At 65.2% G+C, this 227,028-nt stretch carries 221 protein-coding genes, 3 tRNA genes and 6 pseudogenes (2 of these 230 running past the window's edge); 127 read left to right on the top strand and 103 right to left on the bottom strand.

Translation table 11 applies throughout. The annotated features are described in order from the left end of the window. On the top strand, positions 1–380 hold the 3' portion of the coding sequence (locus H5V44_RS02310) for an NAD-binding protein (RefSeq protein ID WP_185191516.1). The gene continues 934 nt to the left of window position 1, outside the view; only the last 380 of its 1,314 coding nucleotides appear in the window; its start codon lies beyond the left edge, outside the window; the stop codon is at positions 378–380. A gap of 6 nt (positions 381–386) precedes the next feature. On the opposite strand, the pseudogene H5V44_RS02305 reads toward H5V44_RS02310, so the two are convergent. The 4 genes and pseudogenes from H5V44_RS02305 to H5V44_RS02290 all read right to left on the bottom strand — a co-directional run bounded on the left by H5V44_RS02305 (position 387) and on the right by H5V44_RS02290 (position 3,600). Then, a pseudogene (locus H5V44_RS02305) lies at positions 387–1,436 on the bottom strand (universal stress protein). 3 nt (positions 1,437–1,439) lie between these two features. Further along, positions 1,440–2,168, bottom strand: coding sequence for a nucleoside phosphorylase (locus tag H5V44_RS02300; protein ID WP_185191515.1), 729 nt, complete (start codon positions 2,166–2,168; stop codon positions 1,440–1,442). A gap of 46 nt (positions 2,169–2,214) precedes the next feature. Next, on the bottom strand, positions 2,215–2,775 hold the full coding sequence (locus H5V44_RS02295; protein WP_246403624.1) for a hypothetical protein: 561 nt from the start codon (positions 2,773–2,775) through the stop codon (positions 2,215–2,217). Between the two features lie 12 nt (positions 2,776–2,787). Further along, on the bottom strand, positions 2,788–3,600 hold the full coding sequence (locus H5V44_RS02290) for a DUF63 family protein (protein ID WP_185191514.1): 813 nt from the start codon (positions 3,598–3,600) through the stop codon (positions 2,788–2,790). A 131-nt stretch (positions 3,601–3,731) separates the two neighbouring features. Between H5V44_RS02290 and deoC the strand changes: the two genes are divergently transcribed. From deoC to H5V44_RS02270, 4 genes and pseudogenes are all read left to right on the top strand, one after another. After that, the gene (gene deoC / locus H5V44_RS02285; RefSeq protein WP_185191513.1) at positions 3,732–4,373 is read left to right on the top strand and encodes a deoxyribose-phosphate aldolase; all 642 of its coding nucleotides are present in this window, start codon (positions 3,732–3,734) and stop codon (positions 4,371–4,373) included. A 135-nt stretch (positions 4,374–4,508) separates the two neighbouring features. Beyond that, positions 4,509–4,790, top strand: coding sequence for a ribbon-helix-helix domain-containing protein (locus tag H5V44_RS02280; protein ID WP_185191512.1), 282 nt, complete (start codon positions 4,509–4,511; stop codon positions 4,788–4,790). After that, positions 4,783–5,068 (top strand): annotated as a pseudogene (locus H5V44_RS17360) (type II toxin-antitoxin system RelE family toxin). The gene H5V44_RS02280 and the pseudogene H5V44_RS17360 overlap by 8 nt, the downstream one beginning before the upstream one ends. Positions 5,069–5,112: 44 nt before the next feature. Next, entirely contained in the window at positions 5,113–5,334 is a 222-nt protein-coding gene (locus H5V44_RS02270; RefSeq protein WP_343067668.1) for a restriction endonuclease, read from the top strand. A gap of 120 nt (positions 5,335–5,454) precedes the next feature. On the opposite strand, the gene H5V44_RS02265 is transcribed toward H5V44_RS02270, so the two are convergent. The 7 genes from H5V44_RS02265 to H5V44_RS02235 all read right to left on the bottom strand — a co-directional run bounded on the left by H5V44_RS02265 (position 5,455) and on the right by H5V44_RS02235 (position 10,720). Further along, entirely contained in the window at positions 5,455–5,628 is a 174-nt protein-coding gene (locus H5V44_RS02265; protein WP_185191510.1) for a DUF5786 family protein, read from the bottom strand. A 98-nt stretch (positions 5,629–5,726) separates the two neighbouring features. Further along, a complete protein-coding gene (locus H5V44_RS02260; protein ID WP_185191509.1) occupies positions 5,727–6,335 on the bottom strand; it encodes a hypothetical protein in 609 nt (202 codons plus the stop codon). After that, positions 6,328–7,467, bottom strand: coding sequence for a DUF3179 domain-containing protein (locus H5V44_RS02255; protein WP_185191508.1), 1,140 nt, complete (start codon positions 7,465–7,467; stop codon positions 6,328–6,330). Before H5V44_RS02255 ends, H5V44_RS02260 begins: the two co-directional genes overlap by 8 nt. A gap of 99 nt (positions 7,468–7,566) precedes the next feature. Further along, positions 7,567–7,842, bottom strand: a complete 276-nt coding sequence (locus H5V44_RS02250) for a hypothetical protein (protein WP_185191507.1) — start codon at positions 7,840–7,842, stop codon at positions 7,567–7,569. Next, the gene (locus H5V44_RS02245; protein WP_185191506.1) at positions 7,839–8,222 is read right to left on the bottom strand and encodes a winged helix-turn-helix transcriptional regulator; all 384 of its coding nucleotides are present in this window, start codon (positions 8,220–8,222) and stop codon (positions 7,839–7,841) included. The genes H5V44_RS02250 and H5V44_RS02245 overlap by 4 nt, the downstream gene beginning before the upstream one ends. Before the next feature lie 91 nt (positions 8,223–8,313). Continuing rightward, the gene (gene idsA3 / locus H5V44_RS02240) at positions 8,314–9,360 is read right to left on the bottom strand and encodes a geranylfarnesyl diphosphate synthase (RefSeq protein WP_185191505.1); all 1,047 of its coding nucleotides are present in this window, start codon (positions 9,358–9,360) and stop codon (positions 8,314–8,316) included. A 1-nt stretch (position 9,361) separates the two neighbouring features. Further along, on the bottom strand, positions 9,362–10,720 hold the full coding sequence (locus tag H5V44_RS02235) for a ribonuclease J (protein ID WP_185191504.1): 1,359 nt from the start codon (positions 10,718–10,720) through the stop codon (positions 9,362–9,364). A gap of 398 nt (positions 10,721–11,118) precedes the next feature. Here H5V44_RS02235 and H5V44_RS02230 point away from each other — a divergent pair, with 398 nt between their 5' ends. The 5 genes from H5V44_RS02230 (at position 11,119) to H5V44_RS02210 (ending at position 15,126) form a co-directional block, all read left to right on the top strand. Further along, positions 11,119–11,352, top strand: a complete 234-nt coding sequence (locus tag H5V44_RS02230; protein ID WP_185191503.1) for an LSM domain-containing protein — start codon at positions 11,119–11,121, stop codon at positions 11,350–11,352. Continuing rightward, positions 11,349–11,525 (top strand): 50S ribosomal protein L37e, encoded by a 177-nt coding sequence (locus H5V44_RS02225; RefSeq protein ID WP_185191502.1) that lies wholly within the window; start codon positions 11,349–11,351, stop codon positions 11,523–11,525. Before H5V44_RS02230 ends, H5V44_RS02225 begins: the two co-directional genes overlap by 4 nt. An 89-nt stretch (positions 11,526–11,614) precedes the next feature. Continuing rightward, positions 11,615–12,205, top strand: coding sequence for a MogA/MoaB family molybdenum cofactor biosynthesis protein (locus H5V44_RS02220; RefSeq protein ID WP_185191501.1), 591 nt, complete (start codon positions 11,615–11,617; stop codon positions 12,203–12,205). Positions 12,206–12,287: 82 nt separating this feature from the next. Continuing rightward, positions 12,288–14,039, top strand: coding sequence for a dihydroxy-acid dehydratase (ilvD, locus tag H5V44_RS02215; protein ID WP_185191500.1), 1,752 nt, complete (start codon positions 12,288–12,290; stop codon positions 14,037–14,039). A 142-nt stretch (positions 14,040–14,181) separates the two neighbouring features. Further along, positions 14,182–15,126, top strand: coding sequence for a hypothetical protein (locus tag H5V44_RS02210; protein ID WP_246403622.1), 945 nt, complete (start codon positions 14,182–14,184; stop codon positions 15,124–15,126). 45 nt (positions 15,127–15,171) lie between these two features. Here the strand turns inward: H5V44_RS02210 and asd are convergent, their stop codons facing one another. Further along, entirely contained in the window at positions 15,172–16,206 is a 1,035-nt protein-coding gene (gene asd, locus H5V44_RS02205; protein WP_185191499.1) for an aspartate-semialdehyde dehydrogenase, read from the bottom strand. A gap of 203 nt (positions 16,207–16,409) precedes the next feature. Between asd and H5V44_RS02200 the strand changes: the two genes are divergently transcribed. Together H5V44_RS02200 and H5V44_RS02195 are read left to right on the top strand one after the other, a co-directional pair. Next, positions 16,410–18,245: an acetyl-CoA carboxylase biotin carboxylase subunit gene (locus H5V44_RS02200; RefSeq protein WP_185191498.1), complete on the top strand. Its 1,836-nt coding sequence runs from the start codon at positions 16,410–16,412 to the stop codon at positions 18,243–18,245. A 7-nt stretch (positions 18,246–18,252) separates the two neighbouring features. Next, complete coding sequence (locus tag H5V44_RS02195; RefSeq protein WP_185191497.1) at positions 18,253–19,200, top strand: biotin--[acetyl-CoA-carboxylase] ligase; 948 nt, start codon at positions 18,253–18,255, stop codon at positions 19,198–19,200. A 124-nt stretch (positions 19,201–19,324) separates the two neighbouring features. Here the strand turns inward: H5V44_RS02195 and H5V44_RS02190 are convergent, their stop codons facing one another. Beyond that, positions 19,325–19,606, bottom strand: a complete 282-nt coding sequence (locus H5V44_RS02190) for a hypothetical protein (RefSeq protein ID WP_185191496.1) — start codon at positions 19,604–19,606, stop codon at positions 19,325–19,327. Positions 19,607–19,740: 134 nt separating this feature from the next. On the opposite strand from H5V44_RS02190, the gene H5V44_RS02185 reads away from it, so the two are divergent. Beyond that, positions 19,741–20,538 carry an inositol monophosphatase family protein gene (locus H5V44_RS02185; RefSeq protein ID WP_185191495.1) on the top strand — a complete coding sequence of 266 codons (798 nt, stop codon included), beginning with the start codon at positions 19,741–19,743 and terminating at the stop codon, positions 20,536–20,538. A 70-nt stretch (positions 20,539–20,608) separates the two neighbouring features. After that, positions 20,609–21,748, top strand: a complete 1,140-nt coding sequence (locus H5V44_RS02180) for a DUF63 family protein (protein ID WP_185191494.1) — start codon at positions 20,609–20,611, stop codon at positions 21,746–21,748. A gap of 162 nt (positions 21,749–21,910) precedes the next feature. Here H5V44_RS02180 and H5V44_RS02175 read toward each other — a convergent pair whose 3' ends face one another. Then, positions 21,911–23,602, bottom strand: a complete 1,692-nt coding sequence (locus H5V44_RS02175) for a YcaO-like family protein (RefSeq protein ID WP_185191493.1) — start codon at positions 23,600–23,602, stop codon at positions 21,911–21,913. Between the two features lie 93 nt (positions 23,603–23,695). On the opposite strand from H5V44_RS02175, the gene tbsP reads away from it, so the two are divergent. From tbsP to H5V44_RS02155, 4 genes are all read left to right on the top strand, one after another. Then, positions 23,696–24,511 carry a transcriptional regulator TbsP gene (gene tbsP / locus H5V44_RS02170; protein WP_185191492.1) on the top strand — a complete coding sequence of 272 codons (816 nt, stop codon included), beginning with the start codon at positions 23,696–23,698 and terminating at the stop codon, positions 24,509–24,511. A 99-nt stretch (positions 24,512–24,610) separates the two neighbouring features. Beyond that, entirely contained in the window at positions 24,611–25,498 is an 888-nt protein-coding gene (locus H5V44_RS02165) for a bifunctional methylenetetrahydrofolate dehydrogenase/methenyltetrahydrofolate cyclohydrolase (protein ID WP_185191491.1), read from the top strand. A gap of 149 nt (positions 25,499–25,647) precedes the next feature. Beyond that, on the top strand, positions 25,648–26,667 hold the full coding sequence (locus H5V44_RS02160; protein WP_185191490.1) for a DHH family phosphoesterase: 1,020 nt from the start codon (positions 25,648–25,650) through the stop codon (positions 26,665–26,667). A 194-nt stretch (positions 26,668–26,861) separates the two neighbouring features. Continuing rightward, positions 26,862–27,902 (top strand): hypothetical protein, encoded by a 1,041-nt coding sequence (locus H5V44_RS02155; RefSeq protein WP_185191489.1) that lies wholly within the window; start codon positions 26,862–26,864, stop codon positions 27,900–27,902. Between the two features lies 1 nt (position 27,903). On the opposite strand, the gene H5V44_RS02150 is transcribed toward H5V44_RS02155, so the two are convergent. From H5V44_RS02150 to H5V44_RS02140, 3 genes are all read right to left on the bottom strand, one after another. Continuing rightward, positions 27,904–28,503 (bottom strand): LURP-one-related/scramblase family protein, encoded by a 600-nt coding sequence (locus tag H5V44_RS02150; protein WP_185191488.1) that lies wholly within the window; start codon positions 28,501–28,503, stop codon positions 27,904–27,906. Positions 28,504–28,925: 422 nt separating this feature from the next. Next, positions 28,926–29,768: a fumarylacetoacetate hydrolase family protein gene (locus H5V44_RS02145; protein ID WP_185191487.1), complete on the bottom strand. Its 843-nt coding sequence runs from the start codon at positions 29,766–29,768 to the stop codon at positions 28,926–28,928. Between the two features lie 79 nt (positions 29,769–29,847). Further along, positions 29,848–30,351 (bottom strand): VOC family protein, encoded by a 504-nt coding sequence (locus H5V44_RS02140; RefSeq protein ID WP_185191486.1) that lies wholly within the window; start codon positions 30,349–30,351, stop codon positions 29,848–29,850. Between the two features lie 92 nt (positions 30,352–30,443). On the opposite strand from H5V44_RS02140, the gene H5V44_RS02135 reads away from it, so the two are divergent. Genes H5V44_RS02135 through H5V44_RS02120 form a run of 4 tightly spaced genes read left to right on the top strand, consistent with a single transcriptional unit; the run spans position 30,444 to position 33,881 of the window. After that, complete coding sequence (locus H5V44_RS02135; protein ID WP_185191485.1) at positions 30,444–30,869, top strand: secondary thiamine-phosphate synthase enzyme YjbQ; 426 nt, start codon at positions 30,444–30,446, stop codon at positions 30,867–30,869. Between the two features lie 42 nt (positions 30,870–30,911). Beyond that, positions 30,912–31,691: a class I fructose-bisphosphate aldolase gene (locus H5V44_RS02130; protein WP_185191484.1), complete on the top strand. Its 780-nt coding sequence runs from the start codon at positions 30,912–30,914 to the stop codon at positions 31,689–31,691. After that, positions 31,688–32,383, top strand: a complete 696-nt coding sequence (locus H5V44_RS02125) for a triose-phosphate isomerase (RefSeq protein ID WP_185191483.1) — start codon at positions 31,688–31,690, stop codon at positions 32,381–32,383. The genes H5V44_RS02130 and H5V44_RS02125 overlap by 4 nt, the downstream gene beginning before the upstream one ends. Before the next feature lie 55 nt (positions 32,384–32,438). Then, complete coding sequence (locus tag H5V44_RS02120) at positions 32,439–33,881, top strand: rhamnulokinase (protein ID WP_185191482.1); 1,443 nt, start codon at positions 32,439–32,441, stop codon at positions 33,879–33,881. Here H5V44_RS02120 and H5V44_RS02115 read toward each other — a convergent pair. Then, a complete protein-coding gene (locus H5V44_RS02115) occupies positions 33,878–34,657 on the bottom strand; it encodes an SDR family NAD(P)-dependent oxidoreductase (RefSeq protein WP_185191481.1) in 780 nt (259 codons plus the stop codon). The genes H5V44_RS02120 and H5V44_RS02115 overlap by 4 nt on opposite strands. A gap of 114 nt (positions 34,658–34,771) precedes the next feature. Here H5V44_RS02115 and H5V44_RS02110 point away from each other — a divergent pair, with 114 nt between their 5' ends. Beyond that, the gene (locus tag H5V44_RS02110) at positions 34,772–35,554 is read left to right on the top strand and encodes an SDR family NAD(P)-dependent oxidoreductase (protein WP_185191480.1); all 783 of its coding nucleotides are present in this window, start codon (positions 34,772–34,774) and stop codon (positions 35,552–35,554) included. Between the two features lie 108 nt (positions 35,555–35,662). On the opposite strand, the gene H5V44_RS02105 is transcribed toward H5V44_RS02110, so the two are convergent. Next, positions 35,663–36,835, bottom strand: coding sequence for an enolase C-terminal domain-like protein (locus H5V44_RS02105; protein ID WP_185191479.1), 1,173 nt, complete (start codon positions 36,833–36,835; stop codon positions 35,663–35,665). Positions 36,836–37,089: 254 nt separating this feature from the next. On the opposite strand from H5V44_RS02105, the gene H5V44_RS02100 reads away from it, so the two are divergent. From H5V44_RS02100 to H5V44_RS02080, 5 genes are all read left to right on the top strand, one after another. Beyond that, positions 37,090–38,769 (top strand): ABC transporter substrate-binding protein, encoded by a 1,680-nt coding sequence (locus H5V44_RS02100; protein ID WP_185191478.1) that lies wholly within the window; start codon positions 37,090–37,092, stop codon positions 38,767–38,769. A gap of 64 nt (positions 38,770–38,833) precedes the next feature. After that, positions 38,834–39,769, top strand: a complete 936-nt coding sequence (locus H5V44_RS02095) for a carbohydrate ABC transporter permease (RefSeq protein ID WP_185191477.1) — start codon at positions 38,834–38,836, stop codon at positions 39,767–39,769. Beyond that, positions 39,766–40,602, top strand: a complete 837-nt coding sequence (locus H5V44_RS02090) for a carbohydrate ABC transporter permease (protein ID WP_185191476.1) — start codon at positions 39,766–39,768, stop codon at positions 40,600–40,602. The genes H5V44_RS02095 and H5V44_RS02090 overlap by 4 nt, the downstream gene beginning before the upstream one ends. Before the next feature lie 2 nt (positions 40,603–40,604). Next, the gene (locus H5V44_RS02085; protein WP_185191475.1) at positions 40,605–41,708 is read left to right on the top strand and encodes an ABC transporter ATP-binding protein; all 1,104 of its coding nucleotides are present in this window, start codon (positions 40,605–40,607) and stop codon (positions 41,706–41,708) included. 229 nt (positions 41,709–41,937) lie between these two features. After that, positions 41,938–42,699: an IclR family transcriptional regulator gene (locus tag H5V44_RS02080; protein WP_185191474.1), complete on the top strand. Its 762-nt coding sequence runs from the start codon at positions 41,938–41,940 to the stop codon at positions 42,697–42,699. A gap of 323 nt (positions 42,700–43,022) precedes the next feature. Here the strand turns inward: H5V44_RS02080 and pdxA are convergent, their stop codons facing one another. Then, the gene (gene pdxA, locus H5V44_RS02075) at positions 43,023–44,000 is read right to left on the bottom strand and encodes a 4-hydroxythreonine-4-phosphate dehydrogenase PdxA (protein WP_221625524.1); all 978 of its coding nucleotides are present in this window, start codon (positions 43,998–44,000) and stop codon (positions 43,023–43,025) included. Between the two features lie 25 nt (positions 44,001–44,025). Continuing rightward, positions 44,026–45,276: a four-carbon acid sugar kinase family protein gene (locus H5V44_RS02070; protein WP_185191472.1), complete on the bottom strand. Its 1,251-nt coding sequence runs from the start codon at positions 45,274–45,276 to the stop codon at positions 44,026–44,028. Positions 45,277–45,564: 288 nt separating this feature from the next. On the opposite strand from H5V44_RS02070, the gene H5V44_RS02065 reads away from it, so the two are divergent. Then, a complete protein-coding gene (locus tag H5V44_RS02065; RefSeq protein WP_185191471.1) occupies positions 45,565–46,428 on the top strand; it encodes a fumarylacetoacetate hydrolase family protein in 864 nt (287 codons plus the stop codon). A 122-nt stretch (positions 46,429–46,550) separates the two neighbouring features. On the opposite strand, the gene H5V44_RS02060 is transcribed toward H5V44_RS02065, so the two are convergent. After that, positions 46,551–47,306 carry a glutamine amidotransferase gene (locus H5V44_RS02060; RefSeq protein ID WP_185191470.1) on the bottom strand — a complete coding sequence of 252 codons (756 nt, stop codon included), beginning with the start codon at positions 47,304–47,306 and terminating at the stop codon, positions 46,551–46,553. Between the two features lie 135 nt (positions 47,307–47,441). On the opposite strand from H5V44_RS02060, the gene ilvC reads away from it, so the two are divergent. Then, positions 47,442–48,455 carry a ketol-acid reductoisomerase gene (gene ilvC / locus H5V44_RS02055; RefSeq protein ID WP_185191469.1) on the top strand — a complete coding sequence of 338 codons (1,014 nt, stop codon included), beginning with the start codon at positions 47,442–47,444 and terminating at the stop codon, positions 48,453–48,455. Between the two features lie 85 nt (positions 48,456–48,540). Next, positions 48,541–49,242 (top strand): cyclase family protein, encoded by a 702-nt coding sequence (locus H5V44_RS02050; RefSeq protein WP_185191468.1) that lies wholly within the window; start codon positions 48,541–48,543, stop codon positions 49,240–49,242. Positions 49,243–49,247: 5 nt separating this feature from the next. On the opposite strand, the gene xacF is transcribed toward H5V44_RS02050, so the two are convergent. The 4 genes and pseudogenes from xacF to H5V44_RS17225 all read right to left on the bottom strand — a co-directional run. Continuing rightward, positions 49,248–50,693 carry a 2,5-dioxovalerate dehydrogenase gene (xacF, locus tag H5V44_RS02045; protein ID WP_185191467.1) on the bottom strand — a complete coding sequence of 482 codons (1,446 nt, stop codon included), beginning with the start codon at positions 50,691–50,693 and terminating at the stop codon, positions 49,248–49,250. 94 nt (positions 50,694–50,787) lie between these two features. Then, complete coding sequence (locus H5V44_RS02040; protein ID WP_185191466.1) at positions 50,788–51,963, bottom strand: enolase C-terminal domain-like protein; 1,176 nt, start codon at positions 51,961–51,963, stop codon at positions 50,788–50,790. A 503-nt stretch (positions 51,964–52,466) separates the two neighbouring features. Continuing rightward, positions 52,467–53,720 (bottom strand): annotated as a pseudogene (locus tag H5V44_RS02035) (type B DNA-directed DNA polymerase); the annotation flags it as partial. A gap of 102 nt (positions 53,721–53,822) precedes the next feature. Next, a pseudogene (locus H5V44_RS17225) lies at positions 53,823–54,182 on the bottom strand (hypothetical protein); the annotation flags it as partial. On the opposite strand from H5V44_RS17225, the gene H5V44_RS17930 reads away from it, so the two are divergent. Continuing rightward, positions 54,070–54,420 carry a calcium-binding protein gene (locus tag H5V44_RS17930; protein ID WP_185191465.1) on the top strand — a complete coding sequence of 117 codons (351 nt, stop codon included), beginning with the start codon at positions 54,070–54,072 and terminating at the stop codon, positions 54,418–54,420. The pseudogene H5V44_RS17225 and the gene H5V44_RS17930 sit on opposite strands and share 113 nt — an antisense overlap. Before the next feature lie 203 nt (positions 54,421–54,623). Next, the gene (locus H5V44_RS02025; RefSeq protein ID WP_185191464.1) at positions 54,624–55,151 is read left to right on the top strand and encodes a hypothetical protein; all 528 of its coding nucleotides are present in this window, start codon (positions 54,624–54,626) and stop codon (positions 55,149–55,151) included. Between the two features lie 318 nt (positions 55,152–55,469). Here the strand turns inward: H5V44_RS02025 and H5V44_RS02020 are convergent. Further along, positions 55,470–55,544, bottom strand: a tRNA-Arg gene (locus H5V44_RS02020). Between the two features lie 131 nt (positions 55,545–55,675). Between H5V44_RS02020 and H5V44_RS02015 the strand changes: the two genes are divergently transcribed. After that, positions 55,676–56,923 carry a DUF7115 domain-containing protein gene (locus H5V44_RS02015; protein WP_185191463.1) on the top strand — a complete coding sequence of 416 codons (1,248 nt, stop codon included), beginning with the start codon at positions 55,676–55,678 and terminating at the stop codon, positions 56,921–56,923. 66 nt (positions 56,924–56,989) lie between these two features. Here the strand turns inward: H5V44_RS02015 and H5V44_RS02010 are convergent, their stop codons facing one another. After that, positions 56,990–57,397 carry a DUF5830 family protein gene (locus tag H5V44_RS02010; protein ID WP_185192003.1) on the bottom strand — a complete coding sequence of 136 codons (408 nt, stop codon included), beginning with the start codon at positions 57,395–57,397 and terminating at the stop codon, positions 56,990–56,992. Between the two features lie 256 nt (positions 57,398–57,653). Between H5V44_RS02010 and H5V44_RS02005 the strand changes: the two genes are divergently transcribed. The 3 genes from H5V44_RS02005 to H5V44_RS01995 all read left to right on the top strand — a co-directional run bounded on the left by H5V44_RS02005 (position 57,654) and on the right by H5V44_RS01995 (position 59,488). Continuing rightward, complete coding sequence (locus H5V44_RS02005; protein ID WP_185191462.1) at positions 57,654–58,316, top strand: VTT domain-containing protein; 663 nt, start codon at positions 57,654–57,656, stop codon at positions 58,314–58,316. Between the two features lie 84 nt (positions 58,317–58,400). Beyond that, positions 58,401–58,555, top strand: a tRNA-Met gene (locus tag H5V44_RS02000). A gap of 120 nt (positions 58,556–58,675) precedes the next feature. Continuing rightward, a complete protein-coding gene (locus H5V44_RS01995) occupies positions 58,676–59,488 on the top strand; it encodes a hypothetical protein (RefSeq protein WP_185191461.1) in 813 nt (270 codons plus the stop codon). Between the two features lie 315 nt (positions 59,489–59,803). Here H5V44_RS01995 and H5V44_RS01990 read toward each other — a convergent pair whose 3' ends face one another. Then, positions 59,804–61,093, bottom strand: coding sequence for a hypothetical protein (locus H5V44_RS01990; protein ID WP_185191460.1), 1,290 nt, complete (start codon positions 61,091–61,093; stop codon positions 59,804–59,806). 3,644 nt (positions 61,094–64,737) lie between these two features. Between H5V44_RS01990 and H5V44_RS01985 the strand changes: the two genes are divergently transcribed. From H5V44_RS01985 to H5V44_RS01920, 15 genes are all read left to right on the top strand, one after another. Beyond that, positions 64,738–64,890, top strand: a complete 153-nt coding sequence (locus tag H5V44_RS01985; protein ID WP_185191459.1) for a hypothetical protein — start codon at positions 64,738–64,740, stop codon at positions 64,888–64,890. Further along, entirely contained in the window at positions 64,883–65,575 is a 693-nt protein-coding gene (locus tag H5V44_RS01980; protein ID WP_185191458.1) for a recombinase family protein, read from the top strand. Before H5V44_RS01985 ends, H5V44_RS01980 begins: the two co-directional genes overlap by 8 nt. Positions 65,576–66,357: 782 nt before the next feature. Next, on the top strand, positions 66,358–66,483 hold the full coding sequence (locus H5V44_RS17740; protein WP_281381229.1) for a hypothetical protein: 126 nt from the start codon (positions 66,358–66,360) through the stop codon (positions 66,481–66,483). A 217-nt stretch (positions 66,484–66,700) separates the two neighbouring features. Then, a complete protein-coding gene (locus tag H5V44_RS01975; RefSeq protein ID WP_185191457.1) occupies positions 66,701–66,925 on the top strand; it encodes a hypothetical protein in 225 nt (74 codons plus the stop codon). A gap of 112 nt (positions 66,926–67,037) precedes the next feature. Next, on the top strand, positions 67,038–68,480 hold the full coding sequence (locus H5V44_RS01970) for a hypothetical protein (RefSeq protein ID WP_185191456.1): 1,443 nt from the start codon (positions 67,038–67,040) through the stop codon (positions 68,478–68,480). 4 nt (positions 68,481–68,484) lie between these two features. Next, positions 68,485–68,913: a hypothetical protein gene (locus H5V44_RS01965; protein ID WP_185191455.1), complete on the top strand. Its 429-nt coding sequence runs from the start codon at positions 68,485–68,487 to the stop codon at positions 68,911–68,913. 45 nt (positions 68,914–68,958) lie between these two features. After that, positions 68,959–69,300: a hypothetical protein gene (locus H5V44_RS01960; RefSeq protein ID WP_185191454.1), complete on the top strand. Its 342-nt coding sequence runs from the start codon at positions 68,959–68,961 to the stop codon at positions 69,298–69,300. After that, positions 69,293–69,781: a hypothetical protein gene (locus H5V44_RS01955; protein ID WP_185191453.1), complete on the top strand. Its 489-nt coding sequence runs from the start codon at positions 69,293–69,295 to the stop codon at positions 69,779–69,781. The genes H5V44_RS01960 and H5V44_RS01955 overlap by 8 nt, the downstream gene beginning before the upstream one ends. Continuing rightward, complete coding sequence (locus H5V44_RS01950) at positions 69,778–70,068, top strand: hypothetical protein (protein WP_185191452.1); 291 nt, start codon at positions 69,778–69,780, stop codon at positions 70,066–70,068. Before H5V44_RS01955 ends, H5V44_RS01950 begins: the two co-directional genes overlap by 4 nt. A 73-nt stretch (positions 70,069–70,141) precedes the next feature. After that, the gene (locus H5V44_RS01945; RefSeq protein ID WP_185191451.1) at positions 70,142–70,552 is read left to right on the top strand and encodes a hypothetical protein; all 411 of its coding nucleotides are present in this window, start codon (positions 70,142–70,144) and stop codon (positions 70,550–70,552) included. 120 nt (positions 70,553–70,672) lie between these two features. Beyond that, positions 70,673–73,477, top strand: coding sequence for an MFS transporter (locus H5V44_RS01940; protein WP_185191450.1), 2,805 nt, complete (start codon positions 70,673–70,675; stop codon positions 73,475–73,477). 2 nt (positions 73,478–73,479) lie between these two features. Beyond that, complete coding sequence (locus H5V44_RS01935) at positions 73,480–75,264, top strand: hypothetical protein (RefSeq protein ID WP_185191449.1); 1,785 nt, start codon at positions 73,480–73,482, stop codon at positions 75,262–75,264. After that, positions 75,251–76,084, top strand: a complete 834-nt coding sequence (locus H5V44_RS01930; protein WP_185191448.1) for a hypothetical protein — start codon at positions 75,251–75,253, stop codon at positions 76,082–76,084. The genes H5V44_RS01935 and H5V44_RS01930 overlap by 14 nt, the downstream gene beginning before the upstream one ends. Before the next feature lie 2 nt (positions 76,085–76,086). After that, the gene (locus H5V44_RS01925) at positions 76,087–77,454 is read left to right on the top strand and encodes a hypothetical protein (protein WP_185191447.1); all 1,368 of its coding nucleotides are present in this window, start codon (positions 76,087–76,089) and stop codon (positions 77,452–77,454) included. A 60-nt stretch (positions 77,455–77,514) separates the two neighbouring features. Beyond that, positions 77,515–77,934, top strand: a complete 420-nt coding sequence (locus H5V44_RS01920; RefSeq protein WP_185191446.1) for a hypothetical protein — start codon at positions 77,515–77,517, stop codon at positions 77,932–77,934. Positions 77,935–78,145: 211 nt separating this feature from the next. On the opposite strand, the gene H5V44_RS01915 is transcribed toward H5V44_RS01920, so the two are convergent. From H5V44_RS01915 to H5V44_RS01890, 6 genes are all read right to left on the bottom strand, one after another. After that, entirely contained in the window at positions 78,146–78,559 is a 414-nt protein-coding gene (locus H5V44_RS01915; RefSeq protein ID WP_185191445.1) for a nucleoside 2-deoxyribosyltransferase domain-containing protein, read from the bottom strand. A 41-nt stretch (positions 78,560–78,600) separates the two neighbouring features. After that, complete coding sequence (locus H5V44_RS01910) at positions 78,601–79,107, bottom strand: hypothetical protein (protein WP_185191444.1); 507 nt, start codon at positions 79,105–79,107, stop codon at positions 78,601–78,603. Positions 79,108–79,109: 2 nt separating this feature from the next. Further along, positions 79,110–81,092, bottom strand: coding sequence for an AAA family ATPase (locus tag H5V44_RS01905; RefSeq protein WP_185191443.1), 1,983 nt, complete (start codon positions 81,090–81,092; stop codon positions 79,110–79,112). After that, a complete protein-coding gene (locus H5V44_RS01900; protein WP_185191442.1) occupies positions 81,092–81,313 on the bottom strand; it encodes a DNA modification system-associated small protein in 222 nt (73 codons plus the stop codon). Before H5V44_RS01900 ends, H5V44_RS01905 begins: the two co-directional genes overlap by 1 nt. After that, the gene (locus H5V44_RS01895; protein ID WP_185191441.1) at positions 81,310–83,463 is read right to left on the bottom strand and encodes a DEAD/DEAH box helicase family protein; all 2,154 of its coding nucleotides are present in this window, start codon (positions 83,461–83,463) and stop codon (positions 81,310–81,312) included. Before H5V44_RS01895 ends, H5V44_RS01900 begins: the two co-directional genes overlap by 4 nt. 250 nt (positions 83,464–83,713) lie before the next feature. Further along, complete coding sequence (locus H5V44_RS01890; RefSeq protein WP_185191440.1) at positions 83,714–84,340, bottom strand: hypothetical protein; 627 nt, start codon at positions 84,338–84,340, stop codon at positions 83,714–83,716. A 236-nt stretch (positions 84,341–84,576) separates the two neighbouring features. On the opposite strand from H5V44_RS01890, the gene H5V44_RS01885 reads away from it, so the two are divergent. Next, positions 84,577–85,155: a hypothetical protein gene (locus H5V44_RS01885; protein ID WP_185191439.1), complete on the top strand. Its 579-nt coding sequence runs from the start codon at positions 84,577–84,579 to the stop codon at positions 85,153–85,155. Between the two features lie 397 nt (positions 85,156–85,552). On the opposite strand, the gene H5V44_RS01880 is transcribed toward H5V44_RS01885, so the two are convergent. From H5V44_RS01880 to H5V44_RS01830, 11 genes are all read right to left on the bottom strand, one after another. Beyond that, entirely contained in the window at positions 85,553–86,752 is a 1,200-nt protein-coding gene (locus H5V44_RS01880; RefSeq protein ID WP_185191438.1) for a cysteine desulfurase family protein, read from the bottom strand. Beyond that, positions 86,749–87,156 carry a DNA sulfur modification protein DndE gene (dndE, locus tag H5V44_RS01875; RefSeq protein ID WP_185191437.1) on the bottom strand — a complete coding sequence of 136 codons (408 nt, stop codon included), beginning with the start codon at positions 87,154–87,156 and terminating at the stop codon, positions 86,749–86,751. Before dndE ends, H5V44_RS01880 begins: the two co-directional genes overlap by 4 nt. Then, the gene (gene dndD, locus H5V44_RS01870; RefSeq protein ID WP_185191436.1) at positions 87,149–89,209 is read right to left on the bottom strand and encodes a DNA sulfur modification protein DndD; all 2,061 of its coding nucleotides are present in this window, start codon (positions 89,207–89,209) and stop codon (positions 87,149–87,151) included. The genes dndE and dndD overlap by 8 nt, the downstream gene beginning before the upstream one ends. Further along, positions 89,206–90,711 (bottom strand): DNA phosphorothioation system sulfurtransferase DndC, encoded by a 1,506-nt coding sequence (gene dndC, locus H5V44_RS01865; RefSeq protein WP_185191435.1) that lies wholly within the window; start codon positions 90,709–90,711, stop codon positions 89,206–89,208. Before dndC ends, dndD begins: the two co-directional genes overlap by 4 nt. Positions 90,712–91,058: 347 nt before the next feature. Further along, entirely contained in the window at positions 91,059–93,668 is a 2,610-nt protein-coding gene (locus H5V44_RS01860) for a DEAD/DEAH box helicase (protein WP_185191434.1), read from the bottom strand. A gap of 379 nt (positions 93,669–94,047) precedes the next feature. After that, positions 94,048–94,947, bottom strand: coding sequence for a hypothetical protein (locus tag H5V44_RS01855; protein ID WP_185191433.1), 900 nt, complete (start codon positions 94,945–94,947; stop codon positions 94,048–94,050). Next, entirely contained in the window at positions 94,944–95,819 is an 876-nt protein-coding gene (locus H5V44_RS01850) for a hypothetical protein (protein WP_185191432.1), read from the bottom strand. Before H5V44_RS01850 ends, H5V44_RS01855 begins: the two co-directional genes overlap by 4 nt. A gap of 139 nt (positions 95,820–95,958) precedes the next feature. Beyond that, entirely contained in the window at positions 95,959–96,606 is a 648-nt protein-coding gene (locus H5V44_RS01845) for a hypothetical protein (protein ID WP_185191431.1), read from the bottom strand. 132 nt (positions 96,607–96,738) lie between these two features. Further along, positions 96,739–96,999 (bottom strand): hypothetical protein, encoded by a 261-nt coding sequence (locus H5V44_RS01840; protein ID WP_185191430.1) that lies wholly within the window; start codon positions 96,997–96,999, stop codon positions 96,739–96,741. 25 nt (positions 97,000–97,024) lie between these two features. Beyond that, positions 97,025–97,828, bottom strand: coding sequence for a hypothetical protein (locus H5V44_RS01835; RefSeq protein WP_185191429.1), 804 nt, complete (start codon positions 97,826–97,828; stop codon positions 97,025–97,027). 32 nt (positions 97,829–97,860) lie between these two features. After that, positions 97,861–98,244, bottom strand: a complete 384-nt coding sequence (locus tag H5V44_RS01830; RefSeq protein ID WP_185191428.1) for a hypothetical protein — start codon at positions 98,242–98,244, stop codon at positions 97,861–97,863. Between the two features lie 525 nt (positions 98,245–98,769). On the opposite strand from H5V44_RS01830, the gene H5V44_RS01825 reads away from it, so the two are divergent. Beyond that, complete coding sequence (locus H5V44_RS01825) at positions 98,770–99,615, top strand: hypothetical protein (RefSeq protein WP_185191427.1); 846 nt, start codon at positions 98,770–98,772, stop codon at positions 99,613–99,615. A gap of 922 nt (positions 99,616–100,537) precedes the next feature. Here H5V44_RS01825 and H5V44_RS01820 read toward each other — a convergent pair. From H5V44_RS01820 to H5V44_RS01810, 3 genes are all read right to left on the bottom strand, one after another. Continuing rightward, a complete protein-coding gene (locus tag H5V44_RS01820) occupies positions 100,538–100,855 on the bottom strand; it encodes a hypothetical protein (protein ID WP_185191426.1) in 318 nt (105 codons plus the stop codon). 196 nt (positions 100,856–101,051) lie between these two features. Then, complete coding sequence (locus H5V44_RS01815; protein WP_185191425.1) at positions 101,052–101,735, bottom strand: hypothetical protein; 684 nt, start codon at positions 101,733–101,735, stop codon at positions 101,052–101,054. Between the two features lie 251 nt (positions 101,736–101,986). Then, a complete protein-coding gene (locus H5V44_RS01810) occupies positions 101,987–102,448 on the bottom strand; it encodes a hypothetical protein (RefSeq protein ID WP_185191424.1) in 462 nt (153 codons plus the stop codon). A gap of 211 nt (positions 102,449–102,659) precedes the next feature. Between H5V44_RS01810 and H5V44_RS01805 the strand changes: the two genes are divergently transcribed. The 5 genes from H5V44_RS01805 to H5V44_RS01785 are packed head-to-tail and all read left to right on the top strand — an operon-like array spanning position 102,660 to position 107,319. Further along, the gene (locus tag H5V44_RS01805) at positions 102,660–103,709 is read left to right on the top strand and encodes a Cdc6/Cdc18 family protein (protein WP_185191423.1); all 1,050 of its coding nucleotides are present in this window, start codon (positions 102,660–102,662) and stop codon (positions 103,707–103,709) included. 40 nt (positions 103,710–103,749) lie between these two features. Next, positions 103,750–103,995, top strand: coding sequence for a hypothetical protein (locus H5V44_RS01800; RefSeq protein ID WP_185191422.1), 246 nt, complete (start codon positions 103,750–103,752; stop codon positions 103,993–103,995). A gap of 17 nt (positions 103,996–104,012) precedes the next feature. Continuing rightward, on the top strand, positions 104,013–104,858 hold the full coding sequence (locus tag H5V44_RS01795) for a hypothetical protein (RefSeq protein ID WP_185191421.1): 846 nt from the start codon (positions 104,013–104,015) through the stop codon (positions 104,856–104,858). Further along, positions 104,858–105,169 carry a hypothetical protein gene (locus H5V44_RS01790; protein ID WP_185191420.1) on the top strand — a complete coding sequence of 104 codons (312 nt, stop codon included), beginning with the start codon at positions 104,858–104,860 and terminating at the stop codon, positions 105,167–105,169. Before H5V44_RS01795 ends, H5V44_RS01790 begins: the two co-directional genes overlap by 1 nt. Next, positions 105,166–107,319: a type B DNA-directed DNA polymerase gene (locus H5V44_RS01785; protein ID WP_185191419.1), complete on the top strand. Its 2,154-nt coding sequence runs from the start codon at positions 105,166–105,168 to the stop codon at positions 107,317–107,319. The genes H5V44_RS01790 and H5V44_RS01785 overlap by 4 nt, the downstream gene beginning before the upstream one ends. 238 nt (positions 107,320–107,557) lie before the next feature. On the opposite strand, the gene H5V44_RS01780 is transcribed toward H5V44_RS01785, so the two are convergent. Continuing rightward, positions 107,558–108,709 (bottom strand): restriction endonuclease, encoded by a 1,152-nt coding sequence (locus H5V44_RS01780; RefSeq protein WP_185191418.1) that lies wholly within the window; start codon positions 108,707–108,709, stop codon positions 107,558–107,560. Positions 108,710–109,007: 298 nt separating this feature from the next. Between H5V44_RS01780 and H5V44_RS01775 the strand changes: the two genes are divergently transcribed. Further along, positions 109,008–110,126, top strand: a complete 1,119-nt coding sequence (locus H5V44_RS01775; RefSeq protein ID WP_185191417.1) for a hypothetical protein — start codon at positions 109,008–109,010, stop codon at positions 110,124–110,126. 171 nt (positions 110,127–110,297) lie between these two features. Here H5V44_RS01775 and H5V44_RS01770 read toward each other — a convergent pair whose 3' ends face one another. The 4 genes from H5V44_RS01770 to H5V44_RS01760 form a co-directional block, all read right to left on the bottom strand. Next, positions 110,298–110,561 (bottom strand): hypothetical protein, encoded by a 264-nt coding sequence (locus H5V44_RS01770; protein WP_185191416.1) that lies wholly within the window; start codon positions 110,559–110,561, stop codon positions 110,298–110,300. Next, entirely contained in the window at positions 110,558–110,689 is a 132-nt protein-coding gene (locus H5V44_RS17735) for a hypothetical protein (protein WP_281381228.1), read from the bottom strand. The genes H5V44_RS01770 and H5V44_RS17735 overlap by 4 nt, the downstream gene beginning before the upstream one ends. Next, positions 110,689–111,036 carry a hypothetical protein gene (locus H5V44_RS01765; protein ID WP_185191415.1) on the bottom strand — a complete coding sequence of 116 codons (348 nt, stop codon included), beginning with the start codon at positions 111,034–111,036 and terminating at the stop codon, positions 110,689–110,691. The genes H5V44_RS17735 and H5V44_RS01765 overlap by 1 nt, the downstream gene beginning before the upstream one ends. A 350-nt stretch (positions 111,037–111,386) precedes the next feature. Further along, positions 111,387–111,620, bottom strand: a complete 234-nt coding sequence (locus H5V44_RS01760; RefSeq protein ID WP_185191414.1) for a MarR family transcriptional regulator — start codon at positions 111,618–111,620, stop codon at positions 111,387–111,389. A gap of 259 nt (positions 111,621–111,879) precedes the next feature. On the opposite strand from H5V44_RS01760, the gene H5V44_RS01755 reads away from it, so the two are divergent. From H5V44_RS01755 to H5V44_RS01745, 3 genes are read left to right on the top strand one after another with little or no spacing between them, the layout of a single operon-like run. Further along, positions 111,880–112,542 carry a hypothetical protein gene (locus H5V44_RS01755; RefSeq protein WP_185191413.1) on the top strand — a complete coding sequence of 221 codons (663 nt, stop codon included), beginning with the start codon at positions 111,880–111,882 and terminating at the stop codon, positions 112,540–112,542. Continuing rightward, positions 112,539–112,865: a hypothetical protein gene (locus H5V44_RS01750; RefSeq protein ID WP_185191412.1), complete on the top strand. Its 327-nt coding sequence runs from the start codon at positions 112,539–112,541 to the stop codon at positions 112,863–112,865. Before H5V44_RS01755 ends, H5V44_RS01750 begins: the two co-directional genes overlap by 4 nt. Beyond that, on the top strand, positions 112,862–113,041 hold the full coding sequence (locus H5V44_RS01745) for a hypothetical protein (RefSeq protein ID WP_185191411.1): 180 nt from the start codon (positions 112,862–112,864) through the stop codon (positions 113,039–113,041). The genes H5V44_RS01750 and H5V44_RS01745 overlap by 4 nt, the downstream gene beginning before the upstream one ends. On the opposite strand, the gene H5V44_RS01740 is transcribed toward H5V44_RS01745, so the two are convergent. The 4 genes from H5V44_RS01740 to H5V44_RS17925 all read right to left on the bottom strand — a co-directional run bounded on the left by H5V44_RS01740 (position 113,017) and on the right by H5V44_RS17925 (position 118,906). Then, positions 113,017–114,252: a site-specific integrase gene (locus H5V44_RS01740; protein WP_185191410.1), complete on the bottom strand. Its 1,236-nt coding sequence runs from the start codon at positions 114,250–114,252 to the stop codon at positions 113,017–113,019. The two genes, H5V44_RS01745 and H5V44_RS01740, sit on opposite strands and share 25 nt — an antisense overlap. Before the next feature lie 85 nt (positions 114,253–114,337). Then, on the bottom strand, positions 114,338–114,823 hold the full coding sequence (locus tag H5V44_RS01735; RefSeq protein ID WP_221625522.1) for an NUDIX domain-containing protein: 486 nt from the start codon (positions 114,821–114,823) through the stop codon (positions 114,338–114,340). A gap of 40 nt (positions 114,824–114,863) precedes the next feature. Then, positions 114,864–116,144 carry an MFS transporter gene (locus H5V44_RS01730; RefSeq protein WP_221625521.1) on the bottom strand — a complete coding sequence of 427 codons (1,281 nt, stop codon included), beginning with the start codon at positions 116,142–116,144 and terminating at the stop codon, positions 114,864–114,866. A 317-nt stretch (positions 116,145–116,461) separates the two neighbouring features. After that, positions 116,462–118,906, bottom strand: coding sequence for a DUF7827 domain-containing protein (locus tag H5V44_RS17925; RefSeq protein ID WP_185192040.1), 2,445 nt, complete (start codon positions 118,904–118,906; stop codon positions 116,462–116,464). Between the two features lie 762 nt (positions 118,907–119,668). On the opposite strand from H5V44_RS17925, the gene mch reads away from it, so the two are divergent. Together mch and H5V44_RS01710 are read left to right on the top strand one after the other, a co-directional pair. Continuing rightward, positions 119,669–120,610: a methenyltetrahydromethanopterin cyclohydrolase gene (mch, locus tag H5V44_RS01715; RefSeq protein ID WP_185191409.1), complete on the top strand. Its 942-nt coding sequence runs from the start codon at positions 119,669–119,671 to the stop codon at positions 120,608–120,610. After that, positions 120,607–121,095, top strand: a complete 489-nt coding sequence (locus tag H5V44_RS01710) for a hypothetical protein (protein WP_185191408.1) — start codon at positions 120,607–120,609, stop codon at positions 121,093–121,095. Before mch ends, H5V44_RS01710 begins: the two co-directional genes overlap by 4 nt. 18 nt (positions 121,096–121,113) lie before the next feature. Here the strand turns inward: H5V44_RS01710 and H5V44_RS01705 are convergent, their stop codons facing one another. Next, on the bottom strand, positions 121,114–122,430 hold the full coding sequence (locus tag H5V44_RS01705) for a M48 family metallopeptidase (protein ID WP_185191407.1): 1,317 nt from the start codon (positions 122,428–122,430) through the stop codon (positions 121,114–121,116). 85 nt (positions 122,431–122,515) lie between these two features. Here H5V44_RS01705 and H5V44_RS01700 point away from each other — a divergent pair, with 85 nt between their 5' ends. Then, positions 122,516–123,223, top strand: a complete 708-nt coding sequence (locus H5V44_RS01700) for an HAD family hydrolase (protein WP_185191406.1) — start codon at positions 122,516–122,518, stop codon at positions 123,221–123,223. A gap of 130 nt (positions 123,224–123,353) precedes the next feature. Here the strand turns inward: H5V44_RS01700 and H5V44_RS01695 are convergent, their stop codons facing one another. The 3 genes from H5V44_RS01695 to H5V44_RS01685 form a co-directional block, all read right to left on the bottom strand. After that, complete coding sequence (locus tag H5V44_RS01695) at positions 123,354–123,782, bottom strand: CBS domain-containing protein (protein WP_185191405.1); 429 nt, start codon at positions 123,780–123,782, stop codon at positions 123,354–123,356. 191 nt (positions 123,783–123,973) lie between these two features. Further along, positions 123,974–125,596, bottom strand: coding sequence for a GTPBP1 family GTP-binding protein (locus H5V44_RS01690; protein WP_185191404.1), 1,623 nt, complete (start codon positions 125,594–125,596; stop codon positions 123,974–123,976). Positions 125,597–125,718: 122 nt separating this feature from the next. Further along, complete coding sequence (locus H5V44_RS01685; protein WP_185191403.1) at positions 125,719–126,216, bottom strand: DnaJ domain-containing protein; 498 nt, start codon at positions 126,214–126,216, stop codon at positions 125,719–125,721. A gap of 123 nt (positions 126,217–126,339) precedes the next feature. On the opposite strand from H5V44_RS01685, the gene H5V44_RS01680 reads away from it, so the two are divergent. From H5V44_RS01680 to H5V44_RS01665, 4 genes are all read left to right on the top strand, one after another. Further along, positions 126,340–126,789 (top strand): acyl-CoA thioesterase, encoded by a 450-nt coding sequence (locus H5V44_RS01680; protein ID WP_185191402.1) that lies wholly within the window; start codon positions 126,340–126,342, stop codon positions 126,787–126,789. Positions 126,790–126,879: 90 nt separating this feature from the next. Beyond that, entirely contained in the window at positions 126,880–127,107 is a 228-nt protein-coding gene (locus tag H5V44_RS01675) for a hypothetical protein (RefSeq protein ID WP_185191401.1), read from the top strand. After that, positions 127,104–127,601: a HalOD1 output domain-containing protein gene (locus H5V44_RS17920; RefSeq protein WP_185191400.1), complete on the top strand. Its 498-nt coding sequence runs from the start codon at positions 127,104–127,106 to the stop codon at positions 127,599–127,601. The genes H5V44_RS01675 and H5V44_RS17920 overlap by 4 nt, the downstream gene beginning before the upstream one ends. Before the next feature lie 356 nt (positions 127,602–127,957). Then, positions 127,958–128,125, top strand: coding sequence for a DUF7838 family putative zinc beta-ribbon protein (locus tag H5V44_RS01665; protein ID WP_185191399.1), 168 nt, complete (start codon positions 127,958–127,960; stop codon positions 128,123–128,125). A gap of 7 nt (positions 128,126–128,132) precedes the next feature. Here H5V44_RS01665 and gcvPB read toward each other — a convergent pair whose 3' ends face one another. The 7 genes from gcvPB to H5V44_RS01630 form a co-directional block, all read right to left on the bottom strand. Then, complete coding sequence (gcvPB, locus tag H5V44_RS01660) at positions 128,133–129,557, bottom strand: aminomethyl-transferring glycine dehydrogenase subunit GcvPB (RefSeq protein WP_185191398.1); 1,425 nt, start codon at positions 129,555–129,557, stop codon at positions 128,133–128,135. After that, positions 129,558–130,904 (bottom strand): aminomethyl-transferring glycine dehydrogenase subunit GcvPA, encoded by a 1,347-nt coding sequence (gcvPA, locus tag H5V44_RS01655; RefSeq protein WP_185191397.1) that lies wholly within the window; start codon positions 130,902–130,904, stop codon positions 129,558–129,560. It lies immediately after the preceding gene. An 81-nt stretch (positions 130,905–130,985) separates the two neighbouring features. After that, the gene (gene gcvH, locus H5V44_RS01650; protein WP_185191396.1) at positions 130,986–131,366 is read right to left on the bottom strand and encodes a glycine cleavage system protein GcvH; all 381 of its coding nucleotides are present in this window, start codon (positions 131,364–131,366) and stop codon (positions 130,986–130,988) included. A 29-nt stretch (positions 131,367–131,395) separates the two neighbouring features. Next, positions 131,396–132,487 carry a glycine cleavage system aminomethyltransferase GcvT gene (gcvT, locus tag H5V44_RS01645; RefSeq protein ID WP_185191395.1) on the bottom strand — a complete coding sequence of 364 codons (1,092 nt, stop codon included), beginning with the start codon at positions 132,485–132,487 and terminating at the stop codon, positions 131,396–131,398. Positions 132,488–132,924: 437 nt separating this feature from the next. Beyond that, positions 132,925–133,677 carry a bacteriorhodopsin gene (locus tag H5V44_RS01640; protein WP_185191394.1) on the bottom strand — a complete coding sequence of 251 codons (753 nt, stop codon included), beginning with the start codon at positions 133,675–133,677 and terminating at the stop codon, positions 132,925–132,927. Then, complete coding sequence (locus H5V44_RS01635) at positions 133,674–135,212, bottom strand: methyl-accepting chemotaxis protein (RefSeq protein WP_185191393.1); 1,539 nt, start codon at positions 135,210–135,212, stop codon at positions 133,674–133,676. The genes H5V44_RS01640 and H5V44_RS01635 overlap by 4 nt, the downstream gene beginning before the upstream one ends. A gap of 116 nt (positions 135,213–135,328) precedes the next feature. Continuing rightward, entirely contained in the window at positions 135,329–135,610 is a 282-nt protein-coding gene (locus H5V44_RS01630) for a hypothetical protein (protein WP_185191392.1), read from the bottom strand. A 235-nt stretch (positions 135,611–135,845) separates the two neighbouring features. On the opposite strand from H5V44_RS01630, the gene H5V44_RS01625 reads away from it, so the two are divergent. The 6 genes from H5V44_RS01625 to hmgB all read left to right on the top strand — a co-directional run bounded on the left by H5V44_RS01625 (position 135,846) and on the right by hmgB (position 142,033). Next, on the top strand, positions 135,846–136,346 hold the full coding sequence (locus tag H5V44_RS01625) for an NYN domain-containing protein (protein ID WP_185191391.1): 501 nt from the start codon (positions 135,846–135,848) through the stop codon (positions 136,344–136,346). Between the two features lie 54 nt (positions 136,347–136,400). Beyond that, positions 136,401–137,249 (top strand): TatD family hydrolase, encoded by an 849-nt coding sequence (locus H5V44_RS01620; RefSeq protein ID WP_185191390.1) that lies wholly within the window; start codon positions 136,401–136,403, stop codon positions 137,247–137,249. 105 nt (positions 137,250–137,354) lie between these two features. Continuing rightward, positions 137,355–137,954, top strand: coding sequence for a DUF2150 family protein (locus H5V44_RS01615; protein WP_185191389.1), 600 nt, complete (start codon positions 137,355–137,357; stop codon positions 137,952–137,954). A 55-nt stretch (positions 137,955–138,009) separates the two neighbouring features. Then, positions 138,010–139,623 (top strand): hypothetical protein, encoded by a 1,614-nt coding sequence (locus H5V44_RS01610; protein ID WP_185191388.1) that lies wholly within the window; start codon positions 138,010–138,012, stop codon positions 139,621–139,623. Between the two features lie 81 nt (positions 139,624–139,704). Next, positions 139,705–140,544, top strand: a complete 840-nt coding sequence (locus tag H5V44_RS01605) for a type IV pilin (RefSeq protein WP_185191387.1) — start codon at positions 139,705–139,707, stop codon at positions 140,542–140,544. Between the two features lie 151 nt (positions 140,545–140,695). Beyond that, complete coding sequence (gene hmgB / locus H5V44_RS01600; RefSeq protein WP_185191386.1) at positions 140,696–142,033, top strand: hydroxymethylglutaryl-CoA synthase; 1,338 nt, start codon at positions 140,696–140,698, stop codon at positions 142,031–142,033. A 268-nt stretch (positions 142,034–142,301) separates the two neighbouring features. Here hmgB and H5V44_RS01595 read toward each other — a convergent pair whose 3' ends face one another. Beyond that, complete coding sequence (locus tag H5V44_RS01595) at positions 142,302–143,009, bottom strand: helix-turn-helix domain-containing protein (RefSeq protein ID WP_185192000.1); 708 nt, start codon at positions 143,007–143,009, stop codon at positions 142,302–142,304. Positions 143,010–143,140: 131 nt separating this feature from the next. On the opposite strand from H5V44_RS01595, the gene H5V44_RS01590 reads away from it, so the two are divergent. Further along, entirely contained in the window at positions 143,141–143,818 is a 678-nt protein-coding gene (locus H5V44_RS01590; RefSeq protein ID WP_185191385.1) for a metal-dependent hydrolase, read from the top strand. Positions 143,819–144,646: 828 nt separating this feature from the next. Next, positions 144,647–146,122: a replication factor C large subunit gene (locus tag H5V44_RS01585; RefSeq protein WP_185191384.1), complete on the top strand. Its 1,476-nt coding sequence runs from the start codon at positions 144,647–144,649 to the stop codon at positions 146,120–146,122. A gap of 83 nt (positions 146,123–146,205) precedes the next feature. Here the strand turns inward: H5V44_RS01585 and H5V44_RS01580 are convergent, their stop codons facing one another. Both H5V44_RS01580 and H5V44_RS01575 read right to left on the bottom strand, forming a co-directional pair. Continuing rightward, positions 146,206–146,742, bottom strand: coding sequence for a hypothetical protein (locus tag H5V44_RS01580; protein ID WP_185191383.1), 537 nt, complete (start codon positions 146,740–146,742; stop codon positions 146,206–146,208). A gap of 66 nt (positions 146,743–146,808) precedes the next feature. Beyond that, positions 146,809–147,642, bottom strand: a complete 834-nt coding sequence (locus H5V44_RS01575; RefSeq protein ID WP_185191382.1) for a COX15/CtaA family protein — start codon at positions 147,640–147,642, stop codon at positions 146,809–146,811. A gap of 110 nt (positions 147,643–147,752) precedes the next feature. On the opposite strand from H5V44_RS01575, the gene H5V44_RS01570 reads away from it, so the two are divergent. Both H5V44_RS01570 and H5V44_RS01565 read left to right on the top strand, forming a co-directional pair. Beyond that, complete coding sequence (locus tag H5V44_RS01570; RefSeq protein WP_185191381.1) at positions 147,753–148,916, top strand: M24 family metallopeptidase; 1,164 nt, start codon at positions 147,753–147,755, stop codon at positions 148,914–148,916. Between the two features lie 89 nt (positions 148,917–149,005). Next, entirely contained in the window at positions 149,006–151,249 is a 2,244-nt protein-coding gene (locus H5V44_RS01565) for an NADP-dependent malic enzyme (protein ID WP_185191380.1), read from the top strand. Positions 151,250–151,274: 25 nt separating this feature from the next. Here the strand turns inward: H5V44_RS01565 and H5V44_RS01560 are convergent, their stop codons facing one another. Next, entirely contained in the window at positions 151,275–151,925 is a 651-nt protein-coding gene (locus H5V44_RS01560) for a reverse transcriptase-like protein (RefSeq protein WP_185191379.1), read from the bottom strand. Between the two features lie 98 nt (positions 151,926–152,023). On the opposite strand from H5V44_RS01560, the gene H5V44_RS01555 reads away from it, so the two are divergent. Both H5V44_RS01555 and H5V44_RS01550 read left to right on the top strand, forming a co-directional pair. Further along, the gene (locus tag H5V44_RS01555) at positions 152,024–152,539 is read left to right on the top strand and encodes a CBS domain-containing protein (RefSeq protein ID WP_185191378.1); all 516 of its coding nucleotides are present in this window, start codon (positions 152,024–152,026) and stop codon (positions 152,537–152,539) included. A gap of 218 nt (positions 152,540–152,757) precedes the next feature. Further along, positions 152,758–153,687 carry an EamA family transporter gene (locus tag H5V44_RS01550; protein ID WP_185191377.1) on the top strand — a complete coding sequence of 310 codons (930 nt, stop codon included), beginning with the start codon at positions 152,758–152,760 and terminating at the stop codon, positions 153,685–153,687. Between the two features lie 40 nt (positions 153,688–153,727). Here H5V44_RS01550 and cmk read toward each other — a convergent pair whose 3' ends face one another. Continuing rightward, complete coding sequence (gene cmk, locus H5V44_RS01545; RefSeq protein ID WP_185191376.1) at positions 153,728–154,339, bottom strand: (d)CMP kinase; 612 nt, start codon at positions 154,337–154,339, stop codon at positions 153,728–153,730. 344 nt (positions 154,340–154,683) lie between these two features. On the opposite strand from cmk, the gene H5V44_RS01540 reads away from it, so the two are divergent. The 7 genes from H5V44_RS01540 to H5V44_RS01510 all read left to right on the top strand — a co-directional run bounded on the left by H5V44_RS01540 (position 154,684) and on the right by H5V44_RS01510 (position 160,861). Further along, entirely contained in the window at positions 154,684–154,962 is a 279-nt protein-coding gene (locus H5V44_RS01540; RefSeq protein ID WP_185191375.1) for a hypothetical protein, read from the top strand. Positions 154,963–155,059: 97 nt separating this feature from the next. Continuing rightward, positions 155,060–155,635, top strand: coding sequence for a DUF1684 domain-containing protein (locus H5V44_RS01535; protein WP_185191374.1), 576 nt, complete (start codon positions 155,060–155,062; stop codon positions 155,633–155,635). 150 nt (positions 155,636–155,785) lie between these two features. Next, complete coding sequence (locus H5V44_RS01530) at positions 155,786–158,305, top strand: histidine kinase N-terminal 7TM domain-containing protein (RefSeq protein ID WP_185191373.1); 2,520 nt, start codon at positions 155,786–155,788, stop codon at positions 158,303–158,305. Positions 158,306–158,322: 17 nt separating this feature from the next. Then, on the top strand, positions 158,323–158,745 hold the full coding sequence (locus tag H5V44_RS01525) for a CBS domain-containing protein (RefSeq protein WP_185191372.1): 423 nt from the start codon (positions 158,323–158,325) through the stop codon (positions 158,743–158,745). A gap of 6 nt (positions 158,746–158,751) precedes the next feature. Next, positions 158,752–159,357 carry a response regulator gene (locus H5V44_RS01520; RefSeq protein ID WP_185191371.1) on the top strand — a complete coding sequence of 202 codons (606 nt, stop codon included), beginning with the start codon at positions 158,752–158,754 and terminating at the stop codon, positions 159,355–159,357. Between the two features lie 166 nt (positions 159,358–159,523). Beyond that, positions 159,524–159,670 (top strand): hypothetical protein, encoded by a 147-nt coding sequence (locus H5V44_RS01515; protein ID WP_185191370.1) that lies wholly within the window; start codon positions 159,524–159,526, stop codon positions 159,668–159,670. A gap of 24 nt (positions 159,671–159,694) precedes the next feature. Then, entirely contained in the window at positions 159,695–160,861 is a 1,167-nt protein-coding gene (locus tag H5V44_RS01510; protein ID WP_185191369.1) for a M24 family metallopeptidase, read from the top strand. Between the two features lie 96 nt (positions 160,862–160,957). On the opposite strand, the gene H5V44_RS01505 is transcribed toward H5V44_RS01510, so the two are convergent. After that, entirely contained in the window at positions 160,958–164,380 is a 3,423-nt protein-coding gene (locus H5V44_RS01505; RefSeq protein WP_185191368.1) for a tetratricopeptide repeat protein, read from the bottom strand. Positions 164,381–165,112: 732 nt separating this feature from the next. Between H5V44_RS01505 and H5V44_RS01500 the strand changes: the two are divergent. Both H5V44_RS01500 and H5V44_RS01495 read left to right on the top strand, forming a co-directional pair. Further along, positions 165,113–165,523, top strand: a pseudogene (locus tag H5V44_RS01500) (DUF1684 domain-containing protein); the annotation flags it as partial. 145 nt (positions 165,524–165,668) lie between these two features. Further along, positions 165,669–166,760 carry an aminopeptidase gene (locus tag H5V44_RS01495; protein ID WP_185191367.1) on the top strand — a complete coding sequence of 364 codons (1,092 nt, stop codon included), beginning with the start codon at positions 165,669–165,671 and terminating at the stop codon, positions 166,758–166,760. Positions 166,761–166,967: 207 nt separating this feature from the next. Here H5V44_RS01495 and H5V44_RS01490 read toward each other — a convergent pair whose 3' ends face one another. The 5 genes from H5V44_RS01490 to H5V44_RS01470 all read right to left on the bottom strand — a co-directional run bounded on the left by H5V44_RS01490 (position 166,968) and on the right by H5V44_RS01470 (position 171,356). Then, positions 166,968–167,987, bottom strand: a complete 1,020-nt coding sequence (locus H5V44_RS01490; RefSeq protein ID WP_185191366.1) for a hypothetical protein — start codon at positions 167,985–167,987, stop codon at positions 166,968–166,970. A 353-nt stretch (positions 167,988–168,340) separates the two neighbouring features. Then, a complete protein-coding gene (locus H5V44_RS01485; protein WP_185191365.1) occupies positions 168,341–168,643 on the bottom strand; it encodes a DUF7521 family protein in 303 nt (100 codons plus the stop codon). Positions 168,644–168,645: 2 nt separating this feature from the next. After that, on the bottom strand, positions 168,646–169,071 hold the full coding sequence (locus H5V44_RS01480; RefSeq protein WP_185191364.1) for a helix-turn-helix domain-containing protein: 426 nt from the start codon (positions 169,069–169,071) through the stop codon (positions 168,646–168,648). Between the two features lie 436 nt (positions 169,072–169,507). Next, positions 169,508–170,557 (bottom strand): hypothetical protein, encoded by a 1,050-nt coding sequence (locus H5V44_RS01475; protein ID WP_185191363.1) that lies wholly within the window; start codon positions 170,555–170,557, stop codon positions 169,508–169,510. Between the two features lie 40 nt (positions 170,558–170,597). After that, entirely contained in the window at positions 170,598–171,356 is a 759-nt protein-coding gene (locus tag H5V44_RS01470; protein ID WP_185191362.1) for a DUF1405 domain-containing protein, read from the bottom strand. Between the two features lie 191 nt (positions 171,357–171,547). Here H5V44_RS01470 and pdxS point away from each other — a divergent pair, with 191 nt between their 5' ends. Beyond that, entirely contained in the window at positions 171,548–172,456 is a 909-nt protein-coding gene (gene pdxS, locus H5V44_RS01465; protein WP_185191361.1) for a pyridoxal 5'-phosphate synthase lyase subunit PdxS, read from the top strand. A 57-nt stretch (positions 172,457–172,513) separates the two neighbouring features. Here the strand turns inward: pdxS and H5V44_RS01460 are convergent, their stop codons facing one another. After that, complete coding sequence (locus H5V44_RS01460) at positions 172,514–173,392, bottom strand: homoserine kinase (protein ID WP_185191360.1); 879 nt, start codon at positions 173,390–173,392, stop codon at positions 172,514–172,516. A gap of 75 nt (positions 173,393–173,467) precedes the next feature. Between H5V44_RS01460 and H5V44_RS01455 the strand changes: the two genes are divergently transcribed. Then, positions 173,468–174,817: an NAD(P)/FAD-dependent oxidoreductase gene (locus H5V44_RS01455; protein ID WP_185191359.1), complete on the top strand. Its 1,350-nt coding sequence runs from the start codon at positions 173,468–173,470 to the stop codon at positions 174,815–174,817. 3 nt (positions 174,818–174,820) lie between these two features. Here the strand turns inward: H5V44_RS01455 and H5V44_RS01450 are convergent, their stop codons facing one another. The 6 genes from H5V44_RS01450 to H5V44_RS01425 form a co-directional block, all read right to left on the bottom strand. Further along, positions 174,821–175,432, bottom strand: coding sequence for a DUF6149 family protein (locus tag H5V44_RS01450; RefSeq protein ID WP_185191358.1), 612 nt, complete (start codon positions 175,430–175,432; stop codon positions 174,821–174,823). Positions 175,433–175,759: 327 nt separating this feature from the next. Continuing rightward, on the bottom strand, positions 175,760–178,996 hold the full coding sequence (carB, locus tag H5V44_RS01445; protein WP_185191357.1) for a carbamoyl-phosphate synthase large subunit: 3,237 nt from the start codon (positions 178,994–178,996) through the stop codon (positions 175,760–175,762). Between the two features lie 247 nt (positions 178,997–179,243). Continuing rightward, on the bottom strand, positions 179,244–179,468 hold the full coding sequence (locus H5V44_RS01440) for a hypothetical protein (protein WP_185191356.1): 225 nt from the start codon (positions 179,466–179,468) through the stop codon (positions 179,244–179,246). Between the two features lie 207 nt (positions 179,469–179,675). Continuing rightward, positions 179,676–180,209: a DUF5815 family protein gene (locus H5V44_RS01435; protein WP_185191355.1), complete on the bottom strand. Its 534-nt coding sequence runs from the start codon at positions 180,207–180,209 to the stop codon at positions 179,676–179,678. Positions 180,210–180,359: 150 nt separating this feature from the next. Beyond that, positions 180,360–180,611, bottom strand: coding sequence for a hypothetical protein (locus H5V44_RS01430; RefSeq protein ID WP_185191354.1), 252 nt, complete (start codon positions 180,609–180,611; stop codon positions 180,360–180,362). Between the two features lie 131 nt (positions 180,612–180,742). Then, positions 180,743–180,991 carry a hypothetical protein gene (locus tag H5V44_RS01425; protein ID WP_185191353.1) on the bottom strand — a complete coding sequence of 83 codons (249 nt, stop codon included), beginning with the start codon at positions 180,989–180,991 and terminating at the stop codon, positions 180,743–180,745. Between the two features lie 114 nt (positions 180,992–181,105). Between H5V44_RS01425 and H5V44_RS01420 the strand changes: the two genes are divergently transcribed. The 4 genes from H5V44_RS01420 to H5V44_RS01405 all read left to right on the top strand — a co-directional run bounded on the left by H5V44_RS01420 (position 181,106) and on the right by H5V44_RS01405 (position 184,655). Continuing rightward, on the top strand, positions 181,106–181,618 hold the full coding sequence (locus tag H5V44_RS01420; protein WP_185191999.1) for a CNNM domain-containing protein: 513 nt from the start codon (positions 181,106–181,108) through the stop codon (positions 181,616–181,618). 90 nt (positions 181,619–181,708) lie between these two features. Next, positions 181,709–183,790, top strand: coding sequence for a methionine--tRNA ligase (metG, locus tag H5V44_RS01415; RefSeq protein WP_185191352.1), 2,082 nt, complete (start codon positions 181,709–181,711; stop codon positions 183,788–183,790). A 52-nt stretch (positions 183,791–183,842) separates the two neighbouring features. Beyond that, positions 183,843–184,232, top strand: coding sequence for a RidA family protein (locus H5V44_RS01410; RefSeq protein WP_185191351.1), 390 nt, complete (start codon positions 183,843–183,845; stop codon positions 184,230–184,232). A 126-nt stretch (positions 184,233–184,358) separates the two neighbouring features. Further along, positions 184,359–184,655 (top strand): ArsR family transcriptional regulator, encoded by a 297-nt coding sequence (locus tag H5V44_RS01405; RefSeq protein ID WP_185191350.1) that lies wholly within the window; start codon positions 184,359–184,361, stop codon positions 184,653–184,655. Between the two features lie 130 nt (positions 184,656–184,785). On the opposite strand, the gene H5V44_RS01400 is transcribed toward H5V44_RS01405, so the two are convergent. After that, positions 184,786–184,859: transfer RNA gene (locus H5V44_RS01400), tRNA-Ile, on the bottom strand. Between the two features lie 73 nt (positions 184,860–184,932). After that, a complete protein-coding gene (locus H5V44_RS01395) occupies positions 184,933–185,424 on the bottom strand; it encodes an FxsA family protein (protein WP_185191349.1) in 492 nt (163 codons plus the stop codon). A 109-nt stretch (positions 185,425–185,533) separates the two neighbouring features. Between H5V44_RS01395 and H5V44_RS01390 the strand changes: the two genes are divergently transcribed. Together H5V44_RS01390 and H5V44_RS01385 are read left to right on the top strand one after the other, a co-directional pair. Beyond that, positions 185,534–187,207 (top strand): DUF255 domain-containing protein, encoded by a 1,674-nt coding sequence (locus H5V44_RS01390; RefSeq protein ID WP_185191348.1) that lies wholly within the window; start codon positions 185,534–185,536, stop codon positions 187,205–187,207. Between the two features lie 68 nt (positions 187,208–187,275). After that, complete coding sequence (locus H5V44_RS01385) at positions 187,276–188,109, top strand: TrmB family transcriptional regulator (protein ID WP_185191347.1); 834 nt, start codon at positions 187,276–187,278, stop codon at positions 188,107–188,109. 11 nt (positions 188,110–188,120) lie between these two features. Here the strand turns inward: H5V44_RS01385 and mptA are convergent, their stop codons facing one another. From mptA to H5V44_RS01365, 4 genes are all read right to left on the bottom strand, one after another. Beyond that, positions 188,121–189,053 (bottom strand): GTP cyclohydrolase MptA, encoded by a 933-nt coding sequence (gene mptA / locus H5V44_RS01380; protein WP_185191346.1) that lies wholly within the window; start codon positions 189,051–189,053, stop codon positions 188,121–188,123. A gap of 275 nt (positions 189,054–189,328) precedes the next feature. Continuing rightward, a complete protein-coding gene (locus H5V44_RS01375) occupies positions 189,329–189,772 on the bottom strand; it encodes a DUF7124 domain-containing protein (RefSeq protein ID WP_246403617.1) in 444 nt (147 codons plus the stop codon). 99 nt (positions 189,773–189,871) lie between these two features. Next, positions 189,872–191,116 carry an NAD(P)/FAD-dependent oxidoreductase gene (locus H5V44_RS01370; protein ID WP_185191345.1) on the bottom strand — a complete coding sequence of 415 codons (1,245 nt, stop codon included), beginning with the start codon at positions 191,114–191,116 and terminating at the stop codon, positions 189,872–189,874. A gap of 156 nt (positions 191,117–191,272) precedes the next feature. After that, positions 191,273–192,097 carry an NAD(+)/NADH kinase gene (locus tag H5V44_RS01365; RefSeq protein ID WP_185191344.1) on the bottom strand — a complete coding sequence of 275 codons (825 nt, stop codon included), beginning with the start codon at positions 192,095–192,097 and terminating at the stop codon, positions 191,273–191,275. Between the two features lie 192 nt (positions 192,098–192,289). Here H5V44_RS01365 and H5V44_RS01360 point away from each other — a divergent pair, with 192 nt between their 5' ends. Beyond that, positions 192,290–193,591, top strand: coding sequence for a KaiC domain-containing protein (locus tag H5V44_RS01360; protein WP_185191343.1), 1,302 nt, complete (start codon positions 192,290–192,292; stop codon positions 193,589–193,591). Between the two features lie 307 nt (positions 193,592–193,898). Continuing rightward, entirely contained in the window at positions 193,899–194,900 is a 1,002-nt protein-coding gene (locus tag H5V44_RS01355) for a phosphate signaling complex PhoU family protein (RefSeq protein WP_185191342.1), read from the top strand. 6 nt (positions 194,901–194,906) lie between these two features. Here the strand turns inward: H5V44_RS01355 and H5V44_RS01350 are convergent, their stop codons facing one another. After that, positions 194,907–195,284: a 30S ribosomal protein S8e gene (locus tag H5V44_RS01350; RefSeq protein ID WP_185191341.1), complete on the bottom strand. Its 378-nt coding sequence runs from the start codon at positions 195,282–195,284 to the stop codon at positions 194,907–194,909. Positions 195,285–195,617: 333 nt separating this feature from the next. On the opposite strand from H5V44_RS01350, the gene H5V44_RS01345 reads away from it, so the two are divergent. Continuing rightward, positions 195,618–196,127 carry a DUF5813 family protein gene (locus H5V44_RS01345; protein WP_185191340.1) on the top strand — a complete coding sequence of 170 codons (510 nt, stop codon included), beginning with the start codon at positions 195,618–195,620 and terminating at the stop codon, positions 196,125–196,127. An 8-nt stretch (positions 196,128–196,135) separates the two neighbouring features. On the opposite strand, the gene H5V44_RS01340 is transcribed toward H5V44_RS01345, so the two are convergent. Next, entirely contained in the window at positions 196,136–196,366 is a 231-nt protein-coding gene (locus H5V44_RS01340) for an Lrp/AsnC ligand binding domain-containing protein (protein ID WP_185191339.1), read from the bottom strand. Next, on the bottom strand, positions 196,366–197,049 hold the full coding sequence (locus tag H5V44_RS01335) for a potassium channel family protein (RefSeq protein ID WP_185191338.1): 684 nt from the start codon (positions 197,047–197,049) through the stop codon (positions 196,366–196,368). Before H5V44_RS01335 ends, H5V44_RS01340 begins: the two co-directional genes overlap by 1 nt. 133 nt (positions 197,050–197,182) lie before the next feature. Here H5V44_RS01335 and H5V44_RS01330 point away from each other — a divergent pair, with 133 nt between their 5' ends. The 3 genes from H5V44_RS01330 (at position 197,183) to H5V44_RS01320 (ending at position 198,372) form a co-directional block, all read left to right on the top strand. Beyond that, positions 197,183–197,416 carry an Lrp/AsnC ligand binding domain-containing protein gene (locus H5V44_RS01330; RefSeq protein WP_185191337.1) on the top strand — a complete coding sequence of 78 codons (234 nt, stop codon included), beginning with the start codon at positions 197,183–197,185 and terminating at the stop codon, positions 197,414–197,416. Positions 197,417–197,460: 44 nt separating this feature from the next. Next, positions 197,461–197,781, top strand: a complete 321-nt coding sequence (locus tag H5V44_RS01325) for a hypothetical protein (RefSeq protein ID WP_185191336.1) — start codon at positions 197,461–197,463, stop codon at positions 197,779–197,781. 75 nt (positions 197,782–197,856) lie between these two features. Further along, complete coding sequence (locus H5V44_RS01320; RefSeq protein WP_185191335.1) at positions 197,857–198,372, top strand: cytochrome b N-terminal domain-containing protein; 516 nt, start codon at positions 197,857–197,859, stop codon at positions 198,370–198,372. Positions 198,373–198,410: 38 nt separating this feature from the next. Here the strand turns inward: H5V44_RS01320 and tmk are convergent, their stop codons facing one another. Beyond that, positions 198,411–199,010: a dTMP kinase gene (gene tmk / locus H5V44_RS01315; protein WP_185191334.1), complete on the bottom strand. Its 600-nt coding sequence runs from the start codon at positions 199,008–199,010 to the stop codon at positions 198,411–198,413. Positions 199,011–199,105: 95 nt separating this feature from the next. Between tmk and H5V44_RS01310 the strand changes: the two genes are divergently transcribed. The 5 genes from H5V44_RS01310 to cofG all read left to right on the top strand — a co-directional run bounded on the left by H5V44_RS01310 (position 199,106) and on the right by cofG (position 204,212). Beyond that, positions 199,106–200,029 carry a complex I NDUFA9 subunit family protein gene (locus H5V44_RS01310; RefSeq protein ID WP_185191333.1) on the top strand — a complete coding sequence of 308 codons (924 nt, stop codon included), beginning with the start codon at positions 199,106–199,108 and terminating at the stop codon, positions 200,027–200,029. Between the two features lie 271 nt (positions 200,030–200,300). Then, a complete protein-coding gene (locus H5V44_RS01305) occupies positions 200,301–201,482 on the top strand; it encodes a tubulin/FtsZ family protein (RefSeq protein WP_185191332.1) in 1,182 nt (393 codons plus the stop codon). Continuing rightward, positions 201,451–202,242 carry a hypothetical protein gene (locus H5V44_RS01300; RefSeq protein WP_185191331.1) on the top strand — a complete coding sequence of 264 codons (792 nt, stop codon included), beginning with the start codon at positions 201,451–201,453 and terminating at the stop codon, positions 202,240–202,242. The genes H5V44_RS01305 and H5V44_RS01300 overlap by 32 nt, the downstream gene beginning before the upstream one ends. A 9-nt stretch (positions 202,243–202,251) precedes the next feature. Beyond that, positions 202,252–202,914, top strand: coding sequence for a 2-phospho-L-lactate guanylyltransferase (gene cofC / locus H5V44_RS01295; protein WP_185191330.1), 663 nt, complete (start codon positions 202,252–202,254; stop codon positions 202,912–202,914). Between the two features lie 131 nt (positions 202,915–203,045). Then, positions 203,046–204,212 (top strand): 7,8-didemethyl-8-hydroxy-5-deazariboflavin synthase subunit CofG, encoded by a 1,167-nt coding sequence (cofG, locus tag H5V44_RS01290; RefSeq protein ID WP_185191329.1) that lies wholly within the window; start codon positions 203,046–203,048, stop codon positions 204,210–204,212. A 121-nt stretch (positions 204,213–204,333) separates the two neighbouring features. On the opposite strand, the pseudogene H5V44_RS01285 reads toward cofG, so the two are convergent. Next, positions 204,334–204,854, bottom strand: a pseudogene (locus H5V44_RS01285) (cell division protein); the annotation flags it as partial. Positions 204,855–204,920: 66 nt separating this feature from the next. After that, the gene (cofH, locus tag H5V44_RS01280) at positions 204,921–206,312 is read right to left on the bottom strand and encodes a 7,8-didemethyl-8-hydroxy-5-deazariboflavin synthase subunit CofH (RefSeq protein ID WP_185191328.1); all 1,392 of its coding nucleotides are present in this window, start codon (positions 206,310–206,312) and stop codon (positions 204,921–204,923) included. Between the two features lie 119 nt (positions 206,313–206,431). Here cofH and H5V44_RS01275 point away from each other — a divergent pair, with 119 nt between their 5' ends. The 4 genes from H5V44_RS01275 (at position 206,432) to H5V44_RS01260 (ending at position 209,145) form a co-directional block, all read left to right on the top strand. Further along, positions 206,432–207,469, top strand: a complete 1,038-nt coding sequence (locus tag H5V44_RS01275) for a phosphoribosylaminoimidazolesuccinocarboxamide synthase (RefSeq protein WP_185191327.1) — start codon at positions 206,432–206,434, stop codon at positions 207,467–207,469. 76 nt (positions 207,470–207,545) lie between these two features. Next, positions 207,546–207,800: a phosphoribosylformylglycinamidine synthase subunit PurS gene (gene purS, locus H5V44_RS01270; RefSeq protein WP_185191326.1), complete on the top strand. Its 255-nt coding sequence runs from the start codon at positions 207,546–207,548 to the stop codon at positions 207,798–207,800. A 176-nt stretch (positions 207,801–207,976) separates the two neighbouring features. After that, positions 207,977–208,654, top strand: a complete 678-nt coding sequence (purQ, locus tag H5V44_RS01265) for a phosphoribosylformylglycinamidine synthase I (RefSeq protein ID WP_185191325.1) — start codon at positions 207,977–207,979, stop codon at positions 208,652–208,654. A gap of 83 nt (positions 208,655–208,737) precedes the next feature. Then, complete coding sequence (locus H5V44_RS01260) at positions 208,738–209,145, top strand: hypothetical protein (RefSeq protein ID WP_185191324.1); 408 nt, start codon at positions 208,738–208,740, stop codon at positions 209,143–209,145. A gap of 10 nt (positions 209,146–209,155) precedes the next feature. Here H5V44_RS01260 and H5V44_RS01255 read toward each other — a convergent pair whose 3' ends face one another. Further along, positions 209,156–210,298 carry an archaeosine biosynthesis radical SAM protein RaSEA gene (locus H5V44_RS01255; RefSeq protein ID WP_185191323.1) on the bottom strand — a complete coding sequence of 381 codons (1,143 nt, stop codon included), beginning with the start codon at positions 210,296–210,298 and terminating at the stop codon, positions 209,156–209,158. 178 nt (positions 210,299–210,476) lie between these two features. Here H5V44_RS01255 and H5V44_RS01250 point away from each other — a divergent pair, with 178 nt between their 5' ends. Next, the gene (locus tag H5V44_RS01250; RefSeq protein ID WP_185191322.1) at positions 210,477–212,462 is read left to right on the top strand and encodes an aldehyde ferredoxin oxidoreductase family protein; all 1,986 of its coding nucleotides are present in this window, start codon (positions 210,477–210,479) and stop codon (positions 212,460–212,462) included. A gap of 173 nt (positions 212,463–212,635) precedes the next feature. On the opposite strand, the gene H5V44_RS01245 is transcribed toward H5V44_RS01250, so the two are convergent. Continuing rightward, positions 212,636–213,541, bottom strand: a complete 906-nt coding sequence (locus H5V44_RS01245; RefSeq protein WP_185191321.1) for an MBL fold metallo-hydrolase — start codon at positions 213,539–213,541, stop codon at positions 212,636–212,638. A gap of 214 nt (positions 213,542–213,755) precedes the next feature. On the opposite strand from H5V44_RS01245, the gene H5V44_RS01240 reads away from it, so the two are divergent. The 7 genes from H5V44_RS01240 (at position 213,756) to H5V44_RS01210 (ending at position 219,949) form a co-directional block, all read left to right on the top strand. Then, positions 213,756–214,151, top strand: a complete 396-nt coding sequence (locus H5V44_RS01240) for a DUF5778 family protein (RefSeq protein ID WP_185191320.1) — start codon at positions 213,756–213,758, stop codon at positions 214,149–214,151. Between the two features lie 99 nt (positions 214,152–214,250). Then, on the top strand, positions 214,251–215,645 hold the full coding sequence (locus tag H5V44_RS01235; RefSeq protein ID WP_185191319.1) for an MEDS domain-containing protein: 1,395 nt from the start codon (positions 214,251–214,253) through the stop codon (positions 215,643–215,645). A 56-nt stretch (positions 215,646–215,701) separates the two neighbouring features. After that, positions 215,702–216,772 (top strand): siroheme decarboxylase subunit beta, encoded by a 1,071-nt coding sequence (gene ahbB / locus H5V44_RS01230; RefSeq protein ID WP_185191318.1) that lies wholly within the window; start codon positions 215,702–215,704, stop codon positions 216,770–216,772. A 7-nt stretch (positions 216,773–216,779) separates the two neighbouring features. Further along, positions 216,780–217,481, top strand: a complete 702-nt coding sequence (locus H5V44_RS01225; RefSeq protein ID WP_185191317.1) for a precorrin-2 dehydrogenase/sirohydrochlorin ferrochelatase family protein — start codon at positions 216,780–216,782, stop codon at positions 217,479–217,481. Further along, complete coding sequence (hemA, locus tag H5V44_RS01220) at positions 217,466–218,842, top strand: glutamyl-tRNA reductase (protein WP_185191316.1); 1,377 nt, start codon at positions 217,466–217,468, stop codon at positions 218,840–218,842. The genes H5V44_RS01225 and hemA overlap by 16 nt, the downstream gene beginning before the upstream one ends. Before the next feature lie 42 nt (positions 218,843–218,884). Beyond that, positions 218,885–219,160, top strand: coding sequence for a 4a-hydroxytetrahydrobiopterin dehydratase (locus H5V44_RS01215; protein ID WP_185191315.1), 276 nt, complete (start codon positions 218,885–218,887; stop codon positions 219,158–219,160). Between the two features lie 84 nt (positions 219,161–219,244). Next, positions 219,245–219,949, top strand: a complete 705-nt coding sequence (locus H5V44_RS01210; protein WP_185191314.1) for an HAD family hydrolase — start codon at positions 219,245–219,247, stop codon at positions 219,947–219,949. Here the strand turns inward: H5V44_RS01210 and H5V44_RS01205 are convergent. Continuing rightward, positions 219,934–221,835, bottom strand: coding sequence for a molybdopterin biosynthesis protein (locus tag H5V44_RS01205; protein ID WP_185191313.1), 1,902 nt, complete (start codon positions 221,833–221,835; stop codon positions 219,934–219,936). The two genes, H5V44_RS01210 and H5V44_RS01205, sit on opposite strands and share 16 nt — an antisense overlap. Beyond that, positions 221,832–223,106 carry a molybdopterin molybdotransferase MoeA gene (locus tag H5V44_RS01200; RefSeq protein WP_185191312.1) on the bottom strand — a complete coding sequence of 425 codons (1,275 nt, stop codon included), beginning with the start codon at positions 223,104–223,106 and terminating at the stop codon, positions 221,832–221,834. The genes H5V44_RS01205 and H5V44_RS01200 overlap by 4 nt, the downstream gene beginning before the upstream one ends. Positions 223,107–223,273: 167 nt before the next feature. Here H5V44_RS01200 and H5V44_RS01195 point away from each other — a divergent pair, with 167 nt between their 5' ends. From H5V44_RS01195 to H5V44_RS01175, 5 genes are all read left to right on the top strand, one after another. Continuing rightward, positions 223,274–223,642: an Hsp20/alpha crystallin family protein gene (locus H5V44_RS01195; protein WP_185191311.1), complete on the top strand. Its 369-nt coding sequence runs from the start codon at positions 223,274–223,276 to the stop codon at positions 223,640–223,642. A gap of 9 nt (positions 223,643–223,651) precedes the next feature. Continuing rightward, a complete protein-coding gene (locus H5V44_RS01190; RefSeq protein WP_185191310.1) occupies positions 223,652–225,319 on the top strand; it encodes an AarF/UbiB family protein in 1,668 nt (555 codons plus the stop codon). Between the two features lie 148 nt (positions 225,320–225,467). Continuing rightward, positions 225,468–225,893, top strand: coding sequence for a DUF5518 domain-containing protein (locus H5V44_RS01185; RefSeq protein WP_185191309.1), 426 nt, complete (start codon positions 225,468–225,470; stop codon positions 225,891–225,893). An 83-nt stretch (positions 225,894–225,976) separates the two neighbouring features. Next, on the top strand, positions 225,977–226,351 hold the full coding sequence (locus H5V44_RS01180; RefSeq protein WP_185191308.1) for a translation initiation factor IF-5A: 375 nt from the start codon (positions 225,977–225,979) through the stop codon (positions 226,349–226,351). A 6-nt stretch (positions 226,352–226,357) separates the two neighbouring features. Beyond that, positions 226,358–227,028, top strand: the 5' portion of a protein-coding gene (locus tag H5V44_RS01175; RefSeq protein WP_185191307.1) for an arginase family protein. Its footprint extends 238 nt past the window's final position; 671 of the gene's 909 nt are visible here — the first part of the coding sequence; its start codon is at positions 226,358–226,360; the stop codon falls past the right edge of the window.

Genomic DNA, 227,028 nt, shown 5'->3' with positions numbered 1-227,028 from the left:
ACGCGGAGGACGCACTCGCGATCCTGACCGCGCGCCAGCTCAACCCGGAGCTCACCATCGTCGCGGCCGCGACCCAGCGGGAGAACGTGAACAAGCTGCGGCGGGCGGGCGCGGACACGGTGATCAGCCCGGCGGTGCTGGGCGCGCACTTCCTCGCGGAGTCCGCACTCGGCCGGACGGGCGCGGAGGCGATCGAACAGCAGTTGCTCGACACCGACGGCCTCGACGCGGCAACCGACGCGGTCAGCACCGAGGAGCCGGCCGGCACGGCGGACGGCGGCGGCGTCGGAGACGGCACGTCCGCGGGCGGAAGCGACGGTCCCGGCGGGGGCGGCGACGACGACCCGCCGACCGATCCGGGCGGCGACGCCGGGCGGTGACGGCCGTCACGGGGTGCCGCGATTGAACACGGCGACGTCACGGTCGAACTCCTCGAATCGGCCGAACGTCGGCGGCGACACCAGCCGCGACGCCGGCGAGCGCTCGCCGCTCGACCCCACGACGAGCAGGTCGTACGAGTCGGCGTTCCGGGCGGCCTGTAGCGTCGCCCCGGCCGGCGGCCCGGAGACCACCCCGACCTCACACGGGACGCCGATCCGCGTTCGGAGGGTCGCCGCACACCGTTCCATACGCGCGACGACCTCGGCGGTTTCCGACGGCGCGGATCCCTCGGTCGTCGCCGGGCCCCCCGGTTCCCCGTCGGGGACGATCCCGAGCAGGACGACCTTCCCCGCCTCGTGGGCGGCGGCGAGTCGAGCGCCGAAGAACGGGGTCCGGAGCACCGCTCCCCGCGCATCGGGACCAGCACGTGGTCGTCGCCGCGGACCGTCTCGTAGAGGTACTCCGCCCGCCGCTCGTAGAACCGCTCGCGCCAGACCCGGAACGTGGCGGCGACAAACGACGACGCGAGCGCGACGCTGACGACGTAGGTCACGGGGTCGACCTCCCCGGTCACGAGCACCAGAAGCGCCGTCGAGAACGCCGAGGGTGGATTCGATCCCCCCGGCCCGGTCACGATCCCGGTGAGAAAGACCGCGAGCGCCGCGCTCTCGGGACGGATCACCCCGACCGGGATCCCGCCGTAGGCGGCCGTGACGGCGGTGTACGAGGCCAGCCCACAGACCGCACCGGCCGTGAGGCTCGCGACGAACCGGACCGGGTTGGTGTACCTTGCCTTCGGGGTTGGAAAACAGCGTGTACGTCCCGGCCGCAAGCGGCGGAAACAGCAGGAACGACAGGACCTGGATCCGGTTCGAGAGCGAGGTCACGACCGCGAGCAGGAGGGGGACGACCACCACGACGGAGAGATGCAGCAGGTTGGTCGTGTTCCGGATCCACCGCCGGAACTCCGGGAGTTCGCGCCGCTCGATCCGGCGGAGCCGATTGCGGACCGCCCGCAGGCGTTCGACAACCGGATCGAGCGAGCGCCGCGGCATCGGTTACGCGAGGTCCGCGACCGCGTCCAGCGTGATCGAGATGGCGCGTTCGACGTTGTTCTTCGCCTTCTCGGGGAGCTCCGCGTCGGAGTCGGCGCCCTTCTGGGTGCCCTCGACGAGGTTGCCGTCGACCGTACAGATCGCGCCCGCGGCGAGGCCCTTCCGACGGGCGAGCGAGAACACCGCCGCGGCTTCCATCTCGACGGCGAGCAGCCCCGCGGCCTCCCACGCGTCGACGTAGGCGTCGGTCTCGTTGTAGAACGCGTCGTCGGAGACCATCGGCCCGACGTGGACGTCCTCGTCGTTTTCCTCCGCGGCGTCGACAAGCGAGGAGAGGACATCGTAGTCGGGGACCGCGGGGATGACCGCGTCCTCGTAGCGCTTCGAGGTGCCCTCCTCCTTCGCCGCCCCGGTGGCGACCACCATATCGCCGATCTCGATCCCCGCCTGGAGCGCCCCGGTGGTCCCGACCCGGATCAGGGTGTCGACGCCGACCGCGGCGAGTTCCTCGACCGCGATCGCCGCGGAGGGACACCCGATCCCCGTCGAGCAGATCGTGAGCGGGACGCCGTCGTACGTCGCGTTGACGAGCTTGTACTCGCGGTTCCGGGCGACTGTCTCCGCGTTGCGGCACTGCGAGGCGATCCGGTCGACGCGACCGGGGTCGCCGGGGATGAGCGCGGTGTCTTCGACGTCGCCGGAGTCGATCAACAGGTGCGGCTGTTTCGCCATACAACTGCCTCGTTCGAGGTGGTGAAAAAACCGCGCGGTCGTCGGCTCACAACACGCTCGTCGCCGCCGGGACGACCACTGCCACGGTGACGCCGAAGACGACGACCGAGCGGAGCCACTGCCCGCGGACCGCAGTCGCGCGCTCCTCGTAGATTCCCCGCCCGCGCTGCGGGAGCACCAGATGGGCGAAGAAGGCGTAAATGAAGGCGGCGACGCCGAGCGTCGCGATGGCGTGGGGAACCGCCTCGACCCCGCCGACCGACGCGACGCCGGGAAGGAGGGCGGCCGGCAGGTAAAGCAGCGCGTACAGCACGCCGGCGGCGGCGCCGGCGACGTGGTGGACGAGGAACGCGTCCCGGAATGCGACCGACGACGGACTGGCGCGGGTCAGCACCGACGCGGCGATGTACGCCGGCGTGAACCCCTCCGTCTGCTTCGACATCGGGTAGTCCATGACGACGGCCGCGAGCGCGCCACAGACCGCACAGACGACCACGAACGGCCCGGCATCGGCGACCGGGACGCTCGCCGACGCGGCGGCCGGCGGCGCGGACGCGAGCGTGGGCAGCACGGTTTCGTAGGCCGAGACCGATCCGCAAAACACCATCGGTTCCGGACCTCACCCGGGCGTCGCGATCGTAAACAGAAGCAGATTGTGGACCGCCGGCCCGAGCCCCACGGCCGCGACGAACCCCAAGAGCAGCCGCGAGCGGGTCGGCTCCGCCTCCGCGAGGTCGGCGAACAGCCACACCACGAGCGCGGCGACGCCGAGTTTGACGGCCACGAACAGCCACCCCGAACCGATCACCGGGTCGGTCGGGAGCCCGGCCGCGAACTCGATGATGAGCCGCGAGAGCGGCGTCCGCTCGCCGAACCCGAGCACGTCGACGCCGACCGCGGTCGAGACACCGTCGAGGAGGTGGGCGAACACCACGAACGCCCCGAGCGCGCCGGTCGCCCGGATCGCCGGGACCGCGCGTTTCAACCCGACCCAGGCCACGGCTGCGAGTCCGGTCGCCACGACGACCGCTGCGGTCGGAGCGGCCGGCGACAGCGACGTGGCTGCGCCGACGACAGCGACGACGGCGCCGAGCGCGAGGAGGCCACCGGACGCCGCGAGCGCGCGGGCGACGGCCGCACCGTCGAGAGTTGCGTCGATCAGGAGCCACGTCCCGACGCCGGCCGTCCCGACCGCGACGTAGACCGCGGGGGTCCCGCCCAGCGGCCGGACGGCGTCGGGAAGCGCCCCCGACACGTAGAGGACGTGGACCGCCGACCCGAACACCATCCACGGGGCGAACGCCAGCACCCGCTCGGTAGTCACCGCGGGCCGCCGCTGTGCGACGGCGTAGGCCACGACGCCGGCGGCGACGGCGAGGCCGGCGAGATACGGCAGCGGCGGCAGCGTGAACCCCTCCGGGAGGATCGCCATACCGGCGGGACAGGAGCCGCGGGCAAAACGGTACCGAAGCCGGGTCGTCGCGGTCGCCGGCGGAGCGGTCCGTGCCCGTCCGGCGACATCGAGCGCCAACCGTTTTTCCGCTCCACCGTCAAACGGCGCGTATGGACAGAGCCGAGTTCGCCTCGCGCATCGATCACACGGCCCTGGGGCCGACCACGACGCCCGCGGACGTCGAGCGCGTCCTCGAAGCGGCGGAGACACACGGGATGAACGCCTGTATCCCGCCGTGTTACGTCGCCGAGGCCGCGGCGTCGGCGCCGGATGTCACCCTCGTGACGGTCGTGGGGTTCCCCCACGGCACCCAGGCCACGGCCGCGAAGTACGGCGAGGCGGTCGACGCCTGGCAGTCCGGCGCCGACGAGGTGGACGTTGTGTGCAACGTCGGACGGCTGAAGGCCGGCGACGACGAGGCCGTCCGCAAGGACATCGCGGAGGTTGTCGCCGCGGTCCCGGTCCCGGTGAAGGTCATAATCGAGACTGCCCTCCTGACCGACGACGGGAAGCGGCGGGCCTGCGAGGCGGCGGCGGACGCGGGCGCGGACTTCGTGAAGACCTCGACCGGGTTCGCCGACGGCGGCGCCACCGTCGAGGACGTGGAACTGATGGCGGAGTACCTCCCGGTGAAAGCAAGCGGCGGCATCGGGACCTACGCGGAGGCGACGGCGATGCTCGATGCGGGGGCCGAACGGATCGGCGCCTCCTCGGGCGTCGAGATCGTCGAGGGGTTCCCCGCGGAGTCGTAATACTGTCGAGCTATTATCGAAGACTCCCCACACTCAACAAGAATCGCTCAGTACAGTCTATGTATTGAGTAATCATATCAGCCGATTGTAGTTCCGGCGAAACGACTATTGGTAAGACTCCTGTATTACGTCTGTATGTCCGGAGCGGCCACAAACGACGACGATACGGATGACATCGCCACTGTGAACTTCAAAGTCACCGAGTCGTTCCTCGCCGAGATCGACGAGACGTGGCAGGGACGCGGGTTCAACAGCCGAAGCGAATTTATCCGGTATACGCTCCGAGATGCGGTCGAATTCCCGACGTTCGACCGCGACGAACTGGTTGCGCTCCTCGAAGCCGAAGAGGACATTCGAGAGGGACGGACAACCAGCGCTGAGGAAGCCCGCGAGCGGTTCGGGCCGAGCGATGAGTGAGGACGGGTGGACGTGGGAACTCTCCTCAACGGCTGAAGACGACCTCAATGGACTCTCCGCTGCTGAGCAAGACCGGATACTCGACAAGCTCGATGAGATCGTCTCTTCACCGTGGCGTGACCCACCGGACTACGGCGAGCCACTCCCAGAACAGTCCCTACAAGAAAATCCGTATCGGCGAGTTTCGGCTGTCCGTGAGCTTCCGGCAGAACGACCAGCGGCTTGTCGTCGCACGTGTCAAGCGTCGTGGCGGTGCGTACACCGCTGACGACGACTAAGTAACGAACCCACCTCGGTACGACGAAATGCGGGTAACGGTTTGGTGGATGTTCTTGTAATCGGAACGTACGCAATCAAGGCGTTACTCTCTGATCCCGATGATCCCGCCGACGGGCTGGAGCGGTACGTTGAAATCAAAGAGCGTGCGGAGAAGTTGGATGCGAAGACCAAACGGACAGACAAGCTGATTGACGAGATCGTCTACGAGCTGTACGGGCTGACCAACGAGGAAATCGAGACCGTGGAAGAAGCGGCGAAAGAGTAAATATTCACAGATGATTTTCTACTGGTTATCCAATAACATCCTATACTGTCGGAGTTGCGTAAAGTAGTTCGACACCCCGAGGTGTCGCAAATCTTCACGTGGTTATCGCCGGCAGTATCTCTACTCCTCGCGCATCTCGCCGAGCCGGTCGACCAAGGCGTCGGTGTCGACGTCGGACTCGACGTTGACGTCGCCGTCGTGGTCGTGTTCGTGGACGTCGACGGCCTCGGTGTCGTCGTCGCTTTCGGTGGGCTGTTCCTGCTGTTCGGATTCGTCGTAGCTACCGAATCCCATAGGCACCGCTCGCGCTCGCCGGTGAAGAAACGCACGGAGGGCCCGCGGGCCTGGGAGGTCGCCGCACACCGCCTGCGGCGGTCGTCTGCCGCGCCCGCTCAGAGGAGGTCCGGATCGACCTGCCGGCCGACGACGAGCAGGCTACCGACGAGGAGGACGGCGGCCAGCGGCACCAGAAACTGGAAGCCGGTGATGATGGTCGCGCTGGCTTGGACCCCGACCACGAGCAGGATCGTCGGGCCGCAACACGCTGCGCCGGAAAGCAGCGCCGGCACCCCGGCGAGGACGCCGGTTGAGCTCTCCAGCCCGCAGGCCTTCGGTTGGATCAGGCCGAGGTAGGTGAGCCCAACGTTCGCGCCGACGAGCGTCGAGAGGACGAGGGCTACGGCGGCGTTCAACGGCGAGAACAGGTAGGTCACGGGGCCGAGGCCCACGACCGCGATCGCGTCGAACCGGAAGAACCCGACGCTGGCGAACGCCCGCGAGAGGTCCTCGGCAACCCGGACCGAGACCCCGCCGCCCGCGCCGCCGAGCGCGAGGTCGCCGACGGTCGCGAGGTAGATCAGGAGGTACGCGAGCGCCGCCGCGACGACGATCGAGAGGGAGTCACGCCGCCGGACCGCGACCCCGACGGCCGCGGCCGTCCGGTCGAGGAGCCCCTGCCGTATTGGCGTCGGCGTCGACGCGGAGTGCCCGGATTCAGGCATAGAGGGTGGTGTCGGGGTAGAAGCCGCTCCAGGCGAACCACATCGCGTCGAACGCGTAGAGCCGCTCGGTGGGAAGCGCCGACGGGGCGTACGTCCCGCCGCTGCCGTCGGCGACCGCCCCGTTCCGATGCTCGAAGCTCCGGCCCTCGGGGTTTCTGAAGACGTAGCCCGTATCGAGTTCGGGGTCGTAGACCGCCACGATCGGCGCCCCGGCGAGTTCGCCCTGGATCACCTTTTCGGCCCGCAGGGTCCGCTTGTCGAAGGCGGCCGCGCCATCGGCGGTCCGGGCGCCGATCACGACGCGCTTCGGTTCGAGCCGATCGTCCCTATTGAGCGCGGGGAACATCGGCGACGCGTCGGCGGCGTAGTATCCTTTTCGGGGGTTGTACGCCCCGTACGGGTCGCGGGTGTAGCTCTTCGCGAACCCGGTGTCGAACGACAGCACCTGCGTGTCGGGGTGTTTGGCCGTCCACTTCCCCCAGGTCGTCCAGACCAGCCGGAACTCCGATAGCGACTCCGTCCCCGGCGCCTCGTTCCACGGCCCCGGGACGGAGGTGGCGAGCACCTGCGGCCACCAGGTTTCGGTCCCGCGGTCGTACATAATCAGGTTGTTGTTCACCAGGCGCCCGGACACCCCGAAGGTGGTCTCCCCCCGCTCGAACCCCATCGCGGTCCCGGTCAGCGGGCAGTAGGTCACGCTCACGGGCGTGCCGTCGACGACGTCGTTGCAGATCTCGTGGAGGACGAGGATCTTCTGGGGGTACGCCTTCACCTCGCCGCCGCGTTCGAGCCCGAACACCGGATCGCCCGGTTCGAACCGGTCGGCAACCGACTCGGCCGACACGAACGAGGGGTCGTCGATCGACGGGATGCCGTCCTTCGGCGGCCCGCCGGAGACCGCCTCCGCCTCGATCTCGGCGGGGGCCATCGGCAGGGTGAGCGCGGTGTCGACCGTCGGCGGCCGGGCGTCGGTCCCCGGTTCCGCGGTCCGCGTCGGTTGCGGCTCCGAGGTCGGCTCGTCGGTGTCGGCGGCGTCGGTGGCGCCGCCGGCCTGCCCGCCGCCGAGACAGCCCGAGACGGCGGCGACGCCGGCGGCGGCGAGGAACGCCCGGCGCGACGTGGATCGTGTCATACTCCGGCATACGACACCCACGGTCAAAAGCCCGCGCTAACCACGACGTAACTGGGGGTGCGACCCGAAACGGGCGCGGTTCGACGGTCCCGACGGTCGCTACGGCGACAGTGACGTGTCAGCGTCCGCGCGGGGCTCGAAGACGAACGCCGTGTCGGCGCCGATCGACGAACCACCCGTGACCGCCTCGACGCGCAGGGTTACGTCGCCGGTGACGCCGCAGCCCCGGCCGACGAACGCCGACCACTCCGCGCCCGGTTCGACCCGGCCACGGTGTGCGCGCCGCAGGTACGACCGGAACGGCTCGGCGTCTACGCCGTCGGCGATCCGATCCTCGGCGGGGAGATAGGAGAGCCGAACCGTGTCGGCGGTCACGCGTCGCCCTCGGTGGGATCGGTGAGGTGTTCCCGTCCCCAGTCCCGCATCGCCTCGATCACGGGCCGTAGCGACGCGCCCCGGTCGGTGAGGGAGTATTTGACCCGGACCGGCTTCTCGCTGACCAGTTCCCGGTCGACGAGCCCGTTTTCCTCCAGGTCGTCGAGGCTTTCGGAGAGGACCTTGCTGGAGATGCCGTCGACGTGTCGTTCGAGTTCGTTGAAGCCGCTGGGGCCGTGTTCGAGCAGCCGGTGGATGATGACTGGGTGCCACTTCTTGCCGATCAGGGAGGACGTCGACGTGACCGGGCACCAGTCCTCGCCGGCACACCACACTTCCAGCCGCGCGCCGGCGTCGGTCCCCTCGGGGCCGCCTGCCATAGGAGAACAGTACGGTCGCGGAATCATAACTATTGCTTCCGCTCGGGGCCGTTGCCGACGATCGGGCGGACGGTTCGACGGGGCGGCCCGCTCAGTACCCGCGGGTGATCAGGTAGTCGGCGATCTCCCGGAGGAGCGACCGCGCCTCGTTGTCGGGGAGGACGTCGAGGTGGTCCTTCGCGTTCGCGGTGAGTTCGCGCGCCTTCGATTCGGCGTAGTCGATCGACCCCGCGGCTTCGAGCGTGGCGACGGCGTCGTCGATCTCCGCCTCCGTGACCGAGTCGACGTCGACCGCATCGACGAGCCCGTCGACGTCGACGCCCTGCTGGCGGGCGTGCAGCGTGATCAGCGTCTCCTTGTTCTCGACGAGGTCCGATCCCCGCTGTTTCCCGAGGGTTTCGGAGGGGACGGTCAGATCGAGGACGTCGTCCTGGATCTGGAACGCCCGGCCGGAGTCGATCCCGTAGCGGTAGACCGCCTCGACGGTCTCGTCGTCGGCGTCCATGAGCGTCGCCGCGACCGCCGCCGCCGCGCCGTACAGGACCGCGGTCTTCAGCTCCACCATCTCCAGGTACTCCTCCGGAAGGACCCGGGTGCGGCGCTCGAACTCGATGTCGAGGGCCTGGCCCTCACAGATCTGGATGCACGTGGTGGCGAGTCGGCGGACGGCTTCGATCCCGTTTGCGGGGTCGGCGCCCGTCTCCGACAGCAGCTCGAAGGCCTTCGCGTAGAGGGTATCGCCCGCGAGGATCGCGGTCTCGGTGTCGTACTCCTTGTGGACGGCGGGGACGCCGCGGCGGAGGTCGTCGTCGTCCATAATGTCGTCGTGGATCAGCGTGAACGACTGGACGACCTCGATGCTGGTGGCGGCCGACATCACGTCGATCTCGGCGCCGTCGAGCGCGGGGAACGCGTGGTAGTCCGTCGAGAGCGGCTCGACGTCGGCGAGCGCTTCCGCGGTCAAAAGCGACACCGTCGGTCGGAGCCGCTTGCCGCCGGCCTCCAGCAGGTAGCGGGTGGCGTCGTAGAGCCGCTCGGGGGACTTCATCGGGACGTCATCGTCGAGCGCCTCGTTGACGAGTTCGCGGCGCTTCTCGACCGCTTCGAGCACCCGCTTTTCCGCCGCGTCCGAGCTCATCTCACTCCACCAGCTGGATGATGTTCCCGTTCCGCGTGATGTGGAGGTCGCGCCCCACGGCGTAGCCCTGCGACTCCGCGAGGTCGACGTACGGTGCGAAGCCCTCGAGATCCTGGTGGGCCGGGATGATGTGCTGGGGCTGCAGCGCGTCGATCATCTCGAAGTGGCCCTCCTCGCGGAGGTGCCCCGAGACGTGGATGTCGTCGTAGATCCGCGCGCCCTGCATCTTCAGGAGCCGTTCGGACTGGTAGCGCTGGCCCTCGTTGGTCGGCTCGGGGATGACCCGCGCCGAGAAGATGACCTTGTCGCCGTTCTCCAGTTCGTACGGCGTCTCGCCGCGGCCCATCCGGGTGAGCATCGCGCGCGGCTCGCCCTGGTGGCCCGTGACGACGGGGAGGTACTTCTCCTTGCCCTCCTTCATGATCCGCTTGAACGTCCGGTCGACCGACTTCCGGTGGCCGTACATCCCCACGTCGTCGGGGAAGTCGACGAAGCCGAGGCGTTCGGCGGTCCCGGAGTACTTCTCCATCGAACGGCCGAGCAGGACGGGTTGGCGCCCGATGTCCTTCGCGAACTCCACGAGCGAGGAGACCCGGGAGACGTGCGAGGAGAACGTCGTGGCGACGATCCCGCCGTCGTAGTCCTCCATCGAGTCGATGGTGTCCTTGAGGTGCGAACGGGCGTGGGACTCCGAGGGGGTTCGGCCCTTCCGGCCGGCGTTGGTACAGTCCTCGATGTAACACAGGACGCCGTTGCCCTCGCGACCGATCTCGCGGAACCGTTCCATGTCGATCGGGTCCTCGAGCACCGGGTTGTGGTCGATGCGCTTGTCGAGGCCGTAGACGATCGCGCCCTCGGGGGTGTGCAGCACCGGGTTGATCGCGTCGATGATCGAGTGGGTGACGTGGACGAACTCGAGTTCGACGTTGCCGGTGTCGCCGATAGACATCGTCTCGCCGGACTCCATCTTCACGAGGTCGTTGTCGAAGCTCCCGCTGAACTTGCTCTCGCTTTCGACCTGCTGTTTCACCAGTTCGATGGTGAACGGCGCCGCCACGACGGGCGCGTCGTAGCGGTGGGCGAGCTTCGAGATCGCGCCGATGTGGTCGAGGTGGCCGTGCGTGGGCACGATGGCCTGCACGTCGCCCTCGAGGTCGGACATCACCCGGTCGTCCGGGATCGCGCCCATGTCGATCAGATCGAGGCTGTGCATCTTCTCGGTCTCCACGTTGTCGTGGATCAGGACCTGACTCAGGTTCAGGCCCATATCGAAGATGACGACGTCATCGCCCGCGCGAACCGCCGTCATCTGTCGACCGACCTCTTCGTATCCGCCGATTGTCGCAATTTCGATTTCCATAGTCGTGTCCGAGCATCGAAAGCCACGGACAAGCGCGGGCGTGCGCCCGAGTCGGGATCGGACCTGTGAGGGCCGCGATCGTCGCTACTCGGGGGAACCCGCCCTTGGTATGGCGAGGGGTGCTCACTGAAACCTCCCGTCCGTCGGCAGCCACCCGGCGGTGGCGTACTCGGGACCGATCGGCCCCGGCGTCTTACAGCGCGTCGGTCGTCGGTCCCGCGTGTCCCGAGCGTCGGGACACTTGCCCGCGGGAGTGTTGGTGTCGTATCTTCACGGCCCGGTATTAAAAACTATCCGGGTTCGACCCGGTCGCTGTTGTGACCGACCGGTTTCGGCGCCGCCCCGCCGATTCGGGGCGGTCCGGCAGGTTTAAGACCGAAACGGGAGGCGTTGCGGGTATGAGCGAACGCCCCCTCGACGTGCTCGAGGCCGCACTCGAAGACGTCGTCACGGTGACGCTGAAGGACGGCACCGCATACTACGGCGCGCTCGCGGGGTACGATCAGCACATGAACGCCGTCCTGGAACCGCCGGCCGACGTCAACGAGGATCTCGACGGCGGGCTGGACGTCACACCAGTCGAAGACACAACGATTATACGCGGCGATAACGTCGTGACCATACACGTATGACGGGCGCTGGAACTCCGAGTCAAGGCAAGAAGAACAAGACGACGCACGTCAAATGTCGCCGGTGCGGCGAGAAGTCCTACCACGTCAAAAAGAAGGTCTGTTCGTCGTGTGGCTTCGGGAAGTCCGCGAAGCGACGCGACTACGCGTGGCAGTCGAAAAGCGGCGACAACTAGCGTCGAACCGGCAGCGACGACGCGGAGTCCGCACGCGACTCGACCCCTCCGTCGTGGGAGCTTTATCCGCCGGGGGCAAATCTCATCGTATGACCGACCACGACCACGGTTCTACCGACGCTCACGACGGTGAGAGTCACGATCACTCGCACAGCCACGACGACCACGATCACCACCACGCTCACGACGTCGAGTCGCTCGCGGCGGCGATCCTCACGGTCTCCTCTTCGCGGACACTTGAGGACGACCCCGCGGGCGACGCTATTGCGGCGGCGTTCGAGTCCGACGGCCACGAAGTCGCGGTCAGGGACGTCGCCGGCGACGACTTCGATTCCCTCCAGTCGACCGTCGACCGCCTCGTCGACCGCAACGACGTCGACGTGGTGGTGACGACCGGCGGGACCGGCGTCACGCCGGACGACGTGACGATCGAGGCCGTCGGCGGCCTCTTCGACAAGGAGCTGCCTGGGTTCGGCGAGCTGTTCCGCCGGCGGTCCGAGGACGAGATCGGCACCCGCGTCGTCGGCACGCGGGCGACCGCCGGGATCGTCGAGGGCGTGCCCACCTTCTGTCTGCCCGGCAGCGAGAACGCCGCGCGGTTGGGCAGCGAGGAACTGATCGTGCCCGAGGCCCCCCACCTGACGGGGTTGGCGACGCGGCCCGAGGACGACGAGGGGTAAACGGGCCGGCAGTTGGGTCGCCCCGTTCCCGCGTGAGGACAACGAACGTGCCTTTTAATGCCGCTGCGACTACCGTTCGTGTATGAGCAGACAGGAACCACCCGAGAGAGACGCCGACGAGGAGCCCTTCTCGAGCGGGAAGGATCCCGACCTCCGGAGCACCGACGTGACCGAGGGCCCGGACAAGGCCCCCCACCGGGCGATGTTCCGCGCGATGGGCTTCGACGACGACGACCTGGGGTCGCCGATGGTGGGCGTCGCCAACCCCGCCGCCGACATCACGCCGTGTAACGTCCACCTCGATGATGTCGCCGACGCCGCGGTCGAGGGCGTCGACGACGCCGGGGGGATGCCGATCGAGTTCGGAACCATCACCATCTCCGACGCCATCTCGATGGGCACGGAGGGTATGAAGGCCTCGCTCATCTCCCGTGAGGTCATCGCCGACTCCGTCGAACTCGTCGCGTTCGGCGAGCGGATGGACGCCTTAGTGACCGTCGCGGGCTGCGACAAGAACCTCCCCGGGATGATGATGGCGTCGATCCGGACGGACCTGCCCTCGGTGTTCCTCTACGGCGGGTCGATAATGCCCGGCGAGCACGACGGCCGGGAGGTCACCATCCAGAACGTCTTCGAGGGCGTCGGCACCCACGCGCAAGGCGAGATGAGCGCCGAGGAGCTGGACGACCTGGAACGGCACGCCTGCCCCGGCGCGGGCTCCTGCGGCGGGATGTTCACCGCCAACACGATGGCGTCGATCTCGGAGGCGCTGGGGCTTGCGCCGCTCGGCACCGCCGACGCGCCCGCCGAATCGGAGGCCCGCTACGACGTCGCCCGCCGCGCCGGCGAGGCCGTCCTCCAGGCCGTCGAGAACGATCTCCGGCCCTCCGACATCCTCACGAAGGAGTCCTTCGAGAACGCAATCGCCCTGCAGGTCGCGATCGGCGGGTCCACCAACGCGGTGCTGCACCTGCTCGCGCTCGCCGCGGAGGCGGGCATCGACCTCTCGATCGGGGAGTTCGACGAGATTTCGCGACGGACGCCGAAGATCGCGAACCTCCAGCCAGGCGGCACGAAGACGATGAACGACCTCCACGAGGAGGGCGGCGTGCCGGTCGTGATCCGCCGGCTGCTGGACGCCGGACTCGTCCACGGCGACGCGGCGACCGTCACCGGTCGGACGATCGAGGCGGAACTCGCCGAACTCGATCTCCCCGCGGACGACGAGATCACCGGCGAGTTCATCCACACCGTCGACGACCCCTACCAGGAAGAGGGCGCGATCAAGATCCTCACGGGCAACCTCGCACCCGACGGCGCGGTCCTGAAGGTCACCGGCGACGACACGTTCCACCACGCCGGCCCCGCCCGGGTCTTCGAGGGCGAGGAGGAAGCGATGCGGTACGTCCAAGAGGGCCACATCGAGTCCGGCGACGTGCTCGTGATCCGCAACGAGGGCCCGCAGGGCGGCCCGGGGATGCGCGAGATGCTCGGCGTCACCGCCGCGGTCGTCGGCCAGGGCCACGAGGACGACGTCGCGCTGTTGACCGACGGCCGGTTCTCGGGGGCGACCCGCGGCCCGATGGTGGGCCACGTCGCACCCGAGGCAGCGGTCGGGGGGCCGATCGCCCTCTTGGAAGACGGCGACGAGGTCACCGTCGACATCCCCGACCGCGAACTCTCGGTCGACCTCTCGGAGGCGGAACTCGAAGCGCGGAGAGAGGAGTGGGAACCCGCCGAGCCCGCGTACTCCTCCGGCGTGCTCGCGAAGTACGGCAACGACTTCGGCTCCGCCGCCAACGGCGCGGTGACGAACCCCGGCGCGAAGCGGTAGACGGATCTGTCGTTTTGATCCAGCTTTTCGAGCGAGCGTAGCGAGCGATGAAACGGTGGAACGGCGCGGTGACGAACCCTGGCGCGAAGCGGTAGACGGATCTGTCGTTTTGGTCCAGCTTTTCGAGCGAGCGTAGCGAGCGATGAAAAGGTGGAACGGCGCGGTGACGAACCCCGGCGCGAAACGCAAAGCGGGAGCCGATCGGACCTCACAGCGCCGCCCGTGGACCGCGGCCGACAGCCTCATTCCGGCCGGCTGTGACGTGGCGCACGTGTCCCGCATCCCCCTCTCCGCGGTGGCCGTGGCCGCTCTCCTCGTGCTGGCTGGATGCGGGGGAGTCGCCCCGGACGACGGAACGCCGACCGCGGAGGAGGCTTCGACGGCCACGCCGGAGGCGAACCTGACGGACGCGACGTTCCCCGAGGGGTTCTCGGAGTCGGCGGTCGACGCGGAGACGGCGCGCACGCAGTCGCTCGCGTTCCTGCGAACGGAGTCGATCTCCGTAGTCGCGCTCGAACGGTTCCGGCCCGGCGCCTACGCCGACTACCAGTACGAGGCCAACGCGACGCGGGCGCGATTCCGGATCGACGTGCATAATGGCTACTCCGACGTGACGGAAAGCGACGTCTTCGTGCGTTCGGACGTCCGATACAGCCGCCAGCTGCGGGACGGCCGACTCTCGTTCGACGCCGCGGACGGCTCCATCGGCGAGACCAGACGCCGCGCGGCCACGTCGCTGTGGGCGGTGCTCTCCCGGATCCTGACGATCGGCGAGTTCCGAGCGGTGCGGGTCTCGCGGGGCGACGGCGAGCGCCGGATCCGATACTCGATCACCGGCGTCGTCCCCCGAGAGGCCACCGAGGTCCGGGGGTACCTAGTCGTCGACGACGACGGAGTCGTCAGGGAGGCTCGACTTCAGTACACGCAGGCCGGCGACGCGAAGCGTTTCGAGTACGCGGTCCGTCGCAGCGCCGACGGCGACGTGGCCTCGCCCGCGTGGCTGCCAGCCGCGCGCGCTGCCGCCGGCCCTCCCGCCGACTCCGCGGACGGGACGGGAACCACGGAGCGACTGCAGTCCGCGAGGTGAACGTCGGAAGGAACCGGTCGGCGTCCGCTGTCGTCGGCCGGCGCCTCAGACCCAGCCTTCTTCCACCAGCAGTTCGCCGTTGAGCAGCGACGCGCCCGCGGCGCCGCGGATCGTGTTGTGTGCGAGACAGTTGTACTTCAGGCCCGCGTCGGTCGCCTGGAGGCCGCCGGCGGAGATCTGCATCCCGTCGCCGCGGCCCCGATCCATCCGGGGCTGGGGCCGCCCGAACGCCTCGAAGACGTGGATGAGCTGGTCGGGCGAGGAGGGGAGGTCGACGCCGGGGTACTCCCGCATCGCCGCAGCGGCCTCCTCGGGCGAGACGTCCGCGGCGGTCTCCGCGAAGACGTTCTCCAAGTGGCCGTCCAGCGTCGGGATCCGGTTGCAGGAGGCGGCGACCTCCATCCCGTGGAGGTCGACTTCGGTCCCGTCGAAGGTGCCCAGGAGCTTCCGGGATTCGGTCTCCATCTTCGCTTCCTCGCCGCCGATGTGGGGGATGGCGTTGTCGATGATCTCCATCGAGGTGACGCCCGAGTAGCCCGCGCCCGACACCGCCTGTAGCGTCGAGACCCGGACCGACTCCAGCCCGAACTGATCGAGCGCCGCGAGCGTCGGGACCATCGTGATCGTCGAGCAGTTGGGGTTCTTCACGAGGGCGCCGTCCCACCCGCGCGCGTCGCGCTGAACTTCGATGAGATCCAGATGCCCGGGGTTGATCTCCGGGATCGTCAGGGGGACATCGTCGGCCATCCGGTCGTTCGAGGAGTTCGAGGAGACGACGTACCCCGCTTCCAGGAAGGCGGGTTCGACCTCGGCAGCGACGCCCGAAGGCAGCGATGAGAAGAGCAGATCCACGTCGTCGGGGATAGACGAGGGGTCGGTCTCGACGACGGTCATCGATGCCACGTCGTCAGGGATCGGCGTGTTCACCCGCCACTTCGCGGCGTCGCGGTACGTCTTGCCTGCGCTGGATTCGGAGGCGGTGACCGCCGCGAGCTCGAAGGTGGGGTGGTCGTCCAGAAGCTGGATGAACCGCTGTCCGACCGCGCCCGTCGCACCGAGGATACCGACACGTACTGGCATTACCGTGGGCGTGGGAGACACACGCATAAGGCGGTTTGGGTTCGGCGAGATCCTCACGAACGTTCAGTCGGGACCACACACGCCGCTCGGGATCGCACGGACGGTCGGATCCCGGCGTCGGTCGACGGATATCGACGATCGTCGAAGCGCGGTTCGTACAGAACCGACAGATAGAGGTGGCGTGTCGAGGAACGGGTCGGTAAATGTTCAACAAGGTGCTCGTGGCCAACCGGGGGGAGATCGCCGTCCGGGTGATGCGGGCGTGTCGCGACCTCGGCGTCCGAACCGTCGCCGTCTACAGCGACGCCGACAGACACGCCGGACACGTCCGGATGGCCGACGAGGCGTACAACGTCGGCCCCGCCCGCGCGGCGGACTCGTATCTGGATCACGAGGCCGTGATCGAGGCCGGACGGAAGGCCGACGCCGACGCGGTCCACCCGGGGTACGGCTTTCTGGCGGAGAACGCCGAGTTCGCCAGGAAGGTCGAGGAAAGCGACCTCGTCTGGATCGGCCCCTCCGCCGACGCGATGGAGCGGCTCGGCGAGAAGACCAAGGCACGCTCGCTGATGCAGGAGGCGGACGTGCCGGTCGTTCCAGGCACCACGGAGCCCGTCGAGTCCGCCGACGCGGTCAAGCAGGTCGCCGCGGAGTACGGCTACCCGGTCGCGATCAAAGCCGAGGGCGGCGGCGGCGGGCGCGGGCTGAAGGTGGTTCGCTCCGCCGAGGAGGTCGAAGCGCAGTTCGAGACCGCAAAGCGGGAGGGCGAGGCGTACTTCGACAACGCCTCGGTCTACGTCGAGAAGTATCTCGAAGCGCCCCGGCACGTCGAGGTCCAGATCCTCGCCGACGAGCACGGGAACGTCCGCCACCTCGGGGAACGGGACTGTTCGCTGCAGCGCCGCCACCAGAAGGTGATCGAGGAGGCGCCCTCGCCCGCGCTCGATTCCGACCTCCGCGAGGAGATCGGCGACGCGGCCAGACGCGGCGTCCGGGAGGCCGACTACACCAACGCCGGCACCGTGGAGTTCCTCGTCGAGGACACGGGCGAGGAAACCGAGTTCTACTTCATGGAGGTCAACACCCGGATCCAGGTCGAACACACGGTCACCGAGGAGGTCACCGGCATCGACATCGTGAAGTGGCAGCTCCGGGTGGCCGCCGGCGGGGAACTCGACTTCGCCCAGGAGTCGGTATCGATCGACGGCCACGCCATCGAGTTCCGGATCAACGCCGAGAACGCCGCCGACGACTTCGCGCCCGCGACGGGGACCTTGGAGACCTACGACCCGCCCGGCGGCGTGGGCGTCCGCGTCGACGACGCCGTCCGGCAGGCCGACGGGATCGGCGGCGACTACGACTCCATGATCGCGAAGCTGATCGTCGACGCCGGCGACCGCGAGGAGTGTCTCGCCCGGTCGGAGCGGGCGCTCTCGGAGTTCGAGGTTGAGGGCCTGCGGACGATCATCCCGTTCCACCGGCTGATGGTGACCGACGGGACGTTCCGGGCGGGCGAGCACACCACGAAGTATCTCGACGAGGAACTCGACCGCGGCCGGATCGAGCGCGCGGCCGAGAAATGGGGCGGGGAGTCGGACGGCGCCGACGAGGGCGACGACGACGCCACCGAAACCGCCGAACGCGAGTTCACCGTCGAGGTCAACGGCAAGCGGTTCGAGGTCAACCTCGAGGAGCGCGGCGCCCCCGCCGTCCCGGCGGTCGATGTCGCGGGCGAGACGGGGTCGGCCGGCGGTGGAGGAACCACCCGTTCCCGTCCGGACGAGGCGACCGACGACGGGGACGGGGCCGTCGAGATCGAGGGCGGCGGCGAGCGGGTCGTCGCGGAGATGCAGGGGACGATCCTGTCGGTCGAGGTCACGGAGGGCGACGAGGTCGCCGCCGGCGACGTGGTCTGCGTGCTGGAGGCGATGAAGATGGAGAACGACGTCGTGGTCGAGCGTGGCGGAACCGTCGCCGAAGTCCTCGTCGGCGAGGGCGACAGCGTCGATATGGACGACACCCTAGTGATTCTGGAGTGACCGGGCGATGAACGCGACGCGCCGCGCCCTGTTGGCCGCCCTCGAGGACGGGCCGATCGACGGCCCCACGCTCGCCACCCGGCTTGAGGTCTCGCGGGCGGCAGTCTGGAAGCAGGTCGAAGCGCTCCGCGAGGAGGGGTTCGGGATCGAGAGCGGCGACGACGGCTACCGGGTGGACGAAGTCCCGGAGTACGGGGCCGCGGCGCTGGCGTTCGGGCTGGATGCGCCCTACGACGTCGAATACCACGACCGGATCGGGAGCACCAACGACCGCGCCCGCGAACTCGCCGAGGAGGGGGTCGACGACGTAGTCGTCGTGGCCGACGAACAGACCGGCGGACGCGGGCGGTTGGACCGCGAGTGGGCCGCACCCGCCGGCGGGGTGTGGGCGAGTCCGGTACTCCGCCCCGAGCGCCCGCCCGCGGAGGTCCCCATATACACCCTCGCGGCAGCGGTCGCGGTGACCCGTGCGGCACGCGAGGTCGGCGTCGAAGCGACCATCAAGTGGCCGAACGACGTGTTGGTGAACGACGGTGATGGCGAGGAACGGAAACTCGCCGGGATCCTGACCGAGATGGAGGGCGAGGCCGACCGCGTCTCGTGGCTGGTGCTGGGGATCGGCGTGAACGCCAACGTCGACCGCGACGCCCTCCCGCCGGGGGCAACAAGCCTCCGGGCGGCGGTCGGCGACGTCGACCGTCGGCGGTTCCTCCAGGGGATCCTGGAGGCGCTCTATGACCTGACCGGTGCCGACGCGGACCTTCGGGCCGTCCTCGACGCCTGGCGGGAGTACGCGAGCACGCTCGGCCGGCAGGTCAGGGTCGAGACGCCCCGCGGAACGGTTGCGGGCCGCGCGGTCGACGTCCGGTTCCCGGGGAGTCTGGTCGTCGGAACCGACGACGGCGAGCGTGCGGTCCACGCCGGCGACTGCGAACACGTGCGGCCGACGGAGTGACGCGGGCGATAGCAGGGGATGCCGGACGGAACTGACGGCAACGCGGGTCGTTGACGCCGAAACGAAAGAGACCTGTGTCGGTAACAGCGGACGCGGCCGGTGCGTTGGTGGCAGGGAGCGCCGATCAGTTCCCGTCGCCGCCGTCCGCGAGGGGACGGCCGCCGGGCGAGAGGATCCGGTCGGCGATCTGTCGGGCTTCGACGGCGGTCGGCGGCCGTTCCTCGACCGTTCGGTCGCCGATGGCTTCGATCACGGACATCACGTCCGAGAGGTCGCCGCGATCCGCGACGTCGGCGAAGACGTCCTCGTAGGCCCTCGCTTCCCAGTGATCGAGTTCGTAGTCGGAGACGCCGGACCGGGAGGCCACTGCGTATCGGAGCTGTCGTGCCGCGTCTGAGGGGTGCATACGAACACGAACGAACCGTTCCTACTAAAATGTACTCCGACTCGAAATCGAGTTAATTACGATGACGGGCGTCAGGCACCCCCCGCCGACCGCAACCCCCAGTGTTTAGATGGCCGGCGCGAGGGACGTGTCGTATGACGGACGACGAGCGGGCGTCGGTGGCGCGTCGGGCGGCCGAGGTGGGAGCCGAGGTCGCCGCGGATCGGTTCCGGACCGAGAATGAAGTCACGCGGAAGGCGAGCAAGACGGACGTGGTGACCGCGGCCGACCACGACGCACAGAAAGCCGTGATCGACGTTCTCGACGAGACATACCCGGAGGACGCGATCGTCGGCGAGGAGTCGGGGGCGCTGAAGCGGGTGCCCGACGCCGGCGCCGCGTGGGTGATCGATCCGATCGACGGGACCAACAACTACGTCCGCGGCGCCCGGTTGTGGGGGACGGCCGTCGCCGCGGTCCACGATGGGCAGCCGGTGGCGGGCGCGACGAACCTGCCGGCCCTGGACGACGTTTACTGGACCGACGGCGAGCGGACGTACCGCAACGGCGAGAGCGTGAGCGTCTCCGAGCGATCGGACCCCGAGACCTGCGCCGTCACGCCGACGATGTGGTGGGACTTCGACGCCCGGGACCGTTACGAGCGGGCGTGCGGGGCTATCGTCGAACGCTTCGGCGACCTCCGGCGGATCGGGTGTGCACAGGCCGAACTCGCGGGGGTCGCCGACGGATCGCTGGACGGCGTCGTGACCGACGTTCGGGCGAACCCCTGGGACACGCTCGCGGGCGTGGCGATGGTGCGGGCCGCCGGCGGAACCGTGACCGACATCGAGGGCGACCGGTGGCGACACGACTCGGTGGGCTTGGTCGCCTCGAACGGCAGAATTCACGGCTCCGTGCTCGCGGCCGCCCGGGAGATCCGCGGCGAGGAGTAGGCCCAGCGGCCGTGTGCGCGGCGCACCGAAGACCGGAATCCTCAACACGACCGGCGCCGGCTGTTCGGGTATGTCGACAGTCACGGACCGGGTCGGCGTCGACCCAGAGCGCCTCTGGGTCGGCGGCGTCGGAGCCGTCCTCCTGGGGCTCGTGGCCGGCGTCCTCGCGTTTCCCGAGGCCGTCTACGACGGGTTCATCTGGCACTACTTCTGGGGCCCGGTGCAGGCGGACGCCAACTCCGCGGTCTGTGCGGTCCGGCCGGGGAGCACGGTCGAGTACATCTACGATTCGGCCGCGTGTGCGAACGCGGCGGAGCCGGTGGCGTATCCCGGCTACACGCTGGTCTCGGAGGTCGGATATATGATCACGCTGCTCGTCGCGCTCACCGGACTGGTGTTCCTCCTCCGGCGGCTGGACCTGGGGACCGACCGGGACTTCTTCTACGCGCTGCTGCCGTTCATCTTCCTCGGCGGCGCCCTCCGCGTCGTCGAGGACGCGAACGACGCTGTGCCGGCGGCGGAGGCGCTGATCAGCTACCCCCTGAACACGCTGCTGATCAGCCCGATCATCTACTTCACCGTCTTCGCGCTCACGCTGGGGACCGTGGTCGCCGCCGTCGCGGCCGAGCGGGCCAGCGTGGTCGAGAGCTACGGCCGGCCGGTGTTCGGGGCCGGAACCGCCTTCCTCGTGCTCACGCTCGGCTACCTCGCCTCGTTGCGGCTCGCCGGCGCCGAGGGCGTGGAGTTCTACCCGCAGGTCCTGATCGTCACCCTCGTGGGGGCGACGGTCGCCGCGCTCGTCAACTGGGGCCTGATCGAACGGTTCGCGCCGCAGGTGAACGCCGGAACCGGGACCATCGGGCTCGTTGTCCTCTGGGGGCACGCGGTCGACGGCGTCGCGAACGTGGTCGGGCTCGACTGGATGACCGCGCTCGGCGCCGGCCCGAACCTCGTGCCGAAACACCCGGTAAACCAGTTCGTGGTCGACGTCACCGCCGCAACCCTGCCGGCATCGGTGCTCGCGGTCACCGGCGACACCTGGCCGTTCCTCCTGGTGAAGCTCGTGGCCGCGACGTTCGTCCTCTGGGTCTTCGAGGAGGAGATCTTCGAGGACAGCCCGCGGTACACGATCCTCCTTCTGGTTGCGGTTCTCGCGGTCGGGCTCGGTCCCGGGACCAGGGATATGCTGCGGGCCACGTTCGGGGTCTGACCCGCCCCGGAGGTTTTTATCCGGGGACGCGGCCACCCCCGGTATCACGCCGGAGTGGGCCGCGCGACGGGCCGCGGGTGTCCGACACGTCGTCGCGCGGGGCGGTAGTGTCGGCTGTTAGCTACGTGCTCCCGGTCGCCGAGGGATAGTAACCCCTGCCGGTCACGGGAACGGGTGGTACGCGCGATCGAGGTCGGGCTCGAACCCGAGCTCCGCCGGGACGGTCCGGGCCCGGTCGCCGAAGAACGGTTCGCCCTGGAACAGCGGCTGTGCCGACGGCATCAACACGCGAACGGCCTCGAAGCCCAGCGAGGCGACGTCCCGGGTCGTCGTCCGGGCGGCGTAGGCGTCGAGGCCTGCCGCCGTCACGCGGTCGAGCACCGCCTCCAACTCGGCCCGCCCGGTCGGCAGCGACGCGGGTCCGACGCTGCCGGCCGGGACCGACGCGCCGGCGTCGAGGAAGTTTGCCGCGGGCCCCGGATCCGCCGCGTAGTCGCCGATGGCACCACCCTCGTTGGCCGCTGCTTCGGGTCCTAAAGCCCGCAGTTCCATCCAGTTCTGCAGCGCCTCCGCGAGCGCCGATCGGGTCGCGGCCGCGGGATCCAGCGACGCCGCCGACCCCGCGGCGAACCGGGGCCACGCCCCGTCACGGTGAACAGCGGCGGCGACGACCGGAACGTCGACGTCCTGGGTGACAAGGACCGTCGTGACTGACAGCTCCTCCGCCCGGGCGCGCCGGCGGAGCGCGTCGACGCCGTCGTCGTCGAGTTCGAGTTCCAGCGGCTCGAACGACGAGTACCACGCCAGCATCGTCGCGTCGCGTTCGATGGTCTCGTAGAGCCCGGCCAAAAGCGCCTCGACGCCGGAGTTGCCCAGCCCCAGTCCGGTCGTGATCGGGGGCTTGTACTCCTCGGCCGGCGGCGGGTAGTGGACGAACGCCGCCGGGAGGGAGGCCGACCCGTCGGTCGCGAGGTCGGTGCCCGGGACCCACGCGACCGGGGTTTCCGGATCCGGAACGTCTCCCCCCTCGGGGCGGACGAACCGCGACGGCGGAACCGGATTCGCGCGAGTGCGTTCGGGAGCAACGGTAAACGCCGACCGTCGGTAGACGCCCGCGCAGTACCGTTCTAACCCCTCGCCGAGCGCCTTCATAAACGCGCGATCCCAGTCGCGGTCGACCCCCGCGGCGAACTCCGCGGCGCGGACCTCGCTGAACCCGCGGGTGTCGGCCGTGCCAGCGAGGTAGTACGGTACCGGAAACGACTCCCGCTCGCCGACCTGTTCGATCGGCCCGATCCGCTCGTCGAGCGCCCGCTCCGCGCGGGCTAAGGCGTCGTCGAGGTCGACATCGCGGTGGTCGCGGCGCACCGTCCGGTCGCGGTCCTCCGGCGTCGGAACCGGGAGCAGCCGCCGTTCGGCAGTCACGCCGGCGCCCGCGACCTCGATCACGGTGCCGGCGACGCTCCGGTCACCGCTCAACAGCGCGACTGCCCGGCGTCCCGCAACCGCACCGGCGAACCGGACCGCGCTGCGGTCGCCGGAGGGCGAACCGTCGGTGTCGGTGGAAGCAGCGACCCGCTGTCGGAGATCCGCGAACCGCGGCCCCTCGGCGCCGAACACCGAGACGCTCGCGTCCATATCGGAGACTGCTCGACCGCCCACACCGCCGATTTCCACGACAGCGAGGCGGCCGTGATCGCCGTCGAGTGCCGCGGCGCTGCCGCCCGCGGGAACCACTACCACCGTCATCGCCGGCCGGCCGGCGTCGGTGACTGTCGCGTCGATATCCTCGAAGGCGGCAGCCGCTGCGTCCGCGGCGGGACCGTCGCCGACGATCCTGATGTCGTGTGTCACGCCTCCGAACTCGGTCGGGGAGAGGAAAAACCCGCGGAATATGCAGCTCGAACTGGGATAAAATTAAATAGTTGACGTAGAATTATAGCTGGTATGTGTCCCGAAAGTAACGTGCTCGACGACGACGTCGGGCAGGTCATCGCGTCGGCCCTCCAGTCCGGGTCGGGCACGGCGTACGTGGTCGATCCGACGGCGTCGATGGTACGATCGCTAGTCGAGGCCGGGGTCGGTACCGACCGGTCCGCGTCCGTCGGCGTCCTCGCGGATCGCTCGGTGCTGAAGCGGATGGCCGAGGAGTTCCCGGTCGCGACCGCCGCCGCGGAGCTGGTGGAGGGCGGTGCGATCGAACTCCGGGTCGCGGAGGCCACCGCCGGGAACGCTCTCGTGGTGACCGAGGGGTCGGTCGTTGCGGTCGTCGACATCGAGGAGCGGGTCGCCGGCCTCGTCACCGACGACGAGGCGTTCGTCGCCGAGGCGAACGGGACGTACCGCGAGCGGTTCGAGGCGGCGGAGCCGTTCACACTTCGCACCCCGGCGCTGTCGGCGGTCCGGACCTCGCTGGAGACCGAACTCGGCGAGGAGGTACGGTCCGACTTCGATGCAGTCTTCGAGTCGCTGGAGGCACGGGAGGGTCCCGATCTCGACGAGGTCGTGGTCAGCCTGCTGGTGGCGGCTCGGAACGACGTCCTCCTGTACGACGTCTCGAAGTGGGGCGAGGACGCCGGGATCGCGAGCAAGGCCACGTTCTCGCGCACCAAGACCGAACTCGAGGAGCGCGGCGTGATCGAGACCGAGAAGGTCCCGATCGACGTCGGTCGGCCGCGGCTCCGGCTCCGGCTCGGCGACGAGCGGCTCCGTGAGGCGTCACCGGAGGACCTCGCCGCCGTGGCCGCGGAGCTCCTGGCGTAGCGGGGCCCGGCTTTCGGCCGGCGTCGGACTGCTGGGGCATAAGAACACCTTGCGGTGTGAACCGGTACCTTTGAAGTGCGGGATCGGTTCCGACTAGGTATGACGGAGATCATCGACGGCAACGAGGTCGCCCAGGGGATCCGAGACGGACTGGTAGCCGGGATCGACGACCTCACCGCGGCGGGGACCACCCCGTGTCTCGCGACGGTACTGATGAACAACGATCCCGCGAGCCAGACGTACGTCTCGATGAAACACAAGGACTGCGAGGAGGTCGGGATCGCCACCCGGGACATCGAGCTCGACCCCGAGGCGCCCGCCGCGGAGCTTTTCGACACCGTCGACGAGCTCAACGCCGACCCCGAGGTCCACGGGATCCTCGTCCAGATGCCGCTGCCCGACCACGTCGACGAGCGGGAAGTCCTCCGGCGGATCGACCCCGCGAAAGACGTCGACGGCTTCCACCCCGAGAACGTGGGCCGGCTCGTGGCCGGGAACGCCAGATTCAAACCCTGTACGCCCCACGGCGTCCAGAAGCTGCTCGCCGCCGCCGATGTCGAAACCGAGGGCGCCGACGCCGTCGTGGTCGGACGGTCGAACATCGTCGGCAAGCCGATGGCGAACCTCCTGATCCAGAAGGCCGACGGCGGGAACGCGACCACGACGGTGTGTCACTCCCGGACCGACGACCTGGAGGCGAAGCTCCGTGCCGCCGACATCGTGATCGCCGCCGCGGGCGTCCCGGAGATGATCACCGGCGATATGCTCTCGGCGGACACGGTCGTGATAGACGTGGGGATCAACCGCGTCGAGACCGACGAGGGATCGGAACTCGTCGGCGACGTCGACTTCGAGAGCGCAAAGCCGAAGGCGAAAGCGATCACGCCGGTGCCCGGCGGCGTGGGCCCGATGACGCGCGCGATGCTGCTGTGGAACACGGTGAAGGCCGCGAGCGCGGAGAGCGGCGTCGACGTCCGGTTGCCGTAGGTGTCGGCGCACAGGGGCTCGGCGTTTCGGAGCCGATGGGTCCGCGCCTGAGACCGTCGCGAACGCGACCTGGCCGGGGGCCGTGCCGGTGATCCGGACGGGAGCGTCGCGGACCGCCACGTTTTGTGTCGTCTCCCCGTACGCCGAGTATGTCCCGGCCACGAGAGCTCGAAGATCGCCTCGGCGCGGCTGAGGAACTCACCATCGTCTGCCACAACAACCCGGATCCGGACTGTCTGGCGAGCGCGTTCGCGCTGGGGCGGATCGCGACGGCGGCCGGGATCGACGAGCGACGGATCCTCTACAGCGGCGACATCTCCCACCAGCAGAACCGGGCGTTCGTCAATATGCTGGACATCGATCTACGGCTGTTCGAGGCCGAGGCCGTCCGGAACCGGTCGGCAGGGTCGCTGCTCGCCTTCGTTGATCACTCGGTGCCGGGCGCAAACAACCGAGTCCCGGCGGGGACGCCGATCGATATCGTGATCGATCACCACCCGATCGAGGGGGTCGAGGCGGCGTTCGTCGACCACCGGGAGGGCGTCGGCGCGACGGCGACGATCCTGACGGAGTACGTGCGGGAGCTGGAGACCGACGTAAACTCCGCGCTCGGGACGGCGCTGCTGTTTGCGATCCGGCGCGAGACGCTGGGGTTCCTCCGTGGCGCGACCCGCGCGGAGTACGACGCCGCGGGGTGGCTCCACGACCACGCGGACACGAGCCTGCTCCGGACGCTTTCGACCCCGTCGGTGACCGGCGCGACCGTCGATACGATCGCCAGCGCGATCCGGAACCGTACCGTCCGCGGGTCGGTACTGATTTCCGGGATCGGGCGGACGAGCGAACGCGACGCGCTGCCGCAGGCTGCGGACTACCTCGCGACGCTCGAGGGCGTCGAGACCGCAGTCGTGTTCGGGATCGTCGACGACGGGATCCAACTGTCGGCGCGATCAACGGACGCCCGCATCCACGTCGGTCAGGTGCTGGACGCGGCGTTCGGCGACGTCGGCAGCGCCGGCGGCCACCGCGAGATGGCCGGTGGAGAGGTGCCACTCGGGGTGTTCGCGGACTACACGAAAGACGACGCACAGCTGTTCTCGATCGTCGAGCAGGTGGTGACCAGCCGGCTCATCGCCGAACTCAATCTCGCGGAGGGGAGCGGGTCGTAGTCCGGCGGCGTCGCTCCCCCGCTGCCGTAGCCGAAGCGGGGCCTCCCGCGGGGCGGCACGCAAACTGACGGTCGGCACGGCACCGCCCCGACGTAGAGTCCCGGTCGGGGCCGTCCGACCGACCACCGAACGTTTTCCCCGGGGGCTGTGAACCGGCCGGGTATGGGCCGAAGAGGGGGCACCGGGCACCGTCGATGACCCGAGAGGACAACCCCGGAAACCGCTGGGCGCGGCTGACCTTCGAGATCGAGCTGTTCCGGTACAGCCCCCGAGAGTGGCTGTTGATGAGCGGCAACCGGGTGTTCGTCGCGGTATTGGAGTTTCTCCTGCTCGTCGGGGTCCTCGCCGGGCTCGTCGGCTCCGGACTCGTGCCGCTCCGCGAGGAGACGCCCGTGTTGTTCCTGCTTTTCGCGCTCGTCGCCGCCAACTTCACGCTGATCGCGATCGTCACGTCGCTCAGCCAGTTCGTGTTGTCGCGCCGGCTCGAGACGCCGGGCGAGATCCGCCGGAAGATCGACGACACGATCGACTACCGCGAGGAGCTGGGACGGAGCATCGGCGAGAGCGTCATCCCCGTCCAACCGGACGCCTTCCTGTTGATGCTCTTCCAACACGCGAGCACCCAGATCGACATCCTGGGCGAGCGGGGGTTGGAGGGCCGGACGCGGTTCGCCAGAGAGGAGTTAAACCGGCTCGTAACCGAACTCGGGGAACACTGCGACTACGTGATCAGCGTGCTCAACCGGCCGTCGAGCGGCGTGAAACACGCGCTTTTCGTCTCGCTGAGCGCCGACTACGAAACGGCCGTCTACCAGGCGTGGCACCTCCAGTGGGAACACGCCGACGAGTTCACCGAGGAGGCCGCCGAACCGCTGGCTCGTCTCGCGGGCACGCTTCAACACATCGAGGTCGCAAGCCGGCTGTTCAAGACCGTGTTCATCGAATCGGAGGTCTCGGAACTCTCCCGGTACCTCCTCTACGTCGGGCTCCCGGCGCAGCTCGCGGCCGTGACGCTGACGCTCGTCTACACGGCCGGCTCCGGACTCCCGCTCCCGGCGCCGACGCTCCGGGTGGTCGTCCCCGCAGTCATCGCTGCGGGCTTCGCCCCGTTCCTGCTTTTGAGCTCCTACGTCGTCCGGCTCACGGTGGTCGCCCACCGGACCGCCGACACCTTCCCGTTCAGTTCGTACCTCTCGGATGCGATCACTGCCACCGAGGAACACGACCGGGAGTGAGCTACTGGTTTTCGAGGGCGTCGAGAACGCACGCCGAGGCGATGACCGCCTCCCTCGGCACGTCGCTGGCGTCGTCGACGCTGACCGTATAGGTGTCCCGCAGGGAGAACTGCCCCTCGATGTCGCCGACGTGGTCGCCGTCGGCGTCGAGAATCTCGTATTTGTTCGGGATCAGGTTCGCAACCGAGACGAAATGTCTGAGCGCCGAGAGGAGCTCGCTCTTCGAGCGGATGGTCGCCAGCGCCGCCCCCGAGTCGGGGTCCCGAACCGTCCAGTGTTCCGAGAAAAGCGAGAGGTCCTCGTCGAGGACGACGACCTCCTCGCCGGTGCCCGCGTCGACGATGGCGTAGTTGCCCGCGACGTCTAAGATGCCGGCTGCCTTCACCGTGAACGCCTCGCTCCCGTCGCCGGTGACGAACGGGAACTCCTCTTTCAGTTTGAACAGCTTCTGTTTCGCACGCAGGACGACGTCGCCGCGGCTGTCGGTGACGACGTACTTGTTCCGGACGAACGACTGCGTGACCTCGTAGCGGTCGTCGTCGAGATTCACCGTGGAGATGTCGTAAGCGGATGACGACTCCGGATCGGAGGGCTCGGACATACCTGGACGGTGTCCGAGGAGCCGAATAAGTCTTCCACTCCGTCCAGGCGGACCGTGAGACCGTCCGAAGGGGATCGGGACCCGCGGGCAACCGGGCCGCGGCGTGTGAGAGACTGGTTCGGCCGAGCGAACGTAACGTATTTGTTAAAATAAAACATATCAATTTTTGCTATTACTGTTCGATATTCTCCCTCCGAGTTTCAGAGGAGTGCGTCTGTACTGTCTTTTGATTATTCTGGACATCCGATTCATATGAAATTTTTTATGGTAGTGCGGAAATAACATCTGAAACGTACTTTGTAGCCGTCCCTCGGCTCCGCCGAGCAAGTAGTAATCTCGCTGGGTGGAGGTCGGTAGGGTGACGGTGATGCTCGGCTCGCGTTCACCGAGCCGGGCCACCGCCGGGGTTGTGGGGCGCCCAGCTACTCGGTGGCGGCTTCGACCCGGTTCCGAAGCGTCCCGATTCCCTCGATGTCGACTTCGACCGTCTCACCCGCCTGGAGCGTGATGTCCTGGAACGCGCCGACGCCTTCCGGGGTGCCGGTCGCGATCACGTCGCCGGGTTCCAGCCGGACCCGCGAGGACACGAACGCGACGAGTTCAGCGACCGAGCGGACCATCATCGCGGTGGTGTCGTCCTGCATCGTCTCGCCGTCGACGCGGGAGGCGATCGCCAGGTCCTGTGGGTCGTCGATCTCGTCGACGACCACGTACGGCCCCATCGGCGTGGTCGCCTGCATCGACTTCCCGGAGAACCAATCGAGCATCTCGTCGTCGCCGACCCGCAACCCGAACTGGAGGTCCCGCGCCGTCGTGTCGTTGAAAATGGTATAACCGACGACGTGTTCGAGCGCCTCCTCGGCCGAGAGATGACGGCCGGGGGTGCCGATCACGGCCGCGAGTTCCGCCTCGTAGTCGAGCGCCTCGGTGACCCTCGTGTGATAGGAGATCGGCGCCTCGTGGCCGACGAGCGCCCGCGGGGGTTTCATAAATATCAGCGGCCACTCCGGGACGTCGATGTCGCTTTCGGCGGCGTGGGCCTCGTAGTTCAGGCCGGCACAGAAGACGGTGTTCCGGTCCGTCGTCGGCGGCAGGTATACCACTTCGTCGACGTCGAAGGTCGGGCCTTCGACGTCGGCGACGGCCTCCGGGCGGGCCAAGGCGTCGTCGAACCCCTCGACCCCGCCGGTGACGTCCCGCACCACGTCGCCCTCGAAGACCCCGATGCGCTGCTCGTCGTCCGCCTGAAAGCGTCCTAACCGCATACCCGACCCACTCACCGCAGGGTGTTTATCCTTTCCGCTCGGAGCCGGAGCTCCGTGCCCTCCGCGACAGCGCCGGAGGTCAGTACTCCATATTACAGTGCATATGCTCGTACCCGCGGGAGTGGAGTTCGACGATGTTGCCCCACGGATCCGCACAGTAACACATCCGGTAGTCCGGCGTATCGGGGAAGATGTTCCACACCTTCGAGCTGAGCTGCTCGCCGCCGTGTTCGGCGATCCGGTCGGCCGTGGCCTGGACGTTCGGATCCTGGACACAGAAATGCGAGAGTCCGGCACTCGTCGGATCCGGGTCGTTCCGTTCGACCCCCTCGAACTCGAACAACTCCAAGCCGACGTGGTTGCCGGTCGCCAGGTGGGCGATCTTCATCTCGCCGAAATCCTGGCCCACGGCGTCCTGCGCCAGCATCCCGAAGTGGCCGACGCCCGCCTCGACGGTGTCGGGCTCCATCACGGGCGTGAGCCCCAACACGTCCTGGTACCACTCGAAGGCCTCGTCGATGTCGCTGACCGCCAGACCGATGTGCCCCATCGTCCGCGGGTACGGTCGCTCTCCTTCGGACATACGGTGAGGCTGAGAGTCCAAAATCAAAAGCGTTCCGAGAAACATATGAGAATTTACAATAATTATAAGTAGCGAATCGAGCATCGACCCGTATGCGTATCCGCAAGCGGACCTTCTCGATCGAGACGGCCGACCGGTTCGACATCCGGAACGTCTCGCCGGAGGTCACCGCCGCGATCGAGGACATCGGGGCCGAAGAGGGGCTCGCGTGGGTGTCGACGCCGCACACTTCCGCGGCGCTGTCGACCAACGAGTTCGAGGAGAAGCTCCTGTTCGATATGAAGCGCCGGTTTATGGAACTGGCCCCGCCCGACGACGGCTACTATCACGACACCGACCACATCAACCGCGGGGAACAGCCCAACGCCCACGCCCACCTGCTGTCGGCGATGATCAAGCGGCCGGTCCTGACGCTTTTGGAGGACGGCGAACTCGATCTGGGCACCTGGGAGGAGATCATGTTCTTCGAGCTCTGTGGCCCCCGCGAACGCGAGGTGGACGTCGTTGTCCTCGATTGACCGGCCGAGGGCCGCCTGCCGCCGCGGTCGGGGAGGCGAGCGATGAACGAGGACGCGGTCGTGGTCGCAATCGACCACGGCCTCCACTGGGGGAGTTACGAGGATTTCGCCGATCCCGAGGCGACGCTCCGAACCCTGTTGGAGGCGAACGTTGATGGATTGCTCGCCGGCGTCCCGTTCCTCCAGCGGTTCGGATCCCTGATCGACGACTACGACGTCAGCCGGATCGCGACGCTCGACCTGTTGCACAACTCCACGACCCCCGGCGGGGACGACGGCAGCGAGATCCACACCCAGGTGTTCTCGCCGGAGGCCGCCGCGGCGGCCGGCGCCGACGCCGCGAAGATGGCGCTGGTCTACGGCCGGTCGGATCCGGCCGTACTGTCGGGCAACGTCGAGTTCGTCGCCGACGCGGCGGACGCGTGCAACGACGTCGGGCTTCCACTCGTTGTGGAGCCGACGCTGTGGGGCCAGGAGATCGACGACGAGTTCGACGGCGAACTGCTCGCCGACGCCGCCCGGATCGCCTTCGAGTTGGGGGCAGACGTGCTCAAGACGCCGTACCCGGGGGATTCGGAGTTCGTCCCGATCGTCGAGCACGCGCCGGTGCCGGTGTACATCGCCGGCGGCCCCGCCGTCGGGAGCGACCGGGAGGTCCTGGAGATGGTCGCCGGCGCCCGCGACGCGGGCGGTCGCGGCGTGATGTTCGGCCGGAACGTGTGGCAACGTGAGGACCCCGCCGCCGTGGTCGATGCGTTCCGGCGAATCGTCCACGACGGGGCCAGCGTGGACGAGGCCGCCGCAGCGTTGGAGGACGTATGACCCACGACCACGCCGTCCCGTATCCGCACTTCCAGGTGAACTGCAAGATCTATCCGGGCACCGGCGGCGACGACGGTCTGGAGTTCGCCCGGATCGTCGAACGCGTACAGAACGACACCGACGCGACGTTCGTGTTCACGCCCCAGTTGCCGGACCTCCGGCGGATCGCCACGGAGACCGACCTCGCCGTGACGACGCCGGCTGTCGACGGGGTGGAGCCGGGGCGGGGGATCGGGAAGATCCTCCCGGAGACCATCCAGGCGGCGGGGGCGCTGGGCGCGGTCATCAACCACGCCGAGGCGCGCGATACCCTCTCGGCGATCGAACGGAAGATCCACCGGTGTCGGGAGGTCGGGATGGACTCGATCGTCTGCGTCGACAGCGTCGAGATGGGGCGCGCTGTCGCAGCGTTCGACCCCGATTCGCTGGTGTTCGAGAAGCCGGCGGACATCTCGACGGACCGCGCGATCACCCAGACCCACCCGGAGCGCGTCCGGGAGTTCGTCCGGGCGATCGACGAGGTCAACCCGCGGACGGCCGTCCTGGTCGGCGGCGGGATCTCCACCGTAGACGACGTCCGGAAGGCGTTCGAGCAGGGTGCCGACGCGGCGGGCGCGGCGTCGGCGATCTCGCTCGCCGACGACCCGGAGCCCCGGCTTCGGTCGATCGCCGAGGCGTTCGAGGATGTCTGAAGCGTCCGCTCGTCCGTACTGAACCTTTTTTACATAATTCGTCGTATACGGCCGTATGGAGCAGCGGCTCGCGATCGACGTCGGCAGTAGCGGGGTCAAGGTGTACGCCGGGGGCATCGACGACGGCGAGTTGCGCTTCGAGCGGATCGCCCGGATGGACAACGCCACCGAGTGGCAGGACGGCCGGCACGTCTGGGACGTCGACACCCTGACCGACCGGCTGCGCGAGGAGATCCGCAGGGCCGCCGCCGAGTACGATTCCGTCGCCTCCGTCGGGATCGACGCGACCGCGCTGGATTTCGGCCTGCTCGCCGACGGCGGGTTGGTCAGGAACCCCTACTTCTACCGCGACCCCTCGCTGTGGACCGCGACCGACGCGGTCACCGACCGGTGTTCGGCGCGCGAGTCGTTTCACCTGACCGGGTACAACGGGCCGCCGGGACCGCTGTACTACCAACTACAGGAGTCGCCGGAGGCCTTCGAGGAGGCCGATACGCTCGTTCCGCTGCCGGGGGTGCTCAGCCACCAACTCGGCGGCGACGCCGCGACGGAGGCGTCGTACGCGATGACGCTCCGGCTGCTCGACATCCGCTCGCGGGACTGGGCCGACGACCTGATCGACGCGATCGGGTTCCCGCGGGGACTGCTCCAGGAGCCGGTGCCGCCGGGGACCGCCGTGGGATCGGTCGACGCCGTCGACGGCGAGCCGGAGATCGTGCTGCCGGCGAGCCACGACACCGCCTCCGCGGTGGGCGCGCTGCCGCTCACCGCCGACAACAACGCCTTCCTCTGTACGGGGTCGTGGTTCATTCCCGGGGTGGAGCTTCCGGAGCCGCTCGTCACCGACGCGGTGTTCGAGGCGGGCGGCTCCAACGAGGTCGGCGTCGAGGGCACCGTCCGGTTCCTCCGGAACCTCCCCGGGTTCAGCCTGCTTGAGCACTGCCGCGACGAGTGGCGGGAGACCGACGCGACCCACGAGTACGAACCGCTCCTCGAAGGCGCCGCCGACCTCCCCCTCGACGGCCCGGTGATCGACATCCGCGACGACGCGTTCGTGGAAGCACAGTTCGACGGCGACGTCGAGACACGGGTCCGCGAGTACTGCGAACGAACCGGCCAGCAGCCGCCCGAAGACGAGTTCGAGATGACCCGGTGTCTGCTCGTCAGCCTGGCGGTGGGGGCGGCGCTCGTCGTCGAGCGGCTGATCGACCTCGCCGACGAGTCGGTCGAACGGATCCACCTGGGGGGCGGCGGCGTCAGAAACGACCTGTTCTGCTCGATGTTCGCGTCGGCGGTCGGCCGCCCCGTCGAAGCCGGGCCGACGGAGGCGACGGCGCTCGGTAACGTGCTCTACCAGCTCCGTTCGGGCGGGGAGATCCCCGACTTCGAGGCCGGCCGGCAGCTGGTCACCGACCGGTTCGCGCTGACGCGGTACGAGCCCGAAGCGCAGTCGACGTGGGCGACGCTCCGGGAGCGGGTCCGCGAGTCGGGGGGTTAGTGGGCGGTCCAGCCGCCGTCGACGGTGAGGACGGAGCCGGTGACGAACGACGCGGCGTCGGAGGCGAGAAACACCGCCGCGCCGACGACCTCCTCCGGTTCCCCGAACCGACCGAGGAGGTGCCCCTCGCGCATCCGCTCGTACCACTCCCGGTCGCTCATCGCCTCCCGGACCAGCGGGGTCTTCATGTACCCCGGTGCGAGGGCGTTGACGCGGACCTCCGGCGCCCATTCGGCCGCCAGCACCTTCGTCAACTGGATCACGCCGCCCTTGCTCGCGGAGTAGGCGGACTGGTCGGCGCCGCCGTCGATTCCCCGGACGGAGGCCATGTTGATGACCGACCCGTCGCCGGCGTCGACGAGCGGCTCGCCCAGGACCTTCGCCGCCCGGAACATCCCGTCTAAGTTCAGGCGGATGATCTCCCGCCACTCCTCGAAGGAAAGCTCGAAGACGGGCCTGCGGGTGTTGATTCCCGGGACGTTACACAGGATCTGATACCCGCCGTGTTCGTCGCGGACCGTCCCGCGGAGGGACCGCAGTGACTCGTCGTCGGTGACGTCGACCTCCATCGCGACGCCGTTCGTACACGCATCGGCGACCGCCGCCGCCGCCTCGCCGTCGATGTCCGCAACGACGACCGTCGCGCCGCGGGCGTCGAAGCCGAGTGCGATCGCCCGCCCGAGCCCGGAGCCGGCGCCGGTGACGATGGCCCGCCGACCGGAGAGGTCGAACATCGACTCCGGATCGAACTGCCAACTCCCGGACCTCCAACTCATACCCCTCAACTGTCCGTTACCCTTGATAAAATTTTGGGGCGGAGCCGCGCGAGACGCCGGCGACGCCCCTGTACTCGGAACAAATTATAAATCGGGGCCGAGATATGCCGAGCTATGGGCACACTGAACCCACAGTTTACCGACGACACTGTCATCGTGACCGGCGGCGCCTCCGGGATCGGCCGCGAGGTGGCACAGCAGTTCGGGGACGCGGGCGCGACGGTACTCGTCGCCGACCTCCGGGAGGAGCCGAAGGGCGGGGGGACGCCGACACACGAGGCCATCGCGGACGCCGGGGGCACCGCCGAGTTCGTCGAGACCGACGTGAGCGACCGCAACGACATCACCGCCTTGGTCGAGGCGGCCCACGACTACGGCGGCGTCGACGTGATGGTGAACAACGCCGGGATGTTCATCGGCGGGTCGATCCTCGATCTGGAGCCCGAGGAGTTCGAGCGGATCCACAGCGTCAACGCCAAGGGGATCTACTTCGGGACCCAGGTCGCCGCAAACGACATGATCGAGCGCGACGACCCCGGCGCGATCGTCAACACCGCGTCGATCAGCTCCCACTACGCCCAGTTCGAGCAGGTCCAGTACGACTCCACGAAGGGCGCGGTCAGGATGATCACCCGCGGGGCCGCCCTGGAACTCGCCGAGCACGGCATCCGGGTCAACGCCGTCGCGCCGGGCCAGATCGCAACCGAACTGAACGAGGGCTGGTCCGAGGAGGCGATGGAGAAGGCGGCAAACGACGAGTTGGTCAAGCGGGTCCCGCAGGGGCGGGCCGGAACGCCCGAGGACGTGGCGCCGGCGTACCTCTATCTCGCAAGCGAGGAGGCCGGCTACGTCACCGGCGAACTCCTGTTCGTCGACGGCGGCTGGCAGGTGTTCTGATACTGTCGGCTATCGTCGCGTGACGGATTTCGACACCCCGGGGTGTCGAAAATCTTCACGTAGTCATAGCCAACAGTGTGAGCGGCCGCCCCGACGATCGGGCGGTCGCTACTCGTAGACGTGGACGCTCCCGGTCGCGTTGTCCTCAATGAACGCCCAGTCGTAGTCGACGCCGAGTCCCGGGTCGTCGGGCACGGGGACGGTCCCCTCGTCGTCGATGGCGTCGATCTGATCGGTGTAATCGCCCTCGTACACCGGCGGGATCGGGTTGCGGGCGTTCGGGTGGACCAAGGCGAGCTCGTAGTAGTTGGAGTTCCGCGTCGCCGCCATCAGGTGTCGCTGGGCGGGCCCGGGGGCGTGATACTCGACGTCGAGCCCGAACCCCTCGGCGACGCGGGCGACCTTCATCGCGCCCGTGATCCCGGCGTCGTACTCGGGGTCGGCCCGGACGAAATCCGTCGCCTCGTTCGCGATGAAGTCGGTGTGCAGTTCCAGCCCGCGAACGTGTTCGGTCTGGAGGATCGGGGTGTCCATATTGTCCTTCAGCCGGCGGTGGCCGTGTTGTGAGGTCCCGGCGTCGCGGTAGGGGTCCTCGTACCAGAAGAAGTCGTGTTCGTCACACGCCTTGCCGACGCGGAGGGCGTCGGCCCACGTCTCGTACTGACACGCCGGGTCGAGCATCAGGTCCATCTCGTCGCCGACGCGGTCGCCGACCGCGTGGACGGTCTCGACCTCCCGGTCGATGTCGCCCCACTCGTCGCTCTCCCACACGTGGAGTTTGAACCCGCCGTAGCCGCGTTCGTAACACTCCTCGGCGAAGTCCGCGAACGCCTCCGGCGAGTCCAGCCCCCCGTTCAGGTCGGCCTCGTAGGTCGAGGCGTACGCGGGCAGGCGCTTCCGGTAGGTGCCAAGCAGTTCGTGGATCGGCGCGTCGTGGTACTTGCCGGCGAAGTCCCACAGCGCGATGTCGATCGGCCCCATCCCCATCCGGTCGTACTTCCGGAGTGCACGTTTGATCTCCGACCAGTGTTTCTCCCGGTGGAGGGGGTTCTTTCCGACCAGGTAGTTCGCGAACATGTTGATCTGGGCGGCTCCGGGGGAGTTGCCGCCCACGTACTCGCCGGTGATCCCCGTGTCCGTGTGGATCCGGATCGCGAACAGTTTCCGGCGCGTCGTCGTCCCGGGTTCGTAGACGAGGCAGAAGCCGTTCGGGCTGTAGCCGACGTCCTCGATCGGAAACGAGAACTCGGTACTCTCGACTTTCGTTATCTCCGGCGTCATAGCGGCACATCCCGGACGGAGAATATAAATCTTCGCCGGGGATCGCCGCGCCGGGAGATCCGAGGGGACACCTGCCGTCGACCCCACGACCCGGCCAGAGGGCGGGTTGGCCCTATCCTCGTCGAGGCGGTCACACCGACCCGCGGGTCGTCCGCGCGGGGAGTCGGTGTGACCCGATTCCCGTGTCGAAATCGTCGTGAATAACCATCGGAATTCCCAAAATGTTTTTATATCATCCTCCGCACTACCAGTCTATGCCAGACTTTGATGGCAAAACCCCTGAGGCGGAGTTACCGTTCGGGATGAACCGCCGCCAGTTGATGAAATACTTCGGCGGCGGGTTGGGCGCCGGGATGGCCGGGCTCGCCGGGTGTAACACCGGCGACGGCGGTGGCGGTGGCGGCGGCGACGGCGGTGGCGGCGGCGACGGCGACGGCGGTGGCGGCGGCGACGGCGGCGGCGGCGATATGGAGACGCGCCCGTTCCCCATCGAGGATCCCGAGACGTTCGAGGAGATCGAACTCAGGTGGACGACCGACAACTCGGCGGGGCCGCTGTACGCGATGTTCGGCCCGCTGATCGAGGAGGAGACCAACCTGACGTTCAACGACGGGCAAACCTTGCCGGCGGGCAACTACTACTCGTCGCTGAATTCGGACCTCATCGGCGGCGGCGAGGTCCCCTACGACATCGTGTTGAATATCCCGCTGTACCTGGGTGACTTCCAGGCCCGGGACATCTTCGAGCCCCTTGACGACTACCTGGCACAGTACGAGGGCGTCGAGGAGTACCTCGACAGCATCATCGAGCCCTACAGGCGGTTCTATATGGAGTTCGACGGCGACACCGTCGCGCTACCCATTGACGGCGACATCCACAACCTGTTCTACCGGCCGTCGTACTTCCAAGACGAGACCCACCAGGAACAGTATCAGGAGGAGTACGGCCAGGAGCTCCGGGTGCCGCAGACCTGGCCCGAGTTCAACCAGGTTGCGGAGTACTTCACCGAGAACACCGAGGACGGCGTGTACGGCACGCAGGTGTACGGCGCCCGGCCGTTCAATTTCGGGTGGTGGATGGACCGTGCGGCCTCGAAGGGCGTCATCTACTTCGACGAGGAGATGGAGCCGCAGATCAACTCCGATCCGGCCGTCGAAGCCCTGGAGAACATGGTCGAGACGATCGACTACGCCCCCGAGGGGTCGGCGCAGTTCGGCATCGCCGAGACCGTCAACCAGTGGCAGCAGGGCAACGTCGTGATGTCGGTGTGGTGGATCGACCTCACGGAGTTCACCGCCCGCGGGGACTTCCCGGTCGTCGGCGACCAGCGGTCGGCGGCGATCCCCGGATGGGAGCAGGACGACGGCAGCATCCGGCGGAACGCGATGATGCTGTACAACCGGCTGTACTCCATCCCCGCGAGCCTCCCACAGGAGCGGAAGGACGCCGCCTTCTACGCGATCCTCCGGTTGGCCCGCGACCCCGTGCTGACCCAGGCAGTCGCCGATCCGTTCACCGGACTGGACCCGTCGAACGAGGCCCACTACGACGAGGAGGCCGCGCAGTTCTACACCCAGTCCAACCCGCTTCGGGGGACCGGCGAGGGGTTCCCGGAGAACCCGCCGATCTTCTCGCCCGACACCGACTACGTCGGCGGGATCAGCGCCCAGGAACAGGCCCTGCAGCACATCCGAGCCGGACAGACGAACATGGAGAACGGGTTCCCACAGCCGCAGTGGCCGGGGGCGACCCAGTACACCAACGACCTGTCGATCCACATCCAGCGGGCCCTCACCGGCGAGGAGTCGCCGCAGGAGGCCCTCGATAACGCCGCGGAGAAGTGGCGGGAGACGGTCGAGACGCTCGGGCGTGAATCACAGCGCGAGCAGTATATGAAATTCCTCGAGACGGCCCGCGACCTCGATTACGTCTGAAGCTGATTCCGCGGCGCAAACTTCTTATCCGACGTGGGTATTGGTAGCAAACGCGCTAATTCATATGAGCACGATACGAGACTCGCTGCAAGAACGTATCGCGGTACGGATCCCGATTCGGCGTGAGAAGCTCACCCCGTTGCTGTTGGTCGGGCCGGCCCTGGTGACGGTGTTTCTGGTCACCATCGGCCCGATGTTGTGGTCGCTGTGGCTGAGTTTCAACCGATGGACGCCCGCGTCGATCACCTACCAGGAACCGACGTTCACCGGGGTCGAGAACTTCGTCTGGCTGTTCAACGACGGCCGGTTCTGGAACTCCGTGGCCAACTTCGTGTTCTACGGCGGTGTCGGCGTCACCATCCAGGTGCTGCTCGGGACGGCGCTGGCGCTTGCGCTGTACAACTACGTCGAACGCCGGAGCGTCCGGATCGGGTTGCTCACGCTGTTCGCCGTACCGATGATGATCGCGCCGCTCGTCGCGGGGCGCATCTGGCAGCTCCTCTTTCTGCCGGGCGGCGGCGCGGTCAACGGGATCCTCGGGATGTTCGGAAGCGGGGGGCTGCCGTGGCTCCAGTCGCGGTGGCTGGGGCTGACGTCGCTGATGATCGCCGACACCTGGCAGTGGGTCGGGCTCCCGCTTTTGATCATCTACGGCGGCCGTGCGAGCATCCCCGAGTCGATGTACGAGGCCGCCCGCGTCAACGGCGCCTCCCGGTGGATGCAGTTCCGGCGCATCACGCTCCCGCAGTTGCGGACGCTCATCGCGATCGCGTTCATCCTTCGGTTTATGGACGCGTACAAGTTCTTCGATAAGCTGTTCATTATGACCCGCGGCGGTCCGGGGACACAGACCGAACTACCGACGTTCTACACGTACATCGTCGGGTTCAGTTCGTTCAACATCGGCCGGGCGGCGGCGCTGACGTGGGTCATTGGGTTGGGGTCGATCGTCACGATGTTGCTGTTCTGGCGGTTTATGAACACGGAGGGATCGGCATGAGCACCGCCAAAGCGAACGGGTTCAAGTGGGCGGGACGAGGGCTCCTCGTCGTGTACACGCTGTTCGTGGGGTTCCCCATTTATTGGACGCTCAACACGGCGTTCAAGCCGCTGGGTCAGATCGGGACGTTCCCGCCGACGCTGTACCCGAAGGGGTTCCAGCTCGACGCGTTCGTGTGGGTGCTCTCGAACTCCCGAGCGATCGACGCCATCCTCAACAGCCTGATCATCGCTTCCGGGACGACGATCCTCTCGGTGATCCTGGGGTCGCTGGCGGGGTATGCGTTCTCGCGGTTCAGCTGGGTCGATCCGGGGGGTCACGTGTCGTTCTGGCTGCTCTCGACACGGATGTTCCCGCCGGTCGCGGTGGTGCTACCGATCTTCTTCATTTACGGTCGGCTCGGGCTCCAGGACACGCTGATCGGACTGATACTGCTGTACCTGACGTTCAACCTCCCGCTGACGACGTGGCTGATGCGGGATTTCTTCGACAAGATCCCGGCGTCGTTCGAGGAGGCGGCGTTCGTCGACGGCTACTCCAGATTCCAGACGTTCCGGAAGGTGGTCTTCCCGCTGGTCCGGCCGGGACTGGTGGCGACGATGATGCTCGCGTGGGTCTTTGCGTGGAACGAGTTCCTCTTCGCGTGGATCATCACCGGGAACAACACTTCGACGTACACAACCATCATCCCGACGCTCATCGAATCGAACCAGATCCAGTGGAACAACATTATGGCGATGGCGACGTTGGTGGCGACGCCGCCGACGCTGATCCTCATCGCGTTCCGGGACAACATCATCGAAGGGATGACCCTGGGTATGACCGACATCTAACAATGGCGAAAGTAGAAATAGACAATCTGACGAAGCGATACGGCTCGATCGTCGCGACGAACGACATCTCGTTGGACATCGAGGACGGAAACCTCACCGTCCTCGTCGGCCCGTCGGGGTGCGGGAAGACGACGACCCTGCGCTCGGTTGCGGGGCTCGAGACCCCGACCGAGGGGAGCATCTCCTTCGACGGCGTCGACATCACCGACCGCCCGCCGCAGGAACGGGACATCTCGATGGTGTTCCAGGACCTCGCGCTGTACCCGCACATGACCGGGAAGGAGAACGTCGCCTTCCCGCTTCGCGCGGAGAAGGGGTACAGCGACGCCGAGATCGAGGAGGCGGTTCAGGAGGCCGCGGAGGTCACGAACTGCGCCGACTTCATCGACAAGAAGATCACCGACCTCTCGGGCGGTCAACAGCAGCGCGTCGCCTTGGCCCGCGCCCTCGTCCGTCGGCCGGAGGTGTTCCTGATGGACGAGCCGTTCAGCGACCTCGACGAACTGCTCAAACGCCAGCTCCGTGCCGACGTGGTCCAGCTCCAGCAGGAGTTCGGGGTAACGATGATCCACGTCACCCACGACCAGGAGGAGGCGATGACGATGGGCGACGACCTCGTGGTGATGAACAACGGGAACGTCGTCCAGTTCGGCGACCCCGACGAGGTGTTCAGCCGTCCGCAGACGCTCTTCGTGGCGATGTTCATCGGGTCGCCGCAGATCAACCGGTTCGACTGTGACCTCTCGTGGGAGGGCGACACGGCCGTCCTCGATTCCGGCGAACGGACCTTCGAGCTGTCGGGCGAGGCGGCTGCGCCGCTGCGTGCGGCGACCGGAACGCGGCTCGCGGTCTGCATCCGGCCACAGCGGCTCACGTGGGCCGAGACCGAGCCGGAGAGTGGACTGTCAGTCCCGGCGACCGTCAACGTCGTCGAAAAGATCGGAACCGAGGACATCGTCCGGTGTACCACCCCGGAGGGCCACGACGTCACGGCCGAGGTCAACTCCGGGACGCTGACCGAGGGGATGGAGGGATACCTCGCGTTCGACCACACCAACCTCCACCTGTTCGACGGCGTCGCAGAGGACGCGGAACGCCTCAACTGACGGGCCGCACCGGGCCCGCGGCGACCAGGTACTCTCTCTGGCGTATGGCGAGGGCGCATCGCGTGGCTTTTTAACGGACACCATACGAGATTCTATGATGCCAAACACGCCGAACCGGGCCCGAGAAGCTGATTTCCACGCTTTCGGTGGTCGAAGGTCCGATTCCAGAATCGAATGACCGTTCTACATCGAAGAAAGAGTTATACGTCCCACTCCGAATGTCGGTGGTATGGGGGAAGAAGCCAAACACCCGGTGAAAGCCACCGCCCGGACGCTCGAGATCATTCAGGCACTCAAACAGCTCGATTGGGCGGGCGTGACCGAGCTGGCCGAGCGGCTCGACACCTCCAAGAGCGTGATCCACAACCACCTGAGCACGCTCGAGGAGCACGATTACGTCATCAAGGGTGAGCAGGGCTACTCCCTGGGGCTTCGGTTCCTCGAAATGGGCGGCTACCGGCGGAACAAGATGACGCTGTACAGGATGGGAAAGCCCGAGGTCGACGCGCTGGCGGAGGAGACCGGCGAACTCGTCAACATCGCGGTCGAGGAACACGGCCACTGCGTCTACCTCTACCGGTCCCGGGGCTCGCAATCCGTCCACCTGGACATCCACGCGGGCGAGCGGGCGGCGATGAACACTACCGCCCTCGGCAAGTCGATGCTGGCGTTTATGGACGACGACCGGGTCGACCGGATCATCGCGGATCGGCCGCTGCCGGCGCTGACGCCACACTCGATCACGGATCCCGAGGAACTCAGAGAGGAGTTGGCGGCGATCCGCGAGCGGGGGTACGCCATCGACGACGAGGAGCGGTTGGAAGGGCTCCGCTGCGTCTCGGCGCCGATCAGACAGGGCGGGGAGGTGCTGGGGGCTATCAGCGTCTCCGCGCCGACGAGTCGGCTCAAAGGCGACAGGCTGGGGCGGACGGTCCCGGACAAGGTCGTCAGCGCGGCGAACGTGATCGAACTGAACAGCGTCCACACCTGAATCCGGTTCTTTCAGAGAGAACGGGTCACGTCCGTTTCCCGGCGTGACACGACAGGCAGGGTTGCGGAGCTCGACGTGCCAATAACAGATGTACCCCTGTTACTCCACCCGGAACCCTCCGTCGGCAGGGATGGATGGACGCGAGCGACGAAACGCCGGGCGATCGACGCTCGGGAGACGGAGGCCGATTATCCCGGCCGAACCCCGTTCGGTGTATCCGGGGCGGCCGCTGGCCCGAGCACAGCGTCGGAGCGACGATGTCGATCCGATCTGCGGGACTGGAATCCGCCGGAAGTGGAGTTCTTCATCATAGAACGGAACGGTTATTCGGCAGTTCGCGCCCGAGCCATGTCGACCGCGACGCCGAACGCGTCGAGCAGGCTCCGTTCGGAGGCGACTCCGGTGCCCGCGATGTCGAACGCCGTCCCGTGGTCGACGCTGGTGCGGACGATCGGCAGTCCGATCGTCACGTTGACGCCGGAGACGGCCTCGCCGCTGCTGAACCCGAGCATCTTGATCGGGATGTGCCCCTGGTCGTGGTACATCGAAACCACGCAGTCGAACTCCCCCCGTGCCGCGCGGACGTACACCGTGTCCGGGGACTCGGGGCCGACCGCGTCGATCCCCTCGCCCCGGGCGCGCTCGACGGCCGGTTCGATCTCGGTCGCCTCCGCGTCGCCCAACAAGCCACCGTCGCTCGCGTGGGGGTTCAGCCCCGCGACGCCCACGGTCGGGCGGTCGATCCCCAGATTCGAGAGCGCCTCGGCGGTCAGGCGGATGGTGCTGTGAACGCTCTCGGTCGTGACCAACTCGCAGGCCTCCCGGAGCGGAACGTGCGTGCTGACGTGTGTCACGCGAAGGTCCGACTCGATGAGCATCATCGCGTACTCGTCGGTGTCGGTCCGGTCGGCGAGCATCCCCGTGTGACCCGCGTGGGTACTGCCGGCCAGCTTCGTCGCCTGTTTGTTGATCGGGGCGGTCGTGAGCCCGTCGATCTCGCCGGCCTGTGCCAGTTCGATCGCCCGCTCGACGTACCCCAAGCTGGCGGCCCCGTACTCCTCGCGGACTTCGCCGCGGGCCAGCGTCCCGACGTTGTCGAGATCGAGGACCGGGATCGCGTCGTGGTCGAACGTCGCGTCGGCCACGGCCTCGACGCGCCGGATCGAAAGGTCCGAGTCACACACCGTCGTCGCCGCCGCGAGCACGTCGGCGTCGCCGACGACGATCGGCCGGCCGAGATCGAGGAGCCGGCGGTACGCCTTCACGATCACCTCCGGGCCGATGCCCGCAGGATCACCCATCGTTACGCCAATGGTCGGCTGAGAACTACTCATCGTACCCCCCAAGCGCGTCGAGGCAGTTAATGATGCTCGTTCGATCGCCGACCCCGCCGGCCTTCGTTATCAGCGGCAACCCGGGGACCTCGCCGTCGGTCACCCGCCCGACGGGAATCCCGGCGTCGACCGTCGTCCCCGTCAGCGAGACCGTCGTGGCGTCGAGCGCGCGGAGTCCGGCCACGGCGACGTCCCCGCCGGTGAGAAAGAGCCCGGCGGGACGCGTGAGCCGGCAGGCCTCGCCCGCGACCGCAGCCAGCTCCGCGGCGACCCGATCGCCGATCTCCGCGTCCGACAGGCCGCGGTCGCGACCTGCGGCGAGGGTGTCCTCGACGGTGGAGCGGTCGGTGGCGGCGGTGACGACGGTCGGCACGCCGCGGTCCAGCCGGGCGGCGACGTCGGCCGCCGCCCGGGGTGTGCCGTCGAGCAGGCCGATCGGGTCGAGCCGGAACAGGTGCGCCTCGGGGACGCGGGCGAGCTGTTCGAGCGTCGTTGCGCTGACGCTCCCGGCGACGCCGAGCGGCGTTCCCGGTTCGGACTCCGGAGGTGCCGGAGCGGCGTCGACGCGGGCATCCATGCGAAGGTGGCCGGCGAGCCCGCCGCTGCCGACGAACAGGGCGTCGAACCGGGCTCCGGCGGCGGCGATCGCCTCGAGATGCGCGTCGGTCCGGGCGTCACACACGACGATCGGCGGGCGGTCGTGCCGCTCGACGGTGGCGGCCAAGCGGTCCGCGACGCGATCCGCGCCGTCCGTGACAGCAGCCCCGTCGACGCGTTCGACCGGGAGGTCCCCCGCCCCGAAGAGGTCGGCAACGGGCGAGGTGGACGGTCCGTTCCGGTCGGTACCGAACTCCGTTTCGGCGACGGGCGTCCCGTCGACGCGGTGGACGCCATTCCACGTCCGACGGCCGATGGCGGGGAAGGCGGGCGCGACCACGGCGAGGTCGGCTGCCGTGGCCCGCAGCGCTGCGAGTACCTCGGTGCCGACGTTCCCCCGGAGCGTCGAGTCGATCTTCTTGTAGACGGTCGGCGCGCCGAGGGCATCGACGCCGCGCCGGACCGCAGCGGCCGCCTCCGCGGGCGGACAGTACCGGCTGTCGGTGTTGACTGCGACCACCGTCGCCTCGGGCGGCGACGCGTCGGGAACGGCGACCACGGCCGTGTCGTAGCCGCGCGTGGCGACCTCGCCCGCGGTGTCCATCGCCCCGGTGAGGTCGTCGGCGACGATGCCGAGCGCCGGCATCCTACCGGCGGCCTCCGATCGTCGGGCCGTCCGGCGGTCCGGTCCGTCCACCCCGCCGATTGCCCACCGGGGCGGTTTCGGCCGTCGATCCGGGGCGGATCGAGGGAGCGATTAACATAGAGAGCAGTTCGCGGGAACCGTATCTAACGTTTTCGTCCGCCGGGGGCGCAACCGGGTGGATCGGGCGGCGCCACCTCGGTGACGCCTCACTCCCGGGCTGGCTCACCACGGGCGCGACGGGTCGAGGTCACAACAAGTTTTTTGTTGCATCTCCCGGTCACGAACGCTATGCGGTATTACCGGCGACGACAGAACGGGGAACCGCGGCTGCTCGCCACGGCCGACGGGACGGCGTACGACCTGACGTCCGCGAAGCCGGGGGTGGATTCGTTCGGGGCGCTGGCCGAGGCCGCGGACGTGACCGACCGGACGCCCGATCGGGTCGCGGAGCCGCTGCTCGAGGAGGCCGAGGCGTTTCCGGTTTCCACAGTCGACGACGACCCCGCGGTCCCACTCGTCGCCGAGGAGGTGTGGGCCGCGGGCGTCACCTACCGGATCAGCGAGGAGGCCCGAACCGCCGAAAGCGGGATGCCGGAGATCTACGTCGACGTCTACGACGCCGACCGACCGGAACTGTTCCTCAAATCGACGCCGGGGCGGACCGTCGGCCCCGGGGCGGCGATCGGCGTCCGCGAAGACTCCGAGTGGAACGTCCCCGAACCGGAGCTGGGGGTCGTCCTCTACAGGGGCGAGATCGTCGGGTACACGGTCGGCAACGACGTCTCCAGCCGCTCGATCGAGGGCGCCAATCCGCTGTACCTCCCGCAGGCCAAGATCTACGATCGGTGCTGTTCGCTGGGGCCGTGCGTCGCGACCGACATCGACGACCCCCACGACCTCGAGATGTCGCTCACCGTCTACCGCAACGAAACGGCGGCGTTCGAGGGACGGACCACGACGGCGGGGATGGTCCGGAGCTGCGAGGAACTGGTCTCCTATCTCACCCGACACAACGCGGTGCCGGAGGTGACGGTGCTTCTCACCGGCACGTCGATCGTGCCCGACGACGAGTTCTCGCTGCAGCCGGGCGACACCGTCGTCGTCGACATCGAGGGGATCGGCACGCTGCGGAACCCGGTCACCGCCGTCTGATACCGTCGGTTATAGTCCCGTGACGGATTTCGACACCCCGAGGTGTCGAAGATCTTCACGTAATTATAGCCAACAGTATGATGCGATCGGCCGTCCAGTCGCACGGCAGCAGCCGCCGACCGTCAGCGGTCGCCGGCCAGCCACCGGACGAGGTCCGCCCACAACCGCGGGTAGCCGCCCCACTCGACGAACTCCATCGGGCCCCAGTGTGGGGCACAGTCGCTCGCGAACGCCGCCGACCGCCCGTCGCCGTGGGTGCCGACCGCCAACAGCGGGTCCCCGTCGACGGAGACGAGTTCGTCCGCGTCGCCGTCGGTCCTAAAGCGGTTGTAGCCGAGGACGTCCGGCCAGTCGTCGTCGACCGCCGAGACGGCCGGATGGTCGGGAGCGACCACCTGCGGGTACGCGCCGTCGGGGCGCTCGACCCGGTCGTCGCCCCGCTGCATCGTGACCGGGAGGGCCTCTTCGACGGCGGTTCCGGCGTAGTTCGCGCGTCCGTTGATGCCTTGGAAGGATAGGTAGCCGCCGACCATCAGGAGCCCGCCGCCGTCGCGAACGTACGCCTCCAGCAGTCGGAGCCGGTTCGGTCGGCGGGTTCCGTCGCTGAACGTCTCCGGCGGGATCGCCAGCGTGTTGTAGCCGATGTCGCTGAGGATCACGACGTCGTACGCCGCAAGCGCTTCCCTCGACTCCGGGAACTCCGCGGCCGCGACGTGACAGGGCTGGTAGGTCGTGTCGATGCCGTCCGTCTCCAGGGCCGCTTCGAGGTAGTCACCCGCCTCCGTGTACTCCGCACTGGAGAACAGGTCGAACCCCTTCACGTGAAACGAGATCGTCTGCCAGGACTCGCCGACGAGCAACGCGGTTGGCTCGGCCATACTACGGTACACCGAGCAGAGTGTGTTAGTTCTTTACACGTCGCGGGAGCGACGGGTGACTCGGGGTGATGGCGGCGGGAACGACACTCGCCGGTCGCCCCCGAATGTTAAGTAACCTGCGCCGTCATCCTCGCTATGGCCGCGCCTGACGTTATAGAGACACCGATATATCACGAGAGCGACGCCACCATAGAGCCCCTCGAGGGGCGCACGGTCGCCGTCGTCGGCTACGGCAACCAGGGACGCGCACAGGCCCGAAATATGCGGGACTCGGGCGTCGATGTCGTCGTGGGAAACCGGGGTGACGACGACCGCGACCAGGCCGCCGACGACGGGTTCGAGGTGTATTCGATCGCCGAGGCGACAGCCCGGGGGGACGTGGTGCTCCTGTTGATCCCCGACGAGGTACAGCCCGAGGTCTACGAACGCGAGGTCGGCCCCAACCTCGACGCGGGCGACACGCTCGTCTTCGCGTCGGGGTACAACGTCACGTACGACCGCATCGACCTCGCCGACGACGTCGACGTGGTGCTCGTGGCACCGCGGATGATCGGCGCGGTCGTCCGCGAACTCTACGAGGACGGGCGGGGCGCGCCGGCGCTTTTCGCGGTCGACCAGGACGCCTCGGGGGCGGCACACGAACGGGCCCTCGCGGTCGCACACGCCATCGGGGCGACCCGCTCCGGGGTCGTCGAGACGGAGTTCGACACCGAGACCCGCACGGACCTGCTGAGCGAACAGGGGCTGTTTCCGGTCTTCGCCTCGGCGCTTTTGGCCCGGTTCGAGGTGGAGTCGGAGGCGGGGATCCCGCCGGCGGTGACGCTGCTGGAATCGTACCTCTCCCGGGAGATGGCCCACATCTTCGAGAAGTGCGCCACCCAGGGGCTCGTCTCCCAGATGGACCTCCACTCACAGACGAGCCAGTACGGCCAACTGCTCGGGCTTGAGGCGTTCGACCGCGAGCCGATCCGGGAGTTCATGCGCGACCGCCTCGAGGCGATCGACTCCGGGGAGTTCGCCGACGAGTGGACCGAGGAACAGGCGTCGGGCTACGAACGGCTCTCGGAGCTCAGACGGGAGTACGAGTCCTCGGAGTTCGTCGAAACGGAGCAGGCGACGCTGGACGCCTTCGGGTTACGGGACCTCTGAGGGGCCGCGACCGACGCGTCGATCGCCCCGGCGGTCCCCAGCCAGGGTGAAAAACTAAGAGGATTCCGTGAGCAGGGCAAGCCGTATGTTCGACGCACCAGACGAGATCATCGACCTGACCAACCCGATCGACAACGGCATTCCGGTGTGGCCGTCGTTCCCGCCGGTCGACCTGAAACACGAGTCCCTGGCTGCGCGGGACGGCTTCACGATGGAGAAGGTAACGATGCGGACCCACACCGCGACCCACGTGGATTCGCCGCGGCACTTCATCCCGGAAGGGCGCACGCTCGACGAGTTCCCCGTCTCGAAGTTTATGGGTGAGGGCGTCGTCGTCGATCTGACCGACGTCGGGAACTCGGCCGCGATCGGCGTTGACGACCTCGCCCAGTACGAAGACGAGATCGACGCCGGCGACGTGGTGATGCTCAACACGGGGTGGGACCAGTACTACGGGACCACCGACGAGTGGATGTTCGAGTTCCCGCATCTGTCGGGCGACGCCTCGGAGTATCTCGCCGACCTCGAGGCGAAAGCGGTCGGGATCGACACCCCGAGCGTCGGCGGGTGGTACGACGAGGTGCCCGGCCACGGCCCGAGCACGGACGTCCATCCCGCCGACTCCCACCTCCCGCTGCTCGAAAACGACATCATCCCGATCGAGGAGCTCCGAAACCTGGACGCGGTGCGCGGCGACGCCGCGACCCGCCGGGCGTACTTCCTCTATCCGCCGCTGAACTTCCAGGACACCAGCGGATCGTCGGTCCGGGCGTTCGCGTTCCTGTAGGCCGGTCAGAAGTTCTCGTAGACCGTCTTCTCGATGGTGTAGAACTCCAGGCCCGCATCGCCCTGCTCGCGCCACGTCTCCGAGGAGGACCCCTTGAACCCGCCGAACGGGACGTGGAGTTCGAGCCCGGTCGTCTTCTCGTTGATCTTCGCGACCCCGGCTTCGATCTCTTCGACGAACCGGTTTGCCTCGGTGTGGTTCCGGGTGAGGATGCTGGCCGACAGCCCGTAGTCGACGTCGTTTGCGACCTGGATGGCCTCGTCGAACCCTCCGACTTCGAGCACGGCGAGGACGGGCCCGAAGATCTCCTCGCGGGCGATCCGGTGGTCCGGGGCGACGTCACCGAAGACCGTCGGCGCGACGAAGTACCCGTCGCCGAACCGGCCGCCGTCGAGCGCCTCGCCGCCGACCGCGAGCCTCGCTCCCTCCTCGACCCCGACGTCGATGTACTCGAGCGTGCTCTGGAGTTCGTCCGCGCTGACCTGCGGGCCCATCCCGTACTCGTCGCCGGGACCGACGTCGATCGCTTGCGCCCGGTCGACGATCGCGTCGACGAACTCGTCGTACACCTCCTCGTAGACGATCGCGCGGGAGCCGGCGGTACACGCCTGCCCCGTCACGCCGAACGCGCCCGCAGCGACGATGTCGGCGGCCGCCTCGACGTCGGCCGACTCGGTGACGATGGTCGGGTTCTTGCCGCCCATTTCGGTCTGGACGCGCTTGCCGTCGTCGGTCGCGAGGTCGTAGACGGTCCCGCCCACGGCGCTGCTGCCGGTAAACGAGACGGCGTCGACGCGGTCGTGACCGATCAAGGCGTTGCCGACGGTGCTGCCCGGCCCGGTCACGAGGTTGACGACGCCCTCCGGGACCCCGGCGTCGTCGAGCGCGTCGACGATCGAGACCGCCGGGCCCGGGGCGAGGCTGGCCGGCTTGATCGCGGCCGTGTTCCCGGCGGCCAAGGCGGGCGCGATCTTCCAGGCCGGAATCGCGATCGGGTAGTTCCACGGCGTGATCAGCGCCGCCACGCCCACGGGCTCCTCGCGGGTGTAGAGGTTCGTCCGGCCCCCGGACGACGACTTCACCGTCCCGCCGAGGTCGCGGGTCTTCTGTGCGTAGTAGTGGAAGATGTCGATCGCGCGCTGGACCTCTCCGCCGGCCTCGGCGTGGGTTTTGCCCTCCTCGCGGGTGAGCTGCGCCGTCAACTCCGCCTTCCGGTCTGCGAGCACGTCGCCGGCGGCCTTCAGGATCGCCCCACGATCGGGTGCCGGAGTCGACGCCCACTCGGCCGCCGCGTCGGCTGCGGCCGTCACGGCGGCGCGGGCGTCGGCCGCAGTCGACTCCTGGTACGTCGCAACGACGTCGTCGGGCGCCGCCGGGTCGACCGTCTCGAACGTGTCGCCGGACTCCGAGTCCGTCCACTCGCCGTCGATGTAGTTCCGGGTGGGTGGCATACGGCAACACGTCGGCGGCGTCCCACTCAGTCTTTTCCATTCGCGGGGGGAGCCGGAAGACCAGTCACGTGCCGGGCGTCGGCGGGGACCGCCGCTACTCGTAGACGTGGACGCTCCCGGTCTGATTGGCCTCGATGTACGCCCAGTCGTAGTCGACCCCGAGGCCGGGGCCGTCCGGGACCGGGACCGTCCCCTCGTCGTCGACGCTGTCGAGTTGGTCGTCGTAGTCGCCGGCGTAGATCGGCGGGGTCGTGTTCCCACAGTCCGGGTGGACGAGCGCCATCTCGTAGTAGTTGGAGTTCCGCGTCGCGGCGATGCAGTGCCGCTGGGCGGGCCCCGGCGCGTGAAACTCGACGTCGAGCCCGAAGCCCTCCGCCATCCGTGCGACCTTCATCGCGCCCGTGATCCCGGCGTCGTACTCGGGGTCGGCCCTGACGAAGTCCGTCGCCTCGCTCGCCACGAAGTCGTGTTTCATCTCCAGGCCGCGGACGTGCTCCGTCTGCAGCAGCGGCGTCTCGAGGTGCTTTCCGAGCTTCCGGTGGGCGTGTTGGGAGGTCCCGGCGTCCCGGTAGGGATCCTCGTACCAGAAAAAGTTCTCCTCGTCGAGAGCGCGGCCCAGCGTCAGGGCGTCGGCGAACGTCTCCAGTTCACACGCCGGGTCGTGCATCAGGTCCATCTCCGCCCCGACGGCGTCGCCGACGGCGTGCACTGCCTCGATCTCGCGGTCCAGGTCCCGGGCGCTGTCGTCGCCACCCCACCCGTGGATCTTGAACCCGTCGTACCCGAGGTCCCGGCACGTCTCGGCGAACGCGGCGAACGCCTCGGGGGAGTCCAAACCGCCGGCGTCGTCGCCGTGGTACGTCGACGCGTACGCGGGGAGCCGGCGGCGGTAGGTGCCCAGGAGTTCGTGTATCGGCGCGTCGTAGTACTTGCCCGCGAAGTCCCACAGCGCGATGTCGACGGGACCCATCCCCATCCGGTCGTACTTCCGGAGTGCGCGTTTGATCTCCGACCAGTGTTTCTCCCTCGCCAAGGGGTCCTTCCCGACGAGGTAGTCCGCGAAAGTGTTGATCTGTGCGGCACCCGGGGAGTTGCCGCCGACGTACTCGCCGGTGATCCCGACGTCGGTGAAGATCTGCACCCCGAACAGTTTCCGCGTCGTCGTCTCGCCGGGAGCGTACACCAGGTTGAACCCGTGGTGATCGGTCCCTACGTCGGACAACTCGTAGGTGAACTCTCTGCTCTCGATCCGCGTTATTTCGGGTGACACGCTACCACCAACCGGCAGCGTTTAAATAAAGGTACGGTACGCCGGGAGCGGCGGTTCGGGGGTCCCCGAGGGGCGGGCGAGCGGAGCGTAGCCATCGGTCGCGACCGTGGCGCACAGATCGATACGTCGGTTCACCCCGTAAGAAGGTGGCACCGTCCAGGCCGGTAAGTTTAGTATATTATATTAATTTTGTTGTTATGGTTTTTTCGTTGTCGTTCTCCACGCTCCCGACATTTACTCTATCTGTCTCCGTATAGCATTTCTGGGCAGTTGCCAAGTTCTCTTAATTTATATTATGTTAAATTATTTCTGTCGTATACGAGAAACGTTCGGATCCGGACCGGCGGGACTGTCGTCGCGACGGGATATCGGGGACCCGAGGATCCGGTGAGCGGACCACATCTGACTGCTTCCTCTGTCGGGCGGAGACAGCAGGGAGTGTGGTCGGTTTCGCTGTCGGCTTTCTGCGGGACGGCCGTCACGGGGGAAACGGACGTCGCGGTTCATCGGTCAGCGGCGCCCGACGGAGACTCCCCGAATGCCGTGAGCGCCACCGTGCGGGTATCCGCGAGCTCCCGTCGGAGACGGTCGCGGTCCCAGCCGAACGGCGAGAGGGCGCTCTCGATCGCTCGGACCAGCCGTGTTTCGTAGTACTCCGGATCGTAGTCCTCGGGTGCTTCGTGAGCGAGGGCGACCCTGTCCCGGGAGGTCCTGTCGTCGTCGACGACGACGTACTCGACGTCCTGTCCCGGATGGAGGTCCAGTCCCCGGTCACGGGCCCGCTCGAGCGCCGCTACGTTCCGCGTGGTCTGCGTGTACGCTTCGAGTCTGTCGAGTACCGCGTCGGGCGATCTCGACTCCCCGAGCCGCTCGATACAGTCCCGTTGGACGGTCTCGATATACGATGGCGTGGACCGCTGACGGGCTTCGATGCCGCGGATCTTGAACTCGTCCGCTCCGGAGACCTTCCCGAAGTACTTCGTGAGCGCCCCGGCGTCGCGCTCGCGTTGCGGGACGAACGCCACCCACTCGTAGTGGGCTTCGTGTTCGAGGCGGATCCGAACGTCCGCCGTGATCCGTTCAGCCAGTTCGTCGAGCGGTTCCCGGTCGGCGTCGTCGACAGCGGGGTCCGGAGACACCCGGATCGAATCAACGACCCCGTGGAGGACCCGCCAACCGCCCGCTTCGAGCCGGGCTTTCGCGTTCAGCAGGCTCTCTCGGGCGTACGCGGTGATCGCTTCGTGGCACTCGATGCGCCCGAACGTCGCGTTGCTGAACCCCTGATACCCGAAACACGCGACCGGAATCCACTTCAACGCCCCCGATCGGTCCCTCAGTTCCGTCAGCCGTTCCGGATCGGGCTGTTCACGCGCCTGTTCCCGTCGGATCTCCGCTTTGATCCGATCCCGGTCTTCGATGATCGGTTCCAAGACGCCCACGAGATACCTTCGGTCGTCGCAGATGGCGTAGCCGAGCCCCGGGACGTCCGCACGATCACGGTGACAGTCGCACCGGATCACGTCCGGGGTACGGATGATGTTGGGATACAGGCTCGAAAAGTCCAGTTCGTGGACGTCCTCGCGGAGCCCCACCTCGGGAGCGAAGACGAATCCACCACGGTCGGCGTCGTGGAGTCGCCCCGCCGACTTGAAGAACTCGTGTCACCAAGAGTTCCGGGGGACCGGAACCCCGCGGTCGTGGGCTTCGCAGATCTGGATCGCGGTGAGAACGTTCTCGATCGAGGCCCACGCCGCCTCTTAGAGTGGGTTCGCTGAACGACTCGTTCGCTCTCCGGACACGGCGACCACAGTACCGACCGGGTCGTCCGGACCGGCCTGCGGCGTCTCGGACGGGTCGATCCCGAGATGCTGGTACGGCTCGAATCCGCGGGCGACGTGGATTCGGTCGAGCAACCGGCGGCTCGGAGCGAGTTTCGCGAGCGTGGTGCTCGTGGCGTATCCGTTCGCATCGATCCACCACGCGGGTCCGTCGTCGTGAACGAGGAGATGGTCCAACACGAGTGATTGGAGCACGGACGCGCCCCGCGACTGTTCGAGTTCGAGCAACACCAGCCCATCGTCCAGCGATGGCAGCAACGAGGCCTCCGTGGACGGATCTGCCCGTTCGACGAGTTCCCGATTCCGGTCCGCCGGCCGGGGTGGACGGCCTGCGGTCGTTGCCTCCTCGCCGGGGGAGCCGGCGTGGTTTCGATGGCGCATACCCACCAAGATACGTGAGAACCCGATAAGCGACGGCGTGGCGTTTCCGGAAGTTGCCGAAAACGGCGCTCGGGACGCTGCTGGCGGTAACAGGCCCCTTCGGGTTCGAGTCCCTCTCGTCACCACTGAGTGGAAGGGCCGAGAGTTCGGCGTGCCATTGAGCCAAGTTAAGCCGATTGACGCTAATGGTGCCACTGAGCAGGCTGTATCGGACTGGCACTACTGGCTCGAACGATAACATCACTGGCGTCGGTAGAGAAGGACTCCACACGCACGACGGCCTACCGGTTCCGCGTCAAGCACGAGTACGATCCGACCTCACTCTGGCGGGACATCGTCGTGGGCGCGGATCGCACACTCAACGAGTTCCAGACGGTGCTGATACTGTTGGCTATAACTACGTGAAAATTTTCGACACCCCGGGGTGTCGAAATCCTTCACGTGACTATAGCCGACAGTATGAATCGTACGGTCGGGGTGAATCAAGACCACCTGTGGTTTTTCGGCACCGACCAGGACTACTGGAACAGCGACGTCCAGTACAAGCGGCCCGGCGAGATTGAACAATCCTCCGGCGGGATGTTGCGCGGTGGCGGGGGGTACGACGCTGGAGAGACGACGATCAGCCAGATGGTCCGTCAGTTGGATCTGAAAGAACGAGACCGGATCTGCTACCTGTTCGACTACGGCGACGAGTGGCGCTTCTACGCTATCGTCAAGGAGATTGATGGGGAGCGCTCAAGCGGCACAGAGCCAGAAGTTGTAAACAAAGGGCGAGCCCGTGGAGCAGTATCCACCGCACGGCAATGGTTGGTAGCCAATTCCCTTGGGGCAGGGTGCTATAGAACGGTTAACATACAATCTCCTGATCGTCTCGGATTGCTCAAGACAGGTGAACTACCGACCGCGAGCGAACGCAGTGAGCGAGCGGGCCAAGAGCCGACCGACGGGAGGCTCGCAGGCTTTTGATGCAGCTTTTACCAGCGAGCCGAAGGCGACCGCAGCAAAAGGTCGGTACGCACGCAGATTCTCACGACTGATTCAGATAGTGGTTCCGTGAAATAAACTCCGAGACAAGTCTTCTATGATACCCCACCTAATTAGAGGGGCCTGCTCGCGCGCAACGACCAAATGACTAATACAGTACAATCCGTTTTAGCTCTTGGTGAATCACCAGACGGGAGCGACCCCCGTGATGCAACATAACGAACTTGATCGCCAGGACACCCACCTCATTTAAAAGGAAGGCGGCGCTGTCCTGTGTATCCTAAGCGGTATGCCGCATAATGGGCGCTGCAGGATTTGAACCCGCGACAGCTTGGTCCGAAGCCAAGTACTCTGTCCAGGCTGAGCTAAGCGCCCGAGGCACAGGCGTTTACCCACGCGCTTCCGATTCAAACGAGCACACCCGCAGATAAAAACACACCGGATCGGGGCCCGTGGGCGGACGGACGACCCACGGATTTATGACCGAACGGACGGAGAACCGACCTATGAGTCAACCGGAGATCGTCCGGTCCGACCTCGGCGACGAGCGGGTCGTGGCCCACGTCGACCTGGGGGGCGAGGACGGACTGTACGTGACGCCCACGCGGACGCTCCTCTACCGGGCGGAGGGGCTGCTGTCCGACGAGTCCGTCGAGGAGTTCTCCCACGGGGCGGAACGCATCACGGTCTCGGAGGGGCGTCGCAAGGCGAAGGTGACTCTGGATTACGGCCTCGACGGCGAGCGGACCATCTCGCTGCCGACGAGTCGACTCGATCGCGCGCTCCAGCCGATCGTCCGGGGCGTACTCCGGGAAAACGGCGTGCTCGACGCCGACGAATCGATCGCGCAGCTCTTCCGGTTCAAGGAGCTGACGGTCGTGGTCGCGGGCGAGCGCGTGGTCAGGCACATCGGCTCGGGACTCTGGGACCAGGAGTTCGAGTCGTACCACTACAGCGACGTGACCGACCTGGAGTTCGAGGACGGCAGCGTGAACACGTCCGTGGTCCTGACAGTCGACGGCCAGCGGGAGCGGTTCAAGACGCCCAACGAGGACGCCCGCGCGGTCCGATCGGCGCTGGAATCGACGCTGCTGTCCTACTGGGACGTCGACTCCATAGAGGGGCTGCGAGCCGCGACCACACCCGAGGAATCGGATCCTGAGAGTGCAGAGGCCGGCGAGGAGGAGGACGTCTCCTTCGGTGACGGCCCCGACCCGCTGTTCGCCGATCCCGCGGCGCCGGAGGACCGCCCGGAGAACGCCACCCGGGCACCCGACGACGGGGGCCCGGAGGCCGGATCGTCCCCCGACAGCGGGGCGGTCGCGGACCGAACGGACCCACGGGCGGAGGCCACAGACCCGGACGCCGACACCATCGCGCGGGGGACGGCCGAATCCGCCGACGCGGGGACAGCCGCGGAATCCACCCGATCCGAGGCGGGGGCACGTGGATCGGAGGCGGGTACCGAACCGACTCCGTCGACCGAAGTCACCGACTCGCCGGCGCAAAACGGCAGCGACGCGGGGAGCCCCGGACCTGGCACTGGCGCGGTGGCGGACGAGAGGATGGGGGACGACCAACCGGGCGAGGGGTTCGAGGGCTCCGGGTTCGAGGCGGCCGCCCCCGCGACCGACGAGCAGGTCTTCGAGGAGCTCGCGGCGCTGCGGGAGGTCGTCGAACGACAGAACGAGGAACTCGTTGCACAACGTGAGCTGATCGAGCGACTGATCGAGGAGCTGCGCCGCGGCCGCTGATCGGCCGACAGGCGGACGTCGAGCGCCCCGGTAACAGACAGTCCGAGCGTCCGTCGTCGACCTGAGCTACGTCCGACCCAGGACTTTTCGCACGCACTCGGGGCCGAACGGGCCGAGTTCGCCCGCCTCGAACTGGATAAAAAAGCCTGTGCCGAGGCCGGCGCCGCAGCGCCGACACTCGTAGTTGCCCTCCCGGCGGATTACCCCCGTCTCGAACCGGACGAACGTTCCGCCGCGTCGCGTCCGGATCCGGCCCGCCTCGCGCTCGATGACGCCGCGGAGTTCCGCAGTGTCGAGGATCTCCCGCGTCAGCGCGGGGTTCGTGGTGATGGTTTCGATCCGGTCGACGGCCTCGGAAACCGACAGCGACTCGCGTTCGAGGTGTGCGAGGAGGTCGACGCCGAGTTCGACCCGCTCGTCCCGACCGAGGTCGGCGAGCGAGGGACGGTCGGCAGCGTCGGCGTCGCGGTCGATGTCGGCATCGCGGTCAGCCTCGGCATCGCTGTCGTGGCTCCCGGCCTTCGTGGCTCCTGCGGCGTCGGAATCGGCGGCCGCGTCGCTGTCGGAATCGGACGCGAACGCCGAGAGGTCCGGTTGGTCGTCGGGGTCGTCGCCTGCCACGGTCGTATCTCGCCGGCGGAGCGACTAAACCTTGCGCCGGGACGCAACCCGGATTCCGCCCGCCCCGTGGTCACTACTATTATGTGGTGCCGACGGCGACCCGGAGGCGATGGAACTCTCCGGGACCAGACGGGGGCTCGTCGCCGGGGCGGCGCTCGCGGTCGTTCTCGCGGGGGCGATCCTTACGTCCCCGGAGGCCGTGTTCTCGCGGGCGGCGTGGCTGGTCGCCGACCCCGTTCGGCTCCTCGCCGCGGCGGTCGCGTTCGCGGTCGTGCGGCCGCTCCTGGCGTGGCCGACGACCCTATTGGCGATCCTGCTCGGGTACGGCCTCGGGGTTGCGGGGTTCCCGATCGCGCTCGCCCTGGTGACGCTCACGAGCGTGCCGCCGTTCCTCCTCGCCCGACGCCTCGGCGGCGACGGCGACGTTGCGGCCGCGGGCGCGGCGTTCGTCGACCGGGCCGGCGGGGTCCGGAGCGTGATCGCCAGCCGGTTGGTTCCCGCACCCTCGGACGTGGTGTCGGTCGCGGCGGGCGTGGCCGGCGTGCGGCTGCCGGCGTTCCTCGTCGGGACCGCGATCGGGGAGGTGCCCTGGGTGCTCGCGGGGATCGTCGTCGGGGTCTCCGCGGAGACGCTCACCGCCGGGGCTGTGGCGGACGTTGCGGATCCACGGCTCGTCGTTGCCGCGGCGCTTGCGGCCGTGCTCCTCGTGGCACCGACGGCGTACGACTGGTATCTCGAGCGCGGGGTCGGCGGCGTCAACGAGGACAGGTGAACGACTCCCCGAGCGCGACGCCGACGCCGCGCCGTCGCGGGACTTGCGAAGGTTTAAGAGCGTCATCGGATTACGGGGAGACGAGCCCGGGTGGCTTAGCTGGACATAGCGCCGCACTCATAGGGTTTCCCGAGATTCGGTGCGGTTCGCCTTGGAAGCCTCCGCCGCTCCCCACGGGGCCCGCCGAGCCTCGAACCTGGGACATGCGGAGATCGTGGGTTCGGAGCCCACCCCGGGCAATTATCAATATGTTTTCATTCCCAGCGTAGTGGACACGCTATCGTAACCGGGAGACAGGACAGCGTACCCCGGTGTAATCCCGGTGAACGGCCCAGCAGACGTGCTGAGGTGATCGTCTGATGTCATCGCAGGGATACTCGGATGCCGATAGGGACAGCGAGACATCAGTCACGCTCGCGGAAGTGGTCGCCGAGGTTCGGGAGCTGCGTGCGGAGAACGAAACCCTCCGGGAAGAGAACAGCCAGTTGCAGGAACGCGTCTTCGAGTTGGAGGACCGGGTCGGGCAACTCGAGGCGTCACAGAACGCGACCGAACACGCGGCGACACAGGCAGAAACGGCCGCGGAGGAAGCCGAGGATGCCGCGCAAGCGGCAGTCGATATCGCCACCAAGGCTAGAGAAGCGGCCGACGACGTGGCCGCAATCAGAGAGGCTGCCGATGACGCCAAAGAACTGGCCGAGGACCTCCAAGAGCAGACGGAGAAACGCGGTGAGATCTATCGGGATATGATCGCTCGGGTTAACACGTTCGAGTCCAGGCTCAACGCCTTCGAGGGTCGACTCGAACTATCGACCTACAACTCGGGGACAACGAAAGACCGCGTGAAACGACTGCTCATCGACCAGTTGATCTACAAAGCGTACCAGGACAAACAGCGGAGCCGGCAGGCGACAGCCGGCAAGGGTGGGTTCGCGTGCGACGATGTCCACGAACTCGCAGCCACCCACCACATCGACATCTCTCGACCCTACGGATCCCAGATCGCGACCGAGCTCGCCGAGGAAAAGGAATTCGTCCATCGGAAAGGTGGCGGCGAGCGGAACACGGGCTCGAAGACGGCCGTCACGGTCCGGTTCGACGATCTTCCACCGGCGCTCCAGGACCGCGGGGAGGAATTGTACGAGTCCAACGTAGACGGAGGTGAGCTGTAACAGAGTTACAACAGCACACAAGAGAGACCGTGCCGCTCACGCCCAGCACACGGTCGTTCTAATCACAAGGCTGATACAGCGGGCGTAATTAATCGTACTCTCTCGTACGAGTAGTCGTACAGCCGTCGTTTTTCGCCGTATTTTTCGCCGAAAACGCGTGATTTCGATGGGTTGAGCCACCTCTGAGCCTGTTGTAACTCAGTTACAGATTATTGTGATTGCTGTGGTTCCACGGTCGCTCGCGCCACCGGGTGGCAAAAGAATCCGCGGGAATTGTGTCTCGATCCTGCTGCGCTCGCGGTGAGAGGGCGAGCGTTAGGCGAGTGTACTCGGATCGACGTTCTTTGCGATGGCCTGCATTAGCGTCACCGCCGATCGGTTGTGGTAGCGGTTCCGGGCCTCCTCGTCGATCTCGCTATCATCCTCCTGATAGTGCTCCATCGTTGCCTCGAAGGCCAGATGGGCCATATATTCCCGAGTATATCGGTTTAGGACGTTCTCGCTGCGCGTGACGTTATCCAGGATGGGCTGTATCTTTTCATTGAACAGCGCCACGTAGACCTGGTCACGGTCGTCCTCGCGGGGAATATACCTAACAACACTTTCCTCCCCGAAGTTGAATGGGTTGTCGCCGGTGTTGTCCTCGTAGGGGATCACCTCCGGAGAGACTGCTCCACTTGAGACGTTATCAGCGCTGTCCTGTTCGATGGGCTCGCCGACGATGACGTCCGTTGACGCAGTGAGCGTATCACTGCCGCCGTTCCAGGCCAGCTGGATCTCGATCTTACCCGTAGATCCGACGGAGACAGACTCGTCGACGCTGAACACCACGTAGGTGTGCCCGTTTTTGAGCCGACGTCGGTTCTGCCGACTGAGTGCGTGAGCGGCAGTGCCCGACGAGATCGGCATCCACTGGACGTCATCTCGCTCGTCGAAGTGGTTCTCCGCATCGAGCCGGAGGTGGAGCTGGAACGTCCCGCCCTGCCGAACGGTGACGGGCCCGCCTCGTTCGGCCGCGGGATTCGCGATCTCCAGCCAGGTGGGTTCCGGTTTCAGGTTATCGACGGGATCGGGAACGTATGGGTCGGTCGGTCCGCCGCCATCGCCGTCGCCACCCGATCCGGACTCTCCGCCGTCAGTTTTGACAGCATTCCCTCCGGGAACTTCCAGCCCCGCGATATCGTTGGATTCGATATCGAATGTGTTCATCAGGTCCGCGAGATCCTCGTTCGCCTGGTCGGCGGAATCGCCGCCCTCGCGCGCCTTCTGATGGTAGTACTCGTCCAGCGCGTTCAGTTCGGGATCGGCATCGAGCGCATCCTCAAGCGCCTGGCGCACGTGTTTGTACTCTTCACCCTCCATCGCGCGGTCGCGCGTGCTTGAGAACACGTGATCTCGTTTCGTTGCGTCGAGTTGGTCGAAATTCACCTCGACGATGACTCGATCCTTGATGAAGCCGAGGTCAGCCGAACTCAGGAGACGTTTATTCTCCTCGTGGTGAACCTGCCCACTGAGGGTGAACACGACGGGGTTGGCTGGATCGACGAACCGATTCACAACGGCGCGTTTGGTATCGTCCTGGCCGCTTTGGCTGGGGTCGACCACCCACCCGCGTATCGAGCGTGCCGTATTTCGTTGGCACGTCCATTGTCCCCTGTGTTCGGTCCCCGTCGAGTTCGTCGACATCCGTGACCTCGTCCACGTACTTCGATGCGTTCAGGAGGTGTCGACCACCCTTTACTGTCGTCTCGGCATCTTGATACCGAGAGTCGATCACCCGGAACGGGTAGACCGAGGCGAAGAGGTGGTGCTTCATCACTCCCGAGACGTTCGACCGCTTGAGTTTATCATCGCCGCGGCCGGTGAATCCGTCGGCGTAGTAGTCCACGAGTCGGATGACGGAGCCTCCGTCCGCCAGTATCTCAGCCTCGTCAGCGGAGACAGTCGGGATGGATCCGTCCGGCCGCGCAGCGAACTCGTACGCACGCGTGGTCGTGCCATCATCCATCTCGTGTTCTTTGTTCTCGCGGACGATCGTCCAGCCGATGGGACCGCCCGTGTACGACCGCGAGATGATGATCGTATAATCGGCGAACCGGAAGGTGTTGCTGCCGCCCTGCCCGAATCGACCGATGAGGTAGGGCTTTGAATTCTTGTTGTCACCGTGCAGCGAGAGGAACGTGTCCGTGAAGTCCTCCGGCCGCTGTCCGATCCCCTGATCGTGGAGATCAATCGTGAGCCGATCCTCGTCGCTGGCTTCCGAGAGGACGACGCGAGCCCGTTCGGCAAGCTCACGAAGCCTGTCGCTGTCGACTTCCTCGTAGCCCCCGGCCGGCAGCCCGAAGAGTTCCGACGCCGCGTCCCGGGGGTTGTCGGGGAGAGCTTCCCGTGCGGTCTCGGTGTCCCCGTACCGCTCGAGGGCCTTCCGCTCGAGGGTGGCATCGGTGACATTTGTCAGGCGCTCAATAAGCGCCTTCTCCGGGGTGCCTCCCATCTCGATGGTGCCGGTGTTGTTCTGATCACCGACCCGGAACCACTCCAGGCCGAGATCGTCTTGCTGTTCCTCGATGAACGCCTCGACCTCAGCGGCGGTGCTGAGGTCCGTGAGGCGCATTAGAGTCGTGCCGGATTTCGAGTCCGGTGAGGTAGCTTCGCTCATTGTCGGCGTGGCTGTCGCTACCCCAGACAGTTGATTTAAGTAGGAGCCGGACCAACGTCTACGCAAGACGTTGGGGCTTGCTCCCAGCGTCTGGGGACCTCCGGGCCGGCTGGGTGGTGCTTGGCGGCCCGGCGGATTTTCCTGCGAAAACCCGGACGGTTAGACGCCCGAGTACATACAGGCACCCGTTTCTTACCGACCCTCGTAAATAAGCCTTGCCCGTCACAGTGACTTCTTTGGTGTCATAATTTGGATATAGACTCGGAAGGCAGGAGCAAGGAATATTTTAGAAAATTCTACAACGCCTTCAGAGTGTGTCTAAGAGGCACTTCTATCCGTGTGTGCTGAAACGTAAACGGCCATAGATGAGATCATATTCATACCATATTCAATACAATTTCACTATCAGATATTTTATACCAGCGCGCAAAATAGGCCGCTTTTATATACTCTGGCGTGGCTTCCAGTTTACTTCTGGATAGAACTACGAGAGGGATTGTCCTCTCCAGTACACTCCTTTGGACAGAGTCACAAAGCGAGATATTATTTTGAAGGCCGGATAAAATTAGAGCGCTAATAAATTGTCTCGATTTATCCTTCTCGATTACTAGAGTGACAGCAAGTGATTCTGCACGCGAAATTTTGTGTTGATTTGAGTAGGACAAATACCGGTTTAGCACTCTTCTTTTCCATTTTAAAAAGATGCCCCGGTTAGAGAATGACACCCCCTTCGATCACTCAGCGGAATGTGATGTCGTATGTAAATTGGAATATAACTCGAGGCGTCCTACACATTATAGTGAAAATACGCCTATCGGTGCTGCGGGGACGCTTAGAATTCAACCACCAATCACGAGCTCTCGAAGGTCGCTCTCCCGAGACAAGTGTTAATCGTAGTCCCTCTCGCGAGTGTCGCTCTGGCTCGTAGAATCTCCCGCGTGGCGACTCCAATGGCGATCTAAATCCCGTTACGGTCGTACATCAGCAGATTCCAAACCGACAGACAGCGTGGTGCCAACGACATACGTTACCACACCAGTGATTCACCAGTATGATATCAAGGTCGATTAGTCCCGTAATTAGACCCGGGAGGACCTGAACTCGCAGCTAATACTTATTTTAATTCAAATGTGTATATCAACCGATGCCGTCTGGATTACGCCCTGTTTCCCTCTCCGAACATTCTTCTGACACTCGGGTAAAGGCTAAACATATTGTTGGCGTTGACGAATCTGGGAATTCAGCAGACGGCCCCTTCGTTGTGACCGCGGTTCAATGTCCCCGAAGTTCTGGCGAACAGTTGGCGGAGATTCTCATTGAACTTGACTTGGACCCCTGGAGGAGCAAGTCCTCTTCAAAACCGGAAGGGATGACTAATGAGGAACTCACGAAAAACGTAGAAAGACTCTTAGAGAGGATAACAGGGAGTCCTATCAGTTGGCACGCCACGGCTTGCTGGGGGAGTTGTCAAGCTGATCAGCGTGCGATGGCCATCTGTATCCTTTCCACCAAGGCCCTTGTCAAGAGCCAGGGCGAGTACGAAGGAAATGCCGTTATTATGCACGATGGTCGCGGAATGGAGTTTGGAAACGGATATATAAAACTCAGGCGCGCAGCCAGGGAACAGTTCCAAGGATTCGGTGATCGTGAAACGCCCGTCTACTTGACAACGTTAGATTCAGGTGACAGAATTTATCCAGAGATCACAGCAGCGGACTATATTTCGGGGCTACTGAGGTCCGAGATTCAGGACAGGGGTATTGAACCAGTGCAGCGATCCCACTTGGATAGATTAGATCGATCGTGGTCCGCTCCATCCGATTCCCCGCCGGAACCGAAATATGACATTAGACGACGAACTCGGCGCCGGGAACCAAGGCGCGAGGACCGAGCTGCAGCTTGGATTGAGGGTCGTAGACCCCCGACCGATGAGGTATGGGGGGATAACCCATTGGACACAATCGTGAATCGATTAGAGTCTAAAACAGTTCGCGAGTATCTGCTCAGGGAACTGTGAGATGAGGAAAACCGCCGGATGTCGACACACGTGCGCTGTGACCACACGTGCTTCTCGGACCGAGCCCTGCCACAGGGGCAAGGGCCCGGTCCGCATCCTCACCTAATCCTAGACAGACTAGAGAATATAAATTTTCCTGTGCTTAGTGCGCTAGTGCGGATGGCCTAGAAGCATCCGTCTAGCCGAACCTGTTCTTGATGCGCTAGTGCGAATATCTCAGAGATTTCCTTACCGCCTAGCCTGTTCGACGAAATTCTAATTATATGCTATACGAGTCAGTGCCGCTGGGATTGGACACCACCTGTGAGATCCACGCACCAGTACTGTACAGATACCGAAACCACCGAGCGCAGATTACAGTGTAGCCGAGCGACTTGTGATCTTCTCACAAGTCACCAACAGCTGAACGAGATTGAACTCTCTCCGACGCCGATGTCTACTTGACAATAACAAGCCGCGTAAATCAACCGAAGTGTGGTCACCGGTGGTTCGGCCACTGTCGAATAAGCCCCCGGTCTCCCGACGCCCTGCATTAGACCTAAGTCCAGACCTTCGTATAGACCTACCAAGCGAATGCCGAAAACCACAGTTAATCGCGGCTCGAACGGCCAGTACAAGACGACCGTGCCAAAGGGGCTGGCCGAGGCGATGGATCTCGACGGCGAACGTATCGAGTGGAAGATCAAATCCGGATCAACCCTGGAAGTCACGAAGGTCGATGAATAGGGCCATCGGCTACGCGCGCCTCAGCCAAGAGGGGAAGAGCATCCCCGAGCAGATTGAAGAGATCGAAGAGTATTGCGAGAACCGCAGCCTCGATCTCCTCGACATCTATAACGATGGCGAGCAAAGCAGCGGCTACACCGACGAGCGTGAGGAATACCAACGGCTCCTTGAACATCTTCGCGATGACGATCGCGACGTAGATCACGTTGTCGTCCGCGGACTGTCCCGTCTCTCCCGCGATCGTCTCCATCGGATGCAGCTGCTGATCGAACTCCATCGGGAGGATGTCGACGTCCACGCCGTCGACCGCGGCTCGCGAAATCCAGTCGACTTATCCGAGCCGTGGGCGCTCACACGGGAGGCAGGCCAGGCCGATGCTGACGATGTCGAGAAGCGAAAGGAAGCAGAGCGTGGCAGGCAGGAGGCCGAGCGCCGAGCGGAACTCGGACTCCCAAACGGGCAACCCCCGATCGGACTCGCTTACGGCCCGGATAGTGAACGCTGGGTACCGGGTGACCAGTTCGATGTCGCACTACGTGTCCTCGAATTGCGTGATGCCGGCTACTCCTATCGCGAGATCGCTACCCGTGTGGACGTAGTCTCGAAAGACCAGGTTGGCACAATACTTGACCGCCGTGGAGAGTACGAGGCGCTTGTAACGAGCAAGCCATCCTCGGAATCCTGATGGGTGTGCTCGACCTGCGTGAATATCCGAGAAACCCAGAATATCATCGAGAAGCTATAGCTCAGCCCAGATTGATGCCTAATAGGATACTATCCTATAGAGGTGATCTGTCAACGTCCGCTATTCCGGAAGTTCTGCTGACAGATGTGAAGTGCCCCAGGAAAGTCTGAGCGATTGATCGTGCCCGCGTGCGCTATTCGTCAGACCAGATCGACTCCGCTTTCCGAAATCGGATTTCGTCACCTTCCGGTTTCACTAGGAGGGTTTCGCCAGAGTCGACGTCAACTTCCTCGGCGGCTGCACGGGGGATTGTTACCCGAAGCGATCGCGTCGCCTCCTGCACGACGACTGCTCGTATACGTGTATCATCACCATCCATAGTTACTGATATTATTTGTATAGCATATTTGTATTTAAAGCCACGGGAGCAGCCACTTGCAACTACTGGCAGCCACTTGCAAACACCTTATTTCGCGGTTATAGGTCCGAGCACGCCAGGTTTCGAGGTGACGGCCACGCCCGGTCGGTCCGGTGCGATGGTCGGTTCCAGCTATGATCGGAAGACACGAGAACGGCGCCTCGGATCCCTTCGTTGTAACACCAACGGAGGACCCAGATGACGGACGAATCGAACGAGGATCAGTCAGATATGGGTTCCACACGTCGGCCGGGCAGTATGTCGATCGCGTCCGTCGCGTGACGATCAGTTGCAGCTCTGTCGAACTCTGTGAGAGACATATCGCAGCAACTCGCGAGTTGAATGCTCCCACTGGGGGTATTCCGTGACCGACGCGCTCGACCTCACGCGTCGACTCCGGGAACGTGTGGAGGCCATCGAACGTGGTCGCCAAGAGCAGGAGCTCGCCGCGTTCAGCGAGACAGTAGAGGCCCCAGAAGGTGGCATATGAGCGTATTTACCACGCCCCTGAACCTCATCGCAACGGGCCTTGCGCTCACTGCAGGGACAGTCGCAGTCGCGGGGCCACTATTGTACCTGGCCGCCCCCGTAGCCACCAATCGCGGTCGCCAGCGTCTGGGCGCTAAAGTGGTGCGTCGAGTCTATCGCCGGGGTATCCAACGAAGAGACCCTGCTGAGCGACATCCCGGGGTGAACACGTGAGGGGAATGGATCCAGCGCTCGGACCGCGTGTGTTGTTCCTCGGCGGGACGATCGCGGGCTGCTTCGCGACGGTCGCCATCGTGCTAGCAGTCGCGCTGCTCGACAGCGCGGCGGCTGTGATGATCGCCGGGCTGCTCCCGATCATCGTGCTCATCGCGGCTGCCTACGACTACGGCGGCCGCGACGGTCTTGAGGAGACACTTCAGCCACACGCCGAGGAGGAACCGTGACCCGACCGGACCGTGACGCCGCCCGGAAAGGTGGCTACGTCCGGCAGCACGGCCCCCGACAGGGCCGTCTGAAACACGCAGTCCAGGCACTCAAACAGCGGCTTTTCAATAGATGACACACAAGAGACTTCGACAGGTGGGCATCCTCGCACTGCTGGTGTTGTTCGTCGCCAGTAGTGTAGCGATGCCCGTGATGGCACAGAACAGTGCGGTCAACTACGACGCGGACGCGACCCAGTCCCAGTACTACCGTGGCGAGGTGACGATCGACACCTACCGGATGGATTGGAACGGACTCCAGTGGGAGAACGACGCCGGTGAAGTGGAAGACCTCGCGGGCCAGGTGAACGAGTCGGCGGACAACCCATACTCGTACACCGTCACCCGGGTGAACGCTTCGGACTTCGGCGCGTTCCCTCACCAGAAGGACGGCGTCTCAGCACTCGACGCGGGCGAGTGGACGACCTCGGGCGCATCGGTCTCGAACGTCGAACCTGCCACGGGTGTCGATGCGGTCGAGATGACGCTCGCGCAGGGTGACTCCGCGACGTTCTCGAACTTCTCGATCGCGAGCGACGAGTCCAAGAAGTCGCTGATGATGGCGTTCGATGTCGACTCGCTTGACTCGAACGCAGTGATCGAGGTCCGAATAAACGATTCGGATGGCGACTACAAGATGGCCGAAATCAATGCCAGTGAGTCCTCGGGTGAGGACTGGATGGCGGGCGCGACGGGCGACGGGTTTGTCTTCCAGCGCCAGCTCGGTGAGATTCCAACGGAGACGACCAGCGGGTCGGACGGGACGTTCAATGACATCGAAGAAGTCGAGGTGGTCGGCCAGACCAACGGCGGGACCATTACCGTCACCGCCCTGAACCTCGATAAGTCCGGGAACTACGTCCTCGGTGACCGCCTGACGGACACCGACAGCGACGACGAGCTCGAAACCGAGACCATCACCGAGGTCAAGGACGGCGGTCCGATCGCCGTAACCGACCTTTCGACGCTCGGCGATACATTCGATAACGCGGTGGTCAACGGCCTCACGGTGGACTTCCACCGATACCCGAGTTCGCTTCCGAGCACGGCTGTCAAAGTGAACTTCAGCAAAGCAGGCGCGTACCCCGGCTTCGACTTCAAGATCGACCTGTACTACCGAATGCAGCTCGACACGGGCTACGACCTGAGCTACTCGAACCTCGAACTCGTCGCCGAGCAGTCGGTGCCGGAGAGCCGCTATCAGGCGACCGATATCGTCGAGGGCGCCTCGGACACCGACTTCGATGACCTCTCGTGGAACGATGCTGGCGTGACGTACGGCAGCGTCGGCGACACGATCGTCGTCGAAGACACGGTCCAGCCCTCGCAGAACATTGCGCTGCATTACCAGTACCTTGTCACTGGAGACGAGCGAACGGCGATGCAGCAGACCGGCGGCGCGATCGGACCGACCGGCGGTTCCGGTGGCGGTATCGTCGGCTTCATCACAAGTATTCCCGGGATGATCGTCACGACGCTGGCCGGCCTGGCCGGTGGCAAATGGATTATGGGGTAACCCGATGGCGCCAAGCGCCACCGAACTCCTGAACCGCGCGAAGGGGTCGTCACTGACCAATATCGCCAAACGTGGGTTCGGAGCGTGGCTGCTGTCGATCTCGGCAGGGTTCATCACCGGTACTCAGGCCATCATCGATCTAGCGCTCATCACGCCAGCGAATCTCCTGACCGACTTTATGGGCGCGACGCTGGGAGCATTCCTGATCGAGCCGCTGGGCGTCATCATCGCCGGCAGTGAGGCCTCACAGCAGGGTGTCCGTGCCTTCGGCCTCTTCGGGCTGATCGTTGGCATCGTGATCGTCTTAGCGGCCTTCTGGATCATCATCCAGTACATCAACCGGCAAGACACGACTGATCTGCCCTTCCCGGGTCTCACGACCGACACCGTCCCCTTCGTCGGAGCAGACGAGGAGGCCGACGTCGACGACTGAGATGTCCCGAGATCGCCGCACCCCCTCGACAGGAGGTGAATCCTGATGAGCAGCGACGGCCAGTCGCTTCGCGAGTCCTTCCTCAGCAATAGCAGTGTGAACTGGGTAGATCTCGGCGAGGCGACGGCTGGAGCGATTCTCCTACAAGTGTTCAGACTCCTAATAGCGATCCCGCAGGGGTTCGGCGCGGCGATCGAGTCGTTCACCGACCGGATCACCGCTGGCTTCGCGTCGGGCATCGATCAGCTGTCGATGGCGATCACCGGCGAGGCCGCGGCAGCGTGGGCTCCGTTCGACGGGGGCGTGTTCTCGCTACTGTTGAACACGGTCGTAGTGCTGGCAGCGGTGTTCGTCGCCGTTCAGGGCTGGAGGTGGCTCGATGCCTGAGCCAGGACCAAGTACCGACCCGACCTCTAAGAACGACACGGAGGTTGACCTGCCGGGGTGGATCGACAATCCGGAGCGAAAGATCCGAAACGTCGTCTTCGGCGCGCTCCTGTCGGGGTTCGCGTCGATCCTGAACGGACTGTTCGGCGCGGCTGAACTCCTTGTCCTCGGCAGCCTGCCCCGAACCTTCGGCGCACCTAACGAGACGTGGGGGCTGGCCGATCTCCCGGCAGTTCTCTCTCGACTCGCAGGCGACGCATTGGGAACGCTCATCGGTAGCGGCTTTGAGATCCTCGCCTCGCTGATTGCGGGGACGATCCCCGCGACTGATGGGCCACTTTCGGGGCTGATCGCAACGGTGGTGATCGTCGTGGTAGTCGTCGGAGCAGTCCGCATCGGCGGGCCGCTTCTGCTGGCTGGCCTCGAAGCGATCCCGATCATCGGCGGCCCGATCAGTTCGCTGCTCAGGAGGCTCCTATGACACTGAAAGAGTGGCTCACACACCCGATCACCGTGCTCACTGGATCGCTGGGCGTGATCGGCATCGGCATCGAGCCGGCGCTAATCAAGGGCCTGTTCGCAGCGCTGTGGGCGACAGCACCGACGCTGTTCACCGCCTCGTCGATCACAGCGTTCACGATCGCGCCGGAGATCAACGTCCTCGAACCGCTCCAGCCGGTCGCGGTCGGGGTCGCTCTCATCACCGGCGGGATCTACCTCGCAAAGCTCGGCAATCGCGCACTTGAGGAATTCCAAAAACGACTATGAGACAACACACTTTCGACACGAACACGATTCAGACGGATAGACACCGTAACACGGCGACGACAGGAGGACCGTGATGCCATCGAAGTGGCTGCTGATCATTGGCGGTGTCCTGACACTCATCGTCGCGTACTGGTTCATTGACGAGTACGTCCTGGACGACACCGACGAAGTCAACCAGGCTGCGAAGAACGTCGGTGAGCGGGCTCGCGGCGCAACGGAGAGCGCCGCCCGCGGTGGCCGTTTCGCGGTGGTCGGCTTCGCCGGCCTCGGCGTGTCGCTGGCGATGGAGCTCCTCCAGCTCGCCGGCGAACTGAACGCGATACTCGGCGGTGCGCCGGTCGTGATCGGCCACCTGATCTTCGGCGCGTTCACGCTGGCCGGACTCCAGGGCGTGATCCCGTTCGACAAGCAGATCGCCGGCTTCTTTTTCATCTTCGTGACGGCGATCGCGCTGATCCTGCGCTACGGAGACGGAGGCGGCTGATGCGGACGACTATGATCCACAGGAGGCCCCGCTGATGCGGCGGCGCCGCGGGACATCGGTCGCCAGCCAACCGCGGGCGATGACCCGCGGAAACGTCCTCGCACGGAGGGAAGCCTCACAATGAAAGACACACACGCTGTGATCGGACTCACGCTGCTGTTGGTTGTATCGGTTCTCGCGCCCTTCGCGGGCGCTGTAGCAGCGGCCCCGTCAGGAATGGTGACGGTCCCTGACGGCCAGATCACTGAGGACGTACCGGCTGGTGAGTCGGTCCCGATCAGCGCTGCCGACCTGGAGGGCTCCGTCCTCGCGGATGATCACGCGGACACGCTGGAAGTAATCGTCACGACGCCGGAGCGCGCTGATGATAAGTACCTCGCCGACGATGCGAACGTGATCGGCAGCGGCGAGGTGGCAATCGTGCTGCGCGACACTCAGAGCCACGACGGCCGCGACGTGGCGATCGACGCCGGGCTGCTCCGTGAGGCGCTGGACTCGACACCGGAGATGATCTACGGCACGCACTCCTCAGGAGAGACCTGGACCTCAGAGGCGACCTACGAGGACGGCTACCTGCGGTTCTACGTGGAGAAGTTCTCCTCAAACACGGTGACGTTCTCCGGAGAGTTCCGGACGACCGGGACGTTCTCGGACGGCTCGACGGTCTCCTATCAGCTGGATGACCTCGACTCGGCGAGCAACGTGACGGTAAATCTGACTGGTGTGAGTAACGCTGAGTTCTCCTCGTACACCAAAACAAACGTCGAAGACGGTGGTGAAATTGGGTCATTCGCGGCGACTGAGACGATAACAGACGCAAATGTGACACTAACCGGCACACGGCTCCGTGATACCAGTCCGACGAGTGGAGTCAAATTCGACACCGTAACCAAGGTTAAAGGGAAAATATACACAGATGGGAGTGGAGAATACAACGTCTATCTGTATAGAAACGGCAATCAAATAGCCTCTGCGTCGCCATACGTGGGGGCTGATGAGCAGGAAGCTGTGGGGTTCGGTATAGATAAGACAGATACTAAAGGTGACACTTTCAGCATCGGGGCTCCGAATGCTAATGCGAACACCAATTATGCGGAGTCGGCTCTCCCGACGAATAATATTATTGGAACGAGTAACGGTAATATCTCAGTAAAGAACCTCACAAATGGAGAAACGGTTACTAAGTCATTAGGTGATATTCCCCCGAATACGGATATTACGTTCTATTCGGACGCTGGGGGCGTGGATGCAAACCTTACTGGGACCGAACGGACCGTAACAAGTGATCCCACACTCCAACTTAACAGCAATTCCACCAGCTACACCGGTACCCTATCAGATGGCGAAACTATCAGCCGGACCATCAACAAGGACGCACTCCAGGAGGGCGAGAACACGATCAACGTCTCCCTGCCGGACCAGTCGGCCGACGCGCCGACGATGCAGGTCGAGGCGAACATCAGCCACGACGCGACCTCGAAACAGACCGTCGAGTACGACGGCGAGAAGTACAGCGAGCGGTACAACATCTCGAAGACCTTCGCCAGCGACCGCGAGAACGCGGAGGCGACGATCCCATTTGAGGGGACGGTCACGTCGATCCGCGAGGTCCAAGTCCGCGAGAACGGCGGCGCCTGGACGACCGCCGACAGCTGGTCGCTCGACCAGACGACCCTGGCCGTCGATGTCGGCAGCGTCAGCGCGGGCGATACGGTGACGGTCCGGGCGGACGGCTCGAAGGTCGTCCCGAACAACGGCGAAATCCAGGTCACTGACCCGGCGGTCCTCGGCCGGTCGGACGATCCGAAGATCGAAGTCACCAGCCGATCGAGCGGTGACTTCGAAATCCTATACTCGGGGACCCCAGAGAAAGAGCGCGTCCACTACGCCTACAACGAAACGTGGACCGACGACAGCGAGTACGCCTACTTCACCGGCAACGACCAGCACTTCGTCGCACCGAACGTCGAAGCCGGCGATAAGATGCGGATCGGGACGATCCCCGTCAAGGTCGAACCCGTGAGTGATGACGGCGACGTCGAGGTGATCGTCACCGATCCCGCACAGTCGGACCCGCAGTACCGCGTGCGTGCCGGTAGTGGGTCGGGTGACACGATCAAGTACACGTACATCGACGCCAAAGATGACGCCGAGTACGAACTCTACAGCGAGACGCTCGGGGTAGTCCTCGACTCAGGAAGGGCGAACTCGCCGCTGACCTTGACTGGAACCGACGACGCCGGCGTCGTCGAGTGGCTGTTGAACAGCGACAGCGGCGGCTCGACAGAGAGCGACGACGACATCAGCGTGATCGGGCCGATACGCGACACCTCGCCGGGGCTGCTGAGCGGGCTCCCGATCGGCGCGATCATCACCGTGCTCGGCATTGGCGCACTCGGCGTCTTCGGTGTTGCGTACGCCCGTGGCGGCCGCGAAGGCATCGCCTCGGTCACCTCAACGGCAACAAGCGCCGGCGGATCGATCGGTTCACTGCTGGTAAGCGTGGTCGGCTGGCTTCGCCGACACAAATATGTGAGTGCCCTGCTCGGCGGGATCACCGGCGTGGCACTGCTGGCGACGGGCGCGATCGCGGTCCCGGAGGGCACTGTCCCGGCGGTGTTCACCGTCGCGGTCCCGATCGGTGCGTACCTCGGACTGTCCGCACTCGACCGGTTTAGTTGGCCGATCTGGGGGGTCGTGACGGCGATCAGTCTGATCGTCGGGCTGGTGTGGTTCGGCGTCGATCTCACGGGCGCGTTCCTCAACCAGCAGGTGACGGTCATCCTGGCGGTCGGGGGACTATACTTGCTCTACCAGCTGATCCAGGCCTACCGGTCGCCGGATTCGGTGACGAACTTCGTACTCCGCGGGAGCCGCAGCTCGGAGACCAACACCGAAACGACGGAGTCGAACCGGAGGGAGTGAGGATGGCGATCTCCCGCTCGATTATCGCGGCGCTCATCGTTACAACGCTGCTGCTGTCGGCGGGCGGCTTCGCGGCTGCTCAGTCGGCCAACGAGACCGCCACCGGCAGCGACGCCGAGTACACAATCGACGAACTCCGACAGGACGGCAAACACTACTCCGTGCCGTCGGCGCGGATCGTCCCAGCTGAGGAGCGGATCTTCTGGCTCGAACACACGCCGGCGAACCAGCCTTGGCGGGATGTGACGAAGGCCAACAACGGGCCGAAGTTCGACACCGGCCAGACGCTGAAGACGAACACGCTGTATCTCCGGACGATCCGCGCCCAGACTGATCAGGAGTCGGCGACGGTGATGATCGTCTCCTGGGACCGAGAGACGCGAGAGGTCACCCGCGGGAACACCACCACGACGGAACCGTACGCCGCGAACGTGACCGTCCAGGAACAACAGGTGACACTCGGCTCCGGCTGGGCGATGGGCGAGGTCGAGCTCCCACGCCACGACGAGACCAAGCGCGTCACAATGTGGGTCAACGGCCACGAAGATACCGCTCGCTGGACATTCACCCACCGCTCGGTCGCGTTCACCCAGCCGATCGACGTCGGCTCCTGGTCCGAGTTCGTGCTGCTTGCGACCGGCTTCATCATCGTCCCGGCGGTCGCCTTCGGCGCCTACGGTGGTCGGAAGGTCCGCTCGTGGATCGACCGCGCCGGCGCCCCGCCCGGCCACGGCCTCGGCTACTACCTCGGCGTGACGACCGTGATCACGCTGGGGATCGTCTTCGGCGCGTACTACTACGCCGCGGAGGTGATCGTGACCGTCCCGTTCGTTCTCGGGGCGTACGTGGGCGTCGTCTACATCGGCTATATGCTGGCGACCCACGAGGGTAGTACCGAATCACAGCTGTTCTGGAAGCCCCACATCGACAGCGTCGAATCGTTCACCTCGACGCGCCTGCCGGCGGTCGGCTCCGACAGCGACCAGGACTCGCTGTCGTTCAGCGAGGATATGCCGTTCGGGACGATGCAGAGCTACCGCGTCCTCGACGAGGGGCAAGCAGGCCTCTCGATCGTCCGCAACGGCTGGTTGGCGTTTCTCGCCCGACTGAAAGGCGGCCGCGCAAGGATCGAGAACGCCGACGAACTCCGGACGCGGTTCTCGCTGTGGGAGTCGCCCTGGAGCGAGGTGTTCATCATCGATCCCGACGCCGAGGAGCTGCTCGAGTACGAACCACCGGGACTACGGCTGAAAACCCCAGAGGTCGACTCCTGGACGGACCTCGTCTGGCCCGCCGTACTCTTGATTGGCGCCGTCGTACTGGCGTGGCGTGCAGCGGCGCTGTACGGACCGACGGTGTACGCGGCACTGATCGTCGCCGTCCCGCTGGCGGCGTGGCGTTTTGCGGTCGAAGGGAGCGACAGCCACGTTCACATCGAACCCGCGCCGGCCGCACTCCGACCAGTGCTGGCGTCGATGCTGGTGATGTCAGTCGGGAATCGGGACGCCCACACGCTCGATGAGGCCGAGGAGTTTGCCTGGAAGGCACTCGCCGCCCAAGAGGACGTGAAAGTCGAGCAACTCCGCCGCGGGACCGAAACGACAGTTCATCAGGCGTTCGGCGCCGCTGCCGACGAGAGTGTCGGCGAGAACACCAACGGTGTGAGCTCCGTGACGCCCGACGGAGCGGGTCTCGCAGACGTCGGCGACAGCGAGGCGAGTGGGACGATGACAAACGGGGCGCCGGCGGCTCACGATAGTGAGGAGGACGATGATGCCACCGACTGACCCTGCGACCGACGACGTCGCGGACGCAACGCACTACCGACGCCCGGCGGAGGCGCAACTCCCGCGGACGATCCGAACACTGCGTACCCAGCTACTCGCGGGCTTTCACTCCCGGGACGCAGTACTTCAGTGGCTTCAGGAACTCGCGGTGCGGACGCTCGGGGAGGTTCCAACGAGACAGTACGTCAGGTTCGCCGCGGAGTTCCGCCCGGATTCGGAACACACTGAGGGGGTGCTCCTCGCGGCGTTTCTCGACTCGGAGACCCGAACCCGTGATCTTGAGCCAAGCGTCGCCGACTGCGTTCGCCGGCAATGGGCCGCCGAAGTGATCGCGCCGGTCCAGGCCGACTCATTCCGTTCGCTCCGGAAGGACGCAGGTGAATACGTCGGCGAGACCGAACGTGACGGCGACGGCGATGCGGGCCACGACCCGGCGAAGCAGTCGATTGCGATGCGTCCGGCACTCGAGGAACTCCACGCGTTTCAGGAGGTTGCTCTCCACCGGCCGCTCAACGGCGGGCTCGACGATCGGAGGGAGATCCTCGATTGGGGCGACGATCTGGTCGTCGCCACCCGTGGTGAACCGCTCGGCGACGGGACGCCTCCCGGGGCGTTCATCCGTGATCTGCACAACGATCCCTGCGGCGATCTGCTGTTGTGTGATGACCGGCCGCACTGGCGGCGCTGCCGGCAGTGGTACCTCTGTCGGAACGTCCTGCCGGCGTTCAACCGCGGCGTTCGCGATCTGGCTCGACGCACCGCTGAAGAACCGACCACGAGCGACGGCGATGCCCTCGGCGAGACACCGGAGTGGGGCTGACAATGAGCACGCATACACGAAAACAGGCGACCTCACAGGATGAGATCCGCAGACAACTGGCGGCGATCACCGACTCCCACGACACCTCCTGTCAAGCACTCGGTGACGTTACCAAACCGAATCACAACGACGGCGAGGAGATCCACAAATACTTCGAGCAGCCACCGCTCCACAAGTACCTTGCGCAAGCGGCCCGGAGCGGCGCGGCCGTCGCCCGGTATCCCCGGGCGTTCGTCGATATGATGCTGTATACCGATGGTCGCGACAAGGACCTCATCAGCGAACTCGCCGGCGACGTCGAGTACGACTTTCGTGATCCCCATCCCTCCCACGAGGCTCTGGAGCGCTACAGCCCCTACCGCGCGAAACTGATCGAGTGGGTCTGTGACGACCCCCGTCGCGCTCGGGAGATTCGGAGCGTTGGGGGGACGGATATGTTCCTCCACGGCGAGCCCGGCGGCGGGAAGTCGACGCTAGCGCTGTCGACGGCGTGGTGGCGGATGGAGAACAATAACGAGACGTTCATCTGGGCTGAATCAGTCGATGAGTCCGGCACCAACGAGCGGACTGAATGGCTGCCGTTCGCGCCGTTCGCGACGATTGCGATCCCCGAGGGACTCGACACGGCGGTCCGGATCGTTCCGAAGGCCGCGACAGCCGCGACCTTCGAGGTCGACATCGAGACGATCGCCAGGGACGTCATCCGGTATGAGTCGATCAACGATCTGATGGCGCAGCTGCTGCCGGGGCAGTTCTACGTCGTGTTCCCGGATCCGCTTCACCGTGGCTGTGAGGCGGTCTCGAAATTCAACTACTTCAATTACCGACAAGTCACTCCCCGCGGCGAGGACGGCCCGAACCGACCAACTGATGCCGATCAGTGGTGGTTTGCGTTCGTCGCCCACCGGATCAGCGGCGACGAGTTCGTCCATCCGACATTCATCAATCTCGACGAAGCTGGGAACCTCCTGGATCCCGACGCTTCGAAAGATATCCACCAGCACTACCAGAAGGTCAAATGGTTTCGGAACAAGTACGCCGACGCCCGGAAGAAGGGCCTCTCATTCGGCTACCAGGCCCACTCGCTGTCGGAGGTCCACAAGTTCCCACGCCAGAAGATCAGGTGGCGCGTGACGATGCCCGGGAACGAACCGCCGATCAACCGGACGCTCCCCGGCGAGCGCTCCTGCCCGATGAATACAGATCTGACGAGTTCGCTCGATCCTGGCCACGCCTACGTCTGGAAGAGCCCGCACTTCGCGGAGATCCGGTGGCCGGATCTGAAGTCCAAACCCAAGGATAACCCGCGGCTCGACGCCGAGGTGTCGATCGATTTCCGCCGGTGGCAGGAAGCAACGGGAGGTGGCTGACGTGCCCGCGAATCTCACAGAAAACAGGACAAATTTCGGAGCGACGATCGCTGGACTGATGTGTTCGGGACGATCGAAGAGTCAGGCTGGGTCGCGACGATCTCGCTCTCGGCGATCGCGCGGCTTCACGCCCGCGCGTGCTCGATTCAAATGCGTGGGGGTGCCCCCTCGCGTGCGACGGGAGGCACATCGCTGATGCCGGTCGCGGAACTACTTGGGATACTCGGCGTCGGTGGGTCAATTGTGACCGTCGTGACGGCGGCGTTCGCCCTCTATCACGGTCGCTCGATGCTGCTGGTCGCGGCTCGCGTCGGCACGTGGCTGCGCATCGCGGGCGTGCTCAGCTTCCTGCTCGTACTCGCAGCATCAGGGCTGGTCCCGGGCGTTGATGTGTCGATCAAAGTCGGAACGTTGACTGATACACTCGGGTCGTTGTGGGACGCCGTTCAGGGACTATCGATTACGGAGGTGGTCCTGTAAGCACGCGTGAGTCATCACGCCGTCGCGTGGCGCCCTCTTCAGGTTTGCAGGTTGGTAGAGACTTGCTACGCTGTCTGAACCTCAGCGAATGTGTTGTGCGTCGCTCGGTGGATGTTCGTATATTATCCGAACTCGCGGACGCGACAGTGTCAACGGGGTCGGTGTGGCTGTGCCTCAGGGGGAGCGCCATCGGAACCCCACAGGCCAATAGTTACTCCGGAGAGGGTAGAGAGTCCAATTCGGATATGATTGCTTCTACAGCATCACTCATATTTTGATACACGTCAGTCGCCACTGCTTCCAGAAAGAGTGGAATACCCGTGTCATCGTCATTCCAGACGATTACTGGAATATCGTGCTGATACGCGGCAAACGCTTCCATTGAGGCGCCACAAAGATTGTACTCATCGATCCGTCGAACCAACACCGCAGCCGAGTTCTGAACTGCCTGAAGATCCTCGGCGAAGATTTCGGCTGTGTGTGTCTTTGCTTCATCGAGCGAATAGTCGTTCAGTGTAAATGGATTACACCAGTCGATTTCTGGGGCTAATGCTGCGACGTCCTGATGCCACTGATACGGGTTCTCTTCATCACTAATCGGGCCCGCGAGGTATACTTGTGCCATTTCCTTATGATGCGGACTGTCAATCCGATCCAACCGTCACACTACTTGTACAGCGTCGAGACTTCCCCAGGTGATCCAACAAGCTCCTCAAACCGGGACCTCCAGGTATCGTATCCGTGTTCACGGACGAAACGCACGAGATCGAAGTCATCCTGTACGTCGATTTCGTCGTTCAGATACTCGACTCCGGCATCGGCATACAACAACACGTCGTCCCAAACATCCTCTATGGAATCTGCTTCGGCATCGATCTGGACTAGCTTGTTGACCAACTCGATGGTCTGTCGGTGCTCATTGTCGGAGTTGATCTCGCCGACACGCCGGATATCCTGACTGAATGCAGCCGAAGGGTCAACTTGTTCATCGCGGGCCAACCCAATGAGCGCCCCGAGGCTGAAGAGCTCATACTGATAGTCGAACAGGTATGCGCCGTCAGCCGTGTCCTCTGGTTCCTCGTCGGACTCGTTATCGGCGTCACGGTCACTTTCGGCGTTGTCAACGAGCCGGATGTAGATATCCTGTCGGGAGGTTTTGATTGTCCGAGTCATTTTCAATCACTGACTAACTGAGCGGCAGGGTCAGTTTCCTCGATCGTCGAGGACGTCTCATCCTCTTGGATAGTGATCTCGAAGTGCTTGGACGTGACATCAGCCATCCGTTCAATATCTTCGGGCCCGAGTTCACCAGGCTGATACAGGATCATCACTTGTTCGCTGAACTCATCGTAGAAGTTAATCAGATTTCGCTTGTGTTCGGGATCCAGCCGCCCGATCGGAGTATCGATAACGACCGGTGCATTCCGGGTCGTATACCGGCTCAACCCAGCGATGAACGAGTAGACGATAATTTGTGTTTGTCCCGCACTCGGGTTTTGCTCCGCAAGGGATCGCTCCCCACCTTCGGGGCCGCTTGTCCGAACTCGGAGTTCGTAATTATCGGTGATCGTGAGTCCATCGTAGTAATCCGGGCGGTTGGTGAGTTGTTTGAATGCCTCGGAGGCAGTTCGTTCAACGGATTCGCGCCGGCTCGAGACGAGTTTTTCCTTGATATCCTCGAACGTGTCACCGAGTGCTTCAGCGAAATCGCTCAGACGCTGGTACCGCTCCGCTTCTTCCGAGGCGCCTTCCTGTGACTGAATGCGCTCCCGGAGCTGATCACGCTCCTTCTTCAACGCGCCGACCTCCTCGCGGAGATCGTCTACTTCGTCCTCGAGTTCGTCGATTTCATCGTTGAGGGTTTCTTCTTTGTCTTTGAGATCTTCACTGTACTCTCGTTCGATATCATCGATCTCGGATTCTAATTCATCGCGTTCCTCTTTCCACGACTCGATTTCCCCGGTGAGACGTTGAATGTCGGACTGTAGATGTTGGTATCGTTCCAGCTCTTTGTCCGCATTGATACTAAACGAAGAAACGATCTTTTGGAGTTCGTTCAGCCGGGCTTGTCGCGGACCGGTCAACATCGCATATCGGTCGATCAATTGCTGCCGCTTGTCTGAAGTTACCTCCTCACCACAGATACAGGTCTCGCGATCGCCATTCAGAATGGAATTGATGACTTCAGCTTCACCGCTTGCCCCCTCAACCTCGTACTCCGATTCAAACGTGCTTGCCGCCTGCGACGCAATGATTGGCCCTGTTCGTTTTCGGATGGTATCCCGCTCTTGCCGCGCCGTTTCTAGTTTCTTTTGATTGGTTTCAATGTCTTCAGTCAGCTCATCGACTTCGGCTTGTAGTTCTTCGGTATCCTCGGCTGCCTCCAACGCTTCACGGACATCCTGAAGACTCCGCCTTTTTTGTTGGATTTTCTTCTCCCGTTGGTCGATTAGCCCCTCGGAATCGGCATCCTCGGAGCCAGTGATCCGTTCGATCTCGTCAATCTTCTCATCAAGCTCCGTCCGCATCCGTTCGACTTCATCGATCGTAGACTCGACGTTCGCATATTCGCGATCATATTCGTTTCGTCGCCCCTCGAGGTCTCCAATGGCGTTCTCGATCTCTTGAATACCCAGGATCGTTTCGATCGACTCGCGGACTTCCTCGTCGTGTCCCTCCTCAAACCGCTTGAGCTCCTCAGCATCAAATAAAAAGAAGTCAGCAATATTCTTTGGCAGCAATTGGTTGATCACGCGTGTGTATTCGTCCTCGCTGGCGTCCCGGCTAACGAGCGTCTCGCTGGGGGTCCGGATCTCACGATACCAACCCGAGGGCTCCCGATCGTCGGCGCTCGCTACCGCCTCGTATTCGACCGCTCGCTTGATAATATAGATATCCTCGTCATCAGCTAGCGTCAGCTCAACACTAGTAGTGCCAGCACTCTCGGTGGCCGCCCGCCGATTGATGAGGTTTTCTCGCTCATCTCGGGTATCAGCACCGTAGAGACAGAATTTGATCGCTCTGAAGAGGGATGTCTTCCCGGTATCGTTTTTGCCGCGGATCAGGATTAGTGGCTTGCCTGATTCGGTGGTTGGCTGGATTTCTGTCTCACCATAGTATGGACGAAAGTTCTGTAGTCTGATTTTCGTGATTTCCATTATTGCTCACCTGAGTCCCACTCGTCGACATACTCCTCGAGGATTTGCCGCATATCCTTCAGTATTGACCCCCGGCGTTCCATATTTACGACCTCCTTTTGTGCCTCGTAGATCTCTTTGACCGCAGCTTCGGGCACATTATGCTCGGCAGCAGTCTCCTCCAGAATACGCTCGAGCTCTTCGTCTCCAACCAGTCGGCCTCCGTCCCCAGCGTCTGTCATACGTATGCTAAGTAACGATAGCCGCTCCCATATGTATCCAACTCTTCAGCCAGTTGTTGTTCAACCGCATCACGATTTTCGGCAGCTCGCATTAGTACCTTTGCCCGATCTAATTCCTGTTCGATGAGTCGGCGAGCCTGGTCATCGTCTTTCGGGGCGTTCGGCCCTGGAAGGACAAACATATCGTAGATTACAGCACGCTCCTTACTCTCACTCTGACGCAGGACGCGCCCACGTCGCTGGATGAATTCCCGCTCATTTCGGGAACTTGCGATAATCGCGGCTGTAGGGGCGTCTGGAACGTCAATTCCCTCGTCAAGACACTTTATCGCGAGAAGATAATCGATGAGTCCATTCTCAAAGCGATACATTGCATCCGCCTGCTCGTCCTCACGGTTCGAGATATAGACGCCGTACGAGAGGTCGCGATTACCGAGTTCTGCTTCAAGATCTTCTAATTGTTCGGTATCCTCACAGAAAACTATTGCAGGCGTCGGATGTGAACTTTCGAGGAAGCGGCCGAACTCCGCGGGTTTGAGCTTCGCGGTCTTCTTAATATGGGCCCGGTCCCGAAGCAGTTTTTCATATTGATCCAACACCCGTCTGGGGACATCCTCATCCGAATGGACACGGGCAGCCAACGTGTTGATTTCCGCGGAGAGTTCTGCATACTTTTCGTATTCCTGGGCGGTCAACTCACAAATGAGCGGGTGATATTCATACGGTGTCAGATAGCCATTTTCGATCGCGTCACTCGTTGTGAAGCTGAAGGGCTCGTGACCGCCGAAGTACTCATAGATGGCCTCGGTTCCCTCCTCATCCCACTGCCGATCGGGCGTGGCCGACAGTCCAATGCGTCGGCCCGCATCGATCTCCAAGGCCTTCTGGAACGTAGGAGCCCCCGCATTGTGCACTTCATCGATGATGATCTGCAAATTATCCGGCGGGATATACTGAACGGCCTTCCGGAACGGGTCGCTGGCTGCTGTATGGATCGTCGTTAACAAGACTGTTCGTGGGAGATTGTGGACGGATTGGAGCGTTCCAACACGATACGGGTCTACTAGTTGGAGAATCGACTCACGCCAATTTGTCCGCCCACTACACTCCTGAATCCGTGTCTCAGGGCCAAATACAGCCTCTATCTCATCACGCCACTGATCTAAAAGGACCTTCGACGGGACTGTGATGATGGTAAGGCGAATGTCAGCCTGAAGCCGTGCGGCACGAAGGGCAGTCAGTGTCTTCCCAGCGCCAGTCGCCATCGCGAAGATCCCCGTATAGTCGTGGTCTCTCCACCACTCGATGGCGTCTTGTTGGTGAGTCCATAACTCTCGCTCGTCCTGTTCACGAACAGTTGGAGACGGGCCTTCTCCTTCCTCGGAGAAGAACATATCCAAGGCCGGTTTCCCGTCAACGGTCTCAGGACTCACTTCCTCGAAGCCCTCCCGTACTGCATCTGGGAGTCGGCGGACAGTAACTTTCGGATCGTGATTATTCCAGAGCCGCTCGAATGCGTCAGCTTTCCGTTGGACGCGCGCCTCCTCACCACCGCACCACGACCGAAACACATCAAATGATTCGTAGTTTGCAGTCCACGCCGCGCCGGTCTCATTGATCGACCCGGTAAACGCGACCTGATTCCCGGCGTGATCAGAGACAATCCCGATTTTTTCGTGATAGTGCTGGAACGGGTTGCAGTCGTCCGCGTCTGGCATATACGCGATCCGGACGTCGAGGAGTCCTTCAGTGATCATCCACGCGAGACACCGACACCGATCCGTACGCAGATACTCCGCGTACTCATCCTCAAATAGAACTTTTGAGAGGGAATCCCCAAGGATCTCCAGTTCCTCCGGCTCAGTCGTTGCATCGGTGAGCGCCTCGATATCTGCCGACTGGAGCCGAGGCGCAGTGAGGAGTCGCATCGTTCCGCCGTTGGTGATGAGACCGGCGATACCCTGAGCTGCATATTGTAAAGACTTGCTATCGAAATAGCCTGCCGCACGGTCGTAACTGGATGCACGCTGCAAGACCGGGATATAAAACGATTCTAACGGTTGATCACCAGTCCGGTACTCTGGCGAGAGATCCAGATCCTGAAACGTCGGCGAAGAGATTCCGTCTTCTTCAGGGACCGAATCAGCCATATGCCCTATCCTTGCCACAATGTCTTGAGGATTGCTCTCACACTAAGGGACTGATCACAATCGGAGATAACTATCATCCAGTCATAGATACGTTAAAGACTATCACAGGATCCGGTGACTCAGTTTTATTTCCACAATCCCAACCGAATCAGCTGTACGAATTTGGCTGCCTACTGACTATTCTGAATCCAATCAGCAACCGATAATTACGTAGACACCTGCACTGAGTACACTGAGATCGGGGACTCGTTTATTTATATTTCCTGAGTTCTTGTTTAGGATCCAATTCAATAATTTTGTTATCGGACCACTTTGGAGTCCGGAGGAACAGACTTCGACCGGAGTCTACCCGTTGTTGTAAAAACCCTTTTATATTCCCTTTCTTTGCAAAATATTGGTATTCTTCAGTGGTTGCTTGGTCAGTTTCTAATTTTTGCTTTATTTCTTTTAATTCCGGCTCCGAGTGTTTGACTTCAATAGAAATATCTGTTTTTGTGATTGACCCGGACTCATCCTCGGATCGACTGATAGCTTCAGCAAGTAGGTCCTCAAATAGTGGACCATTGTAATCTTTTTTATCGCTCAGGTCAGCAGCCATTTGGTACATCACTGATAATCCTGAAATGATGACTTCGGCTCCCATATCCTCATGATTCTCAACTACCCTCTCAAGATCTCCCTCTGGCAGATGGCGATCAATGATGGGCCAATCGAGAAGCGAAGATCTCAGCCGACGTCGGATACGGTATCTTGAGTTGCGTTCTAACTCTCCCGTACGTAGAATCTGGCGATCATTTACAGTTAGAATACCCCTCACTCGATCGATCGCGGTCGATTTGTCTGCTGATGACGGTTGAACGTTAGTACCGTCTTTCATATTTTTCCATCTGAGCGCAACATAATAGTATTGCCGATACCAGATACATAATCGGCTGAGCCAACATTATTGATATCGCTGCTGTTCTTAATAACAATTGTTGCAATCGCTATCACAAATGTCATTGATATCAGCAACGTTTATCAATACCGCATACCAACAGTAGGGTCAGATGGTGTCCACGAGGTCGTAAAAAATATGATTCAGTCATTATACAGGCGAATCGGTCCGCCCGTATGGGAGAATCAATGATCCCGGTGTCCTCACTCACAAAGATTTTCCTCGCAGCGGGAGCTAGTAGTACATTGGTTGTCCTCTGGATATGGCGTCATCTCAGCAATCTAGACTACGAGTTTGAAATCAGCGAACAGCAAGACCAGATTGATTCACAACTCCTCGAAAAAGTAGCTGAAATATATATCAGAATCAACGAAAAAGAAGGGCTTGCAGAAACAGACGGGGGATATGATAAAGAGTCCTTGATAGACATACTCCGGACCGAGAGGACCGAGCAGACTATCAGTACGATGTCGGATTTATGTGGTCAGTGTGAGATGGCGGATGTGTATAATGAAGTAATGAGAAACGCATATCGAAAGGCTCTTGCTCACTTTGTGTTCGTCGCGATAGGGACGTATCTGATCCCTCTTGTTATCTCTCTCTCTGTCGGGACACAGAGTTCCCAGCTTGCTTTTAATTTAGCTATCAGCGGTATTGGGATACTCACCGCCCCAGCACTATATTCTGGTATTCGCGAAATTATTCGTGGCTATCAGTACGAGGAAGAAATAAAGAAGTGTATCGCGGCTATCTAACCAATCAGCTTTGTAAATTTGACCGCTAGTTTCAGATCGGGGCAATATGTCATCGAATCAGGATCGTGGTTTTCGTATAATCGAAGCACCACGAGTTGAATAAAATCGGTCTGCCCCCGGTGTGGCCAATGGTTTTCCTCGACCTACACGCCGGTAAATAACCACCTCTTGATCAGCCCACTTCGCTCGGTCGAGGCCCACAATGCCCCCCCAAGGTTGTGTAAAATATGAGGATCGTATCGATCTACCACCGACAGTGTCTCTGGAAGAACTTCCTCGGGGCCACAGCAGTCGGCGAAACCTAAGGCGATGGGCGAGCCACTCGATATTACTGCCAGATACACAGCGATATTGCCAGCAACGGTGAGAACATTTCTATGATACTCGGTGTGCTACGCTAGCCAAAGATCGACTCAGTGAGATTCACTTCCTCGATAATCACATCAGCAGCGTAGTCGATCTCCTCTTTGGTGAGATCTTTCCCCAGTCCAAACCGCACAGCGCTTTCGATGCGATCTTGATCGTCGGTGATCGCTTCGAGCACGTGTGAGGTTCCGTCACCACTCGCACACGCCGAACCCAGCGCAGCCATCACACCCTGATTCGAGAGCGACATCCGTACCAGTTCCCGCACATCGACGTTCGGAAAGCTCACGTTCAGGTTGTTCGGAAGACGCTCCTCCGGGTGTCCGTTCAGGCTCACTGTCTCGAGTTCATCCGACAGGCGCTGCCACAGGTGGTCACGTAGCTCCCGGACGTGACTCACGCGTTCCTCGCGATGCTGGACGGCCAACTCAATCGCTTTGCCTAACCCGACTATCCCGGGAACGTTCGGGGTCCCAGACCGCTTCCCACTTTCGTGCCCGCCGCCGACCAGTAGCGGTTTGAGTTTGGTCTTGACGGAGAGATCAGCGTACAGTGCCCCGATGCCCTTCGGGCCGTAGATTTTGTGCCCAGAAATCGACATCAAGTCGATTCCCATCTCGTTGACGTCGATATCGACGTAGCCGATTGCCTGTACGGCGTCCGTATGGAACCACAGGTCATCGTGGTCGGCAGCGATGTTGCCGATTTCCTCCAGGGGATTGATCGTGCCGATCTCGTTGTTAGCTGCCATAATCGAGATCAGCACCGTCTCATCACGGATCGCGTCCGCAACGTCCGCTGGATCGACTTGGCCATATTCGTCGACGGGGACACGCGTGACATCGAATCCCTCCTGTTCAAGCTGTTTGTAGGGTTCGAGGACTGCTTCGTGCTCGATCTCTGAGGTGATGAGATGTGATCCGAGTCCCTCCTCGCGGGCATAGTCAGCAATACCACGAATTGCGAAATTATCCGATTCGGTGGCGCCACTGGTGAAAATAATCGATTTCGCGACTACCTCACCGCCGGTTCGGGCGCCGATCGCCTTGGCTACCTGCTCCCGGGCTGTTTCCATTTCAGCGTGAGCCGTGTGTCCGAACGCGTGGTTGTCCTTGCTCGCGGGATTACCGTACTCTTCGGTGAAGTACTGCTGCATTTCCGCCACGACACGGTCATCGACCGGCGTCGTGGCGTGATGGTCGAGATAGATTTCGTGGTCCGAAGTAGTCATTGCGTGCTCTCAGCTGGCGCCTCCTCAGGCTTCAGCTCTTTGGGGACCAAATTATACAGATCCCCCAGGTCACTAATATTCCCGGACAGGGTCTCGATGCCGCGGTTGAGATGCGCAAGGAAGTACGACTCAAGCTCCGAGTCTGGATCGTAGCCCTCGTCCAGCATCCGCTTTTGGACTAATGCGATATACAACGCGTCGTGTTCACCCAGCAGCGTGTACCGATTGAACTCTTTACCATCGGTATCGTACTCCTCCATACTCGGAGGGCGGTCAGCCCCGAGCGAGTACATTAACCCAATGCGTGCGATATAGTTCGGCGTGAGCCCGGTTGATTGACCGAGATTGCGGAGCTTGTAACTCACGCTCTCATCAATCTGGACCCGGTTGAGTTGTTTAGTCATTGTTGAATGGGAGCTGACTCTGCTGTTCGACGTGTGTCACATCTGTATCAGGGGTGTCGGCCGGCTGTGACCAGAAGTACCCGGGTGAGATGTGCGTTTCCCCCGTGTTGGAGTCCTGCTCAAGGAGGTATTCGTGTGCAATGTCCTCTTGGAGCAGGTCGTAATACTCCTCTGTGATCTCCGTATCGGTTGAAAAGAGGAATACCTGGTGTGCAGCGTCGGGGAAGAAGCGGGTGACGAGGTTGCTCCGGTGGTTTTTGTCGAGCCGTCCCAGTGGCGTATCAATGATGAACGGGAGCGGACGGTCGGAGATCTCGGCTAACGCCCACAACAGGGCGGTCGCGAAGATCTGTCGTTCACCGGCTGAGAGCTGTGATTGCTCCTTTCGATCACCGTGTATTGTCTCGACCTCGATCGTCAGGTTCTCGCGGTCGATGACGACATCATCATAGAACTCGTTTTTATTCGTGAGCCGGATATATCGGTCTGTCAGCACGGATTCTAACTGCTTGAGTTTCTCCGAAACGAGTTCCGCCCGGTACTCCTGCACGACTTGACGTGTCTCTTCTGCCAGTTCCGCCCGTTCAGAGACATCTTCCAGCTCCTCTTGTTTTTCGTGTTGTTTTTCGAGGTCGTTTTCGATGCGTTCGATCTTCGTGTCGAGGGTGCCTAACCGATCGATGCAGTCATCGATCTCCTTTTGCAACCGCCCGCGCTTCTCGTTGAGCTCGTTGATTTCCTCCAAGATCGGCGAGATCACGGACTGATCTGGCGCCCGCTGAATGTTCTGCTGAACCTGCTGTCGTTCACGGGTGAGTTGTTCCAGTCGGTTTGCAAGCTCCTGCATACGTTCCGGAACATCCTCAAGCGCCGTGTCGACGACGCGGAACATTTGTGTCCGCTCTCGGTCGGAGAAGTCTGCCGATAATCGGGGCTCGCTCGGTGCCGTGTCAGCAAAACGGTCCGACAGTGTCGACTGGATGCGCTGTAGCACGTCCGCACTCGCATCCTCGGGAATGTCGAGGTCGCTCCAGACATCGTCTTCGTCAGCTAAGTCATCAAGCTCTGCAACAACCCGCGCTTGGGCAGCAGCTTCCGTCTCAGCCTCCTTTTCCTCTTCCAGTTGCTCAACGACCGCGCGACACAGCTCCGGCGCAAGCGCGAAGGGGTATGCCCCTCGGGCCAACTCCTGAATTTGCTCTTCGACGGTCTCGATCTCGGTGTCCAGCTCCTTACGCCGATCCTTGAGCCCACTTCGCTTCTCAGCGAATGAACCTCCCTCCTGTGCAAGGGCCGTTTCCTTCTGGTCGATCTCCTCCGAGACGCGTTCTAACTCCTCTCTTTTACTCTCTAACTTCTTTTCGACCTCCTCGTGCTCAGCCTCAAGCGCTTCCTTGTCATCCCGGAGCGATTTGATTTTCTCGGCCAGCTGGTCGTGGCCACTCTCATCGAGTTTGTTTGAAAGATAGATCGAGAGGTCTGCGTCGAGTCGATCAACGAGATCCAGCCCGAGCAGCGAGAACAACGATTCCTCGAAGTCATCTCCTTCCTCGATCGCACTTGCCAGCTTCTGTACCTTCTCGCCATCGAAGAAGAAAAGCTGTGAGATGCCCGGGGGAATGAGTTCCTTTAGGAAGTCAGCCCACTGGTCCTCTTGGAGATCAGCGAGCTTGCTTCCATTACGGAGGACCGTGAGAGATTCTTCGATCGACTTGCCTCGGTCTCGCCAGTGTCGCTCGACGACGTAGTTTTCGGTCGTACCGAAACTCCCGTAGTCGAATTCGAGTCGAATGGATGCCTCTGTTGCCGTGGTTCCGTTCGATTCGTGGAGCTTCGAGCGGATCGTGTTGTGGTACTCACGTTTGCTGACTCCACCCCCAAACGCACTCCGGCCGTGAAGACAAATCTGAATCGCGTTGAACAGGGTGGTCTTCCCAGCCCCGTTTTCACCGCCGAACAACACGATTGGTTCGTCCGGTGTCGTACTCAGATTGAACGTATTCTTCCCTTTGTACGGGCCGTAGTCGGAGAGGGTGAGCCGTTTGATCTTCATATATCGACTTCCTGCATCAGCTCCTCGTATTCGACATCATACTGCCATTGCTCGGGTTCTTCGCCGTCGATGTCGGCTGTAATGTCTTCGATCGACCGCCAGTCCTCCCGGAATATTTTATCGATCGTGTCATAGATCGAGGCACGGCGCTTCATACCGTGGTGTTGGCGTTCAACATCCAGAAGTCGCTTGACCAGTCGTGCGGGCACATCACGGTCCGCACACACCCGCTCGAGTACGTCAGCCTCGTCAGTGCTGAAGGAACCCAGATCGTCGTGCACCCAGTCCAGATCCTCGCCCATTACATCACGGTAGATCTGCGGGACAACATCTTCCCAGTCGGCCTCCTCGGTCCGCCAAATCCGGCGAATCTCTTTCAGTTCGGCATCGCGGATTAACTCGAGATACTCGGCATCGTCATCGCGTCGTTCGTTGACCTCTTTTTCCGTTTCGAGCAGTTTCCTGAGGAGATGCTGCCTGAACTCGAACTTGTACGCCCGGGGAATAATCCCGTCTCCCCCGTTCGTCTTTTCTTTGACGCGTCCGTGTTGCCGGCCTTTCGGTTCCCTGTATTTTGACTTCTCATCGGGATCCTGGGTCGATTTGAGGAAGTTACGGAATTCCAAGAGTGGTTCCATCCAGAGATCGCCCCCATCGACCATATTCTCCATCGCCTTGTCATCCTCAACGACCGTGCACGTCCAGCACCCGAACCGACTATTCCCACAGGATGGGGTACTCGTGTCGATGACCATCGGACACTCGTCGTCGGCTTCGTTGTACAGCGCCGCGAGTTCATCGTGATCTTTGCCCCACGGGCAGTCAACGTTCAGGAGGTACTTCCAGACGTCCTGCGTCAGCCAGTCTTCGATCGGGGTGTAGACGAACGCGTTCGCGAACTTCGAGTGCCGAGCGAGATTCGTGCCCTCGATACTGTGGAGGTTCATCACCTGCTCCCGCGTGGCGCTTTCAGCTTTGCGTGCGCCGAGGATAACGACGACTTCGCCGTACTCCGAGACCTGATCTAAGATGAAATTGTCTGCGGGATCGATTTTCAATCGTTCCGTACACCATCGGAACGTCTGATTCGGTGCTGGATAGCCTCGCCCGATGAGATTCACCCAGAACGAATCATCGACGTCCGGGTAGACCTTTTGTGCCTCAAACGGAAGATTCGCCTCCTGAGCGTGCTCGTTGACCTTCTCCAGTGAGGAGGTAATATGATTGACGATCTTGGGCGTTTCGACGAGCGTGTCACTAGAGATAACGTGAATCGGTTTGGACCGCTTTTCAGGCGGGAGCTGACTGATCGCGATCCAAATCAACTGCAGTGTCGTCGTCGAATCTTTCCCGCCGCTATAGCCGATCACCCACGGCCGATCATCAGCTAGATAGGTCTCGCGAATTTCCTCATAGATATCCTCGAGCGACCGGTATTCCCAAACAGAAGCCTCACGTATATCTGATACGTCCTCGTTCTCATCGCCCGATCGCGTTCCCATAACGTGTGGTCCAACGAAGCCACGTTGTAATAAGATTGTGCTACCGGACTGAAAGTGAAATCCCACTATCGCTGGCAGGACCGACGACTCACTCATCAAGGAGTGAGCCAATGGCAGGCCGTATCAGTGGAGCGAAAACTGTAGAAGCCGACCGCCTGGCTTTTGAATTATATTTGTTTGCTGCGCCCATCTATAGAGGCGAAAATCCGTAGTGGTATAATCGCGTGCAAGCAGAAGCCTCGCGTGTGGAAGGTGCCACATTAGCGAGCGAAGCCACAGTTGCCAGGTGACGTAGCCACTGAAATTCTTATCTGGGTGTCTTGTCTGAGTCAGTCTATAGGTTGGGTTCAGTCAAGCAATTCATCAACATCGGTTGGGGCGTCCCCGCTGAGTCTGCCGGTCTGCTCCCCATACTCGATCTCGTCGACGTCACCGTCAAAGGTACCAACGAACAGAATGTCTCCATCTGGCGACCGCGTCAGGAGGTGCCCAGCGTTGTTGATGATGATCTCTCCGCCATCTTTGAGATTATGAACGAATGTAGCTGCGCTCTGTAGCTCTGGATTGGTAATTTCGCGACGCGAATTCTTCCCAGGTTCGAATGGTATGCCCTCTGAATCAACACTGATTCGATACCCATCCTGTGGACCCGAGTACTCATCACCCACCTCTAACTCCGAGGCGTCCGGAACGGTCGCAGGTGAATATTTTCCAGAATCTGGGAGTTCATCGTCTGTTGCTTCTCGCATCCGACCTGAGAGTGCTTGATCGGAGTCATCAGGTTCCCAGATATAGTGTCCAACGTCGGCATTTGCGAGTTCATCGCGCCAATCGTGTTTACTGAATATTTTCTCATCGACAGTGTCGCGAGCGTAGAGCACATACAGTTCTGACTTCTCATCTGGATCCTCGCCAGTTCGTAAAACACGGCCCAGCGTCTGAATCCGTTGGCGGACACTGCTACTTGAAACTCTGATGATCCCAATATCCGCGCTTGGGACGTCAACACCCTCAATAAGGGCCTTTACACTCAACATCACATTGGCGAAGCCACCCTCACGGAACCACCTGATAGCAAAATCATTCCAAATCGGGCGTGAGTGTCCTGAATGATACATTACCGGTTTGTAGGCAGCTCGAGACAGGAGTTGCTCAAACTCCTGATCAACTTGCTGTAATTTCGGGTATTGCTCATAGAGAGCGGTCCGGTAGTCTGCATCGGTCACCTCATCGGTCCGAACATCCCGTCCACGACGATCAAACGGAGCAACCATCCGCTCGAGCTGCTCAATACGTTCCTGGAAAACGATCGCCTTCTCGTCGTTCTCTATAACCCGTTCCAACAGCGTGAGGGTGATCGCTTGCCGCCGGGTGGCGTCGGCGACGACTTGCTGACGGTCGCTAGTATACTCGAAGTAATCTGCAATCTCTGGGGTGGAGAGATCCTCCTGTTGGAGCAACAACTGAAGGTTCTGATTAAATTCGCCCCCCATCGTTGCCAACCGGTTGCCATACCGAGATCGGATATCGGATAGCGCGTCTCCAATTTGGCGTGTTAGTTTATCGTATGTATGCCGTTCAGCCGCGGTTAGCTCAAATCCGATATAGTTGATTTCAAACTCAGGAATCAATCCTCGATCAAGGCCTTCCTGATACGTGAGAGTGTAATAGACCGGCCCAAGTTCTTGTAGAAGCAGTGAATCGCTATCGGCGACGGTAAAGTCGTCAGATTGGACTAACTGATCAGTAAAAGCCGGCTCGTGAACGGTTTGTGAAAGCGGCGTCGCTGAAAGGCCGAGAGTGGCTGTTCGGTGATAATCGAATACGTTCGAAAAAACCTCCCCGGTATACCGGTGACATTCATCGGCAATGAGCAAGTGCGGAGGTGTCCCCGCTTGGTTCAGATCTTGACCAAGGTAGTCGTCTTTGACCGCGCTATTGACGATACTCACGATGATTCGACAGTCCTCAGTGAAGGAATCCTTGTGACCACCGCCTGCCCATCCGATATCGGAGACAGGAACGTTCAGGGTTCCAGTAAGTTCAGTCAACCACTGTTGCATAAGAACATTCGTAGGCACCAAGACCGAGATTACACCGTCCGGGTTTTCGTCGATCCATCGTTGGATGATGCTCAATGCCATCACGGTCTTCCCTGCGCCTGTGATGACCTGCGTGATACCTGTTTCCGGCTCTTTGCTCCCATCGAGTCCTGAGGTAAACCACTGATCGGCAGCCTCCTGTTGCCACGGATACAATTCGAAGTCTCGAGGGAACGAGTAGGGCTGTCTCTGGTCGGTAGTCAGCCGTTCCAAATCCAGCCGGCTAATCCCTGACCCGGAAGCAATCCGGATTCGCTGTGCCTCGGTGAACGATTCAGTATTGTTCATCCGACGCAGAACATCGATAGGTAATCCCTGAAGATCGGAGGACTCGAAGGGGAATCTATCCAACACAGACTGGAAGAGTTCTCGGCGCTCGGATTGTGTTGAGAGGTAGCTGTCCGTTTTGCGCAGTCGAGCGTCATATGAGTCACCAGCACGGGCGGTTTCATCGAGATAGTCCTTCCAGAAGGTGGTATACCACCGGCGTTCCTTTCCGAGACCACCGGACTCTCGATACATATAGTACTTCATTAGATCTCGCTTGACACGCCCGGAGGGGGGCGTGGTCATAGCCCCTTCACGCCGGAGATGGTTCTCGAAACGACGGAATAAATCCGCATCAGTGAACTTCTGCGGGGAGAATTCCGGGGCCAGGCTGTAGCCTTGATCCTGATCACGAAACGCAGCAAGCTGGGTCAAAAGCTGTGGATATCCACGGATACCCCCTTCACCGAAGTCATACTGTCTGTTTTTTTTGAGGTGGTTGCGGATCTCTTGTCGGCGAACGCTGACACCGGGCTCACCATCAGCGATGCTGTCCACCGCGCTGTAAACGGCTCGCAACGCTTCCATACCTCGTGGGAAGTCCGCTAGGAGGACCCAACTCCGTTTGATTGCACGCCACAGGAATTCACTGAAGTCCAAATCATCGGATAACCACCGCTGAGCTGGTGGTGAGATACTAACAGTGTCATCCGTTCGATCGATAACACCAAGTCGTTCATAGTCCGAGAGAAGGCTTTTCAAATACGGTTCAGTGTACGTCTCACCCGTCTCGGGATTGCGGTAGTCCTGCAGACAAGCGGCAAAAAAGTCATCCCAGGCACGTGTGCTATCGGAGGTACTCTCATCGCTAATTAGAGAGAGGATCTCTTTGTACCGTTCCGGTGAGCGAGGAACACCGTTTATTGGCGGGGGAAAGCGACGGGTCACACGTAAACCATCTTAACAGTCATTGCATTTCCTGTCTTCGACTAGTTTCAACGAAGTATCGGTTATCGTCGACAATAGCACATGGTATGAGTCCATCATCGAATCGGTCGACACGGCCCAAATGTACCGGGAGTTGTCCGTCTTCAGTATTCCCATCACCGGTAGCTTCCAATCGACGCCGAACCAGCCGCTGAATCGCCGATTTTTGTGCTCTGTTTGCTTCACGTTTCCACTCAGCATACATTGTATTTATTTCGTCACTGCGAGTCTCGGGAACACTATCTGGAGGAATATTGACCCAGATATGGCCGAATTCGGTCACATAGACCCGTCCAGGTGGTTGTCGATACTCGCGATACCGTTGGATCAACTCGGGGTGGTCGAAGGCTGACTGAAATCGATAGCTGTAGTTACGGCCTTCCCAAATCCAAAGCAGCTCGTTCTGAGCGCTGACCGACCACGTTTCACCGTGGTTGAATGGGAATCCTTCCCAAACGGCCACTGGTGGATTTTTCGGAGGTTTTGGGTTGACATTGATCCCATCGAGGGTGGGCTCACCGCGTAATTTTCCAACGTAGGTTAGAATCCAGCCGTCCGAAACGGGCGCCCTATCAAGACGGTCGTACCGATCGGCCTCGACTTTGGTAAGGACCTCGCGACCAGCAGTAATGACGACACTTCCTTTCCCATCCCGTTTGCCAATATCACGGAGTGCCTCGAAGAGGCCTGACGGTGGTTCAAAAAAGAGTTGAAGGTCATCGTATTGCCAGGCCATAACTAACTGGTGGTGTTTGCGAGACGAGATCAGACTGTACTTTGAGCCACGGTACGCGGACGGCCACGGATCACCAGGATCGACAACCACTTCCTGACCATCCTGAATCGGGACGTCCGTCGGAACGCGTTCTAAAGAGGTCATACGTCCTCGTCGTTGGTAGAATCCCACTCTTCAGGATCATCATCGAAGGTGGGCTCGGAGGTCTCATCAGTAGGATCCTGATGATTTTCTGGATTTACGTCGTGAGTCCGGCCCAGATTTTCGGCCCACGAATCAAGTTCGTTAGCCTCTTCCTCAGAGAGTGGCTCTGAAAGGGATTTAGAATCCTGAATTTCAAATTCAAAGTCGTCTAGAGATCCGATATAGATCGGCAACATCTCTACTCCCCGCTCCTTTCGGAGTTTGATGATATTCCGTACGACCTCGGGAAGTTCACTGAATTGTGAATCGACCTTGTCTGGTCGTGGATGAAACGGAATGAGCGTGATGAGATCGCGCCAGGGAGTAATCCGAAATGACCCACCCTTCGACTTGTAGCGGTTGAGTTCTAAAGAAATCTCTCGCGGCAGGGGTGTATCAATGTAATGACGTCGGTGTGTCTCGGGGTTTTGCCACCATACTCGGTCACGCTCGACGAATGAAAATCGAGCCCCATCGTACACGCTGGGCCACAAGTCACCCGGGTCGAGATTCCCCGGTCGGACTGGGATAGAGACATCCGGGTTCTCTGCCGGTCGATATTCTCCATCGAGCGGATATTCTCCTAACCACACCTCACGGTAGTCGCCGGAGTCAGTCTCAACACGAGTGAGGACATCTTGGTTCTCGGTTACGTGCATCCGCCCACCAAGAGATTTCAACCCAACCAGTCTCTCGACGATCTCATCAGGGGTCGGATCCAAGTAGAGACGCTCAGTACCATCATACACCTGCCACCAGACACCACCGTCAGCATTTGCTCGGAGGCGGTAGCCGCGATAATAACCAGGCCAGGTATTAGGAGGATCAGACATTACTAATCGCTAATTGGTCGATGAAAGCCTGGTGAATAAACCTATGGGACGGCCATTTGATGCGGTATCAAGGTAAATACCATAGAAAGCCCGTATCGTTGCTCTACATCGTGAACTGAACTGATCGACTCCAGACTAGTTACGAAGAATGGTGATCTCCACTTGGGAACGAATCAAATTCCGTCTGCATCCTGTCGGTTGTAATGTGTTGAATATTGCCTGCCTCTCTTACAGTGGTTTGGACGCCATCCGTACATAGAATACCTCGTACTGACTCTTCGTCCAACGTTTCATCAGACAAGAATTCTCCCGCGTACTCTGCAAAATGAATATATTCAACTAATTCTCTGAGTCCAGTCGAGAACGTACTCGGTGACACAGTGTATTTTGCCTCGCCGATGATGACCCCACGGAGCGACTGATTCGTTTGAGTATCCCAATCCAAAATCAGAAAATCAGGTCGGCCGCTGTAGAAGCTATGTTGACTTCCCCGAGATAGGAATTGATCAACGAGTTCCGAGTGAGTCTCTAATGCTTGTGACTGTCGGTAGAGTTTGTGGTAGAAGTCGTCTTGACCAGTCGGGTCCGGAAGATCTGCAGGCTTCGGATAATCGCTATAGAACGAAAGCGGGCCGCCCTTATCGTAATAAATCTGGAGTAGTCGGGTCGAACTTTCCAATTCCGCAATCTCGTCACCCCCCGGCTGGATCCGTTTGAGTGACAGATCAGCCTCTATCCGGCGTCGTACCGCTTGGACAATCGCGAATAAACAAAACAGCTCGAACATCTTGTGATTCTCCAGTGGTGCAATAATGGTGTTCCGCAGGAGATCTTGGACACTCTCGATGCTCGTTACGTGAATTTCCGTTTGGCTCGACTCTCGATCTTCCGAAGATCCACGTCAGCTTATTCACGGCGTCTACCAGCGGATGTGTTCCGTCGTAGTCCCATAGTCAGTCGCTTTTATGAAGCCTCCTGAAGGTTGATACGCTCTACCACACGCGAGCAACTCCACCAATGCATCCGAGAAGATATGGAACCGCATCTCCCCGGGAACAAGTTCGTCCTGGAGGTCCTCCAAATCGACAGCCTTGCCACCGTCAAGCCGATGGAGCACGACAAGCACTGTCTCGGCCTCCGCAGAGATTCTGATCGAGATATCTTCGGTGTCTGGTGTCATATTGATACGGAGGTAGTTGCAGTGGTTACGCTATCTTGTAGCTGAACCACAGACTTACGGAGACGATAGCGGCCAAAGCAGCCAGTTGGGGATTCCTGAGGCCTCGTACGAAGGATGCGATCGCATCGAGATGGCCACGGGACTCTACGATCGTAGTCAGGCAAGCTCGCACACCACGAACCCATTTTGATAGTCCGCGCAGGATACGTCCACACTCCAGCCGTGCTTGGGCGAGGAGCGACCAGTCCTGTGTCGTGAACGTCTCGAACCCGTAGGTGGCTGGGTCCACGCCATCGGCGAAGCCGTTGGAGGCTGCCACGACGTCGACAGTGTCGGCGTACTCCTGGAGTACCGATTCAGGAACTGCAGTGGCGTGATGCTTAGATTGGATCTTCGTCTGGTCTTCTCCGACACGAACCACTCCATCGACGCCGCCGTCAGGGGCATACGCAGAGGTCCCGGAATCGGTAACGGTCCCACCGACGTGGCGCGCGTACTCCTTGGCGTTCAGTCGCTCTACCTGTCGGGCCTCGGCATATCGATCGATTCCTGTTCTACGAGCGGCAAGGAGGAGCAAGACTACGCCCCCGCCTGTCAGTAGAGGATGCCGTCGAATAAACGAGGCCAGATTACTCAGTTTCTCCCGAAGAGACCCGAGAGCGCTTTCGAAGCGAGTAGCCCGGTCTGCCGTTTCCGCGTCCGCCTCGCTGTCGGTGTCGGTGTCGCTGTCGGTCTCACTGTCAGACGACCGAAGGCGGGCCCGGATCGCTTCGGCCAATTTCTCGATGCCGATGTCCAGCTTCTCGGCCAGTGTCCGAAGACGGTCCATCAGAGTATCGGCACTGTCCCGACGACGTGCTGTCATTCCGTCTCACCTCGGTGGATCTGCTCGAGGGATTCGTTACACCACACGCACCCACAGGTCGCAACGACTTCGTGGACGCCGTCGCAACACGGACACGTCGAGAGGTTCCGAGAGGCAGTCGCACGCCCTCTCGACGGGACGACGGTCTTGAGTGTACCACGACGGAAGATGAAGACGAGCTCCTCGTCGAGGCTCCCAGGTGCGTAGATGAAGGTCTCCGCGCCCGGATATGCGGGCGCGCCATCCGGAAGCGTGTAATCCCCAGGCGCCGCCAGGGCGAGTGCTTCACGCAACGGGCGGTCGTCTCCGCGCTGCTCCCACCTCTGCGCTGCGTGGTCGAGGATTCGTACGGACGGCCCGTGAGGCGTCTGGACGCTCATCGGGCACCCTTCATCGTCGCGGGAGCGGTTAGACCGTCGGCTACGGAGGAGTAATTACCGCGCTCTACGTCTGGATCGGTCGCGTGGGCCAGTATGAACAGACTCTTGTTCGAACCGGCCGTGTCTGGGTCTGCGGTCATCGTTGGCTTCGGGGCGACGGCGCTTGACTGCTGGCACAGTCGGGGGCCACTCCCCCAGGCCGTCCGAATAGGTCGATGCACGTCGTACACTAAAATCCTCCGCTGAGAGCCTCTCTATGCTTTGTATATGGAGTTATTATTAATAGGTTGGAGCACGTTGCTTCAGTTATCGATGAGTCAGGACAGAAGCGAACGCAAGAGTACGACGAGTTTTCAACTCAATCAAGGGCTCCACCGAGCTGCTCGGGAGAACGACGCTTCGATTAGCACGCTCGCGGAGGAGGGGGTGGTCCACGGGGTAGTCGGTGATCTCGTCGGTGTGTGTTGGCTGTGTGGAAATTATATCTCGAGGCGTAGCCAGACACGCTTACTCGACGCAGACGAGATGGACGAGATCGCCGCTACGACAGTATTCAGTACTCCTGGAGAGTGGAAGTTCGATGTATCTGGCGAAGTACCCTCCGACGAGAGGCTGAATCACATCGCCGGGCGGATGATGCTGACAGACGAACATATAGAACTCTGCTCCGACTGCATTCGGCTCCTCGATGAAGTTGGATACAAGACACCGGAGAACTTCCCGGTCGCGTACTACGGCCGTGGAAAAAAGGCGTCCGTGCGGGCCGACCCCGAGCGGTTTATGCGCCGCTATGCTGCTGAAGTGGCCGCCATTGCCTCGGTCAGCCTGACGTATTTGTACGAACAAGATGACGAAGCCGCGTTTTGGTGGGCCGTCCATCCCGCCGTTCGGAGAGAGATCCTCAAAGGCGGAACTGACGGCCATCGGCCGTGGCGGTGTATTGCAAGACACAGCAACGCGTACTGGTGGGCACGAGGCGAGTCGGCGAAGCCGGTCTTCAAGATGGCAGTAGGTCGAATCGCTGGTATAGACAGGGGACCGGTGCCCGGCCGGAAGCGGTACTGGCCTGGAGGGAATCACAGCGTATCGGATATCGATAGTAAGTACATCTGTTCAGCCTGCGGGGCTGACGGATTGTCAGAACGGCGATGTCCTGAGTGCCTCTACAGCTCCTGTGAGCAATGCTCGGGGGCGGTTACGATAAGCATCGACGGAAGGGTTGAAGAGCGATGTCTCGAGTGCGGGTGGAGCGGCTCGGACCCGCAATTCATGCAACGGTTCACTGAGACATACGCGGATGTCTTCGAGAATATCCGTCGGTATATTCCTGACGACCGGCAGGAAGACGTGAACCGTATACTTCAGTCATAGCTGCGTGTTCGATCGAGTCTCGGATTCGGTGCGTGGTCGCAAATCGAGACGAAACGGTTTCACCGAATCGTCCCACACGCACCGGTAGCTCGGATGTCTAGATACGCCGCTCGGCTGCCGATCACCGTCGAGACGATGTCGGTGCTCGGTGTGGCTATCGTGCTCACCGTGGTTCACTTTCTCGTGCCCTCGGCGATTCAGAACGCTCTCGTTTTCGATCACGCGCGGTTCGCTCCGCATACACTCCTGACGTCGGCCTACGTCCACGCCTCAAACAACCATCTTCTCAACAATCTCATCGGGTATGCGATGGCTGTGCTCTACGCGTACGCGGTCTGTCTGTCGATTGACGAACGTCGGTGGTTCCGGCGAACGTTCGCCGTCCACCTCGTCGTGATTCCTGTACTCGTGAGTCTCGTGAGTTACGCTGTGTTTCAACTCCTGTTTCCTGAGGCCACTCCCGTCTCCCGTGGCTTCTCGGGGGTCGTCAGCGGATTCGTTGGGTTTCTATTAGTCGCGTTGTATGTGTTCGTCCGGCAGCGACACGGCCGCGGACTCGGCTATACGGTCGGACTATGCGTGCTGTTCGTGTTGTTGGAGATGATCGATCTCCGTTATGCGGGGCGGTTACGTCCGTCGGTGACAGGCCCGCTTGCCCTCGGTGGGGTGGTCGTGGTTTTACCGCACCTCCGAGATGGCGTCGCGGTGCCCAAGGGACCCAAGCGGAGGGCAGCCGTGAAGACTGCCATCGCAGTCAGCGTTGTCGGGTTCATTCTGGCGTATCTGCTGTTGCGGTTGTTCCCCCCCTCCAGGCGCGATTGTCGTGGACGGAAGCTTTACGAATATTTTCGGGCACACGGCAGGGGTCGTCTGGGGAGCAGTAGTTTCGGTCGTAATGTGGACCCAGAGTTGAGCCACAATATTACCACTTATAGAACGTGCCTTCCTCGGGAGGGAACTCTGACAGTGGAATGTCGTGTGGATACGGATCCTCAAGAATCGTCTCTGGGTCACGGATCTGTCTCGATTCGAGATCTGGAGGAGCAATTACACCGATGTATGCCGCCTCCGGATACTGATCTATCGGGTGGTCGGTGAGAATCCGCTGGATACCTGCTTCTGCATCCTCAGGAAGCCCCTTGACGTCCTCATACGCAATCACGTCGGCACCATCTGTAGCCCGTACGCGGAGGTGTACACGGGGGCGCCAATCTCGGGACTCAGTTGATATGAAGTCCATATGTCTTGGTTTGGATGCTGGGATAAATAGCTCAGCTACCGTGAGAATTGGAAGCTCCGTTCTTGCTTCGTGGAAAAATAAGATTTGAAATCTGACCAAAGTGTGGTCTGAGATTGGTTAAATGGCAGTTACACAGAGCCGCATTACAATTACCCGGTTTCATCAATGTCTATGCCGGCTGCTTCTTACGAACGGGTCATTTACTGTTAAACCATTGCGACACGCCGTGCTGCAGAGACGGAAGAGCTGTGCGCACTACCACGCCGGTAACCAGGGCCACGATTGTAAGTGCGACACTGATGGGCAGCATACCAGCCACATCCAGGACCATCAGGATCTCTTGCCGAGTCTCAGCTCTCTCAGCTGCGATCAATCCCCGGTATTGGAACTTATACAACATAAGCACAGTCACGAATGAACAAACCGCGCCAGAAATAGTTGATATTGAGGTTTTGACGGGCGTTTGATAGGAGCGTGCTACACAGTGGTATCTCGGAATCTGTCCTAATCCATACCCGAAAATAAAACCGCTTAGTAATACGCTTGTTCCGAGGGCAATCCTTCCAGAAGTTTTCACACCGTACGTCTCGGAGAGTAGAATCCCTCCGACATATTCAATGAAAACCTTACCAAGAAATGTCTCAAAGAATCCCCAGAGGGCTAAGAAGACAAGTACAGATACAAATGTGGTAGTGATGAGTTTGATACCAATGATTTTTGATGTGGTAACAGACGACGTATCCCGGGACTGTGAGGGGTGGTCTGTCGACTCCGAACTGGATGTGGTATCAATTGTCTCTGCGAGTACAAAACAGAGTACCGCGACAGACCCAAGGAGAATTCCCGCTTTTCGGAGGGTGCTAGCGCGCTGACTCGTCATAGTTCGTATTTAGTATTTGTTTACGAAGTAGTGAATGTATGGCCACGCTCAGTTTTGTTGATAAGCAGAATTCTCTAAGGAAACCGGGGCTAGTCGCGGCGATTTTATCAGGTGCGAAGGATTTTACTTCACCACCTCCTCTGACCTGAGAAGTAGTAGTACGCAGCGTGAATCCCGAAAACGAATGCCGCTTTTTGAATAATATCCCCATTTCCTACAAGCAGTAGTTAGGATTCAACCGCTAAGTGACATCATATTCGGGAGGCAAAATCAGATATCGAGATCGCCTTCCCCGGCGTTTTCTTGTTGACTGCACACTGGAGCTCATCATCGTGAGTAACAAGCGTGTAGTTATTTTGGATAGCTGTTTCCGCAATCACTACGTCTTTTAATTCGTTACCGTCATCAGAATCCATTTGATTCAACATATCCTCAGTGAATTCACCCTTACCCCATTTACTCCGGTCCCAAGCCGAAAAGCCCCATCTAAATTCTTCGGCCGTTACTGATGATGCATCAACGACTTCTAGAACGTTGTTCAAGATTCTGGAATAGCTGCCGGCAGCCGAGAGTTCATCTTCTTGAATATGCGTAATGAAAAATTTGTCAGATGATGTGTAAAGATCTCTCGCATCAACCTGTCCGTCAGCGAATTCACCGATAGTGCTGGTATCAAGCATATATTCCGCCATACTCTCAAGCCAAACTGACATCTGAAAGTTCTTTCTGAGAATGGTTTAACAGAGTTTATTTTCGTCGGGTCGGTTTTCGATTAGAGGGCTTTGACTTCCATATTCAGACCAGGCCGTATATTCTCAGTTTCTCTGTGGGTCGTGTCTGGCCGTCACTTTGTGACCAGTCTGGAAAAGTCGGAACTGAGGGTGGGGTTTATACTTTCACTACACCTCACCCAGCCAATAGAAGATGATCACGCATCCTCGCGTCTTCGACGACGAGTGGACGCCGCAAGAACTCTACCACCGCGAGGGTGCAGTTGAAGTTTTGTCAGAAGCGTTCGACCCCGCGACACAGGGCCACGCCGCAAAGAATGTCATCATTCACGGCCCCTCAGGGGTCGGGAAGACGGTTCTCGCGAAGCATACGATGGGCCGCCTCGAACAGCACGCAGATGTCACTACCGGCCTCATTGAGGGCCTCGGCACCACGACGGGGGCGGTACTCAGACGGGCGGTCACGGTCGCAGCCAGAGACACGACCCCACCGCAGAACGCGACCGTCGAGGACCTACGCTGGCAGTTGCGTGAGTGCATCGAGCAGCCATTGATTTTAGTCCTCGACGAGGCCGAGGGGTTGCCCTCCACGGATGCGCTTGATCAGCTCCTGGCGATCGAGCAGCTCTCCATCGTGGCGATCGTCCACGATGAAGATCGGTGGCTCGCACGCATCTCCGACGACGCCCGCCAGGCGTTCGCGGTCTCGATTGGGCTCGATCGCTACCATATCAACGAACTGGCCGCGATCCTCCGCGCCCGGGCCGAGAAGGGACTGGCCGAGTCGGTCGTCACCGATACTCAACTGGAACACATTGCTGATGAAGTCGCTGGCGTGGCTCGCTACGGCATCCAGTCGCTACACGCCGCAGCCCAACTGGCGGCCGAACGCGACCACTGGACCATCCAAGAGCAAGATATCGAAGGCTCGTTTGCGCGCGCTCGGCGGCGGATCCGCCGGCTGAATCTGCGGTCGCTCCCGGTCCATCATCACGTCCTCTACGCACTCATCCGCGACGCCGGCGAGATCAGCGCCCGCACACTCCACACCCGATACGACGAAATCGCAGACATCTGTTACCGCGGGACGGATCTGATGCCGATCGGGAAGCGCGAGCGGCGGAACAAACTCCAGAAGCTGCGCGAATATGATCTGATCGAGCGGGACGGCCAGACGTACTGGGTCTGCGACGCCGAGATTCCCGCTGCGATCGACGTACCCGCGGCGGAAAGTCGGAACTGAGGCGCGGCTTCAATACGAACTCGGCCCTCGAGCCGGGCGTATGCAGCAGACAGCAACGCTGGAAACCTGGGATGGAACGAACGTCGAAGTCGAACACGTACAGGATCTCGCCGGTGGCGGCGCTCGCTTCGATATCGAAGCCGAAGCGGGCCCACGCTGGCGACTCGACGTGAGCAAGACCGGAACGTACGAGGTCGTCACCTCGTGGGACGCACGTGGCCAGCTGGCCGACGTCGAGACCCCCGAGTGGATGGATGATATCATCGCGCGGCTCCAGCGGGCCTGAGTGGAGGGAGAGCGCTGATGTCGCCCGACCCACCGACACGCCCTGCCGATACGAATCGCTCGCTCGCCGCCGAGACCGACCCGCCGCCGGAGGAGCTGTACCTCCCATCGCTGGATAACGGAATCACACACCTGGAGGTCACCGGTTCCCGCAGTGTGCCGGCCCTGCAGGCGATCGTGCTGGATCACCTGCTGCTCCACGAGGGGCCGGCATTCTGGGCCGATGCGATGGGACACGCCACGACAGCGGCGCTGGCACGGGTGGCCCCCAGCTGGCGGCTTCTCGAACGGATCCACGTCGCTCGTGGGTTCACCCCCTACCAGCATCACACCCTCATCGCCGACCTCTCGGCACGGATCAATGAGACACTGCGTGAGGATCCGTCAGCCAAGCCGACGCTTATCATCGCCCCCGCGATCGATGCGCAGTATCGCGATGCCGACACCCTCTCCGAGGCGCAGGGTGAGACGCTGCTGGCGCGGTCGCTTGCACGACTGCAGCAGTATGCGGACGGCTACGATGTCCCGGTACTGGTGACGACGACCGAAGACGGGACACTCACCGAGACGGTCAGGCGAGCCGCGGCACACGAGCTCAGATGCGAGGAGACACGACTCGGCCCGCGGTTCGTCGGAGACGAATTCGAGACGCTCGTCTACCCCGCCGGCGACGGGTACTACCAGACGACGATCGCCTACTGGACACAGATTCTCGGCGCCCGCGCCGAGCAGGCCGGACTCGAGCCGAGCGCCGGGGCGGTACAGTCCGACGGGCCGCGTGTCGGGACTGGCATCTCGATCGAGGGTACAGCGACACCGACGTCAGCCAGCCCGCTGCTCGATGCGTGGGCCGGAGGGCGGTGATGGGCCGCACCAACCCGACCTATCGGGACGCCCTCCGCGCGCTCGAGGAGCGCTGGCAGGACTTTCGGCGGGCGCTGCGCAGGCGTGACCAGCCGCGCTTCGATCGGCTGTTCGAATACGCTCGTGAACACGCCGATGCAAGCGGGCTGTTGAACCACCAGAATCCGCTCTGGCCGGCCGTCCTCAGTATCGATCTCGAACAGGAAGCACGCCTCGACGAGCACGAAGCGCGCCTCGAGAAGCTCGAAGCGCAGCTCGAGGGGACTGGTAGTGAGACCGACGCCGGTGAGTCACCCGAGGGCCGACGGTGACCTTCAGTATCGATTTTCTGGACGACGGCCGTGTCCTCAAATGGACGAAGACCGACGCCGGCGCCACGGCGGAGATGAACGACGCCTACACGCCGCGGTTCTACGTCGGGCCGAGGGATCCCGAGACGAACGTCGATCTGGATGGGGTGCGGGCGTTCTACGACAACCATCCGGACGTCGACGCGACAGCCATCGTCCAGCGACGTCCGGGCTTCAGACGGGAGCGAGAAGCCGTGCTGGCCGTCGATGTCAGCCACGTCGGCCGGGTGTCGACGCTCGCCGAGCAGGCCAGACAGCTCCCCGGTGCGCCAATCGGTGATCTCGCCTGCTACAACGTGGATTTCTCGCGGGAGTTCCGGTACTGCCTCGAAACAGGGACGGACCCGACGCCGACAGCGGACCTTACCACACTCCGGTTGAGTGTTCCAACGCCCGAACTCGGGAACGAGACGGTTGGAGAACTCACCATCGGCGGGGAACAGGTGACAGGCCCACCAGTGGATATCCTCAACGCGGTGATGGGGGCCGTCGAGGACGTCGACCCGGATGTCCTCGTCTGTTCGACCGCCGAGATTGTTCCCACCCTCCACGAGATGGCAGAGACAGCCGGCGTCGAGGAGTTCTCGCTCAGTCGGTGGCCCGACACGGAATATCAGCAACTCGCGAGTCGGTCGACCTTCGCCAGCTACGGACGCGTCGGCCACTCGCCAGCCCGGTACAACGTCCCGGGGCGGGTGTTCATCGACGAGTCGAATACGTTCTTCTTCGACGAGACCAACCTCGACGGACTTCTTGATCTCGGTGAGCGGTCGCGGAAGCCACTGCAGGAAGCTGCGTGGGCTTCCATTGGAAATATTCTCACTGCGATCCAGATTCGAGAGGCCCACGACCGGGATGTGCTGACACCGTGGAACTCCTGGCGACACGAGTTCTACAAGTCGATGCGGACGCTCCACGACGCCGATCGCGGGGGGTTCATCTTCGCGCCGGAGGTCGGCATCCACGAGGATGTCCACGAACTCGATTTTTCGAGTCTGTATCCGAACATCATCTGCACCCGAAACGTCTCGCCGGACGTCATCCGGTGTGACTGTCATTCCGACCGCGAGGACGTCCCCGAACTCGGCTATGCGATCTGTGATGAGCGGGGGTATCTCGTCGACGTCCTCAAGCCGATCATCGAAGATCGGGACGCGATCAAGGAGCAGATCCGGACCGAGAAAGCACGACCGGATCCGGATGCAGACCGGCTGGCCGAACTCGAGGGGGCGTCGGATGCGCTGAAGTGGATCCTCGTGGCCTGTTTTGGGTATCAGGGCTTCTCGAACGCCAAGTTCGGCCGGATCGAATGCCACGAGGCGATCAACGCCTTCGCCCGGGAGATCCTCCTGACCGCAAAGGAGCGGCTGGAGGCCGGCGGGTGGCGGGTCGTTCACGGGATCGTCGACTCGATCTGGGTGACGCCCGATCCCGACGTGAGTGACGTAGATCGGGTGGATCTCGATGAACTGGCTGCGGAGCTCACCGACGAGGTGGATATCCGCCTCGAATACGAGGCCCACTACGACTGGGTCGCCTTCGTTCCGCAACGGAATTCGGAGGCCGGGGCGCTGACGAAATACTTCGGCAAGCTTGCTGACTCGGATGAATTCAAAATCCGTGGCATCGAGGCTCGGCAGCGGTCAACCCCGCCGTTCGTCGAACGCGTCCAGCGGGAGTGTCTCCGGGTATTCGCTGAGGAACGCGATCCGGCCGCCGTGCTGGACCGACTCGACTCTGCGATCACTCGCCTCCACGCCGGCCAAGTCGATCCCCAAGCGCTGGTCGAGCGGAACCGCATCTCCAAGCCGCTCGAGGCATACACGCAAACCACTCAGAACGTTGCGGCTCTGCAGCGGGCCGCCGAGCAGAATGTTGCCGTCCATCCCGGGCAGACCATCGAATATGTAGTCGTCGACGACGAGAAGGCCTCCCGAGATCGGGTTGCCCTCGCGCACGAACACCCTGAGAGGTATGATCCTGAGTACTACGAGGGGCTGTTGATCCGGGCTGTTGAGAGTCTGCTTTCGCCAGTCGGGTGGGAGCGGTTGGATATTCAAGCGGCGCTCTCCAAAACGCAGCGGACAGACCTATCGACGTTTTCATCGTAACAGGTGCCTCCAACTTATTTGGAACCCGGATCACTACAGCGGAGTACGCTGTTTCCCCGATGCTAAATGGTCCTCTGTCCAGTGAAGATGAATACTGTATCTCATCGGGTGGTCATCTACTCAGGAGTGTCAGGAACGAACTGCTGAATGCAGGGGCATACAGCAGTCAGTCGTCGGTTTGGCTCACCCCGTCAGCATCGAAATTGACAGCAGGTGAACGCACTTATCGAGAACAATTTTATACGCTGTCGTTGATTTCGCTGACAACCTGATCATTCAGCCGTGAACCATCGGTGAGGTCTGTCTGGACGAGCATATCAACAATATCACCACCGGCGAACAGCCGGATTGGATAGGTGGAGAGGCTCTCTCGCTGGGCAGCGTCCGTGTAGTGTGACATAGTGAAGAACAAGCCAATTTCGCCGTCACCGACTCGGGAAGCAAGACGACTCAGTTCCCGGCCACCGACCGATCCTTTCTTGTTTTTCACTTGGGCTTTGAATTTGAGTTTTGTTTTGTTACCACCAAGTGTCACATCCGGTAACAAGTTTGTTTGACCAATAATGTCCACACCTTTATCGCCGCTCGAGGGCGTTCGACGGACCTGAGACATATTGTCCATACTTTCGAGCAAACGTTCGATCAGCAACTCCAGCTTCTGCCCACGGTCCTTGGAAGTTCCATCGAGTCGGGTTCGTATATCCTCGTGAAGCGGCTCTAAGCGGGCGTCTGGCTGTTGATTAGTCTTCGAACGGATCTGCTCGTTGTATATCGAATAGCGCTGGACTGTCCCAGTCTTCACCCAGTGATCCCACGCTTCGGGTCCACCAGCGTCATATCCAGTTCGACTCTTGCGGTGAATCCACTCTAAATCAACTGTGTCAGTGTCAAGAATTTCGAGATCAATCCGGTAGTTGACAACCGTTTCGCCCTCATCTCTATGGCGGGTAATATTCAGACCGTCAATGATACAGCATCCTTTGAACGTTACCCAACCCACACGTTCTTTCTGAAACAACACTGGGGGTGCTTCGTCGCGATTATTCTGAGCGTAGGTGGAGCAATACTGCTCTTTCACAAGTCGGTTACCACGACGGCTGAGTGGATCCGGTCCATCACCAGCCTTCGAGTCACCCCAGTAATAGGCAATACCGTCTTCGAGATTGATTATATCCTCCCAGGGATCGTGTGAAGTAGAAGTCGTGCTTGAAGAGTATAGTATGATAAATTCACAAGTACCAGTATGTGGGTTGCGTAGGGCCTCAATTCCACGGTAGCTAACTCCGCCATCAAGGGGGGCGTTCAACCACCCACGATATTCATTGGTAGTAAGATCTGTAGAGTTCCGGTATTCTTCACCGACGACGTACTGGTCGCCGAATTGACCCATAACAAATCCAGCGAGTTACGGTCAAATAATAATGCCGCCGTGTATTGTGAACTACTCTGTCCTGAGCGACTCGAGCCCGGCGATGTAATTAATACGCGGTTTGTACTCAGCAAAAGTATTGAAAATTATCATTGGTTGAGAATTTCAACAAAGTCATAAGTTAAGATCTTGTGAAGCAGACATTGTTAACCACTCTGCCGCACCGTCATATACGATTTCAGTTGCTCTATGGCAACGGCTTTCTTCAGTTCCTCTATTCTCCATAAAAACTACTTATGATTATTGACCATATGTGCGTGTGAATACACTTCTGTTTTCATCGGCCACGGTTGTTCTATTATTCCTATTAATCGTAAATTGGAGAGTTGCCGTAGTTTCTGCTGGTCTTGTAGCTATCCTTGCCTATTTCATCGGGACCCATTCAGCACTCATTCTGTTTGTCGGGTATGGTGTACTTCTACTGTTTATTGAAGCAGGGACCGCTTTACTCGTAGGTTTGGCCTTGGTCGGACTTTCTTCGTTAGTAGGGTTGAGACTGGCGATCGTCGTTATCATCTCCATAGCTGTCCTTCTATCATTCCTGTTGATTCTCAGTCTATCAAAGGGCCAGAAATCAAAGACGGGAGGTATCACAGATTTTGGGATCATACTGCTCTCTGGTCTATTATCAGGAGTGTCTACATTCACCAGTCGAATTGAAGCAGTCGGTACGTTCCCTTCGCCGCGACGATTATTCAAAAAGCTATTTTCGTGGTTTCCGGGCGAGGATTTCACAAGAAACGCTAGAGAAGATTTCGTGGAAAGAGGTGCCTCATACGTACGGGAAGGTGCAGTTGATGTCGATAAATCACCTGAAAGACTTGCCCAGGAAGTCCGGGTAGCTCATAATAATGCTGGTGAGCTTCTATCCGATGGGGAAGCAAACATCGCTCTACTTTTAGCTGTATTTAGCTTATTTCCGTTTTTACCGGAGAACCTGTCACCTCCTCTGTGGCTTACTCCTCCCGAGTGGGCAGGTGTCGTCCTCTCTGTAACAATTCTTGTTGGTGTTAGTCTTCGAGATGCGGCATTGGATGCGGTTCTGTACTATGATGTTTCTGCGAGTGAGGGGGAAGAGCGACTTTTGGTTATGTCCGACTGGAATCAATACCTATCCAATGGGTCAAAAGTTCTCCGAGCAATCGCACTGCTAAGAGGAATCAGTGCTATCAGTACAACTGCGTATGATCACTACTTGGACTGGGTGCTTGAAGAGTCAGTCAAAGGAGATGGGGCTAGTACCATAGGCTTGGTCTCACAATGGCGTGAGCTGACGTGCTTTGTTATAGCAGATCGACGAGAGATCTCACCCTCTAAAGCCAGCCAACAGCTGTTTAACGAGGATGTTTTCGAGCAATCAGGCCGCATAGAGAGGTAATATATAAGATCCGCTATCTTTTGTCGTACGCTGAAAGCTAATAGTATTTCTCCCAGCCAGGCATTGAGATATATAGAGGATTTCATACAAAGGGGGAACTCGCACGGGTGAAACCGGAACTGAGGCACCGGTTTATCACCTCGGCGCGGTCACGGTCGAGTGTCCCGATGCTCAGCCAAGATGCCCGACCACGACCGCGTGCATCGGCTCACCCCGCGTTCCACTCGCCCCAACATCGAGTGTCACGTCGGCGACGGCCACTGCCGCCAGCACCCGCGGCGGGACCGATTTGCCCTCCACGACGATCTCGACGGTCCACCGCGAGGACGGCGTCTGGGCAGGTGCGAGCACGTCGACCGCAACCACTTCGGAGTACGTCGCACATTGCCGGGCGACCCGCTGGAGAGTGTCGCGACCGTGCGCTTGACACATCATCGCTGGACCCGCCGCAGGTCACGCTGACAGCCCGCGCACAGCTCCGCGTCCGACGGGCCGCGGAGCAACAGCGTCCCACAGCAGACACACGAGACACCGTAGATCGGCGCGTGGAGTTCGGTCGTCATCACTCGGCCTCCGTAGCGGCTGCGAGGTGTCTGCCGAGTGCAGCCACCCAACTGCCGCGATCGTATCGGAGGTCCTGCCACACACCTCGTTCACCGCGAACGTGGGCGATCCACTCGTGGACGGAGTTGCCACGAAGGTCTGCCTCGTGGGTGACCTCCGACTCTACAGGGGCGTCGGTATCGACCGCGAGCATCCAAACGCGGTCCTGTCGTGGGGAGTGGACGTGGACGGCGCCGGCACCGTCGATGCCGAGGATGTTCGCCGCGCGGGGGAGGGCGCTGTGGTCGTACGTGATACGATTTAAGTCCGTGTCGTCGGTAGTTGACGACGGGCTTTCAGTCGACATATTGTGTGGCGACACAGCCCGAATCCCTCGGTGTCTTCAGCACCGGGGCGATTTTCGTATGAAACCGCTCTACGGGAGCCGGGTGTGTGTCTATTACCTCATTAGAAATACACCGGGATAAAATTTTGCCACGTGGAAAATAAAGGATGGTCAAACGAAATGAGTTCACGCCACGGGAATCAGAAAGTGACTGACGAAGAAATTGTCAATACACTTGAGTCAATTGACGAGCCTGTGGCCTCCGCGTCAGAGGTGGCGGCCCGACTCGATATTACACGTACAAGTGCTAATATTCGCCTAAATAAACTATTGGAACGAGACTTCGTTGATCGAAAAGATGTCGGGAACGGCTATGTTTGGTGGGTTGAGTCGGAGTCGGAGAGCTGACGCTTGCCGTCGGGCGTGATCCACCACACACGAGCTGAGGCCTTCATTGCGCTGCTTACCAAACCAGTTTCTTCAAGCTCTTGGAGCCGATTGAAGGCACCCTGTCGGGTCAAATCAACTTCTTCGGCAATTTCGGAGGCTACGAGAACAGGATCGGGAGATAACGCCAGGGCTTCCAGAATGTCGGTATCTGTCACCCGACGCTTTCTCCCGGCCATATCGGCACGTGACACGCCGGATAATTAGTTTCTCCGGAGGAGTTTGTGGTCCTGTGGAAATTAGTTACCACGTGGAAAATTTGAAGTCCTCCCAGTAATACGGTAGTCATAGATGATGCTCGCAGACGGATCGGCGCCCACGAAAACGCGCCGAGCGGGATGATGGCCCGCCCGACGCCTGTGGGGTCGTCTATGGAGTACGACGATGGAAACTAACGCGCACCGAGGTATTGAAGCCTTGGACACAGCAGACGGATCGCTCGAAAACAACCTGTCCAGCGGGATGACTCCAGAACCGGATAACGAAATGATCACAGACGGCGGCTTCAACACAGGCGTCGTTGAATCGATCTGCGAGTTCGTTCGTGAGGATCTCGATCGTGGCGAGTGGAAGATCTACTACGCCAAACGGATCGCCAAGTACACGCCCTACAGCGCCGCCCGCATCGGGTGGTATCTCGGAAAGATCTGTGGGGTCCAATCCACCGGCCAAGAGATCGACATCGCCGACTTCGCCCCTGAGATCGAAATCGAACAGTGGATCCCCGCCTCCTCGGTCTGCCGGTGGCGGATCGAACGTCACGCGCCGAGCGACACCCCCGAGGAGGCGAACGAACCGCTGGTGACCGACGGCGGCCGCCGGGGGATCCTCCGGGTGTGTGGCACTTGTGGGGATCTCTTCATCGAGCCGACCGATGGAGCCGACACCACCGAGTGTCCGGACTGTCGTCTCCGTTCCGACGGCGGGCTCTCTGACTCGTTCGACGAGTTTGTCGACCCACAGACTGACGACGACCGACCCTGCGAGAGTTGTGGTGACGCTGTCCCACGACGCTTCCTCGAGGAGGGGGTCTGTATCGGCTGTCGGGTCCACCAGGCTGCTGCGGAGGGGCAGCGATGAAGTCCCGCGTTCGGATTGCTGACGGCCTTCAGCAGACCCACACTACGACGGTCGAACACTCCCCACTTGCCACCGATCCGGGAATCATCGAGAAAGGGCGACAGAAACTGGGGCTCGCACCGCTTGCCCTGCGGGACGGCGAGGTACTCGGGCCCGTCCGTCGGGTTGCCGACGGCGGGCATATCGACGCCGAGGATCGTGAGTATCTGGCTGACGTCGAGCGACATCTCACACGGGTGCTCGAGACCGCCGAATCCGACATCGCCCGCAAGCACGCGCGGGAAGCACTCCAGCATCTCCACCGGGAGGCACAGCCCCGATGAGTGAGTCAGTTCCCGACTCCGGCACACGGGACCGGCACGAGAGTCACCACCGGCAGACCGAGATCGACGAGGACAGCGACATTGCGCTGTTCGAGCGCCTGGCGGACCGGTACGCGGATCACGAGGCCGGGCGAGCGTTCGAACTCGCCGCTCAGTCACTCAGAGAGGAGAGATAACGATGGAGATCGTCTTTCGAGAAATCGTCCGGCCGGGACTCGAACCGGCGACGGGCACGGATCAAATCCTGCCGTTCGTCAGCGTCGTCGGCGTCGACCAGCAGCTCATCGAGCAGGTCGGAGAACTCCTCGACGAGGGCCGTCGCCTCGACGTCCATCGACTGCTTGCATTCGGGGCAGAAATCCTTGTGTCGCGGGACATCGGCGTCGCACCGGGGACACGGCACCGGCGCGATCGGCGTCGGTTCGTCCTGCTCGACATCGACGCCGTGGGCGGCGGCGATCTCCCGGTCGTTGGCGTCCCCGAAGACCGCGACGTACCGGGCGGCGATGTCCGACCCGCGAGTCCAGCCGTGGTGGTCCTCGATATGCGCCTGGGAGACACCCTTCGAGGCGAGATGCGAGGCCGAGGCCTTCCGGAAGTACCGGGGCGTCACGGGTTTCTCGACACCGGCTCGATCGGCGGCATCCTTGAAGATGTCGCGAATATAGTTGTTCGAGACCGCTTCAGGACGATTGAGCCGCGAAACGAAGGGATCGTCATCCTCGCCGGGATGTTCGTCGAGCCACCGGGTGACGTACCGCACCGACGGCACGAGGACGGGCGAGCGCTGTCCGGTTTTCCCCTCGACGGTCACCTGAAGGCCGTACTTGTGGTCGGCGAAGGCGCCCACCTCCAGGTCATAGAGTTCGTGGGGTCGCGGTCCGAGATCGAAGGCGAGGGCGATCACAGCCTTGTCGCGCGCATTGTGGCAGCTTTCGATCATCGGCACGACATCCTCGTCCCAGCCGACGAGGTCACTGGGGTCCGGGGCGGGATCGTAGTTGTCGGGGTACCCGCCAGGTACCCACGCGAGGCTGACCGGCGGGTCGTCGCCGTCGGTCAGGACCGCACCGAGCTGCCGCAGGGCGACGCGATAGTCCTTGTTCGTCTCCGGCGAGCCGGTCTTTTCGGTGTTGATCCACGCGACGATCCGGCGGGCGGCGTCTTCGTCCTCGATTGCATCCGCGAGGCCGCCAACGCCTTCGGCCATCGCGACCAGCCGCATCAGGTACTTCTCGTGAGCGTAGTCGCCGTATTTGGAGGGCCCGAGGATCCGCAACTCATCGGAGAACCGCCGCAGGATCTCTGCGTCGGCGTCACTGATGTCATCGGACTCCTCAAGCCGGTCCCGGAGGCGCTCGATCGATTCGCTGACGTACTCGGTCATCCATCCCAGTCAACAGGGGTTGGGAATGTAAACATCTGGTATGGAGCCCACCCCGGGCAGTCCAACGGTCCGTCGCCTGCGCCGCTCAGAGGAGGTCGTTGTCCTCGATGTAGAGTCGGACGTACTCGTGGAGGCCGCTCTCCATCTCCGTGAGATACCGATACGCGGAGTGTTGCTCGTCGAGGGTGATCTCGTACGCCTCGTTCGCGGGCTCGACGTGAAAGACCGGATTGACCGTGTGCCGGCTCGGCGACCCCTGCACGGAGCTATCGGCCCAGAAGTGGGCGTACGGGCCGTACTGGTCGACGATGTCGACGTCGATCCCGAGTTCCTCGTCGCCGATGCGGTGGGCGGCCTCGCGCAGCCGTTCACCCTTGTACAGCCGGCTGCCCGGCCAGAACCACACCGGCGGGTGGATGTCGCGTTTCGCAAGCAGGATCCCCTCCTCGGTCTCTACGATCAGTTCGACGCAGACCTGCGGCATCCGAGCGACGAACTCGGAGAACAGCTCCTCCGGCACCCACTCGTCGTCGATCGCCATCTCGTCGTACGGCTCGAACGCGTCGGACATACCATCCGGTGGGCGAGGACATCTGAAAGCGCTACCGGCGTCACTCCGCGGTGGCGGCACGGAGCGCCCCCCGCTCCGGCAGGAGAAGCCACACGACGCCGGCAGCGCCGGTCAGCCCCGCGAGCAGCAGGAACGCCGCAGTGAACAGGTTCGCGTCCGCGAGCGACCCGACGGCCGTCGATCCGAAGGCGCCGACGACGAAAAAGCCCGTCCGGACCGCACCCCACGCGGTCCCTTTGAGCTCCGCCGGAAGGACGGACACGATGTAGGCGTTCGAGATCGGGCCGACGGAGAGCCGCATTCCGAGGAGGACGACGACGGCCGCAAGCGCCGGGAGTCCCTCAGCGTACGGGAGCGTCGCGAGCGGGACGACGCCGACGAACGAGACGGCCGCGAGCACCCGGCCGTGGCCGAACCGATCGGCGAGCGCGCCGCCGACGGACTGAAACACGGCGCCGCTCAGAAAGAGGAGTCCGAACAGCGTGCCGGCGGCCGTCTGCGAGAGCCCCTTCGCGGCGACGAAGTACGTGGTCAGAAACGCGGTCACACCCTGGAACGCGAACAGCATCAGGGTCGCGCCCACCACCGCGACCGCGACCTCGACGGAGGAAACGGCCCGACGGATGTCGGCCGCGGCGGCGCGGAGCCGCGAGCCGAGGGTCCGGTTCCCGGCCCCGTCGGCAGCCCTCGATTCCGTCGGATCACGGCTCGCGGGCCGGTCGGGGACTGACGTCCGGAGCGCATAGCCCGCCGCGAGGAACCCGGGGACGGTCAGCGCGAGCGCGCCGCGCCAGCCGACGAGGCCCGTCGCGTACGTCGCCAGCGGCGGGAGCAACGCGGCCCCGACGCTGCCGGTCGCGAGCACGGCCCCGAAGGCTGCGCCGTCCCGCTGGGTGTAGATTCGGGAGAGGGCGATCCCCCGTGCCGGGCCGTAGAGCCCCGACGCGAGTCCGAACCCGGCGGTCGCAAGCAGGAACGCCGCGAAGGTCGGCGACAGGGCGTAGGCGGCCATCGTGGCCGCGCCGGCGACGACGCTCACGGTCAACAGCGCCCGCTCGCCGACGCGGTCGACCAACGCGCCGGCGGGGAACTGCGTCCCCGCGTAGGTGACCCAGAGTAGCGTGATCGACGCGCCCGCGACCGTATCCGAGACCGGGAAGTCGGCCCTGATCGCCGGCAGGAGCGCGGGGATGACGAACCGGAGCCCCAGCGTGAAGAACCACCCGGCGGCGATCGCCGAGAGCGTCCACCCGCGGCCGCCGCCGCGGAGGGTTGCGACCACGGTCGCGACGCGGCTGCGCAGGGAGTCGGGACTCGCCACGATTGTCCGACCAGTCGCTGAAGGAAGACGCTAACGAAAGCGGTCGCTGTAGACCGGTTCCGTCGGCGTACCGACGGGAAGCGACAGTAGATCCGATGACGAGGTATAGCGTCGCACTGGCGCCGGTGCCGCCGTGGGCACCAGTCGGGTAGGGGTACACTGAACACTAAACCACCACCGCCGTATATACGTTCGGCTCAAATTATCAGATCTCGTGTCCAGGGGCGGGACGGCGGGTCCGGTAACTGTGCAGTGTAGCGCACAGAAGAACGGAAATCGGATGGCCGGAATCGCTTCCGGTGGGTTAGCCGGCTACGTTAGTCGCGCCGAACTGTGAGAAGCGCCGCGGCCAGCAGCGCCGTCAGCGCGACGATCACACCGAAGCCAGGCGTGCTGGTCGGGGTAGAAGTCGGCGTGTCGGTGTCCGGCATCGGCGTGTCCGTGTCGGGCTCCGGCGTGGCCGTGTCCGGTTCCGGCGTCGCGGTCTCGCCGTCCGGCTCGGGCGTGGCCGTGTCCGGTTCCGGCGTCGGAGTAGCGGTCTCAACCGCCTCGACGACTGTCCCGCTTTCCTCCTCGTCGCTGGCGAGCAGGGTGTTCGAGACGACGATGTCGTACTCGTCGCCGACGTTCTGCTGGCTGAAGTCGAACGTCGCGCTGAACGTCCCGTCGGACTGGACCGTCGGCGACGCCGTCTTCAGGAAGCTCGGGCTCACGCCGCTCTGACTGCTGACGCGAAGAGTCAGCTCGGTGCCGGGCGCGATGTTGGTCGTACCGCTGACCGTCTGTCCGCTCGCTTGTGAGACGTTGTAGGGTTCGTCGACGCTCGCTTCTGGCTCTTCGGCGGTGAACTCAACGAGCGTCTCGGCGTTCTCGTCGTCTTCGAACTCCTCATCCGGCGTGAAGTCGAAGCCGGCGTCGTCCTGAAGAACGGTGAAGTTGGTCTCCAGTTCGGTGTCCTCGTCGGACGGGAGCGCCTCGTCCCGCGGCGCGTCGAAGTCGACCTCGCCGGTGTCGACGACGACGAAGTAGGTGTCGTTCGGACCGTCGGCGATGACGGTTACGTTGTCACCGTAGCTGAGATTGAGTGCCGAGGCGTCCTGATTCGCGCCGGGGCTGGCTTCCTCGATCGTGAGGTTGATGGGGCCGTTGCGGTCGAGGTTGCTGAACGCGGTAGTCACATCCTCGTTGGCCCGAGCATCGAGGGCGCCCTCCAGTCCGGAGGCTTCGAGTTGATGCACTGCGAGATCACCCACGGCAACGTCCGACGACTGGGTGATCTGTTCGTCCTCAAGCGCCTCATTCACGTCTTCGAGATCCGAGAGGCTCCCGAGCTCGCCGGAACTGCCGGTCCACGTCCGGAGCGTCTCCGTCCCACGCTCTTCGAGCGTAACCGTCGCGACGTCGTCGGATTCGGTCACGCCCTGTCCCGTGCTGACGCCCTGATCGCCGGACTGGACCTCGAGGTCGTAGTCCCCGGCATCGACCAGATTGTCGGTGCCGTCTTCGAGGTTCTGGGCGATAAGAGCGTCATCGCTGTCGGAGTCCAGGTTGAATACGTCCTCGTTGACGTTGTTGTCGAACCGGTAGGTGTTGACGTAAACGGTCACCTCGTCGTCGCCATCGTCGTCCTCGACGGTGGCGTTCGCGACCACGCCGTCTTCCGCGGAACCGAAGGTGAGGGTCGCCTCGGAGGTCTCAGTAAGCTCGACCGTCGCTTCAACGATATCACCACGCTGATCGGTGATGACGTTGCTCGCGAAACCGGCTTCCTCGTCTGCGGCCTGGCTCACGGTGATCTCCGTGGATTCGACAGTCACGCCGCTACTGTTGTCCGTTACTTCGACCGTGTACGTACCCGTATCCAACTCCGACCCCTCGTCGGCGGTGGCCGTATCGAAATCGACGTCGGCCTCGCCTTGGCCGTCCAGTTGGGTCACGCTGCTCGTATTGATCTCATCGCCGTTGCTGTCGAGGAGCACGGCCTGGATACCGCGCTTTCCGGCAACGGCGTTGACGTCCGTCTCGATCGTGTCGTCGGTCGAGACGCTCGTATCCGCGACTTCGACGCTGAGTTCGAGATCCCGAAGGGTAAACTGCGTATCCTCGATCGTGCTGCCGTCGATACTCACGTTGTACTCGCCGAGGTCGCGATCGGTCGTGTTGAATACGAACACTTCGCTGTTCGTATCCGTCGAGCCGTCGAAGAAGAAGTCGTTCGGCCCTTCGAGTTGGATGGATACGTCCCGGCTGTCGTTCACGATCGCGACGTTGCTACCCTCGTAGACGGTTCTATCGTCGTTCAGTTTCACCGTGACTGGTGCGACAGTGACGGAATTGTTCCCGGTGTCCGAGTCGGGAAGCGAGTTGCCGTTGGCGTCCGAAATGTCGCTCGAAAGTTCGACCTCGATGTCCTCGGTAAGGATCGTGCCGCTCGTATCGAGGAAGTACCGGCCATCTAACGTCCCGGACGACGCGGACGGTTCGAGCGTCGCGCTGACCGTGTTACCGTCCTCGTCGTAGAGCGTAATATCGCTCGAATCCGGAATCTTGACCGGCTCGGAGAATGATAACTCGACACCAGCGCCTTCATTTCCAGTATCATCGTAGTGAACAGCGTCGAGTAGTTCGGGCGACCCGGAGGCTGTGTTCTGGACTGTCAGTGTCCCGATCTGCGTCTGGTTTTCGATCGAACTATCGGTATTGTTATCCAGGCTGAATCTGACCGCGAAGTCCGTATCGCTCGATACTGACGGAGCTTTCACACCAGTCAGGTCAAAGCTGAGATTTACTCGAGCGTCGTCGGCTCCCCCGCCGCCCGACGTGTCCACAGTAACTGTGAAATTATCGTTCGCGTCGTCGAACGAAGCGCCGGAGACAGAAGCGGCGGTACTTGTATCACTCAGCTGAACAGTACTGTTACCGGCATTGGAGAGATCGAAGTTATCTCCATCCGACAGCGACACAATATAGTCTACATTCGTGTCGTTCGTCGTATTTAGTGTCGCATTGAGCTCAACCGAGTGGGTGTTGTTACTTGTCTCTATGACTGAATTGTTGGAAATGCTGCCGCCGTCCGTTTCCGGATCGGCGGCCGCTACTACGCTCCCCGAAAACGCCATCGTCCCCGCAAAGACGCTGAGTATCATCAGTACTGCGAGGAACACCGCACGTCTCTTATCTGTGTCTGTATTCATAGTTGAGTCTAAACATCGGACCTCTCCGGCAACCGAGCCCCGCCCCGTTGGACACTTAGACGTCTGCCGAAAGGACCGAGTTTTCCGACCGGGTGGCGCTACATAGGTGTAGTATAAAAACTGTGTGACTCCGTTATCAAATCCGAAGTGTAGAGTGGGATGGAGTCCGGAGCGTCGTGACCTCGCCGTCGGGTCACTGCTTGAGCCGTGAAGTGATCACGGGGCCAGTTCAGGTGAAAAGAGCGAACCGGTCGACGAATCTCGCACGCGGACCGATACCGGACTCCACGACTACCAACCACTTTAGGCCGTGACGCGTAATCCCCGCCTATGGACTCGATCAATCGGATGGCCATCGAACTCGTTGATGAGGCCATCGACTTCGCCGAGGAACTCCGCGTCGACGCACACGAACTCGACTCCGGCGCGACCGTCCTCGATTTCGGCGTCGACGCCCAGGGCGGAATGGAGGCCGGGATGCTGCTCGCGGAAGTCCAGACCGCCGGCCTCGCCACCGTCCAGACCCGGATGGACGAGGTCGCCGGCGCCCCAACTCCCCACGTCGAACTGGGGACCGATCACCCCGCGCTCGCCTTGCTGTGCTCTCAAAAGGCAGGCTGGGAACTCGCCTTCGAGGACCCGCCGTTCGACGGCCTCGGCTCCGGGCCGGCACGGGCCCTGGTCGCCGAGGAAGACGAGTTCAGGGAGTTAGAGTACGCCGACGAGTTCGACCTCACCGTTCTCTCCGTCGAGAGCGTCGACCTCCCCGACGACCGCGTCGCCGAACACGTCGCCGAGCGGGCCGGCGTCGAACCCAGCGGGGTGTTTCTCCCGACATACGCAACCGGCTCCACAGTCGGCAGCGTCACCGCCGCGGCCCGCGCCGCCGAACTCGCGCTGTTCCGCCTCTTCGAGTTGGGCTACGACGTCCGCAACGTCCGCTCGGCGTTCGGGTCGGCGCCGATGGCGCCGGAGACCTACGACGAGAGCGCGGCGCTGGCCCGCACCAACGACGCATTAGCCTATGGTGGCGAGGTCTACCTCACCGTCACGGCGGACTTCGACGACTTCGATCGGGTACCCTCCAGTGCGCGCGAGGAGTACGGCACGCCCTTCGCGGCGATCTTCGCAGAGGCCGACTGGGACTTCTACGAGGTCCCCGAATCCGTCTTCGCGCCCGCGAAGGTCACCGTCGACGTCGTGGAGGGTCCCACGTACGTCCTCGGTGAGACCGACGAGGGTCTCCTCGCGGACTCCTTCGGCCACCAGTGAGATTCAAACTCCTCCCCGAACCCCCCGAGTCGCTGGAACCGGTGCGGGAGTCCCAGCGCGCGGTCCCGCTGGTCCCGGGGTCGGAAGACGACTGCTGTGCCCGGCTGATGCGCCGGGTCGGCTTCCCCGCCCGCGACGTGAGCCGGACGTGGCTCACGTTCCTCCGGGCACTGGAACTCGCACGCGAGACCGATTCGGGGTTCGTCCGCGAGCAGACGGACCCGACGCCGGAGCACCTCCGGGACGCGTTCCGGCGGCGGGTCTACGGCGCCCGCGAGGTGTTGGCGTCGCTCGATGCCGACGAACCGCGGTCGATCGAGGAGGTCTTCACCGAGTTCGAGGCGCGCGTGCCGGCGTGGGAGACCCACCGCGCCGCCGAGGACTGGCGCGACATCTGGCGGGAGCGCGTCGAGCGGGTTTTGGGGTGGGCGGCGCTGCTCGATCTCGCTGAAGAGCGGGAGGGAGGGTACGTCCGCACCGAGTAGGCCGGAGCAGAGGACAGTCTACGTCGCCTGTGGCACGTCCACGTCGCTGCCGTCGTCGGCACTGAGGCCGCTTCCGACGTCGTCGCCCGCCCCGTAGTGCTCCCGGAGCCGACGGATCCGCTCGGGGATCGGCGGGTGGGTGAGGTTGAACGTCGCGTACAGCGGGTGCGGGAACGGGTTGGTCAGGTTCTCACCCGCCAGCGTCTCCAAGGCCCGCGTCATCGCCGCCGCGCCGCCCATCGTCTCGGCGGCGAAGTCGTCGGCTTCCCGCTCGTGGGCGAGCGAGAGGCGGTTCGTGAGCGGCGCCGTCAGCGAGAGGACGGGCGTGGCGTACAGCAACCCGATCCCGAGCGCGGCGTACGTCTCCGTCGGCAGCCCGAAGGCGGCGTAGACCCACCCCGAGGTCGTGACCCACCACAGGAACGCGAACACGACCGCCATCTGGACCGCGGAGGCGGCGACCTGCTTCCAGATGTGGGCCTTCTTCCAGTGGGCGAGTTCGTGGGCCAACACTGCCTGGATCGCCTCCCGGTCCATCTGGTCGACCAAGGTGTCGAACAGCACCACCCGCTTCGCCCGGCCGAACCCGACGAAGTAGGCGTTCGAGTGCGACGAGCGCCGGCTGGCGTCCATCTCGTAGACCTGCTCGCACTCGAAGCCCGCGCGCTCGAAGACGTCCCCGACGGCCTCCCGGAGCGCGCCGTCGTCGACCGGGTCGAAGTCGTTGAAAAGCGGCGCGATCGCCCGCGGGTAGACGACCATCATCACGAGCGAGAAGCCGACCACCAGCGCCCACCCGACGACGGGCCACAGCGTCGGCACGGCGTCGACCGCGAGCAGTACCGCCCCCGCGATCAGCCCGCCGAAGGCGAGCACAACGACCGTGCCGACGACGAGGTCCCGAAGCCACAGCGTCACGGTCTGGTTGTTGAACCCGAACCGCTCTTCGATCACGAACGTCTCGTAGGCGTCGAACGGCGCCGACAGCACGCGGCCGGCGAGCACCGCGCCGGCCAGGAGCACCACGCCCTGCGCGACGCTCGGCAGCCCGGTGGCCGACAGCCGTGCGGCGATGTCGCCGTAGAGTCCCGAGACGACGACCGCAAGCAGGATCGCGACCCCGAGCCACGATCGGACGTCCGAGAGGATCGTCTTCGAACGCTGGTAGGCGAGCATCTCCCCGGGGTCGTCGACGTCGAGCGCCTCCCGGACCCACGCCTCGGCGTCGCGGACGGCCGAGGCGCCGTACCTGAGGTTCAGTCCGTCGAGTACGGTCTCCAGAAGCTGGACGCCGCCGACGAGTCCCACGAGCACGAGCGCGGCGAATGATACCATTACCATCCGGTGGGGGATCGCGAAACTTCAACGTCGCGGACGGTGGTCGAAACACCCTTGCAGGATGCCTGCGGAGCGTCCCTCGATGACCGACGCGATCCGCGCCGTCCTGTTCGACCTCGACGACACCCTGCTCCGGTACCGGCGCTCGTCGGCGGCGCTCCTCGAAGAGTCGTTCGAGGCCGTCGGCGTCGAGCCGGTCTTCCCGGTCGAGGCGTACTACGACCAGTTCCGGCGGTTCGCCGACGAGACCGATTCGGTCGCGGAGCTCCGCCGGGAGTGTTTCGCGGCGCTGTGTGCCGACCGCGGCCGCGACCCCGATCTCGGGCGGCGGGTCGCCGCGGTCTACGCCGACGAGCGGGACCACCGGGACGTGGAGTGGGTCGCGGGCGCACACGAGGTGGTCGATTCGTTCTCGGAGCGGTATCGCCTCGGGGTCGTGACCAACAGCCCCGCGGACTCCGCCAGACGGAAGATCGACGCCGCCGGCGTCGACGACTACGCCGAGACGGTCGTCTTCGCCGGCCACGACACCCCCGCAAAGCCCGCCGCGGAGCCGTTCCACCGCGCGCTCGACGCGCTGGGGGTCGATCCCGGTAGCGCGGTCCACGTCGGCGACTCGATCCGGTCGGACGTCGCCGGCGCGAACGCCGCCGGGCTGCGCTCTGTGCTTTACGCACCCGACGGAACCGGAGACGGGGTGGCGGACGGGAGCGGCGGCGACCGCGACGTCCCCGATCACCGCGTCGCGGCGCTGTCGGAGCTGCGGTCGCCCCCGTGGTCGGGGTCGTGAGTCGCCGACCGGATGCTCCGACGCGTTGGCAGGGGAGGTCGAACGCGCGAAAGCTGCCGGGACGGAGGTGCCGAGCGTGGAGAAGGTGTGCCGCACGCCTGGGCAGTGGTCCGGCGTCCGATCCGGATCCTCAGCCGTCGAGAGACCAGGCGCGGTCGGAGTTGACGAGGTCGTGGATGTCGGCCTTGAGATCGTGGTACGCCTCGATGACGTCCTGGGTGGTGATGATACCGACGAGGTCCATCCCGTCGACCACGACGAGCTTCTTCACCCCCTCGTCGTGCATCCGCTCGGTCGCCCGTCGGAGCGTCTTTTCGGGCCGGATCGTGTTCAGCGGGCTGCTCATCGCTTTCCTGAGGGGGATCTCCCCGAAGGGGGCGTCGGTGACGAAGCCCGCGTGCAGACAGTCGGTCTCCGCAACGATGCCCGTCGGAACGTCGTCCTCGCGAACGATCACGCTACCGACGCGGTTCCGAAGCATCCGTTCGACGCCACCCTGAACCGACTCCCCGACCGGACACGTCACGAGGTCGGTCGTCATCGCCTCTTCGACGAGCATACGCCCCCGTTCGTGGTACGCTACTTAGCTTTCGTGGCGGGTGCGGCGTCTCGTATGCCACCTGCGTCGGTGTAGCTCGCGTGGCTCCCGGAACTACGCTCTCGTTCGACAGAATCTCCGACGGTCAGCACATAGACCCACCACAGTCGGTGCGGCTGCGTGGCGACGAGATCGACGCCGGTCTTGAAACGTTACGGCTCCCGGTCGCCGTCCCCGACGTCGAGAACGGTGCCGACGCCCTTCGATTGGCCCTCGCGGAAGACGAACCGCTGGCCCTCCTCGACCAGATACGGCCGGAACTTGAACTCGACCGTCGCTGTGCCGGTGTCGCCGGGGAGCAGTTGGCCGCCCTCGGGGTGGAAGATCACCGCCTCGCTCGCGGTTTCGAGGTGGACCACGGGCTCGTAGCCGTCGCGGATCCGCGTGGGATGGTTCAGCACCATCACCTCCGCCTCGAACGACCGGACCGCCGTGGGGTCGGCGTCGCCGGGAAGCAGCGCCATCCCCCGTTCGATCTCGGCCTCCTCGACGCCCTTGAGCGCGATCCCGACGATCCGACCCGCGGTCGCGCGGTCGACGCGGTGGTGATGCATCTCGATCGAGCGCACCTCCACGTCGCGGAACGAGCCGTCGGGCATCGGGCCGAGCAGGAGTTCGTCGCCGGGTTCGACGCTGCCGGAGTCGATGGTACCGGAGGCGACCGCCCCCACGCCGGCGACCGAGTAGGTCCGATCGATGTACATCCGGAAGTCGTCACGGTCGTGGACGGTGGTCTTCGGGAGGCGCTCGAACATCGAGTCCAGGTCGTCGAGCCCGTCCATCGTGACCGCGCTCGTCCGCAGGATCGGCACGACCGAGTCGCCGAGTTCATCGACTGCGGTCCCGACGCCGTAGCGGTCGACCGAAAGCGGCGTCCGGTCGACGTCGCGGAGCAGCCCCTCGACCTCCCGTTCGACGGCGTCGAGGCGATCCTCGTCGACGGCGTCTGCCTTCGTGATCGCGACGATGGTGGGGAGTTCCATCGCCAGCAGGATCCCGAGGTGTTCGCGGGTCGTCTTCGTGGGGCCGTCGTCAGCCGCGACGACCAGGAGCCCGTAATCGAGCCGCTGGCCGACGAGCCCCCGGATCGTGGTCCGGAGCCACGGCTCGTGGCCCACGGTGTCGACGAACGAGACCAGCCGGTCGGACTCCTCGACGATCCGGGCGCGGTCGGACTTCCGGTGGGGGTTGTCCATGTGCACCGCCCCGTCGTCGGTGAACCCGTAGACGGCGTAGGAGAGATCCGCCGACAGGCCGCGTTCGACCTCGTGGGGCTGGACGTCGAGGAACCCGCGGGTGCCCCCCTGGCCGTCGTCGGCGGTGCCGGTGACGAGCGAGCCCACGAGCGTCGACTTCCCGTGGTCGACGTGGCCGGCGGTCCCGACCACGATGTGGTCGTCGTCGGCGAGCCGGCCGCCGCTTCGCAGCGTCGCGACGCCGACCAGCCCGCGGTCGCCGTCGTCGCCGACGCCCCAGGTCTCGACGCCCTCGATGTGGGCGTCGGCCTCGTCGGCGAGGATCGAGAGCACGTCCATCGACTCGGAGAACGCCTCGGGCGGGATACCGGCGATCCCGCCGTCGTCGGTGACGCCGATCACGTACGTCGCGGTGCCGTCCCCGGAGAGCACCCGGTGGCGGAGCTGCGCCGCGAGGCTCTCCAGCCGACCGTCGGCGAGGTGAAGCTCCCGGGAGAGCCGCTCTTTGAACTCGACGCTGCCACCCTCCTCCTCGCCGCGCTCGAGGGCCGATTCGAGAACGGCCCGGTCAGCGCTCATACCCTCTGGTCGGGAGCGATCCGACAAAACCCTTTTCGTGGTGTGACATCTCGTGTCACAGTACTGCTCCGGAACGGTCCGGAGCACCCCGGGCAGGCTCGGGGGCGGCGACACGCCCGGGTTCAGTCGTCGACGAGCCGCTTGTACGCGCGGGTGACGCGTTTGAACTCCTCCTCGTCGCCGGAGTCGGCGTCCGGATGCGTGGCCTTCGCCCGCTCGCGGTAGGCCGCCCGCACCGCTTCCTCGTCGGCGCCGGGGTCGACCCCGAGCGTTCGGTAGGCCTCCGCGAGGCTCGGCTCGTTCGGATCCGTCCGCTGGCCGCCGCGCGATCCGGTCCCGGCGCGGTCGCTCCGCGAGCCGGCCGCCCGCCGCCCGGGGCCGAACCCCTCGAAGCCGCCCGGTCTCTCCGCCGCGGCGTTGGCCCGGTTACGGCCGGCGGTCCGTCGGACCCGGTCGGTGAGCCGGCCGCTGGCGTGGTACCACAGGAAGTAGGTCGCGATCCCGAACGGCAGCGCGAAAAGCAGCAGGAACGGCTGGTAGGCGAACGCGAGGGTCGTCAAAAGTACGGTGGTCCCCGCGAACACCGCCGCGAGCCCGACGACGAGTCCGTCTCCGTCCACGTTCGTATTCGGGGGCCGAAGCCCGTAAGCTTCCCGGCACGCGGCGATGTCGGCCCGCGGCTGACAGCGGACCCGGCGGCGGAGTGCGACAGAACGATTACCGCGGTGTTGCAACGCCCGTGTATGATCCCCCTCGAGGAGACGTACATCGAGAACCGCGTTCTGGTCCAGCCGAACGACACCAACCACCGGAACATCGCCCACGGCGGCAACGTGGTGAAGTGGATGGACGAGGTGGGCGCGATGTCGGCGATGCGGTTTGCGGGCCGGACCTGCGTGACCGCGCGAATGGAGAGCGTCGACTTCCTCGGACCGATCCCCCGCGGCAACGTCGCCCTCGTGGAGTCGTACGTCTACGACGCCGGAACGACGAGCATCGACCTGTTCCTCAGGGTGTTCAGCGAGGACCCGATGTCCGGCGACCGCGAGCTCACCACCGAGTCCCGGTTCGTCTACGTCGCGCTCGACGAGGACGGGAACCCCGCGTCGGTGCCCGACCTCGACGTCTCCTCCGAGCGGGCACGGGAACTCCGCGCGGCCGCCGAGCGACCCGAGGTCGAAGCGGACGGGTGAGGCATTGGCGTAGAGGTAGAACTCGAATACCGGAGACGGATCCACGTGAGAGGTAGTCGATTTTATCTCGACAGCCGTCGCACTCGCCGTATGAGCCGGGAGATTCCGGCGGCATCGTTCGACGAGTGTCTCGACGCTCTCGACCGCGTCGAGCGCCGTCGGTTGCTGAACGGTGGGTCCGACGATAGCGGCGTCGCTTTCGGCGAACTCGACGTGGCGGCCGCTGGCGGACTTGGAACCGGCGACGTGCCACGTTCATCTCCCTGGAGCGGCTGGGTTTCGTCGGCGCACTCGGCGCTGCCGCAGCACGGGGCGTGACGGTCCACCTCGGCGGCGTGTCACCGGCCGTCCAGGAACGGATCCGCGAGGAGGTGCCCGGCGCGAACCTCTTCGAGTCGCTTTGGGTCTGGTCGGACACGCCTGCCGGCAGGCTGGCGATGATCGACGACGGCACGGAGGACCCGAAACGACGGGTACAGCACGATGCTTCGACGGCGTGGACGGATACGGCCGACGAACCCACACGGAGGCGTACTGACGCGATGACCGAGCCCATACGCACCCGCTACGAGTGGTCGTCGACGGACCCGGCGACGGCGGTCATCGAATCCGTCGCGGCCGCGACTGGCTGTGATCCGGTGACCATCGGCCCCTTGCACGACTCCGTCGACCCCGACGCCCTGGATGCGCTGATTCGATCCGACGGGGCCACGGACACGGATACCGTGACGGTCTCCCTGTACTTCGAGGGTCGTCGGGTGACCGTTCACAGCACCGGCGAAGTGATCGTCCAAGCGGGCGGCGACGACTGAGCCGCGGTCCGAGCGGCTGCCGCTCGCCCACCGCCCGTCGCCGGGGCAGGTCGGTCACGTTGCCCCGTTTGCGGCGTCCTCGCAGCCGCAGTACCCGGCCTCTATCCGTTCGAACACGGGTCGAGGTGGGGCGTGGAACCAATATACACTCGGAGTGATTCCACTGCCTCAGAAGTTTTGATTAACCGAGTGAACGATTGCCGGCCCGTGGCGGGCCGGTCCGACGGCTTCGCTGACGGCCGTCGGGCGTCTTCCGGGCGGGGACGCCACTCGACGAGCGTTACGAGTTCGTATCGCGACAGTCGGTTTATCGGTCGAACCAGTATTTTCAAACCGGGTCGAACCGAAATGAGAGTATGAGCCTCGAACGCGAGTACGACTGTCCGGAGTGTGATGGATCCACCTTCTGGCGGACGGCGTCGATGAAGATCCAGCTCGGCGAGAAGACCAAGTGGCGCTGTGACGACTGCGGCTACGGGTTCATCGAGATCGACGGGATCAGTACCGCGAAAGCGTCGTCGTAGGAAGCGGCTACTCCGTGTCGTCCAGCGCGTGCCAGGAGAGCCGCGGGTTCCGCGCGGCGGTGGCCTGGTCGATCCGCCGGGCGGTCGTCTTCGACGGCGCCGCCGCCAGCTCCTCGTCGGAGTCGGCTATCGCGGCGTTGAACGCCGCCGCGAGGTCGTCGAGCGAGGCTTTGTTTTCGGCCTCTGTCGGCTCGGTGAGCATCGCCTCGGGGACGAACTCCGGCCACTTGGTCGTCGGCGGATGGACCCCGTAATCGAGCATCCGCTTTGCCACGTCGGCGGCGTCCCGGTCGCCCGCAGTGGCGGCGAACTCGTGGTGGAACGGGCCGTAAGGGATGTCGTACTCCAGTTGCTCCGCGAGGTAGTTCGCGTTCAACACCGCCTTCGCGGAGGCGTCCTCCAGCCCCGAGTCGCCGAGCCGCGCGATGTAGGCGTAGGCTTTCACCAGGACGAGCCAGTTGCCCTGGTAGCCGTGGACCTTGCCGATGCTCCGCTCCGGGTCGTACAGTTCGTACTCCCCGTTTCGCTCCCTGACGCGGGGCCGGGGGAGGAACTCCGCGAGTTCCTCGCGGACGCCGACGGGGCCGGCGCCCGGGCCGCCCCCGCCGTGGGGCGTCGCGAACGTCTTGTGGACGTTGTAGTGCATCACGTCGAAGCCCATATCGCCCGGCCGGGCCCGACCCAGCAGGGCGTTGAGGTTCGCGCCGTCGTAGTAGAGCAGGCCGCCGGCGTCGTGAACCACCTCGGCGATCTCCTCGATGTCGCGCTCGAACAGCCCCACCGTGTTGGGGTTCGTGAGCATCAGCGCCGCGGTCCGCTCGGAGACGGCGGCTTCGAGGGCGTCGAGGTCGACCCGCCCGTCCTCGCCGGACGGGAGTTCGACGACGTCGTATCCGGCCATCGCGGCGGTCGCGAAGTTGGTGCCGTGCGCGGAGGCGGGGACGATGACCTCCGAGCGGTCGTCGTCGTCGCGGGACTCGTGGTACGCCTTCGCGATGGTGATCCCGGTGAACTCACCGGCCGCGCCCGCGGGCGGTTGCAGCGTCACCGCGTCCATCCCGCCGATCCGCGCGAGGTAGTCTTGCAGGCCCGCGAGCAGTTCCAGGCTCCCCTGGATGGTCTCGTCGGAGCGCTCGGGGTGGACGGCGGCGTTCGGGTCGGCCGCGACGTCCTCGGTGAACGAGGGGTTGTACTTCATCGTACACGACCCGAGCGGATAGGGACCGGTTTCGACGCTCCAGTTCATCTGCGACAGCCGGGTGTAATGCCGGGACAGTTCCGGCTCGGAACTCGTCGGCAGCTCCAGTTCGTCGCGGGTCAACTCGTCGGGAAGTGGCGACTCCGAGCCGACATCGACGGTCGCGGTGCCGGTCTCCGACAGCAGCGGTTCGTAGCGGTCGTCGTCGCCGAAGCGTGCCTGATCGTGATTCATTTATATCGCCTCCTCGAACGCGGCGACCAGTTCGTCGGTCGCCGCCGCGTTCACGTCGGTGACGCACACCTGCAGCAGGTGGTCGTCGAGGACGTGGACCGCGAACCCCTCGGACTCGAGGTCCGCGGCGACCGCCGGCGCGGGCTGGTCGGTCCGAACCGCGAACTCACGGAAGTGGTGGCGGTCGTGGACGGGCGCGTGGACGCCAGCAAGCTCGTCTAGGTCGCCGGCGAGCGACGTAGCCTCCCGAACGCACTGGTTGCCGAGGTCGACGAGCCCGTCGGGACCCAGCCACGCCAGGTGCATCGCGGTCCGCAGCGCGATCCACGCCTGGTTGGTGCAGATGTTCGAGGTCGCACGCTCCTTCCGGATGTGTTGCTCTCTGGTCTGCAGCGTCAGGGTGTAGGTGCGTCGGCCCGACTCGTCCTCGCTGGCGCCGACGAGCCGTCCGGGGACCTGCCGGAGGAACGACTCCCGAGTGGCGAAAAGCCCCAGGCCCATCCCGTAGGCGGTCGGCAGTCCGAGGGCGTCGGCCTCGCCGACGACGACGTCGGCGCCCACGCTCTCGGGTTCTTCGAGGAGCCCGAGTGCGGCCATATCGGTGCCGAGACAGAACAGCGAACCCGCCTCGTCGGTGATCGTCCCGACTTCGTCGAGGTGCTCCTCGATCGTGCCTCGGACGGTGGGGTTCTCGACGTAGACCAAGGCTGTGTCCTCGCCGACGAGCCCCGAGAGCGCGTCGATATCGACGTTTCCGTCGTCCATCGGGTAGGTCGCGACCTCCAGGTCGGTCCCGTCGACGTAGTTGTCGAGTACCGCGCGTTTGTTCTCGTGGAGGAGTTCCGGCACGAGGACGCGGGTGCCCGAAATCGACCGGACCCGGCCGGCGAGCCGGGCGGCCTCCGCGAGCCCCGACGCCGCGTCGTACATCGAGCAGTTGGCGACGGGCAGCCCGGTGAGTTCGGCGACCAGCGACTGGTACTCGAACAGCGCCTGGAGGAACCCCTGGGCGATCTCGGGCTGGTACTGGGTGTAGGAGGTCAGGAACTCCGCGCGCTGTGAGAGGTCGTCGACCACGCTCGGGACGTAGTGGGTGTGGTGGTCCCGACCCAGGAACTCCGTGAGGTCGTCGTTGCGCGCGAAGGTCTCGGAGAGCTCCCCGCGGAGCTCGCGTTCGCTCCGCGGTTCGATCCCGAGGTCGCCGTCGAACCGAACCTCGCTGGGCACGTCGAACAGGTCGGCCTCGCTGTCGGCGCCGACGGCCTCGAGCATCGCTGCGGTCTGCTCGGGCGTGTGCGGCGCGTAGGGGGTGCCGTCGACGCGCTCGTGTCGGCCGGCGTCGGTCATCGCGTGCCTCCGATCGATACCGGTCGGATGGTGTGTGGGCGGATCATACGTAACTAGTCGGAATGCAGGGCTGCATACACTTCACTCCGTCTGCTCGCTGTACTCCTCGGCGGTGAGGAGGGCCTCGAAGTCGGCGTCGTCGACGCCGTCGAGCTTCAGCATCCACCCCTCGCCGTAGGGCGATTCGTTCACCAACTCCGGCTGGTCGAACAGCGCCTCGTTGACCTCGCTTACGGTGCCGGATACCGGCGCATACAGGTCCGATACCGCCTTGATCGACTCGATGACGCCGAACTCCTCGCCCTGCGTGAGTTCGTCGCCGGCGGCCGGCAACTCGACGAAGACCACGTCACCCAGTTCGTCCTGCGCGAAATCGGAGATGCCGACGGTCACCGTCTCGCCGTCGGTGGTTGCGTACTCGTGTGATTCCCGATACTTACGATCGTCCGGGGTTTCAAACATCTATCGTTCATCCTCTACTGTGCGGGCATTTATTTGTCCCGGATGAACGGAGTCGACGCCACCTCGGCCCGCTTGCCGTCGCCCCGGACCACGACTTCGACCTGGGTGCCGGGCTCCGACAGCGACGTCGGGACGTACCCCAGCGCGATCGGCTCGCCGAGCGTCGGGCTCATCGTCCCGCTGGTGACGTGGCCGACGACCTCACCGTCGACGGTGATGTCGTGACCGTGACGGGCGATGCCGCGCTCTCTGAGTTTCAGCCCCACGAACGCCTCCTCGGGCCCCGTCTCGGCCGCTTCGGCCAAGGCGTCGCGACCGACGAATCCGGTGTCGAGGTCGACCGCCCACCCGATGCCGGCCTCGTAGGGCGTCCGCGGTTCCGCGTCGGGGTCGAAATCCTGGCCCGAAAGCAGGAATCCCATCTCGGTCCGGAGGGTGTCCCGCGACCCCAACCCGCAGGGCTGACACCCCTCGAACGCCGACCAGACAGCCGCCGCGTCCTCGGGGGGACAGAGGATCTCGACGCCGTCCTCGCCGGTGTAGCCGGTGCGGGCGATCCACGACTCGACGCCGTCGACCGCACCCGCGGCGATCTCGTTGCGGCCGAGGTCTGCCGGATCCACGGTCGTTGCGTCGGCGACCGCGTCGGGGGCGTCCGGTCCCTGGACCGCTACCATCGCCCACGCGTCGGTCTCGTTACGCACCTCGCAGTCGAGTCCCCACTCCTCGCGGCGGTCGACCCACCGGCCGTACGCCTCCTCGTCGTGGCCCGCGTTCGGGACGAACAGGTAGCGGGGGTCCCCGTCGTCCGGGAGCCGGTAGGCGATGGTGTCGTCGTGGATGATCCCCGCCTCGTCGGTGATGGCCGCGTACTGGGCGTCGCCGGGGTCGAGCGACGCCATATCGGCCGTGAGGAGCCGTTGCATCAGTTCTGTCGCGTCGGGGCCGTCCACGACGACCTCGCCCATATGCGAGACGTCGAAGATCCCCACGGACTCCCGGACTGCGGCGTGCTCCGTCCGGATGGAGTCGAACTCGACGGGCATCTCCCACCCGCCGAAGTCGGTGAACGTCGCCCGGTCGGCGTGCAGATCGTAGAGCGGAGGTTGCCGGAGTGCCATACGTGAGCGTCGACGCGGCGCGAGAAAGGTTTTGATATGTGTCCCGCGGCGTCGGACGCTTCCGGCGCCCCTGACGGGGTATTGCGCCGGTAATAAATCGTATTCCGCGATAGCAAACCGAGTATCGTGCGCGTGTCCCGGCCGTCCAGCCGAATCTAACGAGTAGCGCGTGCCGGCCGAACGCGAGGGCGCACTCCCTGCCAACCAGCCAGCCGCCGTCGAAACGCGAACGCGACCGTCGGGTCCGAGAGCTCCCGGAGCGCGCCGCCGTGGCCGCGTCGGGAGTCGTCGTCGCCACGGCGTATGATCGGGACGAAGGCGAGAAGCGCGATACCGCGACAGTGAGTGTCGGCCTGACGCGTGCTGCGGCTCCGCCGTCGAAGTCAGTGCAAGACCGCAACCGAGCGCCCGGAATAGCGTTCAGTTCGGCGCCGTCGTCAGTCGTCCGCGGTCGGAGTGCCGCCCGCGCCGGTCCCCGACGACGGCGGTGCGGACGCCGACCCGACCGCCGCTTCGGCGGCGTCGCGGTCGAAGGCGTAGCGGCGGTTCCACACGAAGTAGACGTACGGGACCTTCGCGACCACGTCGAGGTACGCCACGACGAGGCTGATGCCCGCGGCGGAGACGTACCCGAGGCCGGGCGCGCCCACGACCCACACCAGCGGGTACGCGAGCCACAGCAGCCCGACGTGGTTCTGAAGCAGTTTGAACAGCCCGCGCCGTTTGGCGAACGCCTGCGCGTATCCGGGGAACACGCGGTAGAGAACGTAGAACAGCGACAGGTGGAACGTCCCCGACACCGCGAAGAACGCCCACTTCGTGGGCCCGGTGGTGACGGTCGCGACCCCGCCGGTGACGATCATCGCCGCGTCGGCCGCCATCACGCCCGCGATCCACCGGCGCGGCGCGCCAGCGACGTAGCCGACGTAGCCGACGAGGAGCGGGGTCGTCACCAGCCAGTCGACGTACCGCGGGAGAACGATGGTCTCCGATCCGACGGTGATGACGCCGACGTTCAGCGCCATCAGGACGTAACTCAGTCCCGCGAACCCGGGGATGATCAGCAGGTAGGCGAACTTCCCCCGATCGACGTCGACGTCGTCGACGGTCGCCAGCCGGGCCGCGAGCGCGACCCCGACGACGAAGCCGAGCACCGCCAGGGCGTACGCCGCGGTGACGTGGGTGCTCATCGGGGATCACCCCCGTCGGGCGCCGCGGCGGCCTGCGTCCCCCCGGCCACACTACCGTCGAGCGTTCCGACGTCGAACGCGTCCAGTTGGGCCGCGAGCTCCCCTGCGTTCCGCTCGAAGGTCCCGAGCGTCGCCGTGATGTCGTCGACCGCCTCCTGCTGTTCGTTGATCCGCTCGGCGATGTCGCCCGCCGCCGCCTCGGTCTCGCGGCTCCCTTCCGCGACTTCGTTCACGGAGGCGGCGGTCGTCTGCAGCGTCTCCGCCTGGTCGGCGGTCGCGTCGCGGATCTCCACGATGCCGTTGTCGATCTCTGCGACCGAGTCGGCGATGTCCTCGATGTCTTCGAGCGCCGAGGCCACCGTGTCGGTGCCGGTCTCGATCCGCGTTCGCGTCGTCCGGACCGACTCCGCGGCGTCGCCGGTGGCCTCGCGGACCTCCTCGATCATCGCCCCGATCTCGTCGGCGCGGGCCTGGGTCTTGCCCGCAAGCTGTTTGACCTCGTCGGCCACGACGGCGAACCCGTTGCCCGAGGAGCCGCCGCTGTCGCCCGCGCGGGCGGCCTCGATCGAGGCGTTCAACGCGAGCATGTTCGTCTGTTCGGCGATGTCGCCGATGATATCGACGATCTCGGTGATCTCGTCGGTGCTGTCGGCCAGCGCCTCGATCTGGTCGACGGCGTCGTCGATCTCCGCTTGGATGTCCTCCATCTCGTCGATCGCGTCGCTGGCGGCGGTTCGGGCGTCGGCGCTGGTCGCGGTCACGTCGTCGCTCTGCTCTGCGAGGTCGTCGACCGTGGCGGCGACCTCCTCGGCGGTCGCAGACAGGGTGTCGATGTCCTGGGTGACGGTCTCGATCTGTGCCCGCTGGGACTGCGCCCGTTCGGTGATGTCGTCGGCGGTGTCGACCGCGCCGTCGACCGCGTCCTCGACTGCGGCTCCGCGGGTCCGCATCTCGTCGACGTCGTCGCGGATTGTTTCGGCGAAGGCGTCGACGTCGGCCAGCGCCGCCTGTAGCTGCTCAATCGTGGTGTTGAACTCGCGGCCGATCGTCGTCATCGACTCGTACTCGGTGTCGACGTCGATGCGCTGCGTGAGATCGCCCTCCGCGGCCCGCTGCATCGTCGCGGCGTAGCGTTCGGCGATCCGCTGGTAGTCGTCGGCCATCCGCGTCGCCTCGTCGCTGGTGCGTTCGGCCTCCTCCCGTGCGGCCTCCAGATCGGAGATGCGTTCGGCCAGCGAGACCCGTATCGTGTCGACGGCGTCGTAGATCCGACCCAACTCGTCGGTCCGCTCGTTTTTGATCTCACGGTCGAGGTCGCCGTCGGCGATGCGTTGCGCCTCCCGTTCGATCTCCTGGGCGGCCGAGAGCGTCGCGGTCCCGGTGATCGACCCCAACGCCAGCAGCCCCGAGAGCGTCGCCAACACGGTGGCGGCGACGCTGCCGGTGAGAAAGCCCACCGACGCAACGAACGCTCCGGTCGTGACGTACCCGAGCGCGAGTTTCGTTCCGTAGCGACTCCGTATCAGCTTCCACATACACCCGCATCCGAACGTGTCGAATAATAAGGCTGCCCACCAGTTATCACCGATGAAACTCGGGGTCGGTTCGCGTTTCGGAGCCGGCAGCGAGTCCGCAATGAAACCGTAGACTTTCAGTCTCCGGCCGTGATACCGTTCGGGCCCGCCCCGGCTGGTCGGGGCGTCGCCGCCTCGACGCGGAACCCGTTGCCCCGCCCGCCGATCCGGGAGACCGCGGCACTGACTGACTCCCCAGGCGCGAGCGACGAGAGCGCGCGCCGCGTCGACTCGTCGGCGTGGGCAACCAGGTGGTACGTGGCGTTAGTCGTCGCCGAGCGTACCGTCACTGCCCCGTGGGCGTTCATCGGCCGCACGACAGTGAACACATCACCGATAGTTTCCGCTTTCGAACTCATACTGTTCACTTGAACGGATTTTTGCTTGATAAATCCAGTCTAATAGGTGTATAAGGATGATGTATGGGTAACGTCTCTACGCCGGTTCTCGTTACGAGTGGGCCCGTCGACTGATACTGTCGGCCGTAGTCGCGTGACGGATTCCGACACCTCAGGGGTGTGGAAAGTCTTCACGTAGTTACAGCCGACAGTACGACACCGTCGGGATTATGCGTACACCGACAGAAAGCTGCGTATGGACCTCCTGGAGCGGCTGTTCGCCGACCCGCGTGGAGACGCGTCCGAGGACCCCCGGGTCGGTCTGTTCGTCGACGGGCCGAACGTCCTCCGGGAGGAGTTCGACGTCGACCTCGACGACCTCCGGGAGGCCGCAGAGCGGGCCGGGCGGGTGACCGCAATGCGGCTGTACCTCGACGAGCACGCGACCCCGGGGTTGATCCAGGCGGCGGAGGCTCGCGGGTTCGAGGTGGTCGTCACGAGCGGCGACGTTGACGTCCGGCTGGCGGTCGACCTGACCGAGTTCGCGATCGAGGGCCGCGCCGACGTCGTCGCGGTCGCCTCCCGCGACACGGATTTCAAGCCCGCAATCGAGGTCGCGAACGCCCACGGCTGCCGGACGTTCGCGATCGCGCCCGGCTCCTTCGGGCGATCCGACGCCCTCCGGAACGCCGCCACCCGCCGGGTCACGCTGGGCGAGGACGGCGAGGGGCCGACGCTCGTCGGCTACGACTCCTGACGGACCCGGGGTCGAAAGCGGGCCGGTTTTCCGGGCGGCGAGCATCTATCCCCTATGGACGAACTCGATTCGCCGGTGCTCGACAACCACCTCCACCTCGATCCCGACAACGGCCGCGGCCTCGACGCCGTCGAGGACTTCGTCCGGCTCGGCGGGACCCACCTCCTGGTGGTGAACAAACCCTCCTGGCACCTCGGGCCGGTGCCCGAGTCGGCCGCGGACTTCGATCGCGTCTTCGGAACCACGCTCGAGGTCGTCGACGCCGCAAGCGGGATCCTGCCCGGGCGGGCCTGGCCCGTCCTCGGCGTCCACCCCGGGCTCGTCTCCCGGCTGGTCGACGACCGGGGTCTCGAACCCGACGCGGCGGCGGAGCTGATGTGTTCGGGGCTGGACCGCGCGGCCGAGTTCGTTCGCGACGGGGCGGCGCTCGCGCTGAAATCCGGTCGCCCGCATTACGAGGTTTCGGCGGCGGTGTGGGAAGCGTCGAACGACGTGATGCGCCACGCCTTCGAGTTGGGCGCGGAACTGGACTGCGCCGTCCAGCTTCACACCGAGGCCACAGACGACCTGACAGGGGTGGCTGAGTGGGCTGAAGAACGCGGGCTGCCGAGACACGAGGTGGTGAAACACTACGCCGGCGGCCGGCTCGCGGGCCCGACGCCGAGCGTAATGAGCGACAAGGACCGGCTGGAAGTCGCGGCCGACGCGGGCGAGCCGTTTCTGATGGAGACCGACTTCGTGGACGAGCCCGACCGGCCGGGTGCGGTGTTGGGACCGAAGACCGTCCCCCGCCGCGTGCGGTGGTTGTTGGAGGAAGGTCACGACGAGGCCGTCGAACGGGCACACGTCGGGACGCCCGAACTGGTCTACGGGATCGACACCCGTGGGACGCTGGAGGGGTAGTGGTCTCACTCTCGCGGCCGCGTCCGCCGCGGACCCCCGACGTTCCGGCCGAGCGCCCGACGTTCGACAGGAAAGGCATTTGAATCCCGACCGAAATGGTGGTGTATGGCTGACGCCGAGGAAACCTACTACACTGAAGACCGCTGGCAGAACTGGCTCGCCCGCGTCGAGGAGGAGGAGATCGACCCCGAGAACGAGGACTCGGCACGGCTCCTCCTGAACCTCCAGGACGACGCCGCCATCGCGGTCGCGAAGATCGTCTCGGCGTACGAGGAAGGTCGGTTAGCGGAGGAGGAGGCAGTCGAGGAACTCGACCGCGTGCGGTCGATCGTCCTCGCCGAACCCGAGCTCTCGATCGAGGACGACGCCGCCCGCGAGGACAAGGAGATCCTCGTCGACGGCGTCCAGACCAGTCTGGTCTGCGTCTTCTACGCCGCCGAGGAGTACATCGCCGCCGGCGTCGCCGAGGAGGCGCCGATCGCGGAGTACGTCGAGGCCGCCGCTGCCGCGGAGGCCGACGAGGATATGGACGCCGCGCTGGGGTATTTAGTCCAGGCGGGCACCCGGATCATCGCGGGCGACGACCTGGATATGTCGGTTGTTGAGGAGATCGAGTACGGGCTGGTCTCGGAGTGGGTCAACGGGCTCGACAGCCTCCAGAGCGCGATGAGCGACCCCGAAGTGGTCGAAGAGGAAGAGGACTGAGGCGGCGGCACCGCCGCGGCGGCACGTTTTTATCCGGCTCTCGTCCATTCGACGTATGACCTTCGGGGGGGACGACAGGGCCGTCACGGTCCAGATCGGCGCGGTCATACTGCTGGGTTTTCTGGTGATCTCGCTGTCGGTGTATCAGGCCACCGTCGTCCCCGACCAGAACGGGCGTGTCGAGTTCGACCACAGCCAGCAGGTTCAGGAGAGCCTCCAGGATCTCCGGAACGGTATCTTGCGGACCGCGTCGACCGAACGGACAAGCCCGACGACGGTGCCGCTGGGGACGCGCTACCCAACCCGAACCGTCGCGGTGAACCCCCCGCCGTCGAGCGGTCGACTGGCGACCGAGCCCGGCGGGAACGTGACGCTCGTCAACGCGACGGCGATCGACGGCGAGACGGCGGACTACTGGGACGGAACCGACCGGGTGTACGACACGCAGCGGTTGAGTTATCGTCCGGACTACAACGTCTATCAGTCCGCACCGCGGACGACGTACGCGGACTCAGTGCTGTACAACCAGTTCGGCAGCGACACTGGCGCTCGGGCGGTGACTGGCCAGCGGCTGTTGGAGGGAAACCTGATCTACGTCGTTGCGCTTAATGGCTCGTACAGGCAGAGCGGGACGCAGGCGGTATCGGTTAGTCCGACGCCGGTGAGCGCCAGCGACCGGATCGTCGCGGTTAACGGAGACATCGACATTGAGGTGACGACCGAGCTTTCCGAGGACGAGTGGGAGCGGCTGCTCGCCGACCAGTACGAGAGCAACGGCGGACAGGTCGACGACGACAGGGATGGTGTGAACGTGACCGACGGGACGCTGACGGTTGACCTGGTTCCGGGGACCTACCGCCTCCGTATGGCGAAGATCGGCGTCGGAACGGACGTGAGCGACACTAGCGAGCAGTATCTGACCGTCGTCGACGGCGCCGACAGCGTCACCGCGGGCGGGACGCGACGGATCGTCCTGGAGGTCAGGGATTCGTACAACAACCCCGTCTCGGGCGTGACGGTCGAAGCGGCCGTCGACGGCGCGAACGCCGACATCGTCCCGGCCGACGGTACCTCGGATGGACGGGGACGAATCGTCTACGAGTACTCCGCCCCTGGCTCGATTCCATCGCCCCGCACCGATAGTGTCAATTTCAGCTTCAAAACGCCCGTGGATCGGTCAAACTTCAGCGGGGAGGAACCCGAGTCGGTTCGAATTAACGTGACGGTGGTGTCGTTGGGTGGAGGGGGAAGCAGTGACCGGATCGAGTACGTCGACAACTCCGGACAGGCGACTGACGAAGGCAGCGGAAACAAGGATGAGAGCGTCGAGTTTACCCTTCGGAATACTGGCTCTGCAGACGTGAGTGTGACGGACATCTCGGTAGACAGCACGTCAGTTGCGTCCGCCGTGCGTGTTGAGGGCAGTCCAAGTAACCCCGCAGTGTCGACAAATCGAACTGGAGAAGTCACAACCGACGTTGTGATCGGCAGTTCGAGCGAGCAGTTCTCGTCCGAAGCGACACTATCCGGTGGAAGCGACACGGAATTCGTCATTGGACCATTCGTGAACAACGGCGGTAGCGAACGTCAGATGTCTGGAGAAGACATCACTATCACCCTCACATTCGGTGATGGAACGACGCAGGAGTACACCATTACGGCATCGTGAGAACACGTCGTCTCTCTTTATCACGCTCTATACTAACGGCGGTAGGCTAATACCTGAAAGGATATCAATATGATACGCTAAATGAGTGACCGTGCCCAAAGCGAGTCTATCGGAGTGGTTCTCCTCGTCGGCGTCGTCGTCATCTCCGTCAGCGTCGGCGGCGCGTACGCGGTGGGTACGGTCACGCAATCCACGGGCGGGCCGAACGCGGCCGTCACGAGCGAAATCAGCACGGACGGAATCGCCCTTTCGCACCAAGGCGGTGACTCGCTACCGGGAGACGACCTGCAACTGACCGTCCGGGTGAACGGGAGCGAGACGGGTGTTGCTTGGAGCGACGGGACGCTCTCGGGTGGAAATGACGTCTTCGAACCGGGCGAGCGGTGGAACGTCTCGCGGAGCTACGCTCCCGGCAGTCTAGTGAGTGTCACACTAGTCGACAATCCCTCGAATACGGTGCTGTTCCGGATGGAGGCGACGGTGGCAGCGCAGGACCGGATCATCTCCGACACAGGCGGGAACATCAACGCTGTCGATAGAGAAGGTGAGATTGAGCAGAGCGACGTCTCGACGCCGCCCTCAGACGAGTCAAACGACGACGGAAGCACGGAGAATATCGTTGAGAGGTGTACTGGTCGTGACGTCGAGGAGAGCGAGACGGAATCAGAGTCCGAGAGCGAGAACGATGATGATGGGGAGTACGAGTACACGTACGAGTACGAGTATACGTACGAGATTGGGAACTACCTCTACGAGTACGAATACAACTACGAGTGGTCGGAGGGCGCGGATCAGGATCCGAACCCGAACCCCGAACCGACGCGCGGTTTGGAGTGTATTGACGATGGCATCGAGCCCGAGCCCGAACCCGAACCCGAACCCGAGCCCGAACCCCCAGAAGATGACGACGATGACGACTGATCACCCTCATACTGCCGTAGTGTACCTACCACTTCCCAACCGGATCCGAGAATAGGCTCGCTTACTGGCTTTACCGCTGTTCGTCTCTTTTTCGACGAACGACGAACAACCCATCGACAAACCCATATGACGGGCCGCGAAACCCGAATCTATGACAGCCGTCGGCATCGACGCCATCGAGATCCGGACGGGCAAGCTGCGGCTCGACCTCGCGGAGACGTTCGCGCCGGCGAAAAACGAGGATCCCAGCAAGTACACGAAGGGGATCGGGATCGAGTACTCCTCGCTGCCGGACGTCTACGAGGACATCGTCACGATGGGCGCGAACGCCGCGAAGGCGCTTTTCGACCGGAAGGGGCTCTCCCCTGACGACATCGGCCGGATCGACGTCGCCACGGAGTCGGCGTTCGACAACTCCAAGCCGGTGTCGACGTACATCGCGGGCTGCCTCGAATCGGTCTACGACGGCGACTTCCACCACGCCAACAAGGGCGAGCGGAAGTTCGCCTGCCTGTCGGGAACCCAGAGCATCGACGACGCGTACAACTGGATCCGGGCGGGGCGGAACCGCGGCCGCGCGGCCTTGGTGATCGCCACCGACACCGCGCTCTACGAGCGGGGCGACCCCGGGGAGGCGACCCAGGGTGCGGGTGCGGTCGCGATGCTGATCGACTCCGAGCCCGACATCGTCGCGCTCTCGACGGAACAGGGGTACGGCAGCGCCGACGAGACCGACTTCCTGAAGCCGAACCAGCAGTTCCCCAGCGTCGACGGCAAGCGTTCGATCCAGGTGTACCTCGCGCGGATGCGGGAGGCCCTGGAGGACTACGAGTCGGCCGCGGGCGACACCCACCCCGAGGACTTCGCGTACTTCCCGTTCCACACGCCGTACCCCGGGATGGTCCGGAAGGCGGCGCTTTTGGGCTACCGCCACATCACCCGCGACACCGACGTCGAGGAGGCGCTCGCTGCGGAGATCGGGATGCAACCCCGCGAGGCGGACTTCGACTCCCGGGAGGCCTACGAGGAGGCGATCCGGACGTATATGGACGATCTGAAGGGCACGAGCCGGTATCAGGAGTGGTACGACCGGGCGATCGACCCCACCGTCGACATCTCCGGGCAGGTCGGCAACTGGTACACCGGCTCGGTTCACCTGGCGCGGCTCTCGGCGCTCCGGGCGGCCGCCGAGGAGGGTGTCGACCTCGCGGGGGGGCACCTCTTAGTCGGCTCCTACGGCTCCGGCGCGCAGGCGGAGATCCACGCCGAGACCGTCCGGGAGGGGTGGCGCGCGGCGGTGGCCCCGATCGACGTCGAGGACCAGCTCAACGGCCGCTACGACCTCTCCTTCGAGGAGTACGAACTCGTTCACGACGTCCACAACCACGACAAGGAGGTCGAAGTCGAGGCGTTCACCCAGCCCGACGGGGAGTTCGTGTTCACCGGGTGGGGCCGGATGAACGAACGGCGGTACGAGTACGTGGAATAACAGAACGTAGTCCACAGTAGCGGAAACGTAGTCGGAGAGAACGAGACGACTGCGACCCCGGAAGCCCCCGCGCTCTCGACTCCCAGGACTCGCTGTGGTCCTCGTCGCTCACTCCGTTCGCTCCTGCGGTCCTTGCTTCGTCCGGGTTCGTCGAGAGCGCGGCCCCTTCCATACCCGCCCGATAGCGGCTTTTCAGCCACAGCAATAGCTCGATCAAACACGATCGGGGGAGCCGCCTACAACGGCATCGAGCGCTATCGCGTCGATTTTACGGCAGTTGCCGCAGATCCTCCAGCGTCTCGTCAAGGTCGCGGTTCGAGATCGCAAGCGACAGCCCATCGATCGTCGCGAGGGCTGGCGCGTGCTCCCAGAGGTCGTCCTCGGTCAGCCCGTGGAGGACGACCGCGGTCGGCGTGGGGTTGACGACCCGCATCGCCACCAGCGCGGCCTCCCCGCGGGTGACGCCGGTGAACACCAGCGCCCGCGAGGTCGACTGGCCGTAGAGGCGGTAGAACTCCTCCGAGGAGAGGCGGGTGATCGCCTCGATGCTGTCGATGACGGTGTGGCCGCTGATCCGGTCCTCGTCGCCGCGCACCAGTTCCGTAGCGTCCATCGCCTCGTAGAGCGTTTCCAGCAGGACCGACCGGGGATACTCCCGGAGGTCCAGCACGATGTCGCTGTCGAAGCCGGCGGTGATGACCCGAGCGTACTGGCGGATCCGGCCGCCGCCGCGGTCCTCGTCGATGTCGAGTAGCGCCTCCACCATCCGGCGGACGACCCCGATTCCCGGGCTCTCCCGGCGGCCGCTCTCGTAGTCGGAGATGACCGACGAGGAGACGTCGAGCTGGTCTGCGAGGGTGGTCTGGGAGACGTCGAAGTCGGTGCGCCACTTCCGGAGCGTCGCCCCTGGATCGTCGCTCAGCGTGATCTCGCCCGCGATCCGGCGCGCGAGTTCGTCTTTCGGAACCCCCGTCACGGCCCACCACCCCCCGGCGTCGGGGTCTGTCGACACATACGTTCGGGTGCGGGAGGCGGCCGCAAAAGCGTACCGGGGCGGTCCGACCGACCGCAGGAACGTTCAAGTCCGGGCACGCGTCAGGTACCGTCGTGCCTTCGACGCTGGTCCACGTGTCGCTCGCGCTGCTTATCGCCGCGGGGCTTCTCGGGTCGGAGTTCGACGGCCGGAGCGTCGCGGTCGTCGCAGCCGCGACAGCCCTGCCCGACCTCGACGTGGCGCTCGAGCCGATCTTGTCGGGCGCCCATCGGTCGGTAGGCCACACCGTCCTCCTGCCCGCGATCCTCCTCGTCGCGCTTGCGGCCGACCTCCGGCGCGGTCCCGACTCGGTGCTCCGACGCCGGTACGGCGACCGCGGAGTTCTCCTGGCGTCCACCGCGGTGGTGTGTCTGTTCGGCGCCGGGATCGTCCCCGACCTCGTGGTCGGCGGGATCAACGTCTTCTACCCGATCCACGACGCCTTCTACACGGTCGACGGCCGGCTGTTCTACTCGACCGATCGGGGGTGGGTGCAGACGTTCGTGGATCTCTCGCCCGACGAACCGGACGCGCGCCGGACCACGAGCAACTTCGACTTCCGGACGGTGCTGGACGCCGAACCGACGCTGGGGGTCGAACAGTCCGGTAGCGGTGGTGGCGGCGGCGGATCGCAACGCACCGAGCGCCTCTTCCCGGTGGCGATGACGGGGTTCCGGGCGTGGCTGCTCCCGCTTGCGGCGTTCGTCGCCGGGACGCGGCTGTGGCGGGCGCGGCGGGCAACCGACGGCTGAGGCGGACGGACGAACCGGACGCGCGACGGCGACCCGGAGAGCGCCCCGCCGCGACTGCCGACCGGCCGCGACGCTGCCGACCACGCCGCCGATCGCACCGGAGATCAGCGGGTAGACGAACCCGGACGGAAGCACGGCCGCCGCAACCGTCGGGCCGGCGGTCGCGTCGCCGATGTCGATGCCGACGAGAACCGCGCCAACAGCCGCCAGCGGGAGGTAGCCGACCACGACCGCGACGCCGGCGACCCCGCCGGCTGTCGGCCGCTCGACGCGGCCGAGGACGGCGACGGCCGCGCCGGAGACGAGCAGTACGACCGGCGGGAGCACGAACAGCGCCGAGCTGAACGTCTCGCCGACGAGGGTGACCGCGGTCGAGCCGAACAGCCCCGGCACCTCGACGGCGACGTTGTGGGCGTTGTAGAACACCCACCCGACGAGCTGCCAAGTGCCGGGGTCGTCGGTAGCAATCTCCAGCACGCGGGCGGCCAGGGAGTTCGAGGCCTCCTGCCCGACCGCGGCGTACGTGAGTGCGTACCCGACGAGATACGCGAGAACGCCGCCGACCGCGGCGACGCCGAGCGTGCGGCCGTCGGGACTGATACTGTCGGCTATCGTCCCGTGACGGATTTCGACACCCCGGGGTGTCGAAAATCTTCACGTAGTTATAGCCAACAGTATGAGCGAGGAGGTCGTCGCCGCGGAGGATACGGGACTGGGCACGCTCAGCACTCGCATCCGGCACGTACGTGTCTTCTGTTCAGGTCAGACAGCCGTCGGGGAGCGGACGGCCCCGCAACCACTAAATCCGGGTCACGCCAAGGTCGGATGATGACCGACTGGACCGAACGGTATCGCCCGTCGACCCTCTCGGAGGTCCGCGGGAACAACAAGGCCCGCGACGCCCTCAAGGAGTGGGCCGAGACGTGGGACGACCACCGCGAGCCGGTCGTCCTTCACGGCGCCCCCGGCGTCGGCAAGACCTCCGCGGCTCACGCGCTGGCGAGCGATATGGGGTGGGAGGTCGTCGAACTGAACGCCTCCGACCAGCGCACCGCCGACGACATCGAGCGGTTCGCGGGGCGGGCTTCGAGGAACGCCACGCTCGCGGGCTCGGTCGGCGGCTCGGGGGGCGGAACCGGGAGCGACGGCCGCCAGTTGATCGTGCTCGACGAGGCCGACAACATCCACCACCAGTACGACCGCGGCGGCAAACGCGCGGTCACGGACCTCCTGAAGGACGCCAACCAGCCGATCGTCCTGATCGCAAACGAGTACTACGACATGTCGAACGGCCTGCGGAACGCCGCCCGGGAGATCGAGTTCCGCGACGTCTCCGCGCGGTCGATCGTCCCCGTCCTCCGGGACATCCTCCGGAAGGAGGGAATCGAGTTCGACGAGGAGGCCCTAGAGCGAATCGCCGAGGCGAACGACGGCGACCTCCGGGCGGCGATCAAGGACCTCCAGGTCACCGCCGAGGACCGCAGCCGGATCACACTGGAGGACGTGACCACCGGCTCCCGGAACCGCGCGGTCGGGCTCTTCGAGTTCCTCGATACGGTTCTGAAAGAGGAGGAGTCCGCGGAGGCGGCGCTCCGGACCGCCTACGACGTCGACGAGACCCCCGAGGACCTGCTTCAGTGGGTCGAGGACAAGGTGTCGCTGGTGTACGAGGGCCGGGAACTCGCGCGGGCCTACGAGTTCCTCGCGAACGCCGACGTCTGGACCAGCCGGGTGTACGCCACCGACTACGACTACACGTGGTGGCGGTACGCCACCGACAACCTCGCCGGCGGGGTCGCGGCCGCCCGCGACGGCACCTACGGCGGGTGGACGCGGTACGGCGGCGCCCCCTACCGGTCGACCCGGGATTCGACCCGCGACGAGGTGGTCCGGGCGATCGCGGAATCGGGCGGCTTCTCGATGACGACCGCCCGCCTCGACGTGCTCCCCTTCCTCTCGGCGGTGACGCACCACTGCAAGCCCCGGGAGCTGACCGTCGCGATGGCGGCGTGGTACGACCTCGACGAGGCCGGCGTCGCCTACGTCACCGGGAGCGGGGAGACCACGAACAAGGTGCAGTCGATCGTCGAGGACGCCGCCGACCTCCGGGCCGAGCGACTCGAGGACAACGCCGAGGGGGCCTTCGCGGGCGGGGACGGCGTCGAGGACCCTGCCGAGGCCGACGTGCTCGACCGCGAGGAGACCGGCGAAGACGGCGGGAGCGAGGAGACCGGCGAAGACGGCGGGAGCGAGGAGGACGCAGCCGACGACGACGGGCAGGCGGGGCTGTCGGACTTCATGTGACGGCCGGTGCCGTACGGATCGGCGTGACGGGGCGGTCGTCGCCTGCGCCGGCAACGGCCGGGAACCGACCGGGGCGGCCCGTATCAGGCCGTCGACGAGACCCGCTCGGAGCGTGCGGCCGCCCGTTCGAGGACGACCCCGCACAGCGCCGCGGGGACGGCGAGGACCGCCCCCGCCGCGGCGGCTTCGGCCCGGCCGGTGGACACGAGCCCCGCGGCCGCGCCGGCGACGCCCCCGCCCGCGTAGCCGGCGGTCGCGTACCACACCCCGCGTCGCCACGTGAGGTCGCCGGCAAGGACGGCGAGGACCGCCCCCGCCGCGATCGGTCCGCCTTCGGCGATGCCCGCGACCGCGAGTCCGACCGCCAGCGCTCCGGCGGTGAACCGGAGCAGCCCGACCACAGCCGGGAGCGACGGAGCCGGGCCGAGCGGGGCGGCGACGACGAGCGCGATCACGGCGCCGACGATCCCGACGGCGTGGACCGCGAGGAGGCTCAGTTCGATCCGGAGCCCGGTGGTTCCGGCGACGGCCAGGCCCACGCCGGCCAGAAGCGGCAGCGCGATCAGGACGGCGATAACCACGAGGAGGGCGACGAACCCGGCGCCGGGGACGTTCGTCATACCGGAGTGAAACCGGGATCCGGTAAGTGTCTTATCGGGGAGGCGTACGCCGTCCCTCCCGAGAGGTCAGTCGTCCGTGGGAACGCCACGGGCGCCGCGGCCGCCGCCGGCGTCGCGGAGGCAGTACCGTGCGGCGGCCACGAGTCCGAGCGCCGTTGCGGCGCCGCCCACCGAGACGTACTGGAGGGTCCCGCCGTACACCAGTCGGCCGGCGACCAGCAGCGACACGACCACGACCGCGGCAGCGACCGCGAGGTACCGGACGCGACGAGTGGCATCGATCCGACCGGCGCCCGCCGACCAGACCGCCGCGGTCAGCAGTGCGGCGTAGGTCGCAAGCCCCGCGAGGTAGTACGCCGCCTGGACCGTCGGGCCGAACGTCACGAAGGTGTGCGGCGCCAACACCAGAAGTACCGGAAGGAGGCCGCCCGCCGCCGTCAGGGCCGTCCGAACCCGGGCGGCGTCGGCGGCGTCGGTCCCGTAGGTCCAGGCGGCCGCGAGGGCGACGCCGGTGAAGATGATCGACGCGGTGCCGAAGTGTGCGAGCAACACCGCCCACTGGTAGGTGGTGACCGTGAGCGCGCCCAGCGCGATCTGGGAGGGAAGCAGGATCGTCGCCGCCGCCAGCGACAGCCGGACCCGGCGGTCGGCGCCGCCGCGCCACGCGACGATCGTGGTGCCGAGGATCACGAACCCGGCGACCATCGCGACCAGGCGGTGGAACCACTCGATGAAGCTGCTCCAGTTCGCGGGGAACAGGCCGAGAAAGCCGTCACAGAGCGGCCACCGCCCCGCGCAGGTCAGCCCCGCACCCGTCGCCGCGGTGTAGATCCCCAGCACCATCAGCACACCCGTGAGGGCGGCGGAAACGCCCACGAGCCGGCGGAGACGCGTGTTCATATTCGGGGGTCGGAGTCCGAGGCACTTACGGGTTGCTGTCGGCAGTCGCCGGCCCGTGGGAGCCGGTGGTTCCGTCACGTTTCAAGTGCGGCTGGCGACAGGGTGAGAGTATGACCGGGGCCACGCCGGGTGACGGGACCGACGATTCGGACACGGACGGGGGAACCGACGCACTGCTGGCCGACCGCCGCGAGCGGCTGTCGGCGTTTCTCGACCGCGAGGGGCTCGATGCGGTCTGGTTCGGGAAGCCCAACTCCTTTGCGTGGCTCACCGGCGGGCGCAACGTGGTCGACCGCGACGCCGACGTCGGGGTTGCGGCCGCGGGCTACCTTCCCGAGAGGGGGTTCGTCGTGATCACGGACAACATCGAGGCCGAACGGCTGGCCGACGAGGAGGTGCCCCGAGCGTTCGACGTCGAATCGACGCCGTGGTACGAGTCGTCGCTGGCCTCGGCGGTCGCGGCGGCGACGCCCGGGTCGGGCGCGGCCGACTTCGACGTGCCGGGGCTCGATACCGTCGACGCGGGGCGGCTCCGCCGCCCGCTCTCACAGGAGGACGTCGAACGATACCGGGCGCTCGGCCGCGACGTGGCGGCGGCCGTAGAGCGGGTCGCGGTCGAACTCCGGCCGGACGATACCGAACACGAGGTCGCCGCAGGGCTGAGGGTCGCGCTGGAAACCCGGGAGATCGAATCGCCCGTGGTTCTCGTCGGGGGTGCCGAGCGCGCGCAGTCGTACCGGCATTTCACCCCCTCCCGCGCGGAACTCGGAAGCTACGCCCTGCTGGCGGTGACCGCCGAGCGCGGGGGGCGATACGCCAGCGCGACCCGGGCGGTCGCGTTCGAGGACGCCCCCGACTGGCTCGAGGACCGCCACCACGCCGCGATGCGGGTGGAGGCGACCGCGATGGAGGCGACCCGAGAAGCCACCCGCGAGGGCGGCACCGCCGGCGACGTCTTCGACGCGATCGCCGGCGCCTACGACGACCTCGGGGAGGCCGGCGAGTGGCGGAAACATCACCAGGGCGGTGCGGCGGGCTTCTCGGGTCGGGAGTGGATCGCGACCCCGGGCGGCGACGAGCGGGTGGAGGCGCCGATGGCGTACGCGTACAACCCCACGGTCCGGGGGGCGAAATCCGAGGACACGGTGCTCGTCACCGACGACGGCGTGGAGGTGCTGACCCGGACCGGCGAGTGGCCCACTCGGACGGTGTCGTCGTGTGACGGCCCGTTCACGGTGGAACGCCACGCCGTCCGCCGGCTCGGCGGGGAGTAGCGGCCCGCGGCGAGGCCGACGGTGTTCGTCATTCGTCGAACCAAAGTTCGACAGACAGCCTTTTTTGTGCCCGCGTTGTCGCCGGGGGTATGGGACTCGACGACGACGCCAGAGAGTATCATCGGGCGGAGCCGCCCGGAAAGATCGAGATATCCACGACGAAGCCCACCAACACCCAGCGGGACCTCTCGCTCGCGTACTCGCCGGGCGTCGCGGCGCCGTGTCGCGACATCGACGCCGACCCCTCCCGGAGTTACGAGTACACCGCGAAGGGCAACCTCGTGGGCGTAGTCTCGAACGGCTCCGCCGTGTTGGGTCTCGGCGACATCGGTGCGCAGGCGTCGAAGCCGGTGATGGAGGGAAAGGGCGTGCTGTTCAAGCGGTTCGCCGACATCGACGTCTTCGACGTGGAACTCGACCTCGACGACCCCGACGAACTCGTGACCGCGGTGCGGGCGATGGAGCCGACGTTCGGCGGGATCAACGTAGAGGACATCAAGGCCCCCGAGTGCTTCGAGGTGGAAAAGCGGCTGCGGGAGGAGATGGACATCCCCGTCTTCCACGACGACCAGCACGGGACGGCGATCATCTCGGGGGCGGCGCTCCTGAACGCCGTCGACGTCGCCGGGAAGGCCCTCGACGACCTCCGGATCGTGTTCTCGGGGGCGGGCGCCTCCGCGATCGCGACCGCGCGGTTCTACACCTCGCTCGGCGTCCCCGAGGAGAACATCGTGATGTGTGACTCCTCGGGCGTCATCGGGGTCGACAGGGAAGGGATCAACCAGTACAAAGCCGAGTTCGCCGCCGACATCGCGGCCGACACCCTCGCGGAGGCGATGGAGGGTGCCGACGTCTTCGTGGGGCTGTCGGTCGGCGGGATCGTCTCCCAGGAGATGGTGGCGTCGATGGCGGAGAACCCGATCGTCTTCGCGATGGCGAACCCCGACCCCGAGATCGGCTACGAGGCGGCGAAGGCGGCCCGCGACGACACCGTGATCATGGCGACCGGCCGCTCAGACTACCCCAACCAGGTCAACAACGTCCTCGGGTTCCCATTCATCTTCCGCGGCGCCCTCGACGTCCGCGCGACCGAAATCAACGAGGAGATGAAGCGGGCGGCCGCCGAGGCGCTGGCCGAGTTGGCGCGGCAGGACGTCCCCGACGCGGTGGTGAAAGCCTACGGCGACCAGCCGCTGCAGTACGGTCCCGATTACGTCATCCCGAAGCCGCTCGACCCGCGGGTCCTCTTTGAGGTCGCGCCGGCAGTTGCGGAGGCCGCGATGGACGCCGGCTGTGCCCGGACCGAGGTCGACCTCCAGGCCTACGAGGAGCGGCTGGAAGCCAGGCTCGGGAAGTCCCGGGAGATGATGCGGGTCGTCCTGAACAAGGCCAAATCCGACCCCAAGCGGGTCGCCCTCGCTGAGGGCGGCGACGAGAAGATGATCCGCGCGGCCTACCAGATGTCCGAGCAGGGAATCGCCGAACCGGTGTTGGTCGGCGATCCGGAGGTGATCGAACGCACCGCGGCCGAACTCGGATTGGAGTTCGACCCGGAGGTCGCAAACCCCTGGAGCGGCGGGTGGGACGAGTACGCGGAGCACCTCTACGACCTCCGGCAGCGGAAGGGGATCACGAGGCGTGAGGCACACGACCGCATCCGAAGCGACAGCAACGCCTTCGCGAGCGTGATGGTGGAGCGCGGCGACGCCGACGCGATGCTGACGGGGTTGACCCACCACTACCCCTCGGCGCTCCGGCCCCCACTGGAGATCATCGGGACCGCCCCTGACGCCAACTACGCCGCCGGCGTCTATATGCTGACGTTCAAAAACCGGGTGATCTTCGCGGCCGACACCACGGTGAACCTCGACCCCGACGCGGGGGTACTCGCGGAGATCACCCGCCACACCGGCGAACTCGCCCGGCGGTTCAACGTCGAGCCGCGGGCGGCGATGCTTTCCTACTCGAACTTCGGGAGCGTCGAGAACGAAGACACCCGGGAGATCCGCGACGCGGTCGCGGAGCTCCACGCCGACGACACGGTCGACTTCCCGGTCGACGGCGAGATGCAGGCCGACACCGCGGTGGTCGAGGACATCCTCGGCGGCACCTACGAGTTCTCACAGCTCGACGAGCCCGCGAACGTCCTCGTTTTCCCCAACCTCGAATCCGGGAATATCGGGTACAAGCTGCTCCAGCGACTCGGCGGCGCCGAGGCCATCGGGCCGATGCTCGTGGGGATGGACAAGCCCGTGCACGTGCTCCAGCGCGGCGACGAGGTGAAAGACATCGTCAACCTCGCGGGCGTCGCCGTCGTGGACGCCCAGCAGTAAGTTCGGGACGGGAACCGAACTCGCCTCAGTCGCTTGCTTCCCCGCCGAGCCGGGACGGCGGCGGGTACTGCGGGTCGCCCTCCTCGGCGGCAGCGCGGCCGCCCGGATCCGTCGATCCGGGCACCACACACCGGTCGGCGCGACGGTTCACGTGCGCGTAGTCCTCGGGTGCGTTCGCGAGCGGGTGGGCGGGGTTCTCCCGGCCGTCGATGCGGGCGGCTCGTAGTTCCGCGAAGCCCGCGATCCGGGCGCGGATCCCCCGCCAGTGGGACTCCCCGCCCGGGGGCACCTGTCCGCGACCCGTGGGGCGCCAGTCGGCGTCGCCGCCGGCGGCCAGCACTTCGGCGTTGACCGCGGCCGCGAGTTCGTCGTGGTCGACGAGGACGCCGATCCGCGCGTGGTCCGGGGTCCGGGCGGCGAGGACGTCGAGCCCGAGGTGGAGCGCGCGATACTCCGCGACGTTGTTGTCGGGGGCGGCGTCGGGGACGGAGACGCGGGCCACGCGGCTGCCGTCCCGGGTTTCGATCACGGCGCCGAGCCCGCCGCCGTCCCGCCGGTAGGAGCCGTCGGTTGCGACGTAGAAATGGCGGTGGTGGGTTCGCGGCGGGTGGGCGATGTGTGGCGTCGGCGCCTCGTCGAACAGGTCACGGAGCGTCGACCGGCCGTGAGCGGCCATACGTCCGCTTGCGAGCGGGGATTCATAAAGATATCCCGCAAATGCCCCCGGCTCCCGCCATCGACAGGATTAGACGGCAAGCCGACGAACGGCACGGTATGGCCCCTACCCCGACGCTGACGGCGAGCGACCTGATGACGACCGACGTCGGGACGGTCGCTCCCGACGACGACATCGGCGAGGTGCTCGGCCGGCTCGCCCGCGCGGAGTTCAACGGGTTCCCCGTCGTCGAGGACGGCCGCCTGGTCGGCATCGTGACCCAGCGCGACCTCGTCGGACTGTTCCAGACCGAGGACCGGACGCTGTGGATCCCGGTCGGGTTCCCACCCTTCCTGGAGACGCTCACCTACGCCGTCGACGTGTCGTGGGACGACCTCGACCTGGGGATCGACCTGCTGCGGAACACCGACAAGCCGGTCCGGTCGGTGATGACCACGGATCTGGTGACCGTCGACCGCGACGCCACGCTCGATGACCTGCTCGATCTGCTCGCCGACGGGGAGCGCGACGTCAACCGGCTGCCGGTGGTCGACGGCGACGCACTCGTCGGGATCGTGGCCCGCCAGGACGTGCTCCGGGCGCTCCGCGACGAGCGCCGGGCAGGTGGGGCGTAGCGGGTCGCCGCCGCGGCTTTCGGCGGGCCGGCAGCACCGACCGATCAGAACGGGTCCTCGCCCCGGCGTTCGTCCAGTGCGTCGGTTATCAGAAACGCCTCGTCGTCGGTGGGGGTCGGTAGGTGAACTCGTCCATCGGGTCGGAAAGACCGGCCGGAGAACAAAAACCGCCGCTCCAGGAACGAAACGTTGAGGGCGGCCGGAACCGGAGTCCGGCTGTGAGCCGGTACCGAAACCTGTCGCTTTTCCTGCTTTTAGCGACCGTCTGGGGCTCGGCGTTCGTGGCGATAAAGAGCGGGCTGACCTACTTCCCGCCGGTGCTGTTTGCGGCGTTCCGATACGACATCGCGGGGGTGTTGATGCTGGGCTACGCCGGCTACGCAACCGACACGCCGATCCCGCAGGGCCGGGGCCAGTGGGCACAGGTCGCGGTCGGGGCGACGCTGATCATCGCTGGCTACCACACGCTGCTTTTCGTCGGCGAGACCGACCCCGCGGTCACCTCCGCGGCGGCGGCGGTGATCGTCAGCCTCAGTCCAGTGCTCACGACGGGCTTCGCCCGTCTCTTCCTCCCCGACGAACGGCTGACGCTCGTCGGAATCGTCGGTCTGTTTTTGGGGCTCGCCGGTGTCGTGATCCTCTCGAACCCCGATCCGGGCAACCTGCTCGCCGGCGGCGCGGTTGCGAAACTGCTGATCTTCGGCGCGGCCACCGCGTTCGCACTCGGGTCGGTACTGACCCGCCGGATCGGGGCGTCGCTGCCGATCGAGACGATGGAAGCGTGGGCGATGGTCGGCGGGGCGCTCATAATGCACGGCGTGAGCCTCGGGGTCGGGGAGTCGGTCGCCGAGGTGGCCTGGACCGTCGAGGCGGTCGCGGCGCTCGGCTACCTCTCGGTGGCCGCGAGCGCGCTCGGCTTCCTCATCTACTTCGACCTGCTCGACCGACTGGGGCCGATCCAGATCAACCTCGTCTCGTACGTCGCGCCGATTTCGGCGGCGCTGGTCGGGTGGGTCGTGCTCGCGGAGGTGCCGACGATCACCACCGCGGTCGGCTTCGTCGTCATCTTCGCGGGGTTCGTGCTGGTGAAACGGCGGGCGATCCGGGCGGAGCTCCCGCGGCTCCGGCGACTGGTGTCGCGGTCGTGAGCGGGACAGCGACCGGCCGCTCGGGTGCCAGCGGCCCCCGCTACAGGTCGACGTCCTCGGTCGGGAACGCGCCCTCGTCGACGTCCGGGTCGTACTCCTCGATCGCCGTGAGGATCATCTCCAGGGTCGCTCCGGGGCTCCACCGGGCGGTGTTGATCGCCAGATCGTAGAAGGAGCGGTCGTTGATGTCGATGCCGTAGTACGACCGGTACCGGCCGGCCTCGCTGACCTCCCGGACGCGCATCTCGGCTTCCATCTCCTCTCTGCCCGCCGTCCGCTCGACGCGCACCTCGTCGGGGGCGTCGAGCCAGATCCGCAGGTCCGCGCGGTTGCCCGCGAGCCATCCCGCGAGCCGGGATTCGAGCACGAACGGTTTGTTCGACGCACCCCACTTCTCGGCGATCGTCCGGAGCCGCTGGTCCAAAGCACGGTCGATCTCGTCGGTCTCGTCGGTCTTCGCGATGAGTTGCGACAGCGACATGTCCCGGTCGTCGGCCAGCTCCCGGAAGATGTCGCCGCCGGAGACGTAGCCGCAGTCGAGCGCCGTCGACAACCCCTCACACACCGTGGTGGCGCCGCACCCCGGCGGCCCCGAGACGGTGATGAACAGGTTACTGTCGACCGACCGTGGCGGGAGGTCGTCGTCAGTCATAGGCGGGGGTTATCGTCCGCGCACTAAAAGCCGCGGGAGACGGGCGATAGCACGCCTGTGAGTGTCACACAGGGCTGTCCGGCTCGTGGCGACGACTCCGGCGAAGTGTAGTCGTACTGGGGTCGCGTCCGCGCTCGGCGCAGTAGACCCCGGGTGCGATCACGGGGCTGCGGTTCCGGACGACAAACGCCCTTTACTCCGCGATCGGGGCTGCGGTTCCGGACGACAAACGCTCTTTACCGGTTCGGGAGAGCATAAAACGTCGCGAAAACTGTCTAAATTCGGGTGAAACCACGACAACGCTCTGGCGGCTATATGATCCCCCGGACTGTATGTCGGGGTAGATGTCGAGTTTCAGCCCTCCGTTCGACTCCGACCGCGCACGTCGGGTTCGCGAGCTCATCCGATCGCCGCCCGCGGAGCTCTCGCAGCCGCTCGCGCACCTCGCGGCCCCGCTCCGGTTCGTGGCCTTCTGGGTCGCGGTTGCGCTGCCGTTCCTCTACCTCCCGTTGCTCGTCGGGGGCCTCGAAGGGGGCCAGCCGGCCGCCTTCGCCGCGCTGCTGGCGGCGAACGCCGTTGCGCTCCTGGTCGGCCACGGCTACGGCGCGGAGGCCGACACGTAAGCCGTCGCAAGGCGTCGTCTCGACCCGACGGATCGATCGGATCCGAGGCCCGTCGTCGGACCGTTAGACGTTACGGTACGGACAGTGAACGGGAGGTATGGTAGACACGCAGGACGACCCGGCCGACGGCTACGTCGCCGACCTCCGGGCGAACCGCGAGGAGAAAGACGACTTCCTCGCCGAGCATCCGCAGTCGCCGATCCCGCCGGAGCACCGGGAGGCGTTCTCGGGGCTCGAGTACTTCGATCCCGACCCCGACTACCGGGTGGCGGCGTCGGTTGCCGTCCACGACGACCCCGAGCCGGTGCCGATGGAGACGACCGCCGGCAACGAGGTCCGGTACGTCCGGATCGTGACCTTCGCCTTCGAGCTCGGCGGGGAGGACCTCGAACTCCACGGCTACAAGCAGCGCCCCGACGACGACGAGGAGGCCGTGTTCGTGCCGTTCCGCGACAAGACCACCGGCCAGGAGTCCTACCGTGGGGGCCGGTATCTCGAACTCCACCCCGAGGACGACCTCGCCGACGGCGACGTGGTCACGCTGGATTTCAACCTGGCGTACTCGCCGTTCTGTGCGTTCAGCGAGACGTTCTCGTGTCCGCTCCCGCCCGAGGAGAACTGGCTCGACGTGGCGGTCCGGGCCGGCGAACGCGACTGGTCGCCAGGGGAGTAGGGATACATCTCGCATACGTCTCGTCTCAGCGCGCCCCTCATATTTGAGACGAAGCCGCTCTACGACCACACTCCAGTTATCAAACCTTGTTTTTCGTCCAAACGGTATTAGTAGATTCAGTGACTAGTAGGTCCGAAGGGTGACCTCACGATGGGGCCGTGGCAGTTCTCCGTGTTTCACATCCCGATACTCGTCGGCGCGGTTGCGTCGACGCTTCTGAGTATCATAGCCTGGCGACACCGTGAGTATCGGTACGCCCGGTCGCTGATCGTGCTGCTGTTCGGGGTCACCTGGTGGTGTTTGACCTACGTGGTCGGGCTCGGTACGACTGTCCCTGTGGTGAAACGTCTCGTGTACAGTCTAACGTATCCCGCGGTTGGGCTTGTTTCGATCGCGTGGTTCGTGTTCGCTGTGCAGTACACCGGCAGACTGCGGGTCCCGACGGGACGAGAGCTCGCTGCCTTAGGGGTCATCCCTGCCCTGACGGCGGTGGCTGGGTTCACGAACCAACACCACGGGTTACTGTGGTCGTCGGTCGATGTCGTGTCACGGGGGCAGCTCGCAGTCATACAGACAACCCCCGGTGTGCTGTTCTGGGCGCACACGGTACAGTCCTACGCCCTGGTAGGACTCGGAACCGGGTTCATCGGTATACTAGCACTCCGGTCCGACAGGGCGTACCGGTCAGAGGCAGTTGTGCTGGCAGTGGCCGCCGCCGTTCCGCTCGGCGTGAACGTTCTGTACCTTGTCGGGGTCACGGGTACGGTAGACCTGACACCGGCGGCGTTCGCGCTGAGCGGGACTGTGCTGATCGCCGCGGCCTTCCGCGACCAGTTTCTCCAGACGCTGCCGCTGGCCCGTGAGATCGCGCGCGATGAGTTGATCGGGCGGATGACCAGCCCCGTCATCGTGGTCGACAAGCGCGCGCGAGTCGTTGATATCAACCCAGCAGCGGAGTCACTGGCGGACGCGACGACCGACGTCGTCGGCTCTCGCATCGAGACGGCGTTTCCGGACATTGCGGCGGCCGTGGACCTACGCGACGGATCGACCCAGCGGACGGAGATACGCCGGACGGATCGGAACGGGGAGCGGCACTACGAGGTGGAGACGCTCCCGCTCGACCGTGGTGGCGGAGCGATCAGAGGACACCTGTTGCGGATGCACGACGTGACGAAGCTGAAGCGGAACCAGCGGGAGCTCGTCGAGGAACGGCAGTTCATCGATCAGGCCCTCGACGCGCTGGACGACCTGTTCTACGTCATCGATGCCGATGGCAGCCTGTGCCGGTGGAACGAGCAGTTTGCCAGGGTAACCGGCTACAGCGAGCCGGAACTGGAGGGAATGGACGCGGTCGAGGTCTTCCCCGAGGAAGAGCGGGAGCGAATCGCCGACGCCATCCAGGCAACGTTCGAGGGCGAAGAGCTCCCTTTCAAGGAAGACGTGCTCGTTGCCGACGGCGACACCGTCGAGGCGGACCTGCTTACCGCCGACGGCGAGCGTATCCCGCACGAGTTCACCGGGGCGCGGCTGGAGGACGAGGACGGGAGGCTGACCGGCCTCGTCGGGATCGGGCGTGACATCTCGAAGCGAAAGGAGCGTGAACGTCGGCTCAGAACGTTCCGGGAGGCGGTCGAGCACGCCGGCCGTATGATCTACTGGATGGACAGGGATGGTACCGTCGAGTACGTCAACCCAGCCCTCGAGGCGCAGACGAAATACGACGCCGCCGACCTCGTCGACGAGCAGACGTTCCCGCTGGCGAGTAGAGCGGAATCCGAGGTGTCGGTCGACGACATAGTGAACACGCTCGTCCGCGGTGAGACCTGGCGGGCGGAGTTCACGATGTGCCGGAACGACGGGGAGCGTCGGACGGTCGATCAGACGCTGAGGCCCGTCTACAACGATGGGCGGATTGAGCGGTTCGTCGGCGTCGCCGGCGACATCACGGAGAGAAAAAGGCAGAAACAGCAGCTCTCGGTGCTGCAACGGATCATGAGACACGACCTCAGGAACAACCTGAACACGATCCTCCTCTCGATCCAACTAGCCAGACGGGAGGGGACGAACGACGCGGCCGGGGAGCAGCTCGACGCCGCCGAGGAGCAGCTCGACGCCGCCGAACAGACCGTGAACGAGACGCTGTCGCTGATACAGGAGGTCAAACAGTTCAAGCGGACGTTCGAAGCCGGGGAGGTGGACGAGGAAGTCGTCGACATCTGTGAGGTCGTGCGGGAGCAACTGGAGGTACTGCGCGCCGAACGGACGGCCCTCGAAGTGTCGGACGACCTGCCCGAGACCGCCCGTGTCGTGACCAATAGCCTGATCGAACGGGCGGTCAGGAACGTGCTCACGAACGCGGTAGAGCACAACGACGCGGACACGCCGGAGATCAGGGTCGCACTGGTTCGACGGCAGGCGGACGACGAGGTCGAACTCCGTATCGAGGACAACGGACCCGGGATCCCCGAGGAGACGATCGAGGTCCTGAGCGCCGAGCGTGAGAGACAACTGGACCACCTGAGCGGGTTCGGGCTCTGGGCGGTGCACTGGGTCCTGACGGTCTCCGGTGGGCGCCTCGGGTTCGCGGAGAACGAGCCCCGCGGGACCGTCGCGAAGCTGGTGTTACCGGCCGCACAGCCCGCCGATCAACCACACACGAACAACTGATGCTCGTCAAACACGTTATGACGGAGGACGTCGAGACGGTTCCCCGGAACCGGACGCTCGACGAGGCGGTCAGGCTGATGCTCGGCAACGGCGTCGACCACGTGTTCGTGGTCGAAGACGGGGAGCCGGCAGCGATGGTGACGCGGCGGAAGGCGCTGATGGCGTGTTACAAGACCGACGCGCCGGTGAGCGAGATCCCGATATCCGGCTTCTCCCGGGGGCTCGAGTCCAGAGTCGGGCCGAACGAGACGGTCCTGATCGCCGTCGGAAAGCTCCAGCGGGCGAATCTGAACTGTCTACCCGTCGTCAACGGAATGACCGTCGAGGGGGTGCTGACGAAGGACGACGTCATCAGCAACATATCGAGTATAACAAGTGATATGATAGAGGGCAACAAACGGAAAGACGAGTGGACAGACTCCAGCTCCGACGGGGACTAACGACATATGCCATACAACATCGAAACCGTACTACTCGTCGAGGACGAGACGCGGCTCGCGGACCAGTACGCCGAGATACTGGGGACCGACTACGAGGTCGTGACGGCGTACTCGGGCAACGAAGCGCTCGACGTCGTCGACGAGTCGGTGGACGCGGTGTTTCTCGACCGCAAGATGCCGGGGCCGTCCGGGGGTGAGGTTCTCGCGCGACTCCGTGACCGGGGGTACGACTGTCCGGTCGCGATGCTCACTGCCGTCAAACCCGACTGGGACATCATCGAGATGGGGTTCGACGACTACCTGCTCAAGCCGGTCGACATACACGACCTCCACGACGCGGTGGGGCGGCTCGAGGCGCTCGGGGCGATCGAACGCGAGACGCGCGAGTACATCCGGCAGAACGTCAAACAGGCCTCGCTCGAGGGCGAGAAGGACGCCTCGGCGCTCGCGTCGAGCGAGGAGTTCGAGGCGCTCACGTCGGACGTTTCGGAGCGGAGCGCCGAACTCGGGGACATCACGGCCGGTCTCTCGCAGTCGGAGACCCAACTGATCATCGACACGATCAGCCGGGGGTTGGAAGCGGGACGGGGCGACCCACCGGACGGCGGGTAGAGAGCGGCCGGGGAGGCGGGCCCGAACCGTCGGTCGCGACCCCCGAGCCGGGGCGGCGGTCCGGGCGTCGCCCGGGTCGTCCGCCCTCGCCGCTCAGCCGGGACGGCCCGCGGGGGCGACGTCGACCCGTCGAAAGGGGTTTGCGTCGGACGCCGTAGGGTGAGGTATGGACCCACGCGTCCGCGAACACGCACGGACCGTCGTCGATCACTCCGCCGGAATCGAGGCGGGCGAGCGCGTGCCTCCGGGGGCTGGGACGAGTGGGGAGAATCATCCTGACGTATACAGCGGACGATGGTATCAGTACAATTAAGTTACCATCTCACGACAAAGGGGTATGGGCGAAATGTCCGTTGAGGACCGTCTTGATCGGATTCTCACTACAGAAGAACTCAACGCTTTTGTCCAATACAAGGAAGGCTCGGACACGAACCACAAGTACCTCACTGGATTCCAGGCTTCTGATCCGTTCACCTACCTGCGGTACGAGAACCGGTCCATCCTGCTGGTCGCTCCGGTCGAGAAGGCCAAAGCGGAGAACCAATCGACCGCGGACGAGGTCCGGTCGACCGCGGAGTTCGTCAGCGGCGACGTCAGAGACGATATCGAGGCGGAGGCGTCTATCATCGCGGATTTCGTCGGCGAATACGAGATCGAACGGATCGGAGTCCCCAGGGACTTCGACCTATACCTCGCCGAGAGGCTGGAGGACGAGGGGTTCTCCGTCCGCACGGTCGATGATGTCGTGATGGAGGCACGGAAACGGAAGTCCGAGTCGGAACTCGCACACCTCCGGGATGCTCAGCGGGCCACCGAGAGGTCGATGGAACGGGCACAGGAGATCATCCGGGAGAGTTCAGTCGTCGACGGGGAGTTGTTCTACGGCGACGAACGGCTCACCTCCGAACGACTGCGTAATCACATCCGTGAGTTCCTGATGGACAGACAGTGTGCGTTGGACGAAGCGATCGTTGCGTGTGGGACACGGAGCGCCGACCCCCACGATCGTGGGTCCGGGATACTGCGTCCGGACGAGCCGATTCTGCTCGACATCTTCCCGCAGCACGAATCGGGATACTGGGGCGATATGAGTCGGACGTTCGTGAAAGGAACACCGCCCGAGGAGTTCCAGGAGATGTACGAAACGACCCGCGAGGCGATGGACGCGGCGCTCAACGTGCTGTCGGAGGGTGCAGGTGTGACCGGTCAGTCGGTACACGACACGGTTTGTGACGTGTTCGAATCCGCCGGCTACCCCACGATCCGGGACGGTGACGTCGACAGGGGACTGCTGCACTCTACAGGCCACGCGATCGGCCTCGACTTACACGAACCGCCACGGCTCGTGCAGGGGGCGGGCGAGCTTGAGGAGGGATACGTGCTGACGGTCGAGCCTGGACTGTACGACGACGACTACGGCGGCGTCCGAATCGAGGATATGATCGTTGTAACCGAGGACGGCTACGAGAATTTCAACCAGTTCGCGTACGATTATCAGGTTTGACCGCGGACATCGACGAGATCTGGTTCGATGATGCGCCGATCCGTTCTGTCCCGGGACGCCTCGAAACGACCCCCGGGCGGTTCACAGTGTGTCCGTCTAAAGCTCCCGTACGTCCTCCAGGTCGTCGTCGAGACCCTGCAGTAGACGCCGACCTCTCGTCGTCGCGCCCGCGCTCTCGAAGTGAGTCATCGACTTCCGGAAGAGATCCCTCGCCGAGTCGGGTTCCTCGCGTTTCAGTGCGAGTTTGCCGCGTCCGAAGTGACACCGTGCACGACCGTACCGGTCGCCGATGTCCTCGAAAGTATCGAGTGCACGGAGATACTGCTCTTCCGCTCGATCGTACCGTCCGGTGGCCAGCGCGGTATCACCGAGGAGTCTGTTCACCCGCGCTTTGCGCCGGGTGTTCCCCATCTCCGAGAAGAGACGTTTGCTCTCCTCCAGACAGGCTCTCGAGACCTCGTACTGTCCCCGCCGTCTGGCTACCGACCCCAACCGACTCAGGACGTACGCCCTGCTCTCGACGTCGTTGACCTCCTGAGCGATGGCTCCGCTCTCGGTGTAGCGGCGGACCGCTTCGTCGTAATCACCACGGTACTCGGAGACCAATCCTAATCCGCCCAGCGCTCTCGACGTACCCGCTTCGTCGCTGATCTCCTGTTTGATCTCGTGGGCCTCGCGGAACAGTTCCTCCGCAGTATCGAGTTCCAGCCGCTTGACGAGGACGCTTCCGAGTTCGATCAACGAGTCGGCCCGCCACTTCCGCTCGTCCAGATCCTCGAAGATTGACAGGCTCTCGGAGATCTTCTGCTCGGCAAGGTCGAGATTCCCGCGGTTCTTGGCGACGACGCCCTTCGTCCGAACCAGTTCGCCGAGTCGCCTGTCGTCTTCGATCTCGGTGAGAATCTCGATGCCCCGGTCTACCTTCTCGAGCGCCTCGTCGTACTCTCCCTTCAGGGAATGGACTGTGGCCGCGTAGTTGGATGAGATGGCAATACCCCGCTTGTTCCCCATCTCCTCTTTGATCGTACGGGCCTGTTCGAACCGCTCGAGCGCCTCGTCAAGCTCCCCTTGGCGCTTCTTGATCGTTCCCAGGTTGTGGACGAGCCACGCCTCACAGTGGATGTCCCCGACTTTGCGTGCCTTTTTGCGCCCCTGTTTGTAGTAACTCTGGGCGTCGGAGTAGTTACTCTGGTAGCGTTCGACCTCCCCGAGGTGGTTCAATGCCCGTGCTTCGCTCCGTTCGTCACCGGCCTCCTTCGCGTTCTCGCGGCTGTCTTGGAGTCGGCGCTCGGCTTCGTCGAAGTTACTCAGGTCGCGGTGGACCAATCCGATCGTGTTCAGCGTCGTCGAGATACTACGGCTGTCCTCCCGGTCGCGGAACACGTCCAGTGCCCGTTCGAGTTGGTCGAGAGCACACTCGAAGTCGCTTTCGACCCAGTGGATCCGGCCGAGATGGAACCTGGCGGACGCGACGCCCGAGTCGTCGTCGACCTCCTCGAACATCCGGATGCTCTCCTCGACGTGTCGACGGGCCTTGTCTATCTCGCCGCGCTCCCGCTCGCTCGCACCGATGCAGTTCCAACAGCGGCCTTTGATCTGCTTCTTTTCGCCTTCCGGGATGTTGTCGATGTCCTCCAGTAGCCGGCTGGCTTCCTCGGACTCGTCGCTGGCGAGTTTGAAGTTGCCGCTGCGGAAGTGCATAACCCCCTTCCAGAGGGCACTTTTGGGCGCTATCGAAGGGGTACAGACGTCGGGTAGGTGATCAGTTCCGTCGAGACCCGTCTCCCCGTACAGTCGTGAGAGTCCGGGCTGCCGTTGGCCGAGTCTATATATACTCTCGACGATGTTGTCGGCGGTCGCACGCGGGCGGTCATCGATCTGCTCAAAGAACGCGATGTTCCGCTGCCGGAGCCGTCGTCTGATCTGTCGACGTTCCTCCGCGCTGTCGAAGATCCCGAAAAGGGCCTTCAGACACCCGAAGAACTCCCAACTGGCGTCCCGCTCGCCGATGATCTCCGGGAGTTCCTGCAGGTACAAGGTCGACCAGAACTCGTGGGTCGTCCGTAACGTACCTGTCTGGTCGGTTATCACTTCCTCGTCCGTGGAGAACACCAGTATCCCTTCGTACTGCTTGAGGAGCTCGTTTATCCGCCGGTGGTCCTCCTCGTCCTCGGCGAGCACGTAGAGCAGCTCGGTCCGAACCCCGACGTCCGCCGCGTTCAGCAGGTTGAGGAGGATGCCGAACTTGAGCGAGAGGTGATCGTCGTCGGAGCTCTCCTGTTCCATAATTACGTTCTGCACCGTGTTCGCGAGCGATGTGACCCCCTTCTCGCTTTGATCACCGACTTCGGGTTCGAGCGTGTAGAAGGACAGATGATAGGACAGCTGAAGCATTTCACCGACCCCCGTGCTGGATGCGACTTCCTCGTATATCTCGTCAGGAGAGTCGGGGACAGTCGAGTCCGTGGTCCGCTCGAAGTGCTCGATGATACGTTCACACTCCCGCCTGTCGATACGCGGCAACGTGTGTATCTCGAGATCGCTCTCCTTTATCTCGCGGAGACGGTGGGTCGGCCACTCGATGTCCGGCCGGTGCCACTCGCTGTCCCGCGAGTCCAGGAGGAACGCGACCGAATCGTCGTTCCGGAACCGGTCTATCAGATAGAATATGTTTTTGGCTTCCTCCCGGATCGCGTCCTCAACGACGACGAGAGTGGACCCCTCGGCTTGGACGATCTGCTCCTCCAAGATCCCCCGCTCGTTCAGCTTGGCCGAGCGGTCGCTTTCCCGGTAGAACACGTCGCCCCTCCTCTCTTCGTACCACTGGCAGGCGACCTCCTTGCAAACCGTACTCTTCCCGGACCCGGACGGGCCCAACAAGGCGCAGTCGGTCCCTTCCTTCAGGGACTCCGTCAGCTTCTCCGACAGTTTGAACCGATCGCCGTCAGAACTCCCGGCCTCGCGGCTGACAGCGTAGCCGGCGTTCACCTCCGGGAGCTCGAACCCCGTTCGCCAGCACTTCTCGGGTTGTGCCGGAGGGTAGCGAGTAAAGTACGTGTCGGACAGGTGGACGAACCCCTGGTTCTTGAGTTCCGCCTGTTGCACCCTATCGAGGCGTCGCTCGTACTCCTGTAGCCGCTCGTTCATCGCCTTGACGCTCCGGGACAACTCGAGGTCGGCCTCCTGGCTGAGCACGTCTGCGAGTTCAGTCCCGGCGACCTGGTGGTTGAACTGCGTCAGTACCCGTCGGTAGACGTCGGCGACGATCGGTTCGACATCTTCGACATCGACACCCGAGATTCCGGCCCCCTCGGTCAGTCCCGTGGTCACAGCGGAAGCGATCCGGTGGACGGTGTCGGTCTCGGACTCGAAGACGAACTGGACTTCACCCAACTCGTCGGCAACGACGTCCCAGTTTTTTCTGATATCCGCTTCGGAGACGTTCGGGTGTATCGTCCGGAGTTGCGTGATGAGTTCGTCCCGCAGAATTTTGTTAAATTCCGTGCTCAACTCGCTCAAATCGTCGGAAAATTCGGGCTGTTTTAATACTTCCTTGACTTTCTCTCCCCCCGTCGCCGCCCCCTTCGCCAAGCCTGCGGCAACGAGATTAATAGTTATAGGCTCAACGACCATTATTGTCGTTCAATAAAATATCTGGCAATATAAATATTCACGTCGGTGGCGTGAATCCTCGCAGAGAGGGCTGAACGGACTAAATTCGCCTCCTGGACGCGAACGAGGACTCGGTCGCCGGTGTCGGCGGCGGGGTTATTTATCGAAACCGAGAGTTCCTTTTAATAATACGGTAGCGTTTGCAACTGGTTGCACGTCCGATCGCACGCCGTCGTGCCATCGAGTGAGCGAAGACTTGCAAACGCTACTATAGTACGGCTTATGATCGGATTCCTCCCACGACTAAAGCCGTAGAAGGGCGTCAGCCGTCGAATCCGCTCCGCCCGAGTGCTTCTGGCAGGTCGCCGTCGGCTTCGGCCCCGGCGTCCGGCGGGCCGTCGGAGGTCCCGGGGCGTGGCTCCTGATACTGTTGGCTATAACTACGTGAAGATTTTCGACACCCCGGGGTGTCGGAATCCGTCACGGGACTATAGCCGACAGTGTGAGACCGATGTGAACGATCGACACACGCCCGGCGCGGACGCCGATGCTGATTTCGACGTCGACCCGGGCGGCTTCCCCGACGGATGCCTCATAGACCCCCGGACGAACCGGTCCGGGAAAGACGAGTTCTTGACTATGCGTCCGCAGTCGCCGATCTCGCCGGAGCACCGGGAGGCGTTCTCGGGACCGGACTACTTCGATCCCGGCGCCGGCTACCAGGTTGACGTGGCCGTTGCCATCCACGACGCTCCCGAACCGGTACCGATGGAGACGACCGTCGGCGACGAGATCCGGTACGTCCGGACCGCCACCTTCGGGTTCGACTGCCGAGTGCACGTACTCCGGGGATACGGACAGCGGCCGGACGGCAACGAGCCCGCGTTCGTTCCGTTTCGCGACGAGACCACCGGCCGGGAGTCCTACCGGAGCGGGCGGGTTCTCGAACTGCATTCCGAGACGGCGCTTGCTAACGGCTATGTCGTCACGCTGGGTTTCAACCCGGCTTACACGCCGTTCTGTGCGTTCACCGAGACGTTCTCGTGTCCGCTCCCGTCGAAAAGCCGGCTTCCCTCACGGGCCGGGTCGACGAGCGCGGGTGGTTGCTGGGGAAGTAACCGTACCGCGTCCGTGAGGTGGGACCCACGGGAGGCGCCGTCGAAAGGGGTTTGCTTCGGACGCCGTAGGGTGAGGTATGGACCCACGCGTCCGCGAACACGCACGGACCGTCGTCGATCACTCCGCCGGGATCGAGGCGGGCGAGCAGGTCGTGATCAGCGCCCCCGCGGCGGCTTCGGACCTCGTGGTCGCGCTCTACGAGGAGTGCGCCGACCGTGGCGCCCACCCCGTCTCGCTACGGCGCAACGCCCGCGCGAAGCGGGCGTTCCTCCGGAACCACGACGGCGACTTCGAGACGCCCGATCACCTGCTGGCGATGTACGATGAGATGGACGCCTACATTGCGGTCTTGGGCGACGTCAACGCCACCGAAACGGCCGACGTCGACCCCGAAACGAACGCCGCCTACCGCCGCGCGATGAAGCCCGTCCTCGAAGAGCGGCTGTCGAGGACGTTCTGTCTCACCCAGTATCCCACCTCCGGCAACGCCCAGCTCGCGGGGATGAGTTCCGAGGCCTACGAGAACTTCGTGTGGGACGCCGTCGGGCTCGACTGGGACGCCCAGCGGGAACACCAGGCGCGGATGGTCGAGATCCTCGACGACGCCGACGAGGTCCGGATCCGCTCGGGCGAGCGGACGGACGTGACGATGCGGATCGCCGGCAATTCCGCGCTCAACGACTACGGTGAGAAGAACCTCCCCGGCGGCGAGGTGTTCACCGCCCCCGTGAAGGAGTCCGTCGAGGGCGAGGTACATTTCGATATGCCGTTGTACCGCCAGGGCCGTGAGATCGAGGACGTCCGCGTCCGGTTCGAGGAGGGCCGCGTGGAATCCTACAGCGCCGGCCGCAACGCGGACGTCCTCGACGGCATCTTCGAGACCGACGCGGGCGCCCGATATCTCGGGGAACTCGGGATCGGTATGAACCGCGCGATCGACCAGTTCTCCTACAATATGCTGTTCGACGAGAAGATGGGCGATACGGTGCATATGGCCGTCGGGTCGGCCTATCCGGAGACCGTCGGCGAGGACAACGAGACGAACGAGAGCGCCGAACACGTGGATATGATCGTGGATATGAGCGACGAGTCGGTGATCGAAGTCGACGGCGAAGTCGTCCAGCGGAACGGGACGTTCGTCTTCGAGGAGGGGTTCGGCGAAGACTGATACGGGTCTCGGAAGAGGTTTCATCGACGGCCTCTCACGGGTGAACGGGACCCGCCCGGACACGCGGAGCGGTCGAGACGACGCAGGGGTGATCAAGCGGGAGTCTCTCGACGTTCATCAACCCCGTGTCCCGACGGCACCCTACAGGCTGTTGAGAGGTGTCCACCCGGAGTCGGTCAGCGTTCCGAAGGGTGCTGAGAGGCGAAATCAGCGTCGACGCCAGGTGACGTATCCACTGATCGCGCCGATCCCGACCACCATAGCTCCGATCGACTGGTAGACAGTTGCTGCGGGCTTCTGCCGCGAGTTCCAGTCTTCCATCCACTCCGCTTCGAGCGACTCGGCCCGGTCCCGTATCTCATCGAGTTCGTAGTCCGAAAGGGCGAGCGCGGCGGTCCGGTTTGCAGCGACGGTCGACTCGTTGTGGACCCGCGAGAAGCGTCTGGCCGTCTCGTTTCCGCGTTCGGGGACCGACGACACGTTCGTCGCGATGGTCTCGCTCGTCCGGGCTATCTCGGAGAGTCGCCCGTTGATACCCCCGTACCCCAGGTGGTCCGAAGCGTCCTCTTTCGCTTCGAGTGTCGCCGTGTATTGGGCGTAGAGACGCTGTGGATCGACGTCAGTCCCGTTTTCCCGTTGTTCGAGTAGGTCGGCGAGTGCCGTCGCGTTCGATCGGTACGCGGCCGAATCGTTCCCGAAAGAACGGAGTTCGGGAAGCGCTTCGCGTGCGGTTTCGTTGTATTCGGCGATCTTGGGCGCAGCCTCGACCGACGCGTTGTAGACCGTCGTCCCGTTTTCGCTGACCGTCCGCATTCGGTCCAGATACACGAGCGTCTCGTCGATCGACGTGGCCGCCGACGACACGTTTGACGCGGCCGCGCTGATGTTCCGCGACGTCGTGCGGAGCAGACCGACGTCCTCCGTTCCGAGGTCCCGAGCGGTCCGTCGTTGGGCGAGCTCCGTAAGGACCGCTTCGGCGGTCGATTCCGAGGTGACACGCCCGCTGTCGGTGTAGATGTCGATGCCACTGGCCCAGGGGAAGACGTTCTCCTGCCGGTAGACGCTGTACTGTTGTCCGTCGACAGTGATGTCCGCGATATGGGTCGTGTCTTGGTTCAACAGTACCGGTTGTGGCTCCGAAACCCCCTGTGCGAGCGCGACCGTCGGCGTCGCGCCCACCAGGAGCGTTACCACGACGAGACCGGTAACCAGGGTTCGTCCGTTCATCGTCTGCGTGCGATGTTACGGGATGGCAGTAATGAAGCGGACGGAGATTTACAGACGGCGAAACTGCGGGGGTCGTCGGGAAGAGCGCAGCAGCGTGGACGTCTCGGCGGGTCGTCGTCGAGCTCAACCCGCGGACCGTGCCCGCGACGGAATGGCACAGCCGAGGGCGACCGGCCACCGAAACCGTATGCACCGACAGCGACCGACCGGCCCCACGAACCGCGGCCGACCGAGTCCGGGACCCGGCCGCGGCCTGCTTTCAGAGTGTCCAGTCATGCTGTCGGCTATAACTACGTGAAGATTTTCCACACCCCGGGGTGTCGAAATCCGTCACGCGACTATAGCCGACAGTATCAGTATCGGGAGAGGGCGTAGAAGATCACGACGAGTCCCGCGGTGATCAGTAGGCTGTCGGCCGTTTGAAGCGCGAGCGATTCACGCCCGCCGAGCCGGTAGTCCCGGCGGATACCGAGCTGATAGATGATGTCGAGGAGTCCACCGAACGTGATGAGCGCGAAGCCTCCCGATGCGAGACGGAGGCTGTGTTCCTGGATACGAAGGAAGGCTCGATAACTGAGTGCCGTCAGCGCCCCTCCGGCGATGAACAGGAGTGAGTTGACAACGAGGAAACTCCAGAACTCCGGCGGTTCAGCCATATCTACCCACCACTGAGATTAGAAGACGAACCATCGCGGTGAGGAGAGTCAGTGTTCGCGTTTTTTTCGACGTCTTCCGCCCCCTTCTCCAGATCGTTCCAGAAGTCCGTGAATTTGTCAGTGTAGTCCTTCTTGAGTTGGATATCGATCTCGAACTCCCCCTGCTCAACCCGGAATCGTGCCTCGTCGAGATTCGTTTTGAACTGCTTCGTGTGGTGGCCATCATCATTGAGCTCCGTCCGCTCGTCCAGCATATCGTACTCCTGGAGCGCGTTGACCCGTCGGTAGACCGTCGGCTCCGAGACGTCACAGTGTTCGGCGAGTTCGGCGGCTGATAGGGGTCGGAGGCTAGCCAACGCGAGAATCTGCCGGGCAACCTCGCTGCCGAGCACCTCGAACACGTTCTCCGGCTCCCATTCCTTGCTCACAGTTCACACCTCCGTTGATTTCCGGGGTACGTACGAGTGTGGGATTGGTTTCACGATCCGAAGTTCGCGCAACTGGTCGCACTCGGTCGTCGCTACGGTTGTCGCGCGGGTTCCGCTCGAACGTATCGGATTCCAGACTGAAAAGGGCGGGGATGGAATGCGGAGCGACGGGCGGAGGGGGACGCGACGAGCTGGGGGTGTCTGCATTCCGACGGCTACCGCCTGTCGGGATCGTGATATACGCATCGCCGCGGTTCGGTTGCACGACGTGAGATAACCACCCCAGCTGTGAAGTCGCCCCCGGCAATCATCGGTCCCGTTCCCGACGTGGCTGTCGTTCGAGACACCGGCCGTCTCATACTGTCGGCTACCGTCCCGTGACGGATTTCGACACCCCGGGGTGTCGAAAATCTTCAGGTAGTTATAGCCAACAGTATCAGTCCCACGCCAACCCGACGCCGTTCGTCGGCGCCGAAAGCGGGCTGGTCGGCAGGTCCGCGGGGACCTCGGGGTCGTTGTAGCCGCCGGGCGCGACGTCGTTCGGCCCGTCGGGGTAGAACAGCGACGCCAAAAGCTGGATCTGCTCGCGGCCGACCCCCAACTCGAACTGGCCGCCGCCGTAGAGGGCGACGCCGCGTTCCTCCGCCCACTCGATGGTCTCGAACAGCGACTCGACGGTCCCGAACCGGGAGGGTTTGACGTTCAGCCACGACGGCTCGAAGGGGAGGTCCGCGACCGACGCACTGCCCGTGATCGGGTAGTCCCAGGAGACCCGCCGCTCCTCGCCGTCGAACAGCGGCCGCGTCTCCGGCGTGAGCCCCGGGTCCTCGATGATCGCGTCGGGGAACGCCGACAGCAGGTTCTCGTAGAGCGTCGGGTCGGGGTCGGCGTCGACCTGGGTCCCCTCGTAGAGCCCCTTCAGATCGAGGATCCGGACCGCGTCGGTCGCGGCGACCGCGTCGATCAGGTCGGCGTCCCACTCCGGCGTCGGGTCGAGTTTGAACTCGGTCCCGGGGTAGGTATCGAGAACGGCGTCGAGCCGGTCGGTGGTCGGCGGCTCGCCCAGCCGCATCGACGCCACGAACCGGACCGGGGCGGGGTCGCGGCCGACCGCCTCGGCGAGCGACAGGTCGTTCTGTCGGAGCGCCAGATCGAGCGCGGCGGACTCGACCGCCCACCGGCGGTAGTGGCGGCTCGGCTCCCGCTCGGGCTCCTTCGTCGGGAAGAGGTCGACATCGTCGAGGTGCGCCGAAAGGGAAGCGACCGTGTACCCGCCCGCGAGGTCGAACGTCGCCTCCGCGAGGGCGTCGTGGTCCTCGGTGTCGTAGGTGACGTCCTCGCCGCGGCCGACCGCCCCCGCGCCGGCGAGGTGGAACGTGGTCGTCGTCCGGACGAACCCGCTCGACGTGTCGCGATCGTGCCGCGTCCGGTCGGTCGACTCGATCGAAAGCGGGAGGTCGGCGACGGCGTCGAAGTACTCGCTCATACGTCGCCGATACGCGAGAAGCGGTGAAAAGCGTGCGCTCCTATCGGCGGCGCAGCCTCTCTTTTTCCACCCGCGTCGCCAGCGCGAAGAACGTCGCCAGGAAGGTGAGGACGACCGCACCCGCGGCTGCGACCTGCAGCGCCGTGGTGCCGGCGACGGCGGCGCCGTCCGCGAGCGGGAGCGAGGTGTGATGTGGGTCGCCCACGATGGGCACGAAGTAGTCGACGACGTCGTTGAACCCGTACCACGCCAGCGCAACCGCGACGGCGCGGGTTGGAAAGTCGAAGATCCGGTGCAACACGAACGCCTCGACCACCATCGCGAGGTGGCTCACGAACAGGAACGCGTACAGCGGCCCCCAGGTGGTCGCCAGGAACGCGTCGGCGAAGGCCGTGAGGACGTACGGCGTCCACAGCCCCAGCTTCCAGCAGCCGAAGAAGGCCAGGGCACCGAGATACTCGTTGGGGCGGCCGAGCTTCCAGCTCGCAAACGCCAGCGCGATGAAAAGCGTCGCCAGCGGGCTGTCGGGGACGAACGGCCACATCACCACCGGTTCGGCCGCGAACTGCCAGGTAACGAGCGGATCCGAGAGGGGAATCGGGTGAAAGCCGTAGTACCAGAAGCCGAACGCGGTTCCGAGCAGGTTGATCGCGACGACCGCCCACGCCAGGCGGAGCCCGACGTTCTCGAGCCACGTCGGGAGCGGCGCGACCCACCGGGGAAGCCCCTCCCGTTCCGGCAGCCCGTCGCCGGACAGCAGCCGTCGCAACCCCGAGGACGATGCGGGCGGCGAAGCCATACCGGACGCTCGTGTGCCGGGCGCAAATGGGTGCCGGTTCGTCGCCCGATGGGTGCCGGATCGTCGCCCGATGGGTGCCGGATCGTCGCCCGATGGGTGCCGGATCGTCGCCCGATGGGTGCCGGATCGTCGCCCGACCCATCGCGCGCGCGGGTGATTCCCTTAAGTATGTCCGACCGTTACGGGATTGTATGTCCGAGGAGACTGATCTGTCCGAACTCCGCCGCGGGACCGAGCTGGTCAAGCGCGGGTTCGCGCGGATGCAGAAGGGCGGCGTGATTATGGACGTCGTCGACGCCGAACAGGCACGGATCGCCGAGGAAGCCGGCGCCGTCGCGGTGATGGCGCTCGAAGCCGTCCCCGCCGACATCCGGAAACGCGGCGGCGTCGCACGGATGCCCGACCCCGCAGAGGTACAGAACATCGTCGAATCCGTGTCGATCCCCGCGATGGGGAAATCCCGGATCGGCCACACCAAGGAGGCACAGATCCTGGAGGCCGTCGGGGTCGACATGATCGACGAGTCGGAGGTGCTGACGCCCGCCGACGACCGCTACCACATCGACAAGCGGGACTTCACCGCCCCGTTCGTCTGCGGCGCGCGCAACCTTCAGGAGGCCCTGCGCCGGATCGACGAGGGCGCGGCGATGATCCGGACGAAGGGCGAGGCCGGCACCGGCGACGTGAACCAGGCGGTCCACCACCAGCGCAACATCAAAAGCGCCATCCGCGAGATCGAGGGCAAGACCCACGAGGAACGCGAAAAGTGGGCCCGCGAACACGAGGCGCCCGCGGACCTGGTCCACGAGACCGCCGAGATGGGTCGGCTCCCGGTCGTGAACTTCGCGGCCGGCGGGATCGCGACGCCGGCCGACGCCGCCCTGATGATGCACCACGGCTGTGACGGCATCTTCGTCGGCTCCGGGATCTTCGGCGCGGAGAACCCTCCGGCGATGGGGAGAGCGATCGTCGAGGCGGTCAACAACTGGGACGACCCCGACGTGCTCGCCGAGATCGCCTCGGACCTCGGCAAGGGGATGAAAGGCGAGTCCAACGCCAGCCTGCCCGAGGAAGAGAAGATCCAGGGCCGCGGCGTCTGAACCGGTCCGACCGTTTTTGTCCGTCCCGCTTTTCGACGCCGTCGGTGGTCACTACCGTTAGTCGTACAGTGTCGCGCCCGCGCTGACACGCGTCTGATAGGCCCGGGATTCGACGCCGACCCGGGCGAAGGCGTCGACCATCGCCGCGGCGACGTGGCGGCGGTCGGACTCCCCGCACGGCGCGATCACCGCCGGCCCCGCTCCCGAGACGGTGACCCCCGTCGCGCCCGACCCGAGGGCGGCCTCCCGGACGGTCTCGTACCCGGTGATGAGTTCCGCCCGTGCGGGCGTCACGACGCGTTCGTCCATTCCGGTCCCGACGAGTTCGGGGTCGTCGCGGCACATCCCGACGGCGAGCGTCGCCGCGGATCCGACGGTGTGAACCAGATCCGCCATCGACGCCGAGTCGGGAACGACGTCGCGGGCGTCCCGGGTCGACACCGCGATCTCGGGGAGACACACGACGAGCGGGATCGACGCGTCGACGGCGGTGACCGCACCCTCGCGGGCGACGGTGAACCCACCCAGGAGCGCGGGCGCGACGTTGTCCGAGTGGGCGGTCCCGGAGACGACCGCTTCGCCCTCCGCGGCGATCGGTACCAGTTCCGACCGGGAGAGCCCGCGGTCGTAGAGGGCGTTCAGTCCGACCGCCGCCGCCGCGGCGCTGGCGGCCGACGACCCCAGTCCCGACGATGGGCGGACCCCTTTGTCGATCCGGATGCGGGCGGGGGCGTCGAGCGCCTCCGCGACCGCGCCGACGACGTTCCTGTCGGGATCCTCCGGGATGTACTGGCTGCCGACCCCGCTCATCTCGATCGAAGTCCGGTCGGCCTTCTCCACGCGGACCACGTCCATCGGCCGGTCGAGGGCGACGCCGAAGACGTCGAACCCGCTTCCGAGGTTCGCGCTCGTAGCGGGCGCCCTGACCGTCTGCATACGCGTCCGGTCGCCCAACGCGGACAAAAAGGTAGCGAACGGAAGGCACTTTCCCGGCGGTCGAGTAGCCGTGGTATGATCGGGATCGTCGGGGGCGGAATCGCCGGACTCGCGGCCGCCTACCGGCTCCAACAGCGGGGCCGCGAGGTGCAGGTGTTCGAGGCGACCGAGGATCTCGGCGGGCTCGCAGCGGTGTATGAAACCCCCGGCGACGACGTCGAGAAGTTCTACCACCACCTCTCGAAGTCCGAGGAGACGATCGTCGACCTCGCCGAAGAACTCGGCCTCGGCGACCGCGTCGAGTGGCGCGTCGGCACCAACGGCTACTACGTCGACGGCGTGGCCCACCCGCTGAACACGCCGTGGGAGATCCTGGCGTACCCGCACATGAGCCTCTACGACAAGTTCCGGCTCGGGATGCTCACGCTCGGCGTCGACGTCCGCGGCGGGGTACCGGACTTCGACGCCTACGAGGACCTCGCGGCGTACGAACACGACACCGTCCGCGAGTTCGTGGCGGAACACACCACGCGGAGCGTTTACGAGAACTTCGTCGATCCCCTCCTGGACGGGAAGTACGGGAGTCGAAAGGAGGAGATCTCCGCGGCGTGGTTCCTGGGTCGGGTCCGGTTCCGGGGGGAACGCGACCCGCTCCGCGGGGAGATCCTGGGCTACTTCGACGGCGGGTTCGGCGCGCTGCTGGATGCTCTCGTCGACGCCGTGGGCCGGGAGAACATCACGACGGGCGCACGCGTCACCGACCTTACTGTGACGGACGGCCACGTGGAGTCGCTGACGGTCGAACGCGGCGGCGATGCGGACGGCGAATCGGGCGACCCCGCTGCCGGGACTCACGAAGTCGACGCCGCGGTCGTGGCCGCAATGCCGAACGTCCTGGAGGAACTCACCGGCTACGCCTGCGAGGTCGACTTCCAGGGGGCGGTCTGCGGGCTCGCAACGATGGAGGAGTCGCTGCTGGACACCTACTGGCTGAACGTCGCCCACGACGCGCCGTTCGGAGCGCTCATCGAACACACCAACTTCGTCGACCGGGAGCGCTACGGGGGCGACCACCTGCTGTACGTCGCCGCCTACGTCCAGGACAGCGACGAGGACCTGTGGCGGATGGACGACGACGCGGTCCGGGGGGCGTGGCTCTCGGAGATCGAGTCGATGTTCCCCGACTTCGATCGCTCGTCCGTCTCGGAGCTTCGGATCGCGCGCAACCCGCGTGCGGCGCCGATCTACGAGCGCGGCTACCTGGATCTGGTCGTCCCCTATCATTTGGCGGAGGAAGTCGGCGAGGGCGTCTACTACGCCGGGATGGCGTCGGCAGCGCAGTATCCCGAGCGGTCGCTCAACGGCGGCGTCGTGGCGGGATACGAGGTGGCCGACCGGATCGCGCGCGACGGCCCCGCGGAGTAGACCTCAGGCTTCGGACTCGTCGACATCGCCCTCGGCGTCGACGTCCTGGAGTCCCGGCGCCGCGTCGACGTCGACGTCCTGGGGTTCCTCGCGGCCGCCGACCCGGAGTTCGCCGTCCTCGCCTTCGACGTAGACGTCGTCGGCGAAGCCACCCGCCGCGTGGGGGTGTTCGGGGTCGTCCAGCCGCTCGGGGGTGGACGGCGCCGTCGGGATCTCCCGCGTCCGGAAGTCACCCAGCGGGTTCGCGATGTCGATGTCGTAGCGCTCGAAGAACGACTCGTAGCGCTCGTAGTGCTCTTCGAGTTCGTCGGCGGGGAACTCCATCATCTCCGTCCACCCGTGGTTGTAGAAGTCGAAGTTGGCCTGGATGTGGGTGATCTCGCGGGCCTCGGCCTCGGTGAAGCCCGCCTCCAGCGCCCGGACGTAGGTGTCGAAGGTGCAATCGAAGAACGCCTCCATGTGCGCCTCCCGCTCCTCGCGGCGGTCGGCGTCGGCCTTCTCGCCGAACACGCGGACGTGGAGGTCGACGAGTTTCTCGGTCGCGATGTCGCCGACGACCGGCATCGTCAGCGCCTTCTTGGCCGCGAAGTGCCGGATGTTCTGCTTGAGTTTCATACGCGACCCTGGAACCCGGCGAACTTGAATGGCACGCGTTCGGCCGTGGCTCGTCGGGGCGTACGGATCGAGCGGCGAACAGCCGGCACGCAGTCGTCCCCGCGCCGGCGTGCCGGGCACCCGCGGCCCGACGCGGGGTCGGTCTCAGATCACGCCGGGAGTGGTCCCGTGCTCCGATTTAAACCTCCGGGGGCCGACGAGCGGAGAACGAACGGTGGGCAGCGAGAAGCGGGAGGCCGGTGTCTCATACGGATTATTGTGACTAATTACCGGTCATCACCGGAGACGGGGTCGGCGATGACCGGCAATTGACTACAATAATCCGTATCAGTCGTCGCCGGGGACGCCCCACTTCTCGACGCGGCGCGGCCGGTCGGAGACGGCCTGGACGTCGATCGGGTCGTCCTTCGCGCCGAGGGCCTCGAGCGCCGCCTCCGCGGAGGCGGTGGTCGAGAAGTAGGTGATCTCCTCCTCGACGCAGACCTCCAGGGGGTCGCGGTCGCGGGAAACGACCACGTCGATCCGGCCCTCACGCAGCGCCGACACCAGCTCCTCTTCGGCGTCGAACGTCGCGAGATCGAAGTACTCGGCGTACCCGTCGCGCAGTTCCTGGCCCGCCTCGCTGTCGGGGTCGGGGAACTCCGCGGCCGAGAGGTCGATCCACGCGGTACCCGAGTCGGGAATCGGCTTGCCGGTGGCGTCCTGGGCCTTGTCGTAGGCCTTCGCAAACGATCCGGCGGTGCCCATCACCTCGCCCGTGGACTTCATCTCGGGGCCGAGCCGGGGGTCCGAGCCGGGCAGGCGGTCGAACGGCAGCACGACCTCCTTCACGCTCACGTCCTCGGGGATCTGTTCCTCCGTACTGATCTCGTCTAAGCTCTCGCCGGCCATCACCCGCGCGGCGAGTTTCGCGATCGGGACGCCGGTCGCCTTCGAGACGAACGGGACCGTCCGGGAGGACCGCGGGTTGGCCTCCAGGACGTACACCTCGCCGTCCTTGACCGCGAGTTGGACGTTCAGCAGGCCGACGGTGTCGAGGGCGGTCGCGATGTCCTCGGTGACCTCGCGGACGCGACCCATCGTCTCCTCGTCGAGCGCACGCGGCGGGATCATACACGCCGAGTCGCCGGAGTGGACGCCCGCGCTCTCGACGTGCTCCATCACGCCGCCGATGATCGCACGCTCGCCGTCGGAGACCGCGTCGACGTCGAGTTCGATGGCGTCGGCGAGGAACTCGTCGATGAGGATCGGCTTGTCGGGGGAGACCCGGACCGCCTCCTCGATGTACTCTTCGAGGTCGTCGTCGGAGTAGACCACTTCCATCGCGCGGCCGCCCAGGACGTAGGAGGGGCGAACCAGCACGGGGTAGCCGAGGTCGCCGGCGAGATCGAGCGCCTCCGCCTCGCTGGTCGCGGAGCCGCCCGCCGGCTGGGCGATCCCGAGGTCGTCCATCAGGCGGTTGAACCGGTCGCGGTCCTCCGCCAAGTCCATCGCGTCGACGCTGGTCCCGAGGACCTCACACTCCAGCCCGCGGCGGTCGAGCTCCGCCTTCAGCGGATGGCCGATGTTGACTGAGGTCTGGCCGCCGAACTGGACCATCACGCCGTCGGCGTCGGCGGCCTCGACGACGTCGGCGACCTCCTCTGCCGTGATCGGCTCGAAGAACAACCCGTCGGAGGTGTCGTAGTCGGTCGAGACCGTCTCGGGGTTGTTGTTCACGACGTGGGCGTCGATGCCCATCTCCCGGAGCGCCTGGACCGCGTGGACCGAACAGTAGTCGAACTCCACGCCCTGGCCGATCCGGATCGGGCCGCCGCCGACGACGACCACGCTCTCGACGTCGCGGTCGACGCGGAGTTCGCCCGCCGCGGCCTCGTCCTTCAGCGGTCCCGTGTAGAACTCGGGTTTCCGCGAGGAGTAGTAGTACGGCGTCTGGGCGGCGAACTCGCCGGCGCAGGTGTCGACCTGCTTGTACGTGCGGCCGGGGACCGCGGTCTCGACCTCGCCGACGGGCTCGCCCGTGGCGGTCGCGATCTCGGCGTTGGTGACGCCCGCGGTCGCGGCGGTGGTGAAATCGCCCTCCTGGGCGGCGTCCATCGCCCGCGACACCCGCTCGTAGCGTTCGAGGTACCACTCCTTGATCCCGGTCAACTTCCGGACCTCCTCGACCGAATAGCCGCGGTCGAACGCCTCGAAGATGGCGAACGTCCGGTCGGGGGTCGGCCGTTCGAGCAGTTCGGTCTCCAGTTCCTCGTCGGAGACGGTCTCGACGTCAGTCGCGGGCTCGTACTCGGTCGAGCGGATCGCCTTCAACAGCGACTCCTCGAAGGTCCGGCCGATCGCCATCGCCTCGCCGGTGGACTTCATCGCCGTCGAGAGCGTGAAGTCCACGTCGTCGAACTTGTCCTTGGGCCACCGCGGGATCTTGGTAACCACGTAGTCGATCGCGGGCTCGAAGGCGGCGGTGGTCTCGCCGGTGATCTCGTTTTCGATCTCGTGGAGCCGTTTGCCGAGGGCGACCTTCGCGGTCACGCGGGCGATCGGGTAGCCCGTCGCCTTCGACGCCAGCGCCGACGACCGGGAGACCCGGGGGTTGACCTCGACCACGCGGTACTCCCCGCCGGGGGTGCCGTCGTCGCGCCACGCGAACTGGATGTTACACCCGCCCTGGATCCCGAGTTCGCGGATCACTTCCAGCGCGGCGTTCCGCATCTCCTGGTGGCCCTCGTCGGGGATGACCTGCGAGGGCGTGACCACGATCGATTCTCCCGTATGAATGCCCATCGGGTCGATGTTCTCCATGTTGCAGATGATGATACACGAGTTGTCGGCGTCGCGCATCACCTCGTACTCCAGTTCGACCCACCCGGAGATCGACTCGGTGATCAGCACCTCGCTGTTCCGCGAGAGCCGCAACCCCTTCCGGACGCGGCCGTACAGTTCCTCCCGGTCGTCGACGACGCCCGACCCCGACCCGCCGAGGGTGTAGGTGGTCCGCGCGATCACGGGGAGGCCGCCGACCGCCTCGACGGCGTCGTCGACGCGGTCCCGGAGGTCGTCCTCGGTGAGCGTCTGGACCTCCTCGCCGTCGTCCAGCGAGACCGTCGTTGAGGCCGGCACCGGCTGGCCGATGGCCTCCATCCGCTGTTTGAACAGGTCCCGATCCTCGGTGGCGTAGATGGTGTCCAGCGGCGTCCCCATAATGTCGACGTCGTGCTCCCCTAAGATCCCCTGCTCTGCGAGTTCGGCGGTGACGTTCAGCCCGGTCTGGCCGCCGAGGCCGGCGATCACGCCGTCGGGCTCTTCCTTCCGGACGATCTCGGCGATCGCCTCCGGCGTGATGGGTTCGATGTAGACACGGTCGGCCATCTCCGGGTCGGTCATGATCGTCGCGGGGTTCGAGTTGACGAGGACGACTCGGGCCCCCTCCTCCTGGAGCGCCCGGCAGGCCTGGGCGCCGGAGTAGTCGAACTCGGCCGCCTGTCCGATCTGGATGGGTCCGCTGCCGATGAGCAGGATCGTCCGGTCCTCGGACGCCTCGCCGCTGGTGTCCTCGTCAGTCATCACTCCGAGGGAGTCCGTACATCGTAATAAGCCCGGCGAATCGCTACGAGATACGAAACGGCGTTTCGATATTCGTAAACAGGGTGATGGAGGGAACCTCGATCCGGGCTGGTGGCGGGGGCCCAAACCGGCGGGCCGCCGGCCCAGGACGGGCAGTCGTTGGTGTCAGAGCGGACGGCGAACGCCGGAACGGGTGCGACGGACGGCGGCGCGGGCGCGTCAGCGGGACCCCTCGCGGGGTCGGCGGTCACTCCGCGAGTCGGTAGCGGTACGGGCTGCCGTCGATGACCTCCACGGGGCCGCCCCGCTCGGCGGCCCGTCCGAGGACGGTCGCGACGCGGTACGACGAGTCGTAGGCATCGACCCCGCGGCGCCGGAGCCGGTCGTGGATCTCCCGTGCGGTCAGCGGCTCGTCGGCCTCGGCGAGCACGCGCCGCAGTGCCCCGATCCCGGGTGCCCGGGTCGAACTCATGTCTTACGGTACGGCCCCCACTATCATAGATTTCAGTGTGACAGGCGTCATACGTACCGTTTCCGCCGGTTTCGACTCGTTGCCGGCGCTACGGCCGTAGCGGCCGGAAATTCGAGGATACGTCCCGTGGCGGCCGGAAATTCGAGGATACGTCCCGTGGCGGCCGCGACCTGGGTCCGGTCGGGGATGTCGGACAGACCGTGTGCATCACGCGTAGACGTCGTCCTCCGAGAGGTCGCGTTCGGCGCGGTAGGCCTCGACGAACTCCGCGATGTCGAACTCCAGCATCCGGCGTTCGAACTCCGAGACCGCCGCGTCGTCGTCGGCGTGGCTGACGGCGTGTTCCATCAGTTCGACGACGAGTTCGACGACGACCTCGTGGAGCCGGCGGGCGTCGAAGTCGGTGACCCACACGATCCCCGCGCCGACGTCGCCGTCGTCGCTCACGTCCGCGGAGACGACCGACTCGGGGAACTCCTCTAAAACGATCCCCAGCAGGTGTGCGGTCCCGAACTCCGGCATCTCCTCGCTCGTGGTCTCGATCGCCTCCCGGAGGACCTCGACGAGGAAGTCGGGGACGAACCGCTCCGGCGGGTGGACGTCCATCACGACCGCGTGACGGTCCCCGCAGGCGCACTCGAACTCCCGCATCCCCAGATCCAGGCTGCGGACCGACCTGGTCTCGCCGCACGGCAGCGCGAGCGTCTCGCCGCCGTCTCCCGGAACCTGCGGCTGTGCCATACGCGACGTAGTCGGTCGCGGCTGTTAAACGCCGCGTTCCGCGGCGCAGGTACCGAGGAGAAGCGTCCCGTCCGTCATACGGATTATTGTCGTCAACTGCCGGTCATCGCCGACCCCGTCTCTGGCGATGACCCGTAAGTAGTTACCGTATCAGTCGTCGGCGATCGAGTACAGCAGCGGGCCGACGACCAGGAGGGCGATCCCGAGAAACAGGTAGTGGATCGGGACGATCGACTGCGGGGTGAGCGCGAACACGAGACCGAAGACGATGGTGTTGACTCCGAGGAGGCGCAGGGACTTGAGCGGGAGTATCCCCACCGTCGTGAGCCCGAACCCGAGGAGCAGCGCCTGCCCGACGTTGTAGTTGAGCAGGAAGCTGTCGACGATCTGAAGCGGGAGCATCCTTGGTCGGAGATTCGACCCGAACCGAGTATTAAACTTCCGTTCTCCCCGAGCGGGCGCATCGCCCGACGCAGGGCGGGGAGCGGCCGCTCGCACGCACCAGTGGCGAGAAACCGGGGCGACTCGTCGCGCTAGTCGGGGCCGGTGATGTTCATCGGCCGGATCCACCCGTACCAGATCGCGACAACCATCCCGCCGTACCCCAGCACGTAGACGAGCGCGCCGAGGTCGTTGTAGCCGAGTTCGCCGAGGGCCCGGCGGGCGATCCCCGAGCCCGCGATCCCGACGAACAGGAGGGCGACAACGAGGAGTTTGTCCCGCGTGAGCTCGAACAGTCCCCCCTCCTCGTCGGGGTCGCTTCGGGCGTCGGTGTCGGTCATCGTCCGGAGTTGGACTCCCAGCCTCGTGAATGGCTCGGTCGCGTGCGGGCACCCCGCACCCGGCGACCGCCCCGCCGACGGCTTCTTGTCGGCAGACGGGAGTACGCGTGTACGATCGGCCCCGTCGTCGCCGTCCTCGGGATCGTCGCGGTCGTCGCCCTGTTCGCGGTGAGTGCCTTCTTTTCCTCCGCGGAGATCGCAGTCTTCTCCTTGCCGGCGTCGTGGGTCGACGAGCACTCGGCAGGCGGCGACGGGCGGGCGGCGGTGCTCCGGGAGCTGTCGGCGGACCCCCACCGGCTGCTCGTCACCCTGTTGGTCGGCAACAACGTGGTCAACATCGCGATTTCGAGCATCCTGACGGTGCTCGTCGCGAGCGTGCTGGATCCCGGACCGGCGGTCGTGGCGACGACCGTCGTCACGAGCGCGCTCATCCTGATCTTCGGGGAGATCGTGCCGAAGGCGTTCGGGCTGGGAAACGCCGAGTCGTGGGCGCTGACCGTCGCCCGACCGGTCCGGGTGGTCGGGCGGACCCTCTCGCCGCTGATCACGCTGTTCGACGGCGTCACACGCCGGATCAGCGGCCCCATCGCCGCCGACGGTCGGATCAAGGAGGTCTACACGGACTGATCGACGGCGGCGAGCCGCGGGCGACCCGGAGAGCCGGCCGTTCGACCGCGGAACGGGGTTTTTACGTTCCCCCGACGACTTGCTCCGGGTGTGACTACCGAACGATATCCCACTTCGCGGCCGGCGGTCGTGACCTGCGGGCTGCCTTACGCCAACGGGAGTCTCCACCTGGGCCACCTGTTAACGACGCTCTCCGGCGATGCCCTCTCCCGGGCGCTCGACACGCTCGGCCAACGGACCGCGTTCGTCTGCGGCTCGGACATGCACGGCACGCCCATCGCGGTCAACGCCCACGAGAACGGCGAGAGCCCCGAGGCGTTCGCCCACCGCTACCACGAGGAGTTCGCCGACACGTTCCCGCGGTTCGACGTCGAGTTCGACAACTACGGCCACACCCACGACGAGACCAACGTCGAGACCACCCGGGAGTTCGTCCGCGAGTGGATCGACAACGACCACGTCCACGAGAAGGACATCAAGGTGGCGTGGGACCCCGAGGCCGGCCAGCCGCTTCCGGACCGCTACGTCGAGGGGACCTGCCCGTACTGCGGGGAGCACGCCCGCGGCGACGAGTGCGACGAGGGGTGTCAGCGCCACCTCGAACCCGGCGAGATCGAAGAGCCAACCAGCACCCTGACCGGCAACCCCGCGGAGTACCGCACCCGGAGCCACAAGTTCCTCCGACTCGCCGACTTCCAGGAGTACCTCGAGGGGTGGATCGACCGGCTGGAAGGGACCGAGAACGCCAAGAACCAACCGCGCCAGTGGATCGAGGGCGACCTCCAGGACCTGTGTATCACCCGGGATATGGACTGGGGGATCGACTACCCCGGCGAGGGCGAGGAAGAGCTCGTGCTCTACGTCTGGGTCGACGCCCCCATCGAGTACGTCTCCTCGACGAAGCAGTACACCCGGCGGGTCGGCGCCGACGCCTACGACTGGGAGTCCGTCTGGCGTGACGACGGCGAGATAATCCACGTCATCGGCCAGGACATCATCCAGCACCACGCGGTGTTCTGGCCCGCGATGCTCCGCGGGGCGGGGTACAACGAACCGCGGGCGATCATGGCCTCGGGGTTCGTGAACCTGAAGGGGAAGGCCTTCTCCACGAGCCGGAACCGCGCGATCTGGGCCGAGGAGTACCTCGACACCGGCTTCTCGCCGGACTTCCTCCGGTATTACTTCATCACCGCGGGGAACTTCCAGAGCGACATCAACTTCACGTGGAGCGACCTACAGGGGACGACGAACGAGGAACTGGTGGGTAACATCGGGAACTTCGTCTACCGGTCGCTGCTGTTCGCCCACCGGAACTACGACGGGACCCCACTGGCAGACGAGCCCACGAGCGACGAGGTCCGCGAGCGGATCGAGGCCGCGATCGACGACTTCGCCGCGGCGATCAACGACTACTCGCTGAAGGACGCCGCGACGGCCGTCTACGAGCTTTCGGGGTTCGGCAACCAGTACATCCAATCGAAGGAGCCCTGGAAGCTCGTCGACGACGACCCCGACGCCGGGGCGGCCGTCATCCGGGACTGCGTCCAGCTCTCGAAGGCGGTCGCCGTGCTGCTCGCGCCCTTTGCCCCCGAGGGCGCCGAGCGCGTGTGGGATCAGCTCGGCGAGGATGGGTCGGTCCACGACGCCGGGATCGACGCCGCCTTGGAGGCGCCGCCCGCGGAGTTCGGCACGCCCGAGGAGATCTTCACCAAGATCGAGGACGACGAGGTCGAGCCCCTGAGCGCGGAGTTGGAGGCGATGGTCGAGGAGGACGAAGACGACGCCGAGGACGACGGTGCGGGAGACGAGGACGTTGAGTCCGACGAGGCGCCCGACATCGACGAGACCGAGCGCGACCGCATCGACTTCGAGACCTTCCAGGACTTGGAGATGCGGGTCGGGGCGGTCGAGGCCGCCGAGCCGATCGAAGGCGCCGACGACTTAGTCCGCTTGGAGATCGACATCGGGACCGAAACCAGACAGATCGTCGCCGGCATCAAGCAGTTCTACGACGTCGACGACTTGCCCGGTACCCGGGTGGTGGTGCTGGCGAACCTCGAACCCACGGAGCTGTTCGGCGTCGAGAGCAACGGGATGGTGCTCGCCGCCGGCGAGGAGGCGGATCTACTGACGACGGTCGGCGACGCGCCGGTCGGGTCGCTGGTGCGGTAGGCTGCGGCGACACCCCCGAAACGGTTTTGCGACCCGCGGGACGCCGATCGGTATGGAACGACAGCGGGTCTCTTCGGGCACCGAGTGGGAGTCACGCGTCGGCTACTCGCGGGCGGTTCGGGCGGGCCCGCAGGTCCACGTCTCCGGGACGACCGCGACCGACGAGGACGGCGAGGTCGTCGGCGCGGGCGACCCCGCTGCCCAGACCCGGCAGGCGCTTTCGAACGTCGAGGACGCGCTCGGCGAGGCGGGGGCGTCGCCCTCGGATGTCGTCCGAACCCGGCTGTTCGTCGTCGACATCGACGCGTGGGAGGCGGTCGGCGACGCACACGCCGAATACTTCGGTGACGTCCGGCCGGCGACGAGTATGGTCGAGGTGGAGCGGTTGATCGGCCCGGAACTCCTCGTGGAGGTCGAAGCCGTCGCCGTCGTCGACGAGTGACGCGGACTCGGGTGGGCACACGACACGATGCCCCCCGAACCGCCACACGCGGACCCGTGGCGACGGCCCGGAAGAAGTGTCAATATCAACATAACTATAAGTAGTGTGAACGAGGCAACTCCAACAGTGTCGCTCGACGAGATGATGGACGCGCTGGCCGCCGAGCGGCGACGGGAGCTTCTGATGTCGCTGCTGGAGCGTCAGCCGGAGGACGATCCGACGATCGTGGTCGCCGACGCCGATCCCGACGTGGACGTCCTGGCGATGCAGCACGCCCACCTCCCGAAGCTGGCCGCCTACGGGTTCATCGACTGGAACAGGGAGACCGACGAAGTGACCGCGGGACCGAAGTTCGACGACATCCAGCCGCTGCTGGAACTGCTGACCGACCACGAGGACGAGTTGCCGGCCGACTGGACGTGAGCGGACGCCCCAGTGGCTTCGGTAGAAGCCGCCCACAAGGATACCTCTCCGGAACTACGACCGAACGGAGTTAGGTGGCCGGGGAGTTCGGCCCCAACCACGGACGACCAGTGGCCGCCCGTGAAGGAGGTGGGCCAACACGGATTTGAACCGCGGACCTCCCGGTTATCAGCCGAGCGCTCAACCTGACTGAGCTATTGGCCCAGGTGAGCGCGTCTATCGGTAGTTCGATGACGAGTTTAAGCGTTTCCTTTCAGCAACGCCGTCCCCGACACGGTCAGGGCCCGTCGTCGCCGGACCGGCCGTACTCCTCGGGGTCGAGGTTCACCACGTCGTCGTCGCCGTCGTCGGGGAACCCGCCGACCCAGACGTTGCCGGAGACGAACCCGCCGGTCGCCCGGTCGAGGTACGGCGTCACCACGTACCGTTTCAGGAGTTCACGGAGCGGATACCGGGTCACCGGGATCGCCAGGGCGAAGCCGATGGCGTCGGTGACGATCCCCGGCGTCAGGAGGAACGCCCCCGCCGCGATCAACAGCCCGCCGTCGAGGAGTTCGTTCGTGGGCACCTCCCCCGTGGCGGCCTTCCGCCGGAGCTTCCCGAGGGTGTGGCGGCCCTCCGCACGGACCAGGAGCATCCCGACGAGGCCGGTGAGCACCACGAGCAGCACGGTCGGGACGAACCCGATAGCGCCCGCGACCGGGAGCAAAAGCAGCGTGTCGGCGAGGGGGATCGCCAACAGGGCAGCGATGACCCAGCGTGTGCGCATACCTCGGCTTTGCGGGCGTCGTTCATAGCCCTTGTGTCGCCGCCGGGGCGCCTCCCCGGCGAACACGGGGTCTCGAAGCCCTTACCCGCACCCGAACCCGAACCCGGGTATGACCGCGGACCGGACGCACGTCGAGTGGCGCGAGTGGGGGCCGGCCCCCTTCGAGGAGGCGCGTGCGGCCGACAGGGCCGTGTTGCTCTCGCTGACCGCCACCTGGTGTGACAGCTGTCACGAGATGGACGCCGAAACCTACGCCGAGCCGCGGATCGCGGCCAACGTCAACGACGGGTTCGTCCCAGTCAGGGTCGACGTCGACCGTCGCCCCCGGGTCCGCGAGCGGTACAATATGGGCGGGTTTCCCTCGACGGTCTTCTGTACGCCCGGCGGCGACGTGATCACCGGAGCGGGCTACCTCGGCCCCGACGGGATGCGCCAGGTGCTCGGTTCCGTCCGCGAGGTGTGGGCCGACCGCGGCGACGACGCCGGCCGCGTCCCGCGCGCGCTCGCCGGCGACCCGACCCCCGGCGGGGCCGTCGACGAACGCATCGAGTCCCACCTCGCGGGGCAACTCGACGAGCAGTGGGACGAGCGGTTCGGCGGGTGGGGCGACGACGCGAAGTTCCCCCTCCCGCGGACCGTGGAGTTCGCGCTGAAGCGGGACCGTCAGAAGGCCGTTCAGACGCTCCGGGCGGTCGCCGAGGCCCTGTACGACGCCGACGACGGCGGGTTCTTCCGGTACGCCGGGGGGCGTGACTGGTCGGACCCCCGACGAGAGAAGCTCCTCACGGACAACGCCGCCCTGATCCGTGCGTTCGCCAACGGCTACCTCTACACCGGCGAGGAAGCGCTGCTGGACCCCGTGACCGGCACCCGGGAGTTCCTGATCGACCGGCTCTGGAACGGGACCGCCTTCGGGGGGAGCGTCGCACCGCCCGGCGGCGACGGGCGCGCCCCCCGCCGCGACCTCACGGGCTACGCCGGGGGGAACGCGTCGGCCGCCGAGGCGCTGCTCGCGGTCGCCGCCTACACCGACGACGCCGCATCCCGGGAGTACGCCGAGCGGGTCCTCGGGGCCCTCGCGGAGTCGTTCGTCCGCGACGGCGTCGTGTCGCACATCGCCCCCGACGACGTCGGGGACGGCGGAGCGGACCCCCCCGAGGGGCTGCTTTCGGACCACGCCCGGGTCGTCGCCGCGTTCGCGGCCGCCCGGCGGGTGCTCGGCCCCGACGCCCTGGCGGTCGATCTCGTCGGCGTCGCGCGGGCCGTCGCCGACGAGGCGATAGCGACGCTCCGGGAGCCGGCGGGCGCGTTCCGCGACGGCCCGGCGGCGGGGGTCGGCCTCCTCTCGGAGCCGCTCAGGCCGCTCGACGGCAACGTCGAGATGGCGGAGGCACTGTTGGATCTCGCCGCACTGGTCGATGTCGTGGGCGACGCCGACGGAGGGGGAAGCGACGACTACGCCGACGCCGCCCGCGACGCGGTCGCCGCCTTCGCCGGAGCCTACGAGCGGTTCGGCGTCCAGGTCGCGGGCTACGGTTCGGTGGCGTCGCGGCTTTCCCGCCCGGATCTCGTGATCGCGGTCGGCGACGATCCGGGGAGCGACCTCCACCGGGCTGGACTTCGCGTGGCCGACCACGAGGCCGTCGTCGTCCCCGCCGCTCCCGACCCGCCCGAGGGGGTCGCGACCGTCCGCCGCGGGACCGACCGCCGCGACGCGACGACCCCGGAGGACCTCCTCGACGCCGTCGCGGCACTCACCGACGGCGGGCGCGCCGCGGGGTGACACCGCCCGGCCTGCACGTCCGGTAAACTGACGGTGTGTTTTTTGTCCGCGGCGACGGAGGGACGCGTATGACCGACCTCAGGGATCTCGGGCTCTCGGAGTACGAAGCACGAGCGTACCGGTCGCTGCTCCGGACGGGACCGACAACCGCAAAGGAGTTGTCACAGGCGAGCGACGTGCCGATGGGCCGGATCTACGACGTGTTGAACGGGCTGGAACAGTGTAGTTTGGTGCGGAGCCAGACCGCCGGGCGGCCCAAGAAGTACGCGGCCGTCGAGCCCGACACCGGCTTAGAGCGGCTCCTGGAGAGCAAACGTGAGGAACTCGAAGCCAGGATCGACCAGTACGAGGCCGCAGTCGAGGAACTGACCGCCGACCTGGAGGCGACCGCCCCGATCGACGGGCAGTTCTGGACTGCGGCGGTCGGAACGGAGGCCTCGGTGGACCTCCTCGTCGAACGGCTCGCGGCCGCCGAGCGGTCGCTCGTGGTCGTTGCCGGAGGGGTGTCGCCGCAGTTCGACTTCGGGACGGTCGGCGAGCGGGTCGCCGCGGAGCTGGAAGCGGCGGTCGACCGCGGGGTCGACGTGTCGCTTCTGATGGAGCCGGATCTGGTCGCGTCGCTGCCGGCCGGGATCGGCGGTCGGTACACCGAGCGGCTGGCGGATCACGACGCCTTCACCGCCCGGACGGCGCCGGAGCTGTCGGGAACCTTCGAGCTGATCGACGACGCCGAGGTGTGTATCGAGGTTCCGAACCCGCTGGATCCGGGCGAGGCCTTCGCCGTGATCGACCTGAAGGATCCCGAGTTCGCCGCGAACGTCCGCGGGATGTTCGACCCGAAGTGGGAGGCGGCCGACCCGCTCCCGCTCACGGCGCTGGCCGAGGATGACTCGCGCGGGTAACCCCCCGCAGGTCAGAACTGGCCGTCGAGTTCGGCCCGGAGCCGGCCGACGGTGACTTCCCGCTCGGCGTGGGCGTTGTGCTGGTGGATCGACTCGTCGTTGGACTGCTTCATCCGGACGACGGCGTCGTCGGGAAGGTGGTCGAACTCGTCGACGACCTGTTCGGCCATCGACCGGACGCAGTCCTCGACGAACTTCGCATCCGCGTGCGCGTGATACGTCATATAATCCTCGTCGGGGCGTTTCGCGAGGTTGTAGATCCGCGCGGACATCGAGTCGCGTGCGATCTCGACGAGGTTCATGAGGTCGACCTCGGGGGAGCCGTCGGCGGTGACCGTCAGCGTGGCGTGGCCCCGCTGGGAGTGGCCGGGCTGTGGGACCTGTTCGAGGAACTCGTCGATGGTTTCGCCGTCGATGTCGAGGTCCCGGAGGACGTCGCGGGCGCGGGAGGCCGACATCCCCTGCGAGCAGGGACAGACGGTCATCCCGACGACCTCCGCGCCGATCTCCTCACGGGTTCCCTCCTCGGTGGCCGTCGCGCTGGCGACGATGGTGATCGTGCTCTGGGTCGGCAGTTCGCTTGCGGGGGTGTCCTCGCGAACGACGAAGTCGGCCGTCATCCGAACCTCCGCGGTCGAGGTGTAGTCGTGTTTCTCGAGGAGTCGTTCGGCGACGTCGCCGCACATATCCTCGACCCGGTAGGTCGGCTCCGAGACCGCGTCCTCGAGGATCTCGTCGATGACCTGCATGTTCCGGCTCATATCGATTCCCTTCCGACCGCCCGGAAGGTCGACAAAGACCTCGAACTCCGCCATCAGGACGAACGGCCGTTTGTCGTCCCGAGCGATCTTGACGAGTTTGTCGACGTTCGTGACGCCGACCTGACTCAACCCGACAGTGATATCGGGTTGACTCGCCTGTACGTCAGGCAGCTGGTGGCTCATCGTGAAACGCGAGGGACCGGGTTCGATTAACGCTTTCGTTAGTGCGCGGAGGAGCCGCAAACCCGGTGTCGTATGCCGGTATCGCGGCGGAACGCGGTGCCCGGAATCGGAACACGGCACCGGTAGTCGGAACGCAGCGCCCGGCTCGGGGGGCGGCCGCGGCGCCCGGACGCGGACAGCCGGGTCCCGGCGGCTCATACTGTCGGCTATAACTACGTGAAGATTTTCGACACCCCGGGGTGTCGAAATCCGTCACGGGACTATCGCCGACAGTATCAGGGCCAGTCGTCGCGGTCGCTGGACTCGAAGGGATCCTCGGAGTCGTCGTCGCCAGCGATCGTCCAGCCCGCGGCGTCGGCCGCCTGCTCGAAGGGAAGGTACTCCCAGCCCGCGGCGTCGGCGGCCGCGGCATCGTCGTCTGCGGTCCCGACCAGAACGTGACGCTCGGTGTCGAACTGCTCGCGCACGTTCTCTAAGCTCTCGATCACTCCCCGGGGCCCGGAGAAGAAGTCCTGTCGGATCCGGTGTTTCCGGGTGAAGTTGGTCACGACGTAGGTGGGCTTTTCGCTCACGACGCCGACGTACTCGGTCCACTGTCGGGCGTCGTTGAACACCGCGTTGGGATCCGCGAGGTTCCGCAGCGCCTCTAGCTCGAACGCCAGGGTCATGTCGGCGTCGCCGCCGCCCGGGCCGCCGCCCGACGAAGCGTCGTTGCTCATACCCGTCAGTACGGGCTCCGGGCGAAAACAGCATCGGTCTCCGGCGGCGTCGCCCGCCGCGACGTGCCGGACGGGAAAAGCAGGGCGGAACGGAAGCGGCTACTCCACCGCGGTCTCCGGGGCGTCGAGGTCGTCGAGCTCGAAGGTCTGTTCCATCAGTACGTCCTTCTGATCCGCGACCCGGCGCCGCTCGCGCATCAGCTGTTTGTACTTGGTCTGCGGCGAGAGGTCGCCGATCAGGACGCCGCCGACGATCCGGCCGTCCTTGAACGCCAGCCGCCGCCACTCAGAATCGGAGTACTTCGCCTCGGCCTCGTCGTCGCCCAGCGTGGGGTGGCCGAAGGAGAGAAACGGGAAGTCGAAGTGTGTGATCGAATACGAGGAGACCCACTCGAAGGGCTCGGCGCCGTAATCGACCATGTTCCGTGCGGCGATCGACCCCTGCTCCTTCGCGGAACCCCACGCGCCGTTCTGGCCGCGCTCCCCGAGGATGAGGTCGTTGAACTGCGTGATGTCGCCCGCGGCGAAGATGTCGTCGTGGTTCGTCCGCATGTACTCGTCGACGACGATCCCGTTGTCGCACTCGATGGGTGTGTCCTGGAGGATCTCGGTGTTGAAATCAAGCCCGATCGCGATCCCCACGAAGTCGGCGTCGTACTCGTCGCCGTTGGGGTCGACGGCGGTGGTGACCGTGCCGTCGTCGTCGACCTCGAAGTGATCGACGCCCGACTGGAAGACGGGCTCGACGTCGCGTTCCCGGAGCGCGTCGTGGATGATCTCCGCGCCCTCCTCCGACAGCGCGTAGCGCCACCAGCAGTTCCCCCGCATCAGGTATTTCCCCTCGACGTCCTGGGCGGCCGTGATCGCGGCGAGGTCGATACCCAACAGTCCGGCCCCGACGACGACCGACGAGTCGGCTTCCTCGATGTGGGATTTGATCGACCGGGCGTCCTCGAACGTCCAGAAGTGGTGGACGCCGTCGGCGTCGGAGTTCTCGACCGGCAACTGTGTGGGGGTGCCGCCGGCGGCCACGAGCAGCTTGTCCCACTCGTGGACGTCACCCCCGTGGGTCTCGATGGTGTGAGCGTCGACGTCGACGTCGACGACGAGGGTGTCGAGTTCGAGGTCGATGTCGCGGTCGGCGTACCACGACTCGTCGTGGATCGAGATGGGTGCCTCCGGGAGCTTCCCCTTTGCGAACTCCTTGATCAGGATCCGGTTGTAGAGGGCTTCGCCCTCGTCGGTGACGACGGTGATGTCCGCGTCGGGCTCCTCCTCCCGGAGGGTTTCGGCGGCGGAGCTGCCCGCGACGCCGTCGCCGATGATTACGTACGACTGATTCATAATCGGACGGTTCGGCTTCGGGGTTAATGTGGATTGCTATACGTCGATGGACGGGCGTGTACCGAGCCGGCGGCGAAGGGACGCAAACTCATACTGTCGACGCGGGAACACCTCTGGTCGGACGGCGCCCGTCGGTCACATACCGGGGCGAGGCGGTCAATCCAGCTTCTCCAGGGCCTCGAAGAAGTCCGAGGTCGGGCCGACGGTGCGGATCGGGTCGTCGCCGATCTCCACGGTGACCTCGGTCGGGGGATCGACCGGTTCGCGGATCCGGCCGTCGACCACGACCACGGCCGGGGTGCCCTCGTCGACCGACACCGACACCGTCGACCGGGCGTCGACGACGAGCGGCGGCATCCCCCGGGTGGCCGCCATTCCGGTGACGACGAACCCCGAGACCCCGGGGTGAATCAGCGGGCCGTCCTCGCTGAGGTTGTACGCGGTGCTGCCGGTCGGGGTCGCCACCAGCACCCCGTCGGCGTGGCCGCGTGCGTACTCCGAGCCGTCGATCCGGACTGTGAGCTCGGCACCGCCGCCGTGCCCGCGGCGGCGCCCCTGTACCACGACCTCGTTGACCGCCGGGGGGAGCGTCCAGCCGTCGCCGCGGGTCGCGAGCCGCGGCCGCGACCGCGTCCGGAGCGACCCTTCGGCCCGGAACTGCCGGACCTGCGCCAGCACGGCGTCGACCGCTTCCCCCGGGCGAACCGGGTTGAGGAACCCGACTTCGCCGAGGTTGACCCCCAGAATCGGCACGTCGCCGGCGCCGTGGGCGGCAAACAGGAACGTCCCGTCGCCGCCGATGCTCACGACGAGGTCCGCGGCGCCGAACTCCTCGACCGCCCGCCCGTCGACGCCGAGTCGGCCCGCAGTCGCGTCGTCGAGCCACACGGACACGCCCGCCTCGCGGAGCCGGTCCCGGATGTCGGCCGCCAGCCCGGCGGTCCGGTCGTTATCCCGCTGTGCGACGATGGCAACCTGCATTCGCCGTTCGCTTGACCGTACCAGGGCAAAAGGGCTCGGTCCCGAGGCGGCGGACGCCCGGGCTCGGACGGACAACATTGATAGCCGCGCCGGTCGTCTGTCCGACCACGCAGATGGTACGGACCCGGTGTGGCACGGGGCGGTCGACCCCGATCCGGCGGCGGCACCCGGTCGAGGGGGCAGGTGGTCGCCGTGAGTGACGACGACGACTGGTTCGAGCGTGCGCTCCGGGAGGGCGAGAACGGGGAAGACGCAGGTTCGGAAGGTGCCGGCCCGGACGCGGGGGATCCCGACGCGGGTTCGGCGAGCACTCCGGACGCGGAAGACGCCGAACCAACCGTCGGCGATTCGGACGCGGAAGACGCCGAACCGACCGTCGGCCACCCGGCCGGGGAGTCGGGCGACGGTGGCGACGATAGCGACGGGACCGCTGCGGCCTCGGCGGGCGGAACCGACGACGGCTCCGACGCCGACGACAGTCGGGGCGACGACGCCGACACGGGGGATCGTGGGGTCCCGTTCGATCGGGATTTCGCGTCGGCGCTGGAGGACGCTCCCGATCCCGGTTCCGGGGTCGGAGGCTCCCAGCCCGGCGGGAGCGGCGGAACCGGCCCGTTCGGCGGCGGTAGCGGGGGAGAATCGCCGTCCGACGGCAGCCAGGGGGACGGCGCCCCGTTCGGCGGAAGCGGCGAGGGGCAGGACGCCGGCGACTCGCCGTTCGGCGGCGACGAGTTCGGGTTCGGCGACGTCGGCGGGGAGGACCCGGAGTCGTTCGACGAGGCGGAGTTCGAGTCGGACCTCGAACGGCTCGACATCGGGATCGAGGGGTTAGACCAGATGATCCTCGGGGGCGTACCCCAACGGTCGCTGATGGTCGCGATCGGCTCCGCCGGGACCGGGAAGACCACGTTCGGGTTGCAGTTCCTGAACCACGGGCTACAGCAGGGTGAGGACGCCGTCTACATCACCTTAGAGGAGAGCTTCGATCGGATCGTCTCGACCGCCGACGAGAAGGGCTGGGGGTTCGGGGAGTACGTCGATGAGGACCGGCTGGCGGTCGTCGACATCGACCCCATCGAGATGGCCAACAGCCTCGACAGCATCCAGAACGACCTCCCGAACCTGATCGAGGACTTCGGCGCCGACCGGCTCGTGCTCGACTCGGTGTCGCTGCTGGAGATGATGTACGAGAGCGCTCCCCAGCGCCGGAGCCAGGTGTTCGGGTTCGCACGCTCGCTGAAGGAGGCCGGGATCACGATCCTGCTGACCTCGGAGGCGGACCGCAACCACGCCTACGCGTCCCGCTTCGGGATCGTGGAGTACCTCGCCGACGCGGTGTTCGTGCTCCAGTACGTCCGCCCGAGCGACTTCCGGGAGACCCGCCTTGCGATCGAAATCCAGAAGATCCGGGACGCGAACCACTCCCGGGAGACGAAACCGTACGATCTCACCGACGAGGGGATCAGCGTCTACCGGCAAGCTAACATCTTCTGATCGCGTCGATCCCCATTTTCTACATAGAACTATATATTCGAAATACGCATCAGTATTTCCCGTCAGGGCAACGGAACGACGACGGCGGCCGTCGGGCCGAATCGACCACGATCCAACCGGCGGAGATGTCGGTGATGTGGGTCGAAGCCGGCGGTTCGATGCCCCTGTGGGCCTGACGACACGACCCGAATCAGGAAGATATCGAGAGCGCCAGTCGTCTCCCGTTCGTCGGTACCGGCCGATCGGTTGACGCGACGAACTATATATAGATAGGCAAATTTATGTTGTGCCGTCGGTAACCGCCGGTATGGTCGAAACGCGGAAGGTTCAGGTGACCGGTGGGTCCACGTTCACTGTCTCGATCCCGAAGGAGTGGGCGACCGCAAACGACGTCTCCGCCGGCAGCACTGTCGAGTTCTACCCGGAGGGCGACTCGTTGTTTATGGCGCCAGCGAACGGCGAGGAGCGGACCGAGGGCACGCTCGACATCACCGACCTCGAGGGCGAGGAACTGACCCGCGCCGTGATGACGATGTACGTCAGCGGGTTCGACATCATCTCGTTGGAGAGCGCCCGGATCACCACCAGCCAGCGCCGCACCATCCGGGAGGCCACACAGAGTCTCGTCGGACTCGAGGTCCTCGAGGAGACCAGAGACGAGGTGGTGATCCGCGACCTGCTGGATTCGGCGGAGCTGTCGATCCACACCGCCGTCAGGCGGATGCGCCTCATCTCGCTGTCGATGCTGGAGGACGCGGTCGACGCGCTCGCCGAACTCGACGACGATATGGCCCGGGACGTGATCCAACGCGACGACGACGTCGACCGGCTGTGGATGGTAGTCTCGCGCATCTTCCGGTCGACCCTCCGGACCCCGAAGGCGGCCGAGGAGCTGGGGCTGCCCCGCGAGGAGTGTTTCGACTACCAGTCCGCAGCGCGCCAGCTCGAACGCGTGGCCGACCACGCCACGAAGATCGCCCACCTCATCCTGGAGTTCGAGAAACCCGTCCCCGAGGAGGTGGTCGACGCGCTCTCCCAACTCCACGAGGATGCACACGCGATCATCGACCAGGGGATGGACGCGCTGTTGACGGACGACACGGAAGAGGCCACCCGCCTGGCGAACGACACCCGCGAGTCGGTGCAGGCGATCGACGAGCGGGCGCGGCGCATCGACGAACTCCTCCGGGACCTCGACCCCGCCCGGGCGCACCTGCTGGGGTTGATCGTCGATTCGGTGTCGCGGAGCGCGGACTACGGCGGCAACATCGCCGAAACCGCGCTGCAGAAGACGGCACCGACGCCGTAAGGCGCGTTACTCGTCGTCGAGGAGAACGGCGCTGACCTGCCCGGTCTGGCCCGGTCGCGAGGTCACGCGGGCGCGACCCTCGGTCGTCTCGATGACGGCGCCCTTCGTGACGATGTTCCGCCGGGCGTAGTTGACGTTCGCGGGGTTCTCGACGACGTCCTCGATCGTCGCGGTCGTCACCTCGCCGCCGTCGGCGACCTGAGCGACGTTCGTTGACAGCGCGCGGACCTTCTTGCCGGTGCCGCGGGAGTCGACCATCTGAAACCGTGGCTCCCCCACGGTCGTCTCCGCGGGCTCGCGACCGAGTTGGTGGCGGGTCTTCTTGTGCGACCGGCGGCGTCGACCTCCGGTCCGCTTTCGCTTCGAGCGTCCTTGATCCTTCATACGCGGTATCTGTCCCGGTGAGTACTTGAATGGCTCGAAGCCCGGCGAGCGCTCGAACGGCTCGAAGCGACGACGCCGATCGATCGGGACGTGGTTGCCACTTGAGGGTCGTCGTCGAAAAGGGAGCAGCCATCCGGGAACAGCCCGGACGGCCGCTGCCGCCCTGAATTGGTCCCCGCTGACGCTTCGGCCCTCCAGACGAAGCGTCACGTAGGACAAACGGTGGGATTTACTTAATTGTGCCGCAGGCGGAAACGAGTGCTCGGGGTCGAACGTTGATACCGGAGGGATCGATACGCGGTGTTTTTATCGCCGCATCCCCTTCGCCCGCTGATGAGCGAGTCCGACGCGGTCGAGCGAGCACGACGCGCCGCCGGGGCCAACGAGTCGTTCGAGCCGGACGGCGAGGGCGGCTACGTGGTGCGGACGACGGCGTTCGAGGGGAGCATCGAGGTCGATGCCGACGGGGGTGCCGTGGTCTGTACCGTCGCTGTCGCCGTCCCGATGCTCGACGCCGTGACCGAGGAGGCGGTCGCGCCGGTCGTCGAGGAGGGGTGGTTCGAGACCTTCGAGCTCCGAATCGACGACGTCGACAGCGCGATCCGCGGCGACGACGCGGCGGTTTCTGTCCGACAGCGCGACGAGGAGGCGGTCGTGGAAGTCGAACTCCGGGACCTCGATGCGACCCGGGCGGTCGCCGACGCGGTTGCGGTCGTCGAGTACGTCGAGGGAACCTACGTCGAGGGGATCATCCCCGGCTACGAGTACGCCGAGCCAGTGACGCTTCTGATCCAGCAAGCGGCCGACACCGCGGGCGGCACGAAGGGCGGGACGCCGCTGTAGGGCCCCGGCTAATCCATCGCGATGTAGGTCTGTGTGTTCTCGATTCCGGCCATCTCGTGGATCGCGGCGGCGACCTCCTTGACGTCGCTGGGACCGTCGACGCGGAGTTTCACGATGTAGTCGATGTCGCCGGCGACGACGCTGACGCTCTCGACCGTGTCGTCGACCGACGCCATCTCGGCTTTCAGCCGGTCGACGTCCCCGGTGGAGGCTTTGACCATCACGTAGGCGGTGACCATCAGGCCGTTTCCCCCTCGGGCGCCAGCGTCTCGCCGACGATCAGCTGTCGTGCCTCCTCCAGCACGTCGAAGTCGGCCAGCACCGCCAGCCGATCGCCGACCTCCAGGCTGTCGTCGGCCAGCGGCAGCGCCATCGACTCCCCGTCCTTTCCGAACGCGATGATGGTGGCGTTGGCGGGCAGTTGAACCTCCTCGATGGTGTAGCCCCGGATGGGCGACTCCTCGGTGACGGTCATGAGCACCACCTGGAGGTTTTGAGCGACGTCGGCGATCGCGTGGACCGACCCGCCCAACAGGGCGTTTTTCGCGCCGATCGCGCCGAGACGCTCGGGGTAGACGACCTCGTCGACCTCGTCTGCGTACCCCTGGTAGACCTCCTCGCGGTAGTCCTCGTCGACCCGGAGGACGGTCCACGTTCGGTGGTGTTTCGCGATCGAGCACGCCGCGAAGTTGACGTTCAGGTCGCTCGTGAGCGCCCCGAGCCCGTCGGCGTCCTCGACGCCGGCCTCGAGCAGGACCTCCTCCCGGGAGCCGTCACCGTGGATCACCTCGAAGCCGGCGTCGCGGGCGTACTCGACCCGGTCGCGGTCGCGCTCGATCAGCGTGACCTGGTGGCTCTCCTCGCGCAGGACGCGGGCAGTCCGGAGTCCTACACGACCGGCACCAATGATAACGAACCGCATACACCGGTGTACGCCGGGGGGTGTCAATAATGTTTCTCCGGCGGTGTGGCCTCCTCCTCCCGGTCCGACCGTGAGCGGGCGGAACCGAACGACGGCGCAAAGGATATGTGACGGTGTGACGTACCGTGCGGGTATGGTCCACGCGTTCGTGATGATCAAGACCGGACCGGGGGAGTCCGAGGGGTTGCTTGAGGCGATCCGGGGGCTGGAGAACGTGGTCGAAGCGCACGTCGTCGCGGGCGGCTACGACATCATCGCCGAGGCCGACGCCCCCGAGGTCTACGAGGTGCTCAGCACCGCCTCGACGGGGATCCAGGGGCTCGAATCCGTGATCGACACCAGGACCTACATCGCGATGGACGAGTAGGCCGAAGCCGAACGCGTAAAGTCCTCGCCACCCCTACGTCGGGTATGGTCTCGGTCGTCGGACTCGTCGCGTTCGGGGCGGTGCTCGTGGTCCATACCCTGATCGCGGCGGTACTGACCCGCTTTTTCCGGCTCCGGCTCAAGACCCAGTGGGGGTACGTCGTCTACTCCGTCGCGCTCATTCCGGTGGCGCTGCTTGTGACGACGCTGGTCTTCTTCGGCGTGTTCCCGGTCGGCGCGGGGCTGAACCTCGACACGCCGACCCTGCTCGGGGCCGCCATCGGACTGCCGCTGGCGCTCGGGTTCACCATCGACACCCTCTACGTGCCCGCACCCGAGGAGTACGACCTCCCGGAGCGGAGCTGACCTCGCCCGTCGGACCGGCCGCGGGGAACGCGGGCCGAACAGAAAACATAGGAGGCTGAATCGGCATCCGCCGACGTGAGCGACACAGAACCCCGAAGCGGGTCAGACCCGCCGCTGAACGCCCTCCTCCTCGCGCTCGTTGCCGGCGTGGTCGCCGTCGACCTCGCGTTGGCGGTCGCGACCCCAGCATCGACACAGCCGGTACGGCTGCTACTCGCCGGCTGTGCGGCGTGCGTGCCGCTCCTCGGGCTGGCGGCCGGAGTCGTCCACAGGCCGGCGTACGCGGTCGGGGCCGTCCTCTCGGCGCCGCTAGTGGTCATATACGCCTACACGGGGCTGATACTCCCCTGGACCCAGCTGTCGTTCACGCTGGGACAGGTCGGGCTTGAGCTTCTCCTCGGCGTGCCGGTCGTCGGCGAACCCGCCGCGCTCGGCCTGTTCGGCGGGTTCACGCTGGGGCAGGCCACGCTGGAGCAGGCGTTCCGGTTCCACTACGCCCTCGTCGGGATCGGCGGCCTCGCGTCCGTCGCCGCGGTGGCAGCGGTCGGGTTGCGGCGCGGTCCGGGGCTGACGGGGTCGGCGTCCCGGTAGACCGGTCCGCGGTCGGGGAGCCACCGCTCACAGCCCCCCTACGCGTCGTCGACCAGCCGCTCGACGTGGCGTTCGACCGCTTCGACGACGGCTGATTCGGGTTGTGTGGCGTCGACACGAACGAACCGGTCGGGGTCGGCGTCGATCAGGCGCTCGTAGTTCTCCCGGACCCGCTCCAAGTAGGCGGCGCGCTCGAACTTGTTGGTCGCGCCCGCCCGCGCTGCGGCGGTCTCGGGGTCGACGTCGAGGTAGATCGTCGCGTCGGGGGGCCGCGAGAACGGCTCGTGGATCTCCCGGACGTAGCCCAGCGGGTCGCGGTCGTCCGCGAGGGGAGCGGCCGACAGCGACGCGGCCTGGTAGGCCATCCGGGAGTCGGAGTAGCGGTCCGAGACCACGAGCGATCCCTCGGCGAGCGCCGGGCGGATCACCCGCGAGAGGTGGGCGGCGTGGTCGGCGGTGAACAGGAACAGCTCCGCCAGCGGGTCGGCGTCGTCGTCGTTCAGCGAGCGGGTGACGGCGTCGCCGTACCACGAGTCGGTCGGCTCCCGGGTGAAGGTCGCGTCGGGGTACGAGCCGGCGAGCGCCTCCCACGCGGTGGTCTTCCCGCTGCCGTCCAACCCTTCCAGCGTGAGGAGCATACCGCTACGTGGCGCGTCCGTCGGTAAAACCCCACGGAGTCCGGCGTCGTCCCGCGGCAGTTACCTTTACGTCGCCGCGGGGCGGTTTTCCGCGTATGAAAGTGCTCGTCGTCGGCGGGACCGGGTTCATCGGAACCTCCCTCTGTGCGGAGTTGAAAGAGCGCGGCCACACCGTAACGGCGATGTCGCGCAACCCCGGCGGGGGGACCCTGCCCGGCGGCGTGAGCAAGGCGATGGGCGACGTCACCGAGTACGGCTCCATCAGCGAGGCGTTCGAGGGGATGGACGCGGTGTACAACCTCGTGGCGCTGTCGCCGCTTTTCAAACCCAGCGGCGGCGACCGGATGCACGATCGGATCCACCGCCAGGGAACCGAGAACGTCGTCCGCGCGGCCGAGGAACACGGCGTCGACCGGTTCGTCCAGATGAGCGCGCTGGGCGCCGACCCCGACGGGGCGACGGCCTACATCCGCTCGAAGGGCCGCGCCGAGGAGGTCGTCACCGACTCCGACCTCGAGTACACCATCTTCCGTCCGTCGGTGGTCTTCGGCGACGGCGGGGAGTTCGTCTCCTTCACGAAACTGTTGGCGCCGCCGTACGTCAGCGCGCTCCCCGGCGGCGGCCGGACCCGGTTCCAGCCGATCTGGGTCGGCGACCTCGTGCCGATGCTGGCCGACGCGGTCGAATCCGAGGAACACGTCGGCGAAACCTACGAGATCGGCGGCCCCGACAAACTCACCTTAGCGGAGATCGCCCGCCTGATCCACCGCTCGGACGGGCGGTCGACCACCGTGGTTCCGGTGCCGATGGGACTGGCGAAACTGGGGCTGAGCATCGGCGATCTGATCCCCGGGTTCCCGATGGGGACGGACCAGTACCGCTCGCTGCAGTTCGACAACGTCACCGACGACAACGACATCGACGCCTTCGACGTCGGGGTCGGCGAACTCACGACGCTGAAGTCGTACCTCGGCGGCCACGCGGGTAGCGAGGCCGCCGACGCCGCCGCGACGTCGTAGGGGCGAACCGCCGGCGGCCGGTCCGATCCGAGCCGACGGGTGCGACGGCACCGGCCGGCCCTCCGAGCCGGGTGTGTCGCCGGCGCCCCGAATATACAGACTGATAAGCACCGTCTGACGCCGCCCGGACTGACGTGTAATGGGTGATTAATATCCCGTCGCCGTAATGCGTTTTTCCGGATCTGGCACCGAACGGACCGGTTCCGTACCATCACAAGGTTTATGTTCGCGTTAGCACTGTGATACATCCAATGGAGAGGGGACCCGATATATGAAACTCGCAATGGTCGGTTTCGGGCAGGCCGGGGGAAAGGTCGTCGACAAGTTCCTCGAGTACGACAAAAAACACAACTCGGGGATCGTCCGTGCCGCGATCGCGGTCAACACCGCAAAGGCCGATCTGATGGGGTTGGAACACGTTCCCGAGGAGAAGCGGGTCCTCATCGGCCAATCGAGGGTGAAAGGCCACGGGGTCGGGGCCGACAACGAACTGGGCGCGGAGGTCGCCGAGGAGGACATCGACGAGATCCAGGGGGCGATCGACAGCGTCCCGGTCCACGAGGTCGACGCGTTCCTCATCGTCGCCGGGCTCGGGGGCGGGACCGGCAGCGGCGGGTCGCCCGTGCTCGCAAAGCACCTCCAGCGGATCTACACCGAGCCCGTCTACGGGCTCGGCGTGCTGCCCGGGAGCGACGAGGGCGGGATCTACACGTTGAACGCTGCCCGATCGTTCCAGACGTTCGTCCGGGAGGTCGACAACCTGCTGGTCTTCGACAACGACGCCTGGCGGAAGACCGGCGAGTCGGTCCAGGGCGGGTATGACGAGATCAACGAGGAGATCGTCACCCGGTTCGGCGTGCTCTTCGGGGCGGGCGAGATCGGCCAGGGCGGCGAGGTCGCAGAGAGCGTCGTGGACTCCTCGGAGATCATCAACACGCTTGCGGGCGGCGGCGTCTCCACCATCGGGTACGCCTCGGAGACCGTCGAAACCAGCTCCTCCAACGGGGGGCTGCTCTCACGCATCACCGGCGGCGACGACGACGACGACCTCGACAGCGCACACACGACGAACCGGATCACCTCCCTCGTTCGGAAGGCCGCCCTCGGCCGCCTGACGCTTCCGTGTGAGATCGAGGGCACCGAACGGGCCCTGTTGGTTCTGGCGGGGCCGCCGCGGCACCTGAACAGAAAGGGGATCGAACGGGGCCGGAAGTGGATCGAAGAGCAGACCGGGAGTATGGAGGTCCGCGGCGGCGATTACCCCATCACCGACTCCGGCCGCGTCGCGTCGGTCGTCCTCCTCTCGGGTGTCACCAACGTGCCGCGGATCAAGGAGCTCCAGCAGGTCGCTATCGAGGCGCAAGACAACATCGACGACATTAGGAACGAGAGCCAGGACAATCTAGACGATCTCATCAATGATGACGAAGACGAGCTGGAGTCGCTTTTCTAAACTCGCGGTGGTCTGTCTCCTCGCCCTCTCCGTGGCTTCGGTCCCCGCTGCCGGCGTTTCGGTCGGCGACTCGACGGTCGCGAGCGACGCGGAGGTCGGCACACAGATCACGGCGACGGTCACGCTGACGGAACTGTACCAGAACCCCCAACTTGAGACGTGGACCCTCGAAGGGCGGACCGAACTCACGGACGTGACGTGGACGGTGGAGTACTACGACCAGACCGGCGCGAGGGTGGCTCAGCAGTCCTTCGACGGCCAGTCGTTCTCCGGGGCGCAGGTCTCCGCCGAGGAGGGCACAAGCGAGGTGCGGGTGCGGATCACCGGAACCGTCCCCGAGGTGTCGGAGTACTCCTACGACCCGCCGCAGTCGTTCACGGTACTCGCCCTGACCCAGGCCCGCGAGGGCGGATCGAGTAACGCCATCGACTCGTGGTCCGCGACACACTACACCCAGGAGAGCCGGGAGGCGCGGAACGCCATCGACGACGCCGCCGCGGCCGTCGGCGAGGTGAACTCCCAGTCCGCCGAGCAGGACCTCCAGCGCGCCATCGAGGCGTACAACGGCGACGGCGACGAGTTCGGGCTCGCGACAGACCTCGCGACCCAGGCGCAGGAGGACGCCAAACAGACGAGGCAGTCGAACCGGCTGACCCGCTTTGCGCTGTACGGCGTCGGTGGGGTAGTCGTGATCGGCCTGGTCGTCGGCGGGTTCCTCTACTGGCGGTCACAGCAGGGCGGCCCCGACAGGCTGGGCTGACCCCCGTCGATGCGCATCGTCGTTCCGTACACCGGCCGCGACCCCAAGAGCCGACTGGCCCCGGTGCTCTCGGGGCCGGAGCGGCGCGCTTTCGCACGCGCGATGCTCGGCGACGTCGTCGAGACCGTCAGCGCCGCGGGGCACACGCCGGAACTCCTGGTGCCGGAACCCATCGGCGCCGTCGAGGCGGACGTCGACCTCGGTGACGTGCCGACGACCGTCGACGACCGGGCGCTGACGCCCGCCGTCGACGCCGTGCTCGACCGGGTCGGGGAGGGCGTCCCCGAACTGGGCGTCGTGATGGCGGACCTGCCGCTCGCGACGCCGACAGCGCTCGATCGGCTCTCGGCTGCCGGCGGCGACGTCGCCGTCGCGCCGGGTCGCGGCGGCGGAACCAACGCCGTGATCGTTCGCGACCCGGCCTTCTCGGTCGACTACCACGGCGCGTCGTACCGGGACCATCGTGAGGCGGCCGCGGCGGCGGGGTTGTCGGTCAGCGTGGTGGATTCGATGCGGCTCGCCACCGACGTCGACGAACCCGAAGATCTCGCGGAGGTGCTGCTCCACGGCGACGGCCGGGCTCGCGAGTGGCTGGTCGACGCCGGCATCGAACTCGACACCAGCGGGGGTCGGGTCGGGGTCAGGCGGGAGTCCGGCGAGCGACCGGAGTGAGCGGGCGGGGACGCTGCGACGCTCCGGGAGGAGGGTGTCGGAGGAGCGCCCCGAGAAGGGACCGACGGCAGTGGCACGGAGTTCCGGCACCACGACAGTTTTTGTACGTCCACTCCCCAGGTCGGACCACGATGTTCCCCGCGGCCGAGGAGTACGGCGTCGATATCGCCCTCGACGAGTCGGACGTCGAAGCGGTGCGGTCGACGACGCCGGCGGACGTCGAGGCGGCCGGGGAACTCACCTTCGCGCGGAACGTGTTCGTCCCGCTGACCACCGCCTGTCGGTACACGTGCACCTACTGCACGTACTACGACGTGCCCGGCGAGGCGACGCTTCTCTCCCCCGAGGAGGTCCGCGAGCGGCTCCGGGTCGGTGCCGACGCCGGCTGCACGGAGGCGCTTTTCACGTTCGGCGACGAGCCCGACGCCCGCTACGGGGCGATCCACGACCAATTAGACGAGTGGGGCTACGACGATATCCTCGGCTACCTCCGGGCGTGCTGTGAGACGGCGTTAGAGGAGGGGTTGCTTCCACACTCCAACCCCGGGGACCTGACCGAGGCCGACTTCCGGCGGGTCGCGCCGGTCAACGCAAGTATGGGAGTGATGCTCGAAACCACCGCCGACGTCGACGCCCACGCCGGCTCCCGTCGGAAGACCCCGGGCCAGCGGCTGAACACGATCCGGGCCGCGGGGGAGGTCGGCGTGCCGTTCACGACGGGGATCCTGGTCGGGATCGGCGAGACCGAGCGGGACCGCGCCGAGAGCCTGCTCGCGATCGCCGACCTCCACGACCGCTACGACCACGTCCAGGAGGTGATCGTCCAGAACGTCGTCCCCAACGAGCGGTCGGACTTCGAGCGGCCGGCGGTGGCGACGATGCGCAAGACCGTCGCGATGGCCCGAGCGGCACTCCCGGCCGACGTTTCGGTGCAGGTGCCGCCGAACCTCTCGCCGACGCGAAAGCTCCTGGACTGCGGTGTCGACGACTTGGGCGGCGTCTCGCCGATCACGAAGGACTACATCAACCCCGAGTACGAGTGGCCGGCGCTGCGGGAACTGCGCGCCATCGCCGACTCCGGGGGCGTGCCGCTCCACGAGCGGCTGCCCGTCTACGACCGGTATCTCCCCGACGAGTTCCGTCGGGACGGCTTCGCGGGGGCGCCGGCCCGCGGGGAGTGGCTGCCGGAGCCGATCGAGGCCGCGATCCTCGCCGACGACCTCCACGGCGAGCGGTACCGCAGCGTCGCCAGACGCGAGGGCCCGCTCGCGGTCCCGTCGCCCGCCAGCGGCGACTGACGGCTCCGAGAGCCTGCCGGGCCCCACGAGACGCGCAGCGAGCGCCGGCTCGTCCGTTCAGAACGGGGGATCGATCCCGTCGGCGTTCCGGATCGTCTCCCGGAGTTCGGGCGGGCGTTCGGCGGCGCGCGATCTCCTCGTTGAGGCTCGCGTAGCCGCCCCCGAGGCTCTCCCCGGAGCGGCGCCAGGCGTCGTTGTCGAAGACCAGCAGGTTGTCGACCTCCCGGGCGGCGGTCAGCGCGTAGATCCCGCCCTCGTCGCTCCCGGGCAACGCGCCGAGCCCGTGGACGGGTTCGGTGTATACTTCGGAGAGTTCTCTGGCGATGACGGGGGTTGCGCCCGAGCCCGTTCCACCGCCCGGCCCGGCCGTGACGAGGAACGCGTCGACCTCGTGGACGGTGATCTCGTCGATCCGGACCCCGAGTTCGTTGTCCGCGCCGCGGCCGTGGCCCTTCGCCTGGGACTGGGCGATGAGGATGCGGGCGTCGGTCGGGATCCGGCGGAGGCCGAGCAGGTCGGCTCGCGCGGAGTTGACCGCGAGGGCGTCGGTGACGAACGCCGTCCGGCTCGACGCCCGGTACGCCAGGATCGCCTCCGCGACCTTCCCCCGGCCTGCCCGACTCCGATGAGTGCGATCCTCATTCGCCCGTACGTTCGGGCCTCCGAAGCAATAATCCGCGGGTCGATCCGACGGCGTCCCCGGTTCTGTCAGTCGTCCGCGCCGGCGGCGTCGCGGCCCGGAGCCGCCCGACTGCCGAGCAGCGGCGTCCCGTCGGCACGCGGCCCGAGTTCGGGGCCGTGCGGCGGGTCGTCGTGGTCGATCCGCCGCCGGGTTCGGTAGTCGGTGGAGCGTTCGACCGCCGGGCGGCCGATCGCGTCGATCATCCCGACGTAATCGGCGAACGACCGAAACTCGCCGTGGGTGCCGCCGGCGCGGGTGGTGATCTCCTCGGAGAGGATCGTTCCCATCAGGTCGTTGGCGCCGCAGTTCAGCAGCTTCAGCGCCTTCGCGTCGCCGAACTTCACCCACGACGACTGGACGTTCTCGACGTTGTCGAGGAACAGTCTCGAAACCGCGATCACGAGTTCGTCTTCCGCATCGCTGGCGCCACCGTCGACGACGCCGCGTTCGTACAGCGGGGTGTTCTGATGGACGAAGGACAGCGGGACGAACTCCGTGATCCCGCCGGTTCGGTCCTGGAGGTCGCGGACGGTCTGCAGGTGGTGGATCCGGTGGGCGGCGTTCTCGACGTGGCCGTACATCATCGTGGCGGTGACGTCGAGGCCGGCGGCGATCGCGCCCTCCATCGCGTCGACCCACTCGTCGCTGCCGATCTTCCCGGGACAGATCACGTCGCGGACCTCCTCGACGAGGATCTCCGCGGCCGTCCCCGGCGCGGAGTCGAGGCCGGCAGCCCGGAGTTTCCGGTAGACCGACTCGTAGGACCAGTCGGTGCCGCGCCGTGCGTGGGCGGCCTCCTCGGGAGTCATCGAGTGGAGGTGGACGCCGCCGACCGACATCGCGCGCAACTGGTCGAGGTAGGTTCCGGGATCCGTCTCGTAGACTGCGGGCGGCTTGTAGTTCACCTGCGTCGCGGGGTCGTCGTGGCCGGCCAGGATCTCGTGGTGCTCGTCGTTCAGCGCGAAGGCGGGGTGGAGCCCCGAGACCGAGGTGACCTCGTAGATCCCCATTCCGAGCGCCTCCTCGACGGCCGCGCGGGACTCCGCGGGCGTTTTCGTGAACCCCGCGTGGTCGGCCCCGCTGTCGGCCTCGAACCGGTGGGCGGTGTCCTTGAAGTTGCAGAACAGGCAGCCGGTGTTACACGCGGTCGTGACGTTGTTGTTGAGGTTGGCGACGAACGTCACCTCGTCGCCGACGACCTCCGCGCGTCGCCGGTCGGCGGCTTCCAGCACCTGCTCCTTTCGGACCGGGTCGATGCCGTCGACGTCGGTGCCCGTGGTGACGAGTTCGATCCCGTCGTCGACCGTGAGCCGGTCGCCGTCCCGGGCGGCCGCAAGGGCGTTCTCGAACGACTGGTCCGTCTCGGGGACGATCGAGAACTCGAAGTCGCCGTCGCCCGGGACGGGTGGCTCGTGCATACGCTACCCAGGGTCGCGGGCGACAAAAACGGCAGTGGTACCGGAAGCGGCCGGACCCCGACGCCGGCCGCGTTCGCGGAGGTGAACCCTTTTGTGCGCTGCCGCCGGGAGTTCGGCGTATGACGAGCGTCAAGGAGTTCCGGGTGGTCCGGGAGCCCACCGGCACCGACCTCGGGCGGGGCCGGTTCGTCTTCACCGACCGGTACTCCGTCTTCGACTGGGGCGAGATGCCCGATCACGTCCCACGGAAGGGTGCATCGCTGTGTACGATGGGCGCGCACAACTTCGAGGTCCTCGAGGACGAGGGCGTGTCGACCCACTACCGCGGCGTCTACGGGCCGGAGGTACGCGGTGGCGACCGCCCCGTCGACCTCGACGACTGTGCCGCGCCGCCGACGGCGATGGCGATCGAACTCACGCAGGTCCCGGACCTGCCGTACCTCGGCGACGAGTACGACTACGACGCCTACCACGACGCTGCCGGCGGGAACTACATGATCCCGCTGGAGATCGTCTTCCGGAACACCGTCCCGGTCGGGTCGAGCCTCCGCTCGCGGGGGTCGCCCGCCGACTACGGCCTCGACGCCGACACCTGGCCCGAGGAGACGATCGACCTCCCGGAGCCCGTGGTTGAGTTCTCGACGAAGTACGAGGAGCAGGACCGGTATCTCGACCGTCCGGAGGCCGACCGGATCGCCGGCAGGGCGGACCTCGACGAGTTGGAGTCGGTCGCGCTCGGGGTCAACGAAATCCTGAACGAACGGGCCGAAAGTCGGGGGTTCCGTCACGAGGACGGCAAGATCGAGTGTCTCTACCACGAGGGCACCATCAAGATCGCGGACGTGGTCGGGACGTTCGACGAGAACCGCTTCGCCTACGACGGCCAGGAGGTCTCCAAGGAGGTGATCCGGCAGTACTACAAGCGGACCGACCCCGAGTGGGTCGAGGCGGTCTCGGCGGCGAAATCGGAGGCGCGCGCCGAGGAGGGCGTCGCCGACTGGCGGGAGCTGTGTGACCGCTCGCCGGAGCCGCTTCCGGAGGCGGTGCTCGATGCCGTCTCGGACCTCTACGCCGCGGGCGCGAACGCTTACACCGGGACCGAGTGGTTCGACGCGCCCGCGATGGGCGACGCCGTCGAGCGGGTGCGCGAACTGTGAGCCGGGGCTGTGTCGGCGTCCGCCGGGTTCGCCCGGTCCAAAACGACTTTGCCACCCCACCGCGGAGTTGGAAGCGATGACGACGTACACCGCGACGGTGACGGTTCGGCTCAAGCGGGGCGTGCTGGATCCCGAGGCCGAGACGACGAAGCGGGCGCTCGAACGCCTGGGGTTCGAGCTCGAAGCCCTCCGGTCGGCGGACCGCTTCGAGGTCGACTTAGAGGCCGACTCCGCGTCGGCCGCGGCCGACCGCGCCGACGAGATGGCCGAGCGGCTGCTCGCGAACCCGACGATCCACGACTACGACGTCGAGGTGGACGACTCGGAATGAGGGTCGTTTCTCGCGCTCCAAGACCGACAGCGACTCTCGTACGCCACCACGAGAGGTGGGTCCCGTGACAGTCGCTTCTACGACAGCAACTGTCGTACGCCACCACGAGAGGTGGGTCCCGTGACAGTCGCTTCTACGACAGCAACTGTCGTACGCCACCACGAGAGGTGGGTCCCGTGACAGTCGCTGTCGTCCAGTTCGGCGGCTCGAACTGCGACCGCGACGCCGTCCGCGCGCTCTCGCACCTCGGCGTCGACGCCGAACGCGTCTGGCACGAGGACGGCCTGCCCGCAGCCACTGAGGGGATCGTCATCCCCGGGGGGTTCTCCTACGGCGACTACCTCCGGGCGGGGGCGATGGCGGCGCACTCGCCGATTACGGACGCGGTCTGCGACGCGGCCGACGACGGCGTGCCCGTCCTCGGCGTCTGCAACGGCGCCCAGATCGGCTGCGAGGCGAAACTGACTCCCGGCGCGTTCACCACCAACGAAAGCGCCCGCTTCCAGTGTGAGTACGTCCACCTCCGGGTCGAGAACGCCGACACGCCGTGGACCGCTGCCTACGACGAAGGCGAGGTGCTGTCGGTGCCGATCGCCCACGGCGAGGGCCGCTTCGAGATCGGCGACGACCGCTACGACGACCTCGTCGCCGACGATCGGGTCCTGTTCCGCTACTGCGACGCCGACGGAACCGTGACCGACGACGCCAACCCCAACGGCTCGAAGGGCAACGTCGCGGGGATCCTCGGGGAGCGGGAGACCGTTGCCGTTCTGATGCCCCACCCCGAGCGAGCGTCGCTGCCGGATTTGAACCGGAGCGTCGACGGGCAGGGCGTGCTGCGGGCGTTCGCCTGACCGGAGAACGGTTCAATCCGCTGGGGTCGAACGGGCGGTATGGATCGCCGACGAGGTGTCCCCGCAGGGAGGCCCGACGCGCCGTGACCGACCGTCCGGAAGCGAGCGACCGGCCCGACGTCACGGCCGCACTCGACGTCGAACCCTGGCCCGCCGTCGTCGGGGTACTCGTCGGGCTCGGCGGACTGTTGTTCCTCTTAGAACCGGTTGTCGGGCCGATCGCGGTCGGCTCGGTCCGGGCCCGTCCCGTCGCGCTCTCGGCGGTCGTTCTCGCCGCCGGGTTCTGTCTCGGCGTCCCCGTCTTCCTGCGGCGCGGCCGCCGGCTGTTCGCAATCGCACACGGGATCTTCGGCGCCGCGTGGGCCGGCATCGCCGTCGGGACCGCCATCCGGAGCGGGAGCGTCGTCGTCGGGAGCGTCCTCCTCGTCGTCGCCGGCGTCGGGTTCCTCCTCGCGCGGGCGCGGAGTCGCCGCGCCGACCGGCGACAGTGACTGCAACGACCTAACGCGAAAGCGGCATCGCGTAGCTGGTCTCGGCGTCGAGGACGTACTCCCAGGTGGCTTCACACTCGCAGTGCACCTGCTCGAAGACCGCGGGGTCCTGCCGGCGGTCGAAGTCCTTGATCGCCGTCTGCACCCGGTCGTCGCACTCCCCGCAGTTGTGCGGGCCGCGGTCGGAGCCGTGGCCGACGGGGTCCGACACCACGATGGCGTCGACGTCGGCGGTGGCCTCCAGCACCTCGGTGACCGACCACAGCCACGGCGGCCGGTAGCCGCCCCGGAAGAACAGTTCGTCCACCATCGTGTACCGCTGGACGTTACAGGGGTTCATCGAGACGGTGTGACAGCCGTCGACCGCGGCACACCGCCGGACGGAGGAGATCATATCGTCGACCGCCTCCGACTCCGAGAGGAACGGGGGTTTCATCAGGAGATACGCCTTCACGCCCGCGTCGACCCCGTCAGCCGCGGCATCGGCCTCGCGGACCTCAGCGCAGGCGGCCTCGAAGTCCGCGAAATCGAAGTACTTGTTCACGCAGTCGTGGCGGACTCGGTCGGTTGCGGTCTCCAGCCCGACCGCGACGTCCGTCGACAGCCCGACGTCGGTGAAGTCGGCGAGTTTGTCGCGGTCGACGAAGTCCGGCAGCGACTCCACCACGATCCGCTCGCGGTCGGCGAAGGTGTCGGCGATCGCCGCCCGGGTCTCGGCACCGACCTCCCGTTCGTCGAGGAACGACCCGGAGGTGTAGATCTTGATGAGGTCCGCCCGCTCCTCCGCGTCGACGGCTTCGCCGTCTGCGCGGGGCGTCTCCGACCCCCCGATGTTCTCGGCCTCGTGCTCCAGGCAGACGTCGATCTGGTCCATCAGGGCGTCGTGGGCGACGCTGCCGCCCTCGACGGACTCGGCCACGTAGCCGCACATTGTACACCCGCCGGCGCGAGCCCACCGACACCCGCCGGTGTTGAGGATGATCGTCAGCGACGTGACCACCCCGTCGGGGGTGTTGTCCTCGTCCAGCCAGACCCGCGTGGGCTCGTGGGGGTCGTAGTGTTTGTCCTTCTCCGCACGAACCGCCCGCATCACCTGGTTGTGGGCGTCCATCCCCTTGCCACGCTCGTAGACCTCCGGGCTCGGCTGGCTCATTGTGTCGGGGTAGCCGGCGGCGGGGTAAATCTCCGTCGGAGCAGGGTGCGGTCGGGGTCGGACGATGCGGACGGAAGCGGCAGGGGATCCCGACGACGGTTCGTGTAAGTGAATTGGGTTACGTACTCGGGGTAACGATTAACATAGCTGAGGATGTATTGAACTGTGTACATTAACTATGACCGACTTAGGCGGATTCAACGACCACGTCGCCCGGATCGATCTTTCGGGCGACGACGTACAGTACGAGGGAATCGACCAGGAGGACGCCGAGAAGTACATCGGCGGCCGCGGTCTCGGAGCGAAGTACGTCTTCGATCAGGGCCCCGACGTCGACCCGGAGGGACCGGAGAACCTGCTCGCGTTCGCCAACGGTCCGCTTACCGGGACGCAAGCCCCGATGAGCGGGCGGATCGCGGTCTGTACCAAATCCCCGCTGACGGGGACGGTCACCGACTCCCACCACGGCGGCTGGTCGGGCGCGCGGCTCAAGTGGGCAGGCTTCGACGGCCTGTTGTTCGAGGGCGAGGCCGACGACCCGGTGTACGCCTACGTCGAGGACGGCGAGGTCGAACTCCGGGACGCATCCGAGCTGTGGGGGCTCGGCGTCCACGACACGATGGACGAGATCGAGGAAGAACACGAAGGGGCGTTCGGGAAGAACCTCTCGGCGATGGCGATCGGTCCCGCCGGCGAGAACGGCGTGAAGTACGCCTGCATCGTCAACGAGGACGACCGGGCCTCCGGCCGCGGCGGCACCGGCTGTGTGATGGGCTCGAAGGGGCTGAAGGCCGTCGTGATCAAGTCCGGGACGCGGATGCCGAAGCCCGCAGAGCCTGAAACGTTCACCGAGGGCTACCAGCAGGCGATGAAACTCATCCAGGAGTCCGACGTCACCGCCCCCAACGAGGGCGGGCTCTCGATGTACGGCACCAACGTCCTGATGAACCTCACCGAGGAGATGGACGGGCTTCCCACCCGGAACGCCAAGTACACCTCGACGCACTCCGAGGCCGAGGCCGAACCCGACGACGTCAACATCGACGCCGAGAAGGTCTCCGGCGAGAACGTCCGGGAGAACATCCTGGTCGACGAGCCGACGTGTCACTCGTGTCCGGTCGCGTGTAAGAAGGAGACCGAGGTCACCTACGAGCGGAAGGGCGAGGAGCTGAACGTCCGCGGGGAGTCCTACGAGTACGAGTCGGCGTTCGCGCTCGGCCCCAACTCGATGAACGACGACCGCGACTCCATCGCCGTGATGATCAACATGTGCAACGACCTCGGGATGGACACAATCGAGGCCGGCAACATGATCGCGATGGCGATGGAGATGACCGAGGAGGGCAAACTCGACGATCTCAACGACGTCGACGGGCGGAGCCCGTCTGCGAGTGGGACGGAGTCCCACTCTGGCATCGACTGGGGCGACACCGAGCATATGCTCGATCTCCTCGAGGAGATCGCCCACCGCGACTCCGAGCTCGGCGACCTGCTTGCGAAGGGCGCCCGCCGCGTCGCCGAGGAGAAGGACGCCCACGACAACTCCCTGGCCGTCAAGGGCCAGACGATCCCCGCCTACGACCCCCGCGCGATGAAGGGGATGGGGATCGGCTACGCCACCTCGAACCGCGGCGCGTGTCACCTCCGCGGCTACACGCCGTCGGCGGAGATCCTGGGCATCCCGGAGAAGGTCGACCCGACCGAGTGGGAGGGCAAAGGCGAGCTGTGTGCCCTCTTCCAGGACCTCCACGCGATCTCCGACTCCTTCGACATCTGCAAGTTCAACGCATTCGCGGAGGGCATCGACGAGTACGTCGACCAGTACAACGGGATGACCGGCCGCGACCTCACCGAGGACGAGCTGATGGAGGCCGGCGACCGGATCTACACCCTCGAACGGTACTACAACAACCTCGCCGGCTTCGACGGCGCGGACGACTCGCTGCCGGGGCGGTTCGTGGAGGGCCACGAGAACGCGATCCCCGGCCAGGGCGGGATGGAAGGCGAGCTGTGTGAGCTCGACGAGATGAAACGGGAGTACTACGACCGCCGCGGGTGGGTCGACGGGGTCGTTCCCGACGACCGGCTCGAGGAGCTCGGCATCGACGTCGGGCCGGGCACGGGCGTCTCCACGGGCGACAGCCCCGCCCCCGCCGACGACTGACCGCAGACGACAACGCTGATTTGCCCCGGCCCCGAAGACGGGGTGTCGGCACGGCGCGTCGAACCGCCGACACGCCCGGTCGGGACGGGCGGCGGGATCGAACCACGCGAACCCGCTTTTTTACGGAACCGACGCCGAGCAGCGGCCACACCGATCGGCCGGCGGCGCCGACCTTACGCCTTCCCGCGATCCAGCGCGACGAGCACGCCGCGGACGTTCAGCCGCTCCTCGGCGCGCGCCTTCCGGTCGCTCCAGACGTCCGCCAGATCCGTCGTGTCGGCGAAGTGCTCGCGGACCGCATCGTCGTCGCCGAGTTCGGCGCGCTTCCGTCGGACCGCCTCGACCCACTCCACCAGCGTGCGCTTGTACTCAGCCATCAGTTCCGGCCGGTAGGTTACCGCGCCGAAGTGGCCGAAACAGAGGGTGTCGGGGGCTATCCCCTCGATGGTCCGGACGTCGTCGAGACACCCCTCCAGGTCGAACTGCGGCGGCGGCGACGACTCCTTGATCCCCCGTCCGGGGACGTAGATCCCGGCGGCGTCGCCGGTAAACAGCAGATCGTCTTCGGCCTCGTGAAACAACACCTGGTGGGGGGCGTGGCCCGGCGCGCCGTGGACCGCGAGCGTTCGGTCGCCGAGGTCGACCTCGTCGCCGTCGGTCAGGGACGCGACGCGCGCTTCGGGGAGCGGAACGGGGTCGGCGTAGAACTCCCAGTGGTCGCCGACCGCCTCCTTCGTGCCCGCGACGAGCCGGTCGGGGTCGACGAGGTGGGGGGCACCGGCCTCGTGGATCCGGACGGTCGCGTTCGGACACGCCTCGACGAGCGCGCCCGCGCCGCCGGCGTGGTCCAGGTGGGCGTGCGTCAGGAGGATGTGCCGGACTGTCTCCGGGTCGATGTCGAGTTCGTCCAAGGCGTCGAGCACACGGTCGTCGTTCCGTCCGGTGCCGGTGTCGACGATCGCGGGCTCTTCGGCGTCGACGGCGTAGACCGACCCGTAGTTCGGGACGCCGTGAGTGCCGACGTCGACGTAGTGGACGTCGCTGGCGCCGTCGACCGAGTACAGCTCCCCGATTGGCATACGAGAAAGCCGCCCGGCGGCGAGAAAAGCGTTCCGTCGCAAGTACGTGTACTGTTTGGGTACAACTGTAAGCGACGGAGACAGTGTGGAGAAGAGATCGGAAGCCCCCTTCCAGTCCCGCCCGACGGTGGATCTCCAATCGGCTATCGTGCATCCAGACACGGTACGAGCACCGAACCGCCACCCGTTTATTCGGTGCGAACGACCGCCCGGTATGAGCGAAATTCTCGACGAGGACCTCTACCGGCGGACCAAGGCCCTCCTGGAACCCGGGGAGATCGAACTCGTCGGCGCGGTCGTCCACACCGACCTCGGGGGCGAGGAGGACTTGGAGATGCACGAACTCACGGTCGACATCGACGAGGTCATCGCCGAACACGCCGGGAAGGGTGAGACGTACATCTACGCCGGCAACGACACCGAGGAGTTCGCGTCGAACCAGTTCCAGGGGCTGACGCTCGACGACGCGTTCGTCTGGGAGTGTCAGCAGCTCCTCCGCGAGGGGACCTTCGACATCGTGTTCTACTACGAGGCGACCGTCGAGCAGGAGTCGCTGGTTGCCGACCTCGAATCCCTGCAGTATGTCGACGGCGTGACGGCGGTCCCGTAGCGGTCCCGGAACCGCAAGACGGATTCGGGATAGATCGTCTCTTTCCGGCGTTTTCGACGGATCACAAGACTAAACCGCAACCGGGCGCCACGATTCGACGTGTACTCGGAGACGACTCCAGACGGAGGCGGACCCGAAACGCTTCCCGAGGAGCCGGAGATCGTTTCGGAGTTCGCCGAGGCTGATCTCTGTCGGCACTTGGCGCTGTTCTACGAGTCGACCGAGTGCCAACTCGTCACCTGCGCCGCGTTCGTTCGGCGGGAGCTTGGCCGCGGGCGTCGGGTGCTGTACCTGTGTGACGACAACGACCCCGCCGACGTCAGGGCCGCACTCCGGACTGCGGGGATCGACACCGGTGTGCGGGGGGCGGACGGCGACCTCTCGATCGAGGACGCCGAAGCCGTCTATCTCGACGACGGGTTCGACCCGGACCGGATGACAACGGAACTCGAAGCCCAGGCAGAGCGGGCCGTCGAGTCGGGCTACTCCGGGCTAAGCGTCGCGGGCGAGAACACGTGGTGCTTCCACACGGAGCACTCGTTCGATCGCATCCTCGACTTCGAGTCGCTTTTCGACGACCGCGCCCCCGACCTCCCGGTCACGGCACTGTGTCAGTATCGGGTTGGCCGCTTCGACGGGGAGTCGATCGGGAAGGCGCTGTGGACCCACGAACAGCTCGTCTACAAGGGACGGGTGTGTGAGAACCCGTTCTACGTGCCGCCGGAGGAGTTCGACGGCAGCGAGGAACCCCAGTCCAACGGGAAGCTGATGTTGGAACAGGCCCACAGCCTGGAGGAGGCGCGGAAAGGCCTGGAACGTCGGGAGCAGCGGATCGGGGTGCTCAACCGGGCCCTCAGGCACAATATCCGCAACGAGACGAACGTGATACTCGGGCACCTCCGCGACGTGTTGGAGTCCGAAGAGCTCCCCGACGAGACCCGCGAACGGATCGCCGTGACGCTGCGAAACGCCGAGCGGATCCTTCGGACCTCCGAGAAGGCGCGGCACGTCGAAGCGACCCTCTCGGAGGGCGATCCCGAACCAACCGACCCCGAGCGGGTGATCGCGGAGGCAGTAGAGAGGGTGAAAGACCGCCATCCCGAAGTCGAGGTGACGACGTCCGTGGACGGCTCCCGGACCGTGTTCACCGACGGGAACTTCGACGAGGCGGTCGAGGAACTGGTCGAGAATGCGGTCAGACACCAGCCGGAGTCGCCGCCGCGGGTCGACGTGTCGATCGCGACCGTCGAGGACGCCACTCGGGTGGAGGTCACGAACCCCGGCGACCCGATCCCGGAGGACGACAGACGAGCGCTGGAAACGGGGCAACAGACCCCGCTGCTCCACGGCCAGGGATTCGGACTGTGGATGGTGAAGTGGACCGTGGAGAACGCAAACGGGCGGCTTGAGTTCCCGGAAGCCGACGGGGAGTGCCGGGTCCGGATCGAGCTTCCGGGGGCCGCCGCGGTCGAACCGCAGGCGACGTTCGAGTAGCGACCGGCGTCCGACCGCTTCGAGACGCTTATCCTCCTCGCATCCCCAACACGGATATGAACAACCCCGACGCCGAGACCGGGGAACTGACCCGCCTCGACCGGGCGATCATCAACGCCTTCCAGGGCGGATTCCCGGTCGTCGAGCGCCCGTTCGAGCCGGCGGCGGCCGCCCTCCGCGAGCGGGGGGTCGGCGTGACCGCGACGGAACTCCGCGAGCGGATCGCCCACCTCGACGAGGCGGGAACGCTGAGCCGGTTCGGCGCGCTCGTGAACGCCGAGGAGATCGGCGGGACCGCCACCCTGGTGGCGATGCACGCCCCCGAAGACCGGTTCGACGAGGTCGCCGAGGCCGTCAACAGCCACCGGGAGGTCGCGCACAACTACGAGCGGGAACACCCGCATCTGAATATGTGGTTCGTGGTCAGCGTCGCCGACGAGGACCGCGTGGGGGAGGTGCTGGCCGAGATCGAGGCCGAGACCGGCCAGGAAACGTACAATATGCCGAAACAGCGGGAGTTCCGGGTCGAAGCCAAGTTCCTCGTCGACGGCCCGATCGAGGACGGCGACGTGGATCTCTCCGATCTGGGCCCCGAGGTGACCCCCACCGACCGGCGGACGCTGGCGCCCGTCGAGCGCGACCTCGTGGTGGAGATCCAGGGGGGGCTGCCGATCACCGACAGCCCCTACGCCGACGTCGCCGACGCGATCGGGGCGGATCCCGCGTGGGTGGTCGGGACGATCAAGCGGTTCGAGCGGGAAGGGAAGGTCCGTCGCGTCGGCGTCGTTCCGAACCACTACGCCTTGGGCTACACCGAGAACGGGATGACCGTGTGGGACGTCCCCGACGGCGTAGTCGAGACGGTCGGCCCGGCGGTGGCGTCGCTTCCCTTTGTCACGCACTGCTATCGACGCCCCCGTCACGAGGGCGTGTGGCCGTACAACTTCTTCGCGATGACCCACGGCCGCTCGGCGGCCGAGAGCGACCGCCGGATCCGGGAGGTCAAGCAGACGATGGCGGAGTACTGGGAGGTCGACGAGGGCGACTGGGACTCGCTGTTCTCGACACGAATCCTGAAGAAGACCGGGATCAGGCTGGACGAACGCGCCGACGCCAACACGGAGTGACGGGGCGATGATCCCGCTGTACCACGACTTCACCGACCAGACCGTGCTGATCTTCGGCGGCGGTCCCGTGGGGGCGCGGAAGGCCCGGCGGTTCGCCGCGGAGGCCCGGGTGGTCGTCGTGAGCCCCGCCTTCGAGGCCGACGACTTCGGCGGCGCGGACCTGATCCGCGCACGCCCCGCCGCCGACGACGTGGGGAGGTGGTTCGACCGGACGACGCCCGCCCTGGCGGTGGCCGCGACCGACGACGACGGCGTGAACGACGCGGTGGCGGCGGCGGCGCGGGACCGCGGCGTCCTCCTGAATCGGGCCGACCGGAGCGCGGCGATCGGGGACGGCGGGGACGACGCCGAGGACCCCGACGCCGCCGGCCCGCCGGCCGACGTGGTGGTGCCCGCGACCGTGACAGACGGGGACGTGCGGGTTGCGATCTCGACCGGGGGCCGAAGCCCGGCCCTGGCAAAGTACCTCCGCGAGCGGATCGGATCGGAGATCGAGGGCGCCGAAGGGATGGCCGACCTCACCGCCGACCTCCGGGCGGAACTCCGGGCGTCGGACCTGGAGCCGTCCGAGCGCCGTGATGCGGTTCGGGCCGTCGTCAGGAGCTCGGAAGTTTGGAAGGGTTTACGTACGGGGACCCCCAATCCTCGCCGAGAGGCGACACGCGTGATACGAAACACGACGGGGGGTGACCGATGGACACGGAAGTGATCCGTGGGGCCCGTGTGTCGCACGAGCGGGCGAGCGTCGACCAGATCGAGGCGGCCGCGGGCGAAAGCGCCCGGGGCGTCGTCGAGTCGCTGCTCGCCCACGACGGGATCAGGGAGGCGTTCGCGCTGCAGACGTGTAACCGCGCGGAGGCCTACGTCGTCGCCGACTCCACCGAGGCCGGACGGGCGGCGCTGTCGCTGCTCGGCGCCGGACTCGACGACGGGAGCGTGGTGGTCGAGATGGGCCACGAGGAGAGCCTCCGGCACCTGATGCGGGTGGCCGCCGGGCTGGAGTCGCTGGTCGTCGGCGAGGACCAGATTCTCGGGCAGTTCAAACGCGCCGTCGAGGTCGCCCGCGGCGCGGGCGGGCTGGGGCCAACCCTGGAGACCGGGCTGACGAAGGCGGTGCACGTGGGCGAACGCGCCCGCACCGAGACGGTGATCAACGACGGCGCGACCTCGATCGGCACGGCGGCCGTCAGGCTTGCCGAACGCGAGACGGCGCTCGAGGGGGCAACCGCCCTGGTCGTCGGCGCGGGCGAGATGGGGAAACTCGCCGCCACGGCGCTCGCCGACGCCGGCGTCGGGGAACTGATCGTCGCCAACCGGACGGTCCCCCACGCCGAGCACGTCGCCAACTGCGTCGACGCCGACGCCCGGGCGATGTCGCTCGACGACGTCGAGGACGCCCTGACGGCGGCCGACGTGGTCGTGACCGCGACGGACAACTCCGAGTACGTGGTCGACGCCGACGACGTTGCGGCGGCGGGCGAGACGCTCGTCGTCGACCTCGCACAGCCGCGGGACGTCGATCCGGCGGCCGGGGAGGCCGGCGCGGTCGAGATCCGGGATATGGACGACCTCGAGTCGGTGACCGCGGAGACCCGAGCGAACCGGGAGGCGGCCGCGCGGGAGGTCGAGGCGATGATCGACGCGGAGTTCGACCGGCTGCTCGACGAGTACAAGCGCCGGCAGGCCGACGAGGCCATCGGCACGATGTACGAGGCCGCAGAGCGGATCAAGGCCCGCGAGGTCGAGACCGCGGTCTCACAGCTGGAAGCTGCCGGCGGGTTGACCGACGACCAGCGGGAGGCCGTCGAGTCGATGGCGGACGCCCTCGTCGGGCAGTTGCTCGCCGCACCGACCAAGAGCCTCCGGGAGGCCGCCGCCGAGGACGACTGGGAGACCATCCGGACCGCGATGCAGCTGTTCGATCCCGGGTTCGGGGACGGGCCCCCCGGCGGCGACGGGAGGCCGGAGGGTGCCCCCGACGGAATCCCGATCGGGAACTCCGAGGAGGGCGGGCTGCGACGCGACGGCGGGTCGCTGCGGCCGCCCGTCGAGGGCCGGTCCGACGACTGAGCCGGGAGAAACGTTATGCGCCCGGCGGGAGAGGCCTCGGATATGGCTGAACTACTGTCAGACGACGAGATCCGATCGCGGCTGCCGGACGGGTGGGAACGCGACGGCGACGAGATAACGCGCACCTACGAGTTCGACGATTACCTCTCGGGGATCTCGTTCGTCACGCAGGTCGGCGAGGTCGCCGAGGAGGAGTTCCACCACCCCGAGATCGTCGTGGGGTACAAGGAAGTCGAGGTCCGCCTCACCAGCCACGAGGAGGGCGGGATCACCGGCCAGGACGTCCGTCTGGCGAACCTCTTCGACGCGGAGTATTGACGCCGGACCGGCGGCGGCTTCCGGCCGGCGCCCGCCTCCCGCGCGACGAAACCCACTTGCCGTCGTGGAGCCTACCTGATCCCGATGGGCGCCGACGATCCCGCGACCTACGACTTCTGGCTGTTCGACCTCGACGGCACGCTCGTCGACGCGGAGTGGTCCTACACCCGCGCCGTCTTCGACCGCGTGGGCGACCGGATCGGCCGGCGGTTCACCGACCGCGAGGCCGAGATCATCTGGCACGGCCTCGGCGGCTCCCGCGACGAACAGCTCCGGGAGTGGGGAATCGACCCGGAGATGTTTTGGACCGCGTTCCACGAGGTCGAAGACCCCACGGCCCGCGCGGAAGCGACGTACCTCCACGACGACGCCGCCGACCTGGTGTCGGAGCTTTCGGCCGCCGAAGTCCCGGTCGGCGTCGTGACCCACTGCCAGGAGTTCCTCGCGGAGCCGGTGGTCGACCGCCTCGGGGTCGGCGACTGGTTCGACGCGTTCGTCTCCTGTAGCCCCGACCTGGGGTGGAAGCCCGACCCGCGGCCGGTGTATCACACCATCGACCGGCTCGGGCTGGACCCGACGGAGCCGGGACGGGGGGTCCTCGCCGGCGACGGCGCCAGCGACATCGGCGCGGCGTGGAACGCCGGCCTCGACGGGATCCACGTCGAGCGGCACACCCCACAGCGGCGTGGGCACTGTGTGCTGGCGGACCGTCGCGTCTCGTCGTTCGCGGAGTTGTCGGAGGTCGGTGGCGGCGACGCCGACCCCGGTCGGTCTCAGTCCGGGCCGTAGCCGGCGAGTCCGTCGACGACGCCGTCGATTGCCTCGACGCCCGCGGCCAACTCCTCGACCCCGGGCTTCCCGACGCGGTCGGGGTTCGCGCGGACGCGGACCGACTCGGTGCCCAGCGCGACGACGCCGAGCCCCAGCGACTCGGCGGTGGCGCGCAGCCCCAGCCCCGCGTCGGCGTCGCCGCGGGCGACCGCCCGTGCGGGGCTCTCGAAGCCTTTCGTTCCGACCCCGAACCCGCGGATCGCGTCGGTGAGCGCCGACTGCGACGCGTCGCGGTCGGCCGCGAGTTCCGCGACGGCGGCGTCGAGGCTCGACCGGAGCCCCGAGTCGGTCCCTCGGTTGACGAACGCGAGGTCGCGGTCGACGAGGTCGCCGAGCCCCTCGATCCCGTCGGGGTTTTCGGGGGGAACGACCAGCCCCCACTCCCGTGTCCACCCGCCGAGGTCGACGCTTTCGACCTCGCGGTCGGTCGGTCCGGCGACGACGGCGACGTCGGGGACGCCACCACGGAGCCGGCGCAACCCCTCGCGGCTCCCGACCGGGAGGAAGCGCGGCGAGCGGAGGTCGTCGAGCACCCGCGAGAGCGCGGGGTCGGGCTCGCCGACCGCGAGCAGCGTCGGCGGGCGGACGTCCGGCGAGAAGAGTTGGACCTCGACCTCGTTGCCCTCGCCCAGGTATTCGGTGTCGGGGTCGACCGCGACGACGCCGTCGGCGTCGACCAGGGAGGTGGTCGCGCCGGAGCCCTTGTCGACGGGGTAGACCAGCGTGTCGCCGTCGGCGTCGTTCACGAGGCCCGCGGGCATCAGCCGGAGCCGGCCCTCGCCGTACCGCTCGCGGACCGCCATCCGCCCGCTGACGGTCGCGGTCTCGGGTTCGGGAACCCCGGCAGCCTCGCGGATCGCGGGCGCGACGAACGTCCGGAAGATCGTGAGCGCCGAAACGGGATAACCGGGGAGGCCGACGTAGGCGCCCCCGCCGAGTTCGCCGACCAGCATCGGCTTCCCTGGCTTGACCGCGACGCCGTGGAGGAGGAGGTCGCCCCGCTCCTCGATCACCCGGTAGATCACGTCGACCGCCGACGCCGACGTCGACCCCGAGGAGAGCACGAGGTCGCACTCCGCTGCGGCGTCGAGCAGAAGCCGCTCCATCTCCTCGTAGTCGTCGCCGGCGTGGGGGTACAGTTCGGCCTCGCCGCCGGCCTCCTCGACGCCGGCGGCGATGGTGTAGCTGTTGACGTCGTAGATCTGGCCCGCCTCGCTCCGGAGGTCGCCACCGGGGCGGACGAGTTCGTCGCCCGTGGAGACGATGCCGACCGTGGGCCGACCCCGAACCGGGACCTCCTCGAGCCCCAGCGCCGACAGCAGCCCGATCTCCCGGGGCGTGAGTCGGGTGCCCGGTCCGAGCGCCCGGGCGCCCGCCGCGATGTCGGTACCGGCGAGCATCACGTTGTCCCCCGGCGCGACCGCGGTGTAGGCGGCGACGCCCCGTACCGCGCCCTCCGCGTGGCGCTCCTCGGTGCGTTCGACCATCACGACCGCGTCGGCGCCCTCGGGCATCACCGCGCCGGTGGAGATCTCCGCGGCCTCGCCCTCGCCGACCTCGACGTCCGGCTCCGTGCCCGCGTGGACGGTGCCTACAAGTTCGAGTTCCACCGGGTCGGCCTCGTCCGCCCCGAAGGTGTCCCGGCCGCGGACGGCGTAGCCGTCGACGCTCGCGCGGTCGAACCCGGGCACGTCGAGGTCGGCGTCGACCCGCTCGGCGAGGATCCGTCCTCCGGCGTCCGACAGCGGCACCGTCTCGGGGTCGGGTTCGAGATCCAACGAGGCGATGGCCTCGCGGGCGGTCTCGGGGCTTTCGAGGGTGCGGAACTGCTTCCGGTCGCTCACGCCGACCACTCCCAGCGTTCGACGGCGACGGTCTCACCCGCGTCGTATCCCTCCCGGCCCTCGGGGACGGCGACCCACCCGTCCGCGAGCGCGACCGAGGAGAGTACCCCCGATCCCGAGGCGCGGGTGGGCGTCGCGGTCGGCAGGGCGTCGTCAGTTTCACCGCCCGCCGCGCTGTGGTCCAGTTCGACCCGTGCGAACGTCCGGACACCGGGCTCGCTGGGGATCTTCCTGGCGAGTTGCGCCCGGACGGTCGGCGGCGGGTCGTCGGGGAGATGGCCCATGTGCTTCACCAGCGGCCGGAGGAACTGCATCGCGTTCACGATCGCGGCGACCGGGTAGCCCGGCAGCATCACGATCGGCGTCTCGTCGACCACGCCGAGCGCGACCGGGTGGCCCGGCTTCAGGGCGACCCCGTGGACGAGGACCTCCCCCAAGTCGTCGACGACCTCCGGGATGAGGTCGCGTTCGCCGACCGACGACCCGCCGGTCGTCACCACGATGTCCTTGGTGAGATCCCGCTGGACCGCCGCCCGGAGCGCCGAGGCGTCGTCGGTGACGACGTTGCGGTACGTCGGGAGCCCGCCCCACCGCTCGACCAGTTGCGAGACCGTGAGCCCGTTGGTTTCGACGACCTCGCCGGGGGCGGGATCCGACTGCACCAGCTCCTCGCCGGTGGGGATCACGCCGACGGTCGGCCGCTCGTAGGCGGTCACGCGGTCGACGCCGACGGACTTCAGGAGGCCGAGATCAGACGGCCGAAGCTGGTGGCCGGGGTCGAACAGCGGCTGGCCCTCGGAAACGTCCTCGCCGACCGGCGCGACGTTCTCGCCTTCGGTGACCGCGTCGAACACTTCGAGGTCGCCGCCGACGCGTTCGGCGTGTTCGATCATCACCACCGCGTCGGCGCCGTCGGGGAGTTCGCTCCCGGTGTGGACGCGGACTGCGGTCCCGTCGGCGACGGCGGTCTCCGGCGACGACTGGGCGTCGCCGTCGGCGACGCGGAGCACGCCCGGCGACCGGTCCGAGGAGCCGAACGTGTCCGCGGCGCGGACCGCCCACCCGTCCATCGCCGCGCGGTCGTAGTCCGGAACCGCCCGCGGCGACGCGACCCGTTCCGCGAGCGCGCGGCCGTCGGCGGGGATCAAGGCGAGTCGTTCGGTCCGGTCGTGGGGCGTCACCGCGTCGAGAACGCGTTTTCGGGCGTCGTCGATGCGGGTTCGGTTCTTGAACCCGGCCGATCGGCGGTCGGGAGTGTCCGCGGAGTCCATACCCGAGGAAGCGCCCCCGGACACAAAAAGAACCGCGGCCGTGACGTCCGTCCGGCCACCCGACAGCCGGGGGCGGAGCACCGCGGCAACGAGGCGAGTAGCCCCCCTCGGGCCGGTGAACGAGCCGAACCGCGGCCTTTTTCGACCTCCCGCTACTACCGATCGGTATGTCAAAACTGCGGGACGCGCTTCGGGACCTTCCCGAGTCGGTGTTCGCCGATCTGCTGGAGTCCGACGACGCGTACCTCGTCGTGCTCGACCTCCCCGGGGTGACCGCCGACACCGCGGAGTTCCGTATCCAGCGCGGCCGGCTCGTCGTCGAGGCGCGGCGCGCCAAGGACGTACCGGCGGCGTTCCACTACGTCAGCGAGGAACGACCGCTGTTCGTCGACGCCGAACTCCCGCTGCCGCCGGATGCGACCGGCGCGGGGGCCTCGGCGGAGGCGGCAAACGGCGTCTTCGAGATCCGGATCCCCAAGCGGGAGGCGACGCCGTCGGAGACGATTCCGATCTCGTCGGCCGGAGACGACGCGTAACCGCCGCCCGTGAATCTGCGCGCGTACTGGCGGTTCCTCCGCGTGATCCGGCAGTTCTTCCCGCTGATCGTCGCCTACAGCCGGGACCGGCGGAAGTACCTCCTCTTCGGCGGCACCCGGCAGGTCGACCCCGGGACGCAGGTCGAGCGCGCCGAGATCCTGCTGGACTCGCTGCTCACGCTCGGACCGACGTTCATCAAGCTCGGGCAGTTGCTGTCGACCCGTCCCGACGTCCTCCCGCCGGCGTACATCGACGTGCTGTCCAGCCTCCAGGACGACGTGCCGCCGGCGCCGTGGGCGGAATCGAGACGGGTCATCGAGGACGAACTCGGCCCCGTCGACGAGGCGTTCGACGACTTCGACCGTGACCCGATAAGCGGCGCCAGCCTCGGCCAGGTGTACACCGCCGAGTACGACGGCGATCCCGTGGCGGTGAAGGTCCGTCGTCCGGGGATCGAGTCGCTGGTGGAGGCGGACCTCCGGGTCATCAAGTGGTCGCTGCCGCTCGTCAAGCGGTTCATCGGGCAGGGACGGGCGTTTTCGCTCGAGAACCTCGCCGACGAGTTCTCGAAGACGATCCGCCAGGAGATGGACTACAGCCGCGAGAAGCGGATCTTAGAGGAGATCGGCGCGAACTTCCGCGAGAGCCCGGAGATCCGGATCCCGCGGGCTGTCGAGGCCCGCTCGGGGCCGCGGGTGCTCACGATGGAGTACCTTCCGGGGACGAAGATCAACGACGTCGAGGCCTTAGATCGAAAGGGGATCGACCGGACCGAGTTGGCGACGACGCTCCAGCAGGTCTACCTCCAGATGATCGTCGACGACGGGGTGTTCCACGCAGACCCCCACCCCGGGAACCTCGCGGTCACCGACGACGGGGAGATCATCTTCTACGACTTCGGGATGTCCGGCACCGTCGACCCGTTCATCCAGGAGAAGATCATCGACTTCTATCTCGCGGTCGCAAACCAGGACATCGACGCCATCCTCGACACCCTCATCGAGATGGGGACGCTGTCGCCGGAGGCCGACCGGCAGGTCATGGGCGACGTGATGGAACTCGCGATCGCGGACGCCAGGGGCGAGGACATCGAGCAGTACCGCGTCCAGCAGATCATCGAACAGGTGGAGTCGACCATCTACGAGTTCCCGCTGCGGTTGCCGCGGAACCTCGCTTTGATCCTCCGGGTCGCGACTGTGGTCGAGGGGGTCTGTGTCACGCTCGACCCCGACTTCGACTTCATCTCGGTCGCAACCGACTACCTCCAGGAGGAGGGCTACTACGAGGAAACCGCCAGACAGCTGATCACGGAGGGGGGCCAGCAGATCCAGGAGACCACCCGCGCGCTGTTCGAGGTGCCGCCGAAGCTGAACCGGACGCTCGACCGGGTCCAAAACGGGAATCTGAAGGTCAACGTCCGGCTGGAGGACGACAACGACGTCCTCGACCGGCTCGCCCGCCGGATCGTCTACGGGCTGTTCGTCGCCGTCGGCGCGCTGTCGACGGCGATCCTCTTCGCGTTCGATCAAACCAGCGTCCTGCCGGCGGCGGTGGCCGCCGTACTGTCGATCCCGCCGCTGATCGCGCTGTACCGGTCGTTCCGACAGAAGCGCGGGATCAAGGCGAAGCCGCAGTTCACCCGGCAGAGTATGCGCGAGCGTCGCGATCGGGAGTGAAAGCGGCCGCCGGGCGGTGCCACACATCGTCGGGGACCGCCGGGTGGTGTTCGGCCGGACGGTGTCGCACACCGTCGGGGACCGCGCAGTTATCAGGACTGAGTGTGTGACGCGTAGTTTTATTGCCCGAGCGGGGTGTTTCGGGGGTATGACCCGGTGGCGGGCGGTGGGGGCCGGCTTCGCGCTGGCGGCCTGCAGCGAGGCGCTCGTGTTCGCCGTGACCGGTCGGGTGACCCTGATCGGGGGGCTGGCGGGGAGCGCACTCGCGGGCTACGTCGCCGGCAAAAAGCCGGCCGAGGGGGCGTGGCACGGCCTCCTGACCGCGATGGCGTGGGGGATCGTCCTCATCCCCGGGTTGGTCGCGCTGTCTGTCGTCACGGACGCGCCGCTGCCGTTTCCGATCGAGTACCTGCTCCCGTTTCTGGACACCGCCGGGGAGGCGACCGCGCTGATCCTCCTGAGCGCCAGCCTCCCGAACGTCGCGGCGGGGGCACTCGGGAGCCTGACGCGCCGGCAGGACGACCGCACGCGGTCCGGGAGACGGTCCCCCTCCAGCGACCCCGACGAGTCGTGAAGCAGGGGCCGGCGGCGAGCGGCCGGCGGCCCGGAGAGCGCGTTTCCAAACGGTTTATACCGAACACACGACAATCCCGGGGTATGCCGAAAGAGCAGAAGCAAGTCCGTGATCTGCAGGAGGGCAGTTACGTGATGATGGAGGAGTCGCCGTGCAAAATCAACGCCTACAGCACCGCGAAGCCGGGTAAACACGGGAGTGCGAAGGCCCGCGTCGAGGGCCGCGGCGTCTTCGACGGCCGAAAGCGGTCGCTGAGCCAGCCCGTCGACGCGAAGGTGTGGGTGCCGATCATCGAACGAAAGCAGGGCCAGGTCGTCTCGGTGACCGGCGACGACGCCCAGATCATGGACCTCGAAACCTACCAGACGTTCACGATGCGGATCCCCGACGACGAGGACCTCTCGCCCGACGACGAGATCGAGTACCTCGAGTACGAAGGCCAGCGGAAGATCGTCTGAGGCGTGATGTTCCCCGGGGCGACCGCGTCGGGCGAGAAGGCCGCCTACGCCGTCGTGGGTGCGCCGCTCGACGTATCCACGACGTTTCGGCCCGGGACCCGGTTCGGCCCCGAGCGGATCCGGCGGTTCGCCCGGACGTTCGACGACTACGACCACCTGACCGGCCTGCACTTTTCGGAACTGTCCGTTCACGACCGCGGCGACGTCAGGGCGTGGGACGATGCTCCGGCGTACCTGTCGTGGCTGGCGGGCGAACTCGGCGACGCCGTCGCCGACGGCGCCGTGCCCCTCCTTCTCGGCGGCGAACACACGGTGTCGGCGGCGGGCGTGAACGCGACGGATCCCGACGTGTTCGTCTGTCTCGACGCCCACCTCGACCTCCGCGAGGCGTACGACGGCAACGAGTACAGCCACGCGACTGTCACCCGGCGGATCCTCGATCGTGCCGGCGCCGGCGTCGGCGAGGGAAAGGAGACGGACGGCGGCGCAGACGGGAGAATCGAGAGCGACGGCGCCGACGCGGATCCCGGCGTCGAGGAGGCGGTGATCCTCGGCGCGAGGACCGGCTCACCCGAGGAGTGGGACCGCGCGGCGGAGTCGGACGTCACCGTCGTCCCGCCCGAGGAGGTCGCGGACTTCGACGTCGACGCGCATCTCAACGGCCGCAGCGCATACCT

Source organism: Halobellus ruber, assembly GCF_014212355.1.
Taxonomy (GTDB): Archaea; Halobacteriota; Halobacteria; order Halobacteriales; family Haloferacaceae; genus Haloquadratum; species Haloquadratum rubrum.
This window is presented reverse-complemented; position numbering and strand designations above follow the sequence as displayed.

Bases quoted from the DNA above. Each gene is read 5' to 3' on its own strand.
- H5V44_RS01335 (WP_185191338.1), bottom strand. From the start codon at position 197,049: ATGCGGTTCGTTATCATTGGTGCCGGTCGTGTAGGACTCCGGACTGCC.
- H5V44_RS01950 (WP_185191452.1), top strand. From the start codon at position 69,778: ATGACACTGAAAGAGTGGCTCACACACCCGATCACCGTGCTCACTGGA.
- H5V44_RS01510 (WP_185191369.1), top strand. From the start codon at position 159,695: ATGGGCGAAATGTCCGTTGAGGACCGTCTTGATCGGATTCTCACTACA.
- H5V44_RS01985 (WP_185191459.1), top strand. From the start codon at position 64,738: ATGCCGAAAACCACAGTTAATCGCGGCTCGAACGGCCAGTACAAGACG.
- H5V44_RS01850 (WP_185191432.1), bottom strand. From the start codon at position 95,819: ATGTCTGATCCTCCTAATACCTGGCCTGGTTATTATCGCGGCTACCGC.
- H5V44_RS01750 (WP_185191412.1), top strand. From the start codon at position 112,539: ATGAAGTCCCGCGTTCGGATTGCTGACGGCCTTCAGCAGACCCACACT.
- H5V44_RS01970 (WP_185191456.1), top strand. From the start codon at position 67,038: ATGACACACAAGAGACTTCGACAGGTGGGCATCCTCGCACTGCTGGTG.
- H5V44_RS01980 (WP_185191458.1), top strand. From the start codon at position 64,883: ATGAATAGGGCCATCGGCTACGCGCGCCTCAGCCAAGAGGGGAAGAGC.
- H5V44_RS02140 (WP_185191486.1), bottom strand. From the start codon at position 30,351: ATGTCCGAAGGAGAGCGACCGTACCCGCGGACGATGGGGCACATCGGT.
- H5V44_RS01795 (WP_185191421.1), top strand. From the start codon at position 104,013: ATGTCGCCCGACCCACCGACACGCCCTGCCGATACGAATCGCTCGCTC.
- H5V44_RS01365 (WP_185191344.1), bottom strand. From the start codon at position 192,097: ATGCAGGTTGCCATCGTCGCACAGCGGGATAACGACCGGACCGCCGGG.
- H5V44_RS01665 (WP_185191399.1), top strand. From the start codon at position 127,958: ATGAGCCTCGAACGCGAGTACGACTGTCCGGAGTGTGATGGATCCACC.
- H5V44_RS01310 (WP_185191333.1), top strand. From the start codon at position 199,106: ATGAAAGTGCTCGTCGTCGGCGGGACCGGGTTCATCGGAACCTCCCTC.
- tbsP (WP_185191492.1), top strand. From the start codon at position 23,696: ATGTGTCCCGAAAGTAACGTGCTCGACGACGACGTCGGGCAGGTCATC.
- H5V44_RS02195 (WP_185191497.1), top strand. From the start codon at position 18,253: ATGAACGCGACGCGCCGCGCCCTGTTGGCCGCCCTCGAGGACGGGCCG.
- H5V44_RS01830 (WP_185191428.1), bottom strand. From the start codon at position 98,244: ATGAGCGTCCAGACGCCTCACGGGCCGTCCGTACGAATCCTCGACCAC.
- H5V44_RS01240 (WP_185191320.1), top strand. From the start codon at position 213,756: ATGAGCGAAATTCTCGACGAGGACCTCTACCGGCGGACCAAGGCCCTC.
- H5V44_RS01935 (WP_185191449.1), top strand. From the start codon at position 73,480: ATGGCGATCTCCCGCTCGATTATCGCGGCGCTCATCGTTACAACGCTG.
- H5V44_RS02230 (WP_185191503.1), top strand. From the start codon at position 11,119: ATGAGCGAACGCCCCCTCGACGTGCTCGAGGCCGCACTCGAAGACGTC.
- H5V44_RS01250 (WP_185191322.1), top strand. From the start codon at position 210,477: ATGACCGACTTAGGCGGATTCAACGACCACGTCGCCCGGATCGATCTT.
- cofH (WP_185191328.1), bottom strand. From the start codon at position 206,312: ATGCACGAGCCACCCGTCCCGGGCGACGGCGACTTCGAGTTCTCGATC.
- H5V44_RS02120 (WP_185191482.1), top strand. From the start codon at position 32,439: ATGGAGCAGCGGCTCGCGATCGACGTCGGCAGTAGCGGGGTCAAGGTG.
- H5V44_RS01625 (WP_185191391.1), top strand. From the start codon at position 135,846: ATGGACCTCCTGGAGCGGCTGTTCGCCGACCCGCGTGGAGACGCGTCC.
- purS (WP_185191326.1), top strand. From the start codon at position 207,546: ATGACGACGTACACCGCGACGGTGACGGTTCGGCTCAAGCGGGGCGTG.
- H5V44_RS01330 (WP_185191337.1), top strand. From the start codon at position 197,183: ATGGTCCACGCGTTCGTGATGATCAAGACCGGACCGGGGGAGTCCGAG.
- H5V44_RS02255 (WP_185191508.1), bottom strand. From the start codon at position 7,467: ATGACACGATCCACGTCGCGCCGGGCGTTCCTCGCCGCCGCCGGCGTC.
- H5V44_RS01810 (WP_185191424.1), bottom strand. From the start codon at position 102,448: ATGTCAGTTTGGCTTGAGAGTATGGCGGAATATATGCTTGATACCAGC.
- H5V44_RS01895 (WP_185191441.1), bottom strand. From the start codon at position 83,463: ATGGCTGATTCGGTCCCTGAAGAAGACGGAATCTCTTCGCCGACGTTT.
- mptA (WP_185191346.1), bottom strand. From the start codon at position 189,053: ATGAGCCACCAGCTGCCTGACGTACAGGCGAGTCAACCCGATATCACT.
- H5V44_RS02125 (WP_185191483.1), top strand. From the start codon at position 31,688: ATGACCCACGACCACGCCGTCCCGTATCCGCACTTCCAGGTGAACTGC.
- H5V44_RS02130 (WP_185191484.1), top strand. From the start codon at position 30,912: ATGAACGAGGACGCGGTCGTGGTCGCAATCGACCACGGCCTCCACTGG.
- idsA3 (WP_185191505.1), bottom strand. From the start codon at position 9,360: ATGAGCTCGGACGCGGCGGAAAAGCGGGTGCTCGAAGCGGTCGAGAAG.
- H5V44_RS01495 (WP_185191367.1), top strand. From the start codon at position 165,669: ATGGACCCACGCGTCCGCGAACACGCACGGACCGTCGTCGATCACTCC.
- H5V44_RS01700 (WP_185191406.1), top strand. From the start codon at position 122,516: ATGACCGACGCGATCCGCGCCGTCCTGTTCGACCTCGACGACACCCTG.
- H5V44_RS01880 (WP_185191438.1), bottom strand. From the start codon at position 86,752: ATGACTACTTCGGACCACGAAATCTATCTCGACCATCACGCCACGACG.
- H5V44_RS01245 (WP_185191321.1), bottom strand. From the start codon at position 213,541: ATGCCAATCGGGGAGCTGTACTCGGTCGACGGCGCCAGCGACGTCCAC.
- H5V44_RS01215 (WP_185191315.1), top strand. From the start codon at position 218,885: ATGGCTGAACTACTGTCAGACGACGAGATCCGATCGCGGCTGCCGGAC.
- H5V44_RS01185 (WP_185191309.1), top strand. From the start codon at position 225,468: ATGACCCGGTGGCGGGCGGTGGGGGCCGGCTTCGCGCTGGCGGCCTGC.
- H5V44_RS01195 (WP_185191311.1), top strand. From the start codon at position 223,274: ATGTCAAAACTGCGGGACGCGCTTCGGGACCTTCCCGAGTCGGTGTTC.
- H5V44_RS02145 (WP_185191487.1), bottom strand. From the start codon at position 29,768: ATGCGGTTAGGACGCTTTCAGGCGGACGACGAGCAGCGCATCGGGGTC.
- H5V44_RS02180 (WP_185191494.1), top strand. From the start codon at position 20,609: ATGTCGACAGTCACGGACCGGGTCGGCGTCGACCCAGAGCGCCTCTGG.
- H5V44_RS02160 (WP_185191490.1), top strand. From the start codon at position 25,648: ATGTCCCGGCCACGAGAGCTCGAAGATCGCCTCGGCGCGGCTGAGGAA.
- pdxS (WP_185191361.1), top strand. From the start codon at position 171,548: ATGTCCGAGGAGACTGATCTGTCCGAACTCCGCCGCGGGACCGAGCTG.
- H5V44_RS01910 (WP_185191444.1), bottom strand. From the start codon at position 79,107: ATGACTCGGACAATCAAAACCTCCCGACAGGATATCTACATCCGGCTC.
- H5V44_RS01515 (WP_185191370.1), top strand. From the start codon at position 159,524: ATGGACCCACGCGTCCGCGAACACGCACGGACCGTCGTCGATCACTCC.
- H5V44_RS01395 (WP_185191349.1), bottom strand. From the start codon at position 185,424: ATGCGCACACGCTGGGTCATCGCTGCCCTGTTGGCGATCCCCCTCGCC.
- H5V44_RS01275 (WP_185191327.1), top strand. From the start codon at position 206,432: ATGACGAGCGTCAAGGAGTTCCGGGTGGTCCGGGAGCCCACCGGCACC.
- H5V44_RS01695 (WP_185191405.1), bottom strand. From the start codon at position 123,782: ATGCTCGTCGAAGAGGCGATGACGACCGACCTCGTGACGTGTCCGGTC.
- H5V44_RS01805 (WP_185191423.1), top strand. From the start codon at position 102,660: ATGATCACGCATCCTCGCGTCTTCGACGACGAGTGGACGCCGCAAGAA.
- H5V44_RS02080 (WP_185191474.1), top strand. From the start codon at position 41,938: ATGGGGGAAGAAGCCAAACACCCGGTGAAAGCCACCGCCCGGACGCTC.
- H5V44_RS01635 (WP_185191393.1), bottom strand. From the start codon at position 135,212: ATGTGGAAGCTGATACGGAGTCGCTACGGAACGAAACTCGCGCTCGGG.
- H5V44_RS01490 (WP_185191366.1), bottom strand. From the start codon at position 167,987: ATGAACGGACGAACCCTGGTTACCGGTCTCGTCGTGGTAACGCTCCTG.
- H5V44_RS01375 (WP_246403617.1), bottom strand. From the start codon at position 189,772: ATGAGCAACGACGCTTCGTCGGGCGGCGGCCCGGGCGGCGGCGACGCC.
- H5V44_RS01675 (WP_185191401.1), top strand. From the start codon at position 126,880: ATGAGCCGGGAGATTCCGGCGGCATCGTTCGACGAGTGTCTCGACGCT.
- H5V44_RS02260 (WP_185191509.1), bottom strand. From the start codon at position 6,335: ATGCCTGAATCCGGGCACTCCGCGTCGACGCCGACGCCAATACGGCAG.
- H5V44_RS01965 (WP_185191455.1), top strand. From the start codon at position 68,485: ATGGCGCCAAGCGCCACCGAACTCCTGAACCGCGCGAAGGGGTCGTCA.
- dndD (WP_185191436.1), bottom strand. From the start codon at position 89,209: ATGAAGATCAAACGGCTCACCCTCTCCGACTACGGCCCGTACAAAGGG.
- deoC (WP_185191513.1), top strand. From the start codon at position 3,732: ATGGACAGAGCCGAGTTCGCCTCGCGCATCGATCACACGGCCCTGGGG.
- H5V44_RS02220 (WP_185191501.1), top strand. From the start codon at position 11,615: ATGACCGACCACGACCACGGTTCTACCGACGCTCACGACGGTGAGAGT.
- H5V44_RS01300 (WP_185191331.1), top strand. From the start codon at position 201,451: ATGACGAAGACGAGCTGGAGTCGCTTTTCTAAACTCGCGGTGGTCTGT.
- H5V44_RS01525 (WP_185191372.1), top strand. From the start codon at position 158,323: ATGACGGAGGACGTCGAGACGGTTCCCCGGAACCGGACGCTCGACGAG.
- H5V44_RS01815 (WP_185191425.1), bottom strand. From the start codon at position 101,735: ATGACGAGTCAGCGCGCTAGCACCCTCCGAAAAGCGGGAATTCTCCTT.
- dndE (WP_185191437.1), bottom strand. From the start codon at position 87,156: ATGACTAAACAACTCAACCGGGTCCAGATTGATGAGAGCGTGAGTTAC.
- H5V44_RS01630 (WP_185191392.1), bottom strand. From the start codon at position 135,610: ATGAGTTCGAAAGCGGAAACTATCGGTGATGTGTTCACTGTCGTGCGG.
- H5V44_RS01745 (WP_185191411.1), top strand. From the start codon at position 112,862: ATGAGTGAGTCAGTTCCCGACTCCGGCACACGGGACCGGCACGAGAGT.
- H5V44_RS01770 (WP_185191416.1), bottom strand. From the start codon at position 110,561: ATGATGTGTCAAGCGCACGGTCGCGACACTCTCCAGCGGGTCGCCCGG.
- H5V44_RS01530 (WP_185191373.1), top strand. From the start codon at position 155,786: ATGGGGCCGTGGCAGTTCTCCGTGTTTCACATCCCGATACTCGTCGGC.
- H5V44_RS01410 (WP_185191351.1), top strand. From the start codon at position 183,843: ATGGAACGACAGCGGGTCTCTTCGGGCACCGAGTGGGAGTCACGCGTC.
- H5V44_RS17735 (WP_281381228.1), bottom strand. From the start codon at position 110,689: ATGACGACCGAACTCCACGCGCCGATCTACGGTGTCTCGTGTGTCTGC.
- H5V44_RS02185 (WP_185191495.1), top strand. From the start codon at position 19,741: ATGACGGACGACGAGCGGGCGTCGGTGGCGCGTCGGGCGGCCGAGGTG.
- H5V44_RS01535 (WP_185191374.1), top strand. From the start codon at position 155,060: ATGGTAGACACGCAGGACGACCCGGCCGACGGCTACGTCGCCGACCTC.
- gcvT (WP_185191395.1), bottom strand. From the start codon at position 132,487: ATGGCACTCCGGCAACCTCCGCTCTACGATCTGCACGCCGACCGGGCG.
- H5V44_RS01385 (WP_185191347.1), top strand. From the start codon at position 187,276: ATGACCGACCTCAGGGATCTCGGGCTCTCGGAGTACGAAGCACGAGCG.
- H5V44_RS01740 (WP_185191410.1), bottom strand. From the start codon at position 114,252: ATGACCGAGTACGTCAGCGAATCGATCGAGCGCCTCCGGGACCGGCTT.
- hemA (WP_185191316.1), top strand. From the start codon at position 217,466: ATGGACACGGAAGTGATCCGTGGGGCCCGTGTGTCGCACGAGCGGGCG.
- H5V44_RS01975 (WP_185191457.1), top strand. From the start codon at position 66,701: ATGGATCCAGCGCTCGGACCGCGTGTGTTGTTCCTCGGCGGGACGATC.
- H5V44_RS02085 (WP_185191475.1), top strand. From the start codon at position 40,605: ATGGCGAAAGTAGAAATAGACAATCTGACGAAGCGATACGGCTCGATC.
- H5V44_RS01610 (WP_185191388.1), top strand. From the start codon at position 138,010: ATGACCTTCGGGGGGGACGACAGGGCCGTCACGGTCCAGATCGGCGCG.
- H5V44_RS01540 (WP_185191375.1), top strand. From the start codon at position 154,684: ATGTCGAGTTTCAGCCCTCCGTTCGACTCCGACCGCGCACGTCGGGTT.
- H5V44_RS01820 (WP_185191426.1), bottom strand. From the start codon at position 100,855: ATGGACTTCATATCAACTGAGTCCCGAGATTGGCGCCCCCGTGTACAC.
- H5V44_RS01780 (WP_185191418.1), bottom strand. From the start codon at position 108,709: ATGGGTCAATTCGGCGACCAGTACGTCGTCGGTGAAGAATACCGGAAC.
- xacF (WP_185191467.1), bottom strand. From the start codon at position 50,693: ATGCCACCCACCCGGAACTACATCGACGGCGAGTGGACGGACTCGGAG.
- H5V44_RS02200 (WP_185191498.1), top strand. From the start codon at position 16,410: ATGTTCAACAAGGTGCTCGTGGCCAACCGGGGGGAGATCGCCGTCCGG.
- gcvH (WP_185191396.1), bottom strand. From the start codon at position 131,366: ATGTTTGAAACCCCGGACGATCGTAAGTATCGGGAATCACACGAGTAC.
- H5V44_RS01460 (WP_185191360.1), bottom strand. From the start codon at position 173,392: ATGCAGACGGTCAGGGCGCCCGCTACGAGCGCGAACCTCGGAAGCGGG.
- H5V44_RS01960 (WP_185191454.1), top strand. From the start codon at position 68,959: ATGAGCAGCGACGGCCAGTCGCTTCGCGAGTCCTTCCTCAGCAATAGC.
- H5V44_RS01640 (WP_185191394.1), bottom strand. From the start codon at position 133,677: ATGAGCACCCACGTCACCGCGGCGTACGCCCTGGCGGTGCTCGGCTTC.
- H5V44_RS01425 (WP_185191353.1), bottom strand. From the start codon at position 180,991: ATGACCGACACCGACGCCCGAAGCGACCCCGACGAGGAGGGGGGACTG.
- H5V44_RS01470 (WP_185191362.1), bottom strand. From the start codon at position 171,356: ATGGCTTCGCCGCCCGCATCGTCCTCGGGGTTGCGACGGCTGCTGTCC.
- H5V44_RS01355 (WP_185191342.1), top strand. From the start codon at position 193,899: ATGGTCGAAACGCGGAAGGTTCAGGTGACCGGTGGGTCCACGTTCACT.
- H5V44_RS02300 (WP_185191515.1), bottom strand. From the start codon at position 2,168: ATGGCGAAACAGCCGCACCTGTTGATCGACTCCGGCGACGTCGAAGAC.
- H5V44_RS01575 (WP_185191382.1), bottom strand. From the start codon at position 147,642: ATGAACACGCGTCTCCGCCGGCTCGTGGGCGTTTCCGCCGCCCTCACG.
- H5V44_RS01705 (WP_185191407.1), bottom strand. From the start codon at position 122,430: ATGGTATCATTCGCCGCGCTCGTGCTCGTGGGACTCGTCGGCGGCGTC.
- H5V44_RS01475 (WP_185191363.1), bottom strand. From the start codon at position 170,557: ATGAGCGAGTACTTCGACGCCGTCGCCGACCTCCCGCTTTCGATCGAG.
- H5V44_RS01450 (WP_185191358.1), bottom strand. From the start codon at position 175,432: ATGAAACTCAAGCAGAACATCCGGCACTTCGCGGCCAAGAAGGCGCTG.
- H5V44_RS02165 (WP_185191491.1), top strand. From the start codon at position 24,611: ATGACGGAGATCATCGACGGCAACGAGGTCGCCCAGGGGATCCGAGAC.
- H5V44_RS01565 (WP_185191380.1), top strand. From the start codon at position 149,006: ATGGGACTCGACGACGACGCCAGAGAGTATCATCGGGCGGAGCCGCCC.
- ilvD (WP_185191500.1), top strand. From the start codon at position 12,288: ATGAGCAGACAGGAACCACCCGAGAGAGACGCCGACGAGGAGCCCTTC.
- H5V44_RS01570 (WP_185191381.1), top strand. From the start codon at position 147,753: ATGACCGGGGCCACGCCGGGTGACGGGACCGACGATTCGGACACGGAC.
- ilvC (WP_185191469.1), top strand. From the start codon at position 47,442: ATGGCCGCGCCTGACGTTATAGAGACACCGATATATCACGAGAGCGAC.
- H5V44_RS01350 (WP_185191341.1), bottom strand. From the start codon at position 195,284: ATGAAGGATCAAGGACGCTCGAAGCGAAAGCGGACCGGAGGTCGACGC.
- H5V44_RS01885 (WP_185191439.1), top strand. From the start codon at position 84,577: ATGGGAGAATCAATGATCCCGGTGTCCTCACTCACAAAGATTTTCCTC.
- H5V44_RS01925 (WP_185191447.1), top strand. From the start codon at position 76,087: ATGAGCACGCATACACGAAAACAGGCGACCTCACAGGATGAGATCCGC.
- H5V44_RS01955 (WP_185191453.1), top strand. From the start codon at position 69,293: ATGCCTGAGCCAGGACCAAGTACCGACCCGACCTCTAAGAACGACACG.
- H5V44_RS01735 (WP_221625522.1), bottom strand. From the start codon at position 114,823: ATGTCCGACGCGTTCGAGCCGTACGACGAGATGGCGATCGACGACGAG.
- gcvPB (WP_185191398.1), bottom strand. From the start codon at position 129,557: ATGAATCACGATCAGGCACGCTTCGGCGACGACGACCGCTACGAACCG.
- H5V44_RS02115 (WP_185191481.1), bottom strand. From the start codon at position 34,657: ATGAGTTGGAGGTCCGGGAGTTGGCAGTTCGATCCGGAGTCGATGTTC.
- H5V44_RS02150 (WP_185191488.1), bottom strand. From the start codon at position 28,503: ATGTCCGAGCCCTCCGATCCGGAGTCGTCATCCGCTTACGACATCTCC.
- H5V44_RS02265 (WP_185191510.1), bottom strand. From the start codon at position 5,628: ATGGGATTCGGTAGCTACGACGAATCCGAACAGCAGGAACAGCCCACC.
- cofC (WP_185191330.1), top strand. From the start codon at position 202,252: ATGCGCATCGTCGTTCCGTACACCGGCCGCGACCCCAAGAGCCGACTG.
- H5V44_RS01485 (WP_185191365.1), bottom strand. From the start codon at position 168,643: ATGGCTGAACCGCCGGAGTTCTGGAGTTTCCTCGTTGTCAACTCACTC.
- H5V44_RS02100 (WP_185191478.1), top strand. From the start codon at position 37,090: ATGCCAGACTTTGATGGCAAAACCCCTGAGGCGGAGTTACCGTTCGGG.
- tmk (WP_185191334.1), bottom strand. From the start codon at position 199,010: ATGCTCCTCACGCTGGAAGGGTTGGACGGCAGCGGGAAGACCACCGCG.
- H5V44_RS01845 (WP_185191431.1), bottom strand. From the start codon at position 96,606: ATGTTCGAGCTGTTTTGTTTATTCGCGATTGTCCAAGCGGTACGACGC.
- H5V44_RS01225 (WP_185191317.1), top strand. From the start codon at position 216,780: ATGATCCCGCTGTACCACGACTTCACCGACCAGACCGTGCTGATCTTC.
- H5V44_RS01930 (WP_185191448.1), top strand. From the start codon at position 75,251: ATGCCACCGACTGACCCTGCGACCGACGACGTCGCGGACGCAACGCAC.
- H5V44_RS01940 (WP_185191450.1), top strand. From the start codon at position 70,673: ATGAAAGACACACACGCTGTGATCGGACTCACGCTGCTGTTGGTTGTA.
- asd (WP_185191499.1), bottom strand. From the start codon at position 16,206: ATGCCAGTACGTGTCGGTATCCTCGGTGCGACGGGCGCGGTCGGACAG.
- pdxA (WP_221625524.1), bottom strand. From the start codon at position 44,000: ATGGGTGATCCTGCGGGCATCGGCCCGGAGGTGATCGTGAAGGCGTAC.
- H5V44_RS02290 (WP_185191514.1), bottom strand. From the start codon at position 3,600: ATGGCGATCCTCCCGGAGGGGTTCACGCTGCCGCCGCTGCCGTATCTC.
- H5V44_RS01915 (WP_185191445.1), bottom strand. From the start codon at position 78,559: ATGGCACAAGTATACCTCGCGGGCCCGATTAGTGATGAAGAGAACCCG.
- H5V44_RS02050 (WP_185191468.1), top strand. From the start codon at position 48,541: ATGTTCGACGCACCAGACGAGATCATCGACCTGACCAACCCGATCGAC.
- hmgB (WP_185191386.1), top strand. From the start codon at position 140,696: ATGACAGCCGTCGGCATCGACGCCATCGAGATCCGGACGGGCAAGCTG.
- H5V44_RS01440 (WP_185191356.1), bottom strand. From the start codon at position 179,468: ATGAGTTCGACCCGGGCACCCGGGATCGGGGCACTGCGGCGCGTGCTC.
- H5V44_RS02295 (WP_246403624.1), bottom strand. From the start codon at position 2,775: ATGGTGTTTTGCGGATCGGTCTCGGCCTACGAAACCGTGCTGCCCACG.
- H5V44_RS01200 (WP_185191312.1), bottom strand. From the start codon at position 223,106: ATGGACTCCGCGGACACTCCCGACCGCCGATCGGCCGGGTTCAAGAAC.
- H5V44_RS01180 (WP_185191308.1), top strand. From the start codon at position 225,977: ATGCCGAAAGAGCAGAAGCAAGTCCGTGATCTGCAGGAGGGCAGTTAC.
- H5V44_RS01855 (WP_185191433.1), bottom strand. From the start codon at position 94,947: ATGACCTCTTTAGAACGCGTTCCGACGGACGTCCCGATTCAGGATGGT.
- carB (WP_185191357.1), bottom strand. From the start codon at position 178,996: ATGACTGACGAGGACACCAGCGGCGAGGCGTCCGAGGACCGGACGATC.
- mch (WP_185191409.1), top strand. From the start codon at position 119,669: ATGGACTCGATCAATCGGATGGCCATCGAACTCGTTGATGAGGCCATC.
- dndC (WP_185191435.1), bottom strand. From the start codon at position 90,711: ATGGGAACGCGATCGGGCGATGAGAACGAGGACGTATCAGATATACGT.
- H5V44_RS02280 (WP_185191512.1), top strand. From the start codon at position 4,509: ATGTCCGGAGCGGCCACAAACGACGACGATACGGATGACATCGCCACT.
- H5V44_RS01905 (WP_185191443.1), bottom strand. From the start codon at position 81,092: ATGGAAATCACGAAAATCAGACTACAGAACTTTCGTCCATACTATGGT.
- H5V44_RS01580 (WP_185191383.1), bottom strand. From the start codon at position 146,742: ATGACGAACGTCCCCGGCGCCGGGTTCGTCGCCCTCCTCGTGGTTATC.
- H5V44_RS02105 (WP_185191479.1), bottom strand. From the start codon at position 36,835: ATGACGCCGGAGATAACGAAAGTCGAGAGTACCGAGTTCTCGTTTCCG.
- cofG (WP_185191329.1), top strand. From the start codon at position 203,046: ATGTTCCCCGCGGCCGAGGAGTACGGCGTCGATATCGCCCTCGACGAG.
- H5V44_RS01860 (WP_185191434.1), bottom strand. From the start codon at position 93,668: ATGGAAGCGTTGCGAGCCGTTTACAGCGCGGTGGACAGCATCGCTGAT.
- H5V44_RS01615 (WP_185191389.1), top strand. From the start codon at position 137,355: ATGGCTGACGCCGAGGAAACCTACTACACTGAAGACCGCTGGCAGAAC.
- H5V44_RS01520 (WP_185191371.1), top strand. From the start codon at position 158,752: ATGCCATACAACATCGAAACCGTACTACTCGTCGAGGACGAGACGCGG.
- H5V44_RS01370 (WP_185191345.1), bottom strand. From the start codon at position 191,116: ATGAATCAGTCGTACGTAATCATCGGCGACGGCGTCGCGGGCAGCTCC.
- H5V44_RS02245 (WP_185191506.1), bottom strand. From the start codon at position 8,222: ATGGCAGGCGGCCCCGAGGGGACCGACGCCGGCGCGCGGCTGGAAGTG.
- H5V44_RS01325 (WP_185191336.1), top strand. From the start codon at position 197,461: ATGGTCTCGGTCGTCGGACTCGTCGCGTTCGGGGCGGTGCTCGTGGTC.
- H5V44_RS01305 (WP_185191332.1), top strand. From the start codon at position 200,301: ATGAAACTCGCAATGGTCGGTTTCGGGCAGGCCGGGGGAAAGGTCGTC.
- H5V44_RS02090 (WP_185191476.1), top strand. From the start codon at position 39,766: ATGAGCACCGCCAAAGCGAACGGGTTCAAGTGGGCGGGACGAGGGCTC.
- H5V44_RS01435 (WP_185191355.1), bottom strand. From the start codon at position 180,209: ATGGCACAGCCGCAGGTTCCGGGAGACGGCGGCGAGACGCTCGCGCTG.
- H5V44_RS01790 (WP_185191420.1), top strand. From the start codon at position 104,858: ATGGGCCGCACCAACCCGACCTATCGGGACGCCCTCCGCGCGCTCGAG.
- H5V44_RS01995 (WP_185191461.1), top strand. From the start codon at position 58,676: ATGTCATCGCAGGGATACTCGGATGCCGATAGGGACAGCGAGACATCA.
- H5V44_RS02015 (WP_185191463.1), top strand. From the start codon at position 55,676: ATGAGTCAACCGGAGATCGTCCGGTCCGACCTCGGCGACGAGCGGGTC.
- H5V44_RS01255 (WP_185191323.1), bottom strand. From the start codon at position 210,298: ATGAGCCAGCCGAGCCCGGAGGTCTACGAGCGTGGCAAGGGGATGGAC.
- H5V44_RS02070 (WP_185191472.1), bottom strand. From the start codon at position 45,276: ATGCCGGCGCTCGGCATCGTCGCCGACGACCTCACCGGGGCGATGGAC.
- H5V44_RS01605 (WP_185191387.1), top strand. From the start codon at position 139,705: ATGAGTGACCGTGCCCAAAGCGAGTCTATCGGAGTGGTTCTCCTCGTC.
- gcvPA (WP_185191397.1), bottom strand. From the start codon at position 130,904: ATGACCGACGCCGGCCGACACGAGCGCGTCGACGGCACCCCCTACGCG.
- H5V44_RS02005 (WP_185191462.1), top strand. From the start codon at position 57,654: ATGGAACTCTCCGGGACCAGACGGGGGCTCGTCGCCGGGGCGGCGCTC.
- H5V44_RS02235 (WP_185191504.1), bottom strand. From the start codon at position 10,720: ATGGAAATCGAAATTGCGACAATCGGCGGATACGAAGAGGTCGGTCGA.
- H5V44_RS01945 (WP_185191451.1), top strand. From the start codon at position 70,142: ATGCCATCGAAGTGGCTGCTGATCATTGGCGGTGTCCTGACACTCATC.
- H5V44_RS01890 (WP_185191440.1), bottom strand. From the start codon at position 84,340: ATGAAAGACGGTACTAACGTTCAACCGTCATCAGCAGACAAATCGACC.
- H5V44_RS01555 (WP_185191378.1), top strand. From the start codon at position 152,024: ATGGCCCCTACCCCGACGCTGACGGCGAGCGACCTGATGACGACCGAC.
- H5V44_RS01800 (WP_185191422.1), top strand. From the start codon at position 103,750: ATGCAGCAGACAGCAACGCTGGAAACCTGGGATGGAACGAACGTCGAA.
- H5V44_RS01835 (WP_185191429.1), bottom strand. From the start codon at position 97,828: ATGGACCGTCTTCGGACACTGGCCGAGAAGCTGGACATCGGCATCGAG.
- H5V44_RS01680 (WP_185191402.1), top strand. From the start codon at position 126,340: ATGATCCCCCTCGAGGAGACGTACATCGAGAACCGCGTTCTGGTCCAG.
- H5V44_RS02065 (WP_185191471.1), top strand. From the start codon at position 45,565: ATGCGGTATTACCGGCGACGACAGAACGGGGAACCGCGGCTGCTCGCC.
- H5V44_RS01340 (WP_185191339.1), bottom strand. From the start codon at position 196,366: ATGGTCACCGCCTACGTGATGGTCAAAGCCTCCACCGGGGACGTCGAC.
- H5V44_RS02110 (WP_185191480.1), top strand. From the start codon at position 34,772: ATGGGCACACTGAACCCACAGTTTACCGACGACACTGTCATCGTGACC.
- ahbB (WP_185191318.1), top strand. From the start codon at position 215,702: ATGAACAACCCCGACGCCGAGACCGGGGAACTGACCCGCCTCGACCGG.
- H5V44_RS01585 (WP_185191384.1), top strand. From the start codon at position 144,647: ATGACCGACTGGACCGAACGGTATCGCCCGTCGACCCTCTCGGAGGTC.
- H5V44_RS01690 (WP_185191404.1), bottom strand. From the start codon at position 125,596: ATGAGCGCTGACCGGGCCGTTCTCGAATCGGCCCTCGAGCGCGGCGAG.
- H5V44_RS01825 (WP_185191427.1), top strand. From the start codon at position 98,770: ATGGACGAGATCGCCGCTACGACAGTATTCAGTACTCCTGGAGAGTGG.
- H5V44_RS01455 (WP_185191359.1), top strand. From the start codon at position 173,468: ATGATCGGGATCGTCGGGGGCGGAATCGCCGGACTCGCGGCCGCCTAC.
- H5V44_RS02155 (WP_185191489.1), top strand. From the start codon at position 26,862: ATGACCCGAGAGGACAACCCCGGAAACCGCTGGGCGCGGCTGACCTTC.
- H5V44_RS01345 (WP_185191340.1), top strand. From the start codon at position 195,618: ATGAGCGAGTCCGACGCGGTCGAGCGAGCACGACGCGCCGCCGGGGCC.
- H5V44_RS02095 (WP_185191477.1), top strand. From the start codon at position 38,834: ATGAGCACGATACGAGACTCGCTGCAAGAACGTATCGCGGTACGGATC.
- H5V44_RS01560 (WP_185191379.1), bottom strand. From the start codon at position 151,925: ATGGCCGCTCACGGCCGGTCGACGCTCCGTGACCTGTTCGACGAGGCG.
- H5V44_RS02190 (WP_185191496.1), bottom strand. From the start codon at position 19,606: ATGCACCCCTCAGACGCGGCACGACAGCTCCGATACGCAGTGGCCTCC.
- H5V44_RS01840 (WP_185191430.1), bottom strand. From the start codon at position 96,999: ATGACACCAGACACCGAAGATATCTCGATCAGAATCTCTGCGGAGGCC.
- H5V44_RS01430 (WP_185191354.1), bottom strand. From the start codon at position 180,611: ATGCTCCCGCTTCAGATCGTCGACAGCTTCCTGCTCAACTACAACGTC.
- H5V44_RS01620 (WP_185191390.1), top strand. From the start codon at position 136,401: ATGGACGAACTCGATTCGCCGGTGCTCGACAACCACCTCCACCTCGAT.
- cmk (WP_185191376.1), bottom strand. From the start codon at position 154,339: ATGACTGACGACGACCTCCCGCCACGGTCGGTCGACAGTAACCTGTTC.
- H5V44_RS02225 (WP_185191502.1), top strand. From the start codon at position 11,349: ATGACGGGCGCTGGAACTCCGAGTCAAGGCAAGAAGAACAAGACGACG.
- H5V44_RS01900 (WP_185191442.1), bottom strand. From the start codon at position 81,313: ATGACAGACGCTGGGGACGGAGGCCGACTGGTTGGAGACGAAGAGCTC.
- H5V44_RS01765 (WP_185191415.1), bottom strand. From the start codon at position 111,036: ATGTCGACTGAAAGCCCGTCGTCAACTACCGACGACACGGACTTAAAT.
- H5V44_RS01210 (WP_185191314.1), top strand. From the start codon at position 219,245: ATGGGCGCCGACGATCCCGCGACCTACGACTTCTGGCTGTTCGACCTC.
- H5V44_RS01390 (WP_185191348.1), top strand. From the start codon at position 185,534: ATGACCGCGGACCGGACGCACGTCGAGTGGCGCGAGTGGGGGCCGGCC.
- H5V44_RS02135 (WP_185191485.1), top strand. From the start codon at position 30,444: ATGCGTATCCGCAAGCGGACCTTCTCGATCGAGACGGCCGACCGGTTC.
- H5V44_RS02210 (WP_246403622.1), top strand. From the start codon at position 14,182: ATGAAAAGGTGGAACGGCGCGGTGACGAACCCCGGCGCGAAACGCAAA.
- H5V44_RS02060 (WP_185191470.1), bottom strand. From the start codon at position 47,306: ATGGCCGAGCCAACCGCGTTGCTCGTCGGCGAGTCCTGGCAGACGATC.